This window comes from Neobacillus sp. DHD-1R (assembly GCF_057747995.1).
This window is the reverse complement of record NZ_CM173232.1, coordinates 3910882-4141567: the sequence shown is the minus strand read 5'-3', so window position 1 is coordinate 4141567 and position 230686 is coordinate 3910882. Positions and strand designations below refer to the sequence as shown.

Annotated in this window: 215 protein-coding genes, 21 tRNA genes, 3 rRNA genes, 1 other RNA gene, 3 riboswitches and 4 other annotated features (2 of these 247 running past the window's edge); of the genes, 180 read left to right on the top strand and 60 right to left on the bottom strand. The window is 39.2% G+C overall.

What is annotated here, in order from left to right:
- From argF to AC3ANL_RS20475, 6 genes are all read left to right on the top strand, one after another.
- Positions 1-312, top strand: the 3' end of a protein-coding gene (argF, locus tag AC3ANL_RS20500; RefSeq protein ID WP_488326208.1) for an ornithine carbamoyltransferase. Its footprint begins 666 nt before the window's first position; 312 of the gene's 978 nt are visible here — the last part of the coding sequence; the start codon falls outside the window, past its left edge; its stop codon occupies positions 310-312.
- A gap of 82 nt (positions 313-394) precedes the next feature.
- A complete protein-coding gene (locus AC3ANL_RS20495; RefSeq protein ID WP_488326207.1) occupies positions 395-1606 on the top strand; it encodes an argininosuccinate synthase in 1212 nt (403 codons plus the stop codon).
- A gap of 66 nt (positions 1607-1672) precedes the next feature.
- Positions 1673-3049 carry an argininosuccinate lyase gene (argH, locus tag AC3ANL_RS20490; RefSeq protein ID WP_488326206.1) on the top strand — a complete coding sequence of 459 codons (1377 nt, stop codon included), beginning with the start codon at positions 1673-1675 and terminating at the stop codon, positions 3047-3049.
- A gap of 86 nt (positions 3050-3135) precedes the next feature.
- A riboswitch (SAM riboswitch) is annotated at positions 3136-3247 on the top strand.
- Between the two features lie 80 nt (positions 3248-3327).
- The gene (locus tag AC3ANL_RS20485; RefSeq protein ID WP_488326205.1) at positions 3328-4335 is read left to right on the top strand and encodes a homoserine dehydrogenase; all 1008 of its coding nucleotides are present in this window, start codon (positions 3328-3330) and stop codon (positions 4333-4335) included.
- Between the two features lie 141 nt (positions 4336-4476).
- Positions 4477-5685: a glycosyltransferase family 2 protein gene (locus AC3ANL_RS20480; RefSeq protein WP_488326204.1), complete on the top strand. Its 1209-nt coding sequence runs from the start codon at positions 4477-4479 to the stop codon at positions 5683-5685.
- 19 nt (positions 5686-5704) lie between these two features.
- Complete coding sequence (locus AC3ANL_RS20475; protein WP_488326203.1) at positions 5705-6388, top strand: glycosyltransferase; 684 nt, start codon at positions 5705-5707, stop codon at positions 6386-6388.
- 315 nt (positions 6389-6703) lie between these two features.
- Here the strand turns inward: AC3ANL_RS20475 and AC3ANL_RS20470 are convergent, their stop codons facing one another.
- Together AC3ANL_RS20470 and AC3ANL_RS20465 are read right to left on the bottom strand one after the other, a co-directional pair.
- Positions 6704-6871, bottom strand: coding sequence for a YfhD family protein (locus AC3ANL_RS20470; protein WP_488326202.1), 168 nt, complete (start codon positions 6869-6871; stop codon positions 6704-6706).
- A gap of 103 nt (positions 6872-6974) precedes the next feature.
- Positions 6975-7112 (bottom strand): YfhE family protein, encoded by a 138-nt coding sequence (locus AC3ANL_RS20465; RefSeq protein WP_488326201.1) that lies wholly within the window; start codon positions 7110-7112, stop codon positions 6975-6977.
- Positions 7113-7290: 178 nt separating this feature from the next.
- Here AC3ANL_RS20465 and recX point away from each other — a divergent pair, with 178 nt between their 5' ends.
- A complete protein-coding gene (recX, locus tag AC3ANL_RS20460) occupies positions 7291-8100 on the top strand; it encodes a recombination regulator RecX (protein ID WP_488326200.1) in 810 nt (269 codons plus the stop codon).
- 583 nt (positions 8101-8683) lie between these two features.
- Here recX and AC3ANL_RS20455 read toward each other — a convergent pair.
- Entirely contained in the window at positions 8684-9361 is a 678-nt protein-coding gene (locus AC3ANL_RS20455; protein ID WP_488326199.1) for an SDR family NAD(P)-dependent oxidoreductase, read from the bottom strand.
- 86 nt (positions 9362-9447) lie between these two features.
- On the opposite strand from AC3ANL_RS20455, the gene AC3ANL_RS20450 reads away from it, so the two are divergent.
- A complete protein-coding gene (locus AC3ANL_RS20450) occupies positions 9448-9771 on the top strand; it encodes a YfhH family protein (protein WP_488326198.1) in 324 nt (107 codons plus the stop codon).
- Positions 9772-9825: 54 nt separating this feature from the next.
- Here the strand turns inward: AC3ANL_RS20450 and AC3ANL_RS20445 are convergent, their stop codons facing one another.
- A complete protein-coding gene (locus tag AC3ANL_RS20445; protein ID WP_488326197.1) occupies positions 9826-10002 on the bottom strand; it encodes a small, acid-soluble spore protein K in 177 nt (58 codons plus the stop codon).
- A 128-nt stretch (positions 10003-10130) separates the two neighbouring features.
- Between AC3ANL_RS20445 and AC3ANL_RS20440 the strand changes: the two genes are divergently transcribed.
- On the top strand, positions 10131-10400 hold the full coding sequence (locus tag AC3ANL_RS20440; protein ID WP_488326196.1) for a YfhJ family protein: 270 nt from the start codon (positions 10131-10133) through the stop codon (positions 10398-10400).
- A 31-nt stretch (positions 10401-10431) separates the two neighbouring features.
- Here the strand turns inward: AC3ANL_RS20440 and AC3ANL_RS20435 are convergent, their stop codons facing one another.
- Positions 10432-11412, bottom strand: a complete 981-nt coding sequence (locus AC3ANL_RS20435; protein ID WP_488326195.1) for a metal-dependent hydrolase — start codon at positions 11410-11412, stop codon at positions 10432-10434.
- 122 nt (positions 11413-11534) lie between these two features.
- Between AC3ANL_RS20435 and mutY the strand changes: the two genes are divergently transcribed.
- On the top strand, positions 11535-12635 hold the full coding sequence (gene mutY, locus AC3ANL_RS20430; RefSeq protein WP_488326194.1) for an A/G-specific adenine glycosylase: 1101 nt from the start codon (positions 11535-11537) through the stop codon (positions 12633-12635).
- Between the two features lie 172 nt (positions 12636-12807).
- Here the strand turns inward: mutY and AC3ANL_RS20425 are convergent, their stop codons facing one another.
- The gene (locus tag AC3ANL_RS20425) at positions 12808-13032 is read right to left on the bottom strand and encodes a hypothetical protein (RefSeq protein WP_488326193.1); all 225 of its coding nucleotides are present in this window, start codon (positions 13030-13032) and stop codon (positions 12808-12810) included.
- A gap of 199 nt (positions 13033-13231) precedes the next feature.
- Between AC3ANL_RS20425 and fabL the strand changes: the two genes are divergently transcribed.
- From fabL to ntdP, 4 genes are all read left to right on the top strand, one after another.
- Positions 13232-13981 carry an enoyl-[acyl-carrier-protein] reductase FabL gene (gene fabL, locus AC3ANL_RS20420; protein WP_488326192.1) on the top strand — a complete coding sequence of 250 codons (750 nt, stop codon included), beginning with the start codon at positions 13232-13234 and terminating at the stop codon, positions 13979-13981.
- Between the two features lie 71 nt (positions 13982-14052).
- Positions 14053-14358: a gamma-type small acid-soluble spore protein gene (locus tag AC3ANL_RS20415; protein ID WP_488326191.1), complete on the top strand. Its 306-nt coding sequence runs from the start codon at positions 14053-14055 to the stop codon at positions 14356-14358.
- Between the two features lie 249 nt (positions 14359-14607).
- On the top strand, positions 14608-14865 hold the full coding sequence (locus tag AC3ANL_RS20410) for a YgaB family protein (protein ID WP_488326190.1): 258 nt from the start codon (positions 14608-14610) through the stop codon (positions 14863-14865).
- A gap of 190 nt (positions 14866-15055) precedes the next feature.
- Positions 15056-15586 carry a nucleoside tri-diphosphate phosphatase gene (ntdP, locus tag AC3ANL_RS20405; protein WP_488326189.1) on the top strand — a complete coding sequence of 177 codons (531 nt, stop codon included), beginning with the start codon at positions 15056-15058 and terminating at the stop codon, positions 15584-15586.
- A gap of 215 nt (positions 15587-15801) precedes the next feature.
- On the opposite strand, the gene AC3ANL_RS20400 is transcribed toward ntdP, so the two are convergent.
- The 3 genes from AC3ANL_RS20400 to AC3ANL_RS20390 form a co-directional block, all read right to left on the bottom strand.
- On the bottom strand, positions 15802-16881 hold the full coding sequence (locus tag AC3ANL_RS20400) for an aromatic acid exporter family protein (protein WP_488326188.1): 1080 nt from the start codon (positions 16879-16881) through the stop codon (positions 15802-15804).
- Between the two features lie 177 nt (positions 16882-17058).
- Positions 17059-21528, bottom strand: coding sequence for a glutamate synthase-related protein (locus AC3ANL_RS20395; RefSeq protein WP_488329785.1), 4470 nt, complete (start codon positions 21526-21528; stop codon positions 17059-17061).
- Positions 21529-21844: 316 nt separating this feature from the next.
- Positions 21845-23140: a glutamate-1-semialdehyde 2,1-aminomutase gene (locus tag AC3ANL_RS20390; RefSeq protein WP_488326187.1), complete on the bottom strand. Its 1296-nt coding sequence runs from the start codon at positions 23138-23140 to the stop codon at positions 21845-21847.
- Positions 23141-23300: 160 nt separating this feature from the next.
- Between AC3ANL_RS20390 and AC3ANL_RS20385 the strand changes: the two genes are divergently transcribed.
- From AC3ANL_RS20385 to bcp, 5 genes are all read left to right on the top strand, one after another.
- Positions 23301-24317: an ABC transporter ATP-binding protein gene (locus AC3ANL_RS20385; protein WP_488326186.1), complete on the top strand. Its 1017-nt coding sequence runs from the start codon at positions 23301-23303 to the stop codon at positions 24315-24317.
- Positions 24310-25101 (top strand): ABC transporter permease, encoded by a 792-nt coding sequence (locus AC3ANL_RS20380; protein ID WP_488326185.1) that lies wholly within the window; start codon positions 24310-24312, stop codon positions 25099-25101. The genes AC3ANL_RS20385 and AC3ANL_RS20380 overlap by 8 nt, the downstream gene beginning before the upstream one ends.
- 3 nt (positions 25102-25104) lie before the next feature.
- Positions 25105-25890 carry an ABC transporter permease gene (locus tag AC3ANL_RS20375; protein WP_488326184.1) on the top strand — a complete coding sequence of 262 codons (786 nt, stop codon included), beginning with the start codon at positions 25105-25107 and terminating at the stop codon, positions 25888-25890.
- A gap of 85 nt (positions 25891-25975) precedes the next feature.
- Positions 25976-26368: an ion channel gene (locus AC3ANL_RS20370; RefSeq protein ID WP_488326183.1), complete on the top strand. Its 393-nt coding sequence runs from the start codon at positions 25976-25978 to the stop codon at positions 26366-26368.
- Between the two features lie 74 nt (positions 26369-26442).
- Complete coding sequence (gene bcp, locus AC3ANL_RS20365; protein ID WP_488326182.1) at positions 26443-26916, top strand: thioredoxin-dependent thiol peroxidase; 474 nt, start codon at positions 26443-26445, stop codon at positions 26914-26916.
- A gap of 149 nt (positions 26917-27065) precedes the next feature.
- On the opposite strand, the gene AC3ANL_RS20360 is transcribed toward bcp, so the two are convergent.
- Positions 27066-28739, bottom strand: a complete 1674-nt coding sequence (locus AC3ANL_RS20360) for a ribonuclease J (RefSeq protein WP_488326181.1) — start codon at positions 28737-28739, stop codon at positions 27066-27068.
- A gap of 333 nt (positions 28740-29072) precedes the next feature.
- On the opposite strand from AC3ANL_RS20360, the gene AC3ANL_RS20355 reads away from it, so the two are divergent.
- Together AC3ANL_RS20355 and perR are read left to right on the top strand one after the other, a co-directional pair.
- The gene (locus tag AC3ANL_RS20355; RefSeq protein WP_488326180.1) at positions 29073-29627 is read left to right on the top strand and encodes a cob(I)yrinic acid a,c-diamide adenosyltransferase; all 555 of its coding nucleotides are present in this window, start codon (positions 29073-29075) and stop codon (positions 29625-29627) included.
- Positions 29628-29733: 106 nt separating this feature from the next.
- Positions 29734-30171, top strand: a complete 438-nt coding sequence (gene perR, locus AC3ANL_RS20350) for a peroxide-responsive transcriptional repressor PerR (protein WP_488326179.1) — start codon at positions 29734-29736, stop codon at positions 30169-30171.
- A gap of 65 nt (positions 30172-30236) precedes the next feature.
- Here the strand turns inward: perR and AC3ANL_RS20345 are convergent, their stop codons facing one another.
- The gene (locus AC3ANL_RS20345) at positions 30237-30590 is read right to left on the bottom strand and encodes a YgzB family protein (RefSeq protein WP_488326178.1); all 354 of its coding nucleotides are present in this window, start codon (positions 30588-30590) and stop codon (positions 30237-30239) included.
- A 151-nt stretch (positions 30591-30741) separates the two neighbouring features.
- Here AC3ANL_RS20345 and AC3ANL_RS20340 point away from each other — a divergent pair, with 151 nt between their 5' ends.
- The 30 genes from AC3ANL_RS20340 to AC3ANL_RS20195 all read left to right on the top strand — a co-directional run bounded on the left by AC3ANL_RS20340 (position 30742) and on the right by AC3ANL_RS20195 (position 48352).
- Entirely contained in the window at positions 30742-31605 is an 864-nt protein-coding gene (locus tag AC3ANL_RS20340) for a nucleotidyltransferase-like protein (RefSeq protein WP_488326177.1), read from the top strand.
- Positions 31606-31890: 285 nt separating this feature from the next.
- Positions 31891-33440: ribosomal RNA gene (locus AC3ANL_RS20335) — 16S ribosomal RNA — on the top strand.
- Positions 33441-33629: 189 nt separating this feature from the next.
- Positions 33630-36565, top strand: a 23S ribosomal RNA gene (locus AC3ANL_RS20330).
- Between the two features lie 253 nt (positions 36566-36818).
- Positions 36819-36935: ribosomal RNA gene (gene rrf / locus AC3ANL_RS20325) — 5S ribosomal RNA — on the top strand.
- Together the 16S, 23S and 5S rRNA genes with 21 tRNA genes alongside form the textbook arrangement of a ribosomal RNA operon.
- An 8-nt stretch (positions 36936-36943) precedes the next feature.
- Positions 36944-37019, top strand: a tRNA-Val gene (locus AC3ANL_RS20320).
- Between the two features lie 174 nt (positions 37020-37193).
- A tRNA-Thr gene (locus AC3ANL_RS20315) sits at positions 37194-37266 on the top strand.
- Positions 37267-37418: 152 nt separating this feature from the next.
- Positions 37419-37494: transfer RNA gene (locus AC3ANL_RS20310), tRNA-Lys, on the top strand.
- 14 nt (positions 37495-37508) lie between these two features.
- Positions 37509-37590: transfer RNA gene (locus AC3ANL_RS20305), tRNA-Leu, on the top strand.
- A 31-nt stretch (positions 37591-37621) separates the two neighbouring features.
- A tRNA-Gly gene (locus AC3ANL_RS20300) sits at positions 37622-37696 on the top strand.
- A 4-nt stretch (positions 37697-37700) separates the two neighbouring features.
- Positions 37701-37789: transfer RNA gene (locus AC3ANL_RS20295), tRNA-Leu, on the top strand.
- 18 nt (positions 37790-37807) lie between these two features.
- Positions 37808-37881 (top strand) — tRNA-Arg (locus tag AC3ANL_RS20290).
- Positions 37882-37887: 6 nt separating this feature from the next.
- Positions 37888-37964, top strand: a tRNA-Pro gene (locus tag AC3ANL_RS20285).
- Positions 37965-37982: 18 nt separating this feature from the next.
- A tRNA-Ala gene (locus AC3ANL_RS20280) sits at positions 37983-38058 on the top strand.
- Between the two features lie 18 nt (positions 38059-38076).
- Positions 38077-38153: transfer RNA gene (locus AC3ANL_RS20275), tRNA-Met, on the top strand.
- 22 nt (positions 38154-38175) lie between these two features.
- Positions 38176-38252: transfer RNA gene (locus AC3ANL_RS20270), tRNA-Ile, on the top strand.
- Between the two features lie 19 nt (positions 38253-38271).
- Positions 38272-38364, top strand: a tRNA-Ser gene (locus AC3ANL_RS20265).
- 18 nt (positions 38365-38382) lie between these two features.
- A tRNA-Met gene (locus AC3ANL_RS20260) sits at positions 38383-38456 on the top strand.
- Positions 38457-38459: 3 nt separating this feature from the next.
- Positions 38460-38536: transfer RNA gene (locus tag AC3ANL_RS20255), tRNA-Asp, on the top strand.
- A gap of 109 nt (positions 38537-38645) precedes the next feature.
- A tRNA-Phe gene (locus tag AC3ANL_RS20250) sits at positions 38646-38721 on the top strand.
- Between the two features lie 28 nt (positions 38722-38749).
- Positions 38750-38825, top strand: a tRNA-His gene (locus tag AC3ANL_RS20245).
- 17 nt (positions 38826-38842) lie between these two features.
- Positions 38843-38916, top strand: a tRNA-Gly gene (locus tag AC3ANL_RS20240).
- A 7-nt stretch (positions 38917-38923) separates the two neighbouring features.
- Positions 38924-39000, top strand: a tRNA-Ile gene (locus AC3ANL_RS20235).
- Between the two features lie 13 nt (positions 39001-39013).
- Positions 39014-39088 (top strand) — tRNA-Asn (locus AC3ANL_RS20230).
- 6 nt (positions 39089-39094) lie between these two features.
- Positions 39095-39185, top strand: a tRNA-Ser gene (locus tag AC3ANL_RS20225).
- 10 nt (positions 39186-39195) lie between these two features.
- A tRNA-Glu gene (locus AC3ANL_RS20220) sits at positions 39196-39267 on the top strand.
- A 1120-nt stretch (positions 39268-40387) separates the two neighbouring features.
- Positions 40388-42331 carry a 1,4-alpha-glucan branching protein GlgB gene (glgB, locus tag AC3ANL_RS20215; protein ID WP_488326176.1) on the top strand — a complete coding sequence of 648 codons (1944 nt, stop codon included), beginning with the start codon at positions 40388-40390 and terminating at the stop codon, positions 42329-42331.
- Entirely contained in the window at positions 42279-43424 is a 1146-nt protein-coding gene (locus AC3ANL_RS20210) for a glucose-1-phosphate adenylyltransferase (protein WP_488326175.1), read from the top strand. Before glgB ends, AC3ANL_RS20210 begins: the two co-directional genes overlap by 53 nt.
- 59 nt (positions 43425-43483) lie before the next feature.
- Entirely contained in the window at positions 43484-44518 is a 1035-nt protein-coding gene (locus AC3ANL_RS20205; protein ID WP_488329784.1) for a GlgC family sugar phosphate nucleotidyltransferase, read from the top strand.
- Positions 44515-45966, top strand: coding sequence for a glycogen synthase GlgA (gene glgA / locus AC3ANL_RS20200; protein ID WP_488326174.1), 1452 nt, complete (start codon positions 44515-44517; stop codon positions 45964-45966). Before AC3ANL_RS20205 ends, glgA begins: the two co-directional genes overlap by 4 nt.
- Positions 45956-48352: a glycogen/starch/alpha-glucan phosphorylase gene (locus tag AC3ANL_RS20195; protein WP_488326173.1), complete on the top strand. Its 2397-nt coding sequence runs from the start codon at positions 45956-45958 to the stop codon at positions 48350-48352. Before glgA ends, AC3ANL_RS20195 begins: the two co-directional genes overlap by 11 nt.
- Positions 48353-48386: 34 nt before the next feature.
- Here AC3ANL_RS20195 and AC3ANL_RS20190 read toward each other — a convergent pair whose 3' ends face one another.
- A complete protein-coding gene (locus AC3ANL_RS20190; protein ID WP_488326172.1) occupies positions 48387-49325 on the bottom strand; it encodes a 1,4-dihydroxy-2-naphthoate polyprenyltransferase in 939 nt (312 codons plus the stop codon).
- Positions 49326-49675: 350 nt separating this feature from the next.
- Between AC3ANL_RS20190 and AC3ANL_RS20185 the strand changes: the two genes are divergently transcribed.
- From AC3ANL_RS20185 to menC, 6 genes are all read left to right on the top strand, one after another.
- Positions 49676-51082 (top strand): isochorismate synthase, encoded by a 1407-nt coding sequence (locus tag AC3ANL_RS20185; RefSeq protein ID WP_488326171.1) that lies wholly within the window; start codon positions 49676-49678, stop codon positions 51080-51082.
- Between the two features lies 1 nt (position 51083).
- Positions 51084-52835 (top strand): 2-succinyl-5-enolpyruvyl-6-hydroxy-3-cyclohexene-1-carboxylic-acid synthase, encoded by a 1752-nt coding sequence (gene menD / locus AC3ANL_RS20180; protein ID WP_488326170.1) that lies wholly within the window; start codon positions 51084-51086, stop codon positions 52833-52835.
- On the top strand, positions 52832-53638 hold the full coding sequence (menH, locus tag AC3ANL_RS20175; RefSeq protein WP_488326169.1) for a 2-succinyl-6-hydroxy-2,4-cyclohexadiene-1-carboxylate synthase: 807 nt from the start codon (positions 52832-52834) through the stop codon (positions 53636-53638). Before menD ends, menH begins: the two co-directional genes overlap by 4 nt.
- 18 nt (positions 53639-53656) lie before the next feature.
- Positions 53657-54475: a 1,4-dihydroxy-2-naphthoyl-CoA synthase gene (menB, locus tag AC3ANL_RS20170; protein WP_488326168.1), complete on the top strand. Its 819-nt coding sequence runs from the start codon at positions 53657-53659 to the stop codon at positions 54473-54475.
- Between the two features lie 66 nt (positions 54476-54541).
- Complete coding sequence (locus AC3ANL_RS20165) at positions 54542-56044, top strand: o-succinylbenzoate--CoA ligase (protein ID WP_488326167.1); 1503 nt, start codon at positions 54542-54544, stop codon at positions 56042-56044.
- On the top strand, positions 56025-57131 hold the full coding sequence (gene menC / locus AC3ANL_RS20160) for an o-succinylbenzoate synthase (RefSeq protein ID WP_488326166.1): 1107 nt from the start codon (positions 56025-56027) through the stop codon (positions 57129-57131). Before AC3ANL_RS20165 ends, menC begins: the two co-directional genes overlap by 20 nt.
- A 55-nt stretch (positions 57132-57186) precedes the next feature.
- Here the strand turns inward: menC and AC3ANL_RS20155 are convergent, their stop codons facing one another.
- The 3 genes from AC3ANL_RS20155 to AC3ANL_RS20145 form a co-directional block, all read right to left on the bottom strand.
- Positions 57187-57348, bottom strand: a complete 162-nt coding sequence (locus AC3ANL_RS20155) for a DUF1540 domain-containing protein (RefSeq protein ID WP_488326165.1) — start codon at positions 57346-57348, stop codon at positions 57187-57189.
- An 80-nt stretch (positions 57349-57428) separates the two neighbouring features.
- Complete coding sequence (locus AC3ANL_RS20150; RefSeq protein ID WP_488326164.1) at positions 57429-58478, bottom strand: cytochrome d ubiquinol oxidase subunit II; 1050 nt, start codon at positions 58476-58478, stop codon at positions 57429-57431.
- 15 nt (positions 58479-58493) lie between these two features.
- The gene (locus tag AC3ANL_RS20145) at positions 58494-59855 is read right to left on the bottom strand and encodes a cytochrome ubiquinol oxidase subunit I (protein ID WP_488326163.1); all 1362 of its coding nucleotides are present in this window, start codon (positions 59853-59855) and stop codon (positions 58494-58496) included.
- Between the two features lie 188 nt (positions 59856-60043).
- On the opposite strand from AC3ANL_RS20145, the gene AC3ANL_RS20140 reads away from it, so the two are divergent.
- Positions 60044-60616 (top strand): beta-class carbonic anhydrase, encoded by a 573-nt coding sequence (locus tag AC3ANL_RS20140; protein WP_488326162.1) that lies wholly within the window; start codon positions 60044-60046, stop codon positions 60614-60616.
- Here the strand turns inward: AC3ANL_RS20140 and yidD are convergent.
- Positions 60613-60840: a membrane protein insertion efficiency factor YidD gene (yidD, locus tag AC3ANL_RS20135; protein WP_488326161.1), complete on the bottom strand. Its 228-nt coding sequence runs from the start codon at positions 60838-60840 to the stop codon at positions 60613-60615. The genes AC3ANL_RS20140 and yidD overlap by 4 nt on opposite strands.
- Positions 60841-60981: 141 nt before the next feature.
- Between yidD and AC3ANL_RS20130 the strand changes: the two genes are divergently transcribed.
- A complete protein-coding gene (locus AC3ANL_RS20130) occupies positions 60982-61455 on the top strand; it encodes an S-ribosylhomocysteine lyase (RefSeq protein ID WP_488326160.1) in 474 nt (157 codons plus the stop codon).
- A gap of 60 nt (positions 61456-61515) precedes the next feature.
- On the opposite strand, the gene ytzI is transcribed toward AC3ANL_RS20130, so the two are convergent.
- Both ytzI and AC3ANL_RS20120 read right to left on the bottom strand, forming a co-directional pair.
- Positions 61516-61698, bottom strand: coding sequence for a YtzI protein (gene ytzI / locus AC3ANL_RS20125; RefSeq protein WP_488326159.1), 183 nt, complete (start codon positions 61696-61698; stop codon positions 61516-61518).
- A gap of 167 nt (positions 61699-61865) precedes the next feature.
- Positions 61866-62123, bottom strand: a complete 258-nt coding sequence (locus AC3ANL_RS20120; RefSeq protein WP_098531965.1) for a DUF6154 family protein — start codon at positions 62121-62123, stop codon at positions 61866-61868.
- Between the two features lie 262 nt (positions 62124-62385).
- Between AC3ANL_RS20120 and AC3ANL_RS20115 the strand changes: the two genes are divergently transcribed.
- Both AC3ANL_RS20115 and ytkD read left to right on the top strand, forming a co-directional pair.
- Positions 62386-62703 carry a hydrolase gene (locus AC3ANL_RS20115; protein WP_488326158.1) on the top strand — a complete coding sequence of 106 codons (318 nt, stop codon included), beginning with the start codon at positions 62386-62388 and terminating at the stop codon, positions 62701-62703.
- 126 nt (positions 62704-62829) lie between these two features.
- Positions 62830-63309, top strand: a complete 480-nt coding sequence (gene ytkD / locus AC3ANL_RS20110; protein ID WP_488326157.1) for an RNA deprotection pyrophosphohydrolase — start codon at positions 62830-62832, stop codon at positions 63307-63309.
- 6 nt (positions 63310-63315) lie between these two features.
- On the opposite strand, the gene AC3ANL_RS20105 is transcribed toward ytkD, so the two are convergent.
- From AC3ANL_RS20105 to AC3ANL_RS20095, 3 genes are read right to left on the bottom strand one after another with little or no spacing between them, the layout of a single operon-like run.
- Positions 63316-64122, bottom strand: a complete 807-nt coding sequence (locus AC3ANL_RS20105; RefSeq protein ID WP_488326156.1) for an ABC transporter permease — start codon at positions 64120-64122, stop codon at positions 63316-63318.
- Positions 64103-64879: an ABC transporter ATP-binding protein gene (locus AC3ANL_RS20100; protein ID WP_488326155.1), complete on the bottom strand. Its 777-nt coding sequence runs from the start codon at positions 64877-64879 to the stop codon at positions 64103-64105. The genes AC3ANL_RS20105 and AC3ANL_RS20100 overlap by 20 nt, the downstream gene beginning before the upstream one ends.
- 21 nt (positions 64880-64900) lie before the next feature.
- Positions 64901-65917 (bottom strand): ABC transporter substrate-binding protein, encoded by a 1017-nt coding sequence (locus AC3ANL_RS20095; protein ID WP_488326154.1) that lies wholly within the window; start codon positions 65915-65917, stop codon positions 64901-64903.
- A gap of 130 nt (positions 65918-66047) precedes the next feature.
- Between AC3ANL_RS20095 and AC3ANL_RS20090 the strand changes: the two genes are divergently transcribed.
- Both AC3ANL_RS20090 and AC3ANL_RS20085 read left to right on the top strand, forming a co-directional pair.
- Positions 66048-66842 (top strand): alpha/beta hydrolase family protein, encoded by a 795-nt coding sequence (locus AC3ANL_RS20090; protein WP_488326153.1) that lies wholly within the window; start codon positions 66048-66050, stop codon positions 66840-66842.
- Positions 66843-66877: 35 nt separating this feature from the next.
- Positions 66878-67120 carry a DUF2584 domain-containing protein gene (locus tag AC3ANL_RS20085; RefSeq protein ID WP_488326152.1) on the top strand — a complete coding sequence of 81 codons (243 nt, stop codon included), beginning with the start codon at positions 66878-66880 and terminating at the stop codon, positions 67118-67120.
- A gap of 165 nt (positions 67121-67285) precedes the next feature.
- Here AC3ANL_RS20085 and pckA read toward each other — a convergent pair whose 3' ends face one another.
- Entirely contained in the window at positions 67286-68869 is a 1584-nt protein-coding gene (gene pckA / locus AC3ANL_RS20080; protein WP_488326151.1) for a phosphoenolpyruvate carboxykinase (ATP), read from the bottom strand.
- Positions 68870-69142: 273 nt separating this feature from the next.
- A riboswitch (SAM riboswitch) is annotated at positions 69143-69296 on the top strand.
- Positions 69297-69580: 284 nt separating this feature from the next.
- Between pckA and metK the strand changes: the two genes are divergently transcribed.
- Both metK and asnB read left to right on the top strand, forming a co-directional pair.
- On the top strand, positions 69581-70780 hold the full coding sequence (metK, locus tag AC3ANL_RS20075) for a methionine adenosyltransferase (protein ID WP_488326150.1): 1200 nt from the start codon (positions 69581-69583) through the stop codon (positions 70778-70780).
- Positions 70781-71055: 275 nt separating this feature from the next.
- Positions 71056-72960, top strand: a complete 1905-nt coding sequence (asnB, locus tag AC3ANL_RS20070; RefSeq protein WP_488326149.1) for an asparagine synthase (glutamine-hydrolyzing) — start codon at positions 71056-71058, stop codon at positions 72958-72960.
- Between the two features lie 42 nt (positions 72961-73002).
- On the opposite strand, the gene AC3ANL_RS20065 is transcribed toward asnB, so the two are convergent.
- Positions 73003-73515, bottom strand: coding sequence for a gamma carbonic anhydrase (locus AC3ANL_RS20065; protein WP_488326148.1), 513 nt, complete (start codon positions 73513-73515; stop codon positions 73003-73005).
- Between the two features lie 146 nt (positions 73516-73661).
- Between AC3ANL_RS20065 and AC3ANL_RS20060 the strand changes: the two genes are divergently transcribed.
- Together AC3ANL_RS20060 and AC3ANL_RS20055 are read left to right on the top strand one after the other, a co-directional pair.
- Positions 73662-74465 (top strand): alpha/beta hydrolase, encoded by an 804-nt coding sequence (locus tag AC3ANL_RS20060; protein WP_488326147.1) that lies wholly within the window; start codon positions 73662-73664, stop codon positions 74463-74465.
- Between the two features lie 16 nt (positions 74466-74481).
- Entirely contained in the window at positions 74482-75564 is a 1083-nt protein-coding gene (locus AC3ANL_RS20055) for a tetraprenyl-beta-curcumene synthase family protein (protein ID WP_488326146.1), read from the top strand.
- Positions 75565-75594: 30 nt separating this feature from the next.
- Here AC3ANL_RS20055 and mnmM read toward each other — a convergent pair whose 3' ends face one another.
- On the bottom strand, positions 75595-76167 hold the full coding sequence (gene mnmM / locus AC3ANL_RS20050; protein WP_488326145.1) for a tRNA 5-(aminomethyl)-2-thiouridylate-methyltransferase MnmM: 573 nt from the start codon (positions 76165-76167) through the stop codon (positions 75595-75597).
- 4 nt (positions 76168-76171) lie between these two features.
- Positions 76172-77131 carry a tRNA modification radical SAM protein MnmL/YtqA gene (gene mnmL, locus AC3ANL_RS20045; protein ID WP_488326144.1) on the bottom strand — a complete coding sequence of 320 codons (960 nt, stop codon included), beginning with the start codon at positions 77129-77131 and terminating at the stop codon, positions 76172-76174.
- A gap of 391 nt (positions 77132-77522) precedes the next feature.
- On the opposite strand from mnmL, the gene AC3ANL_RS20040 reads away from it, so the two are divergent.
- The 5 genes from AC3ANL_RS20040 (at position 77523) to AC3ANL_RS20020 (ending at position 81804) form a co-directional block, all read left to right on the top strand.
- Positions 77523-77786 carry a YtzC family protein gene (locus AC3ANL_RS20040; protein WP_488326143.1) on the top strand — a complete coding sequence of 88 codons (264 nt, stop codon included), beginning with the start codon at positions 77523-77525 and terminating at the stop codon, positions 77784-77786.
- A gap of 16 nt (positions 77787-77802) precedes the next feature.
- Positions 77803-77982 carry a glycogen biosynthesis protein GlgD gene (locus AC3ANL_RS20035; protein ID WP_488326142.1) on the top strand — a complete coding sequence of 60 codons (180 nt, stop codon included), beginning with the start codon at positions 77803-77805 and terminating at the stop codon, positions 77980-77982.
- A 354-nt stretch (positions 77983-78336) separates the two neighbouring features.
- Positions 78337-78849 (top strand): NapC/NirT family cytochrome c, encoded by a 513-nt coding sequence (locus AC3ANL_RS20030; RefSeq protein ID WP_488326141.1) that lies wholly within the window; start codon positions 78337-78339, stop codon positions 78847-78849.
- A gap of 2 nt (positions 78850-78851) precedes the next feature.
- Positions 78852-80303: an ammonia-forming cytochrome c nitrite reductase subunit c552 gene (locus AC3ANL_RS20025; RefSeq protein ID WP_488326140.1), complete on the top strand. Its 1452-nt coding sequence runs from the start codon at positions 78852-78854 to the stop codon at positions 80301-80303.
- A 304-nt stretch (positions 80304-80607) separates the two neighbouring features.
- Positions 80608-81804 (top strand): MDR family MFS transporter, encoded by a 1197-nt coding sequence (locus tag AC3ANL_RS20020; RefSeq protein WP_488326139.1) that lies wholly within the window; start codon positions 80608-80610, stop codon positions 81802-81804.
- 46 nt (positions 81805-81850) lie between these two features.
- Here AC3ANL_RS20020 and AC3ANL_RS20015 read toward each other — a convergent pair whose 3' ends face one another.
- Together AC3ANL_RS20015 and AC3ANL_RS20010 are read right to left on the bottom strand one after the other, a co-directional pair.
- Positions 81851-82369 (bottom strand): hypothetical protein, encoded by a 519-nt coding sequence (locus tag AC3ANL_RS20015; RefSeq protein WP_488326138.1) that lies wholly within the window; start codon positions 82367-82369, stop codon positions 81851-81853.
- 95 nt (positions 82370-82464) lie between these two features.
- Positions 82465-86409 carry a fibronectin type III domain-containing protein gene (locus AC3ANL_RS20010; RefSeq protein WP_488326137.1) on the bottom strand — a complete coding sequence of 1315 codons (3945 nt, stop codon included), beginning with the start codon at positions 86407-86409 and terminating at the stop codon, positions 82465-82467.
- A gap of 365 nt (positions 86410-86774) precedes the next feature.
- Positions 86775-86998: a binding site (T-box leader), on the top strand.
- Positions 86999-87038: 40 nt separating this feature from the next.
- Between AC3ANL_RS20010 and leuS the strand changes: the two genes are divergently transcribed.
- Both leuS and AC3ANL_RS20000 read left to right on the top strand, forming a co-directional pair.
- Complete coding sequence (gene leuS / locus AC3ANL_RS20005) at positions 87039-89456, top strand: leucine--tRNA ligase (protein WP_488326136.1); 2418 nt, start codon at positions 87039-87041, stop codon at positions 89454-89456.
- A gap of 134 nt (positions 89457-89590) precedes the next feature.
- Entirely contained in the window at positions 89591-89905 is a 315-nt protein-coding gene (locus tag AC3ANL_RS20000; RefSeq protein WP_488326135.1) for a rhodanese-like domain-containing protein, read from the top strand.
- A 236-nt stretch (positions 89906-90141) separates the two neighbouring features.
- Here the strand turns inward: AC3ANL_RS20000 and AC3ANL_RS19995 are convergent, their stop codons facing one another.
- From AC3ANL_RS19995 to AC3ANL_RS19985, 3 genes are read right to left on the bottom strand one after another with little or no spacing between them, the layout of a single operon-like run.
- Entirely contained in the window at positions 90142-90702 is a 561-nt protein-coding gene (locus AC3ANL_RS19995) for a ferric reductase-like transmembrane domain-containing protein (protein ID WP_488326134.1), read from the bottom strand.
- Between the two features lies 1 nt (position 90703).
- Complete coding sequence (locus AC3ANL_RS19990) at positions 90704-91582, bottom strand: FAD:protein FMN transferase (RefSeq protein WP_488326133.1); 879 nt, start codon at positions 91580-91582, stop codon at positions 90704-90706.
- A complete protein-coding gene (locus AC3ANL_RS19985) occupies positions 91582-91977 on the bottom strand; it encodes a hypothetical protein (protein WP_488326132.1) in 396 nt (131 codons plus the stop codon). Before AC3ANL_RS19985 ends, AC3ANL_RS19990 begins: the two co-directional genes overlap by 1 nt.
- A 148-nt stretch (positions 91978-92125) precedes the next feature.
- On the opposite strand from AC3ANL_RS19985, the gene AC3ANL_RS19980 reads away from it, so the two are divergent.
- On the top strand, positions 92126-92311 hold the full coding sequence (locus AC3ANL_RS19980) for a sporulation protein Cse60 (RefSeq protein WP_488326131.1): 186 nt from the start codon (positions 92126-92128) through the stop codon (positions 92309-92311).
- A 6-nt stretch (positions 92312-92317) separates the two neighbouring features.
- Here AC3ANL_RS19980 and AC3ANL_RS19975 read toward each other — a convergent pair whose 3' ends face one another.
- Positions 92318-93589: a BaiN/RdsA family NAD(P)/FAD-dependent oxidoreductase gene (locus AC3ANL_RS19975; protein WP_488326130.1), complete on the bottom strand. Its 1272-nt coding sequence runs from the start codon at positions 93587-93589 to the stop codon at positions 92318-92320.
- A 203-nt stretch (positions 93590-93792) separates the two neighbouring features.
- Here AC3ANL_RS19975 and AC3ANL_RS19970 point away from each other — a divergent pair, with 203 nt between their 5' ends.
- Together AC3ANL_RS19970 and AC3ANL_RS19965 are read left to right on the top strand one after the other, a co-directional pair.
- Complete coding sequence (locus tag AC3ANL_RS19970) at positions 93793-95427, top strand: putative polysaccharide biosynthesis protein (RefSeq protein ID WP_488326129.1); 1635 nt, start codon at positions 93793-93795, stop codon at positions 95425-95427.
- The gene (locus AC3ANL_RS19965; protein WP_488326128.1) at positions 95414-96133 is read left to right on the top strand and encodes a pseudouridine synthase; all 720 of its coding nucleotides are present in this window, start codon (positions 95414-95416) and stop codon (positions 96131-96133) included. The genes AC3ANL_RS19970 and AC3ANL_RS19965 overlap by 14 nt, the downstream gene beginning before the upstream one ends.
- A gap of 47 nt (positions 96134-96180) precedes the next feature.
- Here the strand turns inward: AC3ANL_RS19965 and AC3ANL_RS19960 are convergent, their stop codons facing one another.
- The gene (locus tag AC3ANL_RS19960) at positions 96181-96615 is read right to left on the bottom strand and encodes a Dps family protein (protein ID WP_488326127.1); all 435 of its coding nucleotides are present in this window, start codon (positions 96613-96615) and stop codon (positions 96181-96183) included.
- A 142-nt stretch (positions 96616-96757) separates the two neighbouring features.
- Entirely contained in the window at positions 96758-97201 is a 444-nt protein-coding gene (locus AC3ANL_RS19955; RefSeq protein WP_488326126.1) for an SgcJ/EcaC family oxidoreductase, read from the bottom strand.
- Between the two features lie 177 nt (positions 97202-97378).
- On the opposite strand from AC3ANL_RS19955, the gene speD reads away from it, so the two are divergent.
- From speD to AC3ANL_RS19935, 4 genes are all read left to right on the top strand, one after another.
- The gene (gene speD / locus AC3ANL_RS19950) at positions 97379-98185 is read left to right on the top strand and encodes an adenosylmethionine decarboxylase (RefSeq protein WP_488326125.1); all 807 of its coding nucleotides are present in this window, start codon (positions 97379-97381) and stop codon (positions 98183-98185) included.
- 124 nt (positions 98186-98309) lie between these two features.
- Positions 98310-98750 carry a DUF2935 domain-containing protein gene (locus tag AC3ANL_RS19945; RefSeq protein WP_488326124.1) on the top strand — a complete coding sequence of 147 codons (441 nt, stop codon included), beginning with the start codon at positions 98310-98312 and terminating at the stop codon, positions 98748-98750.
- Positions 98751-98934: 184 nt separating this feature from the next.
- A complete protein-coding gene (locus AC3ANL_RS19940; protein WP_488326123.1) occupies positions 98935-99360 on the top strand; it encodes an SRPBCC family protein in 426 nt (141 codons plus the stop codon).
- A complete protein-coding gene (locus tag AC3ANL_RS19935) occupies positions 99361-99705 on the top strand; it encodes an ArsR/SmtB family transcription factor (protein ID WP_488326122.1) in 345 nt (114 codons plus the stop codon).
- 496 nt (positions 99706-100201) lie between these two features.
- Here AC3ANL_RS19935 and AC3ANL_RS19930 read toward each other — a convergent pair whose 3' ends face one another.
- The 3 genes from AC3ANL_RS19930 to AC3ANL_RS19920 all read right to left on the bottom strand — a co-directional run bounded on the left by AC3ANL_RS19930 (position 100202) and on the right by AC3ANL_RS19920 (position 102708).
- Positions 100202-100705, bottom strand: coding sequence for a hypothetical protein (locus AC3ANL_RS19930; RefSeq protein ID WP_488326121.1), 504 nt, complete (start codon positions 100703-100705; stop codon positions 100202-100204).
- A 493-nt stretch (positions 100706-101198) separates the two neighbouring features.
- Positions 101199-101366, bottom strand: coding sequence for a hypothetical protein (locus AC3ANL_RS19925; protein WP_488326120.1), 168 nt, complete (start codon positions 101364-101366; stop codon positions 101199-101201).
- Positions 101359-102708 carry an amino acid permease gene (locus AC3ANL_RS19920; RefSeq protein ID WP_488326119.1) on the bottom strand — a complete coding sequence of 450 codons (1350 nt, stop codon included), beginning with the start codon at positions 102706-102708 and terminating at the stop codon, positions 101359-101361. The genes AC3ANL_RS19925 and AC3ANL_RS19920 overlap by 8 nt, the downstream gene beginning before the upstream one ends.
- 193 nt (positions 102709-102901) lie before the next feature.
- On the opposite strand from AC3ANL_RS19920, the gene AC3ANL_RS19915 reads away from it, so the two are divergent.
- Entirely contained in the window at positions 102902-103030 is a 129-nt protein-coding gene (locus tag AC3ANL_RS19915; protein ID WP_488326118.1) for a hypothetical protein, read from the top strand.
- Between the two features lie 79 nt (positions 103031-103109).
- Here AC3ANL_RS19915 and AC3ANL_RS19910 read toward each other — a convergent pair whose 3' ends face one another.
- Positions 103110-103331, bottom strand: coding sequence for a DeoR family transcriptional regulator (locus tag AC3ANL_RS19910; RefSeq protein WP_400429973.1), 222 nt, complete (start codon positions 103329-103331; stop codon positions 103110-103112).
- A gap of 457 nt (positions 103332-103788) precedes the next feature.
- On the opposite strand from AC3ANL_RS19910, the gene pepV reads away from it, so the two are divergent.
- The 6 genes from pepV to AC3ANL_RS19880 all read left to right on the top strand — a co-directional run bounded on the left by pepV (position 103789) and on the right by AC3ANL_RS19880 (position 111020).
- Positions 103789-105210 carry a dipeptidase PepV gene (pepV, locus tag AC3ANL_RS19905; RefSeq protein ID WP_488326117.1) on the top strand — a complete coding sequence of 474 codons (1422 nt, stop codon included), beginning with the start codon at positions 103789-103791 and terminating at the stop codon, positions 105208-105210.
- Positions 105211-105242: 32 nt separating this feature from the next.
- Positions 105243-106106, top strand: a complete 864-nt coding sequence (gene dat, locus AC3ANL_RS19900) for a D-amino-acid transaminase (protein ID WP_488326116.1) — start codon at positions 105243-105245, stop codon at positions 106104-106106.
- 228 nt (positions 106107-106334) lie between these two features.
- Positions 106335-106904, top strand: a complete 570-nt coding sequence (thpR, locus tag AC3ANL_RS19895; protein ID WP_488326115.1) for an RNA 2',3'-cyclic phosphodiesterase — start codon at positions 106335-106337, stop codon at positions 106902-106904.
- Positions 106905-106928: 24 nt separating this feature from the next.
- Positions 106929-107912 (top strand): diacylglycerol/lipid kinase family protein, encoded by a 984-nt coding sequence (locus tag AC3ANL_RS19890; RefSeq protein WP_488326114.1) that lies wholly within the window; start codon positions 106929-106931, stop codon positions 107910-107912.
- Positions 107899-110034 carry a type I pullulanase gene (pulA, locus tag AC3ANL_RS19885; protein ID WP_488326113.1) on the top strand — a complete coding sequence of 712 codons (2136 nt, stop codon included), beginning with the start codon at positions 107899-107901 and terminating at the stop codon, positions 110032-110034. Before AC3ANL_RS19890 ends, pulA begins: the two co-directional genes overlap by 14 nt.
- A 209-nt stretch (positions 110035-110243) precedes the next feature.
- On the top strand, positions 110244-111020 hold the full coding sequence (locus AC3ANL_RS19880) for a phosphotransferase (RefSeq protein WP_488326112.1): 777 nt from the start codon (positions 110244-110246) through the stop codon (positions 111018-111020).
- On the opposite strand, the gene AC3ANL_RS19875 is transcribed toward AC3ANL_RS19880, so the two are convergent.
- The gene (locus AC3ANL_RS19875) at positions 111017-111295 is read right to left on the bottom strand and encodes a YtzH-like family protein (RefSeq protein ID WP_488326111.1); all 279 of its coding nucleotides are present in this window, start codon (positions 111293-111295) and stop codon (positions 111017-111019) included. The genes AC3ANL_RS19880 and AC3ANL_RS19875 overlap by 4 nt on opposite strands.
- 161 nt (positions 111296-111456) lie before the next feature.
- Here AC3ANL_RS19875 and trmB point away from each other — a divergent pair, with 161 nt between their 5' ends.
- A complete protein-coding gene (gene trmB / locus AC3ANL_RS19870; protein ID WP_488326110.1) occupies positions 111457-112098 on the top strand; it encodes a tRNA (guanosine(46)-N7)-methyltransferase TrmB in 642 nt (213 codons plus the stop codon).
- 80 nt (positions 112099-112178) lie between these two features.
- Positions 112179-113021, top strand: coding sequence for a YtnP family quorum-quenching lactonase (locus tag AC3ANL_RS19865; RefSeq protein WP_488326109.1), 843 nt, complete (start codon positions 112179-112181; stop codon positions 113019-113021).
- 63 nt (positions 113022-113084) lie between these two features.
- On the opposite strand, the gene AC3ANL_RS19860 is transcribed toward AC3ANL_RS19865, so the two are convergent.
- Complete coding sequence (locus AC3ANL_RS19860) at positions 113085-113414, bottom strand: PepSY domain-containing protein (RefSeq protein WP_488326108.1); 330 nt, start codon at positions 113412-113414, stop codon at positions 113085-113087.
- A gap of 207 nt (positions 113415-113621) precedes the next feature.
- Between AC3ANL_RS19860 and AC3ANL_RS19855 the strand changes: the two genes are divergently transcribed.
- The 11 genes from AC3ANL_RS19855 to ccpA all read left to right on the top strand — a co-directional run bounded on the left by AC3ANL_RS19855 (position 113622) and on the right by ccpA (position 124999).
- Positions 113622-114695, top strand: coding sequence for a M42 family metallopeptidase (locus AC3ANL_RS19855; protein ID WP_488326107.1), 1074 nt, complete (start codon positions 113622-113624; stop codon positions 114693-114695).
- Positions 114696-114728: 33 nt separating this feature from the next.
- Positions 114729-115250, top strand: a complete 522-nt coding sequence (locus AC3ANL_RS19850; protein ID WP_488326106.1) for a DUF84 family protein — start codon at positions 114729-114731, stop codon at positions 115248-115250.
- 107 nt (positions 115251-115357) lie between these two features.
- Entirely contained in the window at positions 115358-115672 is a 315-nt protein-coding gene (locus AC3ANL_RS19845) for a thioredoxin family protein (RefSeq protein ID WP_488326105.1), read from the top strand.
- Positions 115673-115839: 167 nt separating this feature from the next.
- Positions 115840-116634 carry a DUF1444 domain-containing protein gene (locus AC3ANL_RS19840; RefSeq protein ID WP_488326104.1) on the top strand — a complete coding sequence of 265 codons (795 nt, stop codon included), beginning with the start codon at positions 115840-115842 and terminating at the stop codon, positions 116632-116634.
- Between the two features lie 164 nt (positions 116635-116798).
- Positions 116799-119228, top strand: a complete 2430-nt coding sequence (locus AC3ANL_RS19835; protein ID WP_488326103.1) for a DNA translocase FtsK — start codon at positions 116799-116801, stop codon at positions 119226-119228.
- Positions 119229-119502: 274 nt separating this feature from the next.
- Positions 119503-120804, top strand: coding sequence for a UDP-N-acetylmuramate--L-alanine ligase (gene murC, locus AC3ANL_RS19830; protein ID WP_488326102.1), 1302 nt, complete (start codon positions 119503-119505; stop codon positions 120802-120804).
- A gap of 184 nt (positions 120805-120988) precedes the next feature.
- Complete coding sequence (locus AC3ANL_RS19825) at positions 120989-121450, top strand: DUF948 domain-containing protein (protein WP_488326101.1); 462 nt, start codon at positions 120989-120991, stop codon at positions 121448-121450.
- Positions 121451-121465: 15 nt separating this feature from the next.
- Positions 121466-121957 (top strand): YtxH domain-containing protein, encoded by a 492-nt coding sequence (locus tag AC3ANL_RS19820; protein ID WP_488326100.1) that lies wholly within the window; start codon positions 121466-121468, stop codon positions 121955-121957.
- A gap of 79 nt (positions 121958-122036) precedes the next feature.
- Positions 122037-122369 carry a bacillithiol system redox-active protein YtxJ gene (gene ytxJ / locus AC3ANL_RS19815; protein WP_488326099.1) on the top strand — a complete coding sequence of 111 codons (333 nt, stop codon included), beginning with the start codon at positions 122037-122039 and terminating at the stop codon, positions 122367-122369.
- A 300-nt stretch (positions 122370-122669) separates the two neighbouring features.
- Positions 122670-123746, top strand: coding sequence for a bifunctional 3-deoxy-7-phosphoheptulonate synthase/chorismate mutase (locus AC3ANL_RS19810; protein ID WP_488326098.1), 1077 nt, complete (start codon positions 122670-122672; stop codon positions 123744-123746).
- A gap of 254 nt (positions 123747-124000) precedes the next feature.
- A complete protein-coding gene (ccpA, locus tag AC3ANL_RS19805) occupies positions 124001-124999 on the top strand; it encodes a catabolite control protein A (protein WP_488326097.1) in 999 nt (332 codons plus the stop codon).
- A gap of 112 nt (positions 125000-125111) precedes the next feature.
- Here the strand turns inward: ccpA and AC3ANL_RS19800 are convergent, their stop codons facing one another.
- The 3 genes from AC3ANL_RS19800 to AC3ANL_RS19790 form a co-directional block, all read right to left on the bottom strand.
- Positions 125112-126284, bottom strand: a complete 1173-nt coding sequence (locus AC3ANL_RS19800; protein WP_488326096.1) for an acetoin utilization protein AcuC — start codon at positions 126282-126284, stop codon at positions 125112-125114.
- Positions 126281-126928: an acetoin utilization AcuB family protein gene (locus AC3ANL_RS19795; protein WP_488326095.1), complete on the bottom strand. Its 648-nt coding sequence runs from the start codon at positions 126926-126928 to the stop codon at positions 126281-126283. Before AC3ANL_RS19795 ends, AC3ANL_RS19800 begins: the two co-directional genes overlap by 4 nt.
- Before the next feature lie 306 nt (positions 126929-127234).
- On the bottom strand, positions 127235-127867 hold the full coding sequence (locus AC3ANL_RS19790; protein WP_488326094.1) for an N-acetyltransferase: 633 nt from the start codon (positions 127865-127867) through the stop codon (positions 127235-127237).
- Between the two features lie 206 nt (positions 127868-128073).
- Here AC3ANL_RS19790 and acsA point away from each other — a divergent pair, with 206 nt between their 5' ends.
- Positions 128074-129792: an acetate--CoA ligase gene (gene acsA, locus AC3ANL_RS19785; protein WP_488329783.1), complete on the top strand. Its 1719-nt coding sequence runs from the start codon at positions 128074-128076 to the stop codon at positions 129790-129792.
- A gap of 58 nt (positions 129793-129850) precedes the next feature.
- Here the strand turns inward: acsA and AC3ANL_RS19780 are convergent, their stop codons facing one another.
- Positions 129851-132631, bottom strand: coding sequence for a transglycosylase domain-containing protein (locus AC3ANL_RS19780; RefSeq protein WP_488326093.1), 2781 nt, complete (start codon positions 132629-132631; stop codon positions 129851-129853).
- Between the two features lie 147 nt (positions 132632-132778).
- Positions 132779-133000: a binding site (T-box leader), on the top strand.
- A 45-nt stretch (positions 133001-133045) separates the two neighbouring features.
- On the opposite strand from AC3ANL_RS19780, the gene tyrS reads away from it, so the two are divergent.
- Positions 133046-134305, top strand: a complete 1260-nt coding sequence (gene tyrS, locus AC3ANL_RS19775) for a tyrosine--tRNA ligase (protein WP_488326092.1) — start codon at positions 133046-133048, stop codon at positions 134303-134305.
- Positions 134306-134554: 249 nt separating this feature from the next.
- Positions 134555-135814 (top strand): hypothetical protein, encoded by a 1260-nt coding sequence (locus tag AC3ANL_RS19770; protein ID WP_488326091.1) that lies wholly within the window; start codon positions 134555-134557, stop codon positions 135812-135814.
- Between the two features lie 203 nt (positions 135815-136017).
- Here the strand turns inward: AC3ANL_RS19770 and rpsD are convergent, their stop codons facing one another.
- Positions 136018-136620, bottom strand: coding sequence for a 30S ribosomal protein S4 (gene rpsD, locus AC3ANL_RS19765; protein ID WP_488326090.1), 603 nt, complete (start codon positions 136618-136620; stop codon positions 136018-136020).
- Positions 136621-136999: 379 nt separating this feature from the next.
- Between rpsD and AC3ANL_RS19760 the strand changes: the two genes are divergently transcribed.
- Positions 137000-138427 carry a sensor domain-containing diguanylate cyclase gene (locus AC3ANL_RS19760; protein ID WP_488326089.1) on the top strand — a complete coding sequence of 476 codons (1428 nt, stop codon included), beginning with the start codon at positions 137000-137002 and terminating at the stop codon, positions 138425-138427.
- Positions 138428-138529: 102 nt separating this feature from the next.
- On the opposite strand, the gene AC3ANL_RS19755 is transcribed toward AC3ANL_RS19760, so the two are convergent.
- Positions 138530-139030: a GAF domain-containing protein gene (locus AC3ANL_RS19755; protein ID WP_488326088.1), complete on the bottom strand. Its 501-nt coding sequence runs from the start codon at positions 139028-139030 to the stop codon at positions 138530-138532.
- A gap of 148 nt (positions 139031-139178) precedes the next feature.
- Here AC3ANL_RS19755 and refZ point away from each other — a divergent pair, with 148 nt between their 5' ends.
- From refZ to rarD, 7 genes are all read left to right on the top strand, one after another.
- Positions 139179-139811 carry a forespore capture DNA-binding protein RefZ gene (gene refZ, locus AC3ANL_RS19750; protein ID WP_488326087.1) on the top strand — a complete coding sequence of 211 codons (633 nt, stop codon included), beginning with the start codon at positions 139179-139181 and terminating at the stop codon, positions 139809-139811.
- 179 nt (positions 139812-139990) lie between these two features.
- On the top strand, positions 139991-141679 hold the full coding sequence (gene ezrA, locus AC3ANL_RS19745; protein WP_488326086.1) for a septation ring formation regulator EzrA: 1689 nt from the start codon (positions 139991-139993) through the stop codon (positions 141677-141679).
- A 104-nt stretch (positions 141680-141783) separates the two neighbouring features.
- Positions 141784-142926, top strand: coding sequence for a cysteine desulfurase family protein (locus AC3ANL_RS19740; protein ID WP_488326085.1), 1143 nt, complete (start codon positions 141784-141786; stop codon positions 142924-142926).
- Complete coding sequence (gene thiI / locus AC3ANL_RS19735; protein ID WP_488326084.1) at positions 142927-144132, top strand: tRNA uracil 4-sulfurtransferase ThiI; 1206 nt, start codon at positions 142927-142929, stop codon at positions 144130-144132.
- Positions 144133-144230: 98 nt separating this feature from the next.
- The gene (locus AC3ANL_RS19730) at positions 144231-144434 is read left to right on the top strand and encodes an alpha/beta-type small acid-soluble spore protein (RefSeq protein ID WP_040207627.1); all 204 of its coding nucleotides are present in this window, start codon (positions 144231-144233) and stop codon (positions 144432-144434) included.
- Between the two features lie 174 nt (positions 144435-144608).
- Complete coding sequence (gene mbcS, locus AC3ANL_RS19725) at positions 144609-146195, top strand: acyl-CoA synthetase MbcS (RefSeq protein WP_488326083.1); 1587 nt, start codon at positions 144609-144611, stop codon at positions 146193-146195.
- 130 nt (positions 146196-146325) lie between these two features.
- Entirely contained in the window at positions 146326-147258 is a 933-nt protein-coding gene (rarD, locus tag AC3ANL_RS19720) for an EamA family transporter RarD (RefSeq protein ID WP_488326082.1), read from the top strand.
- Positions 147259-147299: 41 nt separating this feature from the next.
- Here the strand turns inward: rarD and AC3ANL_RS19715 are convergent, their stop codons facing one another.
- Positions 147300-148103, bottom strand: coding sequence for an NAD kinase (locus AC3ANL_RS19715; protein WP_488326081.1), 804 nt, complete (start codon positions 148101-148103; stop codon positions 147300-147302).
- Between the two features lie 164 nt (positions 148104-148267).
- Here AC3ANL_RS19715 and sppA point away from each other — a divergent pair, with 164 nt between their 5' ends.
- The 9 genes from sppA (at position 148268) to AC3ANL_RS19670 (ending at position 155785) form a co-directional block, all read left to right on the top strand.
- Positions 148268-149278: a signal peptide peptidase SppA gene (gene sppA, locus AC3ANL_RS19710; protein WP_488326080.1), complete on the top strand. Its 1011-nt coding sequence runs from the start codon at positions 148268-148270 to the stop codon at positions 149276-149278.
- Positions 149279-149460: 182 nt separating this feature from the next.
- Positions 149461-149853: an RDD family protein gene (locus AC3ANL_RS19705; protein WP_488329782.1), complete on the top strand. Its 393-nt coding sequence runs from the start codon at positions 149461-149463 to the stop codon at positions 149851-149853.
- Positions 149854-149933: 80 nt separating this feature from the next.
- On the top strand, positions 149934-150635 hold the full coding sequence (locus AC3ANL_RS19700; protein WP_488326079.1) for a DUF2953 domain-containing protein: 702 nt from the start codon (positions 149934-149936) through the stop codon (positions 150633-150635).
- A 17-nt stretch (positions 150636-150652) separates the two neighbouring features.
- Positions 150653-151141, top strand: a complete 489-nt coding sequence (ytfJ, locus tag AC3ANL_RS19695; protein ID WP_488326078.1) for a GerW family sporulation protein — start codon at positions 150653-150655, stop codon at positions 151139-151141.
- A 172-nt stretch (positions 151142-151313) separates the two neighbouring features.
- Positions 151314-151814, top strand: a complete 501-nt coding sequence (gene tpx, locus AC3ANL_RS19690) for a thiol peroxidase (protein WP_488326077.1) — start codon at positions 151314-151316, stop codon at positions 151812-151814.
- 103 nt (positions 151815-151917) lie between these two features.
- A complete protein-coding gene (locus tag AC3ANL_RS19685; protein WP_488326076.1) occupies positions 151918-152901 on the top strand; it encodes a class I SAM-dependent methyltransferase in 984 nt (327 codons plus the stop codon).
- A 238-nt stretch (positions 152902-153139) separates the two neighbouring features.
- Positions 153140-154333, top strand: a complete 1194-nt coding sequence (locus AC3ANL_RS19680; protein ID WP_488326075.1) for an acetate kinase — start codon at positions 153140-153142, stop codon at positions 154331-154333.
- A 101-nt stretch (positions 154334-154434) separates the two neighbouring features.
- Complete coding sequence (locus tag AC3ANL_RS19675) at positions 154435-155271, top strand: EcsC family protein (RefSeq protein ID WP_488326074.1); 837 nt, start codon at positions 154435-154437, stop codon at positions 155269-155271.
- A 1-nt stretch (position 155272) separates the two neighbouring features.
- Positions 155273-155785 (top strand): MogA/MoaB family molybdenum cofactor biosynthesis protein, encoded by a 513-nt coding sequence (locus AC3ANL_RS19670; RefSeq protein WP_488326073.1) that lies wholly within the window; start codon positions 155273-155275, stop codon positions 155783-155785.
- 111 nt (positions 155786-155896) lie between these two features.
- Here the strand turns inward: AC3ANL_RS19670 and AC3ANL_RS19665 are convergent, their stop codons facing one another.
- Positions 155897-156211, bottom strand: coding sequence for a hypothetical protein (locus tag AC3ANL_RS19665; protein ID WP_488326072.1), 315 nt, complete (start codon positions 156209-156211; stop codon positions 155897-155899).
- Positions 156212-156408: 197 nt separating this feature from the next.
- The gene (locus AC3ANL_RS19660; RefSeq protein WP_488326071.1) at positions 156409-156861 is read right to left on the bottom strand and encodes a universal stress protein; all 453 of its coding nucleotides are present in this window, start codon (positions 156859-156861) and stop codon (positions 156409-156411) included.
- Between the two features lie 103 nt (positions 156862-156964).
- On the opposite strand from AC3ANL_RS19660, the gene AC3ANL_RS19655 reads away from it, so the two are divergent.
- The 3 genes from AC3ANL_RS19655 (at position 156965) to ald (ending at position 159049) form a co-directional block, all read left to right on the top strand.
- The gene (locus AC3ANL_RS19655) at positions 156965-157126 is read left to right on the top strand and encodes a hypothetical protein (RefSeq protein ID WP_488329852.1); all 162 of its coding nucleotides are present in this window, start codon (positions 156965-156967) and stop codon (positions 157124-157126) included.
- 181 nt (positions 157127-157307) lie between these two features.
- Positions 157308-157736 (top strand): hypothetical protein, encoded by a 429-nt coding sequence (locus AC3ANL_RS19650; protein ID WP_488326070.1) that lies wholly within the window; start codon positions 157308-157310, stop codon positions 157734-157736.
- A gap of 200 nt (positions 157737-157936) precedes the next feature.
- Complete coding sequence (ald, locus tag AC3ANL_RS19645; RefSeq protein WP_488326069.1) at positions 157937-159049, top strand: alanine dehydrogenase; 1113 nt, start codon at positions 157937-157939, stop codon at positions 159047-159049.
- Between the two features lie 230 nt (positions 159050-159279).
- Here ald and ssrS read toward each other — a convergent pair.
- Together ssrS and AC3ANL_RS19635 are read right to left on the bottom strand one after the other, a co-directional pair.
- Positions 159280-159475, bottom strand: a non-coding RNA gene (gene ssrS / locus AC3ANL_RS19640) — 6S RNA.
- Between the two features lie 53 nt (positions 159476-159528).
- The gene (locus AC3ANL_RS19635; protein ID WP_488326068.1) at positions 159529-160626 is read right to left on the bottom strand and encodes a M24 family metallopeptidase; all 1098 of its coding nucleotides are present in this window, start codon (positions 160624-160626) and stop codon (positions 159529-159531) included.
- 182 nt (positions 160627-160808) lie between these two features.
- On the opposite strand from AC3ANL_RS19635, the gene AC3ANL_RS19630 reads away from it, so the two are divergent.
- The 3 genes from AC3ANL_RS19630 to AC3ANL_RS19620 all read left to right on the top strand — a co-directional run bounded on the left by AC3ANL_RS19630 (position 160809) and on the right by AC3ANL_RS19620 (position 163257).
- Positions 160809-161489, top strand: a complete 681-nt coding sequence (locus AC3ANL_RS19630; protein WP_488326067.1) for a metal-dependent hydrolase — start codon at positions 160809-160811, stop codon at positions 161487-161489.
- A gap of 79 nt (positions 161490-161568) precedes the next feature.
- Complete coding sequence (locus tag AC3ANL_RS19625) at positions 161569-161811, top strand: hypothetical protein (RefSeq protein ID WP_488326066.1); 243 nt, start codon at positions 161569-161571, stop codon at positions 161809-161811.
- A 126-nt stretch (positions 161812-161937) separates the two neighbouring features.
- Entirely contained in the window at positions 161938-163257 is a 1320-nt protein-coding gene (locus AC3ANL_RS19620; RefSeq protein WP_488326065.1) for a DRTGG domain-containing protein, read from the top strand.
- 45 nt (positions 163258-163302) lie between these two features.
- Here AC3ANL_RS19620 and AC3ANL_RS19615 read toward each other — a convergent pair whose 3' ends face one another.
- The gene (locus AC3ANL_RS19615) at positions 163303-163614 is read right to left on the bottom strand and encodes a YtpI family protein (protein WP_488326064.1); all 312 of its coding nucleotides are present in this window, start codon (positions 163612-163614) and stop codon (positions 163303-163305) included.
- Positions 163615-163704: 90 nt separating this feature from the next.
- Between AC3ANL_RS19615 and AC3ANL_RS19610 the strand changes: the two genes are divergently transcribed.
- Positions 163705-164649 (top strand): DHH family phosphoesterase, encoded by a 945-nt coding sequence (locus AC3ANL_RS19610; RefSeq protein ID WP_488326063.1) that lies wholly within the window; start codon positions 163705-163707, stop codon positions 164647-164649.
- Between the two features lie 109 nt (positions 164650-164758).
- Here the strand turns inward: AC3ANL_RS19610 and ytrI are convergent, their stop codons facing one another.
- Complete coding sequence (gene ytrI, locus AC3ANL_RS19605) at positions 164759-165259, bottom strand: sporulation membrane protein YtrI (RefSeq protein WP_488326062.1); 501 nt, start codon at positions 165257-165259, stop codon at positions 164759-164761.
- Complete coding sequence (gene ytrH / locus AC3ANL_RS19600; RefSeq protein ID WP_160723983.1) at positions 165256-165594, bottom strand: sporulation membrane protein YtrH; 339 nt, start codon at positions 165592-165594, stop codon at positions 165256-165258. The genes ytrI and ytrH overlap by 4 nt, the downstream gene beginning before the upstream one ends.
- Positions 165595-165766: 172 nt before the next feature.
- On the opposite strand from ytrH, the gene dnaE reads away from it, so the two are divergent.
- The 7 genes from dnaE (at position 165767) to pyk (ending at position 176251) form a co-directional block, all read left to right on the top strand.
- Entirely contained in the window at positions 165767-169132 is a 3366-nt protein-coding gene (gene dnaE / locus AC3ANL_RS19595; protein ID WP_488326061.1) for a DNA polymerase III subunit alpha, read from the top strand.
- A 124-nt stretch (positions 169133-169256) separates the two neighbouring features.
- Entirely contained in the window at positions 169257-170495 is a 1239-nt protein-coding gene (ystJ, locus tag AC3ANL_RS19590; protein ID WP_488326060.1) for an NADP-dependent malic enzyme, read from the top strand.
- Between the two features lie 65 nt (positions 170496-170560).
- Positions 170561-171130 carry a FadR/GntR family transcriptional regulator gene (locus AC3ANL_RS19585; RefSeq protein ID WP_488329781.1) on the top strand — a complete coding sequence of 190 codons (570 nt, stop codon included), beginning with the start codon at positions 170561-170563 and terminating at the stop codon, positions 171128-171130.
- 144 nt (positions 171131-171274) lie between these two features.
- Complete coding sequence (gene accD, locus AC3ANL_RS19580; protein ID WP_488326059.1) at positions 171275-172204, top strand: acetyl-CoA carboxylase, carboxyltransferase subunit beta; 930 nt, start codon at positions 171275-171277, stop codon at positions 172202-172204.
- The gene (gene accA / locus AC3ANL_RS19575) at positions 172198-173175 is read left to right on the top strand and encodes an acetyl-CoA carboxylase carboxyl transferase subunit alpha (protein WP_488326058.1); all 978 of its coding nucleotides are present in this window, start codon (positions 172198-172200) and stop codon (positions 173173-173175) included. Before accD ends, accA begins: the two co-directional genes overlap by 7 nt.
- Positions 173176-173483: 308 nt before the next feature.
- On the top strand, positions 173484-174443 hold the full coding sequence (pfkA, locus tag AC3ANL_RS19570) for a 6-phosphofructokinase (RefSeq protein ID WP_488326057.1): 960 nt from the start codon (positions 173484-173486) through the stop codon (positions 174441-174443).
- A gap of 44 nt (positions 174444-174487) precedes the next feature.
- Positions 174488-176251 (top strand): pyruvate kinase, encoded by a 1764-nt coding sequence (pyk, locus tag AC3ANL_RS19565; protein WP_488326056.1) that lies wholly within the window; start codon positions 174488-174490, stop codon positions 176249-176251.
- A 177-nt stretch (positions 176252-176428) separates the two neighbouring features.
- Here the strand turns inward: pyk and ytvI are convergent, their stop codons facing one another.
- Complete coding sequence (ytvI, locus tag AC3ANL_RS19560) at positions 176429-177544, bottom strand: sporulation integral membrane protein YtvI (RefSeq protein WP_488326055.1); 1116 nt, start codon at positions 177542-177544, stop codon at positions 176429-176431.
- Between the two features lie 213 nt (positions 177545-177757).
- Between ytvI and AC3ANL_RS19555 the strand changes: the two genes are divergently transcribed.
- The 5 genes from AC3ANL_RS19555 (at position 177758) to AC3ANL_RS19535 (ending at position 182811) form a co-directional block, all read left to right on the top strand.
- Positions 177758-178219, top strand: a complete 462-nt coding sequence (locus tag AC3ANL_RS19555) for a DUF441 domain-containing protein (protein ID WP_488326054.1) — start codon at positions 177758-177760, stop codon at positions 178217-178219.
- A 362-nt stretch (positions 178220-178581) separates the two neighbouring features.
- Positions 178582-179700, top strand: a complete 1119-nt coding sequence (gene citZ / locus AC3ANL_RS19550) for a citrate synthase (protein WP_488326053.1) — start codon at positions 178582-178584, stop codon at positions 179698-179700.
- 184 nt (positions 179701-179884) lie between these two features.
- The gene (icd, locus tag AC3ANL_RS19545; RefSeq protein WP_488326052.1) at positions 179885-181153 is read left to right on the top strand and encodes an NADP-dependent isocitrate dehydrogenase; all 1269 of its coding nucleotides are present in this window, start codon (positions 179885-179887) and stop codon (positions 181151-181153) included.
- A gap of 156 nt (positions 181154-181309) precedes the next feature.
- Positions 181310-182248 (top strand): malate dehydrogenase, encoded by a 939-nt coding sequence (mdh, locus tag AC3ANL_RS19540; protein WP_488326051.1) that lies wholly within the window; start codon positions 181310-181312, stop codon positions 182246-182248.
- 86 nt (positions 182249-182334) lie between these two features.
- Positions 182335-182811: a MaoC/PaaZ C-terminal domain-containing protein gene (locus tag AC3ANL_RS19535; RefSeq protein ID WP_488326050.1), complete on the top strand. Its 477-nt coding sequence runs from the start codon at positions 182335-182337 to the stop codon at positions 182809-182811.
- A 456-nt stretch (positions 182812-183267) separates the two neighbouring features.
- Here AC3ANL_RS19535 and AC3ANL_RS19530 read toward each other — a convergent pair whose 3' ends face one another.
- The gene (locus AC3ANL_RS19530; RefSeq protein ID WP_488326049.1) at positions 183268-184188 is read right to left on the bottom strand and encodes a nuclease-related domain-containing protein; all 921 of its coding nucleotides are present in this window, start codon (positions 184186-184188) and stop codon (positions 183268-183270) included.
- Positions 184189-184379: 191 nt separating this feature from the next.
- Here AC3ANL_RS19530 and AC3ANL_RS19525 point away from each other — a divergent pair, with 191 nt between their 5' ends.
- The 17 genes from AC3ANL_RS19525 to AC3ANL_RS19445 all read left to right on the top strand — a co-directional run bounded on the left by AC3ANL_RS19525 (position 184380) and on the right by AC3ANL_RS19445 (position 201566).
- Positions 184380-185096 (top strand): winged helix-turn-helix domain-containing protein, encoded by a 717-nt coding sequence (locus AC3ANL_RS19525; RefSeq protein WP_488326048.1) that lies wholly within the window; start codon positions 184380-184382, stop codon positions 185094-185096.
- A complete protein-coding gene (pnpS, locus tag AC3ANL_RS19520) occupies positions 185093-186505 on the top strand; it encodes a two-component system histidine kinase PnpS (protein WP_488326047.1) in 1413 nt (470 codons plus the stop codon). The genes AC3ANL_RS19525 and pnpS overlap by 4 nt, the downstream gene beginning before the upstream one ends.
- Before the next feature lie 19 nt (positions 186506-186524).
- On the top strand, positions 186525-189161 hold the full coding sequence (gene polA, locus AC3ANL_RS19515; RefSeq protein WP_488326046.1) for a DNA polymerase I: 2637 nt from the start codon (positions 186525-186527) through the stop codon (positions 189159-189161).
- A 15-nt stretch (positions 189162-189176) separates the two neighbouring features.
- Positions 189177-190001: a DNA-formamidopyrimidine glycosylase gene (mutM, locus tag AC3ANL_RS19510; RefSeq protein WP_488326045.1), complete on the top strand. Its 825-nt coding sequence runs from the start codon at positions 189177-189179 to the stop codon at positions 189999-190001.
- 181 nt (positions 190002-190182) lie between these two features.
- Positions 190183-190818: a sporulation membrane protein YtaF gene (gene ytaF, locus AC3ANL_RS19505; protein WP_488326044.1), complete on the top strand. Its 636-nt coding sequence runs from the start codon at positions 190183-190185 to the stop codon at positions 190816-190818.
- Between the two features lie 19 nt (positions 190819-190837).
- The gene (coaE, locus tag AC3ANL_RS19500; protein WP_488326043.1) at positions 190838-191449 is read left to right on the top strand and encodes a dephospho-CoA kinase; all 612 of its coding nucleotides are present in this window, start codon (positions 190838-190840) and stop codon (positions 191447-191449) included.
- Positions 191450-191653: 204 nt separating this feature from the next.
- The gene (locus AC3ANL_RS19495; protein ID WP_488326042.1) at positions 191654-192685 is read left to right on the top strand and encodes a glyceraldehyde-3-phosphate dehydrogenase; all 1032 of its coding nucleotides are present in this window, start codon (positions 191654-191656) and stop codon (positions 192683-192685) included.
- 155 nt (positions 192686-192840) lie between these two features.
- On the top strand, positions 192841-193239 hold the full coding sequence (locus tag AC3ANL_RS19490; RefSeq protein ID WP_488326041.1) for a hypothetical protein: 399 nt from the start codon (positions 192841-192843) through the stop codon (positions 193237-193239).
- A gap of 181 nt (positions 193240-193420) precedes the next feature.
- Positions 193421-193882 carry a transcriptional regulator NrdR gene (gene nrdR, locus AC3ANL_RS19485; RefSeq protein ID WP_144564449.1) on the top strand — a complete coding sequence of 154 codons (462 nt, stop codon included), beginning with the start codon at positions 193421-193423 and terminating at the stop codon, positions 193880-193882.
- A 57-nt stretch (positions 193883-193939) separates the two neighbouring features.
- Positions 193940-195331, top strand: coding sequence for a replication initiation and membrane attachment family protein (locus AC3ANL_RS19480; protein WP_488326040.1), 1392 nt, complete (start codon positions 193940-193942; stop codon positions 195329-195331).
- 12 nt (positions 195332-195343) lie between these two features.
- Entirely contained in the window at positions 195344-196270 is a 927-nt protein-coding gene (dnaI, locus tag AC3ANL_RS19475) for a primosomal protein DnaI (protein WP_488326039.1), read from the top strand.
- A 194-nt stretch (positions 196271-196464) separates the two neighbouring features.
- Positions 196465-197346 (top strand): putative sporulation protein YtxC, encoded by an 882-nt coding sequence (gene ytxC / locus AC3ANL_RS19470; RefSeq protein WP_488326038.1) that lies wholly within the window; start codon positions 196465-196467, stop codon positions 197344-197346.
- 416 nt (positions 197347-197762) lie between these two features.
- Positions 197763-199697 (top strand): threonine--tRNA ligase, encoded by a 1935-nt coding sequence (gene thrS, locus AC3ANL_RS19465; RefSeq protein ID WP_488326037.1) that lies wholly within the window; start codon positions 197763-197765, stop codon positions 199695-199697.
- 163 nt (positions 199698-199860) lie between these two features.
- Positions 199861-199992: a sequence feature (ribosomal protein L20 leader region), on the top strand.
- 134 nt (positions 199993-200126) lie between these two features.
- Entirely contained in the window at positions 200127-200630 is a 504-nt protein-coding gene (gene infC, locus AC3ANL_RS19460; protein WP_488329780.1) for a translation initiation factor IF-3, read from the top strand.
- Between the two features lie 17 nt (positions 200631-200647).
- Positions 200648-200848: a 50S ribosomal protein L35 gene (rpmI, locus tag AC3ANL_RS19455; RefSeq protein WP_215044037.1), complete on the top strand. Its 201-nt coding sequence runs from the start codon at positions 200648-200650 to the stop codon at positions 200846-200848.
- 37 nt (positions 200849-200885) lie between these two features.
- Complete coding sequence (gene rplT / locus AC3ANL_RS19450; protein ID WP_488326036.1) at positions 200886-201245, top strand: 50S ribosomal protein L20; 360 nt, start codon at positions 200886-200888, stop codon at positions 201243-201245.
- Positions 201246-201305: 60 nt separating this feature from the next.
- Positions 201306-201566: a DUF1294 domain-containing protein gene (locus AC3ANL_RS19445; protein WP_488326035.1), complete on the top strand. Its 261-nt coding sequence runs from the start codon at positions 201306-201308 to the stop codon at positions 201564-201566.
- 9 nt (positions 201567-201575) lie between these two features.
- On the opposite strand, the gene AC3ANL_RS19440 is transcribed toward AC3ANL_RS19445, so the two are convergent.
- Positions 201576-201962 (bottom strand): sigma-w pathway protein ysdB, encoded by a 387-nt coding sequence (locus AC3ANL_RS19440; RefSeq protein ID WP_488326034.1) that lies wholly within the window; start codon positions 201960-201962, stop codon positions 201576-201578.
- A 106-nt stretch (positions 201963-202068) separates the two neighbouring features.
- Between AC3ANL_RS19440 and AC3ANL_RS19435 the strand changes: the two genes are divergently transcribed.
- Both AC3ANL_RS19435 and AC3ANL_RS19430 read left to right on the top strand, forming a co-directional pair.
- Positions 202069-202560 (top strand): dUTP diphosphatase, encoded by a 492-nt coding sequence (locus tag AC3ANL_RS19435; protein ID WP_488329779.1) that lies wholly within the window; start codon positions 202069-202071, stop codon positions 202558-202560.
- A 71-nt stretch (positions 202561-202631) separates the two neighbouring features.
- Entirely contained in the window at positions 202632-203717 is a 1086-nt protein-coding gene (locus AC3ANL_RS19430; RefSeq protein WP_488326033.1) for a M42 family metallopeptidase, read from the top strand.
- Between the two features lie 155 nt (positions 203718-203872).
- Here AC3ANL_RS19430 and sspI read toward each other — a convergent pair whose 3' ends face one another.
- Positions 203873-204079: a small acid-soluble spore protein SspI gene (gene sspI / locus AC3ANL_RS19425; protein WP_488326032.1), complete on the bottom strand. Its 207-nt coding sequence runs from the start codon at positions 204077-204079 to the stop codon at positions 203873-203875.
- A 128-nt stretch (positions 204080-204207) separates the two neighbouring features.
- On the opposite strand from sspI, the gene AC3ANL_RS19420 reads away from it, so the two are divergent.
- The 5 genes from AC3ANL_RS19420 (at position 204208) to AC3ANL_RS19400 (ending at position 210175) form a co-directional block, all read left to right on the top strand.
- Complete coding sequence (locus tag AC3ANL_RS19420) at positions 204208-204957, top strand: TrmH family RNA methyltransferase (RefSeq protein WP_488326031.1); 750 nt, start codon at positions 204208-204210, stop codon at positions 204955-204957.
- 61 nt (positions 204958-205018) lie between these two features.
- Positions 205019-205264 (top strand) — a binding site (T-box leader).
- Between the two features lie 20 nt (positions 205265-205284).
- Entirely contained in the window at positions 205285-205437 is a 153-nt protein-coding gene (locus AC3ANL_RS19415; RefSeq protein WP_488326030.1) for a hypothetical protein, read from the top strand.
- A 36-nt stretch (positions 205438-205473) separates the two neighbouring features.
- On the top strand, positions 205474-206511 hold the full coding sequence (gene pheS / locus AC3ANL_RS19410; RefSeq protein WP_488326029.1) for a phenylalanine--tRNA ligase subunit alpha: 1038 nt from the start codon (positions 205474-205476) through the stop codon (positions 206509-206511).
- A 55-nt stretch (positions 206512-206566) separates the two neighbouring features.
- Positions 206567-208981, top strand: coding sequence for a phenylalanine--tRNA ligase subunit beta (gene pheT, locus AC3ANL_RS19405; protein ID WP_488326028.1), 2415 nt, complete (start codon positions 206567-206569; stop codon positions 208979-208981).
- A 213-nt stretch (positions 208982-209194) separates the two neighbouring features.
- Positions 209195-210175, top strand: coding sequence for a nuclease-related domain-containing protein (locus AC3ANL_RS19400; protein WP_488326027.1), 981 nt, complete (start codon positions 209195-209197; stop codon positions 210173-210175).
- 280 nt (positions 210176-210455) lie between these two features.
- Here the strand turns inward: AC3ANL_RS19400 and AC3ANL_RS19395 are convergent, their stop codons facing one another.
- Complete coding sequence (locus AC3ANL_RS19395; RefSeq protein ID WP_488326026.1) at positions 210456-210746, bottom strand: 4a-hydroxytetrahydrobiopterin dehydratase; 291 nt, start codon at positions 210744-210746, stop codon at positions 210456-210458.
- 61 nt (positions 210747-210807) lie between these two features.
- On the bottom strand, positions 210808-211764 hold the full coding sequence (gene rnhC, locus AC3ANL_RS19390) for a ribonuclease HIII (RefSeq protein ID WP_488326025.1): 957 nt from the start codon (positions 211762-211764) through the stop codon (positions 210808-210810).
- Between the two features lie 129 nt (positions 211765-211893).
- Here rnhC and zapA point away from each other — a divergent pair, with 129 nt between their 5' ends.
- The 13 genes from zapA (at position 211894) to AC3ANL_RS19325 (ending at position 226779) form a co-directional block, all read left to right on the top strand.
- Complete coding sequence (gene zapA / locus AC3ANL_RS19385; protein ID WP_488326024.1) at positions 211894-212169, top strand: cell division protein ZapA; 276 nt, start codon at positions 211894-211896, stop codon at positions 212167-212169.
- Between the two features lie 5 nt (positions 212170-212174).
- Positions 212175-212717 (top strand): CvpA family protein, encoded by a 543-nt coding sequence (locus AC3ANL_RS19380; RefSeq protein WP_488326023.1) that lies wholly within the window; start codon positions 212175-212177, stop codon positions 212715-212717.
- Between the two features lie 81 nt (positions 212718-212798).
- Positions 212799-214517: a DNA polymerase/3'-5' exonuclease PolX gene (polX, locus tag AC3ANL_RS19375; RefSeq protein ID WP_488326022.1), complete on the top strand. Its 1719-nt coding sequence runs from the start codon at positions 212799-212801 to the stop codon at positions 214515-214517.
- A gap of 14 nt (positions 214518-214531) precedes the next feature.
- A complete protein-coding gene (locus AC3ANL_RS19370) occupies positions 214532-216889 on the top strand; it encodes an endonuclease MutS2 (protein WP_488326021.1) in 2358 nt (785 codons plus the stop codon).
- A 19-nt stretch (positions 216890-216908) separates the two neighbouring features.
- Positions 216909-217316 (top strand): DUF350 domain-containing protein, encoded by a 408-nt coding sequence (locus AC3ANL_RS19365; protein WP_488326020.1) that lies wholly within the window; start codon positions 216909-216911, stop codon positions 217314-217316.
- Between the two features lie 251 nt (positions 217317-217567).
- Complete coding sequence (locus AC3ANL_RS19360; protein ID WP_488326019.1) at positions 217568-219274, top strand: AMP-binding protein; 1707 nt, start codon at positions 217568-217570, stop codon at positions 219272-219274.
- A 198-nt stretch (positions 219275-219472) separates the two neighbouring features.
- Complete coding sequence (gene fadR, locus AC3ANL_RS19355; RefSeq protein WP_488326018.1) at positions 219473-220057, top strand: fatty acid metabolism transcriptional regulator FadR; 585 nt, start codon at positions 219473-219475, stop codon at positions 220055-220057.
- A gap of 24 nt (positions 220058-220081) precedes the next feature.
- The gene (locus tag AC3ANL_RS19350; RefSeq protein ID WP_488326017.1) at positions 220082-220855 is read left to right on the top strand and encodes an enoyl-CoA hydratase; all 774 of its coding nucleotides are present in this window, start codon (positions 220082-220084) and stop codon (positions 220853-220855) included.
- Between the two features lie 111 nt (positions 220856-220966).
- Entirely contained in the window at positions 220967-221740 is a 774-nt protein-coding gene (locus AC3ANL_RS19345) for an electron transfer flavoprotein subunit beta/FixA family protein (RefSeq protein ID WP_488326016.1), read from the top strand.
- A gap of 38 nt (positions 221741-221778) precedes the next feature.
- On the top strand, positions 221779-222756 hold the full coding sequence (locus tag AC3ANL_RS19340; protein WP_488326015.1) for an electron transfer flavoprotein subunit alpha/FixB family protein: 978 nt from the start codon (positions 221779-221781) through the stop codon (positions 222754-222756).
- A gap of 220 nt (positions 222757-222976) precedes the next feature.
- Positions 222977-223291 (top strand): thioredoxin, encoded by a 315-nt coding sequence (gene trxA / locus AC3ANL_RS19335; RefSeq protein ID WP_488326014.1) that lies wholly within the window; start codon positions 222977-222979, stop codon positions 223289-223291.
- Between the two features lie 139 nt (positions 223292-223430).
- Positions 223431-225206 carry an excinuclease ABC subunit UvrC gene (gene uvrC / locus AC3ANL_RS19330; RefSeq protein WP_488326013.1) on the top strand — a complete coding sequence of 592 codons (1776 nt, stop codon included), beginning with the start codon at positions 223431-223433 and terminating at the stop codon, positions 225204-225206.
- Positions 225207-225273: 67 nt separating this feature from the next.
- A riboswitch (Lysine riboswitch) is annotated at positions 225274-225451 on the top strand.
- Between the two features lie 113 nt (positions 225452-225564).
- On the top strand, positions 225565-226779 hold the full coding sequence (locus AC3ANL_RS19325; RefSeq protein ID WP_488326012.1) for an aspartate kinase: 1215 nt from the start codon (positions 225565-225567) through the stop codon (positions 226777-226779).
- A gap of 63 nt (positions 226780-226842) precedes the next feature.
- Here AC3ANL_RS19325 and AC3ANL_RS19320 read toward each other — a convergent pair whose 3' ends face one another.
- The gene (locus AC3ANL_RS19320; protein ID WP_488326011.1) at positions 226843-227298 is read right to left on the bottom strand and encodes a YslB family protein; all 456 of its coding nucleotides are present in this window, start codon (positions 227296-227298) and stop codon (positions 226843-226845) included.
- 424 nt (positions 227299-227722) lie between these two features.
- Between AC3ANL_RS19320 and AC3ANL_RS19315 the strand changes: the two genes are divergently transcribed.
- The 3 genes in view from AC3ANL_RS19315 to sdhB are tightly spaced (at most 52 nt apart) and all read left to right on the top strand, a layout consistent with a single transcriptional unit that may run on beyond the window.
- Positions 227723-228334, top strand: a complete 612-nt coding sequence (locus AC3ANL_RS19315) for a succinate dehydrogenase cytochrome b558 subunit (RefSeq protein ID WP_488326010.1) — start codon at positions 227723-227725, stop codon at positions 228332-228334.
- A 52-nt stretch (positions 228335-228386) separates the two neighbouring features.
- The gene (gene sdhA, locus AC3ANL_RS19310; RefSeq protein WP_488326009.1) at positions 228387-230138 is read left to right on the top strand and encodes a succinate dehydrogenase flavoprotein subunit; all 1752 of its coding nucleotides are present in this window, start codon (positions 228387-228389) and stop codon (positions 230136-230138) included.
- Positions 230139-230159: 21 nt separating this feature from the next.
- Positions 230160-230686, top strand: partial view of a succinate dehydrogenase iron-sulfur subunit gene (sdhB, locus tag AC3ANL_RS19305; RefSeq protein WP_488326008.1) — the 5' portion only. 235 nt of this gene lie beyond the right edge of the window; the window shows 527 of its 762 coding nt (coding positions 1-527); it begins with the start codon at positions 230160-230162; its stop codon lies off the right edge, out of view.

The following is a 230686-nucleotide window of genomic DNA, read 5'->3' as shown; positions in this document are numbered from 1 at the left end:
AGTTCCGTTTTGATCACGAACAATCCGGTTGAAGCGATAAAAGATGCAGATGTTATCGTTACAGATGTCTGGACCAGCATGGGCCAGGAAGAAGAAACAGCTATTCGATTGAAGGCATTCCAAACCTTTCAAGTCAATGAGGAATTATGCAGCCATGCAAAAGAGGACTTTATCTTTTTGCATTGTTTGCCAGCACATCGTGGTGAAGAAGTAACCGCAGAGATTATCGATGGTTCACACTCGGTCGTTTTTGATGAAGCAGAGAATCGTCTGCATGCCCAAAAAGCAATTTTGAAACTTTTACTAAAGTAATAGTTTCATTTTTCATGAGATATGTTGTATAATAATTCTATTGATTGAATAAAAATTCATAAATAGTTTGAGGAGAATACAGATGACAAAGGAAAAAATTGTTTTAGCATACTCAGGTGGTTTAGATACTTCAGTATCTGTTAAATGGATTCAGGAAAAGTATGGTTATGATGTCATTGCATTAGGCTTAGATGTGGGCGAAGGAAAAGACTTAGAAGCAATTAAAAACAAAGCCTTAAATGTGGGTGCCATTAAAGCGTATATGATCGATGCAAAAGAATTACTAGCGAAAGAATATATATTACCAGCTTTAAAAGCAAATTGTTTATATGAAGGGAAATATCCATTATCCTCTGCACTTTCCAGACCACTCATTTCAAAATTATTAGTCGAGGTCGCGGAAAAGGAGGGTGCCACTGCTGTTGCTCACGGCTGCACAGGAAAAGGAAATGACCAAGTTCGTTTTGAAGTTTCCATTCAAGCGTTAAATCCAAGTTTAAAGGTGGTTGCTCCGGTTCGTGAATGGGGCATGACACGTGATGAAGAAATTAAGTATGCGGAGGAAAACGGAATTCCTGTTCCTGTAGATTTAGATAATCCCTTCTCGATTGATGCAAACATTTGGGGACGTGCCTGTGAGGCGGGAGTTCTTGAAGATCCGTGGGCTGAGGCACCAGAAGCAGCCTTCGATTGGACGAATCCTATTGAATTAACCCCAGATGCTGCTGAATATATTGAAATTGAATTCGAACAAGGTGTACCGGTTGCGCTAAATGGTGAAAAGCTTCCACTTGTTCAATTAATTGAAACACTTAATACGCTTGGTGGTAAACATGGGGTAGGGCGTATTGACCATATTGAAAATAGATTAGTAGGGATCAAATCAAGGGAAGTGTATGAAAATCCTGCCGCATTAATATTAATTAATGCCCATAGAGAATTAGAATTTTTAACCCTGACTCGTGAGGTTACACAATTTAAGACACAGGTTGAACAACAGATGGCAAAAATCATTTATGAAGGTCTATGGTATTCACCAATCAAACCAGCACTTGATGCCTTTATTAATGAAACACAAAAGGTAGTTTCAGGAACTATTCGCGTTAAGCTCCATAAAGGGAACCATACTGTTGTTGGTAGAAAATCTCCACATAGCCTTTACAACGAGGAACTTGCCACATATGCAAAAGGTGACGCTTTTGATCATAATGCGGCAGTCGGATTTATTAAACTTTGGGGGCTGCCAACAAAGGTATATTCTGAAGTGAATAATAAAGAAATCATATTAAAATAATCCGGATTGCCCTCGAATCCTATTTCGGGGGCTCTCTTCTTTACTTTTTAAGGAGGATCATACGATATGTCAAAGTTATGGGGCGGACGCTTTACAAAGGAAACAAACAAGCTGGTAGAGGAATTTACAGCTTCGATTTCTTTTGATCAAAAGCTAGCAAAGGAAGATATTTCCGGAAGTATGGCCCATGTACAAATGCTGGGAGAATGCGGCATTATTCCGATGGAAGATGCCATAAAAATTAAGGATGGCCTTCTATCTATAAAAAAAATGGTAGATGACAATCAAGTTGAGTTTTTAGTAGAAGATGAAGACATTCATATGAATATTGAAAAGCTTTTGATTGAAAAAATCGGACAGGTGGGAGGCAAGCTCCATACCGGTCGAAGCCGTAATGATCAGGTGGCAACTGATATGCATCTTTATTTAAGAACGAAAACGACAGAACTGATTAAATTAATTGAAGATGTACAACAGGCCTTTATTGCGCAGGCGAAAGAGAATGTTCAAACATTGATTCCAGGGTACACCCACCTGCAGCGTGCCCAGCCGGTTTCCTTTGCCCATCATTTAATGGCGTATTTTTGGATGTTTGAACGTGATAAAGAGAGATTGATTGACTCGCTGAAACGGGTAAACTGGCTTCCGCTTGGTTCTGGTGCCTTGGCAGGGACGACATTTCCTATCAACCGTGAACGTGTTGCGGAACTGTTAGGCTTCGAAACAATTTATCCAAATAGCATGGATGCTGTTAGTGATCGAGATTTCATCCTAGAATTCTTGTCAATCGGTTCAATTATTATGACGCATATTTCAAGATTATCTGAAGAGTTGGTACTTTGGTCAAGCCAAGAATTCCAGTTTATTGAGCTTGATGATAGCTTCTGTACAGGTTCAAGTATAATGCCGCAAAAGAAAAACCCAGATGTACCCGAGCTGCTGCGCGGAAAAACTGGTCGAACCTATGGAAATTTGATTGGTTTGTTGACTGTACTGAAAGGCTTACCACTCGCTTATAATAAGGATTTGCAAGAAGATAAAGAAGGCATGTTTGATACGGTGGAGACGCTTGAAGGATCCTTAAAGCTGTTAGCACCCATGATTGAGACCATGACTGTAAAAAAAGATGTGATGCGCAAGGCGATCAACAATGATTTTTCCAATGCCACCGATATTGCCGATTATTTGGTTACAAAGGGATTACCATTCCGTGAGGCCCATGAAGTAATCGGGAAAATTGTTTTGTATGCGATTCAGTCAAACAAATTTTTATTAGATTTAAGCTTTGATGAATATCAGGAATTCAGTCCATTGTTTGAAGAGGATATTTACAAGGTATTGGCTCCAGAGCACGTCGTAGCGGTAAGAAATAGCTTTGGCGGAACTGCTCCGGAACAAGTGGAGAAGCAAATTAATTTGGCCGAGGGAAAACTGAATCAATAAGATTTTTTTGAATATTATTGACAATAACAATTATTTAAACTAAAATACTTTCTATAACTTGGAAATTTACTGAAAAATTAATATAACTCTTATCCAGAGCGGCGGAGGGACTAGGCCCGATGAAGCCCGGCAACCATCAAGGTATTCCTTGAAAAGGTGCTAATTCCTGCAGGTTATTTATGACCTGATAGATAAGAGGAGGAATTCAGCCCTCTTCTTATGAAGAGGGCTTTTCCTATTTGAAGGCTCTGTTAATGTTATATGAAGGGTGGATCAACATGTCTGTAATTAAAGTGGCAATCCTAGGTTTTGGTACGGTGGGTGAAGGAGTTTATCGGACTATTCAAACACATGCAGAGGAGCTGACAGTGGCACTAGGGAAAAAAGTTGAGGTTGCAGCTGTTCTGATAAAAAACACACAGAAGGAAAGAAATATAAGTGAAGATGTCCTGATCACTTCAGATTTTACAGAAATCCTAAATCTGCCACAGCTTGATATTGTGGTTGAAGCGATTGTTGGCAAGGACCCTACCTTTTCATTTCTAACAAGAGCTATTCAACGAGGCTGTCACATTATTACAGCAAATAAAGAGATGTTTGCCCACTATGGAAAAGATCTGCTTGAACTTGCAGAGAATCATCATGTTTCAGTAGGGTTTGAGGCTACGGTTGCAGGTGGAATCCCAGTTATTCAAACACTGCGGCAATTATTAAATGTAAACCGTGTCCAAGAGGTTCAAGGAATCCTAAATGGGACATCGAATTTCATCTTGACAGAAATGCGCGAAAAGAAGCTGACCTTTGCCCAAGCACTAAGGCAAGCCCAGGAAAACGGTTATGCTGAAGCAGACCCAACCAATGATGTTGAGGGCTTTGATGCCTTTTATAAAACGATGATACTTAGTAGACTTGCCTTTGGGAAAAGTCCTAATTGGCAGGAGGTCGAACGAGTAGGAATTACGTCCATTACACCTGAGATGATTGAAGAAGCTGCGAAGCTAGAATTAAGATATAAGCATATTGCCAGCATTTATAAATCTGGTAATCAAATAAAAGCAACGGTTAAACCAGTTCTTGTAGGGAAAGAGCATCCCTTTTATCATGTAGAAGGGGTTCAGAATGCCGTAAATGTCTACTCTGATATTGTTGGACGAATAACGCTTCAAGGCCCCGGTGCAGGAATGTATCCAACTGCCAGCGCCGTGATTGAGGATTTGGTCTATGTATGCCAAAACCCTCCGGTTAAACGAAGTCTCAAATTTAAATCAAATCACTATGTTTTATAGATAGTGTAAAAAAGAGCTGATGGCTCTTTTTTTTATTTAGGATGGGTAGTAGTTTAGTCAATTCCAAACGGATTACATATTGTGTAAAAGATTAACAAATAGGACTAGCTATTTCATAAATGAAATAGAAGGGGTAACACCATGTCAGAAAGGAAATATAAAAAGGATGAAGAGATCGAGGTTAGCGTCATTATTCCATCTCTTAATAAATACCCACTAAATTTATTTACCCTCTATTCGCTTGAACACCAGACTTTTCAATCTGAAAAAATGGAGGTTATCTTTATTGACGATGCCTCTACAGATCAAACAGAGGAAAAACTTAAGGATTATTCACCCCCATACAAGTTTAAATATATTCGCAGCAATGAAAGACTTGGTAGAGCGAAAGGTAGAAATCTAGGCATACGTTCTGCAAGAGGGAAGGTTCTTATCTTTTTAGATGCAGAAATGATAACAGAACCAGATTTTGTTCAAAATCATTTTCAATATCACCAATCTAATCAAAAAGTAATAATCACAAGGGCCATGCACTCCAAATCCCTCTATTCATGTATTTTCCCCGACTTTTCTAAGCAAAAAATAACTACAATTTCAGATATAACCCAAAATAATCCTGACGTATATGCGAGATACAAGGAGTGTAACTTTCCTCTTGAACAGCCATATCTATTACTAACAAAAAACGATATAGCTCGAAAAACCTTTAAAGATTTAGCATTTAGTGCATATCCATGGTTCCGACAAATTATTAGAAAGTTTAATGCGGATTTGGAAGGGTTTGCATTTCCCTGGATGGCCTTTCTAACAGGAAACGTTTCCATTCGTAAAGATTTCATTGAACAGGCAGGGGGATTTGATGAAGAGTTTTTCCACTACGGTTATGAAGATTGGGAATTGGGATATCGGCTATTTAAAAAGGGAGCCCGCTATATTGTTAGCAACGAAGTAATTACCTATCATCAAGAGTTTCCTATCGTGGATAGAAAATGGAATGAGGCAATTGCAAACTTTGGTCTATTCACAATAAAACATCATGATGTTGATGTGCTAATTTTAGGATTAGAGCTTTCAGGTCATACAGATTTATTAACAATGAGTAAGATCCTTAGGGAATATAAAAAACTGGTAAACACATATGATTTAAAATATTTTCAAGAAACATTCATACACATCCTCAGAACCATTATTCTTTTGCTTCAAGTAGGTATTCGTCATCTTAATATTCTTGGAGCGGCAGGTTTAGGTACAGAGGATAGAAAAGAATTATTAAGTGATATAAATCTTATTAAGAGTTTGCATGACTATCCAAATTTAACCTATTTTTTAGAAAAGGTTATGAAATCATAACCATAAAGGAGTATAATCAGTGGTTTCTATTATTACTTGTACGATTAGAGATGAGAATATCGATAATGTTTTCAAAAATTATCAGCGGCAAACCTGGAAGGATAAAGAGCTCATTATCATTTTAAATAAAGATTCAATGAACATTGACCGATGGCTCAGCAGGGCAAGGAGCTATCCGAATGTTCAGGTTTATCAATTACATGAAAAAGCAGCTTTAGGAGACTGTTTAAATTTCGGTGTCATGAATGCAAATTATGATATTATCGCTAAATTTGACGATGATGATTATTATGGACCGGATTACATTAGGAATTCGATGGTGGCTTTTGAGAATAAAAATATTTTTATTGCTGGTAAAAGTTCATATTTTATTTATTTTAATAATAAAAAAGCATTGATCCATGTCCCAGGTACGGAAAATGCTATTACTGATACAGTAGCAGGTGCAACATTAATGTTTCGAAAAGAAGTATTTTTTTATGTTCGTTTTGAAAAGGTAAATCGTGCCGAGGATTACTTTTTTATTGACGAGTGTAAAAAAAAAGGCTTGAATATTTATTCAACCAATCACCATGACTTTGCCGTCATTCGCCAAGACGTGGACAAGCACACCTGGAAAATTAATGATGAGGATTTAATGGAATGGGGAGAACTAATTGCTTATACAAATCATTTTCAATCCTTAGTGTCGAAACGAGATTGAAATATGTATTAAATAATATATTAAGGTTTGAAAGTTGGAGAAGCAGAATATCCCTGCTTCTCTCTTTATAAGATAAGACAGCATAAAAATCTTCGAGAATTGTCCAGCTCCAGCGCCCTAGCGGCTAGTGCCCTTCGCTCTCCGCCCTACGATAAGTCAAGCACGAATGCGCCTCCGGCTCTTCGTGTTTCCTTTATCTCTGTTGGAGTGCTCCACAAGGAAGGCTTCGGCAGCATTGGCTTCGCACGAAGGAAAAGCGTTAGCTTTTCCGAGGAGGCCATACGCCGCTGACCAGGGCGCTTCCGCTTTTCGTGCCTATTTATTTCGATTTTTGACACGCTGGTTAGCTGCATTTGCCCGGGCCTGTGCTTCAAGATCTGCATGGTCAGCGAACTCTGCTGAATATTCTACATCTTGTCCATCTGATTTTAGGTTTTTAGGGACTTGTGGAAGTGACCCCTTATTATTTTTATGCCCAACCATGAAAAAAACCCCTTTCGACATGAACTAGTGGAAGCTTTTATGCTTCCTTACTAGCTTTTACAATTTGAAAGAGGTCCATTAATGGAAATATTTTTAAATCAATTTAAAGCCGCGTTTTTTTGTCGTGAAAACCCGCAGCGCGGTCGGCCATTTTAAAATCTCGCTGATATTTTACTTCCTGCATACTGGTTAAGGAATATTTTCCACCATTTCTGCTGTCTTTTTTCTTCTTTTCTCCCATTTTGCTCATTCCTTTCAACATTTTTTAATTGTCATCAGGCAGCTAAGTAAAAGTTAAAGCACTACATATGTACTTATTTCCATTTTTACCTATTGGGAAAAGAATGATACTGATTTTTGGAAAATAAATTTTTAAAAAATGAAACTGAATATGGTAAAGTAGGTTTGAGGTGAACGATATGGCCGTTATTACAAAAATCACCACACAACAGAAAAATCAAGATCGTTTTAATGTGTTTATCGATTATGGTAAAGGTGAAGAATTTGCTTTTAGTGTTGATAGTGATGTTTTAATTAAGTTTCAATTAAAAAAAGGAATGGAACTTGATGAATTTTCTTTCTTGGAAATTCAATACCAAGACGATATTCGAAAAGCATACAACCTAGCTGTTAATTATTTGGCAAGAAGAATGAGATCCGAAAAGGAAATAATGGATTATCTGATTAAAAAAGAAATAGATGAGCCTATCATTGAGGAAGTAATACATAAATTGTCTGCCCAAAAGTATATCAATGACCAAGAATTTGCTATTGCCTATGTGCGGACACAAGTAAATACAACGGATAAGGGCTCTACTGTCATTAAAAGGGAATTAAAGGAAAAGGGAATTGCCGAGGGCCTTCTCCTTCGGGCACTGGAGGAATTTTCTTTAGAGCAACAGATTGAGAAAGCGGTGAAAATCAGTGAAAAGTTTTTTCAAAAGAATGCTAAAGAATCACTTAAAACCCAAAAACAAAAGCTGGAAAATTTACTACTTAGAAAAGGATATTCTTTTGAAATCATTGAGATAGCTATTAATGAAACGGAAGTTCCTAAACAGGACGATGAGGAAATGGAAGCTATTAGATTTCAAGGTGAAAAGGCCCACAGGAAATATGCTCAATACTCCGGGTATGAGTATCAGCAAAAAATGAAACAGACTTTATTCCGTAAAGGTTTTTCAATGGATCTGATTGAACGTTATCTGACAGAAAAAGAAAACTCATGACCAAATGCGTCATGAGTTCACTTGTGAGGTGCAAAACATTCAAACACAAGTTAAATCACTATTTAATTCGCAAGTTTTTCACCACTAAATTCACTGGACATTTCAAATAAGTCTTTGTTCGCCAGAGCCCTGCATATTGAGGACATTTTTCTAGCTAACCATGTGAGGTTTGTCCTCAATAGCCCTTATTGAGGACAGTTTCCCCGCTAACCATGTGAGTTTTGTCCTCAATAGCCCTTATAGAGGACAGTTTCATCACTAACCATGAGAGGTTTGTCCTCAATAGCGCTTATAGAGGACATTTTCACCACTAACCATGTGAGGTTTGTCCTCAATAGCGCTTATAGAGGACAGTTTCCCCGCTAACCATGCAAGGTTTGTCCTCAATAGCCCTTATAGAGGACAGTTTCATCACTAACCATGAGAGGTTTGTCCTCAATAGCCTCTATTGAGGACATCTTTCCTCGTTTCATGGCAGTTTTTGTCCTCAATAGCTCTAATTGACGACTGAGATTGAATTAAAAAAATTCAAGTAGCCAACACGATAAACCTTGTAACCATTCACACTATAAAACCAAATCCGTCATGAGTTTTTATTATCAATGATAATCGAATCCTGATCGATTTGAGCCATTATTATTTCTGCGATTTCTTTGGCAGATCGTAATCGTGATTTGTCCTTAATGTGTGTACTTTCATCCCAAAATGGGGTATCCATGCCGCCCATATAAACGGCCTTAAACGCCATTCCACTGCCTGCGTATTCTTTTTGCAAGCTTTCCGTAAATCCCCTGACAGCAAACTTGCTTGCTGCATATACTGCTTCATTGATTTTACCACGCAGGCCTGCAGTGGAGATAATATTCATTACCAACCCATCGCCACTCTGCTTTAAGGCGGGGATGACGGCTTTTGTCATCAAAATAGTTCCTAATACATTGGTTTCTACCATCTCATTAACCTGCTGGATCTCTGCTTCTATAAATGGACCAAAATGTCCGACACCTGCGTTATTGACCAATCCGAAAACTTCGTATTTATGGAGGATTTCTTTCATTTTATTTTCAATGTCTTCATTGTTACGGATATCTAATGAAAGGATATCTGCTTTTCCGTCAACCGTTTCTATTTCCTGTTTTACATCCGTTAATTTTCCAACCGTTCTGCCTGCTAACAAAATATGAAAGCCCTTTTGTGAAAAAAGAAGAGCTAATTCTTTACCTAAACCAGACCCAGCTCCAGTGATAATGATTGATTTCATTATATTACTCCTTTAAATAAGTTTAACCTTTATTAATTGTTCAATTCTTACTATACTAAAATAAAGAACTTAAGGGGAGAGAAAACATGCAGCTGGAAAAACGGTACAGTGAAATGACCCACCATGAATTAAGACAAGAAATTGCTGAACTACAAGAAAAGGCTAGAAAGGCCGAGCAAATGGGAATGGTGAATGAGTTTGCTGTTCTTGAAAGAAAGGTACAAATGGCTCGAGCTTATTTAACAGATCCTGATTCGTTTACACCCGGGGAAATTTATGAAATCGAAGGTGATCCAGGCCAATATTTCAAAATTGATTATATGAATGGTGTTTTTGCGTGGGGATATCGATTAAATGGTGATGGCAAAGAAGAGGCCTTGCCCATCTCCTTATTAAAGTCATTAAAATAATCAATGTCTAATGGGGCAAACCAGAGATTTCTCTCTGGCTTGTTTGCTGCTGCTTTATTGCCATACCTGTGGTGATTCATCATCGCGTTCACCTGAGGCCCGCATCCGCTCTTGTGGATGTGTATTAATGGTACCATCTGCTCGTTTTGAAGCATATTCTGCCTTTGCTCTCGGTTCTCCCTCAAGTTTGTTATTATTTTGGTTAGGGAAATTCGTTTCTTTGTTTCTCATGCTGTACCTCCATTTAGGGAATGAGAAAAACGTGAAAAGCAAAGCATTCTCAATGCTTACCACGTACCGATAGTATTTGCGCTTTTCATGAGGGATATGTTATAAGAAAATGGTAATGAGGTGTGTTTATGAATGAGTATCACGAAAGACTAATAAAAATGTTAATGGATAAGAACAATAATCTTTCCTATGACCAGGCTCGAACATGGGTGGAGCTGTTATGGGAGGACTTCGAATCATCCTATGCGAAAGCTGGCTGGGAGTATAAGGGCAGTGAAATGGCAGAAAGAATTGTCACCCAATGGATTGAAAATTATGGTGATAAGCTGCATGAATTCGTTGCCACAAATCCTAAATATAAGAAATTTTTATCTGAGGAATCAAATAACCAACATTAACGAAAAAGGGCTCCTTGAGGGAGTCCTTTTCTTAATTCGAAATAATCCTTAATTTTTTCCTTAATTTCTTTTCACTAAATACCCAGCCTGTATAGGAACTAATGGGATGTAAGTCACGATCTAGTTGAACAACGGCAACAAACGGGTAGTGGCCATTACTTCGGTAGCGTAAATCAATAAACCGTACTTCATAATAATCGTTGTATTCATCCACTTCCCAGCGGTAAACAGGAGAGAAAGATAAAAACGCTGAAAGATTCTTATCCTTTTTAGCAGCTTCTATTACTGGTGTTTTAGGTACAGGAATACGAATAAACCGATCCAGTATTTCTACCTTGTTTTTAACAGACCTCCCAACGAAGAATTCTTTCTTATTCATGGCAGCAATTCTCCATTGATGAAATCGCATTGTCGGAGCAATAATGATTTCTGTAGCATCTGGGATTATAGTTCTAATCTCAACCAGAACCCTTTTCTTAGCAAGATATCTCCTGATGTAATAGGCGATAATGACCGCGTACATTATTAAAAATGTTGCACCGGGGTTTGCTCCTAAAACCCAGATAATAATACCGAAAACGTGAATGCCGAAGATGAACGGATCAAATGTATTGATCATCCCGAGAGCCACCCATTTAGCTGAAAAGGGTCTCAGTGCTTGAGTACCATAGGCATTAAAAATATCAACAAATACGTGAATAAACACCGCTGCAAACGTCCAAGCCCATAAATGCAATAGATTTGCATAAGGAAAAAAAGGATAGACAACTGCTATAATAAAGAGCGGCCATAATAATACAGCAGGTATGGAATGAGTAACCCCACGATGATTCCGAATGTATATCGCATTATTTCTCAATTTTAAAATCGTGTCAATATCTGGTATTTGTGAACCGACTATTGTGCCAATTAATACGCTTGTCATAGTAGCATGGCTGCCAGCTACTGCAGGATCCAGCGTTGCAAGACCACCAAGGGCAATTCCCATTACAATATGTGTTCCTGTATCCAAAAGGCAATTCCTCCTTTAATAGGTTCTTGTCAAAAAAGCCAATATAGATTATCGTAAACGAAAATGCTAATTATTATTTTCCCTTTTTTCGTATTGTTTAACAAGCTGGAGGAATAAAAGTTATGATAATTGAACATGAGTATGCTGAAAAAATCAATATATATGCTTTTCAAGCTGATTTAATTTCCTGGTTCAAACAGGAACAACGTGATTTGCCGTGGCGGAAAGATCAGGATCCCTACAAGGTTTGGGTTTCTGAAATCATGCTGCAGCAAACACGAGTTGATACAGTAATACCCTATTTTAATCGATTTATTGATTGGTTTCCGACGATCGATGCTTTGGCTGATGCCGAGGAAGATAAAGTACTGAAAGCTTGGGAAGGATTAGGCTATTATTCAAGGGTCCGAAATCTCCAAACTGCTGTGAAAGAGGTAAGGGAGAAATATAACGGAACCGTGCCAAATACACCAAAGGAAATTGCCGACCTTAAGGGAGTAGGGCCCTATACAGCAGGGGCTATATTAAGTATTGCCTATGGAAAACCAGAGCCAGCCGTTGACGGAAATGTGATGAGGGTGTTATCCCGAATCTTATTAATTTGGGATGACATCGCAAAACCTTCAACTCGAAAAATTTTTGAACAAGCCGTTCGTGAATTGATCTCGCATGAAGACCCATCTTCATTTAACCAAGCATTAATGGAATTAGGGGCATTAATTTGTACGCCTACCTCGCCTTCCTGCTTATTATGTCCAGTACGTGATTATTGCCAAGCTTTTCATGAAGGAGCGGAAAATGAACTGCCAATAAAAACGAAAAAGTCAAAAACCCGTGATGTTCAACTCGCAGCGGCAGTCCTAACAGATCCCTCTGGAAAATTTTTGATTCATAAACGCCCCGCAACTGGGTTGCTTGCGAATTTATGGGAATTTCCTAATGTCGAAATTCATCATGAAATACAAAGCAACCGCGAACATGTGGCTGCTCTTTTTAAACAGAATCTAAATTTAGAAAGTAAACTTGAAAAAATCATCGGCCAACTTGACCATGTTTTTTCACACTTGGTTTGGAATATTAATGTCTATTCAGGAACAATATCAGCTCCGTTAGGGAAAAGGGAAGACTGGAAGCTCGTGTCCTTAGAAGAAATGGAACAATATGCCTTCCCTGTCTCTTATCAAAAAATGATTAAACTCTATCAAGAGTATTTAAAGAAGTAAAAGAAAGACTCAAAAGGGTCTGGTCAGAATTTAACACTCGATATATAGTCGCATATTGGGAAAGGCTCAGCGACAAATTGAGGTTATGTGGGGAAGACCCTTTGATTTTTTATCACTTCTTTAAACTATTCTTGAAAAATTAGGTTGAAAGGTACAGATACCCAAGTCATAATCAATCATAGACCGTTTTTGTCCCGTGAGTATAGTCAGCTTCTTGGCGTTTTATGCCCCCGCGGTTTTCTATTTCTTCAATGATTTCTCGATGAATGGACTGCCCTTCGCTATTTAAATATGGAGCAATTTGCTGTAAAGAATGATGGAAAAAAGCAAGTTCGCTATCCTGCCAATCCGTTTTTGACATCATTGAAAGTTCAGTCATATCACGTCCAACATACATAATTTCTTTTCCTCCTCTTAATGAGTATTTGACATTAGTGTTTTATATTAATTGTCTTCTATTCACGGAAAAGCTAAAATGAAATGAAAAGCCAAAGCTTCCATTAACAGAAATCCACTTGTTTCTGGTGTTGAAGCTGGATATAATCAATTTTTATTATATTAAAATTAGATATTTAAAATAAGAAGGGAAAAGGAACATGACACAAAAAGTAGCACTAATTACAGGAAGCAGTAGAGGAATTGGCAGGGCCACAGCAATCCGTTTAGCAGAAGCAGGATATGACATAGTTATTAATTACGCGAGAAGTAAGAAATCAGCCCTTGAGGTTGCCGAACAAATCGAGGCTATTGGCAGAAAGGTTCTAGTGGTAAAAGCAAACGTTGGTGATGTGGCTAAAATAAGAGATATGTTTGTCCAAATTGACCAGGAATTTGGCCGTCTGGATGTATTTGTGAATAATGCTGCATCAGGCGTTCAACGGCCCATCATGGAACTAGAAGAGTCCCATTGGGATTGGACTTTAAATATCAATAGCAAAGCCCTGTTATTCTGTGCCCAAGAAGCGGCAAAATTGATGGAAAGAAACGATGGAGGTAAAATTGTCAGCATTAGTTCACTCGGGTCAATTCGTTATTTAGAAAATTATACAGTTGTTGGTGTCTCTAAAGCTGCACTAGAAGCGTTGACAAGATATTTGGCAGTAGAATTAGCACCTAAGAATATTATTGTCAATGCAGTTTCCGGTGGGGCCGTTGATACCGAAGCATTAAAGCATTTCCCTAATAGAGAAGAATTGCTTGAAGAAGCAAGGAAAAAAACGCCAGCTGGAAAAATGGTTGAGATTGAAGATATGGTTAATTGTGTTATGTTCCTTTTAGCTGAAGAGTCAAGTATGATCAGAGGGCAAACTATCATTGTTGATGGTGGAATTTCGTTACTCGTTTAATTATTTTTATATAATTTTTTTGGATAATCACCACGGATGAAGGATACATTAATCTCGTGGAGGTGATTACTATGGCAAACTTCAACCAACAGCCAAACAAGACTTCAGCTGGAACTAATATCCAGGAAGTTAGACAACAAAATGCTCAATCAACTGGTTCAGCAGGTTCAGCAGGTCAATTTGGAACTGAATTCGCTAGTGAAACAAATGCTGCAGAAGTAAGAAAGCAAAACGCTCAATCAGCAGGTTCTGCCGGTTCTGCAGGTCAATTTGGAACTGAATTCGCTAGCGAAACAAATGCTCAAGAAGTAAGACAGCAAAACCAACAATCCCAAGCTCGTAAAAACCAAGGCAGCGGCCAATTTGGTCAAAGCTAATAATACCTAAAAAAGAAGGTGCTCTTATTTAATAAGAGTGCCTTCTTTTTTTGAAGAAGCGTTCCAGTCCATACGCCGCTGACCGGGTGCTTCCGCTTTTCTTATTGTCCAGCTCCAGCACCCTAGCGGCTAGTGTCCTTCGCTTTTCTTATTCGACAAAACTTCTCTTTTGTCTACATAAGTAGTCAAAGGATAAAATCTATCGTTCAAGAATACATATAGTAGCTAAAAAATAAGGCGGTGAGGGAAATGAATCATTTTAACCGATTAGTTTCCGAACAAATGGTGACAATGGAAAAATTACTGTATCTTCAAGCAGAACTTGAGCGTTGTCAGCAAATAGAAGATGAGCTCCAAACTCTGCAAAAAGCTACAGACCTAGAAAGCATTCAAAACGATATTCAGCTAATGAAAAAAGAGCTAAAAGAAATTCAATTAATTTTTGAGCAGCAGACAGAAGAGGTAATTAATTCTTATCGCGAAATGAACTTGGCTCCTTCCAACTAGGTTCTGAAACAAAAAGGAGAAAAAAATACGCAAATTTTACAAAGAGCCATTGAAATATGGCTCTTTTGTTTTAAATTCTGTTGTTTACCGTTATAATAATAGAAAATAGGAATTTTACTTTGCTGCCTCTTCTTGTTAATTATAAGTTAGAAGAGGTGCAAAGCGTTCAGGAATGAAGGTAGGGGAGAACATGGTAGTACCCATAGAAGGTGAACCAATGCAAATACATAGCTATAAACACAATGGGCACATCCATCGCGTCTGGGAAGAAACAACCGTTTTAAAAGGGTCGCAGAATTTGGTGATTGGTGGAAATGATCGAACACTTGTTACAGAATCAGATGGCAGAACATGGATTACCAGGGAACCTGCCATCTGTTATTTCCACTCACAATACTGGTTTAATGTAATTGGGATGATCCGTGAAGACGGCATTTATTATTACTGTAATCTCAGTTCACCATTTATTTTTGATGGTGAAGCATTAAAGTATATTGATTATGACCTTGATATCAAGGTGTTTCCTGATATGACCTTTAATTTACTAGACGAAGATGAGTATGAACGCCATCGTCGTGAGATGAATTATCCGGATGTGATTGATCAAATTTTAAAAAGAAATGTGGACAAATTAATTCAGTGGATTCGCCAGCGTAACGGCCCATTTGCTCCCGATTTTATTGATATATGGTATGAACGGTATTTAACGTACAGACGTTAGACGTAATTTACTTATTTCGAGGATGTCTCAAAACAAAGGGTCAGACCCCACAACCTCAATATATCGCTGAACTTTCCTTATAGGCGACTATATATGAGTGTTAAACGTGAGGTCAGACCCTTTTGAGACATCCTTTTGTCTGTCTTTGTAAACGAATGGAACTTGAAAAAAAGCGGATGGCCATAATAAAGGGTCAGACCCCTTTGAGACATCGATTATTTATTCATTTCTTCTTCTCCAATAGAAACTTCATTGTGATGATAGGAATGAAAGCTAGTTATCAAGGTATCAAGATGTTCTACCTGTTCGCCATAATCAATAATAGATGCGACAATCTGCATGCTATGATAGATATGCGGATTCTGCTCGGTGGCTGCATTTTGATATTCTAGGAAAAAAAAGTTAACTAACTCTGCTTCATTTACGTAATCATTTTCTTCTGTGTTTGGAGGAGGTGTTGGGATTTTTCCGATGAATCTAAGCAATACTTGTTCATGATGGTAAATTAGACCGTCTAGCTGTTCTTGGATGGATTGCTTAAAATCTTCTGGCAGCTGCAACAATTCATTTTCAAATCGATGCAGTCTTTTTAACGTATCAAGTGCCTTTTTGGCGGTTAAATTTAGCTGTCTATAAATAACAAGTTTTCTCAATTTTTCGGGATTGTTTTTTGGAAAATAACTACGCTCTTCTTTATACATTTTATAAAACTGATCCATAATATTTATACTATTTTTGAATTTTTTAATATCTGTCTTAAGTAGTTGATGATCATAGTCATGGCGTGTACTTAAGCGAATCCACTTAATGATTTCCTCAGTTGTATTTACGATTTTAAAATAAAGCTTATTTTCATATTTTGGCGGCATAAAGGCAAGATTGACTAAAAACGCCGAAAATACCCCAATCATGATGGTCGAGAATCGAATTCCGGCAAACTGAATAAAACTTCCACTCTGTGTTTCCATAATTGAAATTAGTGTTACAAGCGAAAGACCAATCGTATTCTCAAGTTTAAGCTTAAGATTAATAATAATGACAATAATGGCTGCTAATCCAATCATGAGGATGTGATTTCCTAATAAAAGTACAAAAGCCACCGCCAGTAAGGCCCCAATAATGTTTCCTTGAATTTGTTCGATGATGGTCAAATAAGAGCGATAAATGGTTGGTTGAATCGCAAATATAGCAGCTATCGCTGCGAATACTGGGGAGGGTGAATGCAGCAGTTGACCTAAGTAAAGGGATAAGATAATGGCAATTCCCGTTTTTAAAATGCGGGCACCTAACTTCATTTCGAATAGTTTCCTTTCAAAAATTAGTAATTGAATTCAATGAATAACAAATATGTACTATACAGGGATTAAAGATTATAATCAAGAACATTTTTATTAATTTATATGCGATGGATACCCAATTAGTAGGAAGAAAAAACGTCCGCTCCAATTAGCGGACGTTTTTTCTTTTACATATCACTCAGTTGATACTGATGGATCAGCCTGTTCTTTAACAGGAAGGATTTGAATAAAGTGATTTTCTGGGTCAACTAATAGGTCACGAAGCTGATTGGCTTCATCAAATTGACCATTTTGCTCAAGTAAATCTGTATATTTGCCTAATAATTCATTTATATCTTGTTTGCCCTTTTCGTTAATATCCACAACAGATACTTTGGCACCCTTGGCTACCCGTCTTTGAATGGCTTCTTTCGTTAAGCCCATTTCAGGTTGATGGCGTACATAAATGACACCGCCGGTCATCCCTGCACAAATCCATGGACCTGGGTCACCTAACACTAATCCGCGTCCGTTTGTCATATATTCGAAGGCGAATCCTTTAATATTAGCATTGGCACCGATGTTACCAGCTTCTTTTTCCGGAAGTGGCTTTTTAACTCCGCCGCCAATAATTAAATCAGCTCCAGAGAGGCGGATTCCGGCCCGGGCATCAGCACTTCCTTGTGCGACAAGGAGACCTTTTTGCGCACCGTAACCAAAGCCTTTTCCAACAGAACCGTTCAAATAACGACCATTCTTACCTTTAGACTTAAGAACGTGGATGTTACCGCCAAAGGAGGTCTTTCCGACACCGTCCTGACCCCCGCCATTTACCGTAATCTCAATTCCTTCACTATTATAAGCACCTAAACCGTTACCTGGGATAGAGCCATTTTTATATTTAAGCTGTACAGGCGCTAACTGCTTATAAGAGCCATCGAGTCTTCCGCGGACACGGTGACAAGAAACGCGGCTTCCTAGAACACGCTGTTCAGATGTTACACTTTCAAATTCGCGAGAAGAGTGTAATTGATCCACACTTCCATCGAGATATTCTGCACCAACTGCCACTTGCATTTGGACTTCTTCGATAGACTTTGAAGCTTCCGTTTTTGCAAACTGGCTGATTTCAAGTGGTTTCAATAGATAGGAGAGGCTGAGCTGGTTCTCTCCATTTATTTGCTCTAATAATTCGGAATGTCCTACAGCATCTTGTAAATTCTTGATTCCCAATGAAGAAGCAAGCTCTTTTAATTCCGATCCAAATGCAGTAAAGAGATTCATAATTCCTTGAACGGCTAATTCTAATTGTCTTGGAACGAAGCGTCGCAGGCCGTGTTCTTTAGCTTGTGCTTCAGATTCTATTTGAGTGGCAATCCCCACATGGCATGTATCCAAATGGCAGCCGCGGCAAGTAGTACATCCAATTGCAAGCATTGATAATGTACCAAATCCAACTCGGTTTGCGCCCAGAAGCATAATTTTCATGACGTCCATTGCGCTCTTCATTCCACCATCAGCCCAGATTTCTACCTTGTGGCGAAGACCACTTTCTAATAGAGCATTATGGGCTGCCTTTACGCCAATTTCAACTGGTAAGCCAACATACTGAAGGGCATGGATTCTTGCTGCCCCCGTACCTCCATCAAAACCACTTAACGTGATTATGTCTGCACCTGCTTTGGCGATACCGACAGCGATTGTTCCGATATTTGGTACAACTGGAACTTTAACAGCAATTTTTGCCTGATCATTTGCCGTTTTCAATTCTAAAATCATTTGTGCTAAATCTTCGATTGAGTAGATATCATGGTTGTTTGATGGTGAAATCAAATCAGACCCGAGTGTGGCATTACGTGCTTCAGCAACCTTGGCCGTAACCTTTGAACCAGGTAAGTGACCGCCTTCGCCAGGCTTGGCACCTTGACCAATCTTAATTTCTAGTAAATTTGAAGAGTTTAACAGTTCTGCATTGACCCCGAAACGGCCTGAGGCAATTTGTTGTCCTCTTGTTTTCGGGTATTTACCGAGCATATCTTTGATTTCTCCACCCTCACCATTAAGGCTGACCATATTTAAACGATCTGCTCCCTCTGCGTAGGCTCTAAATGCTGTCTCATTTTGAGAACCGAAGGACATCGATGAAATAAGGAACGGTAAATCATGGTCACCTACGTGAATGTCCACTTCCGTTGGTGATATCTGTTTATTGCTCTTTTTAAGATTAACTAAATGGCGAATCGTTGTTGGATTCTCGGTTTCTTGTTCCGAGATTTTATCACGATAAACACTGTAATCCCCTGTTGCTGCTACTTCACCAATGGCCTTCCAAATACGAGGGAAGAGGTGAAAGGTTTTGCCGACTCTTTCTTTCTCATTTTGGTAATCTTCTGCTCTCTTAATGGCATCTTGCTTTAATGCTTCAAAATTAGTTTCAAGCTCTTTTGAACCAAAGAAGTTTACGATGTTTAGAACATTGGCAATATCTTCGTGTAAGCCAATACTTGAGAACAATCTGCCGTAACCGCGCAGCTCATGGATTCCAATAGTTGAGATTACTTTTTCTAATCCCTTTGTTAATGCACTATAAAGGTTCAATAATGGTTTTGTATTTTCGTCGAGAACGGTTAAGAACATATAATACGGACTAATTAAATCTGCTCCAAGGCCAAAGGCAGTAACAATGTCATGGAGCGAACGAATCGCAGCGGACCGTAATAATAATGAACATTCTCTTCTTAATTCAGCCTTCATTAACGCTTGGTCGATGGCAGAAGTGACAAGAAGCGGATCAATCCAATAGAAATCATCTTGATGAGCTTTTGCGTCATCAAGGATTAACAACGATTTACCAGCCTGGACTGCTTGAACGGCTTCATTTGCAAGTCTAGTTAACGCACTGTCGACATTTTCATCCTTATTAAAAGTAGTAGAAATATAGACAGCTAGTTTTTGCTCTTGAAAATGTTGTACCACTTGATCAAAACTTGGCTGACCAATTTCCTCTGAACAAGTGAAGCCAACTTTTCCTTCTAATAGTAGAGGAGTAGTGAGTTCAATGACCGCTCCTGTTTCTTCTTTTGAAAATAAAGCAGGTCGTTTCCCAATTATGACACGAGTCGAGAAATGTTCTGTTTCGCGATCACGGTCTATTGCTGGGTTGGTAACAACAGCGACACTTTCTTTAATATAGTCGGCAATATTAACACGTTCAGGATTAAGGGCTGCTAGTGGAGCGTCATGTCCAAGCGAGCGGATTGGTTCCACTCCTTTTTCAGCCATTTGTTCGATTAATTGAATATGATCTCGTTCCCAGCCAAATGCCTTATATTGACCGTTATGAATTTTATCAGGATAACTCATCGTAACGGTCTTAGCCAATGCTGGTGACTGCAAACGTAACCTTGATTCACTTATGTTTAAGCGATCCGTAAAACGGGTAAACACTTCACTTTGATATTGTTCTTGCTCATAAACATCCAATTTATCGCCATTCCATTTGAATCCAACTTTTTCACCTGGCGCTAATGGTTTTGGGTCGTTAACATATTCACTGGACGGAATGATCCCTGGTTCTGAAGAAAATAGGTAAGAACTTTCAGTTTCAAGCATCCAAAGCGGGCGAAGACCAAGTGCATCGACACTAAATACTGCTTCATCACCATAGCGAGAAATAATTCCCGCAGGTCCTTGAGCAAAGTGTCCCCATGCCTCGCGAAGATACGTATATAAATCTTGCTTGTGATCAGGATATGCCTTGATTTCATTTATAATTGGCGGGAATAGAAGATCCATAGCCTCAAATAAAGTATAGCCATCGCGGCAAATTAACGTTTCCATGGTACGGCTTAAGTCCTGTGAATCACTGCCGTCCTTTACTAATGGTACACTTATCATTCTTGCCTCATCGCGAAGTTTTGCAATTGTATTAATCTCTCCATTATGGCCAAGAACACTAAACGGCTGTACTCGGAAAAAGCTTGATAAGGTATTAGTAGAGTAACGATTATGACCTAATGTAATGGTTGATGCGACAAGTGGGTTTGCTAAGTCAAGATAATAGCGGGGCAAAATATCCCCTGCACCCATTACTTTGTAAACAACATGGTTTTGACTTAGTGATGCCACATGAACATGCTCATTTAGTTCAAAATCAATTAAGACATCGAAAAGAACTTTATTTAATTCTTGACCTTTTTTTGCTGAAAGACAGGCAAATTGCCAAAAAACAGGATTTTCCTGAATGGCAATAGGGCCAAGAGCAGATTGGTCTGTAACATTATTTGTCTCAAAAACTAGTTCTAAGTCATAGGCTTGAAGCTTTTTTAATAGTTCTTGTTTAGTAGTATTCCAGTTGACCTTTTGACTAATGAAAATATGGCCGACAGCAAATTCCTCTTTATCAGCAAGTTGCGGGTCAAGGCCTGCCTGGTTCAATTTTTGTTTCCAAAGTTCGGTTGGAATATCCATATGGATTCCGACACCATCACCTTCGCCGTTAATAAAACCAGCACGGTGATTCATTGTAACAAGAGCATCAATGCAGTCAAAAATATTTTTCCTTGTCGGAATTTTGCTTTTTTCAAGGCAAGCAACAATTCCACATGCATCATGTTCTTGTTTATAGAAATCTTTAAATAGGGAAGGGGTCCAGTTTTGTGACATATTGTTTGGCTTCATCGGTTTACCGCTAAAGCCGCTTCACCTCCTATGATACTATTAAATTAAAAAACTTTGTCTATAATGTGATAAAAAGGAAATTTTCGCCATGTGACATTATATCACATGGTTTTAAAGCTATAATAATATATAGTATCATAAGAATTTTCAGAAATCAAATAAATATACAAGGATTTGGATAAAAGAAAGGAGGGGAATTGTTGAAAAAATTACAGAAAGATGTTAATGGAAGCGTTTTCAATTGTAAATATTAAAAAAAGGGAGTATTTTCCTCTCCCCAGTGTGAATAAAAAATGCATAATTATTCGGTCAAAAGTGAAGAAAATGCATTTCTTACCGCATGTAATGTTGCTTCCACATCCTCTTTTGTATGGGCAATGGTTAAAAACCATGCTTCGTATTTAGATGGAGCTAGATTAATTCCTTGATGCAGCATTAATTTAAAAAACTTAGCAAACATCTCGCCATCCGTGTTTTCTGCCTGTTTATAGTTTTCAATTTTTTCATTCGTGAAAAAAACGGTAAGTGCACCTTTTAATCTGTTAATGGTAATTTGAATATTATACTCCTTAGCAGCCGCTAAGATTCCCTCTTCAAGCATTGCACCTAACTGATCTAAATAATCATAAATGCCTTCTTGTTTTAATACTTCGAGGCAGGCAATACCAGACAGCATGGAAGCCGGGTTTCCAGCCATCGTTCCAGCTTGATATGCTGGTCCAAGCGGTGCGACTTCATCCATGATTTCTTTACGCCCGCCATATGCGCCAATTGGGAGACCACCGCCAATGATTTTTCCAAGTGCAGTTAAATCGGGTTGAACCCCTAATAAGTCCTGGGCACCGCCATACATAAATCGAAATGCTGTGATAACTTCATCATAAATGACGAGGGCACCGGCAGCATGAGTAAGGTCGTTAACTTGCTGCAAAAAGCCGGGATTTGGTTCAACAATCCCAAAATTCCCCACAATAGGTTCAACTAAGACTGCAGCGATTTGGTCGCCCCATTTTTCCAATGCTTCCTTATATGGTTCGATATCATTGAAAGGGACGGTAATGACTTCTTGGGCGATGCTTTTAGGAACACCAGCTGAATCCGGTGTACCAAGAGTGGATGGACCAGAACCGGCAGCAACCAGGACGAGATCTGAGTGACCATGATAACAACCGGCAAATTTGATGATTTTATCGCGACCCGTATAGGCACGGGCAACACGGATTGTAGACATTACCGATTCTGTACCCGAGTTGGTAAAACGAACCTTATCTAATGAAGGAATGGCTTCCTTCAACATTTTGGCGAATTTGACCTCATGTGGTGTTGGGGTGCCATAAAGAACACCGCTTTCTGCAGCACGTTTAATTGCTTCAGTAATATGTGGGTGGGCATGGCCGGTAATAATCGGACCATAGGCAGCAAGGTAATCGATATATTGATTACCGTCGACATCCCAAAAATAAGCACCTTGTGCGCGTTCCATTGCGATTGGAGCTCCACCGCCGACGGCTTTATAGGATCTTGATGGGCTGTTTACTCCGCCGACAATATGTTGTAGTGCTTCATTATGTAACCGTTCCGAATTTGCAAATTGCATAAATTTTCCTCCTTAAATGCGTATCTACTTATTTTATCACTTTTTTAGTAGACTTCTACCTGATAGATATTTTAGAAAATTTGAAGAAATACTGGGTATTGTTTTATAAATCCGATTTGGCTAAACTAATTCTTTAGGGCTGTGCACAGGAGGAATCAAAATGGAAAATGTCATTCAAGTAAAAAATTTACGAAAAGAGTTTAAATCCTATTCGAGTCGTACTGGATTAAAAGGGGCGTTTAGGGATTTATTAACGCGAAATTATAAAATTGTTCCTGCCGTACATGATATTAATTTTACGGTAAAAAAAGGAGAAATGGTTGGTTATATCGGTGAGAATGGTGCTGGAAAATCAACCACTATAAAAATGTTGACGGGAATTTTAACGCCTACATCAGGAGAAATTATCGTAAATGGGATGAATCCACATAAAGAACGGGAAAGATTTGTACAAACGATTGGTGTCGTTTTCGGTCAGCGTTCGCAATTATGGTGGGATATTGCGGTTCAAGAGTCGTTCCGCCTGTTAAAAAAAGTGTATAAGGTATCTGATGAACAATACGATGACCACATGAACCATGTTATACGGACACTGGATATAGAGCCGCTTTTAGATAAGGCTGTCCGCAAACTTTCCCTTGGTCAAAGAATGCGCTGCGAGCTTGCAGCAGCGTTAATTCATAACCCGCCCTTACTGTTTTTAGATGAACCTACGATTGGTTTAGATGTATTGGTAAAATTAAAAATTCGTGAATTCTTAAAGGAAATCAACCAGAAATATAATACTACGATTCTACTGACAACCCATGATTTGTCAGATATTGAAGCATTATGTGAGCGGGTTGTTATGCTTGATGAAGGAAAAATTATTTATGATGGGGCACTGCAAGAATTGAAGGAAAAATGGGGCGATAAAAAACAGCTTCAATTTCAATTTCTTGAAAAAGTGGATATGGCTGCAGTTCAGAAAATTACGAGCGGGTTACCCGTTGCATGGGAGCTGGATGAAAAGGGACAAATTTTCACAGCGAGCATGGAAGACCGTGATGAACTTATTTCTCAGGTTATTGCTAAAATTGTTGCTGCCTTTAAAATTAAAGACGTAAAAATAAATGAAACTTCAACAGAAGAAATCATTCGAAATATTTATGAAAAGGGTGCTGTGGAAGTTGGATAAATATTTAGAAATGATAAGAATCCGCTTTTTAATGATGCTGGCATATCGAACAAATTATTATACAGGTATTCTCATTTATAGTATTAATATTGGTGCTTATTACTTTTTGTGGACTGCTATTTATGGTGGAAAGGAACAAATTGAGGGGCTTTCGGTCGTTCAAATGACTACCTATGTAGCGGTTTCCTGGATGGCGAGAGCATTCTATTTCAATAACCTTGACCGTGAAATGGCACAAGAAATTATGGAAGGAAAAGTAGCCATTGAATTAATCAGACCCTACAATTATCTAGGAATGAAGACGATGCAGGGTTTAGGGGAAGGGATATTTAGACTTTTCTTTTTCTCAGCACCGGGACTTATCATTGTTTATTTCGTTTTTCCTATCCAATTTACTTGGGAACCAGGTGTATGGGGGTTATTTACGATCTCGATCCTACTAAGTTTTTTTATTAATACCGAACTTAATTTATTAACGGGAATTACTACTTTCTTTCTATATAATAATGCAGGCTTGATTCGAGCGAAACGCGTTGTCATCGATTTGTTTTCGGGGCTTCTTTTGCCAATCAGTTTCTTTCCAGGATGGGCGCAGGGGGTCATGAAATATCTCCCTTTTCAAGGAATAAGCTATATTCCTAGTATGATTTTTACCAAGGGGTTTTCCCATCAGCAGGCAATTGAAGCGATTGGGCAGCAATTTATTTGGGTAATCATTTTAATCCTGCCGATTTATTTACTATGGCAATTGGCAAAAAAACAATTGATTATCCAAGGGGGGTAAGCAGTGTTTTATGTATCGATGTTAGTTCAATATATTGGTCAATATTTAAAAACAAGGTTTCAATACCGGGCCGATTTGTTTGTTGAATTTTTCTCGGATCTTCTTTCACAGGCCATTAACTTGGTGTTTATTTTAGTGGTCTTTGGACATACCAATTACCTGCACGGTTGGAACAGAGATGAAATTATTTTTATCTATGGCTTTTTTCTTGTCCCCTATGCGTTTTTTTCTGCCTTTTTTAATATTTGGGACTTTAATGAACGATATATTGTTAAGGGAGAATTGGATCGAATCTTAACGAGGCCGATTCACAGTCTTTTTCAAATCATTCTCGAACGGCTGGAACTTGAATCCTTATTTGGTGCCATTACAGGGCTGGCTGTCATGTTGTATGCAGGCAGCAGGCTAGGTCTAGATGTTGATTGGTATGATCCTTTCCTATTTATTTTGTTTGTAATTGGTGGGGCGCTTGTCTATGGCGGTGTATTCATTATGCTTGCGTGTATTAGTTTTTGGGCGGATGCACGTACGTCGCTTATGCCAATGATGTACAATATTAGTAATTATGGACGCTATCCTGTGAATATCTATAATAAATTAATTGCCTTCGTGTTAACGTGGATCCTGCCCTTTGCCTTTGTGGGTGTGTATCCTGCTGCTTTTTTTCTTGAAAAAAAAGAGTGGTTCTGGTATTCATTTTTAACACCAGTAATGGGTGTACTCTTTTTTGCTCTTTCGGTACTGATTTGGAATCAGGGAGTCAATAAATATCGAGGTGCCGGGAATTAGAGTATAGAAAACACACTGTTTGATATTTTATAGTCCAAGCCTGCATAGGAATAGAATAACGCGATTTAAATTAGGGGTGGTAGGCGTGTTCTATTTCTTGCTTCCAATTGTTATTTTTTGCATCTTCATGAGTTTGCGGACTCTCTTTATTCCAAACACTCTTCGCGGGAAAATTGTCTCGGTTGAAAATTTCCTATATTTAGGAACTGTTTACTTGACCATCATTCTAGGTTTTGGTCTCATTTATCTTCTATTTAACTTAATTGGCACACCGTTACTTAAAGAAGTAAATCATCATTCTCAAAGTAATATCTTTGAAACGAGTTTTTATTTTAGTGCCATGACCCTATTTTCAGTGGGAAATGGAGATGTACTGCCACAAGGAATAGGAAGAATTATAGCAGTTATTGAGGCATTAATTGGCTATACGCTGCCTGCTGCTTTTGTAGCTAGGGTCATGTTAAATCGGGAAAAATAAGCATTTGAATATTAAATCATGGTGGAATGGGTTAAACTTTACAATTATAAGAATGTAAAGGAGATTCAGTTGATATGACGATAGAAGTGGGACAACTCGCTCCGGAATTTGTATTAAAAGATAGCAATGGGGAAATTGTTAAATTATCAGATTTTAGAGGTAAAAACGTAGTGTTGTATTTTTATCCAAAGGATATGACCCCAGGCTGTACGACACAAGCATGTGATTTTCGAGACTTTCATAAAAGCTTTACGGATTTAGATTGCATTATTATTGGAATAAGTCCCGATCCTAAAGAAAAACACGAAAAATTTATTGAGAAGTATAATTTACCGTTTTTACTATTAGTGGATGAAGAACATCGTGTGGCTGAAATGTATGAGGTTTGGAAATTAAAGAAAAACTTTGGTAATGAGTATATGGGAATTGAAAGATCAACTTTTGTTATAGATAAAGAAGGTAAATTAGTAAAAGACTGGCGGAAGGTAAAAGTAAAAGGCCATGTCGAAGAGGCACTACAGTATGTTAAGGAATATTTATCTAAATAATTTATTTAGAGATCCTGCACTATAAAGAAATCTTCTTAAAGGATTTGAAAAAAAGGATGAGACATTGCTCATCCTTTTTTTGCTATCATAAGAATTTATGAGTATTGACTTTGAGAATTGTCTAGCAGCTTCACTTTTCTTAGCCGAGTTTATATTTCGATGATAATGGGGAGAATCATCGGTTTTCTTTTCGTTTGTGTAAATAAATATTGTCCTACTGATTTTTTTATATTTTGTTTGATAACATTCCATTGCCGAATATTATCAGCTTGTAAGTCATGTACCGTTTTTTTGGTAAGTCGGTTTACTTCTTTTAGAAGATCATCTGAATTTCTTGCGTACACGAACCCTCGTGTGATCGTATCGGGACCTGAGATAATTTTTCGATCCGTTTTATTAATCGTAATCACGATCACAAGCATGCCATCTTCTGAAAGCTGCTTTCTGTCCCGTAACACAATGTCACCAACGTCTCCAACACCCATTCCATCTACGTAAGTATCACCTGCGAGAATGGACCGAGTTTGTCGTGCAACTTGGTTGTTAATATCAACGACATCTCCATTTTTAATAATAAACGTATTTTCTTTCTCCACCCCAACCGATACACCTAACAACCGATGATGATGCAACATTCGATATTCACCATGAATGGGAATAAAGTATCTTGGTTTCATTAAGGTAAGCATGAGCTTTAAATCTTCTTGGTAGCCGTGTCCGGATACGTGCATACCCGTTGAACTTCCAGACCCATAAATAACTTTCGCACCAAGTTGAAAGAGGTTATCGATGATCCGAGAAACGTCCTTTTCATTGCCGGGGATTGGTGAGGCGGCTAAAATAACGGTGTCCCCAGGGTAAATAACCACATCCCGATAGTTTCCACTCGCCAGACGGGAAAGGGCAGCCATTGGCTCTCCTTGACTTCCAGTGCATAGAATAGTTATCTTGCCAGCGGGGTATTTATCTACTTCTTTTGGCTCGATCAGCATTCCATCAGGAATATATAAATAACCACGTTCAATTGCTACAGATACAACATTAACCATGCTCCGTCCCAGCAATGCCAGTTTCCGGTTGGTCTTAATGGATGCTTCAACCACTTGCTGAAGACGATTTACATTCGAAGCAAAGGTCGAGATGAAAATATTTCCTTGTGCTTTCAAAAAAGCCTCTTCCATATGAATACTAACCATTTGTTCAGATGGCGTTAGCCCCTTACGTTCTGCATTGGTACTTTCAGATATTAACACTAAGACACCTTGTTGACCGATACTTGCCATCTTATGTATATCTGAATACTGATGATTAGCAGGGGTTAAATCGAATTTAAAGTCCCCGGTATGGACGACGTTTCCTTCAGGTGTATGAAAGACAATGCCAAGGCAATCTGGAATGCTATGGCTTACTTTGAAAAAGGAAACTTGAACTTGTCCAAATTCTAATATTGACTCAGAATCAATCGGAATGAGGGTTGTATCTCGTTTAAGCCGGTGTTCATCTACTTTTAACTCGATTAAACCGAGTGTAAAGCGAGTACCATAAATAGGAACATTTAATTTTCTTAAAAAGTAAGGAATTCCGCCAATATGGTCTTCGTGTCCATGTGTCACAATTAATGCCCGTATTTTATCCTGATTTTCCTCGAGGTAGGTTATATCCGGTATAATTAAGTCAATACCTAAAAGGCTTTCATCGGGGAACTTACCTCCGCAGTCAATAATGAAGATATCATTTGCATATTGAACCACATACATATTTTTTCCGATTTCATTTATGCCACCTAAGGCAAAAATCGATAACGTTTGTTCTGATGAAGTCATCCTGATCCTCCGATTCTTAATAAATAATAAGAGTATCCCCACTTAGTATCACTTTGATGCCTTTTTAAAAGCCTATTTTTTATAGGAAAGGCATTTGTCCAATGCAATAACCAGTCATTTGAATATCATTTTATTAGGGCATACCTCCTCAGATAAATATTTGGGTCCTTAGTGGCCCTTTTTTTTGTATAAAAAAACATTTTAAATATCAATTTTTTTAAATATATATATATACTGTTGATATGATGAAGAAAATATTTATTTTTTTGGAAAAGTACATATACACTCAAACTTTGCATGCGTAATTTTATATAAATAAGGGGGGGATTATCTATGAAAATCTATACCAAAAAGGGAGATAAAGGAATAACCTCGCTAATATACGGACAAAGGGTTGCCAAGAATGATTTACGGGTTGAAGCTTATGGGACTTGCGATGAAACCAACTCTATGATCGGATTGGCATTGAGTTATTTAAATCCTGAAAATTTTCAAGGGAAAGAAATAATTGAAACTGTATATCATAAAATACAAACAAAACTTTTTCATGTGGGAGCAGAATTGGCAACCCCAAAGGGAAAAGAAGTTAAGTGGACGCTTTCGATGGTGGATATTGAAGAATTAGAAAAACAAATTGATGAATGGGACTTGTCCCTGCCTGCATTAACGAATTTTATCCTGCCGGGAGGTCATCCAGCAGGGGCTGCTTTTCATGTTGCGCGAACAATAGCAAGGAGAGCGGAAAGGTGTGTAGTTACAATGGGAGAAGATGTCAATCCTCTAGTTTTAGCCTATTTAAATCGATTATCTGACTTATTGTTTGTGACTGCCCGGTATGTGAACTATTTATTAGGAGCCAATGAGCAAACATTGCATGGAAATAGTTGAGGGTATTCAGTGTTAATTAGCTTATAATATTGACAAAAGTACAAAATACCTAGTAAAATTAATTATAACAATTATAATTTAATAATATATTTTAGAAAGAAGGTGCATGACGATGAATCAATTAAAAGAAGCGTTGGATACCCTGAAGGATACAGGTGTTAGAATTACTCCGCAACGTCATGCGATACTTGAATATTTAATAAACTCGATGTCACATCCTACAGCAGATGAAATTTACAAAGCCCTTGAAGGGAAATTTCCTAATATGAGTGTGGCAACAGTTTACAATAATTTACGAGTATTTCGTGAAGTTGGCTTAGTGAAAGAATTAACTTATGGAGATGCATCAGCTCGTTTTGATTTCGTTACATCGCATCATTATCATGTTATTTGTGATAAGTGCGGTAAAATTGTTGACTTCCATTATCCGGGCTTAGATGAGGTGGAACATCTTGCCTCCCATGTGACAGGCTTCAAAATTGATACCCACCGGATGGAGATTTACGGATCCTGTCCAGAATGTGCAAGCAAAGAGGTTCATTGATTAAATAAAAAAGAGGGTGACTTAAACCTTTTGGCTAAAAGCCTCAATGGTCTAAGTCATCCTCTTTATTTTTTTGCCTTGTTAGAATTATACGATTCGTCAAATTGTTTGCCTTCGAGTTGGGGATCTAGGGTTAATGGTTCACGACAATACATACACATGTCAACTCTGCCGAGGATCTTTGTGGTTTTTCCACAGTTTGGACATTTAACTTGGATAGTTTTGGTTGAAAGCATTCCAATCCAAAAATAGACCACAGTACTCGCAATAATAAACAGAAGACCCAAAAGCATAAAAATGGTCATGATAATAGGTGAAGTTCGAAAATAGATACCAATATACATAACAATGAAACCAATAAAAATTAAAGATAATGCAAAGGTACGGATTTTATTTATTTTACTTGATTGTTTTGCCATGTTACTCCCTCCTACATCAAACTATACCATATTTATTTTCATTGAAAAAATGCTACGATAGGAATGTCGAAAATTGTCTTAAACGAAAGAAGGAAATTAGGTCTCAATGTCGAACATATAATGCTACCTGAAAAAAATGGAGGAATGATGAATGGAAGACATCCTTCGGCCTATTTATCAAGAACGGGCGAGTCAATCTAATACTCTTGGGGTCTTGTTGGTTGAAAAAAAACAAATATCAAGTCATATAACCGATTCATTTGATGTCATATTATTAATTATTGTTAAAGAAGCCGATCAGCCGTTATTTATTAAGCATTATACGTATTACAACCAAAAGGCAGCCATGCATATTATTGCTGAACAATTGTTGCAGGATTGGCTCTTGCTAGGTACCAACCGAAAAATATTTGAATGGATTCATGAAGCTAAGATACTTTTTGATCGGAATGAATTCGTGGCCAATTTAAAAACTGAACTACGAGATTTTCCTTTTAACGGCCGAAAAATAAAAATGGGCATTGAATTTGCAAAGTTAATTCGTCGATATGTGGATGGGAAGGCACTATTTGAGAGTAAACAATTTTTAGATGCATATAACCATGTAGTTCATTCCTTACACCATCTTGCCAGATTAGCGGTAATAGAAAATGGTCTTCACCCTGAGCTTACAGTTTGGCATCAAGTAAAACAAATAGAACCAGAAATCTATAAATTATATGAAGAACTTGTTAATAGTGAAGAAACGCTAGAAAAGAGATTGGAACTTTTGTTCCTTGCGAGTGAGTTTATGATTCATTCTAGAACAAATATTGGTTCTGCACATTTATTGGAAGTACTTAGTGGTAAAGAATTTTGGATGTTTAATGAAATTATGAATGAAAAAGAATTAATTCCTTACTCTGTCGATCTGGCAGTGTTACTTGAGTATCTGATTGAAAAACATATTATTGAAGTAGTGAATGTTGAGACAAAAGGACATGGTTTATTTCATAGATGTTATCGAACAAATTAAATATTATTTTAATAAAGCAATAAAAGGTATTGACCTTTTGAAAAATACTTGGTATATTAATAACCGTCGCTGCGGAACATTTATTTAAAGCTTTCGTGAGTGACGGTTATTTTTAAAAAAGTATTGACACCACAAAGGCTTTTATGATAAATTAATAAAGTCGCTTGTGAGCGATTAAATGTTATTGTTCTTTGAAAACTAAACAAACAAAAACGTCAACAAACAATAAATTATTAGTTTCTTTTTGAAACTAAGCCAACGTAACATTTATGAGCTATATCAACTTTCTTGGAGAGTTTGATCCTGGCTCAGGACGAACGCTGGCGGCGTGCCTAATACATGCAAGTCGAGCGGATCAACAGAAGCTTGCTTCTGTTGATTAGCGGCGGACGGGTGAGTAACACGTGGGCAACCTGCCTGTAAGACTGGGATAACACCGGGAAACCGGTGCTAATACCGGATAATCTTTTTCCTCACATGAGGAAAAACTGAAAGTCGGTTTCGGCTGACACTTACAGATGGGCCCGCGGCGCATTAGCTAGTTGGTGAGGTAACGGCTCACCAAGGCGACGATGCGTAGCCGACCTGAGAGGGTGATCGGCCACACTGGGACTGAGACACGGCCCAGACTCCTACGGGAGGCAGCAGTAGGGAATCTTCCACAATGGACGAAAGTCTGATGGAGCAACGCCGCGTGAGCGATGAAGGCCTTCGGGTCGTAAAGCTCTGTTGTTAGGGAAGAACAAGTATCGGAGTAACTGCCGGTACCTTGACGGTACCTAACCAGAAAGCCACGGCTAACTACGTGCCAGCAGCCGCGGTAATACGTAGGTGGCAAGCGTTGTCCGGAATTATTGGGCGTAAAGCGCGCGCAGGCGGTCCTTTAAGTCTGATGTGAAAGCCCACGGCTCAACCGTGGAGGGTCATTGGAAACTGGGGGACTTGAGTGCAGAAGAGGAAAGCGGAATTCCACGTGTAGCGGTGAAATGCGTAGAGATGTGGAGGAACACCAGTGGCGAAGGCGGCTTTCTGGTCTGTAACTGACGCTGAGGCGCGAAAGCGTGGGGAGCAAACAGGATTAGATACCCTGGTAGTCCACGCCGTAAACGATGAGTGCTAAGTGTTAGGGGGTTTCCGCCCCTTAGTGCTGCAGCTAACGCATTAAGCACTCCGCCTGGGGAGTACGGCCGCAAGGCTGAAACTCAAAGGAATTGACGGGGGCCCGCACAAGCGGTGGAGCATGTGGTTTAATTCGAAGCAACGCGAAGAACCTTACCAGGTCTTGACATCCTCTGACACTCCTAGAGATAGGACGTTCCCCTTCGGGGGACAGAGTGACAGGTGGTGCATGGTTGTCGTCAGCTCGTGTCGTGAGATGTTGGGTTAAGTCCCGCAACGAGCGCAACCCTTGTTCTTAGTTGCCAGCATTCAGTTGGGCACTCTAAGGAGACTGCCGGTGACAAACCGGAGGAAGGTGGGGATGACGTCAAATCATCATGCCCCTTATGACCTGGGCTACACACGTGCTACAATGGATGGTACAAAGGGCAGCAAAGCCGCGAGGCCTAGCCAATCCCATAAAACCATTCTCAGTTCGGATTGTAGGCTGCAACTCGCCTACATGAAGCCGGAATCGCTAGTAATCGCGGATCAGCATGCCGCGGTGAATACGTTCCCGGGCCTTGTACACACCGCCCGTCACACCACGAGAGTTTGTAACACCCGAAGTCGGTGGGGTAACCGCAAGGAGCCAGCCGCCTAAGGTGGGACAGATGATTGGGGTGAAGTCGTAACAAGGTAGCCGTATCGGAAGGTGCGGCTGGATCACCTCCTTTCTAAGGATAATGCAGTCCTTTCGGACTGATAAGAAGTTGACCGCTTTTTGTTTGTTTAGTTTTGAGAGTACAATCTCTCGAAACATTCGTTCTTTGAAAACTAGATAATCGTAAGAAGAAGCAAGTAAAACATCGAGTAATCGCCATTTTAGTTTTCTCTCTTATTTATTAAGAGAAACAAACCTTTTAGGTTAAGTTAGAAAGGGCGCACGGTGAATGCCTTGGCACTAGGAGCCGATGAAGGACGGGACTAACACCGATATGCTTCGGGGAGCTGTAAGTAAGCTTTGATCCGGAGATTTCCGAATGGGGAAACCCACTGCTCGTAATGGAGTAGTATCTTTACCTGAATACATAGGGTATGGATGGCATACCCGGGGAACTGAAACATCTAAGTACCCGGAGGAAGAGAAAGCAAACGCGATTCCCTGAGTAGCGGCGAGCGAAACGGGACATAGCCCAAACCAAGAGGCTTGCCTCTTGGGGTTGTAGGACACTCAACATGGAGTTACAAAGGAACGGGGTAGATGAAGCGATCTGGAAAGGTCCGTCATAGAAGGTAAAAACCCTGTAGTTGAAACTTCGTTCCCTCCTGAGTGGATCCTGAGTACGGCCGGACACGAGAAATCCGGTCGGAAGCAGGGAGGACCATCTCCCAAGGCTAAATACTCCCTAGTGACCGATAGTGAACCAGTACCGTGAGGGAAAGGTGAAAAGCACCCCGGAAGGGGAGTGAAATAGTTCCTGAAACCGTGTGCCTACAAGTAGTCAGAGCCCGTTAATGGGTGATGGCGTGCCTTTTGTAGAATGAACCGGCGAGTTACGATCCCATGCAAGGTTAAGTTGAAGAGACGGAGCCGCAGCGAAAGCGAGTCTGAATAGGGCGAATGAGTATGTGGTCGTAGACCCGAAACCAGGTGATCTACCCATGTCCAGGGTGAAGTCCAGGTAACACTGGATGGAGGCCCGAACCCACGCACGTTGAAAAGTGCGGGGATGAGGTGTGGGTAGCGGAGAAATTCCAATCGAACTTGGAGATAGCTGGTTCTCTCCGAAATAGCTTTAGGGCTAGCCTCACGTAGTAAGAGTCTTGGAGGTAGAGCACTGTTTGGACTAGGGGCCCTCATCGGGTTACCGAATTCAGACAAACTCCGAATGCCAAAGACTTATCCGTGGGAGTCAGACTGCGAGTGATAAGATCCGTAGTCAAAAGGGAAACAGCCCAGACCACCAGCTAAGGTCCCAAAGTATACGTTAAGTGGAAAAGGATGTGGAGTTGCTTAGACAACCAGGATGTTGGCTTAGAAGCAGCCACCATTTAAAGAGTGCGTAATAGCTCACTGGTCGAGTGACTCTGCGCCGAAAATGTACCGGGGCTAAACGTATCACCGAAGCTGTGGATTGACATCAACGATGTCAGTGGTAGGAGAGCGTTCTAAGGGCGTTGAAGCTAGACCGTAAGGACTGGTGGAGCGCTTAGAAGTGAGAATGCCGGTATGAGTAGCGAAAGATGAGTGAGAATCTCATCCACCGAATGCCTAAGGTTTCCTGAGGAAGGCTCGTCCGCTCAGGGTTAGTCGGGACCTAAGCCGAGGCCGAAAGGCGTAGGCGATGGACAACAGGTTGATATTCCTGTACCACCTCTTTATCGTTTGAGTGATGGGGGGACGCAGGAGGATAGGGTAAGCGCGCTGTTGGATATGCGCGTCTAAGCAGTTAGGCTGGTAAGTAGGAAAATCCGCTTACCGTGAAGGCTGAGCTGTGACAGCGAGGGAAATTTAGTACCGAAGTTCCTGATTCCACACTGCCAAGAAAAGCCTCTAGCGAGATAAAAGGTGCCCGTACCGCAAACCGACACAGGTAGGCGAGGAGAGAATCCTAAGGTGAGCGAGAGAACTCTCGTTAAGGAACTCGGCAAAATGACCCCGTAACTTCGGGAGAAGGGGTGCTCTTTGGGGTGAATAGCCTCGAAGAGCCGCAGTGAATAGGCCCAGGCGACTGTTTAGCAAAAACACAGGTCTCTGCGAAGCCGCAAGGCGAAGTATAGGGGCTGACGCCTGCCCGGTGCTGGAAGGTTAAGAGGAGGGGTTAGCGCAAGCGAAGCTCTGAATCGAAGCCCCAGTAAACGGCGGCCGTAACTATAACGGTCCTAAGGTAGCGAAATTCCTTGTCGGGTAAGTTCCGACCCGCACGAAAGGCGTAACGATCTGGGCACTGTCTCAACGAGAGACTCGGTGAAATTATAGTACCTGTGAAGATGCAGGTTACCCGCGACAGGACGGAAAGACCCCGTGGAGCTTTACTGTAGCCTGATATTGAATTTTGGTACAGCTTGTACAGGATAGGTAGGAGCCTGAGAAGCCGGAGCGCTAGCTTCGGTGGAGGCGTCGGTGGGATACTACCCTGGCTGTATTGAAATTCTAACCCGCACCCCTGATCGGGGTGGGAGACAGTGTCAGGTGGGCAGTTTGACTGGGGCGGTCGCCTCCTAAAGAGTAACGGAGGCGCCCAAAGGTTCCCTCAGAATGGTTGGAAATCATTCGTAGAGTGTAAAGGCACAAGGGAGCTTGACTGCGAGACCTACAAGTCGAGCAGGGACGAAAGTCGGGCTTAGTGATCCGGTGGTTCCGCATGGAAGGGCCATCGCTCAACGGATAAAAGCTACCCCGGGGATAACAGGCTTATCTCCCCCAAGAGTCCACATCGACGGGGAGGTTTGGCACCTCGATGTCGGCTCATCGCATCCTGGGGCTGTAGTCGGTCCCAAGGGTTGGGCTGTTCGCCCATTAAAGCGGTACGCGAGCTGGGTTCAGAACGTCGTGAGACAGTTCGGTCCCTATCCGTCGTGGGCGCAGGAAATTTGAGAGGAGCTGTCCTTAGTACGAGAGGACCGGGATGGACGCACCGCTGGTGTACCAGTTGTCTTGCCAAAGGCATCGCTGGGTAGCTATGTGCGGACGGGATAAGTGCTGAAAGCATCTAAGCATGAAGCCCCCCTCAAGATGAGATTTCCCATAGCGTCAAGCTAGTAAGAACCCTGAAAGATGATCAGGTTGATAGGTCAGAGGTGGAAGCGTGGCGACATGTGGAGCTGACTGATACTAATCGTTCGAGGACTTAACCAAATAGAAAAGCGGAGGCGACTGGTCAACTTCGACAGACGTTGGAGAGCCGGCACTGCAAATCCTGGTTTTGGATTTGAAGGGACGGATCGAAACGGCCGAGAAGTTAGGAGCCGCAGCTGGACAATTTTTAAAGCGAACTTGAGTTTTACAACACTTCTTCTAGATTATTTAGTTTTGAGGGAATGAAAAAATTTAAATTTCCTCTTGAAAAATATAAAAAAGACATTATAATAAAATAGTGTCGAATAAATAGTCTGGTAATTAAGGCGAGAAGGTCACACCCGTTCCCATACCGAACACGGAAGTTAAGCTTCTCAGCGCCGATGGTAGTTGGGACACGCGTCCCTGTGAGAGTAGGACGTTGCCAGGCTGTTATATGGAGGATTAGCTCAGCTGGGAGAGCATCTGCCTTACAAGCAGAGGGTCGGCGGTTCGATCCCGTCATCCTCCACCATAATAAATTTTCAATCTGTTTGCCGGGGTAGCTCAATTTGTAGAGTACGACCGAATATGCTTCCTGAAAAAACTTCAGCATACTGACCGAGTAGCTGCTTGAATATTCATTCTGAGGTCAGGATGACGGCAACAAGAACAGCGTGTTCAAACTTAATAATTTTCCAAACTACATGCCGGGGTAGCTCAATTGGTAGAGCAACTGACTTGTAATCAGTAGGTTGGGGGTTCAAGTCCTCTCGCCGGCACCTTTAGTACGAGCCATTAGCTCAGTTGGTAGAGCACGTTCGAGTAAGCTTCTATGAAACAGCTTCAGGGCACACGCCGAGTTGCTGCTTGAATAAGCTTACTGAGGTGTGGGCATCCGGCGAAATAAGTGATTAGTGTATTATATTAGTACGAGCCATTAGCTCAGTTGGTAGAGCATCTGACTTTTAATCAGAGGGTCGAAGGTTCGAGTCCTTCATGGCTCACCATAATAAATTTATATGCGGGTGTGGCGGAATTGGCAGACGCACCAGACTTAGGATCTGGCGCCGCAAGGCGTGGGGGTTCGACTCCCTTCACCCGCATCAAGATTTTTGCAATAGCAAATAACATAATGCGGAAGTAGTTCAGTGGTAGAACATCACCTTGCCAAGGTGGGGGTCGCGGGTTCGAATCCCGTCTTCCGCTCCAAAATGCCGGGGTGGCGGAACTGGCAGACGCACAGGACTTAAAATCCTGCGGTAGGTGACTACCGTACCGGTTCGATTCCGGTCCTCGGCACCATTTACAATAAAGTTATATGCGCCCTTAGCTCAGCTGGATAGAGTGTTTGACTACGAATCAAAAGGTCGGGAGTTCGAATCTCTCAGGGCGCATTTTTACGGGAAGTAGCTCAGCTTGGTAGAGCACTTGGTTTGGGACCAAGGGGTCGCAGGTTCGAATCCTGTCTTCCCGACCATTCAATTCATTCCTTTATGGGGTCTTAGCTCAGCTGGGAGAGCGCCTGCTTTGCACGCAGGAGGTCAGGGGTTCGATCCCCCTAGACTCCACCATAAAATAATTTGATATTTGGCGGTGTAGCTCAGCTGGCTAGAGCGTACGGTTCATACCCGTAAGGTCGGGGGTTCGATCCCCTCCGCCGCTACCATTTTATAAATGAACTTCAACTTGGACCTTTAGCTCAGCTGGTTAGAGCAGACGGCTCATAACCGTCCGGTCGTAGGTTCGAGTCCTACAAGGTCCACCAGTAATTTTATATTTAACACGGAGGAATACCCAAGTCTGGCTGAAGGGATCGGTCTTGAAAACCGACAGGCGGGTCATACCGCGCGGGGGTTCGAATCCCTCTTCCTCCTCCATATATTTATTATTATTGTCGCGGGGTGGAGCAGTCTGGTAGCTCGTCGGGCTCATAACCCGAAGGTCACAGGTTCAAATCCTGTCCCCGCAATATGGTCTGGTAGTTCAGTTGGTTAGAATGCCTGCCTGTCACGCAGGAGGTCGCGGGTTCGAGTCCCGTCCAGACCGCCATTTTATTGCACAGTAGCTTAAGTTAGTAGAACAGATTGTTCACATCATTGAATTAGCTTCTGCAGCAAAGGTCCTACCTCAATTTTCTTGTAGGTAAGAGTAATATGTTGGCTCAGTAGCTCAGTCGGTAGAGCAAAGGACTGAAAATCCTTGTGTCGGCGGTTCGATTCCGTCCTGAGCCACCATTTTTCAATTAAATAGTTTTTTATTGTGGCGGCTGTGGCGAAGTGGTTAACGCACCTGATTGTGGTTCAGGCATTCGTGGGTTCGATTCCCATCAGCCGCCCCATTATAAAAAATTGTTTTGCGGGTGTAGTTTACTGGTAAAACCTCAGCCTTCCAAGCTGATGTAGTGGGTTCGATTCCCATCACCCGCTCCAAATTCTTGGGCCTATAGCTCAGCTGGTTAGAGCGCACGCCTGATAAGCGTGAGGTCGATGGTTCGAGTCCATTTAGGCCCACCATAAATATTATTTTTCCGCAGTAGCTCAGTGGTAGAGCTATCGGCTGTTAACCGATCGGTCGTAGGTTCGAGTCCTACCTGCGGAGCCAAATTATGGGGAAGTACTCAAGTGGCTGAAGAGGCGCCCCTGCTAAGGGTGTAGGTCGGGTGACCGGCGCGAGGGTTCAAATCCCTCCTTCTCCGCCATAAAATAAATGGCCCCTTGGTCAAGCGGTTAAGACACCTCCCTTTCACGGAGGTAACACGGGTTCGAGTCCCGTAGGGGTCATATAAAGAACTGATAACAATCTGTTATCAGTTTTTTTTTATACAAATTTATCTTATCGCTGTTTTTATTTTAATGATAAGAACTCATTAACGACTGGGTACATTAAAAAAGAGAAGCCAGGCGTTAATAGTCCTGGATAAACGACCATTGCAATAAAATAACGCCGCTGGGGGTCGTCAAAAGCCCTGATAAACGACCGTGGCTCCCAAAAATCACTGCCGCCGGTCGCCAATAGCCCTGATAAACGACCGTAGTCCCAAAAAATTGCCTCCGGGGGTCGTCAATAGACCTCATAAACGACCGTGGCTCCCAAAAATCACTACCGCCGGTCGCCAATAGCCCTGATAAACGACCGTAGTCCCCAAAAATCACTGCCGCCGGTCGCCAATAGCACATATAAACGACTGGAGCCCCTAAAAATTTCAGCCGCCGGTCGCTAATAGCCCTGATAAACGACCGTGGCTCCCAAAAATCACTGCCGTAGCCGCAGCTGCAATCAACAACTCAAGCACCAAATAGCCTGTTTAATGTCTCCTAGAACCCATATTATCCCTCAAAATCAATATTGCAAGCCCCGCTTCGAAATACCCAGGTCGCCACCTACTCCCATCTAAACTCACAACCAGAAACAGTAGCATCGACACACACAAGCGATGCTGCCCATCAATTATGAGGATCCAAAGACCCTGTCTCGTCCTTAAAGACAGCTTCAAATTAGTTCTATATGCACCCCTTGCCAAGCCTTTAAGAAAAGCGTTTACAACCGTTGGTTATTCATTATGTTAATATAATATTTTCAACGTTGTTTATTTTGAGTTTCTTGTTGGTACCGCTTACATTTCTGCTAATTCCCTTAACTTTATGACGTTCATTTTATTAATGTTTAAATAATTTTTTTGCTTGAAAATCACTTAAATTTTCAAAAAAACTTTATATCTTTCTGTCGATTGATGGTGAAAATTCGGTCGTATAGTGTCGGAAATTGTCAGAAAAAGTCCTTTGGTGACAACATACCTCATTTATTGTCAGAAAAGATAAAAAAGTTTTCTGAGGCATATGATTCAATACCATTTATAATTGGTCAAAGAAGTACATATTTTCATTGAGGATGAGGAGAGCCATGACAGTGAATACCTTATTTCCAACAGATTATCAGCTGCACTTATTTCATGAAGGTAGCTACTTCCACAGTCATCAGCTTTTTGGCGCTCATATCTTTAAGGATTCCAATCAAGTATATACACGATTTTGTGTATGGGCCCCAAATGCCGCACAGGTGAGGCTCGTAGGCAATTTTAATAATTGGAATGGTGAAGGATATGATCTACAAAAGGTTAATGAAGAGGGAGTCTGGATTATAGTAATAAATCAAGACTTAGAAGGAACCATTTACAAGTATGAAATAATGACTCATTTTGGTGAAAAGCTCCTTAAGGCAGATCCATTTGCTTTTTACTCGGAATTAAGACCCCATACGGCCTCAATTGTCTATTCCTTAAACAATTATGAGTGGCAAGACCTTCACTGGATAAACAGAAGAGAGAAAATGAATGTTTTATCAGATCCAGCGATTATATATGAGGTCCATCTTGGTTCTTGGAAAAAGAAGGCGGATGGCAGTTATTTAACCTATAAGGAATTGGCCTCCGAGCTTATACCATATGTATTGGAGCTTGGGTTTACTCATATCGAAATATTACCGATTGTCGAACACCCGCTAGATGCTTCATGGGGATATCAAGGAACTGGTTATTTTTCAGTGACGTCCAGATATGGTACACCCGATGACTTCAGATATTTTGTGGATCAGTGTCATCAGCAAGGAATCGGTGTCATTCTTGACTGGGTCCCGGGGCATTTTTGTAAAGATGCACACGGTCTCTATCGGTTTGATGGAACACATATATACTCCTATAGCTATGTTCATGATAGAGAAAATGTAATATGGGGAACCGCTAATTTTGATTTAGGCAAAGGTGAGGTACAAAGCTTCCTTATCTCTAATGCCCTCTATTGGATTGACTATTTCCATATTGATGGATTTCGGATGGATGCGGTTGCCAATATTATTTATTGGCCGAATGCCACGGACGGAAAGCGCGAAAACCCTTTTGGAATTCAGTTTTTGAAAAAATTAAATGAAGAAGTCCATGAATACGACCCCCACTTTTTAATGATTGGTGAAGATTCTACTGAATTCCCTCAAGTAACTACACCAGTTCGCTACGGCGGTCTTGGTTTTGATTACAAATGGAATATGGGGTGGATGAATGACATGCTTGAATACATGGAAACCCCGCCATATGGGAGAGCAAAGGTCCATTCAAAGGTTACTTTTTCACTTTTATATGCCTTTTTAGAAAACTTCATGCTGCCGTTTTCTCATGATGAAGTGGTCCATGGGAAAAAGTCGCTGTTAGATAAAATGCCAGGGGATTATTGGGAGAAGTTTGCCCAGCTTAGGTTGTTACTTGGTTATATGTTTGCACACCCTGGTAAGAAACTTTTATTTATGGGGTTTGAACTAGGACAGTTTTCAGAGTGGAAGGACAAAGAACAATTAGATTGGAATTTATTGGAATATGACATGCACCGCAATATTAACACATATGTAAAAGTATTAACGAAACTTTACAAACGGTCGAAGGCACTTTATGAATTAGACCATCTGCATGAGGGGTTTGAATGGATCGATGTAAACAACAGCAGTCAATCTATTTTCTCATTCATACGAAAAGGGAAAAAAGAAGAGGAGCATTTGGTCATGGTCTGCAATTTCACGGGTGTGACCTATCCAGTTTATAAAATCGGTGTTCCGAAAGCAGGGGAGTATCGGGAAATTTTTAATAGTGATCATGAGGATTTCGGCGGATCTGGAATGATAAATAAAAAAATCATTTTGGCGATAGAAGAACCTTTTCATAATCAACCTTCTTCAATAGAAATTGCGATTCCTCCGTTTGGATTTCAAATCATTCGACCAGTTAAAAAACGAAAGGAGCGAAAGGGAAATGGGAAAGAAAAAGTGCGTAGCCATGCTATTAGCAGGAGGGAAAGGAAGTAGGCTTAATTCGCTGACAAGGGATTTAGCGAAACCAGCAGTTCCTTTTGGAGGAAAGTACCGAATTATCGACTTTACATTGAGCAATTGTGCGAATTCAGGAATTGATACAGTAGGGGTGCTAACACAGTACCAGCCCCTCCTTTTGAATTCCTATATTGGAATTGGCAGTGCGTGGGATCTCGACCGTAAAGATGGTGGAGTAACCGTTCTCCCCCCGTACAGTGAGTCATCGGAAGTGAAATGGTACACTGGAACTGCTAGTGCCATCTATCAAAACTTAAATTATTTGAAGCAATATCAACCAGAATATGTATTGATTCTTTCAGGTGACCATATATACAAAATGAATTACGAGAGTATGCTGGAGTATCATATTGAAAAAAGAGCAGATGTTACGATTTCGTTAATAGAAGTACCATGGGTTGAAGCGAGTCGGTTTGGCATTATGAATACAAATGAGGATATGAGAATTACCGAATTTGATGAAAAACCGAGTAATCCAAAAAATAATCTTGCATCGATGGGCATTTATATTTTTAGTTGGAATATATTGAAAGAATATTTAGAAATGGATGAACGGAATCCTAGCTCTAGCCATGATTTCGGCAAAGATGTCATCCCATTGCTTTTGGAAGAAAAGAAGAAATTATTTGCTTATCCGTTTAAAGGATACTGGAAAGATGTTGGCACAGTTCAAAGTCTATGGGAAGCAAATATGGATTTATTAGATGAGAAATGTGAGCTAGATTTGTTTGAACATGACTGGAGAATTTATTCTGTTAATCCTAATCAGCCCCCGCAGTATCTATCTCCAGAGGCCATTGTAAAAGAGTCGCTGATTAATGAAGGTTGTACTATTGAAGGTAAGATCGATAAATCGGTTTTATTTCAGGGTGTATCTGTCGGAAAGAAAAGTATCGTCAAAGAATCGGTAATTATGCCGGATGCCACCATTGGCGAAAATTGTTTGATTGAAAAAGCAATTGTTCCACCTGATGTAACGATTCCAGATGGAACAGTGATTCGTTCTTTTGATGATGAAATTATTCTCGTAACGGAAGAAATGCTGGGCGGGCTATTTCCAGCATTTTAGAATAATAGCTGAAGAATTGTAGCAATGAATCAAGCTATTTTAATAGAATAACAGGGGGAATCGGATTGAAAAACCTACTAGGTGTCATAGATGCCACGACCTATCATGAAGACTTAGAAGATCTATTAATACATCGGTCATTGGCGGCACTGCCTTTTGGCGGGCGGTACAGAATTATCGATTTTGTTTTATCAAATATGGTGAATTCAGGAATTCGGAGTGTGGCTATTTTTCCAAAAATGCAGTATCGCTCCTTAATGGATCACCTGGGTTCAGGAAAAAACTGGGATCTAAATCGAAAGCGGGATGGACTTTTCTTTTTTCCATCACCAATTGTTGATAACGACGGCAATAAAATTGGTTCGTTTGAACATTTTGCTGCTAATATGGACTACTTTTATCGTAGTACCCAAGAGTATGCGATAATCGCTAATTGTTATACGATATTTAATATGAATTTTAGGCCAATCTTAAACTGGCATAGTCAGGAAGCCTGTGATATTACTGAAATCCATCACCAGGATGGACGCTCAATGGAAATGTATTTAATTAAAACTTCCTTGTTGATAAAGCTAATTGAAACAAGGCATGAAACAGGCTATACCTGTATGCAAGACGTTGTAACAGATATTCATAACCCATATTTAAAATGTCACTATGACTACAATGGCTATGCCATGATGATAGATTCGATTGAAAATTATTTTTCAACTAGTATGAAATTGCTCGATCCCGATATATGGAAACAATTATTTTTAAAAGATCAGCCAATCTTTACGAAGGTAAAGGATGAACCTCCAACCAAGTATCTAAAAGAATCCTTTGTACAAAATTCCATGATTGCTAATGGCTGCTTAATCAGTGGTAAGGTGGAAAATAGTATTGTCTCTCGGGGAGTGAAAATTGGTAAAGGGGCCGTCATTAAGAACTGTATTATTATGCAAAAGTGTCAAATAGAAGAGAATTGCTATTTAGATTCTGTTATTTTAGACAAAGATGTAAAGGTGGAAGCAGGAATTCGTCTGACGGGAACTGCTCGTGCTCCTTATGTCATTCGTAAAGGAACGAAACAAGGAGCGTTGATGAACTCGTGAAAATATTATTTGCTGTTTCAGAATGTGGACCATTTGCAAAATCTGGGGGACTTGCCGATGTGGCTGGTTCCCTTCCAAAAGAATTAACAAACCAGGGAACAGATGTAAGGGTCATTCTTCCTAAATATGGAACCATATCCGAAGAATTTAAACAAAAAATGAAAAAAATTAAAGAATTTACGGTATCGGTTGGTTGGCGAAATCAATATTGTGGGATTGAGGAACTTAGTCATCAGGGTGTGACCTATTATTTCGTTGATAATGAATACTATTTTAAACGGGATAATCTATACGGCTATTTCGATGATGGAGAAAGATTTGCCTATTTTAATCGGGCAATTCTTGAGACTTTAGCCCAACTGAACTTCTTCCCAGATGTACTGCATTGCCATGATTGGCATACAGCCATGATTCCCTTTTTATTAAGAACGGAATATTACAAGCGAAGAGGGTACGGGCTGATTCGTACCGTATTTACCATTCACAATTTGCAGTTTCAAGGGATTTTTCCGAAAGAGGTACTGAGTGATTTGTTGGGATTAGACTATCAATCTTTTCACGCGGGCCATTTAGAGTTTTTTGGGAATATTAATTTTATGAAAGGTGCTCTTGTAGCAGCTGATAAAATAACGACCGTGAGTCCAACTTACAAGGAAGAAATTCAAACGCCTGTTTACGGAGAAAAATTAGATGGTCTGTTGCGAAGTAGAAAAGAAGACATTAGTGGAATATTAAATGGCATTGATGAAGACTTTTATAATCCAGCCACCGACCCACTCATTTATCAAACCTATAAAGCAGAAACTTATTCAAAAAAAGGTATAAATAAACGAGAGATTCAAAAGCAGTTTGGTTTGCCGCAAACTGCTGCTACTCCTATGATTGTAATGATATCAAGACTCACTAGACAAAAGGGACTTGATCTTGTCAAATGTGTCCTTCGGGAAATACTGCAAGAAGACGTTCAGGTCATCATACTCGGTACAGGCGATTACGAGTACGAAGAACATTTTAGGCACGCTGCCCGTGTATATCCTGAAAAGCTTAAGGTTCATACTGGTTTTAATGAGGAACTAGCTCATAAGCTGTATGCTGCCGCTGATATGTTTTTGATGCCATCTCAATTTGAACCATGCGGTCTTGGACAGTTGATTGCAATGAAGTATGGTGCGATCCCGATTGTTCGTGAGACAGGGGGCTTAAACGATACAATACAGGCGTGGAATGAGTACACTGGGGAAGGAAATGGCTTCTCCTTCCGAAACTTTAATGCCCACGATATGCTCTTTACTATTCAAAGGGCGATCAGCTTTTATCATGACAATGAGGTGTGGGAGTCAATTGTGAAACAGGCAATGGGAATGGATTATAGCTGGGCTCAATCCGCATTTAGTTATAATCAGCTATATGCAGAACTCGTCTCAAGGAGTGAAACACATGTTTTCTAGTAAACTCGAGTTTAAGAAGACCTTTCTGAAAAGACTTGAGATGTTATGTGGGAAGAGTTTTTCGGAAAGTTCTCCACGGGACCAGTATCAAACACTTGGCAGCATGATTCGTGAATTTGTAAGTAATGATTGGATTAGCACAAATGAACGATATCTTGCCGCCGAAGGGAAACAGGTTTATTATCTTTCGATTGAGTATTTATTAGGGAAACTGCTCAGGCAAAATTTAATTAACTTAGGTGTTGAAGAAACCGTACAAGCTGGACTTCAGGAATTGGGAATAGACTTGGATGGATTGGAAGAATTAGAAGCGGATGCAGGTTTAGGAAATGGCGGGCTAGGGAGGCTAGCCGCCTGTTTTCTAGATTCACTAGCATCGCTGAATCTCCCTGGTCATGGCCATGGTATTCGTTATAAACATGGATTGTTTGAACAGAAAATTGTTGATGGCTATCAAGTGGAGCTGCCTGAACAGTGGCTCCGGAGCGGCAACGTTTGGGAAATTCGTAAACTCGATAGTGCCGTTAAAATTCCCTTTTGGGGGAAGGTAGAAGCAAGGGTGGAAAATGAGCGTCTTGTCTTTCATCATTTGAACGCTGAAACTGTTACGGCTGTTCCGCATGATATGCCTGTGATCGGATATAAATCCAAAACCGTTAACACGCTTAGGCTTTGGAATGCCGAGCCCTCACAATTTCCCTTTCATGCTGATATTTTAACCTATAAGCGCGAAACAGAATCCATTTCGGAGTTTTTATATCCTGATGATACCCATGATGAAGGGAAGATTTTGCGGCTAAAGCAACAGTACTTTTTGGTTTCAGCAAGTATTCAATCCATTTTAAGAACCTATCGGAAACAACATGCTAGTTTAAAACAACTCCATGAACATGTTTGCATTCATATAAATGATACCCACCCCGTACTGGCGATCCCAGAACTAATGAGAATCCTCATTGATGAGGAAGGGTACGAGTGGGAGCAGGCCTGGCACATCACGAAACATACCATTTCATATACCAATCACACGACGTTATCGGAAGCGTTAGAAAAATGGCCGATTCATATTTTTCGTCCGTTACTTCCAAGGATCTATATGATTGTGGAAGAAATTAATGAGCGCTTTTGTCAGGAACTATGGGACCAGACTCCAGGGGATTGGCAAAGAATTGCACAACTCGCAATCCTAGCCGATAATTTTGTAAAAATGGCCCACTTAGCAATCGTTGGCAGCTTTAGTGTGAATGGTGTAGCAAAGCTACATACGGAAATTTTAAAGAAACGAGAGATGAATCAATTTTATCAGTTGTTTCCAGAGAAATTTAACAATAAAACGAACGGAATCGCCTATCGGCGCTGGCTGTTAAAGGCAAATCCCAAATTGTCTTCACTTATTACAGACTCAATTGGACCTGGCTGGACCTATTCAGCTATGGAGCTTAGCCAGTTACTGAAATACCAAAATGATTCTGCCTTTTTAGAACAACTTTTATTGATAAAAAATGAAAATAAACAACGGCTTGCTGAGATTATTTTGGATAAGACGGGTGTGGCTGTTGATACTGGGGCAATATTTGATGTTCAGGTTAAACGACTCCATGCCTATAAACGGCAGCTGTTGAATGTTTTGCACATTATGCATTTGTATAACCGAATTAAAGAGGATTCCAGCTATGCCATGGTTCCCAGGGTGTTTATTTTTGGAGCAAAAGCTTCACCAGGTTATTATTATGCAAAAAAAATAATTAAATTGATTAACACCGTTGCGGAAAAGATTAACCATGATCCCCAAGTTGGGGATAAAATGAAGGTGATTTTCCTTGAAAATTATCGTGTTTCCTTAGCGGAAAAAATCTTTCCTGCCTCGGATGTGAGTGAACAAATTTCCACGGCAAGTAAAGAAGCATCGGGTACAGGAAACATGAAATTTATGATCAATGGGGCCTTAACGGTTGGTACCTTAGATGGAGCGAACATTGAAATTCAAGAATTAGTTGGATCTTCAAATATTTTTACATTTGGATTAACAGCAGAGGAAGTTCTTCATTATTATCAGCATGGCGGCTATCATTCGTTAGAGTACTATCATCATGACTATCGAATTAGACAGGCCGTCGACCAGCTGGTAAATGGATTTTTTCCAGGTGTTTATAATGAGTTTGAACCAATATTTGATTCTTTATTGGAAGAAAATGATCAATATTTTGTTTTAAAGGATTTTGCCTCCTATGCTGACACTCAACGGTCGATTGGTGAAATATTTACAGATAAACAAAAATGGCAAAAAATGAGTTTAGCCAATATTGCTCATGCCGGTTATTTTTCAAGTGACCGTACTATCCAAGAATATGCTGAAGGAATTTGGGGAATTAAATCATTTAACTAAAAAAGCTTCTGCCTAGTTGGCAGAAGCTTTTTTATTACGAAGCAAAATGTCCAATAAATATGCCGATCGCAAGTAAAAGTCCAAAAATCGTATTAGTCTGTGCTGTTGCAATCATGGCAGGCGCCATTTTAAGTGGTACATTATTTTCAATAAATCCTTTAATGGCTTTCATTGGTTTAGGGATACTTAAAATGACAAGAGCGGTCCAAATAGGGGCCACGTCACTGACAATAAGGCCTACTATCCAAAGATATGATATGGTAAACATCCCAGCCAGTAGATAAATGGCTTTTCGTTTTCCTAACAGGATTGCGACTGTCTTTCGACCATTTTCTTTATCGCCATCCAGATCACGGATGTTATTAGACATCATAATCATGCCGACTAAAATCATACTTGGGACGGAGACAAGTATGCTGGTACTATCAACGGTTCCAGTTTGAATAAAGAAGGAGATTAAAATAATGAGCATGCCCATAAAGAAACCGGATAAAATTTCACCAAAAGGTGTGTAGGCGATCGGAACGGGTCCGCCTGTATAAAAATAGCCAACAGCCATACAGACTAGTCCAACTAGGGCCAACCACCAGCTGCTATTCGCACAAATATATACTCCTAATAATAAAGCGACCAGGTAAAAAACAAAAGCAAGTGTGATGACGGTTTTAGGTTTGATGCCATCCCGGACTATTGTTCCACCTATCCCGACAGAATGTTCGGTGTCAAGCCCTCGTTTAAAATCAAAGTATTCATTAAACATATTCGTTGCCGCTTGTATTAACATACTGGCAACCAGCATCGCAATAAATAGTCCAATATGGACCTTTTCATATTTAAGAGCTAATGCTGTACCAAGTAAAACTGGTACAAATGAAGCCGTTAGTGTATGAGGTCGTGTCATTTTCCACCAAACTTGAAAGCCTTGATTGGATTCAACCGCAGGCTTAGAACTATGCTGTAAATTTGACTGCATACGATTCTCTCCCCTTTTCTCTATTTATTCTCTATAGTAAGCCAAATCTATTAACTTTTATGGTTTATTCCCAACCTTAAGTGTATGTAAATCAAGTTATAGTGTCAATTAATTTTTGTTTTCAAAATTAGAAGATAATACCTGCTCGATTATTTTTGTATCGTTTGTGGGAAAATGAAAGTAGTGAAGTCGTTCCAACCTTTAAAGTAGAGTTTTTTATATATAATAAGGAATAAAGCTGGATAAGTAGTGACAAGTATTATTGACTTATTTACAATAGGAGTAGTATCTTAAAATAAGCTTATAAATGAATGGACAACAGTCATTTCGGCTGTTTTGGAGGGATTTGTTTGATTACCATTCAAGAAAATGAAATAAAGGAAAGGGGTCTTTTAGCCCTTAATCGTGCAAAAGAACTTGGCCGGCCTATTTTAATAAGTGAAGTTCATAAATTAGACACGGCTAATCCATTATCTTTTTTTAACGTAGGAAAAGACCGCTATAGTGGAGAACGTTTTTTTTGGAAAGACCCAACAGATGAGATTATCCTAATTGGGCTTGGCATATCAAAGCAAATTCAGTCGGATCAGGCTACTGACCGCTTTTTTAATGTTGAAAGTGAGTGGAAGGCCTTTCTAAAGGACAGTTTAATCTTTGATCCATATAAAGTAACTGGTGTTGGCCCGTTGATGTTTGGTTGCTTTTCGTTTGATCCCTTTAAGGAAAAAACGGATCTTTGGTCTAAATATACCGATTCTTTATTCCATATACCAAAATATTTAATGAGTATTATTCATGGGGAGTTCTATTTAACAACGAATATGGTTTTAACGCCAAATGATGATATGACTTTATTTAGTAAGATTATGACAGAAAGAAATCAAATCTTACAGGCACAAAACGAAAACAAGATTAACCTTGTTCAAATACCTTCTTTATTAAAAACAATTGAAATTTCTTCTGAAAAATGGAAGCAAACTGTTGATGGAGTTGTGAAAGAATTAACAAATGGGCCATTAAAAAAAGTCGTCCTTGCCCGTGAACTTAGGTTGGTTTTTAACGATCAGGTAGAGGCAGAGGCTGTGTTGGAGAATTTGTATACTCAACAGCCAGCAAGCTTTATCTTTGCCTTTGAATCAAATGGAGACTGTTTTATTGGAGCTTCACCAGAAAGACTAGTGAAGAAGCTAGGGTCTGAAGTCTATTCTACTTGCCTAGCGGGCTCTATTTCACGAGGAAAAACGGAAGAGGAAGACCAAAAGCTTGGCCAAATGCTATTAAATGATCAGAAAAACCTTATTGAACATGGATTTGTGGTTGAAATGATTAAGGAAGCGTTAGAAGAAACATGTGAAGAAATTATCATTCCTGACAAACCCCAACTTATGAAAATAAGGGATATTCAACATCTTTATACACCTGTAATTGGAAAGTGCGACTCAAATGCTTCCTTACTATTACTGGTTGAAAAATTACATCCAACACCCGCATTGGGAGGACTTCCTAAACAAGCTGCCGTAGAAAAGATTCGGCAGGTAGAGGAGCTCGATCGCGGCTTTTATGCAGCTCCGCTTGGATGGATGGACTATAGACAAAACGGGGAATTTGCTGTTTCGATTCGTTCGGGACTTATACAAGGGGACGAGGCTTCCTTGTTTGCCGGCTGTGGAGTAGTAGCAGATTCTAATTCAGAAAGCGAATATTTGGAAACAAGCTTAAAGTTTAGACCAATGCTTCGAGCGCTTGGGGGAAATTAACATGAATCATCAGGAATCATTAACAGCTTATATTGCAGCCTTTGTTTCAGAATTAGTTTTAACAGGTGTAACGGATGTTGTCGTCAGTCCGGGTTCAAGATCCACTCCGATGGCAATGGTGATGGCTGAACATCCGGAATTGAATGTCCATATCCATGTGGACGAACGGTCTGCAGCCTTTTTTGGGTTGGGAATGGCCAAGGCTAAAAACAGTCCTGTAGCGATTCTTTGCACATCAGGAACAGCAGCAGCTAATTATTTTCCAGCTATTGTTGAGGCGCACTACGCGCGTGTACCATTAATCGTGCTGACCGCAGACAGGCCGCATGAGTTAAGAGAAGTGGGGGCACCACAGGCAATTGATCAGATTCACTTATATGGTCGTCATGTAAAATGGTTTGCTGATTTGGCTTTGCCAGAAAAAAGCGAAGAGATCATCCGCTATGCTCGGACAGTGTGTGCTCGTGCAGCAGCCCTTGCCATGCAAGCACCATCTGGCCCTGTCCATTTGAATTTTCCATTTCGGGAACCGCTTATCCCAAAAATGGATGATGCCCTTTTTCACCTAACGGAGCGACCAAAAGGGTATGTCAAGGTCCACAACGGGGATTTAGCAGTAAATACTGAACAGTTAACGGAAATCGCTGAGAAATTGGTTGGAAAGGAAAAAGGGATCATTGTTTGCGGAAACATCGCTGATAACCGGTTTGCAGAAGCAGTGACGCATCTTTCCAAGATATTAAATTACCCTATTTTAGCAGACCCGCTATCTCAGTTAAGAAGTGGCCAGCACGATAAGGCAAATATCATTGAAGCCTATGATTCGTTTTTAAGAAATGAAGATGCCAAAATTTTTCTTAAGCCAGATGTTGTCTTGCGATTTGGTTCAATGCCTGTTTCTAAAGCTCTTACGATATTCTTAAAAGAAAATTACAATGCCGATCAATTTGTTGTAGATGGCGGTGGGGGCTGGCGAGATCCGAATTCATTATCAACAAACATGATTTATTGTAATGAGACGATTTTTTGCGAAAAGCTACTAACATACGTCGATCATTCATCTTCATCACTCTATTTAGAGGATTGGAAAAAGATAAATGAGCTTACAAAAGAAAATATGGCTCCTATTCGCGATGTAACAGTATTAAGTGAAAGTAAATTGTTTTATCAATTAGCCGATATGCTGCCAGAGGGTGCTACCCTTTTTGTTGGAAATAGTATGCCAATTCGCGACTTAGATAGTTTTTTTCTCAAAAATAATAAAACCATTAGAATCATGGCTAACAGAGGAGCAAATGGGATTGATGGTACGGTTTCTACTGCATTAGGAGCAGCTGTTTATTCTAATTCAGTCTATCTGGTTCTAGGGGATTTAACCTTCTTCCATGACCTAAATGGTTTGATTGCGGCAAAGCTTTATAATATTAATATTCATATTATCCTTGTGAATAATAATGGAGGGGGAATTTTCTCTTTCCTTGCACAATCAGAACACCCTAAACATTTTGAACTGTTGTTTGGTACGCCCTTAAATTTAGAATTTGAGCATGCAGTAAGGATGTTTGGCGGTAACTTTATAAAAATAAAAAACTGGGATCATTTAGCCGTAGAAATGAAGGAAAGCAGTGCTCAACCAGGGATAAGTGTTTATGAAATTGAGACAAAACGTGACAAAAATCGTGATGAACATCGCGGAATTTGGCAGTCTGTTTCCCAGGAAATATCAAATTTTGTCAAGGGTGGACATGAATGAAGCTGGTCATTGAAGGGATTGGCTATCATGTAGAAGTATTGGGTGAAGGGGATCCATTTGTTTTGCTCCATGGGTTTACAGGGGATTCATCTACATGGTCTACTTTTTTAAGTAAATGGGGTAAAAATTCAACGTTAATTATCCCAGATATTATTGGACATGGTAGAACCGAGTCACCTGAAGGGCTAGAGAACTATTCAATCGAAACCGCAGCCAATCATTTAAACGAGATACTTGATAAACTAAGGGTTAATCAAGTAGATATACTTGGTTATTCAATGGGGGGAAGACTTGCACTTACCTTTTCTATTCTATTTCCAAAAAAGGTTCGAAAGTTAATCCTTGAGAGTGCATCTCCAGGATTAGAATCAGAGAAAGAAAGAGAACTTCGTCGTATCAAGGATGGAGAGCTTGCAAAATTCATTGTAAATCAAGGGTTGAAGTCGTTTGTTGATTATTGGGAAGACATACCCCTTTTTCAATCAATGAAGCGTCTTCCTTTAGAGGTGCAGCAAAAGGTAAGGGAGCAGCGGTTAAGAAATTCCCCTCAAGGTCTTGCTAACAGTTTGCTGGGAATGGGGACAGGCTCTCAGCCTTCGTGGTGGACCCAATTAGACCAAATCGATGGTGAAGTTTTGCTGCTTACGGGTGAAGAAGATACAAAGTTTTGTGGGATCGCTGAAGCAATGATGAAAAAAATGAAAAAAGCCACCTGGATACCAATAAAAAACAGCGGACATGCAATTCATGTGGAAGAACCTAAAAAATTTGGTACAATAGTAAGTGACTTTTTAAATAGCTAAATAAGGGAGGATTTCATTTTGACAGTAGAATGGGTTGCAGGCAGAAAATATGATGAAATTTTATATGAAACCTATAATGGAATTGCGAAGATTACAATTAATCGTCCACATGTACATAATGCCTTTACACCAAAAACCGTACACGAATTAATTGATGCCTTTGCTTTTGCACGTGATGATTCAAATGTAGGTGTTATTGTGTTAACTGGTGCGGGCGATAAAGCGTTTTGCTCTGGTGGAGACCAAAAAGTCAGAGGGCATGGCGGCTATGTTGGAGATGACCAAATTCCCCGCTTAAATGTTCTAGATTTGCAACGCTTAATCCGCGTCATTCCAAAACCGGTTGTTGCCATGGTAAAGGGATATGCAATTGGCGGCGGCCATGTTTTACATATTGTCTGTGACTTAACCATTGCGGCTGATAATGCAATTTTTGGACAAACAGGTCCTAAAGTAGGAAGCTTTGATGCTGGTTATGGCTCAGGCTATTTGGCAAGAATTGTGGGCCATAAAAAAGCTCGTGAAATTTGGTATTTATGCCGGCAATACAATGCCCAAGAAGCACTTGATATGGGCTTAGTTAATACAGTTGTTCCATTAGAGCAAGTTGAAGAGGAAACGATTAAGTGGTGTGAAGAAATGCTTGAGAAAAGCCCAATGGCGCTTCGTTTCTTGAAAGCCGCCTTTAATGCAGATACAGATGGCTTAGCAGGCATCCAACAATTTGCTGGTGATGCAACATTGCTTTACTATACAACAGATGAAGCAAAAGAAGGCCGCGATGCTTTTAAAGAAAAACGTAAGCCTGATTTTGGCCAATTCCCACGTTTTCCTTGATCCGAATGAACTAGCAGCTTGATGGTTTTCCATCAGGCTGTTTTTATATAGAAAGAAGGTTTAAAGATGGCAACTGAAATAATGCCAAATTTTTTAAAGAAGCGTGCTTTTCTAACTCCTGAGCGAATAGCTATTTATTTTCAGGAACAGGCCTTAACATTTAAAGACCTTTATAATAGTGCCATGAGGACTGTCGGACAACTTCAAACCCTTGGTGTTCAAAAGGATCAATTGGTAGGGGTTCTTTTGAAAAATCACCTTGATACAGTGATTATTTTATTTGCCCTCCAGTTATTAGGAGTTAAAGCGGTAATCTTAAATAATCGGTTAGCTCCAGCAGAACTTATCTGGCAATTGGATGATTCCAAAACAACATATCTCATTCTTGAGGACTCATTAATGGAGATCGGAGCGGAAATTCAACGCCAAATTTCTTCACTGAACACTATTACGAAAGAAACACTATTTCAACTTGAACCCGCAACCCCTGTTGTGGAGGAGGAAATCTGCCTTTCTGATATTTGTACCATAATGTATACTTCAGGTACAACAGGCAACCCAAAGGGTGTACTGCAAACCTTTGGAAACCATTGGTGGAGCTCTGTAGGCTCCGCACTAAATCTCGGAACAGTCGAAAGTGATCGCTGGCTTTGTGCCGTACCCCTTTTTCATATTAGTGGGTACTCCATCTTAATGCGCAGTGTTATATATGGCATGCCAATCGTGCTTCATGAAAAATTTGATGTAGAACAAACTTTACGGGATATCGTCGCGAAAGAGGTCACCGTTATGTCAGTAGTTGGTACGATGCTGACTCAAATAGTAGCTAAACTTGAAGACAGACGGCTCCCAAGCAATTTCCGTTGTATGCTGTTAGGGGGAGGGCCCGCACCGTTACCATTATTACAAGCTTGTGTAGCTAAAGAAATTCCTGTATTTCAGTCATATGGAATGACGGAAACATCCTCGCAAATTGCAACACTGTCGCCTGATGACAGCTTAACAAAACTGGGTTCTGCTGGTAAGCCACTGTTTCCTTCGCAACTTAAGATTGAACTTAAAGATGGAAGTACAGCGGCAGCAGAGGTGGCAGGAGAAATTGTTGTTAAAGGGCCCAATGTAACTCCAGGCTATTTATTTCGTCCTGATGTTACCGAAGAAAAGATTCGTGCTGGCTGGTTATATACAGGCGATATTGGTTATTTAGACAATGAAGGATTTTTATACGTTGTTGATCGGCGTTCCGACTTAATTATCTCCGGGGGAGAAAATATTTATCCCGCTGAAATAGAAGCAGTATTGTTGGCACATCCTGACGTTTTTGAAGCTGGTGTTACTGGAATTGAGGATGAAAAGTGGGGACAGGTCCCGATTGCCTTTATCGTAAAAAGGGAGGGAAGCCTTGTTTCTGGGGAAGAAATTCTTCAATTTTGCTTAAACCGATTAGCAAAGTACAAAGTCCCTAAAGCTTTTTATTTTACAGATAAACTGCCAAGAAATGCGGCCAAAAAATTACTGCGAAGAAAATTGCGAGAGTGGGTGTTGGGTGATGAAAATTGCAGCAATTGAGCTTTATGTGATTCAAATGCCTTTAAAGTCACCCTTTATAACCCATTTAGGTGCAGTGAAAGACAGAGAAGGAATTATTGTGAAGGTCACCAATTCAGAAGGACTTTCCGGATTGGGTGAAGGGGTGGCCTTTTCCACACCTTGGTATACAGAAGAAACAGTTACAACCAGTTTACATATGTTAACTGACTTTTTGATTCCCTTACTGAAAAAACATTCCATAAACCACCCGGCAGAGGCTTCCCAACTCTTTAAATCGATTAGAAGAAATAATATGGCTAAAGCTGCTTTAGAAACAGCTTTATGGGATTTGTATGCCAAGGAACAGTCCATGCCCCTATCTGAAATGCTTGGCGGGACACGATCTGTTATTACTTCAGGAGTTGTAGTGGCGACAGATTCTACAGAAAAAGCATTACAAGAAATTGAACAATATCTGAAGGACGGTTATCAACGGATCAAAGTGAAAATTAATCCAACTCAGGATTATTCTTTCCTTACAGATATTCGCAGGGCTTTTCCAGACCTGCCAATTATGGCTGATGCCAATTCCTCCTATTCCTTAGCAGATATAGAACGTTTAAAAGCATTAGATGACTTTAACTTAATGATGATCGAGCAGCCACTCGCTCATGATGATATTTTGGAACATGCTATTCTTCAAAAAGAACTTCTGACACCTATTTGTTTAGATGAGAGTATTGTTAGCTTTGATGACGCCCGAAAGGCAATCGAGTTCGGGAGCTGCCGGATTATCAATATTAAAGTGGGCAGAGTAGGGGGACTGTATGAAGCAAAGCGGATCCATGATTATTGCTATGAAAGGGGTATTCCAGTTTGGTGCGGAGGCATGATTGAATTTGGCATCTCACGGGCCCATAATATTGCTCTCGCCTCGCTTCCCGGATTCACGATACCGGGGGATATCTCAGCATCTAGTCGATTTTGGGAGGAAGATATCATCACACCGGCAGTAGAAGTAAAAAATGGAGTGATCCCTGTACCAACCACTCCTGGTATCGGATTTTGTTTAAATGAAAAAAGGATAGAGAAGACGTTACTGACTAAAAGCAAAATAATATTTTAGATTTGAAACAGAAAAGGTGACCCAGTTTGAAAACTGGCTCACCTTTTTACTTGTTTTATGACAATGTATTTGGTTCAAATGTTTTACAATCGGTTTCTTTACTTGTGTCTGCTGTTACACCAGTATGACTAACTACATAAATTTGATCGGCACTGCATTTATTTCCTTGTGCCCAAAATGAACAGTTATTTACCTCGCATAATACATCTTGTGCCATTTTTGTATCACTCCTTATTTTAAGATACAGGAATAGCATTTGATGATTTATCGGAAAACATGTCTGGCAGATAAGGGATATTACTTCCTTTCAGTGCTTGCTTTTCTTTGTCTTAAGTACCGTTTATCATTCATAAATAGACTCCAAAAATAAATAAAGCCAGGAAACAAAATGGCAAAGCCCACGATATAGGTGATAAAAACAGCCCGAAAGGAATTGGGGTCTGTGAAGGCTGAATGGATGGTAACCTCTGGATAGACAATATAAGGCAAATGTGCTTTTCCATAAACATAACTGGCGAGCAGGTATTGAACTGTAATAGAAATAACCGCTAAGCGAGGCATCCCTCGGGCTTTGGATTTTAACGAGGGCAGAAATAACCCAAGGCCTCCGATTAAAAAGCAAGCTAAGGATAAATATAAAAGTGGAAGATCTTCCATCATTTTTTTATAGATCCATGCGGCTTCTGTTTTTAACGTAAGCATAATAAGGAATGCCATTAATAAAGAAATGGGTCCTATAAAGATAGCATCTCTGCGGTATACGTGATAGGCTTCATAATCATCTGATGACTTAGAATAATCGGCTAATAGAAGGGATGAAAGAAATAGTGTACTCGAAATCGCAAATCCAAAAAAGGCATACTCATTAGGGCTGGTAAACAGTCCCACTAAATCTAATGTTTGTTTATATTCTGTAAAATCCACATAATTCCCATGTGTAATTGGGAGGACGCTAATCAGTAAACCAGGAATTAGAATCCCAGTTATTCCCGAGATGTATGTCAATGGTTTTTTATATTCCACTGCGATATTAGAAAAAACAAGGAAAGCACTTCGAATGGCAAGCAAGAGCAAAATGATGCTCCCGGGTATTAGTAAAATCGTGCCAAGGGTATAGGCGCCTCTTGGAAACATACTGTAGACAGCTATTACTAGCGCAACAATAAACGTATTTGTAACTTCCCATGTAGGGGAGAGGTAGCGATTAGCAATGTTCGTGGCATTTGCCTTGTTACGATTAATGTATAACATGGACCAAAATCCCGCCCCAAAATCCATGGTTGCCATAACAGCATAAATAAAAACAAATCCCCATAGTACTGTTACTGCAAGATAGGCATCTAACATTTTTGTCCCACCCTTTTATGAATTTGAACTAAACAGTGGTACTTCTTTTTGTTCCGCTCGGTTTAGGTCATCTTGAACGGTATTTTTTTTGAAATAATAACGTAATACGAAAAGAACTGAAAATGCTAGGACAGCATATACTGCTGCAAACAAAAGAAAAAGTACCCCTAGATTGGTGGCAGTGGTAACAGAATCCTTTGTGGTAAGGACATGATAAATAGTCCAAGGTTGTCGCCCTGTACATGCAAATATCCAGCCAAACTCAACTCCTAATACTGCTAAAGGTCCTGAAATCACGTATAACCACATTAACCACTTTGGGAAATAATCCTTTTTGAACATCTTTTTTAAAAGAAGACCAACAAAGGAAAAAAGTATAAGCAAAGAGCCAATCCCAACCATTCCATTAAACAGAGTGTGAATAAAGAGGGGAGGCCAGTCCTCTTCAGGGAAATCGTGTAAGCCTCTTACAACCGTATCAAACCTATTATCAGCTAAAAAGCTTAATGCCCAGGGTATTTCAATTCCCCATTTGACGGATTCCGTCGCTCTGTCAGTAAAACCTCCAATGGAGAGAGGGGCATAGGACTGTGTTTCAAATAAGCCCTCAGCAGCCGCAAGCTTTTCCGGTTGGTATTCATGAAGATACTGAGCAGATTCATGTCCGTTAAGTGCCGTTAATAAGGAAAAAATCCCGCCTACAATAAGACTTAACATTAACGCTTTTTGATGGAACCGATAAATTCTAGTAGAGCGATCCATTTTTAACATTTTATAAGCCGATACGGTGGCAACAATAAATGCTCCTGTGGTATAAGCAGAGAGTGCCACATGTCCGGCGGTGACAAAAAAGCTCGGATTAAAAAAAGCAGCCCAGGGATCGACATCTACGATCTTTCCATTTACAATATTAAAACCTGCTGGTGTCCCCTCGAACGCATGGACATTTGTAATTAACACTGCAGACCCCATTGCTCCAATCGCAACAAGAAGCAAACTGACAATCCTCATCCATGGCGCAATTCTTTCTGCTGCATAGACGTAAATAGACATAAATAGGGCTTCAATAAAGAATGCGTAAATTTCGATCTGAAAAGGGAGTGCCATTACTTTTCCAATAACCTCCATAAAACCTGGCCATAATAATGATAATTGCACACCAGCAATGGTTCCGGTAGGAATTCCCACCCCCAGCAGAACCGCAAAAGCCTTTGTCCATCGCTTTGCCATGACAACATATTCAATATCTTTTGTTTTTTGATAAAGGAGCTCTGCTGTCAATATCATTAATGGTAAGCCTACTCCAATGGTGGCGAAAATAATATGGAAGCCCATTGTCGTTCCAAATAAACTTCTTGCAATGACCAAATCATCCATGTGAATCTCCCTTTCTATATAGAAACATATGAAATTATTGTTTACAGTTTATAGTTTTATATGTAAGTTAGAATAATAAACGATTCTGATTTCCAGATGTATCTTTAAAAAAAGGCTAATTGCCAGAAAAAAATTGTATCCTAAGAGGCATATTATGTATTCTTATAAAGAAGGGTGGGATTTTGAGAATGAAGGATTCAACATTATTAAATGATATATTAGATTACAATCAGAATTTTGTGGAAAAACATGAATATGAAAAGTATGAAACAACGAAATTTCCTAATAAGAAAATGGTCATACTCACTTGCATGGATACCCGCTTACTGGAATTATTACCGAAAGCCTTAAATTTGGGAAATGGCGATGCTAAAATCATAAAAGATGCTGGCGCTCTTGTCTCTCATCCATTTGGAAGCGTAATGAGAAGCATCTTGATTGCGTTGTATCAATTAAAGGCACAGGAAGTTTTGGTAATCGCTCATTATGATTGTGGGATGAGTGGACTTCAAGCAGAACCAGTGATTGAGGGTATGAAGCAGCGTGGGATCTCAGAAGAAACGTTAAACACTCTTACATATTCTGGGATTGATATTAAACAGTGGCTTCAAGGGTTTGAGAATGTGACGGACAGCGTCAAGCATAGCGTAGAAATGATTAAAAATCATCCATTATTGCCAGCGGGTGTGCCTGTCCATGGTTTGGTCATTGACCCTAAGACAGGAAAACTAGACTTAGTTGTTGATGGGTATAAAAACTAACGCTCCTTTTTTTCTGGGACAGGATCCACCCCGCCCGGGTGAAAGGGATGACATTTTAAAATCCGCTTAATGGCCAGCCAGCCGCCTTTTAGTGCCCCAAAACGTTGAACTGCTTCTAGTCCATATTGTGAACAGGTAGGATAAAACCGGCATGTTGGTGGTTTTAAAGGTGAGATGGCAACTTGGTAAAAACGAATAATAGAAATAAAAATTTTTTTCAACATCCAGGTGATCTCCTTTTGCTTATTTCCTACACCATATCATAAAATAAAAGGTTCGTCTAAATTGTTAAATATAACTAAGTAGATGAAAAAGGTCGGGATTTATTGTATGATTATAGGAAGAAAAGAAAAGGAGTGATAATCATGCCTTCAGTTGAAAGCTTTGATTTAGACCATAATGCTGTTAAAGCTCCCTATGTAAGACATTGCGGTGTCCATAAGGTAGGTAGTGACGGTGTTGTCAATAAATATGATATTCGTTTTTGTCAGCCAAATAAACAAGCTATGAAGCCTGATGCTATTCATACATTAGAGCATTTATTAGCCTTCAATATCCGCAAGCATTCCGCTAAGTATGATCATTTTGATATTATTGATATTTCCCCAATGGGCTGCCAAACAGGCTATTATCTTGTTGTGAGCGGGGAACCTACGGTAGAGGAAATTATTGATCTTCTTGAAGATACAATGAAGGACGCTGTTGAGATTGTCGATATCCCTGCGGCAAATGAAAGACAATGTGGTCAAGCGAAACTACATGATTTAGAAGGTGCTAAACGATTAATGCGGTTTTGGCTTGAGCATAGCAAGGAAGATTTAAAACAAGTTTTTGCATAGAATTGCGGAAGCGTCCGTTTAGATAAAAAAATTCCTATTCCATTAAGAATAGGAATTTTTTTATGCCTTATTTTGATCCTGCCCTTGCTCCTGTTCTGTCTGTTTGCTCCCTTGATCAATGTAAGGATTGTCTTCTAATGAATCAACCGTATGTTTAAAGGTATAAGCCTTTGAAGTGGTAAGGACAGCTAAAAGTAAAATGACGATGACAATAATAATACCAACCACAATTACCGTATACATATCTTTTCCCCCTTTTTCTCACATTGTACCATGAAAAGGTCCGGATATATGAAAAATCTGCGCAAAATAAGGAAGCTTTTCAGCTTCCCACTTTCCAAATGATAGTCGTTTCAGGCCACTTGTATTTCACTAAGCGTTCGTATCGGCCTTTCCCGTAATATGTAAAATCAATGGATATTTCTAGGATAATAAGTATGTGTACGGTGCTGTCCGTACTCTTCTTGAGCAAATTTGCCTTTTAAGCTTTCAATTAAATAGAGACCCATTAAATCGTATAATTCTTGTTTATCCATCTCTTGGATTAAGGCAAGAAGATCTTCATGTGACATTTCTTCTAAAAAGGCAAAGGTGAGCATGTCAATATCCTCTTCATCCCCAGTTAACTTATTCCGATACATCGCATATAATTCATCCACTAATTTCATTCCAACACCCCCTGTTTAAATTTTTTATCGAGCCTCTGATCTAAGATAACACTCCTTGCTTCCAGTTACACTTTATACTTAGTGAATTCCCTAAATCGTGTAAAATCATCCCTTTATTTTGTTGTTTGAATTGACTGAAAAATCTGTTTTCTTGATTGTATGATTATTATACCTTATTCATTTCTAAAAAATGAGTCGAAATATGAAAAAGAATAAAATTTCTCTATTTGCACATTACTAAAAAGTAAAAGGGGATGAAACCATGAACGAACAGAAGAAAACGTACTATATAGATATTGGAACTGGTCATATTAGCAGAAGTGCAACCGATTCCACTTGGAGCTATAAAATTCAAGCAGATGATGAAGAAATCACTCAGTTCCGTGAGCTATTTGATCAAAACTATTCAACTGAATGGAAAAATTTCTTTAGAGCTCATGTACCATATGTACAATATCATCATGACCGGGAAAACGATAGCTACGATAGTACCATGCAACAAGTATATGGCATGCTGTATAAACTTGGTGATGAAGAAGCTAAAGCCCATATCGAAACCATGAATATATTGCCAAAATAATGTGAGCACATCCATACTTGTTAACATGGAACAAGAATAATGTTGGTCAGGAGAATCCTAAAGTTTAGGATTTTCCTTTTTTTTTATATAATTATATCATTAAAGAAAAATCGAGGCGGTTTTTTTATGAAACAGTTTTTAGATCGTAACGGGAACAGGGTTGAACTTGCATTTTCTCATTTTGCTTTTAAAGAAGAGGCCATTCATGTCCTGGTTATTTGCCAATATGAAAATGGTTGGTTTTTAACTAAGCATAAACTACGAGGACTTGAATTTCCAGGTGGAAAACTGGAAATAGGGGAAACACCTGAAGAAGCAGCAAGACGCGAAACCTATGAGGAGACAGGGGCTATTTTGGGTGACCTGCAGTTTATTGCTGAATATAAAGTTTTTGACAAGAAAAGTTCATTTGTAAAGGCTGTTTATTGGGGGAGTGTTGAAAGAATTGAAGAAACTCGTAACTATTTTGAAACCGATGGACCAGTTGCTGTCAAAGGGGATCTCTTGCAATTGCGGTGGGACGATGAATACAGTTTTATCATGAAAGACGAGGTAATCGCTGAATGTATAAGGTACATTCAACGATTACAAAATGAAAATCATTAACAGGTACTATTCCTTAATTAATTTTTTTTCTAAAAGTTCCACCAGCTGGTACATAATGGTGGCAATCACGGCGATGACTAACAGTGCTAAGAATACAAGGGTAAAATTGAATACTTGAAAACCATAAATAATCATGTAACCTAGGCCACGGGAGGATACAAGGAATTCGCCGACAATAACACCGACCCAAGATAGACCGACATTTACCTTCAACGTCGAAATAATTGTTGGAAAACTGGCAGGCAAGATGGCTTCTTTAAAACATTGGCTTCGGGTTGCTCCAAAGGTTTGAAGAACTTTCAAATAATTAGGATCAACTTCTTTAAATGAGGTATACACAACAATGGTAGTAATAATAATTGAGATGATCGCACCCATCGCAATGATGGATGGATATCCAGGGCTTAGCGCCACGATTAACACGGGTCCCAGTGCTACTTTCGGCATGGAGTTTAAGATAACTAGATAGGGGTCAAGAATTTTTGAAATCATCGGTGACCACCATAGAATGGCTGCTAAGATTGTACCTAGTAATGTACCAAGAATGAAGCCAATCACGGTTTCAGTTAACGTGACACCTAAATTGGCCAATAATGATCCATCTTGGATTTTATCTAAAAATAAATTCCATATTTTTGATGGTGAACTAAAAATTAATGGATCAATCCATTGCTTTTGACTGGATAGTTCCCAGCTTGAGAAAAAGACAATAAAAATAACTGCTTGATAAAACCGAACCCATCTCCGTTCAACGGTTAAGGAATGAAGATAATTTTTATGGAGGAGTTCTAGTTTATGCTTCTCTTTGCTCAAGAGACTCCATCTCCTTCCATATCGTTTGAAAGATGCTCGGATATAATTCATGATTTCTTGCCTGGAAGGGGGAGGATTTTCTTAATTCCTCTGGCATGGTAAAGGTTTTGAAAATCCTGCCAGGACTAGGTGACAGCAAAAAGATGCGATCACTCATAGCAATGGCTTCACCGATATCATGCGTAACCAGGATAGCGGTTTTCCCGAATTCATCTAATATTTGTGACACTAAATCCTCTAATTTCAGCTTTGTTTGATAGTCAAGGGCGGAAAACGGTTCATCTAACATCAAGAGTTTTGGTTCAGTGGCTAGTGTTCGTACGAGAGCTACGCGTTGCCGCATCCCGCCTGACAATTGACGTGGAAGTTGTTTTTCGACACCAACTAAACCAATTTGGTTTAACAGATCTAAAGCGGCAGATTTTGTTTTCTGATTTAGCTGTTTTGATAATTTTAGACCCATTAGGATATTCTCTTCAATCGTTTTCCATGGAAACAAATAATCTTGCTGCAGCATATAGCCAATTTGATTTTTGGCCGTTGTGACAGGTTTATTTTCTAACAAAACGGTTCCCTGAGTTGGTTTAAGCAAACTTGATATGATCGAAAGCAAGGTTGTTTTTCCACAGCCACTTGGGCCGAGAAGGGAGACAAACTCTCCCTCTTCAACCGCGAGTGTTATATCGGAGAGGGCCGTGGTGGCAGAGGCTTTAGTAAAATAGGTGTGATGAATATTGTGAACTTGTAAAAAGCTCATAAGGACGGCCTCCCTTTCCCATTATTTTTTAATAGCTTTTTCCGCAAACTCTGTGTTTACAAGTGTTTTGTGATCGACTTCTTTAGGTAGTTCTCCTGCTTCTTTCATGATATTCTGAAGATTGATCCATTCTTCTTCATCTAAAATAGGATCGGTTGCAAAGGAACCTTGACTCTTATAGCGGTCCACAACGGTGGTCATAATACCTAAGTCTGTATCTGGAAAATATGGTTCGACGGCCTTGGCGATTTCCTCGGCACTGTGTGTTTGAACCCATTGTTGTGCTTTGTAAATCGCTCTTGTAAATTTATCGATTGTCTCTTTGTTTTCTTTCATATAGCTTTCTTTGGCCATAAAAGTGGTATAGGGAACATGCCCGGATTCTTTTCCGAAGGAAGCGACAATATGACCTTTGCCTTCTTTTTCAAAAATACTTGCCGTTGGTTCAAACAATTGAACAAAGTCACCAGTACCAGAGGCAAACGCATTTGCAACATTAGCAAAGTCGATGTTTTGAATTAAATTCAGATCATTGTGAGGATCGATACCGTGCTTTTTCAATACAAATTCGCCTACCATTTGCGGCATGCCGCCTTTACGCTGACCTAAAAAAGTTTTTCCTTTTAATAAATCCCATGAGAAATTGTCAATTTTTTCTCTTGCAACCAAGAACGTACCGTCCGTTTGAGTTAATTGGGCAAAATTGATAACCGGATCAGATGCTCCTTGTGCATATACATAAATGGATGTTTCCGAACCAACCAGGGCAATGTCAGCTCCCCCTGATATAAGGGCAGTCATGGTCTTGTCACCGCCAGGAGTAGTCGCTAAGGTAACGTCTAAACCTTCGTCCTTAAAGAATCCCTTTGCTAAAGCCACATATTGGGGTGCGTAGAAAATAGACCGAGTAACTTCAGCAATTCTAACCTTTTCCAATTTCTTTGGTTCTGTTTTAGAATTACTATTACAAGCTGCTAATGAAAACATGAGAATACTAATAAGTAGAATGGAAAAACTGAATTTTAATGATTTTTTCATACATGAACCTCCCTTAATACCCATTAAGATTTCTGGGCTAAATGCCTAAGATATCGTATGTATGGGCGGGAAATGTGTGAATGCCTAGATCCAGATTTTTTAAAAAATATACATAAAGGAAGGATAGTAGATGAACATAACTAATGGCCAAATTCTTGAAACAAATCGCTTTCCCTCTCCTAATCCAAAGGTTGAATTAAGGATTGTTACCTACTTTTCTCAAGGGTTAAGAGTGAAAGGGATGTTAGCAGCTCCAATTGGTGATGAACCCATGGATGGATTCCTTTATTTACGTGGGGGTATCAAAAATGTCGGAAAGGTTCGGCCAGCTAGGATTGCCCAATTTGCGTCCGAGGGCTTTATCGTTTTTGCTCCTTTTTACCGCGGCAATCAAGGAGGCGAAGGGAATGAGGATTTCGCAGGTGAAGATCGTGAAGATGCTTTTGCTGCCTATTTATTATTAAAATCACTGCCGAAGGTTCGGGATATCCACATTTTTGGATTTTCACGAGGCGGGGTGATGGCATTATTGACAGGAATTCAATTTCCAGACGCAGCATCTGTTGTAACCTGGGGCGGTGTGAGTGACATGACCCTAACGTATAAGGAACGAACGGATCTACGAAGAATGATGAAAAGAGTGATTGGCGGGACTCCTGAGAAGTATCCGGAACGATATAAGGAAAGGACAGCCCTGTATGAATTAGACAAATTAACAGCTCCTGTTCTTATTATCCATGGTGTCAATGATCATAATGTATCAGTGGAGCACGCCTACCGTTTGGAAAAAAGACTTCGGTTATTAGATAAATCAGTAGCTTGTTGGTATTTTGAGGAGTTTACTCATTATTTTCCGCCAGCAGTGAACAGAAAAATTGTTCATGATTTATCAATCTGGATGAAAAACCAGAGCAAAAGATGGTAATATATAGTTAAAAGATGCAGAGGAGCGGATAGTTTATGGGTATGCCCCTTGAGTTGAATACAATGATTGTGACCAAAGGAAGAGAGAAAAGGGTCGAGGAAAATCTTTTTGTGCTTGAAAAGGAAGGTTACCGACTTTATCCCATTGAGATCCCCATTGATGTAAGAAAAACGATGGATGGTGATTCAAGTGGAACCGCTCTAATAAAAAAAGTAGAGTGGCAGCAAAACAAAACAACGCTAACTTATCAATTAGTTTCATTAAATTCGACGAACTGAGCAGCAGGGTAGACAAAAGAGCTTATGCACGGACCTAAATCAATTACACGAGCTAGTTACCCGACAGTCAACAAAAATCGTTATGCACCAATAAAAAAATGACTATCAAATTAGGTTACATTTTGATAGTCATTTTTAATGTTTACCATATTTTTTTAGCATTAATTAAGCTATTGGACCGCCTTTTTCTGCAATCTCAGCCGATACATCCGTGAATTTTTTGAAGTTTTCGCGGAACTTTGCTGCAAGTTCTTTTGCTTTCTTTTCATAGGCCTGTGGGTCTGCCCATGTTTTATTAGGCTGAAGAACCTCATCAGGTACACCTGCAATATGAAGCGGTATATTTAAGCCAAAGATATCGTCTTTAACTGTTTCCACATGGTTGAGTTCACCTTCGAGTGCTGCTTGAACCATTGCACGTGTATAGGATAGCTTCATTCTGCTGCCGACACCATATTCACCACCGGTCCAGCCAGTATTGACTAAAAAGACATTGGCATTGTGCTCCAATATTTTTTCACCTAGCATGTCTGCATAGCGGTTCGCAGGAAGTGGCAGGAATGGTGCACCAAAGCAGGTAGAAAAGGTTGCCTGTGGTGAAGTTATTCCACGCTCTGTCCCGGCAAGCTTGGAGGTATAGCCGCTTAAAAAGTGGTACATGGCCTGTTCCTTTGTTAATTTTGCAATAGGAGGTAAGACTCCAAAGGCATCCGCTGTTAAAAATACAATCGTATTTGGATGTCCGGCAATACTAGGCTGAATGATATTCTCTATGGCATCGATTGAGTAGGCAGCTCTAGTATTCTCTGTCAGGGTTCCATCATCATAATCAGGGATTCTTGATTCAAGATCGATTGTCACATTTTCAAGAACGGTACCGAACCGGATGGCATCAAAGATTTGTGGCTCTTTTTCACGTGAAAGATTAATACATTTAGCATAGCAGCCACCCTCAATATTGAAGACACCATTGGAAGACCAGCCATGCTCGTCATCACCAATAAGCCGTCGATTGGCATCAGCAGAAAGAGTCGTTTTTCCTGTTCCAGACAAACCAAAAAATAAGGCAACGTCGCCTTCTTGGCCGACATTTGCTGAACAATGCATAGAAAAAATATGATTCTCAGGTAATAAATAATTCATTACTGAAAAAATTGATTTTTTCATTTCCCCTGCATACTCAGTTCCACCAATTAAAATAATTCGGCGTTCAAAGGAAATAATAATGAAGGTTTCAGATTTTGTACCATCAACAGCTGGATCTGCCTTAAAGTTTGGGGCAGAAATAACAGTAAATCCGGCATCATGTGTGAGCAATTCTTCTTCTGTTGGACGAATGAATAACTGTTGCGCGAATAGATTATGCCATGCATATTCATTGACAACTTGGATTGGTAAACGAGATTTTTGATCCGCACCGGCGAAGCCTTTAAATACAAAAATTTCCTCTTGTTGTTTTAAATATTCAAGTACCTTTTGATACAGGTTAGTGAAAACTTCTTCAGAAATTGGTTGATTTGGACCCCATGCAATTTTATCCTTCGATGACTCTTCCATGACAATATATTTATCCTGTGGTGACCGGCCTGTGTATTTGCCAGTCGAGACACTGACTGCGCCTGATGAAGTTAGCGATCCTTCATTTCGGGCTAAGACTTTTTCGACCAGTTGAGGGACGGATAATTGTACCTGAACATGACCTTCTTGCAACAGTTGTGTTAATTCATTTGGAATATGAACAGAATTCATTGACTGAAACCTTCCTTTATCCATGTTTTTATGTTTATTATGATAAATAGTATAACACATTAATTCTAATAGTCTATACTATTCTGAAAAATTTGCTAATAATTCTTGCTTAGATAGAAGTTACACTAAACGGTATATCATCTTATATATAAATAGGAAAGAAAAAAGTTTTGTATAAGATGTTCACAAATGGTTATTTTAACTAAAAATTTATTATTAATTTATTGACATTGTTCGACAGTGTGGGTTATGATTTACCCTTGAACGGATACTCTCTTATCCCGAGCTGGTGGAGGGACAGGCCCTATGAAACCCAGCAACCTGCAAACGAAAAAGGAAATTTGATAAAAGTGTTTTTTTATTTATCATGATTTTTTCGGGCAAAGGTGCTAAACCTGAAGCAAGGCTAGTCCTTGAACGATAAGAGTGAAAGGCACGCAAAACTTTTGCTAACAACCTTTCCTCACACGATGGAAGGGTTTTTTTGTATTTTTAGCAAAATTTTACGTGCTACATAGGTGCTGCTTTTTATTCCATCGTAAGAATTTGCTAAAGGGTTAGGACAGTTGATAGTTTTGCTAATAATAATCCCATGTTTATTTCATACTATTAAGGGAATGAGTTCCGTATCAACTTGAGGTTTAACGGCAAGTTCACACCAGCCCTATACAGTTAACCTCACTTTATTTCAAAAATATAGGAGGAATTCAGATGTCAACAAAACGTCGTTTGTTCACTTCTGAATCAGTTACTGAAGGTCATCCGGACAAGATCTGTGACCAAATTTCTGATTCCATTTTAGATGCTATCTTAGCCAAAGATGCTAATGCCCGTGTTGCGGCTGAAACTTCAGTAACAACAGGATTAGTGCTTGTTACAGGCGAAATCACTACCTCTACTTACGTTGATATTCCAAAAATTGTTCGTGAAACCATTAAAGGCATCGGATACAATCGTGCTAAGTATGGCTTTGATTCCGAAACTTGTGCGGTTTTAACTTCTATTGATGAACAATCACCAGATATCGCCATGGGTGTTAACCATGCCCTTGAGGCACGTGAAGGTCAAATGTCTGATGAGGAAATTGAAGCGATTGGTGCGGGAGACCAAGGGTTAATGTTCGGTTTTGCATGTAATGAAACAAAAGAACTTATGCCTCTTCCCATCTCACTTGCACACAAGCTTGCTCGTCGTTTAACAGAAGTTCGTAAAGAAGAATTACTTCCTTACCTTCGTCCAGACGGAAAGACTCAAGTAACAGTAGAGTATGATGAGAATGACAAACCAGTTCGAATTGATACAATCGTTATTTCAACCCAACATCATCCAGAAATTACGTTAGAGCAAATCCAACGTAATGTAAAAGAATATGTCATCAATCCGGTTGTTCCACAAGAACTAATCGATGAAAATACAAAATATTTCATTAATCCTACTGGACGCTTTGTTATCGGTGGACCACAAGGAGATGCAGGTTTAACAGGCCGCAAAATCATCGTTGATACTTACGGAGGTTATGCTCGTCATGGCGGTGGTGCCTTTTCTGGAAAAGATCCTACCAAGGTTGACCGTTCTGCTGCATATGCTGCTCGTTATGTTGCAAAAAATATTGTTGCTGCAGGACTTGCAGAAAAAGTAGAAGTTCAGCTTGCCTATGCCATTGGTGTTGCTAGACCCGTTTCAATTGCTGTTGATACGTTTGGAACTGGTAAAGTTAACGAGGATATATTAGTGGATCTTGTCAGCGAAAACTTTGATCTTCGCCCAGCAGGAATCATCAAGATGCTTAACCTTCGCCGTCCAATCTACAAGCAGACAGCTGCATACGGACACTTTGGCCGTACAGATGTTGACCTGCCTTGGGAGCGCACAGATAAAGCAGAGGCATTACGCCAGCAAGCTAATCTATAATCTAAAAAGCTCTTGCGCCTTGATTAGATGCAGAAGCAAAACACATAAAGGGGAGTTGCATTTTGATGTAACTCCTTTTTCTATTTTTCGTCTGTTTTAATGTTATGGATGTTATAAAATTAAGTACAATGTTTAAGTAGGACTATAGAAGTGAAAAATGATTGTACAGTAAATTTTCTAATGTTACAGTGCCATTTTCGCCATAATAGTGGTAGTATAAGAGAGATGTTTTTTCAAAGAACATTTTAATTAAATTGAAGTAGGTGAGGTACATAATGTGTGGTTTTATCGGTTGTGTACACGACATAACACAAAACTATAGCGATGAACAAAAACAGCAGTTTAAACAAATGAACGATATAATTACCCATCGTGGACCGGATGATGATGGCTTTTATTATGATGACCATATTCAATTCGGCTTCCGCCGTTTGAGTATAATTGATATTGAAAGTGGTCATCAGCCATTAACGTATGAAAATGAGCGCTACTGGATTATCTTCAATGGGGAAATTTATAATTATGTGGAGCTTCGTGAAGAATTGCTCAAAGAAGGACTATCATTTGCGACTAGTTCTGATACCGAAGTAATTATTGCTCTATATAGCCATATGAAGGAAAAAGCAGTTGAAAAGCTTCGCGGCATGTTTGCTTTTGTGATTTGGGATAAACAAGAACAGACGCTATATGGCGCCCGTGATCCATTTGGAATTAAACCATTCTTTTATTTAGAAGATGGTGAGAGAACATTTTTTGGTTCAGAGAAAAAAAGCATTCTGCTTGCCTTAGAGAATGATGTTCTCAATTATGATTCCTTACAGCATTATTTAACCTATCAATTTGTTCCTGAACCATATACGTTATCAGATGGTATTAAAAAGCTCGAGCCAGGCCATTATTTTATAAAAAAGATTGGCTCTAAAATGGAAATGAAAAAATATTGGAAGGCACATTTTAAGCCAGTCCAAAAATCAGAAGCAGATTTTATTAAAGAAATTAAAGATGTTTTATATGATTCAGTTGAAAAACATATGCGCAGTGACGTTCCAGTTGGTTCCTTCCTTTCTGGAGGTATTGATTCTTCGATTATTGCATCAATTGCAAAGGAATTTCATCCGGCCATTAAAACATTCTCTGTCGGTTTTGAGCGCAATGGTTTTAGTGAAATAGATGTGGCCAAAGAAACAGCAGAAAAGCTGGGCGTTGAAAATATCAGCTATGTGATTACACCAGAAGAATATATGAATGAAGTGCCAAAAATCATGTGGCATATGGATGACCCGCTTGCCGATCCTGCTTGTGTTCCACTTTATTTTGTAGCACGTGAAGCCCGTAAACACGTAACAGTTGTTCTTTCCGGTGAAGGAGCTGATGAGTTATTCGGCGGCTACAATATTTACCGTGAACCACAATCATTAGAGATATTTAATAAAATTCCTAAAGTGGGAAAAGGGTTATTAAAAGGAATTGCCGGTATGATGCCGGAGGGTATGAAAGGGAAGAGTTTTATTGAACGCGGGATTACTCCAATGGAGGAACGCTATATTGGTAATGCCAAAATGTTTACTGAGGAAGAAAAGCGTGATCTATTAAATGTTTATCGTGAGGGCTTAGATTATACCGATATTACGAAGCCGCTTTATAATGAATCTCGTGGTTACGATCCGGTAGATCGGATGCAATATATTGATATTCATACATGGATGCGTGGCGATATTTTGCTTAAAGCAGATCGAGTAACAATGGCCCATTCATTAGAGTTGCGTGTCCCATTCCTAGATAAAGCCGTATTCGAGGTCGCTTCAAAAATTCCAACTAGCTTGAAAACAGCTAATGGTACCACCAAGTATATTTTACGAAAAGCCGCTGAGGGAATTGTGCCGGCACATGTACTTGATCGGAAAAAGCTCGGCTTCCCTGTCCCAATTCGCCATTGGTTAAAAAATGAAATGAATGATTGGGCGAAAAAAATAATCCGCGAAAGCAACACAGAGCACCTAATTAACAAAACATATGTATTGAGATTGCTTGAAGATCATTGTCAGGGGAAAGCAGATAACAGCAGAAAAATCTGGACGGTTCTCATGTTTATGGTTTGGCATCAAGTGTATGTTGAAGAGGTCTATTCCTTTCAACGTGACTATGCCATACAAAAGGAATTACAAACATTGAAACACTAATTTGAAAGAGGATGCCTTCTGAGACATCCTCTTTCCTCATTTTTAAGATTGAAGTGACTTATAATATTGCCCCTTCTCAGCATACTCTGTATAAATACGTGTCATATCTTTTTTGTCTTCTTCCGTTAATTCTCTAATAACTTTCGCTGGTCTGCCAAATGCTAATGTATTAGGTGGGATTTTTTTTCCTTGGGGAACGAGACTCCCCGCACCAATAAATGCACCTTCTCCTATTTCGGCCTGATCAAGGATAATGGAGCCCATGCCAATTAATGCTCTTTTTCTAACAATACAGCTATGTAAGATAACCTGATGTCCAATCGTAACTTCGTCTTCTAAAATTAGCGGGTTATTAGGACTTTGGTGTAAGATAGAATTATCTTGGATATTTACTCGATTGCCAATCTTGGTCGGTGCAACATCACCTCTAATAACGGAATTAAACCAGACACTAGAGTGTTCACCAATTTCAACATCGCCCGTAATCGTTACATAATCGGCAATAAATGCTGTTTCCGCTATTAATGGGGATTTATCTTTATAGGGGTATATCATACAGTTCGCTCCTTTTTTAACATGATACTTCTATTGTAGCGAATGCTTATAGCGATTTTCAAAAAATTCATCTTTTTCTTGGTAAAAAGGTTGAATGAGATTTTTATATAAATTGTTGCTAATAACTTTTTCTAGGGGGATAAAATATGTGGAAGTGGGAAGCTGAAGGGGATGCTAAGGCGGTTATCGTAATCGTTCATGGGGCAATGGAACATCATGGAAGATACGGATGGCTAATTGAAATGTGGCGTTTATCAGGCTTTCATGTCATTATGGCTGACCTTCCCGGACAAGGGATGACCACTAGGGCTCGTCGCGGCCATATTGATTCCTTCGATGAATATATAATAGAAGTAAAGGATTGGATTCAAGCTGCACATCGATATGAGTTACCTGTTTTTTTATTAGGACATAGTATGGGTGGACTTATTTCTATCCGCTTATTACAGGAAGAACAATTAAATATTGCCGGTGTGATTCTGTCCTCTCCATGTTTAGGTTTGGTTCAAAAACCGTCAAGATTTTTAGACACCTTATCACATCTCATAAATGTTATTTATCCTTCCTTGAGAATGAATTCGGGCTTAACCGTCCAAATGGCTACAAGAAATGAAGATGTTCGTGAAGCAGATTCGAACGATACCCTTTACGTGACGAAGATTTCTATTCGGTGGTATCGTGAACTTGTCGAGGCCATAAAACAAGCATTCTTAAATCTTGAACACACACAAGACATCCCCATGCTCGTTATGCAAGGCGGGGATGACAAGATTGTCAATAAAGGAACGGTGAAGGAATGGTTCAATCACGTGCCGTTATCAGAAAAGCGGTTTAAGGAATGGCCTAAATGTTATCATGAAATCTTTAATGAGCCGGAGCGTGAAGAAGTGTTCGAATACGCAAAGGATTTTGTTCATAGTCAGTTAAAAGCAATTGGATATATCATATAGAAAGGTGTTGTTTTCCATGATGCCAATCACCCTTATGTCGAGGGTCTACCGCAAGATTCTTCCCGCAGCCCATCGAGAATTGGCTTATTGGAGAAGCCGAGCTGAAAAAATTCCAAATCCTGAATTAAGAAACCAAGCTCTCGCCAGTATTGAACATAAAACGTTTCATTGTGAAGGAGGAGCTATTTTAGGGCTCGCTGCGAAAGAGGATTACAAAAAAGCGGTGAAGTTTATCGTCGCTTATCAAACGATTAGCGATTATTTAGATAACCTTTGTGATCGGAGTACATCTCTTGATCCTGCTGATTTTGCCGCCCTTCACGAATCAATGGCCGATGCGCTTGTAATAAATGCTGCCGAAAAAAATTATTACCGTCTCCGTGAGGATCAAGATGACGGTGGTTATTTATATGAATTATCGGAAACCTGTCGTTCTGTTTTAAGGGAGATAAACAACTATGATTTAATAAAAAATTATCTCCTTGAACTTTGCCAGTATTATTGTGATCTACAAATTAACAAACATGTGGTAAAGGAGGAACGGGTACCGCGTCTGAAACAATGGTTTAACCATTACCAAGACGAATTGCCAGATATGGAATGGTATGAATTCTCTGCCTGCTCCGGTTCCACGCTGGGGATTTTTTGTTTAATCTCCTATGCTATGCGTGAGGATTTTAAGGCAAGTGATGCAGAGAATATTCGCAAGGGCTATTTTCCTTATATACAGGGTCTACATATACTGTTAGATTATTTTATTGATCAAGAGGAAGATATAGCAGGCGGGGACTTGAATTTTTGCTTTTATTATAAAAGCGAAGAAACTCTGTTTAATCGTTTAAAGCATTTTGTGCTAGAAGCAGATCGACATACTAAATTCCTTCCTCACAAAGAATTTCATCAATTAATTAATCGTGGTTTATTGGGGATATACTTATCAGATGCAAAAGTCCGCAAACAGAAAAATGTCCGTAAACTGGCCAAAGGAATTATTAAAACGGGTGGATGGATCAGTTATTTCTTTTATTTTAATGGACTTGCTTATCGATCAATCCAAAAATCAGTTCCTGCATTTATAACCAGAATGATCACAAAATAAAGAAGGTTGTCCCAAAAGGGTCAACCTTCTTTACCTTTTCTCAATTGCTATGATAAACGGCGGGTTATTCTGTTGATTAATAAATTGATATTGCAGGACATGGGCCATCTTCTGATCCAAGTGTTTGCAAAATTGCAGCAGGGAATCCCGTTCTACTGCACCTTGTTCGTGCCCATGATAGATAACAAGGACGATGATTCCCTCGGGTGCCATCCACTCCATCAACTGCTCAATAGCGGCTATTGTCGTATCAGGGTGGGTTACAATCGTTTTATCACTGCCAGGCAGGTAACCAAGGTTAAAAATGGCCCCAGTAATTTTCCCTTGCTCTGTTGAAGGAATCTTTGCAGAAAGCTGTTCATGACCTTCGTGAAACAGGGTAACCCGCTCTAATAGATTTTGCTGGATTAAGCGGTCCGTGCTAGCCGCAATGGCTTCTCTTTGCACATCGAAGCCATAAACCCGCCCGCTTTCGCCCACAAGTTCCGCTAAAAATACGGTGTCATATCCGTTTCCTAGGGTTGCATCGACAACAACATCACCAGGTTTAACAGCCTGTTTAAGTAAATTTTTTGCAAATGGTAAGATACGATCCATTTTCATGGGATTACTCCCTCAATTCCACTTGAAAAAATTTGCCTTGCCAGCTGTCCCTGCGCTTCAATTCTGCATCAATAGCATTTAATACTTCCCACTTATTGACACTCCACATTGGACCAACCATCAAATCAATCGGACCATCGCCCGTAATACGATGAACAACCATTTCTGGTGGTAAAATTTCTAATTGGTCACATACTAAATTCACATAGTCTTCTTGAGTAAGGAATTCGAGCATGCCTTTTTCATATTGTTTCACCATTGGTGTGCCTTTTAGCAAATGAAGTAAATGGATTTTAATTCCCTGTACATCTAGTTTAGCCACTTCACGTGCTGTTTCCATCATCATGTCATAGGATTCAAGCGGAAGCCCATTAATAATATGAGAGCAAATGCGAATGCCATGTTTTCTTAATTTATTGACGCCTTCCATATAACACTGAAAATCATGGGCACGATTAATCAGTAGGGCAGTTCGTTCATGAACGGTCTGCAGTCCCAGCTCGACCCATAAATAAGTTCGTTCATTTAATTCAGCCAAATACTCAACGACATCATCAGGCAAACAATCAGGACGGGTGGCAATGGATAATCCTACAACACCATCTTGTTTAAGGGCAGTTTCATATTTTTCACGAAGAACGTCTACAGGTGCATGGGTATTCGTGAAAGCTTGAAAGTAGGCCATATATTTGCCATCTTTCCATTTAGTATGCATTTTTTCTTTTATTTCCTTGAATTGAGTTTCGAGGGTCTCAACCCGGTTTCCAGCAAAGTCACCAGAACCAGCAGCACTGCAGAAGGTGCAGCCGCCATGTGCGACGGTACCATCTCGATTCGGACAGTCAAAGCCGCCATCAAGGGCTACTTTAAAAACCTTATGACCAAAGTGCTGGCGCAAGTGGTAATTCCATGTATGGTAACGTTTATCATCTGAAGCATATAGAAAAGGTTTTGTCTGAAGCATTCAGAAAACCTCCTTTTAATATAAAGAATGCATAAATTCTATTTTAACATGAACTAATTAGCATTCCAATTGTAATTGTTTCATAATAAGAATTTATAAGTTGTAACTTCGAGAATTGTCCAGCTCCAGCGCCCTAGCGGCTAGTGTCCTTCGCTCTCCGCCCTACGATAAGTCAACATCGAATCGCCTCCGGCTCTTCGTGTTTCCTTTATCTCAGTTGGAGCGCTCCAGGCCATACGCCACTGACCAGGGCGCTTGCGCTTTTCTTATAAAGCTGGCAAAAATTATCCAACTGTTTATGTTATAGGAAAAAGAATGGAGAACACAATAAGAAATGAAGCAGTGTGTGCTTCACATAAGGGATGTGCAACATCATAAAGGGGGTTTTTAGATGGCCACTCGAGAGTCGATGGATAATTTAATGCAGCAGGTTGAGGACACTGTTCGCTATGCTGAGGAACAATACAAGCAAAGCAGTCTTCAAGAGCATTATAACGACGACGATTATACTAAGGCTTTGCAACAGCTAGAGGACACCTATCAAGAAATTGCCAAAATCGCCCATAGTGCCAATTCGCAGCAGCGTGAACAGCTCCATAGAATGCGACTACAGGTTCAACAGCTTCAGAATTCAATGATTATTGAAGCACATTAAGAGGAGGAGATCCTTTTTGAAAAAACGTTCTAAAATGAATAATCCTGAACAAAAAACACGTAATGGTGTTAACAATCAAGATCTTGAAGTTGGACAGGACTTTGATGTAGTAAAACAAGCGAAAAAGAAATATGAGAACTCTGGTGGACAGCCGGTTAAATCTAAAATGCATCAAGAAAATGGACAATCATCCTAAAATCAAAAAAGATCTCTCAACCAATTCGTTGAGGGATCTTTTTTTGATTTTTGTTCACAATTTATTAAAGTCAACACAAAATGGACTCTGGATAGCAAAAAAACAGATAGGAGTGGTCTATATGCCAATTTTATAATAAAAACAACATGAAAATAGAAGAAAAATCTCGTTCACACTTTGGAAACAACTCAAGTTTAGTTTGTGACGTAGCTCACAGAATGGGTCCAATTTACATGTTTTAAATAAGGTAATGAATTTGAAAATTCCATTCATAAGCGTGGTTCATTAGCGATTAAGGTATCCTAGGTACTTTAATAAATATATAGAGATTAAAGATAAATGGGAGGTGAAGGAATGTTTAAGAAGCTTCTAAAGACGAACAAAAAATTTCTAATTGTCTTAGCACTGTTAATTGGTGTATTTTTATCATTTTCAACCGTAAAAACAATGGCCTATCTGGATTCACCTGGTTTTTGTCAGAACTGCCATACGATGAAAAATGTGTATACGTCATTTATGGATTCGACACATGCAGAATTACAGTGTAATGACTGCCATTTACCACACAAGAGTGAGGTAGGTAAATTATTTTTTAAGGGACGCGCTGGGATGACTCACGTGTATTACAATTCAATGGGCACAAAGGATATTCCAAATGTAATTGAAGCGACAGACAGAACGATGAAAGTAATCAATGAAAACTGTATCTCCTGTCATAAGAGTACCATTACCAATGTCTCTCATGATGCAAAAGAGAACTGCGTCTCCTGTCACAAAACAGTACCACACGGGAAAGGCTTTAAAGATGATCACTATAATAAGCCACCTGTATCAGGAGAGTTATTAGAAAATAAGGGAGGATTTTAAGAATGGGAAGGTTCCATTATGGGGCATATCTTCTTTTGCTCGCTTTTGTGTTGATTGTTACTGGCTGCAGCAATGATTCCAGTGAGAAATCAGCTTCAGCAGCAGGTAAGAAGACGACTGGCCTATCGGCTGATGAGATCAGCAATGAAGCATTTAAAGATTTATTTCCACTTCAATATAATAGTTATAAAAAGAATGAAAAGATGGAAGATACTACTTACGGCGGTTCAGAAAAACGCAGTAAGTTTGACACAGATAAAGAACCATTGTTACCAATTCTTTTTAATGGTTACGGATTTGCGACAGAATACAATGAAGAGCGCGGTCATACTTACGCGTTAGAAGATATTCGTAACATTAAACGGATTACTGATAAATCCGTTGGCTCTTGTTACACGTGTAAATCAACAGCTGTACCAAAAATGATCGAAGAAATGGGAGACAGCTATTGGAGCGCTAATTTTAATAAAGATATTTGGCCAAAGGGTGAAGCAATGGGTCACTCACCAATCGGCTGCTCCGATTGTCATGATCCAAAAACCATGGACTTACGTGTGACTCGTCCAAGCTTTTATAAAGCTTTACAGGCTAAGGGGGTTGATACGTCAAACCCAACGAAGAATGATATGCGTAATTATGTTTGCGGCCAATGCCATGTTGAATATTATTTTGCAGCAGATAATAGTGAAGTCACATTCCCATGGACAAAAGGCTTTAAACCAGAAGAAATGTATGAATATTACAGCACGATTGCCAAAGAAAAAGGTTTTGAAAAAGACTGGATTAGTAATATTTCTGGAACACCAATATTAAAATCACAGCATCCAGAATTCGAAACACATATGTCGGGGACACATGGAAAGGCGAATGTATCTTGTGCAGATTGCCATATGCCATATGAACGAGTAGATGGAAAACGAAAAATCACCTCACACTGGTGGACTTCGCCACTTAAAACGATGCAAACATCTTGCGGACAGTGTCACGGTGATCGTGATTTAGATAAATTAAAAGATCGAGTTCTCGAAATTCAAGAAGCAAACGTAAATGCATTACACGAAGCACAAGACATTTCTACAACCTCACACTATTATGTAAACAAAATGATAACATCAGGCGTGAGTCAGGAGAAAATCAAGCAGGCCCAAGAATTTGTTCGTAAAGGTCAATGGTTCTGGGATATCATTGCTGCCGAAAACTCTGCAGGCTTCCATAATCCACAAGGATCCATGGATTCATTAAGAGAATCAGTTGTCCAATCAAATTATGCCATTCACTTGGCAACAGAAGAACTTGTGAAAAAAGGCGTCAATATGGAAGAGCTTGATCAGGAAATTGACAGGGTGAAAAAAGCTGTCTTGGATGAAAAAGTGAATGAGAAGAAAAAAGACAAGGCGGTAAATAGTTATTTCCCAGCACAAGCACCAGTGGTACCAGCAGTACCAAAAAAATAAACCCTTTCCATCTAAATTCTTATTCGTCCCGCCAAGAAGGAATAAGAGTGGAAAGAGCCTAAATAAAAATCATATGAAAAAACACTGTTTCTATCTAAGGAGCAGTGTTTTCTTTTGTTTATTCTCCCAAAATGGAGGAAATGTGTCAATTCACACTCTTCCATTGAAAAGCAGGCAGAATTTATAGAGTTGGTGGAATCTTTGTACATCTTTATGGATAACGAAAAACGATTGCACCTGAACCGATATTGGAATAGAATAAAGCTTTGGAAATCGAAACGTTAATGGTAAAGGAGCGTTTTTCATGCCTCGTGCCTTGTGGCTTTTAATTATCGGGATGGCAGTGAATGTAATAGGCTCTTCTTTTTTATGGCCTTTAAATACAATCTATATTCACGATTATTTAGGAAAGTCCTTATCTGTTGCTGGGATTGTTCTAATGCTTAATTCGGGCGCAAATGTAATCGGCAATCTCTATGGCGGTCATTTATTTGATAAAATTGGCGGCTATAAATCGATTATTTGGGGAATTAGTATTTCCCTTGCTGCACTCATCGGTTTATCTATCTGGCATAGCTGGCCGGAATATATTGTTTTTTTAACCATCGCTGGTTTTGGAACAGGAATCATTTTTCCAGCAATGTATGCGATGGCCGGTTCAGTTTGGAAAGAGGGCGGACGGAAATCTTTTAATGCCCTTTATGTGGCGCAAAACCTTGGTGTTGCGATCGGAGCGTCTCTTGGCGGTTTAGTAGCTGGTTATTCGTTTCAACTAATTTTCTTGGCGAATGCTATCATGTATGTGATTTTTTTATTTATTGCTGTTTTTGGATATAAAGGAATCTCTGTAGAGTCTAAAAAGGAAGAACTTAAGGAAAAGGAAGTAAAGGGTATAACTAGCAGAATGAATTTGCAGGCTTTGCTTATTGTTTGCTTGGGTTATTTACTTTGTTGGGTAGCCTATAGTCAATGGACTACAACGATTGCTTCTTATACACAGGAAATTAATATTTCATTGACACAATATAGTCTATTATGGACGCTTAACGGTGCAATCATCGTCCTTGGTCAGCCGCTTTTAAACGGTTTATTAAAGCATCTTACAGCATCGCTAAGACTGCAAATGTTGATTGGGATTGGTATTTTCATTATTTCATTTTTGATTGCCGGAAAAGCTAGTGCTTTTTCAGGCTTCGTAGTCGCAATGGTGATTTTAACCATTGGTGAGATGTTTATTTGGCCAGCAGTCCCAACTGTTGCATTTGATTTAGCACCAAAAGGACGCGAAGGCTTTTATCAAGGTATTGTTAACAGCACGGCAACAGGCGGAAGAATGATTGGTCCATTACTGGGTGGAGTGCTGGTGGATTTATACGGCATGTCCACATTATTCTTTGTCCTTGTTGGACTTTTCCTGGTTGCCATCGTGACGACTTTAACTTATGATCGAGTTCTTAAGAAGAAAATCCGGCCGGTCAGGAATCATCCCGTTAATCTATAAAGTAAGAAAAAAGTGCGAATAGACTCATTCGCACTTTTAGCATTTATTAGTTCCCCATATCCATTGCCATGTGGTCATTCACGTCTACAGCCTTTAAATCAAGGCTCTTTGTTAAACGATCCTTTTGTCCTTGTTTTAAGGCAGTGGCATGATCTTGAGTGATCGTTCCAGCTTTAGTGGCCGAATCCACAATCTGATTATCTACATCCGTTAATTTCTGTAAAAATTCTTCCTTCGTTAAACCTTTACTTTTGGCGATTTCAAATAAAGTTTTGCCATTTTTCATTTCTTCTATAATCTTTATAGGTAATACATTAAAAACTTTCGCTGCTTCACTTACCACATTCATTTCTTTTAATCGGCTCTTTCTAATAGTGGGATTATCAGAGTTCCCCTTGGATTGCACTGAGTATTTAGACATATTTGCTTTTGCATCAACAGCAGGTGCAGTGTCAGGCACTTTACTCTTGGCAAAAGCACTGCTGCTATACTGTATTGCAACGGTTGATCCCAGTATCAATAGCAAAGCTATAAATACAGATACATAGATACTTCGTTTTTTCATTCATGTACCTCCTTTTTTAAAACTAAACATTACATTGTTGTAGGAAAGTGGATATTCGAAAAAAAGCGAACTTTTGGAACATCCACATTACCTAGTTACCTAATTTCAACACCATTCGTACTTGCAGTCCAAGGGGAAGAACCAGACTGGTTCACTGCTTGAATTCGGAAATAATAAGTAGTACCCTTTCTTAAACTAGTTAATGTTGTCGTAGTTGTTGTATTTGGATACTTATAGGTCCCACTAATAGTAGTAAATCTTCTATCTGTTGAGATTTGCACTACATACCCTGTTACAGGACCAGGTGGCGCTTTCCAGGAAATCACTAAAGATCCGTTATTTGACCCCTTAGATGTTGGCGAAGATCCAATTAAATTAGCAGGCGCCGCAGGCGGATTAGGTACGGTTACTTGAGCTGTATTTGTAAATTCAGACGAAAAGCTTCCCTTCATTGCCTTTACACGGTAGGTGTAGGTTGTATTTAGAGCAACATTTGTGTCTGAATAACTCATGGATCCTGTTCCATTTAGTGCAGGTCTGGTTGTTATGGCTTTATAATTCTGACCCCCATCGGAGGATCGTTCAATTACAAATCCTGTCTCATCATTTGCGTTATCGGTCCAAGCTAAGTTAATACTTGGGCCATCTTGCAACGTGGCAGTTAAGGCCGTTGGTGCAATTGGCAATGGGTTTCCAAAAGTCACACTTACAGTATTGGAGTATGCTGATTCCAATGCACCATTAACCGCTTTAACACGATAACTGTAAACCGAATCAGAGGCAACTGTATCATCAGTAAAGGACACGGTTCCAGTATCAGCCAATGGTCCTGGCGTTGCAATAACCTCAAACTTGACCCCGTCTATAGACCGTTCCACAACAAATCCTTTTTCATCTGAGGCATTATCCGTCCATGATAAGTCTGCTTGCTGACCATTTGCAGCAACCTTTAAATCCGTAGGAGCAAATGGGAGGGCATCGACATCAGCTATATTAGAAGGCGTCCCGCCCTTGTACATCGAGTTAGGGTCTGTTGAATTCGGCGTATCTGTAGCGGGATTATATGCGTCAATACGATAGCTGTATTTTGTATATGGATCGGATGTAGTATCTGTGAAAGTTGTATTATTTGCTAAAACAGAGCTTATTTTTTCGAAAGTTCCTAATGTCCCGTTTGTAATCGCTGCGCGCATGACATTATAGCCAACTTCATTAGATTTATTTCCAAATGTTTCCAATTTTGTATAATCAATAGGTGTAGGATCGTTCCAACTTAAGTTCACGGCACCATCAACTGCCCTGGCTGCTTTTAATACAGATGCCGCTGGTGGGAGGGCATTGTAAGTAAAATGATACGAACGCATCATATCATTCTCTTCATGACCTAATAAATGACAGTGCCATATATATTCCCATCCAAAGTTTGTCATTTCATTGGTAACTGTCACTGGATTTCCTGTTAATGGATCCACGTTCATAAATTGCCCAGTTGAATGAATGGGCATTGCCGGGTCTAGCAGCCTTATGCTGTCAGGGATTCCAAATGGTATTTTTGGTGCCACTGGTCTTAGTGCTACGATACAATCCTCAAGAGGATTCATCCTTACCGTGTCCTTCCAGCCTCTTTCATTCTCGTCTGGCATTCGAATTGATCCATCCCAGCCAACTCGGTTGATTAACTGAACATCAAACAGGTGGAAATGAATCGCATGCGTATCAACCCCGTTGTGAGTAATCTTCCAAATCTGGGTTCCATCACCCATTTCACCGATTGGTGCCATAGAGTCAGTCATGTTTTCGGTTGTCGGGTCAACATATCCGAGCATAATGGTAGTTTGATTCTGGAAGTTCGTATTCGGCATTTCCGTCCCCAGTGTTGCATTCATTCTGCCATAATTTTGTTCGAATTCCTCAGCAATGGCCTTTGGAGTTAAATCCATCGTAACGGTTTTTGAAGTTCCTGGTACATTGAAGGTAGTTGAATTATCTTGAATATTGACCCATTTTCCTAATGGATCATTTTTAGGATCATTCTGACCGTAGATCTTATTATTGTAAATGAGCTGATTTTGACCTGTATTAAAGGCTTTAGGAAGTTCGGTGTTTAATTGGGTAATATTATATTCCGATGCGGGCGTTGTATTTGCAACTTTAATCTGCATGATGGTGCGTGTATTCGGACCATATCCAGGTTGAGTAGTTGGCGCACCACCTGTATTTTCACCAGTTACGGATTGGTCAGGATCTCCTGTGTAATAATCGTAACGCGGGTCAAAAGCCGGGACGGGAGCAGGAGCATCATTATAAAGAATAAGTGTTTGACCAGCATATTTACTAAAGTCAACGACCACATCGGCTCTTTCAGCAGGACCTAAAAGAAGCGTCTTGCTTGAAACGTTTAGAACGGTGATACTTCTTCGGCCATACTCGTAATCAATCGGCTGATTAGGTAATACAGCCGGTTTCGGTAAAAAACCGCTATCATTACCAATTTGAATCATATTAGGTCCAACAGTTGTTGGATCTGGAACTCCCCCGTCTCGTCCGTCTGTTGGCCAAGTTGTCGGGAAGCCAGGTGTCGTCACAGCAGTAACCATTTTTACTTCACCGGCATTTGCATTATTTAAGGTGCCGTTTGCTTTCCACATCTTAGTATTTGAAGCAGCCTTATAGAATTGTAAATTCCACATTCTATCATTAGCGGCATTCAAAATTTTGAAGCGATAGGCCTTTGGATCAACGGTTAAGGTAGGATAGGCTGTACCGTTAATGACAGGAGTATCCATAAATGCTTCAGGTGACGTTGAAACATCGGGTACACCTGGATTTTTTGGTGCCTGTCCAGGTTGACCTGCCAACGGGTTGTCTACTGGTCCATTTTTTAAACCTGTATTTGGCGGCCAGAACCATGGACCGTAATCCCAGCGGCCCATGGGGTTTGCACCCGACATATCATATGGGTTCTGGTTTGGCATATAAACGTGCGGGAACCATAATTGACCAAAACCGCCCCATTTGGTTTTATCCCAAGTTGGATCCGTAGCTGCTAACTGATTATCAGTTGGTACAAAGGTTTTATCCTGGATAATCAAAGGCATTGTTGAATTATCATCCGGAATAATTCCTCTTTTAATTAAGTCCTGTTCTACATCATCTGTGATCAGGTAACCGGCAGCTTCACCGCCATATACATTTAAACGGGTAATTCCATATGAGTGATCATGGTAAAACATTAATCGGGCACTTTGTTGGTTAGTGTAAAAAAACGTCATCGAGCCATCGCCCGGATCAGGCATGTCAGGAACATTCCTAACGCTGATTCCTTTTGGATACGGAGTATTTTCACCAGCAGGGGTGATCCATTGGTGTGGAGTGCCATCACTAATCCAGGGAGTAATCCCACCATGTAAGTGAAGGGTTGCCCGATTTTGTGTATACATATTTTGGCCATCGGGTCCCATTCCAGCACCCATCAATGAAGTATCTACTGGCAGGAACAGGTCACCCTTACTTCCAGTAGGAAGGGCGTTGGTAAATTTCACGCGAACTGGGCGGTCCTTATGAGCGATAATCGTCGGGCCGAAATAACTTGGATGGTTCTTGACCGTAGGATCGGTTGTATTTGTCTGCTCATATCCCCGAAGCTTGGTTTTCGGCAAATCACTGTGCAATTGTTCGCTATATTCAACTAGCGAAATTTCATAGTAATCTGATCCAGGATACGTAGTAGTATCTGGTATCGCAATGGGGATATACTGTCCTAGATTATTAGCATTTTTTGCACCTAATCCCGGTAAAGTATCAACAAATTTGCGCATACCCGTATTTGGAACAACCTTTCCATTAGTATCCAATTCCGGCAGTGGACTATTAGCATAGTTTGGTGTAGTCCAATAGTCAGGCGTCCCTCCAGGCGTCCCTGCTGCTAAAGCTTTGTTCATGTTGGAAAAGTTTCCTGCTATAGGAATTGTTGAAACTAGCAAAAGTCCTGCAATTAAACTCATTTGAATTTTTTGACTGATTTTTTTAACCTTAATCATAGCGCATCAGCATCTCTCCCTGTAAATTTATAAACAAAAATGAACCAAATCAGGGTAGTTTTTACTGGGTTTAAGTGGGGATGGCTCATCTCAACCACATTATAATACTTTCTTTATAAAGAACCAATATGTTCTTTAAAAGAATTAAATAAATATTTTTAGGACTTGACAATTCTATTTCTATGGTAATTTTTATTTTTTTAAAATAGTAAACAATATAAACCAAATGTTAATATTGTTTATTCAAGCGATTATCAAAAGCTTGTCAGGTTTAAGCGCTGGATATTTGGCTATCCTTAAAATAGGTGTTTGTTTGCTTGCATAGTCGCGGAAAATTTAATACAATAACCGTAATAGTTTATATCAAAAAAACAGTGATCTGGAGTAGTAGTGGTCCATACTCGAAACAATAGAGAGTTGACGGATGGTGGAAGTCAACCGAGTACATCATGAACTCGCCTTTGAGTTGCAGGCATGAACGAACAGTAATGTTTGCCGTTTTCCGCGTTAAGGATGAATGAAGCGAGTGTTAACAACACTAATGTGGGTGGTACCGCGGGAAGATACATACAATCCTCTCGTCCCTTTTAGGGATGAGGGGTTTTTATTTTTGTTTAGGAGGAAAAGTAATGAGCTTTAATCACCAACAAATCGAGCAGAAGTGGCAAAAGAAATGGGAAAAAGAAAAAACTTTTAAAACAAGCGAAGAATATGATAAACGTAAATTCTACGCTTTAGATATGTTTCCTTATCCATCTGGAGCGGGTCTTCATGTTGGACACCCTGAGGGATATACCGCAACCGATATTCTTTCTCGCTTAAAACGGATGCAAGGCTATAATGTCCTTCATCCAATGGGCTGGGATGCCTTTGGATTACCAGCGGAACAGTATGCGTTGGACACAGGCAACGATCCAGCCGAATTTACAGAGAAGAATATTAATACATTCCGAAGACAAATTAAATCGCTTGGCTTTTCCTATGATTGGGATCGGGAAGTGAATACCACAGATCCAGAGTATTACAAATGGACGCAGTGGATCTTTTTAAAGCTTTGGGAAAAAGGGCTTGCGTACATTGATGAGGTAGCAGTAAACTGGTGTCCTGCGCTTGGGACTGTATTAGCTAATGAAGAAGTTATTGATGGAAAAAGTGAACGCGGCGGCCATCCGGTCGAACGACGTCCAATGAAACAATGGATGTTAAAAATTACTGCTTATGGTGATCGTTTACTTGAAGACCTAGAGGAGTTAGATTGGCCTGAAAGTTTGAAAGAGATGCAGCGTAACTGGATTGGACGCTCTGAAGGTGCTGAAGTTACCTTCGCAATTGATGGACATGATGAAACTTTCACTGTTTTCACTACTCGTCCTGATACCTTATTCGGTGCGACCTATGCTGTTCTTGCTCCTGAACATTCATTCGTTACTAAAATCACAACATCTGAACAACGCGCTTCCGTGGATGCCTATTTAGATAAAGTAAAAACGAAGAGTGATCTTGAGCGGACTGACTTGGCGAAAGAGAAAACAGGTGTATTTACTGGTGCATATGCGATCAACCCAGCTAATGGCGAAAAAATGCCAATCTGGATTGCGGATTATGTATTAGTAAGTTACGGCACTGGTGCGATCATGGCTGTTCCAGCTCATGATGAACGTGACTATGAATTTGCGAAAGAGTTTAATTTACCAATCAAGCCAGTTGTTGCCGGTGGAGATGTCGAGACAGAAGCCTATACTGGCGATGGTGAACATATCAATTCCGAATTCTTAAATGGGTTAAATAAAGAAGAGGCCATTTCCAACATGATTTCCTGGTTGGAACAAAAAGGGATCGGTACAAAAAAGGTAACCTTCCGCTTACGGGATTGGTTATTCAGTCGTCAGCGTTATTGGGGTGAACCGATTCCAATTATTCATTGGGAAGACGGTACGATGACAGCTGTTCCTGAAGATCAACTGCCATTGACATTACCAAAAACGACAGATATTAAGCCATCTGGTACGGGTGAATCTCCACTGGCCAATATTGCCGACTGGGTAAATGTAGTCGATCCAGAAACTGGTAAGAAGGGTCGTCGCGAAACAAATACAATGCCGCAATGGGCTGGCAGCTGCTGGTACTATTTACGTTATATTGATCCGAAAAATGATCAAGCATTAGCCTCACAGGAAAAATTAAATCATTGGCTGCCTGTTGATATTTATATTGGCGGCGCAGAGCATGCCGTGCTGCACTTGTTATACGCACGTTTCTGGCATAAATTTTTATATGATATTGGTGTGGTTCCAACTAAAGAGCCATTCCAAAAGCTTTTCAATCAAGGAATGATTTTGGGTGAAGGCAATGAAAAAATGAGTAAGTCAAAAGGAAATGTAGTAAATCCTGATGATATCGTCGACAGTCATGGTGCCGATACTCTTCGTTTGTATGAAATGTTTATGGGACCACTTGATGCATCGATTGCTTGGTCTACAAATGGTTTAGACGGTTCTCGCCGCTTCTTGGATCGTATCTGGCGATTATTAGTGGAAGAGGATGGTTCAGTAAGTCCTAAGGTCCAGTCAACAGAGGATGGATCAAGTTTAGAGAAGGTATACCATCAAACCGTGAAAAAGGTAACAGAAGATTACGAAGGCTTAAGATTTAATACAGCGATATCACAAATGATGGTATTTATTAATGAGGCTTATAAAGCAACCGTTCTTCCAAAAGATTACATGGAAGGTTTCGTCAAGCTGCTTGCACCTGTTTGTCCACATATCGCAGAAGAGCTTTGGGAAATGCTTGGGCATTCCGGCACCATTTCCTATGAGGCATGGCCAGCATATGATGAAGCAAAATTAGTGGATGATGAGGTCGAAATTGTCATTCAAGTGAATGGAAAAGTAAAGACTAAGTTGATGGTACCAACAGGTGCTAGCAAGGAAGCACTAGAAGGAATCGCCATGGACGATGACCGCGTGAAAGAGCAGATTGAAGGAAAAACTATTCGCAAAGTCATAACTGTACCAGGTAAATTGGTCAACATTGTTGCTAACTAAAAAGAAAAGCGAAGGACACTAGCGGCTAGGGCGCTGGAGCAGGATAATTCTCGAGGCCAAAACTTATAATTCTTATATAATAAATAGAACATCCTCCTGGCAAACGGAGGATGTTTTCTGAAGGGATGATTGGGATGGAAGAAATTAAGACAATTACACCAGAAGATTTAGAAAAGAAGCTCGAGGAAGGGGAAAAACTTGAGCTTGTGGATGTTAGAGAAAATGAAGAAGTAGTATTTGGAATGATTCCAGGAGCTAAACATATCCGGATGGGAGATATTCCTGCAAACCTTGACTATTTTGATAAGGATAAAGAATATATTTTTATCTGCCGCTCCAGCGCTCGCAGCGGGAATGTATGTTACTACCTTCAAGAACAGGGATATAAAGTTCGCAATATGGTTGGCGGAATGATGTCTTGGACTGGTGAAACAGAATACGTAGAATAACCGATTCCAATTTGGAATCGGTTTTTTTTTTGCATGATCTTTGAGAATTGTCTAGCTCCAGCGCCCTAGCGGCTAGTGTCCTTCGCTCTCCGCCCTACGATAAGTCAACATCGAATCGCCTCCGGCTCTTCATGTTTCCTTTATCGCGTTTAACGGGCAGTAGATTCTTAACTGCCCGTAAGAACCCGATCGGCTCAACTAACAATCAGCGAAAAGAACGTTCGCTGATTGAAGTTTCACCTTATCTCAGTTGGAGCGCTCCAGGCCATACGCCGCTGACCAGGGCGCTTCCGCTTTTCTTTCATCAGCATAATTCCCATGATCATAAAGGGCACGATATTGATGATTGCAAGCACACCACCTTGAAAATCTGTACCAATAAATAGACCGTGGATGGTAACAAATATATATAAAATTGGATTTAAGGCATGTAATTTCCGCCATTTTTGATAGCCAATCCTTTTTCGTGCTTTTGAGGTAATGATCGTTATGATCAAAAAATACAAGGACAATCCACCAAGGGCCATTGGCAATGGTTTAAAGTCGGTTTGAAATGGAATCAGCACTTCAAACCATTGAAACGAGATATACGAATCAATTAATAAAAAGCATACATGTCCGAGAATAAGATAGAGAGCCCAATTAGAAAGAGCTTCATGTAAAAACAGTGTCGTTGTTACTTTCTGTTTCCGTTTTTTCTGAACTTGAGAATAAAGTCCAATAATAACAGACAAGTAAAGTAATAGATAGGCTGCCGTACCTGTCGCACGAATCATATACCATTCAAACATTTCCATTTTAAGCTCCTCCTTTCCAGATCTCTCCGTCTCGATTGATGAAAACAGCGTGAGATCCTTTCTTTGTAATCCAATCTCGACCCCGCTCTTTCCCAAGCAATAAAACGGTTTTTGCCCATACATCTGCTTCTAAGGCAGTGTGGGCCGTGATTGTTGCGGAAACAATTATGCTTTCCGAAGGCTTGCCAGTTCTTGTATCAATGAGGTGATGTTTCCATTTCCCATCCACTAGCCATTTTCTTTTCATAGTGGTAGATGTTGCTATTGCTCCTTTTTTCACCTGGATCGACGATATCATCTTCGCTGGTTCAAATGGATTTTCAATTCCGATGTTTAATGGTCGTGGCAATTCTCCAAAAATACGAATATCTCCACCAACATTGAGAAAACCATAGCCCATTTTTTTCAACAAAGTTGCAGCACAATCGATGACCCAGCCTTTTGCAATTCCACCAAGATCGATTCTAGAATGCAAGGTTACTGCCTGTTTCTCTTTGTTAAGCGTATATGGCTTTGACGGCATAGAATCAGTAGATGAATAAGCAACTGTATCTACACCCATGTCTTTAATAAATTCGATTGATTTTGAATAACCGCTGTTTTCAAGTGCTCTTAATACATTAGGATTAAAAATACCACTTGTTTCCTTATAAAATCGTTCTGCTTCTTCCAAAATCGCAAACATTTCACTAGAGACGTTTACTTCTTTCTCCACTTGTTGATTCAACCGTGATAGTTCACTATCTTCTCGGAATCGGCTGCACGTATGATCGATTAATTCAAATAGCTTATAAATTGGCATCATATCATTTGCAAACAGTTCATCATTAATAGAGATTTGTACTATTGTACTCATAGAATTGAACCGATAATTATGCATTAGGTACCACCTGTTGTTGTATCAAAGCCACGGTTATGGCCGGATGATCGACCACCGCCATTGAAAAATTGATCCTGCTGCTGATTACTATTGCCAAAGTCTTGCCCGCCATTGTCGAAATTATTATTCGGTACTTGTTCATTTTGATCAAATTGCGATGAACGATCTTCAGCCCAGGAATTATTAAAATCTTGTCCAGATTCCTGACCTGGTTGTAGGTTAAAACTATCTTGTGATTGCTGATTTGTATTATTGCTGGGTTGCTGCCCCTGATTAAGTACCATTTGATAAGTAGCTTTGTCACCATTTGTTAAGCCCAAATAGGATACCATTCCTGCTACGATAGCTAAACTGCCAAAGCTGACTCCCCAAGAAATATTTCGTTTTTTATCCATTCTTAATGCTCCTTTCATCCTTGCATTTGTCTTACTTCTTGCAGTTTACAAGTTAAACCTTAAAATAAACTTAATTTTTTTTTGGATTTAATTTTTAAAATTCAGAAAATAAGTGAATAATGATAGTAAAAAAGAAAGGGAGAGTCCAATGATACAAGTAAAGTTGTTTGATCGGGAGCATGAGAAGGATTTAGAAACGGAAATGAATCGCTTTTTGAGTCGAATAGAAGAAAAGAGTCTGCTAGATATTAAATATAATGTAGCAGCAATGCCAGAGGATGAAGAGGAAGAACAGATTTATTGTTTTTCAGCCATGATTATTTATCGGGCTTGACGTTTGTCAAACCCGATTTTTAGCAGAGAGTGCGGCATTTGTTCCAGCTAATCTGCCTGTCACTAGGGCGGAGGTAATGTTATATCCGCCTGTGTAACCGTGAATGTCCAAAATCTCACCGCTAAAATAAAGTCCATTCATTAATTTAGATGCCATCGTTTGTGGTTCTATTTCTTTCACCGTTACTCCGCCTCCTGTCACAAATGCTTTTTCAAGGGGGAGAGTGCCATTTACTTGAATTGGAAATTGCTTGCAGCTTTTTGTAAAACTACGGATTTTTTCATTAGAAATCGTGCCGCCCTGTTCAGCAGGATCAATGCCGCTATTTTCTAATAGAAAAAGAAGGTAACGCTCAGGAATGAGGCCTTTTAAGGTGTTTTTAATACTTTTCTTAGGTTCACTTTTGACGAGTTTCATAATTTCTTGAAAAATCTCTTCTTCTGTTTGATCTGGAAGGGCATCAAGGCACATCGTTACGTTTTTTAGATTCCACTTTTTTATAGCTTTCACTACAAACTGACTGCAGCGAAGAACGGCGGGACCGCTGATGCCAAAATGTGTAAACAGCATATCCATTCGATGCGTGATAATTGGTTTGCCCTTGGGATTCAATACACTTACATTAATATCCCTTAACGCTAAACCTTGGAGAGTTTTATTTTTTATAAAAGGTTCGCTAGACGTGACAGGAACTTCTGTAGGGAACAATTCGGTAATCGTGTGCCCAGCTTTTTTAGCCCAGGCATAGCCATCACCTGTCGATCCAGTGTGAGGGACGGATTTTCCACCAACAGCAATAACAATCGATTTCGCTGATAAATATTGGCCATCTTTTAAGACCACAGCTGAAACAGTTCCATTTTCATAGAGAACATCTGCAACGGGACTATTTTTAAAAACCTTTACACGAAGTTTCTCTAATTGTTCTAAAAGTGCATCGACAACCGACTGCGCTTTATTAGAAACAGGGAACATCCGCCCGTGGTCTTCTTCTTTTAAAGCAATCCCTAATTTTTCAAAAAATTTGATAATGTCTTCATTACTAAAGATCGAAAAAGCACTATATAAAAACTTCCCATTACCAGGAAGGTGCTTTATAATTTCTTCGACTGGCAGGCGGTTCGTCACATTGCAGCGTCCGCCACCGGATATAGCAAGCTTTCTGCCCAGCTTGTCCCCTTTATCAATTAACAGGACCTTTGCCCCTTTTTCCCCAGCGGCAATGGCGGCCATTAAACCGGATGGACCGCCGCCAATGACAATAACATCATAATCCACTTTTCCACCAACTTTAAATATATTCCCTTCATTATAAACATATCTTGTGAAAATAAAACGAAAACCACCCTATTTTTCAAAAAAATAACTCGATTGTTAGTGGCATCAGAGGAAAAGAAGTTGTAAACTACTAATAGTGTGCAAAAAAAGTCGAATTTGTTGGTAAAACCGCGAATGTATTTCTTCGGGTAGGAAGGGATTTTATGCAGTCAAAGCTTTTAAGAGGAACTTTTATATTAACGCTTGGAACATTACTTTCCAAGGTAATCGGGTTAATTTATGTTATTCCGTTTTATCAAATTGTCGGTAAAGAAGGGACACAACTTTATTCGTATTCATACGTCCCTTATACGATTTTTATTAGTATCGCGACAGCTGGTGTACCGCTAGCCGTTTCAAAATTTATTGCAAAGTATAACGCTTTAGAAGAGTATGCCGTTGGCAGAAAATTGTTTAAATCTGGCATAGTGGTTATGTTAAGTACTGGTATTGCAGCGTTCTTAGTGATGTATTTAGCTGCCCCTTTGCTAGCAGAAATGAGTCATTCAGATGAAAAACAGTTAGATGCCATCATAACTGTTATCCGGGCTGTTAGTTTTGCCTTAATTCTAGTTCCTTTTATGAGCTTAATAAGAGGTTACTTTCAGGGACATCAATCAATGGGGCCGTCTGCGGCATCTCAGGTAGTAGAACAAATTGTTAGAATTGCTTTTACCCTGGTGGGTGCTTATATTGTTCTAAAATTTTTAAATGGAAGCATTGTAACAGCAGTTAGTGTTGCCACATTTGCTGCCTTTATCGGTGCCATCGGCGGACTGTTCGTATTATTTTGGTATTGGTATAAAAGAAAACCATATTTAGACCAGCTATTAGAGCATGATAAAGGAACCATCCATGTCTCATTGAAGGAGATCTATAAAGAGATTTTTATTTATGCAGCGCCCTTCGTTTTTGTAGGAATTGCCAATCCTTTATTTCAATTCATTGATCAATTTACCCTTACACGGGCAATGACGGAAATGGGAGTAGCCAAAAAATTGGCGGATACTGCTTTTGGTATCTTGAATTTTGAGTCTCATAAAATTGTGATCATTCCAGTTTCGCTGGCAACTGCCTTTTCCTTGACACTTGTGCCCAGCATCACGAAGGCATTTGTTGAGAATGATCAGAAAAACTTAAACCGTCAATTAAATCAGACCTTTCAAGTTTTATTATTTTTAACATTGCCAGCAGCGATTGGACTTTCTTTATTAGCTGAGCCTGTTTATACAGCGTTTTATGAGCATGATCCACTTGGAACACAAGTATTAGCGGCTTATGCACCTGTAGCCATTTTGTTCTCTCTCTATTCTGTAACGGCTGCTATTCTTCAAGGGATTAATGAACAGCGCTTCACCATCTTAAGTTTACTTGTAGGATTGTTAGTAAAACTTTCTATCAATATCCCTTTAATCAAAATGTTTGAAACAAGGGGGGCTGTCTTAGCCACAGCACTTGGTTACACTGTAGCCATTGTTATTAATCTGATCGTTATTAAGACCTTTTCACGTTATCAATATCGGCTTGTCTGGCGCAGAAGCTTGTTAATTGTCATATTCGCTGGTTTTATGTGGGTTGGAACTGAGCTTATGTATAAGCTTTTACTATTATTCCTTTCTCCTGCATCCAAAATGGGGTCTGTGTTGATGATTCTTATAAGTGCTGTTGTCGGTGCTAGTATATATTTTTACCTTGCGTTAAAATCCGGGCTTGCTGTCCGTTTGTTCGGGGATAGAATTGAGCAATTAATGACAAAATTAAAGCTGCCAAGAAGGAGGAAAAGCGTTGAGAATAGATAAAATGCTAGCAAACCTTGGGTATGGCAGCCGTAAAGAAGTTAAGCAGCTCCTAAAAAGCGGTGCTGTTAAAGTGGATGATGTTACCGTCAAGGATGCAAAACAGCATGTGGATGAGAACACACAAACGGTTACTTTGAATGGTGAAGTGATTGAATATAAGGAATTTATTTATTTAATGATGAATAAGCCACAAGGGGTTTTGTCGGCAACTGAAGATAATAACAGTGAAACGGTTATCGATTTATTGGAGCTCGAAGATCAGGTCTATGAGCCGTTTCCAGTGGGGCGATTGGACAAGGATACTGAGGGGTTATTGCTAATTACTAATGATGGTCAGTTGGCCCATCGGTTGCTGTCACCAAAGAAACATGTACCTAAGACGTATTTTGCAGTGATTGAGGGAGAAGTGACGGAAGCGGATGTTGTGGCTTTTGCCAAGGGGGTAACCCTGGATGACGGTTATGAAACAAAACCTGGTGACTTGACCATCTTAAAATCTGGAATCCGCTCTGATATTGAGTTAACTATAACTGAAGGTAAGTTTCATCAAGTAAAGAGAATGTTTGAAGCCGTTGGGAAAAAGGTCGTTTATCTAAAACGGATCTCCATGGGACCTCTTCCCTTGGACGAAACTCTTGAACTGGGAGAGTACCGGGAATTGTCAGATGAAGAAGTCGAGTTACTGAGAGAGTATCAAGTGAAGTAATCAAAAAAGGACAAGGCACCAGCCTTGTCCTTTTTTGATTGTCCCAATTAAGCTTGTAAGAAGGATTTTAACATCCAGTTATGTTTGTTGAGTTTACCCATTAAGTCTAAGAACATATCGCTAGTCACTTCGTCATTATTTTGTTCCGCAACTTCCATTCCTGCTTTTAATTCATCAATGATTAATGAAAAGTCATGAAGAGTGACTTGAACCATTTCTTCTGCTGATAATTTTTCGGTTGTTTCTTCAATTGTTGCAAGTTGAAGATATTCTTTTAATGTCGAAACAGGCTTGCCGCCAATGCTTAATAATTGTTCAGCAAATTCATCAATAGTGGTTGCAGCTCCTTCATATAATTCCTCGAATTTTGCATGCAAGGTAAAGAAATGCGGTCCTTTTACATACCAGTGAAAACGATGTAATTTTGTATATAATACGTTCCAGTTTGCAATTTGTTGGTTAAGAATCTGTTCTAATGTCATTTAGCATTCCTCCTAATTTCTTATCTGAATTAATTATAACATATATTAAATAAAAGTAAATATTAAATTATAATTATTATAAATAATGAAGATCGGTAGCCAATGGAGTTCATTAATTGGAGCCCGCTCTCGTAAAAAAGTATTATACTAACTCCTGCAGTTCCTCAGTCATTTTCTGTACCAAATCAGGTCGGCCATGAAACTGTGCAGGTGTATTTTGAAAAAGGACGATTTGCCAAGTATCGTTCTTTTTACTCGCAACGAGTGAATGATGTGTATTTACGTTTGGATTAATGGTAGTTTGACCCGGGGGTAGCATACCTGCTATCGCCCGCAATATTGCAACATCAGCACTCATAAAACGCACATCTTTCACTTTTGCCACAAACGCTGCAGTTTGATGATTAGCAAAGATTTGTTGAAGATTTAATACAGCCTCTTCTCGTCCTATGTACTGGCTCCCATCATATCCAATCATTTCGCCATCCTCAGCAAATGGTTCCATCATGGCACCAGCATTGCCATTGTTCCAGCCTTCTAAAAACTGTTGATAAAGATTCTTCACTGATGCTGTATCATTATTCATGATTGTCCATCTCCTTGTTAGAAAACTATTCCTAATATGAGTATAAATTAGCCCTAAATCCCAGGCAACTTCCGTTTATCCAGCAGATGGTCAATAAACTTTTCCTAAAAATAAGTAACAAGCAAGAAATGTGGGTAAATTAATAATATTTACTTATGTTTGATAGGGGGAAATGCCATGAAACTGACTCATGAACAGGCAATTGAATTACACGGCTTTAATAACCTCACGAAGTCATTAAGCTTTAATATGTATGATATTTGCTATACAAGAACGAAGGAAGAGCGAGAAGCTTATCTGAAATATATTGATGAACAATACAGTGCCGACAGGCTGCAAAAAATATTAAAGCATGTATCAGACATCATTGGTGCACATGTGTTAAACGTGGCCAGCCAGGATTTTGAACCAGCAGGAGCGAGTGTGACACTATTAGTTTCAGAGGGACCAGTTGCCAATGCTCCTTCTGAATCATTTGAGGAATCACCAGGGCCGCTGCCAGAATCGGTGGTCATGCAGTTAGATAAAAGTCATATCACTGTTCATACATATCCGGAATTTCATCCTGATGAAGGAATTAGTACATTTAGAGCCGATATCGATGTTTCAACATGCGGAGAAATTTCACCGCTTAAGGCCCTTCATTATCTGATTCGGTCATTTGAAACAGATGTGATGACGATTGATTATCGGGTTCGTGGTTTTACAAGGGATAAAACAGGTCACAAGCTATTTATTGACCATGAAATAAACTCTATCCAGAATTACATCCCGGATGATGTGGGAGAATTATTTGATATGATTGATGTGAATGTCTATCAGGAGCATATTTTTCACACAAAATGCAAGCTGCGGGAATTTGATTTAAATAACTATTTGTTTGGTTACACAAAAGATAAATTAACTCCGGATGAACATATTGAGATTACAGAGAGACTTAAAATTGAAATGGATGAAATCTTTTATGGAAAAAATATTGTCTAATTTTAAAAAGGCTTATTCATTGTTAAGGACACAATAGAGCAGGTGGTAACACGAGCATCTCCACTGGTATATTTCACCAGCTTATCCCATACATTGAATTGAAATGATGATGGGGGGGATGTCTATGCAATTTTATTATGGGCCACAAATGCCATTACGGATTTTGGATGAGGCGGAATTCTGGAAACACCAAGAAGAAGAGCATACGGTCGTTATTAGAGAGCTTGTTTCTGACCTAGAAACAGAATTTGTTGATGCACTGAAAAAGTGGGAGCAAGCGCTTGGGGACACTCATAAACAGGTTGTCCGTTTCATTGAATCTGTAATTAGGTCAGGCGCGCAGGTATCCAATCAATTATACCAACAAGTATTACAGCTCGTTTCCTTCTCTCTCCAACAAAGTGAAGCATTTATTCAATTGTGCGAGCAAATTAAAACACAGAGTGCTGCTGTAAGTAGGAACCAAACAGCTAAAGTGGTATTAAATCATATTATCCGGGAGTCTGAATACTTTATTGGGATAGCTCAAGCACTCTTATCAAGTGATCAGGGGGCAGGACAGTAATTTTACTGATAGTATCCTGAATGGAATAAAACCATTACGGTGGCTTTACTAAATGAAAAGTCACCGTTTTTCTTTTAAATAGAATTGCTTGACGTGAAACCAAAAGGTGTTATATAGTCTAATTATGAAACCAAACGGTTTCGTAATTTAGAATTAAAGTAAGACTATTCGAGGAGGTTTTATTTTGGGAAATGAGTCACAAGCAACTTTAGATGATATTAAATATACGGTGGTATACAATGCACCGATTGCAAAAGTTTGGGATGCAGTAGCGACAGCAGAAGGTTTGAGTGGATGGTTCATGCCGAATGACCTAAAGCCAATTGAAGGTCATGAATTTCATATAAATGCAGGCCAATTTGGTATGTCTCCATGTAAGGTGACACATGTGGATCCACTTCACCGTCTATCATTTAATTGGGGAAAAGATTGGACACTTACCTTTGAATTAAAAGATCTAGAAGGGAAAACAGAGTTAACATTAATCCATGGCGGCTGGGATGTAAATAAAGTTACCGAATTTGGTGCTCCACATACACCAATTCGTGAAAACATGAATCAGGGCTGGGCAGGTCTTGTGAAAAAATTACAAGGGTATGTTGAGGCATAGATGGCTGCTTCCGCAGCAAAGCATGATGTCTTTCAAGCCATCGCTGACCCCACCCGTCGAAGTCTATTAAAACTACTGAGTAATCAGGAAATGCCTGTTACAGCCATCAGTGAACATTTTCCGATTAGCCGTACCGCTGTTTCCAAGCATCTAAAGGTTTTATCAGAAGCAGGTTTGGTTAAGGAACGGAGAGTCGGCCGGGAAACAAGGTACAAGCTTGAGCCAGAGCCCTTGTATGAGTTAAAAGACTGGCTTCAGTATTTTGAATTATTTTGGGAAAATAAATTGTCGGCCCTCAAGCTTTTCGTGGAGTCTGATGTGAAGGAAGAAAAAGATAAACCTTAAATAGCAAAATCTAAACGAGTTCCGTTTCCTATCGCAAACATTAAATATGTAAGTTAAAATGAGTGCCATTTTGCATATGAAATTGACGCTCATTTTTTATTGGTGTAAAGCCATTTGTGCTGAAATTACACAAAAATTTATATAGGGAAATGCACTCAGAATTGTAGGGGTACAATGGCTGTTGAACTCCTACAATTTTACCCTCAATTTCATATAAACAAATTGTCTTAAAAAAAATCCTTAGAATGGACGTTATAATTGGATATATATGTTACGGGAAATAAGGATTGTGAAAAAATGAACTTACGTTAACTGGCAGGATAGTTGAAGAATAAAATGGACATACGTTCCAAAAAGGATTCATTGATTTCGATACGTTTAATATTCAAGGCGATAAACTCCCATGATGGCTTTTTCATGGGAGCAGTATCGGTGCGTGTACATAGGTAAAACAGTAGAAAAAATTACAAAAAAATAAAGCAACCCGAAGGCTGCCTTAATAATAATAAATCATTAATATGTTCTCTGTATCAGTGACATTGTAACTCATTTCCTTAAATTTACTACCATAGAATTCCTGAGCCTTACTCCCAACCTTCTGATAATTAGTCCAGTCCGTGATATACTCTGGGTTATAGTCTTCAAAGTGGATAAGAATCATATCTCCTCCTGACCAGTAATCAGTAACATACTCTACCTTATCTACCTTTCTACCTAGAGTCTCCTCAGTAAACTTCTCAAGCTGAGTTTCTGCATCGACTGGAGCTTCATTTAGAGGTGGAACTGCTTGACCAGGTTCGATCTTCTTAACTTGTCCATAAGCAGTTTCTCTACCATGTCCATATTCTTTACCAATAGCTTTACCTTTTCCCTTGTTAGCGTTGTCTGATACGTTAGTTGTATTAATGTTGTTGTCCTTTAATTGATTCTTAGTTCCGTCAGTTTGATTACATGCAGTAAGTGCTAGTGCTAATACTAAACCAAGTCCAAGGAGCTTCATTATTAATTACCTCCATTAAAGATCGTACTCATTTAGTATTCTGAATCTCGTTTGTTTGTATTCAGTAAAGAAGGTATCTAAGCTACCTATGTAGAGTGGGCATTGAGAGAGTAGCTAAAAGGGATGCCCCTTTTTATGCTTTTTAAAGCATGTTGTTGATTTTGTTCTTCAACTATCTGGCTGGTTAGCGGAAGAAGGAAATAGAAAATAAAAGTAGAATTTATTTAAAGGATTGAAATTGTTATTCCGAGTCAGAATAGTTAAACAACGATTAATTAATTGGGAGCTAGAAGATGAAAAGTAAAAAAAGAAATAGAGACGGCTTTTTTAAAGATACCCTAATTGAGTTTATATTTGAAGTGGTTTGGAACATCTTAATGTTTATACCAAGAATGATAATTCGCTTAATAGGGAATATTTGGTGAAGTAGTTAGTCAAAATAGAGCTAACGAGGGCGATTGCAAATAAGAGCTGTCATTTTTTTTAAAAGATATCAAAAATGGCTCAGTATAGTTGAACTGAGCCATTTTATTTTTAAAATTGCAAAAACAGATACAAAAGGCTGTACAAATTTGGCTGCATTTCCGATTGCATTTTCGGTTTTTTGCGATAGGAAACGGAACCCGTTAGCAAAATCTGCTGGCTTTTTTATGTTAAACATTTTTAACCCCTTTTTTTCTATAAACAAAAGAGAGAATGATTAAAAAGGCAATGGCTGCAATTGAAACGGATGAACCAATTATATTATTACGATTTAACAAAAATCCAATAAAGATAATGCTTAATGCCACAATCGCGAAGACGGTCGTGAGTGGAAACCATTTTACTTTAAATGCAGGTTTATTTTTGTAGTGCGGTCTTAGTTTTAACTGAGCGGCACAAATGCTAATCCAAATGATCATCACTGTAAAACCAGGAATGGTCATTAGGTAGCCGATGACCTGGCTTGGCGTTAGATAAGCTAAGTAAACACCAGCAATGATACATACACTAGTAATCATAATTCCTATATAAGGGATACCTTTATTCGATATTTTCGCTAATCCCTTTGGGGCTACACCGCTTTGTGCCATTGAAAATAGCGTTCTAGATGTCGCATAAATACCTGAGTTTGCAGCAGAAAGAACGGCGGTTAAGAGAACAAAGTTCATGATATGTGCTGCTCCAGGTAACCCTGTTATGCTGAAAACCTGAACAAAAGGACTGTCTTGACCTGTCACTTTGTCCCATGGCATCATTCCACAAATAATAAGGATTGGTAAAATATAAAAAATAATGACCCGCCAAACAGCACCTTTGATAATTTTGGGTAATACTCGTCCGGCATCTTTTGTTTCCGTAACAGCTACGCCGATTAATTCGGCACCTCCATAAGAAAACATAACAACTAAAAAGGCACTAAATGTCCCACTTAGTCCGTGTGGAAAGAATCCGCCATGATCGGTATAGTTCGAAAGCGGATCTTGAATGTTGCTGGGAATAAGACCTAAAAGCAGTAAAAAGCCTAAAATGATGAAAGCAATTAGAGCAATAATTTTAATTCCGGCAAACCAAAATTCTAGCTCCCCATAATATTTTACTTGAAATAAATTGATCCCTACAATTATGACTGCGCAAAAAAAGCTTAAAAGCCATAATGGTATGGTAGGATACCAAAATTGCAAAAAGCTACCTGCTGCTAATAATTCAACAACAGTAACAATGACCCAATTGATCCAATAAAGCCATCCGACTAGAAATGAAACTTGGAATCCAAATGCTTTGTTAACTAGATGTTGTACATTTAAATTGGGAAAAGCAAGCGCCATTTCCCCTAAGGCTGCCATGATAATAAACAGCAAAATCCCACCAATTAAATAGGCAATAATAACACTTGGACCTGCAATACTTAACGTATCAGAGCTCCCTTTGAAAATCCCCGTACCAATCATTCCAGCCAGGGCAATGAACTGAACATGTCTCGGTAATAACCCCTTTTGTAAATCTTGTTGCTTTTTCTCCATAATTCCCCTACCTACTTTTCTCTTTTACTTAGACGCTTTTAAGCATTAAAGTATTTTACAATACTATATCATAATAATGATAACTGTCAATTAGAATAGTAAATTAACTAGATCAATTTAACAATATTTTTTTGCATAAAGGAAACTTTATTGGAGGGGGTGAATATTATATATTAAATAGGAGATGATAAATATGATTGTTACCCCACGATTACAGCGAAGAATTGTTATTTATTCATATGTATTTAAAAAGCTTGGAATCCTCTCAGAACAAGAGTATAAGATTATTACTAATTTTTCCACCATACCTGAAAATAAATAAAGGGAAATAGACAAGTAAAAAGCACGCGATTGTTCGCATGCTTTTTTAATGCATATAATTAGACGCTTAAATTTTGCTGTTAAGATGACAGCTTCACTTTTTTTTGTGTAGTTGTCCATTTTCCGCGGCTTGGGCTGATGACCAAGTCATTATAGGCTAAGACATTTAAATCTCGTTGTATGGTGCGAGGAGTGATACCAAATTCCTCTACAAGTTCTTGGGTCGTGACAGTGCCGTTGTTTCTGATAAACATGTAGATACATTTGATGCGGTTTAACATCCGGTTAGTTGAAGGTTTCAAAGAACCACTCCCTATCCTAATTTCAAACCTATGGCTTAATCCCTCTACCGACAGCCTGTTTGAAGATTACTCTTCAAGAATATGTAGTTTCTTTTCCGCGCAGACATCTCCTTTTTATGGAATGTTCCTGTGGATACATAGATGTCATACATCTAACCTTATTGTACCCATAATTTCAGAAAATTTCTACCAATATAGTAAAGTTTACAAAAAAAGCACAGGGAATTGATGGGAAATGTTCGTTTTTTGCCCTCCTACATTATTTTATACTTTAAGTTATGGGGGGAGGTGTATGAAATATGATAAATTGTTTGAATTTTTAGTAAAAATATTTTAGCCTGCTTTTGCATAAAGGTTCCTTATTACATAAACCATTGGGAAATTGCTAAGATATTTGCAGAAGTGATATTCTTAAAGATGAAATGAGAACATTCAAACATATTGGGGGTAAGCACGATTGACAGAGATTAATTGGATGAATGAAGTGGACAAACGAAAGGACGCTCTTATTCACGACGCCCAGGGATTATTACATATAAAAAGTCTTCTAGATGAAGAGCATGCATCTGATGAAGCGCCGCTTGGTGCTGGAGTAAAGGAAGCACTTGACTTTATGCTGAACCTTGGGGAAAAAGATGGGTTCACTGCTAAAAACGTAGGCAATCTGGCCGGACATCTTGAGTTTGGCGAAGGCGAAGAACTGCTCGGCATCCTTTGCCATGTGGATGTGGTTCCAGAAGGGGATGGATGGACTAGCAATCCGTATGGTGCAGAAATTCGTGATGGAAAAATATTTGCCCGCGGTGCATTGGATGACAAAGGGCCGACAATGGCTGCCTATTATGCAATGAAAATTGTTAAGGAACTTGGTCTGCCACTGAAAAAGCGCGTCCGGATGATTATTGGAACCGACGAAGAAAGTAATTGGCGCTGTGTCGATCACTATTTCGAGCATGAAGAAATGCCGACTTTAGGATTTGCACCTGATGCTGATTTTCCAATCATTAATGCGGAAAAAGGGATCGCTGATTTTGATATGGCCCAGCAGAAACCGATTCAAACCCAAGCAAAGACCAAAGTGGAGGTCAAAAGTTTTGTTTCAGGAAAAAGATATAATATGGTTCCGGACCACGCCAAAGCAGCCATTCTGGTGAACGAGAGTCAGGATGAACTGATTAAGCATTTTACAAAGTTTATGCAGCAATATGGATTGGAACATAGTTACTTTATTGAAAATGAAGCCTTAATTTTAGAGGTAAAAGGTGTATCTGCACATGGAATGGAGCCGAAGAATGGGAAAAATGCTGGCTTATTTTTAGCAGAGTTTCTATCTAAACAAGTGTTAGATGGACAGGCAGCTCATTATTTTCAATTTGTTTCGCGCTACTTCTTTGAGGATTCACGGGGGGGGAACCTTGGAGTGGCATATTCAGACGAAATCTCAGGAGAACTAACCATCAATCCGGGAAAACTTGTTTATTCAGCAGAGGCAGGCGGAAGAATTGGGATGACTTGCCGTTACCCTATTACTAATAAAATGGAAACGACAAAGGAAAAACTTGATTCGCTCTTAATGGAGGAAGGCTTTGTGATTGAGAATTTTTCAGACTCCAAGCCCCATCATGTCGATGAACAAGAATTCTTGATTCAAACCTTGAAAAAGGTTTACGAAGAACAAACAGGAGAAAAAGCAGAGTTGATTGCTATTGGAGGTGGTACATATGCACGCTCATTAAAAACGGGAGTGGCGTTTGGCCCATTATTCCCTGGAAGACCTGATATCGCCCATCAAAAAGATGAATATATGTATATTGAAGATTTATTAAAAGCAACGGCTATATACGCCCAGGCTATTTATGAATTAGCACAAGGCGAATAAGGAATCGAATCAAATCAAAGGGGGAGTTGACCATGAAATTTGCAATCTTAAATGGAAAGATGATAAACCGATCAGATGCCAAGGTAGATATTGAAGACCGCGGATACCAATTTGGTGATGGCGTGTATGAAGTAGTCCGTGTCTATAACAGTAAGCTGTTTACCTTATTTGAACATTTGGCTCGTTTTGCTAAAAGTTTGGAAAGTATCGGTATTTCACTTTCGTATTCAACGAAAGAATTAGCGGGGTTACTTGAAGAGCTTGTTGAAAAAAATAACCTTCAGATGGGTATTGTTTATATGCAAATGACAAGAGGAGTCGCTCCTCGCAATCATGCTTTCCCATCGTCTGAGGTAACTCCTACCTTTGTGGCCTATACAAAAGAAGTTACTCGTCCAATCGATAGTTTGCATAATGGGGTCAAAACCATTCTTACGGAAGATATACGCTGGTTAAGATGTGATATTAAAAGCTTAAATTTGCTAGGAAATTTATTGGCAAAGCAAAAAGCAACGGATAAGGGCTGCTTTGAAGCAATCCAATACCGCGGTAAACATATAACAGAAGGAAGTTCATCCAATGTCTTCATCGTAAAAAATGGTGTGGTCTGTACCCATCCCTCAGACGAATTAATTTTAAAGGGGATAACAAAAGACGTCATAATACAACTGTGCTTGAAAAATAAAATTCCACTCGAGGAAAAATCATTTACATTAGAAGAGCTGGCACAAGCTGACGAAGTCTTCATGGCTAGCACAACAGCTGAAGTTATGCCGATTGTTGAAGTAGATGGAAAAACAGTGAATAATGGTATACCTGGACCTGTTGCAAGGAAATTACAAGATTCATTTGTTAATGAAATTGAAAAACAGTGCGGTGCGCTTCAAGATAAATAATACTTTAACATAAAGAGGATGTCGCAAAAGGTTCCGACCTTTTGCTAAGGGCATCCTTTTTTCAATTGATGATGTCTATTCCTTAGAAGATGAATCTTGAAATAAAACGGCAGCTCCCCTGTATTGAAATTGAGACAGCATGTAAAAAATATCGTTTGATTTTTCGTTTGCTTTTACATACTTTTTGGAGAAAATAGACTAAAATTAAAAAAAGGAATGAACAAAACCATGGATCAACGACCCCATTTTTTCTTCGCCGTAAGAATCCCTGAAGAAACGAAATTAATTATGAAAGAACATATGGAAAAATTAAAAGAAATGATCCCATTCAGCCGCTGGGTAAACCACCATGACCTACATATTACCTTGGCTTTTTTAGGTTCAGCAGCACCTGAAAAACTAGCTGCAGCGGAGAAAAATGTTCGTGAGGCCTTAAGAAATTCAATGACAATAACATTAAAGATAAACGAACTGGGAATTTTCGGGAGGGAAGATTCCCCTCGCGTGTTTTGGGCTGATACTGAGGATAGTCAAGAACTGAAAACCTTAAGGCAAGAAGTGTTTTCAGCTTGTATTGAGGCTGGATTCCAATTAGAAACAAGGCCGTTTCGTCCCCACATTACCTTGGCGAGGAAGTGGAAAAGTCCAGACAATTTTCAAAGAGAACTGTTGAAGAAATGGAATGAACTGCAGCCAGAACCACTTATTTTTCAAGCAAGGGATGTAGTTGTCTATCAAACGCATCTTGATAAAATACCAAAATATGAAGCGGTAACCATATTTCCTTTACGAACATAGAAATTATAATCAAAGGTTGGTTTTATGAAACATATTTATTTTATTGTCAATCCAAAAGCAAAAAATGGCTTTTGTCTCAAAATATGGAATAAAATTGAGGCTAAATTAATTGAGCAGCACATAACTTATCTCGCCTTTTTTACTGAATATCCAGGACACGCTAAACATCTCGCGAGCCAAATTGCAACGAAGAACCATGAGGAAAAGCTCCTCATTGCTGTGGGTGGAGATGGAACGATGCATGAAGTGATGAACGGGATTGTTACTGCTTCTCAAATCACACTTGGATTTATTCCCGGCGGATCTGGAAACGATTTTTCAAGGGGGTTTCAGATTCCAACAGATCCAGAGGAAGCGCTAAACGTGATTCTTCGCTTAAGAAAACATAAAGGTATGCTGATTGATATTGGAAAAATTTCGCTGGATCAAGTAAATGAACACTATTTTATTAATAATATGGGTGCAGGATTTGATGCGATTATTTCTTATGAGGTCAACCACTCACGAATGAAGGGGTGGTTAAATAAGTTTTCACTTGGTCGGTTAGTTTATGTCTATTTTCTATTAAAAAATGTATTTACTTATAAAACCGCAACAATTGATTTATCAATTGACGGGAAAAAGCATATATTTGAACAAACATGGTTTGTTACCGTTTCCAACCAACCATTTTATGGCGGCGGGATGAAAATAGCCCCAACAGCCGAGCCTGATGACGGGCTTTTTGATATAACTGTGGTCCATCAACTATCACGGCTTAAGCTCCTACTCGTCTTTATCAGTGTTTTTTGGGGACAGCACGTCCATTTTAAAGAAGTGAAAACCTTTAAAGGGACAGTGGTATCTATCCACTCCCCGACATCACAATATGTTCATGCGGATGGAGAGCATGTCGGATATACGCCGTTCACCGTTCACTTACAAGCGAAAGCATTGGCCATTTTAACGAGAAAAAAAGGTAAGGAAGAAGTTGAAATAAAGGAGAGAGATTCGAATGATTTCTACTGACAGGAAATTCTTTGCCTACTTAGATGAAATGAATATCATTACGATTCTTCTTCCCCTATCCTATCATCACGGGTTGTCATCGGCTTTTTATATGACGACAGATGTCGTGATGACCCCGCTGCAAATCTTATCCAAGACAGAGATCGATCATAATAATAAATATGTTTGTCAGTTTGCTGGAGAGTTTTCTTTTGGAAAGCAGCATTGGATCCTTGATGAACATGGTGGAAAAACAGATGTGCAAATTGGTGCCGTTATTCGAACTGATTCCTTTGATGAAAAGTTCTATTATGATGGCCATGACCTAGGTGTGGCCATTCAAGCTAATCAAACTATTTTTAAGCTCTGGGCACCTTCTGCCACAGCGGTGAAAGTAAAATTACGACCTCCAGCTAACGAGTATTCTGAAATCATCAAGATGAGACGAGAAGACAACGGTATTTGGTTCGTTAGTCTTAATCGTGATCTGGAATTGTATCAATATAGTTTTCTCGTTCTCATTAATCAGGAATGGCGTGAAGCCATTGACCCTTATGTGAAGGCTGTGACAGTGAATGGGGAGCTGGGGGTTATTGTGAAGCTTGAAAAAACCTTTCGGCCTAGACAGGACTTACCGCCCTTAGATGGCCCTACAGACGCCGTTATTTACGAAACCCATATTAGAGATTTTACCATTCATAAAAATAGCGGGATCAAGAATAAGGGACTATATATAGGTGCTGGAGAGCTAAATACGAAAGGGAATGATGGCGAACTCACTGGATTATCATATGTAAAAGATTTGGGGATTACCCATATTGAATTGCTTCCTTTTCATGATTTTGCTGGTGTCGATGAATTAAATTCCCTTCAAGAGTATAACTGGGGGTATAATCCGCTTCATTTCAATACTCCAGAGGGAAGCTATGCCACAGACCCCGCCAATCCATATTCAAGAATCAGAGAGTTAAAGCAATTAATCGATCAAATACACAGCATTGGTCTTAGAGTCATTATGGATGTAGTTTATAATCATGTCTTCATTCGTGAAAATTCCTCTTTTGAAAAAATAGTTCCAGGTTATTATTTTCGGCATAATGAAATCGGTTTACCCTCAAACGGTACTGGTGTTGGCAATGATATTGCATCTGAACGAAGAATGGTTAGAAAATTTATTGTGGACTCGATCCGCTTTTGGATAGAAGAATATCATGTTGATGGATTTCGCTTTGATTTAATGGGGATTTTAGATGTAGACACCATGTTAGAGGTGAGAAAAACATGTGATAGTCTAGCAAAGGGTACGCTCATCATTGGTGAAGGTTGGAACCTTAACACCCCACTTCCTTTGGCGGAAAAAGCAACGATCACTAATCAAGCAAAAATACCGGATATCGCCCAGTTCAATGATAAATTTCGCGACATTATAAAAGGCAGTACGTTTAATTTGTTTGATAAAGGCTTCGCCTTAGGCAATGAGCATTATTTGGATGCGGCAATTGAGGTAATCACTGGAAGTATCGGCCGGACAAAGAAAAGTATTCGCCTCTTTAATCAGCCTTTTCAATCAGTGAATTATGTAGAATGTCATGACAATCACACACTCTGGGATAAACTTCAAGCGTGTTTCCCGGATGCCAATGATGTGCTGCGAATGAAATACCATCGCCTCGCTACGGGCATTGTTTTACTGTCTCAGGGTATTCCGTTTCTTCACAGCGGTCAGGAGTTCTTCCGCACGAAGCAAGGGGAAGGAAATAGCTATCGCTCCCCAGATGCCATTAACCAGCTTGATTGGGATCGGAAAATCCAACTTAAAGAAAATGTAGAGTATATAAAGGGACTGATTCAAATTCGTAAAGCATTTCCGTGTTTCCGAATGAAAAGTACGGAAGAGATTCGTTCTCATATCCACCCATTATCATTTGTTTCTCCGGTTTTAGGATGCCTGTTCCATAAGGAAGGGAATGAGGTGCTTTTAGTGATAAATCCAACTTCAAAAGAACAAAAGATTTCCCTTCCGAGTGGAGAATGGCTGGTTTTAGCCAATCATAAAGTTGCGGGAATTACTCCCAGTGGAGACGTGCAAGTGGCAGAAATCATGGTAGAACAAATTTCTCTAAATGTTTTGTTAAAAAAATAGTTTTCGAAGATTACTTGACTACAAAAGGCAATAGGAGATAAAATTTATTAAGATGGCTATTGTGTGCAATGGTTTCAATAGCTTTTTTTTTATTCTTAAAAAAAGCTATTGGTATAATTGTGGTTAAATTAAACCTTCCGGCAGCACAGGTTGTACCTCTAAATGGGGAATAAGCGCATTAGAACGGCATAAATTGAAGGTGAGCAATTTTGGAACATTTACTAGGACAAGAGTGGGAAATTATCCCTGCTGGAGGCAAAACAGGAGAAGCCTTTTATGCAAAATATAATGATCAAAGTCTTTTCTTAAAGCGGAATTCCTCTCCATTCCTTGCAGTATTATCAGCAGAAGGCATCGTCCCCAAGCTTGTTTGGACAAAACGATTGGAAAATGGAGATGTTATAACAGCGCAGCAATGGCTTCCTGGCAGAGAGTTAAAGCCCTCAGAAATGAACCAAGAGAATGTTGCAAGATTGCTAAGAAAGATTCACTGTTCAGAACCAATGCTTGGAATGTTGGGTCGGTTAGAAAATTCTCCATTAGATCCGGAGCCGATTTTACAATCAGTGGTGATTGAGCTGGATGAAGAAGTACTTTCTTTACCAGAATCGCAAAAAGCCATGACCTTTCTCAAGAAGGAAGCTCTAAATGTTTATTGCAATGAAAAAGTGGTGTGTCATGGTGATGTTAACCATAACAACTGGCTGCTTTCAGAAAACAACCAGTTGTATCTAATTGATTGGGATGGGGCGATGATTGCCGACCCAGCCATAGACCTTGGGTTGCTCCTTTATTGGTATATACCTGAAAAAAATTGGCAGGATTGGCTTCACATGTACGGTAAAGAGCTCACTGATCATTTAAAATTAAGAATGAAATGGTATGTGACAATTCAAACGCTATCTTCCATTCAATGGTATAAAAATAAAAACCGTTTGGAAGAAATGAATAGAATGGTTGAATTTTTAAAGGAAATCGGTAATTAAGAAAATTGACCAATATCGCTGACCCATTGGGACAAATTTTCTTGGTTGGATAAAATATGCTGATCCAAATCGGCCGTTTGAGCACCATTTTGACTGTAATGATAGACCTCTTGTAAGATGGTTTTAACATTTTGATCAACTTGGGTGTTTACCATTAGGGATTTTACCAATCGCTCCAACTGTTCACATTCTGCTACGGATCCACAGCAATCGGTCTGATGATTGTTTAAAATATCTTTTAGTAATGTCACTTGGTCACCATGACTTAATGGCATAAAAAGCACAACCTTTCAAATGGAAATAAAAAAGAATTCACCTTAGCTTGTGAATTCTTTTTCTGTTTATGCGTGATTGGTTTTTCCATTTAATTTTACTTGAAAGAAAAAAGATAACATGGTATGGTTTGAAACGAAAAATGTTTATTAGGAGTGTCACAATGAGACTTAGAAATAAGCCTTGGGCAAAGGATAAAATAGAAGATCACCCACAATATATTGTCGCTAATCCCGAATTGCATAAAGGAAAATGGCATGAGGTTTTTGGAAATGATCACCCCCTTCATATTGAAGTAGGAACTGGAAAAGGCCAATTTATTACTGAAATGGCGAAAGCCAATCCCACCATTAATTATATGGGGATTGAACTATACGATAGTGTCATCGTAGCTGCTTTAGATCGTTTAATTGAAGCGGATTTACCCAATCTTCGGCTTTTAAACGTGAATGCTGCCGATTTAGCTAAATATTTTATGAAAAATGACATTGATCGGGTTTATTTGAATTTCTCTGATCCATGGCCTAAAACCCGTCATGAAAAAAGACGATTAACATATAAAGATTTTCTAAAGTTGTATGAAGATAGTATGGTCGATGGTGGAGAAATACATTTTAAAACTGATAATCAAGGATTATTTGAGTACTCACTCATGAGCTTCTCAGCATACGGGTTATTGTTAAAATACCTCAGTCTTGACTTTCATAACAGTGGCTATGAAGGAAACATCATGACAGAATACGAGCAAAAATTTTCTGAAATGGGAAATCGAATCTATCGTTGTGAAGTTAAATATCAAAACTAAAATAAAGAGGATGTCTTGAGACATCCTCTTTATTCAATTTTCAGACAATGGTAAGATAGATAAAAAAGGAGGGGCTGCAAATGGAAACATTAAAGATTGGAAAGGTTTCATTAACCTGGTTATCAGGCGGGGTAACAAATTTAGATGGCGGCGCCATGTTTGGGGTTGTTCCTAAAGGATTATGGTCGAAAAAATATCCAGCTAATGAAAAAAATCAAATCGAATTACCGACAGATCCTATTTTAATCCAAATGGATGGGAAGAATTTTTTAGTTGAGTCTGGTTTAGGAAAAGGGAAATTAACGGAGAAACAATTAAGAAACTATGGTGTTTCCAGAGAATCTGAGCTGGAAGACTCTTTACATAAATTGGGGCTGCAGCCTGAAAATATTGACTATGTTTTAATGACCCATTTGCATTTTGACCATGCAGGCGGTTTGACAAAACTTGTTGATGGTAAATATGTTTCAGCCTTCCCAAATGCAAAAGTCATTACTTCTCAAGTAGAATGGGATGAAATGCGCCAGCCTAACATTCGTTCTAGAAATACATACTGGAAAGAAAATTGGGAAGCGATTGAAACGCAGGTGATGCCTTTTGCAGAAAAGTGGAACATGGGCCCAATCACGATGATTCATACCGGGGGCCATAGTGATGGTCATTCCATCCTTATTGTTGAAGATGGAGGCGAAATGTCCATTCACATGGCAGATCTAATGGCCACCCATGCCCATCAAAATGTATTGTGGGTGATGGCCTATGATGACTACCCAATGACCTCGATTGCCGCAAAGGAGAAATGGTTCCCATATGGTTTAGAAAAAAAGTCATGGTTTACCTTTTACCACGATGCCTTTTATCGTGCAGTAAAATGGGATGAAGATGGAAAACAAATAGTCGAGAGTATTAATAGGGAAAGATAAACTAAAAATGAGGTTGTCTCATAACAAAGGATCTATCCTTTTGAGACAACCTCATTTTATTAGTTATACACCAGATTCTGCTGTGATGGGAAAGACGTCCAATAATGTACCTGTATGGGCATCGGCAACGAATTCAAATTGTTCATTTGTCCCATTTCCATGTTTAGAAATGCCACCCTTATAAACACGATAGGTAATTTGTTGTTTTTCATACGGCTCTGCCTCCATATGTATCCAGGAACCGTTAATGGGCCCGTTTTGTTTAAATTGTTTTTTGACATTGTCCAAAACCTTCTCAGGTGAGACATTTGTGTTTTGACTGAGGATTTCTTTTGTAACATATCCGCCAATTAATCCAACCGCAGCACCTATGAAAAATGATTTCCAGTTCATCAGTACACCCCCAAAAATGGAAAAGATTACATTAAAGGAATCTCTTCTCAGTATATCGTATTTACCAGCAGGAAGATAATATAACAGTAAATGAATAGATTTCTTGATAACAAATACGTTGTAACTGTAAAATAAACTAGGAGAACGAGGTCACTAGCTGTTTGAACTGGTTAGTATTTAAAGTAATATACATAAAGGAGCCTTAAAATGAACGAGCAAACATTAAAACTTTTTCAAACCTTAACGGAACTGCCAGGAGCACCTGGAAATGAACATTTAGTTAGAAAGTTTATGAAGGAACAATTGTCCTTATATTCAGATGAAATCATTCAGGATAATTTAGGTAGTATTTTTGGCGTAAAAAAAGGTAGTGGAAGTGGCCCAATCATAATGGTGGCGGGGCATATGGATGAAGTAGGATTTATGGTAACAGGAATTACTGATAATGGAATGCTTCGTTTTCAGACCCTTGGCGGATGGTGGAGCCAAGTTCTCCTTGCACAGCGAGTCCAAATTATGACGAAGAATGGCCCCGTTATTGGGGTAATTGGGTCAATACCACCGCATCTTTTAGATGAGTCTAAGAAAAATAAACCAATGGATATTAAAAATATGCTGATTGATATTGGTGCAGATAATCGTGAGGATGCTGAACGGATCGGAATCAAACCAGGTCAGCCTATCCTGCCGATTTGCCCATTTACGCCAATGGCAAATGAAAAGAAGATATTAGCAAAGGCTTGGGATAACCGCTATGGCTGCGGACTAGCGATTGAACTGCTTCAAGAGCTAAAAGATGAAACATTGCCAAATATCCTTTACTCTGGGGCAACAGTTCAAGAGGAAGTTGGTTTACGCGGAGCCCAAACAGCGGCCAATATGATTAATCCTGATATCTTTTTTGCCCTTGATGCAAGTCCAGCGAATGATATGACGGGTGACAAAAATCAGTTTGGTCAATTAGGCAAAGGAACATTGCTTCGTATCCTTGATCGTACAATGGTAACACATCGTGGAATGCGGGAATTTGTGCTGGATACTGCAGAAACTCATCATATCCCTTATCAATATTTCGTTTCACCGGGTGGAACAGATGCCGGTAAAGTTCATCTATCAAACGAGGGCGTGCCAAGTGCTGTCATCGGTATTTGTTCACGTTATATTCATACCCATGCATCTATCATTCATATTGATGATTATGCAGCTGCAAAAGAATTATTGGTTAAACTTGTAAAATCTTGTGACCAAACAACGGTAGACACCATCAAATCAAACAGCTAGTCATTTAGAGGATGTCTCAAAAGGAGAGTCAACATGAGGGTTATCATTGGATCAAAGAATCAGGCAAAAATTTCTGCTGTAAAAAATAGTTTTATTCAAGAAGACATTGACTTTGTTTCTCTTGATATCCCATCTGGGGTCAACGATCAGCCCTTTTCTGATGAAGAAACCATCCAGGGGGCGATCAATCGGGCAATAGGTGCATTAAAGGAAGGGAACGGGGAGATTGGAATTGGTCTTGAGGGTGGTGTTCAAGAAACAAGCTACGGTTTGCTGCTTTGTAATTGGGGTGCGCTTGCTACAAGAGATGCAGAGCCGTTTATTGCTGGTGGAGCAAGATTACTCCTCCCGATAGAAGTAGCAGTAAGACTAAGAGCAGGAGAAGAGCTGGGACCTGTTATGGATGACTACGCTAAAATGAAAAATGTTAGGAAGCACGAAGGTGCCGTCGGGATTTTTACAAATGGTTTGATTAATCGAGTAGATATGTTTACCCATGTGACCAAACTGTTAGTCGGGCAATATACCTATTTTAAAAGTCAATTTAGAGAATAATCTAGGTTCCTCGACACAAATCTAAAAGCATATCATTGGACCAAAAAGTAATCGGACTGGTAGAATTTGAACAGAAATAGGAAGCATAATTCACGGAGGCGTTGAATGTGAAAAATTTGGAATCGATGGAGCAATTTGAACAATTGCGCGATCAAGGAAAAACGATTTTTATGTTTTCAGCAAATTGGTGCGGGGATTGTCGTTTTATTGAACCTGTACTTCCTGAAATAGAAGCTAAATTTAATGAATATACATTTATTCATGTTGACCGGGATCAATTTATTGATTTATGCCAGCAAGTCGACGTATATGGAATTCCAAGTTTTATCGCTTATGAAAACGGGAGAGAGCTTGGCCGATTTGTAAGTAAAGACCGCAAAACACAAGAAGAAATCGAAAGTTTTATTACCGGTTTAAAATAGAAAAGCGGAAGCGCCTGTTCAGCGGCGTATGGCTTGGAGCTGGACAATTCTTGAAGTCAAAACTTATAAATTCTGATTTTTAGAACTAAAAACCTTTCTCTCTGTTAGAGAGGGAGGTTTTTTAGTATAATTTGATTTACAGCTCCTGACTAAATGGAGGTTTTACAATGAAAATGGATAGCAAGATGATGCGTCGTGAATTAGAGACGCGATTGGCTGGCCGTGACAGAATATTTTCCTATGACCGTGAAAACGATCAGCTTCGCATTGAAAGCAAGTCGGCTGGGAAAGGTATTACGGTTTCGTTACCAGGGATTATCGCCAAATGGCAAGTAGAAAAGGAGAAGGCGATTGAGGAAATAGTATATTATGTTCAAGAAGGACTCCATGCCATGGAGGCTCCTATTCAGTTACAAGATCATGAAAAAAAAATCTTTCCGGTTATACGCTCGGCCTCCTTTCCAGCTGAAGCTGAAGAAGGTATTCCCTTCTTAATGGAGGACCATACCGCTGAAACCAAGGTTTATTATGCCTATGACATGGGGAAAACATATCGCCTGATTGACGCACGAATAATGGAAAAAGAGGGATGGGACGCTAACAGGATTAAAGAAATTGCGTTATTTAATGCAAGGTCCCTTTCCACTCCGTTAAAGGAAGATCAGGTTGCAGGGAATATTTTTTATTTTCTTAATACAAATGATGGTTACGATGCGAGCCGAGTTCTAAATAAGGGTTTTTTAAATGAGCTGGAAAGACGAATTACGGGAACCATGGTCATTGCAGTGCCCCATCAGGATGTGTTAATAATCGCAGATGTACGCAATGACAGAGGCTATGATGTCATCGCCCAAATGGCAATGAGTTTTTTTGCCAGTGGACGTGTACCGATAACGGCTTTGTCTTTTTTATATGAAGATGGGGAATTAGAACCGATTTTTATCTTAGGTAAAAATAAATGAACACATCGAGAAAAAGGATCACATAAATAAGTGGTCTTTTTTCATGGTATCTTTCCTTATGGTTCCAAATTGAACATATTTCGACTCATTCTTAAGAATTATGTCGAAAAAATAATAATTACTGATAAAATAGAATGATAGATGAAGAAGAAAGAGTGATAGTTTTGAGTTGGATCCAAAACTTTTTTCAAAAGTTAAAAAAAGAAGAGGAAGAGGAAAGGAACGATCACAATTTACATAAGCAGCCAGATTACCTCCTGCCTCCTAGTCAATTTGATAATGTAAAGGATATTGATACAAGAATTTCTTATCAATATCCAAAAGCGAGTAATCATACGCCGCGACCGCCAAAAGTTGTGGAAAAGGTAAAGCATGAAACCTTACGGCCAAATAAATCCGTAAAACTTCGTGAGAAGAGAAGAACTCTGGAAAAACAAGAAGTTCCACCAGTTAAAATAGAAGTGCCCAAGGTTAAAAAAGAATATGGATCACGACCTAGGGGACCATTTCATCCTACTGAAATTCCTTCACCTGTTTTCGGGTTTAATAGGCCTAAAAAGACGGATATCATTGTGGAACATGAATTAAGTGATTTTTTAAATGATAATGTTGAGAACCAGCTGGAACAATTAGTTGGTCTAGAAGTCAGCTTAACTGAAACAGCAGCTACCTTCGAAAAAGAAGCGGTAGAGGTTGTCTCTGCTTATCAAAGTGATATTGAACCGACCCTTGAGGTGGAACCAGCCGTGGAGATCGTACAACCGGTATTGATGATGGAACCGGTGTTAGAGAGTGAACCAGCCGTGGTGGTAGAACCGGCCGTGGTGGTAGAACCGGCTGTGGTAGTAGAACCGGCCGTGGTAGTAGAACCAGCTGTGGTAGTAGAACCAGCTGTGGATGTACAACCAGCCGTGGAGATAGTACCGGCTATGGAGATAGAATTAACTCAGGAATCTGAACCAGAACAGGAATCAGTGCCTGAACAAGATCCACCAGAACCCAAACGGGCAAAGCTGCCTTTCAATGTGATGATGTTAAAGCAAGACAAACAAAAATGGCAAGAAAGACATCAAAAAAGGCAGCTTGAACAGCAAATAGCTCCACCAGTTGAGGAAAAATCAGTAGAAAAAGTTAATCAGGTAATCGAACAAGCACCAATAATGGAGGAAATCCAAGCGGATGGTGTATATGATCTTCCTAAATCAGATTTATTAAGTCCACCTGTCACTGAAGTCCTTGATACTGCATGGATTGAAGGGCAAAAAGAGCTTTTAAATGTAACCTTACAAAACTTTAATGTTGGGGCAAGTGTGGTGAATGTGACACAAGGCCCAGCTGTTACTCGTTTTGAAGTACAGCCGGAGCCTGGTGTAAAGGTAAATAAAATCACTAATTTAAGTGACGATATTAAGTTAAGCCTTGCGGCACGAGATATTCGGATTGAAGCACCAATACCTGGAAAACATACGATTGGGATTGAAGTGCCGAATCAGAAATCAAGACCAGTGCCAATTAATGAAATTATTGGGAGTAGTGTTTTTAAAGAATCTTCTTCGCCGTTAACGGCCGTGCTGGGCCTTGATATTGCTGGCAAACCAATCGTGACGGATTTGAAAAAAATGCCACACGGCTTAATTGCTGGTGCGACCGGCTCAGGAAAGAGTGTATGTATTAACTCCATCTTGATTAGTCTGTTGTATAAGGCCCGTCCGGAGGATTTAAAGCTGCTGCTTATTGACCCTAAAATGGTGGAGCTCGCTCCATACAATCGAATTCCACATCTCGTCAGTCCTGTTATCACAGATGTGAAGGCAGCCACTGCCGCGTTAAAATGGGCTGTGGACGAAATGGAAAGACGCTACGAGCTTTTTGCACATACAGGTGTCCGTGATATTAACCGCTTTAATGAACTAGCGATGCAGCATAAGCGTTACTCAGATAAACTACCGTTTATAGTGATTGTCATTGATGAGTTGGCTGATTTAATGATGATGTCTCCTGCTGATGTAGAAGAAGCCATTTGCCGTATTGCCCAAAAAGCCAGGGCATGTGGTATTCATCTTATTGTTGCGACCCAAAGACCATCGGTTGATGTCATTACTGGATTAATAAAAGCCAATATTCCAACAAGGATTGCCTTTTCTGTTTCTTCACAAGTTGATTCGCGCACGATTATTGATATTAGTGGTGCAGAAAAATTGCTTGGCCGTGGAGATATGCTATTTTTAGAAAATGGCTCATCAAAACCTGTGCGCTTACAGGGAACTTATGTATCTGATGAAGAGATAGATTTGGTCGTTGCCCATGTAAGAGAGCAAAGAGAACCTGAATATTTATTTGAGCAAGAAGAACTGCTAAAAAAAGCACAGGTAATCGAAGAGGAGGATGAGCTCTTTTATGAGGCATGTGAATTTATCATTGACCATGGGGGCGCATCAACCTCAAGTCTGCAGCGTCGATTTAAAATAGGCTATAACCGAGCAGCTCGATTGATGGATATGTTGGAGCAAAACGGTTATATTACAAGTGCAAATGGAAGTAAACCTAGGGAAGTATTAATAACTGAAGCTGATTTACAATCTATCCAAGAGTAGTATGATTAATTTATGATTGTATTCTGTTTTGATGTGGTCAAAACTATATAGTGCAGACTAGGCGACATAATTGTATGGTTCACAAATAGTTTTTCTAAACAAACAGTGCTATAATAATGAAATGATTTCTTATAAATATATATAAAAACAACGTGTGCTATCATATTTGATTGTCTAGCTCGAGCCAAAAAAGGCTTCTGTTTTTCTCGTTAGCAATTACAAAAGAGATATCATATACTGGTTAAACAGTATTACGTTGGTTGGAGGTTCTTCTATGACTATTTACCATTTTGTAGGTATAAAGGGGTCTGGGATGAGTGCACTCGCACAAGTTCTTCATGATATGAAATTTCAAGTGCAGGGCTCCGATGTCGAAAAGCGCTTTTTTACTCAATTGGCCCTTGAACAATCAGGGATTAAGATCCTTCCCTTTCAAAAGGAAAATATCAAGCCAGGTATGACGATTATTGCAGGGAATGCATTTCCTGATACCCATGAGGAGATTCAAGAAGCAATGAAGCTTGGACTTCCGATTGTAAGGTACCATCGATTTTTAGGCGATTTTATGCAAAACTTTATAAGTGTCGCGATTACAGGTGCACACGGAAAAACGTCCACGACAGGACTGCTTGCACATACAATCGCAGGAGCAAAACCAACATCCTATTTAATTGGTGACGGAACTGGAAAAGGGGAACATGATGCTGAATACTTTGTATTTGAAGCATGTGAATACAGACGGCATTTCTTATCCTACTTTCCTGACTATGCTATCATGACAAATATTGACTTCGATCACCCGGACTATTTTGCAAATATTGATGATGTTTTTTCAGCCTTTCAAGAAATGGCGGTACAAGTGAAAAAGGCGATATTTGCCTACGGAGATGATGAACAGCTTCAAAAGATTCAGGCAAAGGTTCCTGTACTCTTTTACGGATTTGGCGAGGAAAACGACTATCAGGCTAAAAACCTCGTGAAAACCACAAGCGGAACAAGCTTTGATGTCTTTATTCGAAATACCTTCTATGATACTTTTTCTATCCCTACCTTTGGTGATCATAGTGTTTTAAATGCCCTGTCTGTCATTGGCTTATGTCATTATGAAGAAATTGATGTAAACAATGTCAAAGAGCATCTTCAAACATTCCAGGGGGTAAAAAGAAGATTCTCTGAAAAAAGATTCGGTTCACAAATCTTAATTGATGATTATGCCCATCATCCGACAGAAATTAAAGCAACCATTGAGGCAGCAAGGCAGAAATATCCTGACAAACAGATCATTGCTGTATTCCAGCCACATACTTTTTCACGGACGCAAGCATTTTTAGAAGATTTTGCGGCAAGCTTACGGCAAGCTGATCAAACCTATTTATGTGAGATTTTCGGCTCTGCCAGGGAAAACCATGGGAAGTTAAGCATCAAGGATTTACAGGACAAAATTGAGGGCTCGCAAATTCTTTCTGAAGAAAATACAACTGTTTTAAATCAGTACGACAACAGTGTGATTATTTTTATGGGTGCCGGAGATATTCAAAAATTCCAAGAATCATACGAAAAACAATTAATTCAATAAAAGAAAACTCAAAAGGGTCAAACCTCACGATTGTGGGGTCTGACCCTTTGTTTTTGTTTGGACTTTTTGAAACTAATAGCAGGAAAACAAGACAAAAATATTGAAGTAGTATAAGATATTAGCGAGGTTTATATCTATATTGGATGGGATATACATACTGATAGGAATAAGGCGGAGGTGCACAATGCAAATTATTTTATACTTAAGCGTAGCCTTGATAGCAATTGCATTTTTTGTGCTTGTTATCTATTTATCAAAAACGCTCAAATCACTTCAAGTTACACTTACAAGCGTTTCAGAAACATTGAAGGGATTAGAAAAACAATTGGATGGTGTGACAACGGAAACGACATTACTTTTGCAAAAGACAAACACTCTTGCTGAAGATATTCAGCAAAAATCTCAAAGTTTAAATAGTGTCGTTGAAGCTGTTAAGGATGTTGGGACAACGGTTTCCAAATTTAATAGTTCACTGCAAAATATCACCATTTCTGTTGATCAGCAAGTAGAAAATAATAAAGAGAAAATCTCGCAAATTGTCCAATGGGGTAATGCACTTCTTGAATTGAAAGATAAATGGACAGCTAGAAAGCAGACAAAAATGGAAGTCAGCTCAAGCGAAAGGCAGAGAGTTAGGTCACATTAGATAAGGGAGGAAAAAATGATGTCCAATAGAGAATATGAATCAAGAGAAACAAATCAAAATCTAAGGGAAGAATCTTCCAATACCTTTTTACTAGGTGCACTAATTGGAGGAGTTGTGGGGGCCGCAGCTGCACTGCTTTTGGCACCTAAAACGGGAAAAGAGCTTCGTGATTCATTAAGTAATCAAGCAGACACCCTCTTGGATAAAACAACTGATTTACGGGAAAATGTTATGACCAAAAGCAATGATTTCGTAACGAAGACATCCTCTCTTTCACAGGGGATTGTGCAGCAATCATCTGAGCTCTTGAATAAGGTTAAAGGAAAACTACCCCTTCAAGAAGAAGGAATGGATTCCGAAACATCCTATATCCCAATTCACACAAAAGAGACTCCATCGGCAAAAAAGTCAGATGAAGTTAAATTTATGGATGATCAAGAAATAAGGAAAAAATTAGAGGAAGCACAAAAGGCTTTCGAGGCTGAAGAAAGTAAGGTCAAACTTTAATTAACTAAAATTGTTTGTGATAAAAACGGTGAAGTGTTAAAATTACTTCACCGTTTATTTATTTTGGAGGAATGTTCAAATGCTGAAAAAAATCGAATCTATTGAGCAATTTGATGACCTATTCAAAAATGAAAGTAAATTTTATCTGCTAAAACACAGTTTAACCTGTCCAATTAGTCATGCTGCATATAAAGAATACGAAAAATTTTCAACTGAAAATCAACATATTCCAACCTATTATTTAGCTGTTCAGGATTCACGGCCATTATCCAACGAGATTGCGGAAAGATTTCAAATTAAACACGAATCACCACAAGCTTTTCTTTTTTCAGAGGGAGAAGTGGCATGGAATGCCTCTCATTGGAAAATAACCAATCGTTCACTCCTAAGTGCCAGCGGTGAAAATAAATAATACCTAAAGTGGAAGGAGACAAAGCTGTTCATCCCTTTCTTTAAATTAATTTTAAAAAATTAACAACATCGTGAAATCAACAACATATACTAATCAAATAACATATACTTTAGTGCTTAAAAGCGTTTAATCGATAAAGAAAAAGTTAGTGACAAAAAAATGCTTTTCAGCTATAATAGGTCTAATTATTAAAATATTATAAAAGATAATAACTTTAGGCTTGTAAATCAATGAATATCGCTAGAGATTACATGTAGCGCTTTTAAAAATGATTTACAAAAGGAAGGACGGGGTCGAAAAATGAGCAATAATAATTTAGATCAATTGAGGTCACGTGTAGACGAACTGAACTTAGAATTATTGAAGATCATTAACGAGAGAGCTCAGCTTGTTCAAGAGATTGGACAGGTTAAAGGAAATCAAGGGGTTTACCGTTACGATCCAGTCCGTGAAAGAAAAATGCTTGAAGTGATTAAAGAACATAACGATGGTCCATTTGAAAATTCCACTATCGATCATCTTTTCAAAGAAATTTTTAAAGCCGGCTTGGATTTACAGAAGGATGACCATGAAAAAGCATTACTTGTCTCAAGGAAGAAGAAGCCTGAAGATACAATTGTGTCATTAAAAGGTGAAAATATCGGAGATGGTAAGCAACATTTCGTTTTTGGCCCTTGTTCTGTCGAGTCGTATGAGCAAGTATCAGCGGTAGCAAAATCCATGAAGGAAAAAGGCTTAAAGCTTCTTCGTGGTGGTGCCTATAAACCAAGAACATCTCCATACGATTTCCAAGGTCTTGGAGTTGAAGGCTTAAAAATTCTAAAACGTGTTGCAGACGAATACGATATGGCGGTTATTAGTGAAATTGTTAACCCAGCTGATATTGAAATGGCTTGTGATTATATTGATGTCATTCAAATAGGTGCACGTAATATGCAAAATTTTGAATTATTAAAAGCTGCGGGTGCCGTCAAAAAGCCAGTGTTATTAAAAAGAGGAATTTCAGCAACCATTGAAGAATTTATCAATGCTGCCGAGTACATTATGGCACAAGGAAATGGCCAAATCATCCTTTGTGAGCGCGGTATCCGAACATATGAACGAGCTACAAGAAATACACTCGATATCTCAGCAGTTCCAATTCTTAAACAAGAAACCCACTTGCCAGTAATGGTCGATGTTACGCATTCAACAGGGAGAAGGGATTTATTACTTCCTTGTGCGAAGGCAGCTATTGCAATTGGTGCTGATGGCGTTATGGCTGAAGTGCATCCGGATCCTGCCGTAGCCCTTTCAGATGCTCAACAGCAAATGGATCTTAACCAGTTTGATACATTCTATAATCAATTGCTTGCATCAAACTTTGTACGTCTTTAAGTAAAAGCCTCGATTAAACGATATCAAAGAATGATTAGTCAGAAACCTTCTGAACCTTATCAGAAGGTTTTTTATTATTTACGTCTATTTTAGAAAAAATATTGACAAATGCAATTGCGGCTTTTAACTAGTTGTCGTATCATTAAGTACATATAAAGATTGTAAAATATCTCACAATCAAATATAGATGATTAGTTTTTCCAAAGAAGATGTAAAATAAAGAAAACATGTACGTTTTAGGAGAGTGTGTATAAGTGAATATCACAATTTATGATGTGGCAAGGGAAGCAAATGTTTCGATGGCAACGGTTTCTCGTGTTGTCAACGGGAATCCAAATGTTAAACCAGTAACAAGAAAAAAGGTATTAGAGGTCATTGAAAGATTAGGGTATCGTCCAAATGCAGTTGCAAGAGGGTTAGCAAGTAAAAAAACAACAACTGTAGGGGTTATCATTCCTGATATCTCTAATATCTTTTTTGCGGAATTAGCACGCGGGATTGAAGATATTGCAACCATGTATAAATACAATATTATTTTAAGTAACTCCGACCAAAACAAAGATAAGGAATTACATTTGCTTAATACCATGCTTGGTAAACAAGTAGATGGTCTTGTATTCATGGGCGGAAATATCACGGCAGATCATGTGGAGGAATTTGGAAAATCTCCAGTGCCAATCGTTCTTGCCGGATCTATTGAAGAAACAAATCAAATTCCTTCTGTGAACATAGATTATGAAGAAGCTGTTTATGATTCTGTGAAGGAATTCATTGAAAAAGGTCATAAAAACATTGCTTTTGTTGTTGGACCACTGCATGAGCCAAAAAATGCCCAGAAAAAATTAAAGGGCTATCAACGTGCCCTTCAAGATGCTGGCTTACCTTATAATGAGGAACTTATTGTTGAAGGAGATTATACTTACGACTCTGGTATAGAAGCCTTTGAAAAATTACTTGAAGCTAGTGAAAGACCTACAGCGATTCTAGTGGGTTCTGATGAAATGGCATTAGGAGTTGTTCATGGAGCAGAGGACAAAGGATTTACCATTCCTGAAGACTTTGAGGTCATTACATCGGATAATACCAGACTGTCCTTAATGGTGCGTCCGCAGCTTACAACCATTGTGCAGCCATTATATGATATGGGTGCTGTTGCAATGCGTTTGTTAACTAAATTGATGAATAAAGAAAAAACAAGTGAGCATACAGTTATTCTTCCACATAGAATTGAACACAGGCAATCGACTAAGTAATCAGGCGGAAGCGCCCTGGTCAGCGGCGTATGGCCTGGAGCTGGACAATTCTCGAAGTCAAACCTCATAAATTCATATATAAGTAAAAAGGGGCTGCATGTTTGCAGCCCTTTTACTTGGTTTCACTCTTCTTGGAATTTCTAATGGGGTACAATGCTTTTTCTAATGTAAGTAAATTTTTCTCCGTAATTTCCGCTTTTCTAGGGATTGGTGTATATAAGTATTCAGCGTCATCCCATTCATTAGGCAGAGAAACAGGTGATTCTTTTTGCCATTGATTTAACCATGCGTCAGGTAAGGACCCAAAACCATTTGAATTTTCTGTCATTTCGAGCCAAATAAGCGCCCATGCCCTTGGTACTACTCTCCAAATATCATATCCACCGCCTCCAACGGCAATCCACTTCCCATTACAATATTGGTGAGCAATTTCATGAGCAAGCTTAGGGATTTCTCGATAAATTTTCATGGTGGCCGATAAATGTGTTAATGGATCATAATAATGTGAGTCTGCACCATTTTGGGTTAAGATGACATCTGGTTTGAAAAATTCAGCTACTTCTTTTAGTGATTGAGTGTAAGCATGAAGCCACGATTCATCTTCAGTAAAGGCATCAACAGGGATATTAAAAGAATAGCCGTAACCACTTCCTTGCCCACGCTCGTTAATATTTCCTGTGCCAGGAAACAAATAACGTCCTGTCTCATGGATAGACAGGGTACAGACATTGGGGTCATCATAAAAAGACCATTGAACACCGTCACCATGATGTGCATCCGTATCTACATATAATACCCGTGCATTGTATTTTTTCTGAAGATATTTAATGGCTACCGAGCTATCATTATAAATACAAAATCCAGAGGCTTTACCACGGAAGCCATGGTGCAATCCTCCGCCAAGGTGGAGAGCATGTAGAGCTTTTCCTGTCATGACTTCATCTACGGCTGTTAAAGTCCCACCTACTAATAAAGCACTCGCTTCATGCATATGTGGAAATACGGGTGTGTCTTCTGTGCCTAAACCATAGTTTTCAGCTATTTCAACAGGAAGAGTTCCTTGGCCAGCTTGTTTGACAGCCTCTATGTAACTTCGGTCATGGATAAGAGACAGCTCTTCATCAGATGCCATTTTGGGCGGGATGATCTGTTCCGGATCTAGTGCATTCATTTTATTTAATAGGTCAACAGTTAATTTAAGACGAAATTGGTCAAATGGATGATGGTTGCCGAAGTTGTAACTCAACAGTTCTTCTGAAAAAACAAAGGAGCACTTATCACTCATAAAGAAATCCCCGGCAGATTTGGCCATAATACATCGTGTCCAGCTTGTTTAAGATCTTGAATGAGGGCAGTCGGGTTCATCGTCTGGACTCTGATAACAAGTATTTTAAAGTGCTTATCGGTTTTATCAGGATAAACAAGAACACTTAGAATATTGGCTTTTCTATTTTTTATAACGGCTGTAATATCACTAAGCATCCCTGTCAGATTTGGAACTCTAATTTCGATTTGGGAACCTGGTTGATGGGCTCCAGTCAGTTCAACCATTGTTCGCAGCAAATCAGTTTCAGTTACAATACCAACTAGTTTTCGGTCGTTGATGATTGGGATACAGCTGATCTTATGTTCATAAAAAAGACCTGCCGCCTCTTCAACAAAATCGAGCGGATGACCTGTAATGACGTTTTTCTCCATAATGGATTCAAGCGGTTTTTTTAAATCTTCAGGATGTTCATTGGCGTGAAAAATCGATGGAGTTACATCCCTTATCTTTGAAACCGTAACGAGGCCTACTAAATGCTTTTTAGAATCAATAACGGGAATATGACGAATTTTCCGAACTTCCATTAACCCTATGGCATCTTCAATTGTATCTGTCGGTAAAAGTGTTGCAACATCGGTTTTCATGATTTCTTCGACTATCATTAGAGACTCACCCTTACTCCTAAAAAGATTCAGTTGTTCAGCTCCAGCGACCATTGCTTTTCGAGCCAAAAAGTCAGCATCGAGTCGCTTCCATTTTTCTTTTTATAGGAAATTATAGATTGCATCACTGTGAATAACATTTAATGAGTTAAATTCGTCCAGCTCCAGCGCCCAGCGACTAGTGTACTTCGCCCATCTCCCTACGATAAGTCAACATCGAATCGCTAACGCTCTTCGTGTTTCCTTTATCTCAGTCGATGTGCTCCAGTCCATACGTCGCTAACCGGGCGCTTGCGCTTTTGTTCTTTAATACATAAACCGATTCATAAATCTTAAGCGGTCAAATTTTTGGATAGATTCCATATCCACTCTTTTCCCCATCCGTGCCATTAGACAATTAGCAGGGTGGGAGCATATTTCGGGGTCATCTGTTGCATACCACTCAAGACCACCGGCATTCATCATCTTTTCCATGATCTTTCGATAATCCCATACATTTAATTTGGTGCCTTTTAAATCCCAATGCCAATAATATTCAGTCGTAATGGTAATATAATCTTCCATTGCATCATCCATCATTGAGACAATCAGTAGGCTTTTACCGACTGAATATCCTCTAAATTGCGGGATCACTTCAATGGCACCTAATTCGATTAAATTATCCATTTTGCCTTCAGACCATCGTTCAAGTGGATCGGGATAAAGATAGGTTACATATCCAACGATCATGTTCCGATTCCGTGCAATAATAATTCTCCCTTCTGGCAGTTCAGCAATGCCAAGTAACGCCTTATGCTGCTGCTCAGGGGGACGAAACGCCACAAGATCTTCATGGAATTCATAACCTGCTAGTGTATCTGAAGGAATAGGGCCTTCAATAATTAAATTCCCATGGGGAGTTTTCAATTGTTTGGCATTGTATGTTTTTTTGTGTTCCATACGTTCACCTACCTAGGAGATGGTTGTGTAATAATTCTATTATACATAAAATCTATTAGGAAAAAGATATTTCACAAAATTTTCTATTTTTTATAAAAACTATTATGAAGGAATAGGATAAATGACACAAATAATATTTTTAAAATTGTGAATAGTCCTTATCTGTACTATAATAATCTCATATGAGTCAAGAGGGAGAGATGAAAATGAAAGTGGAAGCGTTGCCAGTTGTGCAAGGGGACTATAATTTAAGTAATTATGAAGAAACGTACAAACAATTTGACTGGAAGGAAACAGAAAAGGAATTCTCCTGGAATGACACAGGGCTTGTTAATTTGGCGTATGAGGCAATAGACCGCCACGTAAAAACTTTTCGAAAAAATAAGGTCGCCCTATATTATCGGGATGGTTCAAGAGATGAAAAATATACCTTTAAGGAAATGAAGGATTTATCAAATAAGGCAGGAAATGTGTTAAAAACCTATGGTGATGTAGAAAAAGGTGACCGCGTTTTTATCTTCATGCCTCGTTCACCTGAGCTTTATTTTACTGTTTTAGGGGCAATTAAGCTGGGGGCGATTGTTGGCCCGTTATTTGAGGCATTCATGGAAGGGGCAGTAAGAGACCGCCTTCAAGATAGTGAAGCGAAAGTTTTAGTTACTACACCAGAGTTGTTGGATCGTGTCCCTATTCAGGATTTACCGTCATTGAAGCATATCTTTCTAATCGGAAACAACGTTGAAGAGCAAGGGGGATGTATTGACTTTCTAGAAAAATTTGCATCCGCTAGTAAAGATCTCAATATTGAATGGGGCAAGCGGACAGACGGGCTTATTTTGCATTATACATCAGGCTCTACAGGAAAGCCAAAGGGAGTACTGCATGTACATAATGCGATGATTCAACACTACCAAACGGCAAAATGGGTTCTTGATTTAAAAGAGGATGATGTTTACTGGTGCACAGCAGACCCAGGCTGGGTTACTGGGACATCCTATGGTATCTTTGGGCCTTGGTTAACAGGAACATCAAATGTGATTGTGGGAGGGCGTTTCAGCCCTGACAGCTGGTATCAAATAATAGAGGATTATGGCGTTACGGTTTGGTATAGTGCGCCGACTGCATTCCGGATGTTAATGGGTGCAGGGGATGAGCTCGTTAAGAAATTTGATTTAAGCAGCCTGCGCCATATTCTAAGTGTAGGTGAGCCATTGAACCCAGAAGTAGTTAAGTGGGGTGCAAAGGTATTTAATAAGCGAATCCACGATAACTGGTGGATGACGGAAACAGGCGCCCAGCTTATTAGTAACTATCCATGTATGGAGATTAAACCAGGCTCGATGGGGAAACCAATTCCAGGTGTTCAAGCTGCAATCGTTGATAATCAAGGAGCAGAGCTGCCACCATATCGAATGGGGAACTTAGCGATTAAAAAAGGCTGGCCTTCCATGATGCATACCATTTGGAATAATCCAGAGAAATTTGAATCTTATTTTATGCCTGGTGATTGGTATGTATCTGGTGATTCAGCGTATATGGATGAAGATGGCTATTTCTGGTTCCAAGGCCGTGTAGATGATGTCATTATGACTTCGGGAGAGCGTGTCGGACCGTTTGAAGTAGAAAGCAAGCTTGTCGAGCATCCTGCAGTGGCTGAAGCGGGTGTCATTGGGAAGCCGGACCCAATTCGTGGTGAAATCATTAAGGCCTTCATTGCATTGCGTGATGGCTATGAAGCCTCTGATGATTTGAAGGAAGAAATAAGACTGTTTGTGAAAAAGGGTCTTGCAGCCCATGCTGCCCCAAGGGAAATTGACTTCCGTGACAAGTTGCCAAAAACAAGAAGTGGTAAAATTATGAGACGTGTCTTAAAGGCTTGGGAGTTAAATTTGCCGACAGGTGACCTTTCAACAATGGAAGACTAAAAACAAAAGTATTTCACAGTAAAAGCCGCACCGAATTTCGGTGCGGCTTTACTTATATTTATGGTTTTGGCGTCGGCGTTGATGGTGGTGCTGGAGCAGTTGGTGGTACGGCTCCAACCTCGATAAGATTGGATGGAGCAGATTCATTTCCAGCGATATCAACTGCGGTTACATAATAGCTGCCATTTCCAGCTGTAAAGGAATGTTTAGAGCCGCTAGAAATGCTTGCGACCTTTGTTGAGAGTAAGCCGCTTTGATAAACTCGGTAACCGACTACATCATTATCCGAAGAAGTTGACCAAGATAATTTGTTACCAGACGCGGATAAACTTACCCCGTTAGGTGTCTTTCCGTTATCGACCATTTTCGCAGTAGTAACGAGAATTTTTCCCCATCGATCTTTCTTGGGAATAAGCTGACTGTAATTTTTAAAATTCTTACCAACCAGCCGAGCGATAAAGTCAGGGTTTAAAATAAGACCGAACTGGGAAAACTCTTTTGGTGTTGAATCTAGAGCTAAATATTTTTTATCCCCCACGGTAACAAATTTCCCTTCAATCAAGCTATCATCTACTTTTGTTGGCACATTATTTATATTAAAGTAATCAGTTTCGATTAATCCAGCTCTAGAGCAGGCAGTAGATGGAAGCATTCCGGAAACAGCACAATAGGAGCGTTTCACGATTCCCTCAGGCATTTGAAAACTTTCTTTTGGATCAATTAAATCAGGCTTTATGCTATAGGCTGCATTTATTAATTCAGCCCAAAGGTTATTGGTCCGTTGACTATATGACATACCGGAAGTCTTTAGTGATTTAGGTGTATCATAGCCTGTCCAAATACCAAAGGTTACGTTAGGGTTTGTAGCAACGAACCAGGAATCAATATATTCATTCCCTGTTCCAGTTTTGCCCGCCCAGTCTGAATTAAATTTTAATTTGTTTTTTACGCCTGCAGCAGTACCCATTTTGTAAACGTCGCGCATCATATCAATTGTTAAGTACGCTGTTTGCGGTTTAAAAACGTCAACAGGTTTCCCTTCGTGCTGATAGATGACCTTGCCATCTTTATCAACAATTTTATCAATCAAATAAGCGTCAATAAATTTCCCGCCATTGGCAAAAGTGCTGAATGCATTGGTATTTTCTTCAATCGTAACACCCTTTTCCAATGATCCAATGGCTGTAGCCGGATTTTCAAAGTCCGGTTCCAAAAGTGATGTAAAACCCATCTTTTCGAGGTACTTAGCCGGACGTTGACCTAAAATATCCTTGTATAATTTAACAGCAGGGACATTATATGATTTTGCCAAAGCGTATCTAGCTGAAGTAATGCCGCTGTATCGTAAATCATAGTTTCGCGGCCAAGGCTTTGCTTTGCCTGCTAAGTATAATTCAACATCTGGTAAAGGTGTTCCCGGTGCGGCTTTGCCTAGCTCAATAGCTGGTCCGTAGACGAGAAGCGGCTTCATTGTGGAGCCGTTTTGTCTCACTGCACTTGTAGCATGATTTAGCTGTTGTTTGTCATAATTTCTACCAGCAACAAAGCTGATAATTTTTCCGGTTTTATTCTCAATCAACTCGGCGCCGACTTCAACGGGTTCCATCACCGTTATCTTTTCTCCAGTTTCCGGATCTGTTTTTTCCTGCGCCTTATCTGGTCCGTAATATTTATAATTATCTTTTACCTTTTGCATGGCATCATAGATATCTTTGTCAATCGTGGAATAAATTTTATAGCCATTTTGATGCAAATCATGGTTTGCTATTATTTTGTATTTGTAATAAAGATTATCGTCACTTTTCAAGTCTTTCTCAGTGTATCCATCTTTTTGTGCTAAGACAGTTGTAAGGACATCCTCGGAACGCTGCTGAATCTCAACTGTTAGCCATGGGTATTTTTCAACTGGGTTATCAACAGAATCGATAAAGTCTTTTGTAATGTCATAGGCTGAGGCTTCTGCATATTGCTGTTGGTTTATGTATCCACCGTCAAACATTCTTTTTAATACGGTTTTCATTCGTGTGAGGCCTGGTTCTAAGTTGTTCTTAATGGTAGCTTCTCTAGTAAAAGGAGTATAGCCAAACGGGCTTTGCGGTAATCCGGCAATGAATGCTGCTTGTGGAAGCGTTAAGTCACTAGCGTTTTTACCAAAAATTCCTTTTGCAGCTGCTTGTACGCCAGCAATGTTTTGTCCGGAAGAATTTCTGCCAAACGTGGAAACATTGAGATATGCTTCGAGAATTTCCTTTTTATCAAAAAATTTCTCTAAGCGCAGTGCCAGTAAAATTTCATTCGCTTTCCGTTGGAAAGAAACTTCATTTGTTAAAATCTGATTTTTTATTAATTGCTGTGTTAATGTACTGCCACCGGATTGAACGGAGGAGTTGGTAACCTCTTGAAAGAGGGCACGGAAAACGGCTTTTGGAACTACACCTTTGTGCTGATAGAAGTATTCATCTTCTGTAGCAACAACAGCATTGACCAAATAATCAGATACTTGATCCAGTTTGACTTCTTCCCGTACAAGGTCAGTCTTAAGCCTGCCAAGATAGACATCGTTAGCAAAATATAAATTTGATGTTTCAGTGTAATTATAAATATCCTTTTTCATACTGTCGTATGACCGGACCGGTTCATCCTTTACAAGCGAGGCAAAATAGCCGGCGCCAACCCCTGTTGCAAATGAACCTCCTAGAATGACAACTGTCAATACAAGAAGAATTAAGTTCCAAACGACTTGATAAGTAATTCGAGCACTTTTAACTGCCTTTTTATGGGTTATCAAGTTAAGTATGGATTTAATTTTTTCCATCCAAGCTTGTATTTTTTCATTCATGCAGGGCATCACCTCATTATAAAATCAAATCCATTATAGCATATAGAAGATATAAAAACTGACAGCCTTTTACATTTTCTGAAATTTCCAGTTGCCGTTTGACATCTTGAATGAAATATGGTAAAAAAAGCTATAGAAAATTTTATATTTAAGGCTATGAAAGGAATCAACTGTAGTTCTTCTATCCCTGTTTTGAAGAGAGTCAGCGGTGGTGAAAGCTGATACATATAGAAGAATGAATTACATCCTTGAGCTTTTTCTGTGAAAAGAATGAAGAGTAGCAGAGAACGGGCAAAACCGTTAATTTTTTGAGTTGGAGGAATTTTTCCTCAAGCTGGGTGGTACCGCGTAAAAATTTACGTCCCTGCATTTTGCAGGGGCGTTTTTGTTTTGAATCAGAAGGAGGAATGGGCAATGGATTTATTACAGGATTTAGCATGGAGAGGCATTATTTACCAACAAACAGATGAAGAAGGTTTAAAGGATCTTTTAAGCAAAGAAAGTATTTCTTTATATTGCGGAGCAGACCCAACCGCCGATAGCCTCCATATTGGGCACTTGGTTCCATTTTTAACGTTGAGGAGATTCCAACAGCATGGTCACCGTCCAATTGTTTTAGTGGGCGGGGCAACAGGATTGATTGGCGATCCAAGTGGCAAAAGTGAAGAGCGGAAACTATTAACCTTGGAAACCGTGCAGGAAAATGTAGCCGGCATCAAGCAGCAGCTAGCAGCCATTTTTGACTTTGACGGAGAAAATGGGGCCATCATGGTGAATAACTATGATTGGGCAGGTTCCATGGATATTGTGACGTTTTTGCGTGATATCGGAAAGCATATCGGCGTAAACTACATGCTGGCTAAAGATACGATTGCTACCCGCTTAGAATCAGGGATATCTTTCACGGAATTCACCTACACCATCTTGCAGGCAATGGATTTTAATCATTTGTATGACCATCATAATTGTAAATTACAAATTGGCGGGAGCGATCAGTGGGGAAACATTACCTCTGGCTTAGAATTAATAAGAAAAATGCATCCTGAAGAAGAATCCAAAGCCTACGGTCTTACTATTCCACTTGTAACTAAAGCAGATGGTACCAAGTTTGGAAAGTCAGAAGGTGGAGCTGTCTGGCTAGATCCGGAAAAAACGACACCATATGAATTTTACCAGTTCTGGATTAACTCTGCCGATGCAGATGTAGTTAAATACTTAAAGTACTTTACCTTCCTATCTCATGAAGAGATTGAACAATTAGAGCAAAGTGTTCAAGAAGAACCGCATTTTCGAAAAGCTCAAAAGGCATTAGCTGAAGAAATGACTCGACTTATTCACGGGGAAGAATCGCTTCAACAAGCCATTAAAATTTCGCTCGCTTTATTTAGTGGAGATGTAAAAAATCTTTCCGCTGCTGAGATCAAGCAAGGCTTTAAAGATGTGCCATCCTTTGATGCAGGTGAGGAAGATGAAAATCTAGTGGATTTACTTGTTGCCGCGAAGATTTCTCCTTCGAAGCGTCAGGCACGTGAGGATATTACCAATGGCGCCGTCACTGTAAACGGTGAGAAAATAACAGATACAGCTTATATCCTCCAAGACCATGATCGCATTGAAGGTCAGTTTACGATTATCAGAAGAGGTAAAAAGAAATACACATTAATAAAATACTAATTCATCTAAAGGGCTTTGGATTTTCCAAGGTCCGTAAGCCCTCAATCAAACAACGCATATAAACACATAGCGCCTCCTGGTACGATGATTGTATCAATTTAAGGAGGTGCTTTTCATATGCCGCAACAAAAACTTACAATTGTCCTCGTTACATTACATTCTTTACCTTAATGGAAAGTATACCAATCTAAAAAATTGGTCAACATAGCTTCATGATAAGTATAACGAACTTAAGGGTGAATGTTAAAAATGAAAAAAACAAGAGTAACTACACTATTAGAACTATTGAATGCTATTTATGAAAATGTGCCACAAGTTTTGGAAGTACAAGGATCCATTCTTTCCCCTCATTCGATTACTATACCTGAAGGCTATCAATTAACTGGAAAAAATATTGAATCATGTATAGTAAGCTTCAATAATAGTGATGGTTTTGGAGTGACTCGAAACAATACCATCTCAAACCTAACTGTTATAACAAAACAAACAAACAGAGCCATTTATACAGTGTGTGGCATTCCGGATATGGGGAAACATGTCCTTGAAAATTTGCATATTTCAGGTCAAGTTTCCATTATTTCTAGGCAAGGAACGGACAGGATTAATCTTTATGGAAACAACATCCATATTACCTCTTGCGATTCGAGGCATTATAGTGAGCAACCTCAGAAGTATGGCGTTAATGTGTATCAAGGAGCAATAACTGTATACAATTTTAATTCAGATCCTAAAAGTCAAATTGATTGCAAATTAACAAACATCTCCATAGGCATTAAAAATGCTCCTGTAATTGGCTCAGGCATTTTTGTTTGCGGATTTGGCGATGAAGGCGGCAAGGTTAATTTAGAAGCACTAACTACAGGTGCTGTCTATTCAAATGGAATGCTGCCGTATGGGACAGCTGATATTATTACTGCAGCAGTATTCATTGTGTATGGTGTGGAAGCAAAAATAGTTGAACATCATGACGAGATTGTGACTTACGGTGTAAATGACATGGTGCTGGATACATGGGGAAAAGTTGAAAAATGGATTAGCCATCGTCCGGTCATATCTTATGGACCGAGCGGCATTGGATTTGTGAATTTTGGAACAGTAAAAGATTTCTTGGCACAGGATATTATTACATATGGATTAGGAGCGAGAGGGTTTAACCAATATGACGGTACAGTAGAAAATATTAAATTTAAATCCATCACAACCTATGGGGATGGTTCCATTGGAATACAAGTCAGTAAGCCCATTGGAAATATGATTATTGAAGAAAATGTCGCAACCTATGGCTCTGTTGGCAATTCCCTAGTTAAAGGCGTAAACATGAGACTTGCGGCAAATGCCGTAAGTATTAAGTCAGGGGGCAAAATTGAAAGTTTGACCGTTAATGGAGACATTATTACACACGGTGATGGTGTTACAAGTTACGCATTGGAAGGCGGAGAAGTAAAGGAACTTAACATTGGGGGAAAAATCATTGCTAATGGTAAAAATTCGAAAGAAAATACAAAATAATTGCAATAAAGGGGACATTACCTTTATTGCAATAAATAAGTGTCTGTCCACAATTTTTTATTCCGATTAATTTAAAACCTCCCCCAAATTGTTGGGGGAGAATACATAATTCTACAAAGCTGAAAACAAACAAAAAAACCTAGAACCACTGATATATCAAGGATTCTAGGGCTTTTGTGATTGCTATTTAACAAGCAAATCAATTAACGTGAGTAGAACTCGACGATAAGTGTTTCGTTGATTTCAGCAGGTAATTCAGAACGCTCTGGTAAGCGAGTGAAAGTACCTTCTAATTTGTCAGCATCAAAAGTTAAATAATCAGGAACAAAGTTATTTACTTCGATTGCTTCTTTAACAACTTCAAGGTTACGTGATTTTTCACGAAGGCTGATTGTTTGACCAGCTGCTACGCGGTATGATGGGATATCAACGCGAGAACCGTTAACAAGGATATGTCCGTGGTTAACTAATTGACGAGCTGCACGACGAGTGCGAGCAAGACCTAAACGGTAAACAACGTTGTCAAGACGTGATTCAAGAAGAATCATGAAGTTTTCACCGTGTACGCCGCTTAATTTGCCAGCTTTATCAAATAGATTACGGAATTGACGCTCAGTTACGCCATACATATGACGAAGCTTTTGCTTCTCTTGTAATTGCAATCCGTATTCAGAAAGCTTTTTGCGTTGGTTTGGACCATGTTGTCCAGGAGCGTAAGGACGCTTTTCTAATTCTTTACCCGTGCCGCTTAGAGAGATTCCAAGACGACGGGAGATTTTCCAGCTTGAGCCAGTATAACGAGCCATGAATGACTCCTCCTTAGTGTTTTTATTTTGGTAAAATAAAAACCGTTATGAGACTCTTTAACAGCCATTTTGTTTTCATGCACCTTCGCCCTAGCAGCAGAGGGTTACAAGATACACCATCAAATAAAAGCTTAATGCTAATTTGAGGAACAAAATGAGACTATTAAAGTGAACATAATAGGCTGCAATATTTTACACAAAGAGTATTATATAATTTTTATTCAATAAAAGTCAAGTTTATTTATGAATCACTCTAAAACTACACTTGTATCCAAAAATAATTACAAGAAATTTCAAAAAAATATTCCAATTTTATCCTAAATATATCTATAATTAGGATACGATGTATTTATTTGGATAATTATAGGTGGAAATTTGAATGTATTCTCTTGAAGGAGATTTATTATTGGATGTCATACAATATAAAAAACTATATCAAATAGCTGATAAACTTTATTCAATCTTGGATATGGATAGGTTATTAGGGGAATTATCTATAACCCTAAAAGAAGTATACCCTGCCTTTTCTTATTTTTTACTATTTTCGATAGAAACTCACAGTCACAGTGATCTACCGATTATTGATCTGGATTACGATAGTGAAAATTTTGCGGCCGCAAAAGCATACGCTTCTGGTCAAGTCCAAATGGAGTGTTCTTATGAAAATAGACATGCCATCCTTTACGCGCCATTAAAAGGAAAGCAAGGGATACATGGGGTATTGCAGGTGATTGCCCCAGATAGTTTGGAATTTCCTGTAAGTGAAGTTGAGTTTATTAGATTATTGGCAGAATCTGCAGGAGGGGCATTGGAAAACGCAAAGCTTTTTCAGCAGTCAAAAAGAACGATTTCGGATCTGCAATTAATCAATGAAACTTCTCACCAACTAAATTCTAACCAACCGTTGGCTAAGACAATGACCTATTTGTCTGAAAAAATTAAGGCCTCTTTTGAGGCACAAGAGGTTGGTTTTTTCCTATTCTCCAAAGATTTATTGAAAGCGAAACCACTCCCGGGTTCTACTCCTTACTTTTTCACTGAGCAAGCTCGAATTTATATTAACTACATAAAGGAAAAAATACAGCAAGGGAACGAATCCCTCTTTATTGGTGATCTTAACCTGCCAATGAATCATGATCGAATCTTTCACTCGATTATGGCTGTTCCGGTGATTGAAAGTAAAAAAATAAAAGGGTTTTCTATCATTATGCATCAAAGTCCTTATTTCTTTTCTTTTGAGATATTTAAACTTCTCCAAACACTCGTCCATCAGTCATCATTAGCCCTTACCAACGCCATGTTGAGAGAGGAACTGAAAAAAATGGTGATTACGGACCATCTAACAAAGCTCCATTCTCGAAAATATATGGATGATAAAGTTAAGCAATCAATGGATAAAGATGAGGAAGGAACCTTTCTGTTATTTGATATCGATAATTTTAAAGAAATAAATGATACCTATGGGCATCAAATTGGTGATGTCATTCTTATACAGGTAGCCAATTTAATTAAAAGAAATATACGTGACAATGATATAGGCGCCCGTTGGGGTGGCGAAGAATTGGCTATTTATTTACCTAAAGTTCCATTACATATAGGAGTAACGATCGCTAAAAGAATTGTCAATAAGGTATCGGAATCCTCTAATCCACATATTACGGTATCTTGTGGTGTTTCTTATTGGAATAAAGATCGGCCAGATGCTTATCATTTTTTATTTAAAAGAGCGGACGAAGCGTTATACATAGCAAAAGAGACCGGTAAGAACAAGGTCATTATCCAAGAAGAAAATATTCAAATAAATTAACGAGGTGGTTAATGATAAGCAAAGCGGAAGCGCCCTGGAGCTGGACAATTCTTGAAGATTTTTATACTCCCTTATCTCAGAATTAAAAAGGGCACAGAAGGATTACTCCTTTGTGCCTTTTTCAATATACTCCATTAAAATTGCTGTAAATTCTTCAAGCTTTTGTTGATCAAGTTCGTCAAAGCGGTTTTTTTCTGGTGAATCAATATCTAAAACACCAAATAATTGATCCTTAATAAGGAGCGGAATGACAATTTCGGATTGGGATGCCGCATCACATGCAATATGGCCTGGAAATTGATGTACGTCTTCGACCCGAACGGTTTCCTTTTTAAAAGCAGCAGACCCGCAAACTCCCTTGCCAACTGGAATCCGTACACATGCCGGTAATCCTTGGAAAGGTCCGAGCACAAGTTCTCCGTTCGTATCCATTAAATAAAAACCAACCCAGTTAATGCGGTCGAGTGCTTGGTTCAACAAGGCGGAGGCATTACTTAGATTAGCGATTTGATTATTTTCATCATGAAGGAGCGCCTGTAATTGCTTTTTAACAAGCTCATAATTTTCTTCACGAGTACCGGTGTACATTTCGACGTTAAACAAGTTATTTCACCTTTTTCTCTGTAGATTTGTTGTTATTTTATCAAAATAAGCTGAAAAAGAGCATACTTTGTCGATATTTTCATAAAGGAATCGATGCTTACGCAAAGAATCATTATGTAAGAGGAGTATAACTGAAGGGGGAGAATAAATGAAGAAAAATGCTAAGGAAGCAATAGTTCATGCTGCTATATCGTTGTTTAATTCAAATGGATATTCAGGGACGTCAATTAGGGATATTGCCAATTTAGCAAAAGTGAATACCGCAACCATCGCCTACCATTTTACGAATAAACCTGGTCTGCTAGAATATTGCTTCATGTATTTTTTTGAACAATATATGAGCAAGATTGAGGAAGCCTATCTGTCCATTGATCGGGGAGCAAAGGATTGTTTAAAGCTGATAGTAGCTGATTTACTTCATTATCAATGTCAAAATAATCAACTGGCAAGTTTTGTGTATCGAGAAATGTCTATGGATTCACAAGTGGTCAGAGAAATTATGTCGACTTATTCACTTAAGGAAAAATATTATTTTCAAAAGATTTTTGAGAGAGGATTTGAATGGCATGAATTTCGTCCACATTCGATTCCCTATTTAATTATTCAATTGAAGAGCTTGCTAATGATGCCCTTTATGAATACACAATATATGAGAGAAGTCTTATATATTTTTCCGAATGAGCCATTTTTTGAGCAAAAGTATTTAAAAGATATTCATTCATGGATTGAGAAAACATTATGCTTAGAAGAGCAAATGAAAAAGGAGGCAGTCATAAAATAGCGGCGATCGCTATTTTTTTTTGGCAACCATCATTTATTTTACAAAAAAATTGAAAATTATAGTCAAAAATTGTCGGTTACATGGTATCATAAAAGCATTGAATAGACACGAAAATTTTTAATATAGATATTTTGTCGGAATGTATAGAATCAATGTTGTTTGAAATAGGGGGCTTACAAGTGAAATATTTCATTGGATTTTTCATCCTACTACTAGCCTTATTTGTATTGGGATATTTAATAAAGAAAAAGTACTTTAAGGAAATGGACCGATTGGAAGCATGGAAAATCGATTTATTGAATCGGCCAATACTAGAAGAGATGTCAAAGGTGAAACAGTTAAATATGACTGGCCAAACGGAAGAACTTTTTGAACGTTGGCGGAATCAATGGGATGATGTTGTAACTGTTAAGCTTCCCGATTTAGAAGAGATGCTTTTTGATGCGGAAGAGTATATCGATCGGTACCGATTCAAAAAAGCCAAAGTCGTCCAACAAGAAATTGACAAAAAGCTGCAGGAAATAGAAGCACAAATTAAAAAAATATTGGAAGAGCTGCATGAGCTTGTTGGCAGTGAAGAAAAAAACAGGGTAGAAATCGAAGAATTAAAAGATCAATATCGAGAAGCAAAAAAAATGCTGCTTGCCCACCGTCACAGCTTTGGAAAGGCTGAAAAACATCTAGAAATGCAATTGAATAATGTTGCGCAAAAGTTCCAAGAATTTGATGAAAAAACGGATCTCGGAAATTATCTTGAGGCCCGTGAAGTAGTCTTATTGATTCAAAGTCAGTTAGAGACCATTAAACGCCATATGAATTTAATTCCACAGCTTTTGATTGAATGTCAATCACTTCTTCCAAACCAGCTGTCTGATTGTTTAGAAGGACATCGGGAGATGACGGAGCAGGAATATTATTTAGAGCATATTAATGTGGAAGAAGAAATTAAACGACTTGAAGAAAAGTTGGTCGAAAACTTAGGATTAATTGAAGCAATTGAAATTGACAAAGCTGAAGAGGGAGTTAAAGAAGTGAAGGATCGAATCGACATTCTGTTCGATCTCTTGGAAAAAGAAGTTCATGCCAAGCATTCTGTCATTAAAAATGAAAAGACAGCCTATGAACTTTTATCCACGGCCCAAAGAGAAAACAAGAATCTGTCTAGTGAGTTCCTGCAGGTACAGCAAAGCTATCAGTTATCTGATAATGACTTTGAAACACAGCGGCACCTTGAAAAAGAACTGTCAACAGTATATAAACATTATGAAATATTGGTTGAGAAGTTAAAGCTGAATGAAACAGCACAAACGGCGCTCAGCGAAGAATTAAATACGATAAAGGATCAGTTGGATGTGATTCGTGAAGGGCAGCAGGCATTTGCACTAAAACTCCAAGCTCTTAGAAAAGATGAACTTGAAGCAAGAGAAAAAGTCCAGGAACTAACCAAAAAAGTCGGTGAGACGTTACGTCTTGTAGCGAAAAACAATGTGCCGGGTATGCCAACAGAATATCAATACTTGCTCGAGGATACAAACGAAAGTATTCAAAATGTCCGTTATCAACTTGAAGAAAAGCCGCTAAACATTTCTGCGCTTAATCAGTACTTAGAAGTGGCCGTATTAACAGTTGAAAAACTCGTTACCTCTACACATGAGTTAATTGAGAACGTTACACTTGCTGAACGGGCTATTCAATATGGAAATCGCTATCGGCGTCAAAATCCAACAGTTGCTAGAGGGTTAGCTGAGGCAGAAATGGCATTTAGACATTATGATTACCAAGAGGCCTTAGAACAGGTAGCAGCATCGCTTGAAGGAATTGACCCAGGGGCCTTGAAAAAAATAAAGGCAACCATTTTAACAGAATAAATTCTAAAAACCGATTCGGCATCTGGCTTGAATCGGTTTTTCTATTCTTTTTCAAATGAATGTATTTATGGTAAGATTTATTTTTGGTAGTGGAGGAGAAAATCATGATTTATTTTGATAATAGTGCAACAACTAAACCATATAAAGAAGTATTAGATTCCTTTGTAACCGTTTCAAGTGATTTCTTTGGAAATCCTTCCTCCTTGCATAGTATGGGAGGACAGGCTGAAAAGCTGTTAACCCAAGCAAGAGAACAGGTAGCCATGCTTATAAAGGTAAAACCAGCTGAAATTTATTTCACCTCTGGCGGTACTGAAAGTAATAATATCGCCATAAAAGGGGCAGCTGGAATAAACCGAAAAAAAGGGCAGCATATCATTACTACAAGTGTAGAGCATGCCTCTGTTCGCGCCGTTATGGAACAGCTTGAGGCAGAGGGCTTTGAAATTACTTATTTGCCTGTAGACAAAGATGGAAGAGTGAGCGTGGATGAAGTCGAAAAAAATATTCGGAAGGATACGACACTCATTTCCATCATGCAGGTGAATAATGAAGTTGGCACAATCCAGCCGATTAAAGAAATTGGTGAAATGTTAAAAAAATATCCAACGATTTTATTCCATGTTGATGCAGTCCAGGGAGTAGGAAAAGTTCCTTTGGCCTTATATGAGAACAGAGTCGATCTTTGTTCCATGTCTGCTCATAAATTTCATGGATTAAAAGGAACGGGTGCTCTGTTTATTCGAGAAGGGGTAAGACTGACTCCGTTATTTTCAGGGGGAGAACAAGAGCGAAAAATGCGCAGCGGAACAGAAAATGTCGCAGGAGCTGTTGCAATGGCAAAGGCGCTAAGAATAACCTTGAATAAAAGTAACACAGGCATAGAAAAAATGAAGAAAATCCAGGCTTTTCTACGAACAGGTTTAAACAACATACAAGGTGTTCAGGTTCATACACCGATTGAAGGCTCAGCCCCGCATATTTTAAACTTTTCCCTTCTCGGCATGAAATCGGAAGTGTTTATCCATGCATTGGAACAGGAGGGAGTCTTCGTTTCGACAACCAGTGCCTGTTCTTCCAAAAAGAAGTCACCAAGCAAGACACTGCTTGCCATGGGTGTTCCTGAAAGTACTGCCGAAAGTGCGATTAGAATCAGTCTGTCATTAGAAAATACGGAAGAAGAGGCAAGACTTGCAATCGACGCTATAAAAAAAGCTGTTAACCAGCTACGAAAGGTTATGAATTGAATGCAATATGATCGTATATTAATACGCTATGGTGAAATATCAACCAAAGGCCGGAATCGCCATAAATTTGTGGAAAAACTTAGAATGGGCGTTAAACATGCTCTTACTTCCTTTCCAAACATTAAAATAGACGCAAGTCGTGATCGTATGTATGTGTTACTTAATGGAGAAAATGGTCTGGAAATTATTGAAAAATTAAAGCATGTATTTGGGATTCAATCCTTTAGTCCAGCTATTAAGGTTGAAAGAGAAGCAGAGGTATTAAAAAAGGCATCCTTGAAATTAATTAGCTCTCTTTATAAGGAAGGTCAAACCTTTAAAATTACCCCAAAACGATCCGATAAAACATTTGAATTAAATACGGATGAAATTAATCAAATGCTTGGCGGCTATCTGCTAACAAATATTTCAGGACTTAAAGTGGATGTGAAGAACCCTGATATTAACTTACGGGTTGAAGTAAGAAAAGAAGCCATCTATCTTTCCTGTGAAATCATCCCGGGTGCCGGCGGTCTTCCGAGTGGCTCCGGAGGAAAAGCAATGCTCATGCTTTCTGGGGGAATTGACAGCCCTGTTGCCGGTTATATGGCTATGAAAAGGGGCTTACAAATTGAAGCAGTTCATTTTTTTAGTCCTCCTTTTACAAGTGAAAGATCAAAGGAAAAGGTGATCGATCTAACTAAAAGGTTATCCCAAATTTACGGTAGTTCTATTGCCCTTCATATTGTCCCATTTACAGATATACAGCAAGCGATTCGGTCCCAAATACCGGAAAATTATACCATGACCACAACACGAAGAATGATGCTTCGAATAACTGATGAGATTAGGAAAAGGCAGGAAGGACTTGCAATTGTTACGGGTGAAAGTATTGGCCAGGTAGCTAGTCAGACCCTGGAAAGTATGTATGCAATCAACGAGGTAACAAATACTCCTCTCTTACGTCCATTGATTACGATGGACAAAACGGATATAATCAAAATCGCTAGTGAAATTGATACGCTTGAAATTTCGAATCGGCCGTTTGAGGATTGCTGCACAATCTTTGTTCCAGCCTCTCCAAAAACAAAGCCGAAACGCGAAAAAGTAATGCGCTATGAAAGCTTTTTTGATTTCGAACCAATGATTCAAGAAGCGGTAGAAGGGATTGAAACCCTGGTCATTAACCCGCTTGAACAGCATTCTGAATTTCATTCATTATTTTAGAAACAAAATTTGAATTTTTTGTGAACAATTACCAATTGGATTATAGAATGAAGCTTATAGTTTCTACACATTCTATACTCACAAGGAGGTGATATCACATGGCAAGCAACAATTCAAATCAATTATTAGTTCCTGGTGTTGAACAAGCTCTTGATCAAATGAAATACGAAATTGCTCAAGAATTTGGTGTAAACCTTGGTGCAGACACTACTTCACGTGCTAACGGTTCTGTTGGTGGTGAAATCACTAAGCGCTTAGTATCAATGGCTGAACAGCAATTAGGCGGCGGATTCTCTCGTTAATCAAAAATAAATACGATGGCTACAGAGAGTGTGGAGGGTTTCCTCCCGCTCTCTTTTTATTTGTTTAAATAGGATCTGGTACTAGTAGTAATTAAAAATTTATTAATATTTTAAAATTTTTAATTAATTCTGTATAATTGTACTAAAGAAATCATTTTTTTGAGGGGGAGAACCATGAAACGTGAAGATCTAATTGCACCGGAAAGGTATAACCTTGTTTCGGAAATGGAACGTTTTGCACAAGAACCAACAAGGGTTGCATTAAAGTGGGAAAATGAATTAGGGGAAATCAACCAAGTTACGTATGAACACCTTATGAAGAAGGTGAACCAAGCCGGGAATATTTTAACCCAAAATGGATTAAAACAGGGGGATACCGTTCTTGTGATTGTTCCAAGGCTGATTGAAGCCTATGTTATTTATTTAGCTGCACTAAAGGCGGGTATGGTTGTTATTCCAAGCTCAGAAATGTTAAAGGAGAAGGATTTACAGTATCGTATTTCTCACGGTGACGTAAAGGCTATTGTTAGTTATTATCCTTATGTGGAACAATTCAACCAAATTACTGAAGGCCAAGCTTTGGTTAAATTCACAATCGGTGCAGAAGTAGCTGGCTGGGTTCATTTAGAAGCAGAAATGAAACACGCAAGTGATGAATTCGTTCTTGCTGATACACAAAGAGATGATATGGCCTTTTTATCCTATACTTCTGGAACAACAGGTAATCCAAAGGGGGTTGTCCATACACATGGCTGGGCTTATGCACATTTAAAAACAGCAGCAGCAAAATGGCTGTGTATTAAAGAAGGTGATACCGTTTGGGCGACCGCAGGACCTGGTTGGCAAAAGTGGATTTGGAGCCCGTTTTTATCTGTTCTCGGTTCTGGAGGAACAGGACTGGTGTACCATGGGAAATTCGAACCTAAACAATATTTGAATCTGCTGCAAAAATATGATGTGAATGTACTCTGCTGCACACCTACCGAGTATCGCTTAATGGCAAAGGTAGATAATTTAGCTGACTATCAATTACCAAATCTCCATAGTGCGGTTTCTGCCGGTGAACCGTTAAATCGTGAAGTGATTGATGTCTTTAGAAAACATTTTCAAATTGATGTCCGTGATGGCTATGGACAAACTGAAAATACCTTGCTGGTTGGAGTAACGAAAGAGATGGAACTAAAGCCTGGATCAATGGGCAAACCGACACCTGGAAATCGAGTAGAAATCATTAATGATGAGGGACAGATTTGTGCTGTAGGTGAAGTAGGCGATATTGCCGTTCATGTAGAGACACCGGCCTTATTTAAGAACTATTATAAAGATCCCGAAAGGACAGCCATGCAGTTCCGCGGTGATTATTATATAACTGGCGATAAAGCTAAAATGGATGAGGAAGGGTATTTTTGGTTTGAAGGCCGTGGGGATGATATTATAATCAGCTCAGGCTATACGATTGGACCTTTTGAGGTGGAGGATGCACTCGTTAAACATCCATTCGTAAAAGAATGTGCAGTCGTTGCAAGTCCTGATGAGATTCGAGGCTTTATTGTAAAGGCGTTTGTCGTGTTACAGGAGGACGTTGATCCAACAGACCCGAATTTAACGAAAAATTTGCAGGATCATGTAAAAATCCTTACGGCACCATATAAATATCCAAGAAAAATAGAATATGTAACAGAACTTCCAAAAACAACTTCAGGAAAAATTCGTCGGATTGAACTTCGTCAAAAAGAAATAGAATCACTCAAACAAGTCTAATTTTTATTATTCCATTTCTTTATTTAAGAAGAGAAATAATAAGGTATAAATAAATTCCCCTAAATAAGCAGTTTCGCGATATAATAGAAAATATTTCGAAACATGAAAGAATAGGGGCTCGATTAAACAGATGAAACAGACAGAGACAAAGATGGGAGCCATCCATGCTGGCTTTTCCTACTTTATTTGGGGACTTTTACCGATCTATTGGAAATTCTTAGATCAGGTAAATGCAGAGGAGATCCTTGCCAATCGCATTTTTTGGTCGTTTATTTTTATGATAGTTGTTCTTCTAATTTCGAAGAAGTGGGGATTATTTGTCCATACCTTGAAAGGATTCGCCCAAAATAAAAAGCAAATGTATGCCCTAGCGCTTGCGTCAGTCCTTATAAGCGGGAATTGGTTTATTTATATATGGGCTGTTAACAGCGGTCATATGATTGAAGCAAGCCTTGGTTATTATATTAATCCGCTTATTAGTATCTTGTTAGGTGTGTTCGTTTTGAAGGAAAAATTGACCATTTACCAATATATAGCCTTCTTCCTGGTATCGGTTGGAGTATTGATTATTACCATTTCCCATGGGACATTTCCATGGATTGCCGTTTCTTTAGCATTAACCTTTGGGTTATATGGGTTAACTAAGAAGCTGATTAATGTGGAGTCAGCAGTTGGGTTGACCTTAGAAACACTTGTAGTAGCGCCAATTGCTGTGATCTATATGATGTTTTTATTTCTTACTGGAGCCAATTCCTTTTTAACAGCAAGTGCAGGCACCGATTTGCTGTTAATGGGTGCAGGTGCGGCTACTGCTGTGCCACTATTGTATTTTGCAAAAGGTGTGCAAAAAATTACGCTCTCGTTACTAGGTATCCTGCAATATATTGCGCCAACCCTAACGCTAATTCTAGGTGTATTTGTTTATCATGAGCATTTTTCAATCATACAACTAATATCATTTTTGTTTATTTGGTCAGCGTTAATGATTTATTCTCTTTCTAGCACCAAACGATTCACTTCCCGAGAAGTAAAATTATCAAAAGAAAAAAGTGCAACCTTGTAATGAAAGAACCTTATCCCATGGCGGATAAGGTTCTTTTTATTTTATAAAAATGTTCGTTTTACTTTATCCCAGAAGGAGTTGTCTTTTAATTTTAATGTTTTAATTTTTTTATCCCGTATGTTGATTTGAATGGTTTCAACGTGACGAATGCTTAATGCTTCATTATCCATTCCCATTGTAGGATGGTCATTTCCTTCAGAGATAACCTTGAGTGTCAGTGTTCGTTCACTTCCGACAATGAAGGAAGCTCCAAGGGTGCGGTAACGATTCGTATTAACAGACGCCACTTCACTAACCTGCATGCAAGCGAGGAGTGGATCAACAATTGCTCCATTGACCGACTTGTTATAAGCGGTACTTCCAGTTGGTGTAGCAACAATTAGTCCATCACCACGAAAGGTTTCTAAGTGAAGTTGGTCAACAAACACATCAATAACAAGAGTTTTAATAATGGAAGAACGAATACTAAATTCATTTAGGCAGGGGAATGTGCTTTGGCCATCTACCGTCACTTCGATGGTAGGATAGCGTCGTACTTCAATATGTTCATTGTTCGCCATTGCCTCAATCACCTTGGACATATCACTAATTCGAAAGTCACAATACATACTTAAACTATCATTAACGGAAATACCCGTATAAAGGCAATCATCCCGAAAACCCGTTTTCCGTACGGCCTCTAAAAATGTCCCATCATCCCCCACACTAGCAATGATATTAGCTTTTTTATAATCTTCAACGAGGGTAAATCCATAGCGTTGCGCTACTTCAATAAGGGGTGCTGTTTTCGAAAGTATGTCGGCATCCCGTTTATAATATAAATAAAGATTACTTCTTTGTTCCATTTTTACCAGTCCCCTTTATTAATTGATGAAAGTTTACACCATTTTAACCATTTGCAAAATAATCTTTGTTAAAATAATGGTAGTCTTAAATTAGTTTAGCACTTTTTTGAAACAATATAAAAGCTGGGAAGTCAATCTAGATAAACAAAGAGGGGGAACTACATATGAATGGAAAAAGATGGGCTGCACTTGGTATTGCAGCGGTACTATTCTTTGTATCAATTGTTATTAATTTTTTATCAGCATTTGCGTTTAAAGGAATTGAAACCGATTTTACCAATATTATGGGGACGGCGGAACAGCCATTTACGGAGGAAGTAGTCCAAGCGGGCAGCGAATTAAAGAAAATTGTTATTCTCGATGTAGATGGAGTAATCCAAGATACAGGGGATTCGGGGTCATTGTTGCAAAGTTCAGGATACAACCATCAGGATTTTATGAAAAAGTTAAACTATGTGAAAGACGATGATTCCGTTAAAGGAGTAATAATAAGAGTTAATTCTCCAGGCGGCGGTGTAGTGGAGAGTGCTGAAATACATGACAAACTTGTTGACATTCAAAAAGAGAGTAAAAAGCCAGTCTATATTTCAATGGGCTCGATGGCTGCTTCGGGTGGATATTATATTTCAACTGCTGCGAAAAAAATCTATGCCAGCCCTGAAACCTTGACAGGATCGCTTGGTGTCATTATGGAAGGATATAATTACAAGGGATTGGCCGATAAATATGGCGTGGACTTTGTAACTATTAAAAGTGGCAAATATAAAGACATCATGAGCCCAACAAGAGAGATGACAGAGGAAGAGCGGCAAATTTTGCAAAAAATGATTAATAATTCGTATGAAGGGTTTGTCAAAGTGATTTCAGAAGGGCGCCGGATGAGCACTGATCAAGTTAAAAAAATTGCAGATGGTCGAATTTACGATGGGCGCCAGGCAAAAGAAATTAATCTTATTGATGATTTTGGTTACTTAGAGGAAGTTATAAGTCAAATGAAAAAGCAGGAAAAATTAAGTGGTGCGAAAGTAGTCCGTTATTCGGATGATCTTGGTTTTGGCTCATTATTTAAATTTCAAGCAACGAAATTAATGGGTGAAAATGTGGAAATGGCTGGACTTATGAAAATTCTTTCAAAGCCCAATTCGCCGCGACTCATGTATTTATATGCGGAATAGGGGGGCAAAGGCAAATGAATACAAATAATGTTCAAAATAGCTCGGCAGATGCGATAAACAGCAAGCAAACGGTAGGTTTTAATAATATTGAGCATGTTGAAAGTGGAGGTTCCTCTACTTATGAATCCGGTGTCCAAGAAGTGAACATTAAGACTTGGCCCGTTCGATATGCGGGGTTTTGGATGCGTTTTTGGGCCTATCTACTTGATTTAATTGTAATTGGCAGTATCGAGAGGTTGATCATTAAACCGTTATTCCGAGTGCTTGATCTTTCTTTAACCGAACCTAATATATTTTCGCCAATATCAATTGCATCAGCGCTCATTTTTTATGTTTATTTTGTGTTAATGACTAAATATTTCAATCAAACGCTTGGGAAAATGGTATTTGGTCTAAAAGTAGTTGATTTAAAAAATGATCAATTATCATGGGGAACGATTCTATTTCGGGAGTGGATTGGCCGGTTCATTTCGGCTACCATTTTTATCGGATATCTCCTTGTTGCCTTTTTACCAAAAAAGCAGGGTCTGCATGACATCTTTACTGATACGACGGTCATCCATGTAGAACGGTAAACAAAACAATCAAACCTATCAACATCTTGTTGGTAGGTTTATTTTTTTCAAAAAAGCGAATAATAATGGGCGGAAAGGTTGTGAACAAATTGTTTTGGCTGATCCTCTCCTTAGCGGTTCTGGTGTTCTTATTTATCTTAATTATTTTTACTAAACTAACGATTCTTGTAAATTACTATCATCATAACGATAACGATGATTTAAAGGTAGAGTTTAGGGTATGGTTTGGATTAATCAAATACAGAATAAATGTGCCCTTAATAAAAATTGATGATAACTCGCCCAGCGTTGTCATAAAAAGTGATTCTCATTTAGGAGATTCAGCTGCAGAAGACGCTCAGCAGAGTGTGACACAATTAACGAAAAATGATATTTTAACCAAGTTTGAAAAAGCAAAAGAAGCACTGGAGAAAGTGATCCATTTAAATGTGATTTTTCGAAAGTTTCTTCAAAGAATCTCAATAAAAAATTTTGAATGGCATACGTTAATGGGGGTTGGCGATGCAGCACATACTGGGATGCTGACGGGGGCATTATGGGCGATTAAAGGAGGAATTATTGGACTTCTTAGTCATTATGTGCAACTAAAAGAAATGCCCCATTTAACTGTTACACCACATTTTCAAGCAGCTGTCATACAAACTCGGCTAGCATGTATTTTTCAGTTTCGAATCGGGCATGCTATTCTCGCAGGATTAAAGCTAATTAAATTCTGGAAGGGCGGAAAAACGCGCCTAAAAAGCAAAAAAGATGTTCAAAGTGAAAAAACTAAATCCGTTTGAAAGAGGAGGAAATAACCATGTCAGACCACCCTATTCAAGGTTTGATGACGACCGCAATGGAAAGTTTGAAAGAAATGATTGATGTAAATACCATCATTGGTGACCCGGTCGAAACCCCTGACGGAAGTGTTATTTTAACCGTATCTAAAGTCGGCTTTGGATTTGCAGCAGGAGGCAGTGAATTTAAAGTTGATCGTTCACAGTCTCAAGGACAAAGTCAAAGTCAAAGTCAAGGTCAAGCAAGTCTTCCATTTGGCGGCGGAAGTGGCGGCGGTGTTTCCATTACCCCTATCGCTTTTTTAATAGTGAACTCTCAAGGTGTCAAAATGCTTCATTTAGATGAAAGTACTCATTTATATGAGAAGATCCTAGAGCTCGCGCCCCAAGCCGTTGATAAAATCCAACAAATGTTCTCGAAAAAAGACGATAATAAGCAACAACCATCTGGTCAGCAATCCCAGCAACAGCAATCCCAGCAACAGCCCAAAGTTGATCTTGAACTATAATAACGAGGGTTAATCTTCCCAATTGGAAGGTTAACTTTTTTGTTGGTCTATTTCAACCAGTTCAAATAATTGCAAAAACGGTTTTGAAAAGATATATTTACACTGTACATATTTAAAGTCAATCAGCTCAATTTAGGTGATTTGCTTTAAAACGACAAAGGAGGATGTTAAAATGGCAAATGTTACATTTAAAGGGAATGCAGTTACCTTATTAGGCAATGAAGTAAAGGTAGGAGATAAAGCTCCAAACTTCACTGTTTTGGCAAATGATTTATCAGAAGTCACTTTAAACGACACAAAAGGTCAGGTTCGTTTAATCACTTCTGTGCCATCTTTAGATACAGGTGTATGTGATGCAGAAACACGCCGCTTCAATGAAGAAGCCAACAGCTTAGGAAATGTGAAAATTTTAACTGTGAGCGTAGACTTGCCATTTGCACAAAAACGCTGGTGTGCAGCAGCTGGAATCGAAAATGTTCAGACATTATCCGATCACCGAGATCTTTCCTTTGGAGAAGCATATGGGGTTGCAATCCAAGAACTAAGACTTTTAACGCGTGCAGTGTTTGTGGTTGATTCAAGTGATACAGTTGTCTATGTAGAATATGTTAGCGAAGCAACGAACCACCCTAACTATGAAGCGGCTCTTGAAGCAGCTAAAGGTGCAAAGTAAATATATTTGAAAGGCCTCGGCAATCCTGCGAGGCCTTTATACTTGTTTAAAAAATACATAATGGTTTAAAATGAGTAAGGAAATTTAGTAATGGAGGGGAACAATGAAAATTTCTCCAGTGGAACAACTATTTACATTATTTAATGAAACCGCGCTTATTTTGCAAGAGGAACTATCTTGTAGTTACCTGGAAGCACTAGCTGAAACCGGCGAGAATCTGTTTCAGGGGGCAGTTTTACAGAGAGAGTTAAGTGAGATAACGGTAAAACGCCTTAAGAAACAATATGAAGATATTCATTTGGATAACTATTCGAATGAGGATATTCGTAAAGCCTATCAGCTTGTTATATTAAAAGGAATGAAGGAAAATGTGCAGCCTAATCATCAAATGACGCCTGACTCCGTGGGAATGTTGGTTGGCTACTTAGTGGAAAGGTTTATGAAGCAGCCTTCTTTCCGTTTATTGGATCTTGCCGTTGGAACCGGGAATTTACTCACGACGGTTATAAACCATGTTCATAAGGAAATCAACTCCATCGGAGTAGAGATTGACGATATCCTCATAAAACTTGCCTATGTTAATGCAAATTTACAGGGACATCCGATCCAGTTTTTCAATCAGGATAGCTTAGAGTCTTTATTTATTGATCCTGTTGATGCTGTAATTGCGGATTTACCAATTGGATATTATCCTAATGATGTTAGAGCCACAGACTATCAATTAAAGGCGAATGAAGGACATTCCTATTCCCATCATCTCTTTATCGAGCAAAGTGTCCGTCATACAGTCTCTGGTGGTTATTTATTTTTCCTTGTTCCCAATGGTCTTTTTGAAAGTGATCAAGCCCCACAGCTTCATGAGTTTATTAAGGAAAATCTGATCATTCAAGGCCTACTGCAATTACCAACCAGCATGTTTAAAACAAAAAGTTCGGCCAAGAGTATTTTAATTTTACAAAAAAAAGGAATAGGAGTTCAACCGCCAAAGCAGGCGTTACTCGTAAATTTACCAAGCTTATCAAATGCTGTTGAAATGGATAAAATATTAACAAAATTGGAAAAATGGTTCCAAGAAAACAAAGGATAAAACTGGTAGAAATTACTGGTTTTATCCTTTTTTTTACTAGAATAATTTTGGGAAATTTGTGAATATATGAACATTTTGATTGAAACCGTTACCAATAAAATTATCTCTTGTAATGAGCTGTTAACAATGATTAAAGTAAGATTGAGGGAAATAAACAGAGTCGGTTTGCACAAAATAAGGGTGTACTAAACAAACTTTTTAAAAATCGATGTTGTTATATAAAAGGAGCGTTAACGAAATGGCAAAAATTATTGCAATTAATGCAGGAAGTTCTTCCTTAAAGTTTCAATTATTTGAAATGCCAAGTGAAGATGTTATTACAAAAGGTCTAATTGAACGAATTGGTCTGAAAGACTCAGTATTTAATATTACTGTAAATGGTGAGAAAATCCAGGAAATCAGCGATATACCTGATCATGAAGTTGCTGTTAAAATGTTATTAGATAAGTTAACAACTTTAGGAATCATTAAGTCTCTAGATGAAATCGACGGTATTGGCCATCGTGTAGTACATGGGGGAGAAACTTTTAATGATTCAGTTTTAATTAATCAAAAGGTTTTAGATAAAATTGAAGAACTATCGGAATTAGCTCCATTACACAACCCAGCAAATCTTACAGGAATTAAAGCTTTCCAACGTGTGCTTCCTAATGTTCCAGCGATCGCTGTTTTCGATACAGCCTTCCACCAAACAATGCCGGAAAGTTCATTCCTTTATAGTCTTCCATATGAATACTACACAGAGTATGGTATTCGTAAATATGGCTTCCATGGAACAAGTCACAAATATGTTTCCCAACGTGCTGCTGAAATGTTAGGACGTCCGATTGAACAACTTCGTTTAATTTCTTGTCACTTAGGAAATGGTGCCAGTATCGCAGCTATTGAAGGCGGAAAATCCATTGATACCTCAATGGGCTTTACACCACTTGCTGGGGTAACCATGGGTACTCGTTCTGGAAATATTGACCCTGCCCTTATTCCATATATTATGGAAAAAACAGGTAAAAACGCTGACGAGGTTTTAGAAGTATTAAATAAAGAGAGTGGTATGTTAGCCGTTTCTGGATTTTCAAGTGATTTAAGGGATATTGAAATTGAAGCGAAAAAAGGCAATGAACGTGCAAAATTGGCATTAGATGTATTTGCAAATCGTATTCATAAATATATTGGATCTTATGCATCCCGTATGTATGGTGTAGATGCGATTATTTTCACTGCTGGTATTGGCGAAAATAGTGACACAATCCGCGAAAATGTATTAAAGGGTCTTGAATTTATGGGTGTTTACTGGGATCCAGCTCTTAATAAGGTTAGAGGTGAGGAAACATTTATCAACTATCCTCATTCCCCAGTTAAAGTGTTAATCATCCCGACCAATGAAGAAGTAATGATTGCTCGTGATGTTGTGAGATTGGCTAATTCAAATTAATCATTCAAAAAGCAAAAGCTGTGTGACTAGCTTTTGCTTTTTTTTATGATCTAGTTTTTGTGATATACTGAAAAAAAGTAACGTTTGCAGGAGGGATACAAATGCCTTTGACAGTTCGAGAAGAAAATGTCTTGAATGGTATACGGTTGTGGGAAACTAATTTGTTGAATTTTGAAGCAAATGACATCCAGCTAACATATGAAAAATATCTGGAACGTTCTTTTTCGTTGTTGCCTGAACAGGTTCAAACGCATTTTTTTTCGATAATTGACAGTTGGCTATTTCATTTACACAGTATTATCCAAGGCTCGCAGCTTCAAATGGATGCAAAGGAACGAATTCTGACCTCGGGAAGAATTTTTCGCAAAGATATAGAAATAATAGCAGACCTGAAACATTTGAACATCGACCAATTACAATACATAGCAGAGCAGCACATTGCCAGACATCGTCTTTATTCCTTTGCTCAAGGGAGCCTCGCAGGCACTGGGGGGACGCTTCTGTTGGGTACCGACATTCCGGCAATGGCGGTCATTAATCTACGAGTTGTCCAACTAATTGCCATGACTTACGGTTTTGAGGTTAATAACCCATTTGAAATGATGACGTCTTTAAAGGTGTTCCATACAGCGACATTGCCAATACGACTCCAAAAAGACGGCTGGACCTCGCTGATGGCAGATTTAGAAGGGAAAGATGAGTTTTATTTTTATGATGGCAAGGATGATATCACCGATATTACCTGGCTCGGGCAGCCCGTTCAGCAAATATTAAAAGCCATGATTATAGGACTGTTTCGAAAAAAGGTGATTCAGGGAATTCCGCTTGTCAGCATGGCCATCGGGGCCAGTGCTAATTACCAATTTACGCGAAAAGTAACAGATTTTGCTCATAAATATTATCAACTTCGCTATCTTAAAGAAAAAGAGGAGATTTAGGATGAGCACGTATGAACATAAGCAGGAAGCACCAAAAGCAGTTAAATGCAAAGTAATTACGGTTAGTGACACTAGAGATCAGGAATCAGATAAAAGTGGCAGGCTGATGATGGACCTGCTAGAAAAAGCCGGACATAGGATTGTGGATTATTGTATTGTAAAGGATGAATCTATTCCGATTGAAAATGAAATCGTAAAAGGGTGTGAACGGGAGGATATTAATGTCATTCTTACAAATGGCGGTACGGGGATTGCCAAGAGGGATGTAACCATTGAAACCGTACAGCGCCTCCTAGAAAAAGAAATTGTTGGTTTTGGTGAATTGTTTAGGATGCTAAGCTACCAAGAAGATATTGGATCTGCTGCGATCCTATCAAGGGCGATTGCCGGGGTTATTAAAGATACAGCGATCTTTTCTACACCAGGCTCCACGGGTGCTGTCAAACTGGCAATGAATAAATTAATCATGCCTGAGATTGGGCATGTTGTAAGAGAGATCAAAAAGGATCTTTAATAGGGGAATATCTCAACAGGGTCTGACCTCCCGTTTAACATTCAATATATCGTCGTTTAAAAAAATAAGTTAAGTGATAGATTGAAGTAGTGGGGTCAGACCTTTTGTTTTTTATTGATGTTGTTTGGTGGAAAGTGTCTGATTTGCACGGTACCAAAGCCATAAATCATTGATAATTGAGGCAAGATCCGCTATTTCTGAGTTCAATTGACATGAACGAGGGAAGTTACTTTCATCTGAAAGCTGAGCCTGTTTATGGTTAATCTCATGCTCGAGTTCAGCAATTCGGTCGGGAATGGAACCGCGAATTTGTTCCCAATGAAGCAAAATATACTGCTGTGTTTCTTTGTTATATTGATTCCATTCGACATTTAGATCAGGAATGGGAATACCAAGACGATCATCAAAAGAAAAATGGTCTAACATAAGCCACCTCCTAGCATTGTAATGGTTTATATTTCACTATAGTGTTTAAATGCAATTATGACAATATATTTTTAAATTGTTAAATAAAGAGGATGTCTATCCCCAGCAAAGGGTCAGACCCCACACTCTGCCTAATAGACGACTATTAATTGAGTGTTAAATGTGAGGTCTGACCCTTTTGCTCTCAGCCACTTATTTTATTCGGAATCTTTTTCAGTCCTAACAATTAGAACATCACATGGTGCATATCGAGTAATATGTTCAGAAACACTTCCAATAAAAAATCTTTCGACAACATTCATACCTGTTGCACCACAAAGAATTAAATCCACCTTGTGTTTTTTAGCAATATCTCTTGGAATACGAATTTTAGGAGAGCCAAATTCAATTTCATAATGAACATCTGTTAATCCTGCTGTTATAGCTTGCTGCTGATAATTTTCAAGCATATCTTTTGCTACCTTTTCCGCTCGATCACCGATAACCGTGTCGTAGGCTTCAATTAATGCAAATGATCGTGTGTCAATCACATGAACTAACAACAATGAGGCTTGATTTCGTTTTGCAATTTCAATACCTTTATGAAATGCCCAATCTGCTTCTTTTGATCCATCAATAGCGACTAAAATATTTTGATATTTGAGTCCCATGATTATCATCTCCTTACTTCAATTATACATTATTTAACAAAGTATAATTGTTGCAATTTTTCGAACAATAATGGAGTAACCTTATAATTGAAAGGGGATCTGTTTGATGATAACGGGGGATCCAAAGAAAAAATATTCTTTTGAATTTGATGAACAAGGTACAATCGAAGTAAGTCAACAAATTTTAAATTCTTACAATAGTGGTTTTATTGGAGAAGGAACGGCTCTTGCAAACAGCGATGATTTTGCTGTAGCTGAGGAATAGGTTTTACTTTTATTGGGGAAAGGCTGTCCGGCTTAGAGGACAGCCTTTTTCTATGATTGGAATGGAAGATTATAGACAACTATCTTGGGGAATTCAGTTATAAAGGGCATATACCCAAGAATTTCCTATCATTTTGGCATATTCTTTAGTGTGTCATTCATTAAAAATGAGGAGGAAAAAAATGAATACAGTTATGCCTACTAATATGGACGTACAGTATGGAATAAATCCGGCTGATGAAAGAATTCACGGAGGATTTGGTCACTTTGGAGGATTTGGCCATTTTGGAGGATTTGGTCGTCCGGGATTCGGTTTTGGAGGATTTGGCCGCCCGGGATTCGGTTTTGGAGGATTTGGCCGTCCGGGATTTGGATTCGGAGGATTTGGTCGTCCAGGATTTGGATTCGGAGGATTTGGCCGCCCATTTGGTTTCGGTTTTGGCAGACCGTTTGGCTTTGGCTTTGGTTTACCATTTTTGGGTGGATTAGCAGCAGGGGCATTATTATCAGCTCCTTATGGATACGGTTATGGCTATGGCTATCCTTATTATGGATATGATTATGGCTATCCTTATTATGGAGACCCATATTATTCGTATCCTTACTATTAATAAAGCTTTTTTAAGAGAGCTTTGCCCTTTGTGGGTAAGCTCTCAAATTTGTCATAAACAAAGTTTGGGTTCATGGTCGTGTTTTTGTAAAATGAAAGTGGTTTTATTAAGATGAATTGTGGTTACATTTTCCATGGGAAAAGGATATATTAGTATAAACTTGTTTTTTATTTAATAAAAATAAATTGGAGGTAATTAGATTGCGGATTGGGGTACCTAAAGAGATAAAAAATAATGAAAACCGTGTAGCAATGACACCGGCGGGAGTGGTTAATCTTGTGAAATATGGTCATGAAGTTTTTATTGAAAAGGGTGCTGGACAGGGCTCGGGATTTTTAGATGAAGATTATCGTTCTTCAGGTGCGAAACTAGTGGAAACCGCCAATGAAGCATGGTCTATGGATATGGTCATGAAAGTAAAAGAACCCCTTCCAAGTGAATATCAATACTTCCGTGAGGGTTTAATTTTATTTACATATTTACATCTAGCCCCTGAACCCGAGTTAACTAAGGCCTTAATGGATCAAAAAGTAGTCGGAATTGCTTATGAAACGGTCCAATTAGCGAACAAAAGTCTGCCTTTGTTAACGCCAATGAGTGAGGTCGCCGGCAGGATGGCTCCGCAAATTGGTGCGCAATTTTTAGAAAAAGTGTACGGTGGTATGGGGATTCTGCTTTCAGGTGTCCCAGGTGTTCAAAGAGGAAATGTTACGATTATTGGTGGCGGGGTAGCAGGAACAAATGCCGCCAAAATAGCGATCGGCCTAGGTGCGAGAGTAACCATCATTGATGTAAATCCGGACCGTCTTCGTCAGTTAGATGATATTTTCGGCTCAGATGTGACAACCCTGATGTCCAATCCGTATAATATTGCTGAAGCCGTGAGGGAGTCTGATTTAGTTATCGGTGCTGTGTTAATCCCTGGTGCAAAGGCACCAAAGCTAGTGACAAAAGAAATGATCCAGTCAATGAAGACAGGAAGTGTGGTAGTTGATATCGCAATAGATCAAGGTGGCATTTTTGAAACAACGGATCGGATTACCACACATGATCATCCCACATATGTAAAGCATGGTGTTGTCCACTATGCTGTTGCCAATATGCCTGGAGCAGTTCCAAGAACTTCCACCATTGCATTGACAAACGTAACAGTTCCATATGCTGTTCAAATTGCGAATAAAGGTTATCGCCAAGCATGTTTAGATAATGAAGCCTTGCTGAAAGGAATCAATACCCTAGGCGGCTATGTAACTTATCAAGCTGTCGCAGAAGCACAGGGTCTTGGATTTTCTAATCCGAAATTATTATTGTAAGAAAAGCGGAAGCGCCCTGGTCAGCGGCGTATGGCCTGGAGCGCTCCAACTGAGATAAAGGAAACACGAAGAGCCGAAGGCGATTCGATGTTGACTTATCGTAGGGCGGAGAGCGAAGGACACTAGCAGCTAGGGCGCTGGAGCTGGACAATTCTCGAAGACTTTTATACTTTCTCATCTTTTAAAAATGAAAAACCAGCTTCGCGAAGAAGCTGGTTTATAATACTTCATATGTAGCCGCATTTGCCGTAGCGAGATAAGAAAGTTTTTAACCACCACTCCTCAAAGTGGGTGTTCTCAGAAACTTTTCTGCGTGTCCTCCATGTCTTATAGACAGAGGCTTGTCATTCCAATTTCGATGGTTAAACTCCCTGTTACAGCTTAAAGGTTAAAACTTTATTATGATTACGTACAACGCAGCTTGTACTAGTATAATACATCAAAAAGGTGTAGAGTTCAATGTAAATAATTACAAAAAACTATTTTATAACTTGCAGTTCTTTTGGAAATTTAGTTAACACTTTTGCACCATCGGCAGTAATGAATATGTCATCCTCAATTCGGACACCAGCCACATCCGGTACATAGATTCCTGGTTCAATCGTGTAGACCATACCTTCTTCAATAATTAATTGATTTGTTTCAGTTAGTGATGGGTACTCATGGACGCCAATTCCAAGTCCATGGCCTAAGCGGTGTGGAAAATAGTCGCCATATCCCGCATCAGAAATGATTCGGCGGGCAGTTAGGTCAACTTCGGCAGCAGTAACCCCGGGCTTACTTGCCTCAATGGCAGCGAGTTGAGCTTTTAGAACAGTGTCGTATATTTCCTTTTGCTTGTCGTTAATATCCCCATAGGCAACCGTTCTTGTGATATCCGAGCAATATCGATTGACAACAACTCCAAGATCAAACAAGACGAGATCCCCTTTTTTGATTTTTGTTTCCCCTGGGTTGCCGTGAGGAGAAGCCGCATTTGCCCCGCTAAGAACCATAGTTGAAAACGACATTTCGGTAACACCCTTTTGCTTAAGGGCGTATTCCAAGGCATTAAGGACTTCTAGTTCTGTTTTGCCCTCCTTAATCTCATTTGCACCAAATTCAACTGCGTAATCCGCTAAAGCACAAGCATCTTCAATAGATTTTAATTCCTTAGCATCTTTTATCATTCGAAGCATTCGTAATTTTTCTTCTGCAGAAACAAAGGATGCCTTTGGAAATAGCTTTAAGAGCTGCTCGTATCGCTCGACGTTCATGTGCTCTTTTTCAATTGCTGCCTTTGAAATAGCATTAGTTCTTTTATTAATGGAATTAAGAACCAATGTCCATGGATTGTCAGTGTCACTAACGCCAACTATTTCGTGTTCCCAGCCTGAACGTTTTGCATCATGTACTTCCATTGCAGGGCAGACCAGAAATGGTTCGTTTTCTTGAAAAATAGCTAAGGCCAGCAATCTCTCATGTGGGTCGGTATAATAACCGCTTAAATAAAATACATTTTCGGTAGAGGTAAGAAAACTTACTTCGATATCATTTTCCTTCATCCATGTTTGCAACTTTTCTAATCGCTGATTCATGTTTAGGAAACCCCCTTCTAATTAATCAAATCCAATCTGAGAGTATCAACTTTAATTGTAAAAGTAAACTATCACCACTTATTCTGCGCTAAAGCATGGAATAAATGGGTATAAATGTAGAAGGATTTCCTAAATTTTTATGGAAATACATATTATTACTAATTGAGAGGAGTTTTTTTATAATGAAAGTTTCTTATCATGGACATTCAGTCGTTCAAATTAACACGCAAGGTAAAACAATTTTAATTGACCCTTTTATAACGGGGAATCAATTGACGGATCTTAAAGTAGAAGATGTAAAGCCGGATATAATTATTTTATCCCATGGCCATAACGATCATGTTGGTGATACCGTGGAGTTAGCTATAAAGAATAATTCCCTTGTGATAGGAAATGCAGACCTTACTTCCTTCCTAAGTTGGAAAGGAGTTAACACACATGGAATGAATATCGGCGGATCGTTTCAATTTGATTTTGGGACGGTTAAGCTGACACAAGCCTTTCATGGTTCAGGTTATGTCACAGATAAAAATGAAATTATTTATTGCGGTATGCCGACTGGTATTTTGTTCAGTAATGAAGGGAAAACGATTTATCATGCTGGCGATACAGGATTGTTTTCCGACATGAAATTGATTGGTGAGCGCCATCAGATTGATGTGGCTTTCTTACCAATTGGCGATAATTTTACAATGGGGCCAGAGGATGCTGCGTATGCCGCTAAATTGCTAAAGGCAAAGACCGTCGTCCCGATCCACTTCAATACCTTCCCACCCATTAAGCAAGATCCTTATCGATTTATTGAGATGCTGGAGGATAGAAATGGGAAAGTGATGACTCCAGGAGATACTATAGAATTTTAGCTGTAATTAGATATAAACATACTTTTTTTCCTTCTCAGCGCATAAAAATGAAACAAGCATATGTTTATAAAGGGAGGAAATGAATTTGAAAAAGAACAGATATTTACTTTGTTTGCTGCTCTGTGGCTTTATGCTTTATTTTGCTGTGCCGCGATTGTCGATCCATACTGAGGGTGCTCAAGCCATTTTTTCAATAGCATGGTTGGCATTTGCTTTGATGGTAATCGCAGGCAATTTGACAGGGCTGCTCTATAGTCCTAAAAAGCAGATCCAAAAACTTCAGGCCGAGCAATGGAAGAAAAAGTCACGGTCATTTCATTGATAATTCCACCACAATGTGAGAAACCGCATTGAATCAAGGCTTTGAACACTTTATAATGGAATTTAGATAGAATCTGGTTATAGTGTGACTGGATTATTTGGAATTCAAACATAAAGGGTGAAGGTCTTGGCTACTAAGCATGAACAAATTTTGCAATACATTGATGGACTTCCAATTGGGGAAAAAATATCAGTGCGGCAAATCGCCAAGGCGATGACTGTAAGTGAAGGTACAGCCTATCGGGCGATTAAAGAAGCTGAAAATAAAGGGTATGTCAGTACGATTGAAAGAGTAGGCACGATAAGAATTGAACGGAAGAAAAAAGAAAACATTGAAAAGCTTACTTTTGCCGAAATCGTAAATATTGTTGACGGTCAGGTGTTGGGTGGAAGAACAGGCTTGCATAAAACCCTCAATAAATTCGTGATTGGTGCGATGAAACTAGAGGCCATGATGCGCTACACAGAGGCAGGCAACCTATTAATTGTCGGTAACCGGACACAAGCGCACGAGCTCGCTTTAAAAGCAGGTGCTGCCGTGCTCATTACTGGCGGATTTGATGGTGAAGACCATGTGAAAAAACTGGCAGATCGATTAGAGCTACCTGTAATTTCGACAAGTTATGATACCTTTACGGTCGCGACCATGATTAACAGGGCCATTTATGACCAATTAATAAAAAAGGAAATTATTTTAGTGGAGGATATTTTAACTCCGCTTACAGATACCCATTATCTAAAAACCACAGATAAGGTGTCAAATTGGCATGAACTTAATCAAAAAACAACACACAGCCGATATCCTGTCGTCGACCAAAACATGAAGATACAAGGGATTGTTACAAGTAAAGATATCTTGGGACAAGATTTAGATGTTTCAATCGATAAGATCATGACCAAACAACCAATGACAGTTAACGGAAAGACGAGTGTCGCTTCGACTGCCCATACAATGGTTTGGGAAGGGATTGAAGTACTTCCTGTTTCCGATGATTCCAACCGTTTAGAAGGGATTATCAGCCGCCAGGATGTATTGAAGGCACTGCAAATGAATCAACGTCAGCCGCAGGTTGGAGAAACCATTGATGACATCATTACGAATCAAATGGTTTTAATGCCGGGGAAAGCCAAAGGCGAAGAGGTATACTCCTGTGATGTGACACCGCAAATGACTAATCATCTTGGAACCATATCCTATGGGGTTTTTACAACCATTGTCTCTGATGCCGCCAATCGGGTATTAAAAAGCTCTAAAAAAGGTGACTTGGTTGTAGAAAATATGACGATTTACTTTATAAAGCCAGTTCAAATGGAAAGTAAATTAGAAGTCTATCCGAAAATTTTAGAAGTTGGCCGAAAATTCGGGAAGGTCGATGTTGAAGTTTTCAACGAAGGAAGATTAGTGGGAAAAGCGATGATGATGTGTCAATTAATTGATAGAAATTAGATCGCGAGTAAAAGAGGATGTCTCAATAGGGACATCCTCTCAAATTTATTTTTGGGATTCTAACTGATTGGCTTCTTCGATGGCAAATGGAAGATAGTGCTTATATTTTTTCAAGCCAACCCAGCTGAATGCTGCACCATAGATGGTAAATATGGCAGCAACAATATAAGAAACAGTTGTTTCAGATATGAAAATAAGATGGTTAATGCCAAATAAGCAGACAAAGAGCCCAAGGGCGATATTTGATTTTGCTGAAATCCATTTCTTTTCTACTTGACGGTTGCTTCTGAAGTATTTTGTTTTATAAAATAAATAGAAGGCAAATAATACGACGATTAAAATAACTAGTACTGTCATGGTCTGTTTCCTCCAAGTTTCTACAATCATCTATTATTTTATCGTGTATTTAAAAAAAAAGCCATAATTGGTACATAAGGAGCAATGTCGATGATCGAGCAAATTTTATCAACGATTGAACAATATGACACTATTATTGTTCATCGTCACGTCCGTCCAGACCCAGATGCATATGGGTCACAAGGTGGGTTAGTGGCTATTTTACAAGAATCTTATCCGGAAAAAAAGATATATGCAGTTGGTAAAGAGGAGCCCACACTCAATTACTTGCGCAGGCTTGATGTGATAGAGGATGAAGTCTATAAAGGGGCATTGGTTATTGTTTGTGATACCGCGAATGCGGAAAGAATATGTGACGGCCGCTACGGACTAGGCGATAAATTAATAAAAATAGATCATCATCCAAATGAAGATCCATACGGTGATTTACTGTGGGTCGACACAACTGCGAGCTCATGCAGTGAAATGATTTATGAATTTTATTTAAACGGTAAAGATAAAGGTTTAAAAATGAACGATGAAGCAGCAAGACTTTTATTTGCCGGTATTGTAGGAGATACAGGAAGATTCATTTACCCAAGTTCAACAGAAAAAACCTTTGCATATGCAGGGGAGTTGATTCACTATAATTTTTCACGAACAGAACTGTTTGATCGAATGTATGAATTAGACCCTAAGATTATTAAGCTTCAAGGTTATATTCTGCAAAATTTTGAGTTTCAATCAAACGGTATCGCTTCCGTTAGACTTACAAAGGAATTATTAACAAAATTTGATGCAAGGCCTGCAGAGGCTTCCCTGCTGGTTAGTACCTTAGGAGACGTGAAGGGGATTGTTGCGTGGGTCTTTTTCATTGAGGAAGACAATCAAATCCGGGTACGGCTGCGTTCGAAGGGACCAGTCATCAACGGTGTCGCGAGGAAATTTAAAGGCGGCGGTCATCCGCTTGCCTCAGGTGCGTCCATCTATTCGTGGGACGAAGTGGATCATGTCTTAAAAGAGCTGGCAGAGGTTTGCGAAAACTACAGAAAATAGTTTTAGTAAAGGGAAACGGTCCGTAATAGGGCCGTTTCGTTAAAATCTCATTACAGGCGTTTGCACTTTTCTTATAATTACGTCGCTGACCAGGGCGCTTGCGCTTTTCTTATTCAAACGCTATTTCAAGTTGAATGATTAAATTTGTATAAATAACCATATCTTTTACCTTCAGTTTATATCTTTTTTCATTGATTCGGACTGGTTTATTTTCAATAATTTTTTTTAACAAATCTTTACTTTTATATACGGTCTCTAAATCCTTGGCCAGCATCATACTTATATCATCACGAACAGCGTTTTCCGTCTCCAGCACACTTAATGAGTCCAGTTTATATTTTTCAGCGTTTGTAATTTTGATAGTAATCTTCTGGACAGTTAACTGTTCAATATTCCGCTTATTCATCTCTTTATACTCTTCTTGCCATATTTTTTTCTCATTGTTTAAATCAACAATGTCTTCATGCTGCTTTCGGATTAATTCCGTATTTTTCTCTTGCCAGACACCGTATATATACAAAAAGATACACCAGCTTATGGCCCCGCCAACAGCCATGCCGGCAAAAAAACGCTGCCATGCAGGACGACGATATAAGGGTGGAATTCTCATGACGATATATGCTCCTGGGTTAACCAATTAATAATGAGAGCACCTGTCTGGGCACCGCCTAAGGCTGAAAGAATTAATAATAATTGTTTGAATAGATCCTTTGTATCTGCGTTGAATAAGCCTCTTTCAAACGTATAAACCGCATCAAAGGTCCCGCCAATTGCTGAAACAATCGCCCAAATTCGCAACGCAGAGGACAAGCGGTAGACGGTGGTAAGTGGTGGTTGACCCGTTAAAAAAGAAGCAATTCCGCCGATGAGGGAACCGCCAAGGACCACTCCTAAGGCAATAAAGTAGCTTTCAATAAAAGCAGGAAAAAAACCGATTTCTTTCATTCCTTCAACCGCCCTCACACATTTTCATAAACTCTCTACCTATTTATATGGACAAAGTGTAGGGATTATGATTTTGAAAACGAATAATTAAAAAAACAGAACATATTTTCTTTTTTTGCTATGAAGCTCTATAATAAATAATAGATATCAATTTTAAGGAACGGTGAGACATATGTCTTTTATTCACCTTCATGTATATAGTGCTTATAGTTTGCTGACAAGCACAGCATCAGTCCCGGATTTAATTGTAAATGCAAAAAGAAAGGGCTTTTCTGCCCTTGCTTTAACTGATCGAAATGTCATGTACGGAACCATTGAATTTTATAAGTTATGTAGAAAAAACAATCTGAAACCAATCATTGGATTGACGGTTGATGTAGAAAGCGAAATAACCTCAAAGCAAGCTTATCCGCTTGTGTTACTGGCGGAAAATGAGCAGGGATTTAGAAACCTATTAAAAATATCGAGTGCTGTTCAGACAAAGACTGATAGCGGCCTTCCCTTCAAATGGCTGAAGCATTATTCTGAAGGTCTTATCGCTATAACGCCTGGTCTGGAAGGAGAAATCGAACAGGCTCTTTTAAATGGAAAAGAGCAAGAAGCTGCGGCACTTATAGGTAAGCTGACCGTTGTCTTTGGGAACGGTAACTTTTTCCTTTCCCTTCAAAATCATCAGCTTGAAGAAGAGCTGAAACTTGGGAAACAGATCCTGGCAATCGCAAAAGAGTTTCACGTTCCGCTTGTTGCAACCAACCAGGTTCATTATTTAGAAAAAGAAGATACATTTGCACATGAATGTTTGTTGGCTATTAAGAATGGTGACAAATTGCAAGATGAACAAAGAGAAAAGCTAGGAAGTAATCAGTTTTATTTAAAAACGGCAGCCGAAATGATTGATTGCGTGGCAGAAGTTCCTGAAGCATTGGAAAATACGCTCAGAATAGCTGATAGATGTAACGTAAATATTGAGCTAAATAAAACGTACTTGCCCACATTCCCAACTGACAATGGAATGCAGGCAGTGGAATACCTTGAGATGTTGTGTCAGAAAGGGATGAGTGAAAGGTTCACAGCCCCTTCCCAGGAATATAGGGACCGATTATCCTATGAATTAGCTGTTATCAAACGCATGAATTTTAGTAATTACTTTTTAATTGTTTGGGATTTTATGAGATATGCACGTGAAAAGGGGATATTGACAGGGCCAGGTCGAGGCTCTGCCGCAGGATCTCTTGTTGCTTATGTTTTATATATTACCGATGTCGACCCTATTGCCCATAATCTATTATTTGAGCGTTTCTTAAATCCTGAACGGATTTCGATGCCCGATATTGATATTGATTTTCCAGACAACCGCAGGGATGAAGTAATTGAATATGTCGTACAGAAATACGGGGAACTGCATGTTGCGCAAATCGTTACCTTTGGAACACTGGCAGCTAAAGCAGCCCTAAGAGATGTGGGCAGAACTTTCGGGTTAAATTCAAAGGAACTAGAGCATTTGTCTAGATTAATTCCGCTGCGATTAGGCATTGACCTGCAAGCAGCCTTTAATGAATCTGAACCACTTCGGAAGTTTATCAATGAGACCCCGCTAAACCGCCGGCTTTTTGATACGGCATTAAAGCTTGAAGGTCTGCCGCGGCATACCTCTACCCATGCTGCAGGTGTCGTTTTAAGCGAAAAACAGCTGATTGAATTAATTCCTATTCAACGCGGTTCAAGCCATGTCTACTTAACGCAATACTCCATGGAATACCTCGAAGAGATTGGTTTACTGAAAATGGATTTTCTAGGTCTCAGAAACTTATCACTCATTGAAACCATTTTATCGTCTATTTCACGCCATACCGGTAGGAAAGTGGACATTAGGCAGGTTCCATTAGATGACCAAAATACCTTTGATTTATTAGCCAGGGGAGAAACAACCGGCATATTTCAGCTGGAATCTGAAGGGATGAGGAAGGTATTAACCCGGTTGAAGCCATCTCGTTTTGAGGATATTGTGGCCGTTAATGCTTTGTACCGCCCAGGTCCAATGGAAAACATTCCACTGTTTATTGATCGTAAACATGGGAGACAGCCAGTCCATTATCCACATCCGGATTTGGAGCCAATTCTTGCAAATACATATGGGGTTATTGTCTACCAAGAGCAGATCATGCAAATCGCTTCCAAAATGGCTGGTTTTTCCCTTGGGGAAGCTGACCTATTACGAAGAGCAGTTGGAAAAAAACAAAAAGAAGTAATGGATAAAGAGCGGACCCACTTCGTTCAAGGGGCATTGAAAAAAGGATATAAGCAAGAACTTGCTAATGAAATTTATGATTTGATTGTTCGATTTGCTAATTATGGATTTAACCGAAGTCATGCCGTAGCTTATAGTATGATTGCCTACCAGCTTGCCTTTTTAAAAGCGAATTTCCCTGAACATTTCATGGCTGGCCTGCTTACTTCAGCAATTGGCAATGATACGAAAATTGCCCAATACATTATGGAGACAAGGCAAAAGGAAATTGATGTCCTCCCGCCATCCATTAATCATAGTACCTACTCATTTCAAGTAGAAAAAACAGGCGCTATCCGCTATAGCCTTGCTGCGATTAAAAGTGTAGGCGGTGCTGTCTTAAAGGAGATTTTCCGAACAAGAAAACGTAAGAAATTCGACGATTTATTTGATTTTTGTATCAGGGTTTCATCGAAGGCGATTAATAGAAAAACGCTGGAATTTCTCGTTCAATCGGGCTCTTTCGATGAATTTGGTGAAGACCGTGCCGTCTTGTTAGCCAGCTTAGATGTGGCTATTGAACATGCACAAATTTTCAAGCCGGATGATGATGAACAATTTGCCTTGTTTGAGGATGATATGATCCCAAAACCAAAATATGTTCAAGTTGACCCGATAAGTTTAGAAATTAAGTTAGCCTTTGAGAAAGAGGCACTTGGCTTTTATCTTTCCGATCATCCCATTTCTATTTATGAAAAGAAGCTTAAACAGAGTGGGGCTATGTTGCTATATGAATTAAGGGGTAACATGAAAAGAGTCGTTTCAGGTGTTTATGTATCAGCACTGAAATCGATTCGAACAAAAAAGGGAGACTCAATGGCCTTTTTAACGGTAAGTGATTCAAGTGGTGAAATGGAGGCAGTTTTATTTCCTAACGTGTATAAAAGGTTTCAGCCAGTAGTAAGGGAAGGGAATTTTGTCTTGCTGGAAGGGAAAATGGAAGAACGTGATGGGAAGCTCCAATTTATTGTTCAAAAGGTCTCTGATCTAGAGCAATGGTTAAAAGAAAAGTCTGAACAGCAGCCAATATTATATTTGAAAATTACCAGTGAATTGCAGGATGAAAAATTATTGCTAAAAATAAATCAGTTATTAAAGGAAAATAAAGGGACAGCAGGGGTTATTTTGCATTATGAAGCAATCCATAAAACAATCAGGTTAAGCCCAGAGAACAATGTGCATCCAACTCCAAATTTACTGCAAGAATTAAGCAATTTACTAGGTTCAAAAAATGTTGTATTGAAAGATTAATTCTTTACAACTTTTAAAGATATGTTATAGTGGTAAAGAGACAAGTGTGGTCTGACCACTATGTGGTACTTTAATTATCTAAAATATTTATGTAGATTTGTATTATTTTAAGGGGTGACAGTTCTTGACGTTACGTGAAGAAGCATTGCATATGCATCGAATCCATAAAGGGAAATTAGAGTCGAAATCCAAGGTTCCAGTTCGAAATGCACATGACTTAAGTTTAGCCTATTCTCCGGGTGTGGCGGAGCCATGTAAAGATATTTATGAAAAGCCAGAAACGGTTTACGATTATACCATGAAAGGTAATATGGTTGCAGTTGTATCCGACGGTACGGCAGTCTTAGGACTTGGTAATATTGGACCTGAAGCAGCTCTGCCTGTTATGGAAGGAAAGGCTGTCCTTTTTAAAAGCTTTGCTGGTGTTGACGCCTTCCCAATTTGTTTAAACACAACTGATGTAGACAAAATTGTGGAGACCGTTAAATTACTTGAACCAACCTTTGGAGGCGTGAATCTTGAGGATATCGCCGCGCCAAATTGCTTTGTGATCGAGGAAAGATTGAAAAAGGAAGCTAATATCCCAGTTTTTCATGATGACCAGCATGGTACAGCTATTGTTACGGTGGCAGGACTTGTCAATGCCCTTAAACTTATTGGTAAAAAAATGACTGAAATAAAAGTAGTTGCCAGCGGCGCAGGTGCAGCGGGAATTGCGATTATCAAGTTGTTATATAGTTATGGTGTGAGAGACATTATCATGTGTGATACTAAAGGTGCCATTTACGAAGGACGTCCACAAGGCATGAATACGGTTAAAGCAGAAGTGGCAAAGTTCACTAATCGTGATAACCTATCAGGAAGCCTTGCTGATGTTATTAAAGGTGCCGATGTATTTATTGGAGTATCTGTTGCAGGTGCACTCACAAAAGAAATGGTTGCATCAATGAACCCAGATTCAATTATTTTTGCAATGGCCAATCCCGATCCAGAGATTATGCCGGAAGACGCAAAGGCTGCAGGAGCAAAGGTTGTGGGTACTGGTCGTTCTGATTTTCCAAACCAAGTAAATAATGTTCTTGCTTTTCCAGGAATTTTCCGCGGTGCACTTGATGTGCGCGCGACAAATATAAACGAAGAAATGAAGGTAGCTGCAGTCGAAGCTATTGCTAGTTTAATCAGTACCGATGAGCTTCATGCAGACTATGTTATTCCAGCACCATTTGACCCTAGAGTAGCTCCAAATGTAGCTGCTGCAGTGGCAAAAGCGGCAATGGAAACAGGGGTTGCCCGCATTAAGGTAGATCCAGAAGATGTAAAGAAAAAAACACAGAGGCTCGCGATTATTGGTAAAAGTGAGTGATTAAGTAAGTGTCGAATACTAAGGTTTATTTAGAGATTGTGAAGCAGTTAAGGGAAATTATCACCATGGATGGACTTAAAACTGGTGATAAGATACCTTCAGAACGAGAATTGTCGGAGCGCCTGAATTTCGGGCGCTCTTCCGTTCGCGAAGCACTTAGAGCCTTGGAATTACTGGGCTTAATCGAAACAAGAAGAGGCGAGGGTACCTTTATTCGCGACTTTCGCGGTCATCAGTTAGTCGAACTGCTGAGTACGTTTATTTTGCAGGATGAAAAAGCAAAACATGATGTTTTTGAGACAAAAAATTATATTGAGATGGATTGCCTTCGTTTAGCATTACAAAGAGAGAACAATCAGAAAATCGAAAACTTGAAAGAATGGGTAAAGGCAGCAGACATCTTTACGGATGATGAATTTTTTCATCGAATTATTGAGATTTCTGATAATCACCTTTTCTTAAGAATGTGGTTAATTTTAAAAGAATATTATTATTCACTGGTAGCAGCCCATGTCGTATCCGTGCGGGAAGACTATCTCGTTCTGTTAGAGGCTTTAGAGGATAAGGATCTTATCAAAACACTTACTGCTTATTGTAAACTTCGAAATTTGTCTTACTCTAACGACAAATACTAACAGATTTTGAATTTTTTTTATTTTATAGTGGAAGTTACAAGCCCTCATGATAAGGGTATTTTTTAACCTTTTAGTGGTCTGACCACTTTTAAGCGAACAGGTATGAAGTTCAGGCAGGATAGAAAGACTTCTGAATAGCATAAGATGGAGAATCTTGCCATTTGGCAGGTCGCGTATCACAAGGGAGGTTTTATTTTGGCGCTTAAAGATCTTTTTGTAAAAAATCAACCAAAAAAGAAAAAGTATGCAACAATTCCTACTGAAACAGCTAAAACTGACGTACCTGAAGGAATTATGTCTAAATGTCCTTCATGTAAGAAAATTATGTATACAAAAGAATTAGTGAAAAACGCTAAAGTTTGTTTACATTGTGGTTTTCATTTTCAAATGAATGCTAGTGAGAGAATTGATAGCTTTTTGGACGAAGGCAGCTTTGTTGAAATGAATGAGGACATGCTATCTAAAAATCCACTTGATTTTCCTGACTACCTTGAAAAAATTGAAAAAGACCGGCAAAAAACTAAATTAAACGAGGCTGTTGTAACAGGGATAGGAACCGTCAACGGTCATAAGATGGTCATAGCCATTATGGATGCTTCCTTCCGAATGGGAAGCATGGGGTCAGTTGTTGGCGAAAAAATAACGCTTGCGATTGAAAAAGCAGATGAACTTTCACTTCCATTCATCATCTTTACCGCTTCTGGCGGTGCGAGAATGCAGGAAGGTGCATTAAGCTTGATGCAAATGGCTAAGACTAGTGTGGCATTAAAGAGATTTAGTAATAATGGCGGTTTAATTATTTCGATGATGACTCACCCGACAACTGGTGGTGTCTCAGCAAGCTTCGCGTCATTGGGTGATTATAATTTTGCTGAACCAGGGGCATTAATTGCTTTTGCCGGCCGAAGAGTAATTGAACAATCCATTCGTGAAGAATTGCCGGAGGATTTTCAAACCGCTGAATTTCTTTTGAAGCATGGGCAGCTCGATGCTATTATTTCTCGCACTGATTTAGTTGAGAAAATCACAAACATTTTAGACATTCATCAACCTGGAGGTGAGCTCGAATGGTAGGGGAGTTAGCATTTGAACGCCCAATCGTGGAGTTAAGAAAGAAAATCACGGAATTAAAAGAGTTCACGAAAACGGCTGATGTAGATTTAAGCTCTGAAATAAAAAAATTAGAAGTTCGGCTCGTAAAGCTTGAGCAGGACATTTATGAAAATATTAGTCCTTGGGATCGGGTGCAAATAGCTCGTCTTCCGAATAGACCAACAACACTTGATTATATCTCGTTTCTTTTTGAAGGTTTTTTTGAATGTCATGGCGATCGAACCTTCGCTGATGATGAAGCCATCGTTGGAGGGGTAGCAAAATTTAATGGACTACCAGTTACGGTTATTGGTCACCAACGGGGAAAAGATACGAAAGAGAATATTCGTAGAAACTTCGGTATGCCGCATCCGGAAGGCTACCGAAAAGCACTTCGGCTTATGAAACAAGCTGATAAATTTAATCGCCCCATCATTTGTTTTATTGATACAAAGGGAGCATACCCTGGAAAAGCTGCTGAAGAACGCGGTCAAAGCGAGGCGATCGCTCGTAACCTGTTTGAAATGGCAGGTCTTCGGGTTCCTGTTATTTGTATCGTGATTGGTGAAGGCGGCAGTGGTGGTGCACTTGCCCTTGGAGTGGGCAATCGCATTTATATGCTTGAAAACTCGACATATTCCGTTATCTCTCCTGAAGGAGCTGCGGCGATTTTGTGGAAGGACGCATCGCTTGCCAAAAATGCAGCCGAAACAATGAAAATTACCGCCCCTGACTTAAAAGAACTTGGGATTATCGATGATATTATTCCAGAAATGAAGGGCGGAGCTCATAAGGATATCAAGAAGCAGGCAGAAGAAATCGAAAAAGTACTGAAAACCTCACTCCAAGAATTGCTTAAACTATCAGAGGATGAGTTAATTGCTGATCGTTATAATCGTTTCAGGACAATCGGTGAATATACGGTTACGAAGGATTTTATTGGGGTAAATTAAAAAAATTGTGCTCTTTTTGGGCACGATTTTTTTAATGGACGCGTTCACAAATATTTCACGTAAAATTCCTAAAATAGATGATGATAGCGATTACAAATGAAAATAAAACGGTTTCATTAAACTAATTATTCCGTCTATTGTAATTACTAATATGAATCGGTTGTTAAGCTGATTTCTACATGTTATTTTATAATTATTCGTAGGTTTTATGTTCATAATAAATGAAGTGACTTGAAAACGGGTATTATATTGAGATTGGCAATGAAAGTGTACATAAGTTTTCTTATTCCATGATCGAGGTGATAAACATGAATAAAATAGGGGTACTTACGAGCGGCGGCGACTCCCCAGGGATGAATCCGGCAATACGTGCGGTTGTCCGAAAAGCAATTTTTCATAATTTAGAGGTTTATGGTATATATGGTGGTTATGCTGGGTTAATATCCGGAAATATAAAAAAGCTTGAGCTTGGTTCTGTTGGTGATATCATTCACCGAGGCGGTACCATGCTTCAATCAGCTCGTCTTCCCGAATTTAAAAATAAAGAAGTCCAACAAAAAGGAATTGAACAGCTTAAAGCCCATGGCATTGAAGGGCTTGTTGTTATTGGCGGCGATGGCTCCTATCGCGGAGCAAAAGCTTTAACTGAGCAAGGCTTCCCATGTGTGGGTGTACCGGGAACCATTGATAATGACATTCCAGGAACCGAATTGACAATTGGATTCGATACGGCTTTAAATACAGTTATCGATGCCATTGATAAAATTCGTGATACAGCAACATCGCATGAAAGAACCTTTGTTATTGAAGTCATGGGACGTAATGCCGGTGACATTGCCTTGTGGTCAGGACTTGCAGGCGGGGCTGAGACGATTTTAATTCCGGAAGAGAATTATGATATGGAAGAAATAGCAGAAAGGCTTAAAAGTGGTACAGAACGCGGGAAAAAGCATAGTATCATTGTCGTTGCCGAAGGAGTGTGCAGTGGTTACGAATTTGCACGTGAGCTTCAAGAAAAAACAAATTGTGATACTAGAGTATCTGTATTGGGGCATATGCAACGCGGCGGTTCGCCAACTGCAGCAGACAGAGTACTTGCCAGCAGATTAGGGGCTAGAGCAGTTGAGCTTTTAATTGCAGGAAAGGGCGGACGTGCTGTCGGAATTGAAGGAAATCAGATAGTAGACTATGACATCATTGAAGCGCTGCAAAGAAAACATACCTTGGATCTTGATTTATTCAGACTGTCCAAAGAATTATCAATTTAAGAAAAAACATAAGTCTTTTCTAAAATATAGGAGGAAAAACTAGCATGCTACGAAAAACAAAAATTGTTTGTACGATTGGTCCTGCAAGTGAAAGTGTAGAGAAATTAACTCAATTAATTAATTCCGGAATGAACGTTGCCCGGTTAAATTTTTCCCATGGAGATTTCGAGGAACATGGCGCACGAATTAAAAATATCCGAGAAGCGGCAAAGCAAACTGGAAAAACAGTTGCGATTCTACTTGATACAAAAGGTCCGGAAATTCGTACAAATAATATGCAAAACGGTGCATTAGAACTAAAGTCAGGGGAAAATATCATTGTTTCCATGACTGAAGTGGAAGGAACGACAGAAAAATTTTCTGTTACATACCCTGGCTTGATTGAGGATGTACATGTCGGATCAAAAATTCTTTTAGATGATGGGTTAATTGGTCTCGAAGTTACAGAAATCGATCAAACAAATAAAGAAATTTATACCAAAATTCTTAACAGCGGAACCTTGAAAAATAAAAAAGGTGTTAACGTACCGGGCGTTTCAGTTAATTTACCGGGCATTACAGAAAAGGATACACAAGATATTCTTTTTGGAATCGGACAAGGGATTGATTTTATTGCTGCCTCCTTCGTTAGACGTGCAAAGGATGTTCTAGAAATCCGTCAACTGTTAGAAGATAACAACGCTACTCATATCCATATAATTCCAAAGATTGAAAACCAAGAGGGCGTAGATAACATTGATGAAATTCTTGAAGTCTCTGATGGATTAATGGTTGCTCGTGGAGACCTTGGCGTAGAAATCCCTGCGGAAGAGGTACCACTTGTTCAAAAGATGTTAATTAAAAAATGTAACTCGCTTGGAAAACCTGTTATTACAGCAACACAAATGCTTGATTCCATGCAACGTAATCCACGTCCGACTCGTGCTGAAGCAAGCGATGTAGCCAATGCCATTTTTGATGGTACGGATGCGATCATGCTTTCTGGTGAAACAGCAGCAGGCCTCTATCCAGTGGAAGCCGTTCAAACAATGCATAATATTGCATCTCGAGCCGAATCTGCTTTAGATCATAGAGAAATTTTATCCAGCCGCAGCAAAGATACAGAACACAATCTTACTGATGCGATTGGTCAATCAGTTGCACATACAGCCTTAAATCTTGAAGTGAAATCGATTATTACACCAACAGAAAGCGGTCATACAGCTAGAATGATTTCTAAATATCGTCCAAAAGCAGCTATTGTTGCTGTGACAGCTAATGAACATGTTTGCCGCCGGTTACAGCTTGTTTGGGGCGTTTATCCGCAGTTCGGAAGTATGTGTTCATCTACTGACGAAATGCTTGAAAATGCTGTCGAAGTCAGCTTAAACAGCGGTATCGTAAAACATGGTGATTTAGTTGTTATCACAGCTGGTGTTCCTGTAGGTGAAGCAGGTACAACGAATATGATGAAGATCCATGTAATTGGCGATATCATCACAAAAGCACAAGGGATTGGCCGCAGATCTGCTTTTGGTAAAGTCGTACTTGCCAATGATGCAAAGGAAGCTTTAGAAAAAGTAAAACCAGGTTCGATTCTTGTTACGCTCGGATCCGATCGTGATATGGTTCCGGCAATTGAAAAATGTGCTGCCCTTATTACTCAAGAGGGTGGTTTAACAAGCCATGCCGCGGTTGTTGGTTTAAACCTAAGCATTCCTGTCATCGTTGGCGTAGACCGTGCCCTAGAATTGTTTACGGATGGTCAAGAAATAACGGTTGATGCTGCTAGAGGAATTATTTATAACGGCCATGCGAGTGTTTTATAAAATTAGCAGAATAGATTAGGCCCTCAAGCTTAGTCTTTTAATTAAAAAAGAGGATGTCCCGGTACAAAGGGTCAGCCCCCGCAACCTCAACCTAGCGCTGAACTTTCCTGATAAGCGATTAGATATTGAGTGTTTAATGTGGGGTCAGACCCTTTCCCTTTGAGACATCCTCTTTTTTTAAACTTCTTTCCCTTTAATAAATGCCCATACATCATGGAACACATTTGCTCGATAGAGAGTGCTAATAATAACAAGAGTCACAGGACCGACTATTAATCCTAAAAATCCGATTAGTTTAAAGCCGACAAACAACGCGATGAGTGTTGCTAATGGATCAAGACCAATATTGGATGACAGGATTTTTGGTTCCATAATTTGCCGCTGAACAAGGACAATAATATAAAGAACACCTAAACCAAGGGCAAGCCCTGTATCACCACTTATGGCTGCATAAATAATCCACGGCACAAACACTGCACCTGTTCCTAGGTAGGGAATAATATCAACAATACCTGTTGCTAATGCAATGGTAATTGCATAGTCTACTCTAAGTATTAGCAGCCCAATTAAAATGATTACCGTCGTAATCGATATAAGTGTTAACTGTGCTTTAATAAAACCAAATAAAGCTTTTTTTAAGTCAACAAAAACAGTCTTACTACTTGTTTTTGCCTTTTCAGGTAAAAGCCGACCACCCAATGCTGATAAGCGATACCAATCTTTACTAATAAAAAAGGTTGCCAATAGTGAAAAAATAAGGACCGTTGCAGCATTCGGAAACCAAGATAAGATATTTGGGATATTACCAAACAAATTTTTAATAAATGTGCCGACTGTTGAACCGATTCTTGTCCCGACATTTTGGATATTTTCAATAATGGTATCTTTTTGACCTGCATCCAATTTATTAAAGACACTTGTTAATTGGTTGTATAGTGGAATGATTTGAGCAGTAAAATAATTCTCGATATAATCAATGAGCGTTACCAGGTGTTCAGGAACAACTGTTGCCAGATAGGCAGTCCCAGAGACAATTTCGGCTACTAAAAGAGTAATGAATCCCGCAAACAAAGCAAATACAATAATTAATGAGATTAACACAGCGAGGACGCGGGGCATCTTTGCCTTTTTTTCAAGAAGGTCCACAAGCGGATTAATCATAAAGGCAATAATGAGCCCAATTAAAAATGGGTACGTTACGGTAGACAAAAAATAAAAGGCATAAAGTGCCAAAAAAACCGCACCAACCACGAGAATAAATCGTATTGTCCGGTTTATGTATTTAGAACTCAAAATCAGGCCTCCTTTTTTTGAATATTATAATTTTAGTTTACCATCTTCCAATACATCTGCATAATTTTCCAAAGAATTTATTCTCTAAAAATTATTCCTCACACATTCTAGTAATGGAAGAGAATAAAATTGACTAGTAAAACTGAAAAACATTGTTCTCAATACTTTTATATATGTTATGGTACGATAATTTGAAATAGGATGGTGAAAAGTATGCTAAACGAACCATTTTTATTCCTCTTACTTATTCTTGTGATTGGCTTAATCGCTAAAAACAGTTCTTTAATGATTGCGATTATCGTTCTAATTTTATTAAAGGTAAGTGGATTGGAGACTAAGTCTTTTTCTTTTTTACAATCAAAAGGAATTAATTGGGGGGTCACGATCATCACCATTGCCGTATTAGCACCGATTGCAAGTGGAGAAATAGGATTTAAGGATTTAACGGGAGCATTTAAAACGCCATTAGCATGGATTGCTCTTATATCTGGCATTCTCGTCGCTTTACTGGCTAAAGGGGGAGTAAAGCTGTTAGCGGATGACCCTCAAGTTACAACAGCATTAGTTCTCGGGACCATTTTGTCTGTTTCTATTTTTAAAGGGGTTGCGGTTGGTCCGTTAATTGGTGCTGGAATTGCATATACAGCCATGAAAATTTTTGGTTTTTTTAGTTAGATTTTTTGTGAAATAATATTTTTTTTGCATTTTTCATCGTCTTTCCATTCACAAAAATCTGATAATTGTTTATAATAGGCTTGTAAGCGTATCCTTTTTTTACATAAACCTTATATAAATACTGAATTACTTGTAAAATAATGTTTTAATGTGAGTGAAAGGGCATACACTTTATTTGCGTATATACCGAGCAACCGCTCAGTTAATTTAAGGGGAAACGAATAGTAGAGTAGAGTTACTAACTATTAGAGAAAAAGAGTAATTTATGCCGCTGAAATGCCCATGGGTGGCTCGACAGTTGGCAAGTTTTATGCGAAGTTAAGGAGTAGTGGGGAAATCCAGAATGCAAAGGAGAGATTTTTATGACAGTAACACGCGGTCTTGAAGGGGTAGTGGCAACAACATCATCTATCAGCTCAATTATTGATGACACGTTAGCATATGTTGGCTATGACATTGATGATTTAGCAGTCAATGCCAGCTTTGAAGAGGTAATTTATTTATTATGGCACCGCCAATTGCCCAATGCTGAACAGTTAGCAGAATTAAAACAACAATTAGCTGAAAATTCAGCATTACCACCAGAGGTCATTGAACACTTTAAAATGTACCCGATTCAAAAGGTTCATCCAATGGCAGCACTTCGCTCAGCTGTTTCATTACTAGGACTTTATGATGATGAAGCTGATTTAATGGATGAGGAAGCAAACTATCGAAAAGCGGTACGACTTCAAGCGAAAATGCCAGCGATTGTGACAACTTTTGCTCGTGTAAGAAAAGGTCTTGACCCAATTGCTCCTAGACAAGATTTAAGCTTTGCAGCAAACTTCCTCTACATGTTAACAGGTAAAGAACCTGCTCCGATTGCTGTAGAAGCCATCAATAAGGCATTGGTCCTACATGCGGATCATGAATTAAATGCATCTACCTTTACTGCACGTGTATGTGTGGCTACATTATCGGATGTCTATTCTGGTGTCACATCTGCCATTGGTGCTTTAAAAGGACCACTACACGGCGGCGCAAATGAGGCTGTTATGAAAATGCTTACCGAAATTGGCACACTTGAAAATGTAGAGCCATATGTTCGTGGTAAGCTTGAAAATAAAGAAAAAATTATGGGCTTTGGCCACAGGGTTTATCGCAAAGGGGATCCTCGTGCAAAGCATTTAAAGGAAATGTCCAAAAAACTAACAGAGCTGACTGGTGAACCACATTGGTACGATATGTCAGTTAAGATTGAAAGCATCGTTACTGGCGAAAAGAATTTACCGCCAAACGTTGATTTTTATTCAGCATCTGTTTACCATAGCTTAGGAATTGACCACGATTTAATGACACCTATTTTTGCTGTAAGCCGTGTTTCTGGCTGGTTAGCACACATTTTGGAACAATACGATAACAATCGCCTAATCCGTCCTCGTGCAGAATATACAGGACCTGGTATGCAAAAATATATTCCGATTGAACAAAGAGATTAATATTTTACTTTTTTCAAAAAAATTGTTTCAATAGTATTGTATGAAAGGTTAGAGGTACAACTCTCTAACCTTTGATTCAGTCTTTGATATACCAACGAAAGCGGAAGTTCACTAGCCGCTGTGCGCTGGAGCTGAATACGAACAAAGGTTGAAAGTTATACATATCTGAAGGGGGAACTACACAATGCAAGGTGAAAAAATCACAGTTACTAATGGAGTATTAAATGTACCAAACAATCCAATTATCCCGTTTATTGAAGGAGACGGTATTGGACCTGATATTTGGGCTGCTTCCGAGAGAGTTTTAAATGCAGCAGTAGAAAAAGCCTATAAAGGTGAACGTCAATTAGTATGGAAAGAAGTTTTAGCTGGAGAAAAGGCGTTTAATCAAACTGGCGAATGGCTTCCAAAAGAAACACTCGATGTAATCAATGAATATTTGATTGCAATTAAAGGCCCGCTAACAACTCCTGTAGGCGGAGGCATTCGTTCATTGAACGTGGCTCTGCGTCAAGAGTTAGATCTATTTGTATGCTTACGTCCTGTAAGATGGTTTGAAGGTGTTCCTTCACCTGTTAAGCGTCCTCAAGATACTGATATGGTTATTTTCCGTGAAAACACTGAAGATATCTATGCTGGAATCGAATATGAAAAAGGAACAGAAGCTGTTAAAAAAGTAATCGACTTCCTTCAAAATGAAATGGGTGTTAATAAAATCAGATTCCCTGAAACTTCAGGTATTGGTATTAAGCCTGTGTCTGAACAAGGTACAACACGTCTTGTCCGTGCAGCGATTAATTATGCAATTAAAGAAGGCCGTAAATCCGTTACACTTGTGCATAAAGGAAATATTATGAAATTCACAGAAGGCGCATTTAAAAACTGGGGCTATGAGCTTGCAGAAAAAGAATTCAGCGACAAAGTGTTTACTTGGGCACAATATGACCGCATTAAAGCAGAACAAGGCACAGATGCTGCAAACAAAGCACAAGCTGATGCTGAAGCTGCTGGCAAAATCATCGTAAAGGATGCTATTGCGGATATCTTCTTACAACAAATCCTTACGCGTCCACGTGAGTTTGATGTTGTGGCTACAATGAACTTAAACGGTGACTTTATTTCAGATGCTCTTGCAGCACAGGTTGGCGGTATCGGTATTGCTCCAGGAGCAAACATCAACTATGAAACTGGACATGCTATTTTCGAAGCAACTCACGGAACTGCACCAAAATATGCTGGCCTAGATAAAGTTAACCCATCTTCAGTTATTTTATCAGGTGTGTTATTACTTGAGCACTTAGGCTGGAATGAAGCAGCCACTATGGTTATCAAATCAGTGGAAAAAACGATTGCTTCTAAAGTTGTAACCTATGATTTCGCTCGTTTAATGGATGGAGCAACAGAAGTAAAAACTTCAGAATTCGCTGATGAATTAATCAAAAACATGGAATAAGAACAAAAGTGCAAGAGACCGATTAGCTGCGATTGCATCTGATGAGTTTAGCGAGGAAGACTAGTGGCTGGGAGTAGGGTTGGATATTCTTAATGGGCCGTTTTTTATTCAGCCCATTACTAGAATTTTTTAATACGAAAAAAGGGGAGAGTCACAATGTCGTTAAAACGTAAAAAGGTTTCTGTAATCGGCGGCGGTTTTACTGGAGCAACAACTGCTTTTTTACTAGCTCAAAAAGAACTAGGTGATGTGGTTTTAGTTGATATCGCTCCAATGGAAAACCCTACAAAAGGTAAAGCATTAGATATGCTTGAAGCAAGTCCTGTTCAAGGGTTTGATGCTAATATTACTGGTACAGCTAACTATGAAGATACTCGCGATTCTGATATCGTTGTAATCACAGCAGGGGTTGCACGTAAACCAGGGATGAGCCGTGATGATTTAGTACAAATCAACCAAAAAGTAATGAAAAGTGTAACACAGGAAATTGTTAAATTTTCTCCAAACTGTACAATTGTTGTTTTAACAAACCCAGTTGATGCCATGACTTACACAGTATTCAAGGAATCAGGTTTCCCTAAGAATCGTGTAATCGGTCAATCGGGTGTTCTTGATTCAGCTCGTTTCCGTACATTTGTGGCCCAGGAATTAAACCTTTCTGTAAAAGATGTTACAGGCTTTGTTCTTGGCGGGCACGGTGACGATATGGTGCCACTTGTACGCTATTCTTACGCGGGCGGTATCCCCTTAGAAACGTTAATCTCTAAAGACCGCTTAGAAGCCATTGTTGAACGTACAAGAAAAGGCGGCGGTGAAATCGTTAACCTCCTTGGTAACGGCAGTGCATATTATGCACCGGCAGCTTCTCTTGTTGAAATGTGTGAAGCCATTTTAAAAGATCAACGTCGTATTTTACCGTCCATTGCTTATCTCGAAGGTGAGTTTGGTTATGAAGGTATTTACCTTGGTGTACCAACGATCCTTGGTGCTAATGGTATTGAAAAAGTAATCGAATTAGACCTTACTGCTGACGAAAAGGCTGCATTGGATAAATCGGTAGAATCCGTACGTAATGTTATGCAAGTGTTAGTATAAATCAGATATTAAGATTCGGGGTCACGAGCTGTCCCCGAATTTCTCTATCTATATAATTGAAATCGCTTACAGAAAGGTGTGATTGAATGCTTTTAGGGAAAAAGAGAAAGTTAGGGCGAAGAATTGAAGAAATAAATGTAGGTGAAAAATTAGTGTTAACGGAAAAAATTGAAGATAAGGATCTCCTCCTATACCTTGGATTAACCGATGATGCGAACCCTCTCTATATCCAACATGACTATGCGTCTCAAACTCCATTTGAAAAACCGATCGTGCCAAGCATCATGCTAACGGGCATCATTACCTCTGCCATCTCAAAATATTTACCTGGCCCAGGAAGCCACGTGATTAGTCAAAATATTACCTTTCTAAAGCCCGTCTATCATTATGCGACAATCGAGTTTCTTCTTGAAGTGATTGACGTCGATCTTCAAGAACATTATGTAATCGTTAATGTAGTGGGGACGAATGAAAAAAATGAGACTGTGATCACAGGAAAGCTCAAGGTTTGCCCGCCTTATCAGTTAGAGGATATACATGGGAAGGTATTGGATAATTTTTGATTACCATTTTTATGGTAATGAAAAGAACAAACGTTATAGGACAGCTTGATTTGTTCTCATGAGTTGCTCATGAGAACAAAAAAGCTAGATGAGAAGATAACTGTGTCCCCATAGAGCGATCATGAGGACAAGAAAGCTAACCGAGAGGATAACCATGTCCCCATAGAGCGTTCATGAGGACAAAAAGGCTAACCGAGAGGATAACCGTGTCCGCATAGAGCGTTCATGAGGACAAAAAAGCTAACCGAGAGGATAACCATGTCCCCATAGAGCGTTCATGAGGACAAAAAAGCTAACCGAGAGGATAACCATGTCCCCATAGAGCGTTCATGAGGACAAAAAAGCTAACCGAGAGGATAACCATGTCCGCATAGAGTGTTCATGAGGACATAGATTCAAAACGCAAAGCATACCGTGTCCGTATGTGTTGTTCATGAACAAAGAACACAATCTCAATCAATCGTTAACATAGTATGAATATTTCCCATGCCCAATCCGCTTAAACTTCTTTGTTAATATTCTATTAATCATCTTCTTCGACCCAACTCCCCCACACCATTCATAAACACCATTAGTAGTAATCCTTCTTTCCGGAAACAAAAGTTTAATTTCCTCCACACATCGTAAAACAGCAGATTCGATCGCTTCTCGATGCCCGCAATCCCCACACACTAATTTCTTCTCAGCAGAAATAAACATGGAAAATGATTTACAAGTTACACAAGTTACCCCTTTTCGAAGTTGTTGATAGTTATAGGCAGGGATTTTGGAATATGGAACGTCTATTTGATGTAATGAAACGAGTTTGTCAGCAAGTTTTTTATCACGATTGTTTAATTTTGAGGGTACCGTGTTTAATTTTTTCATTAATTGAGGTACCTGTGAAGGATAAATAATCGGCTCGTTTAGGGGAGCTTGATATAGGGTAAACTCGGGGTTAATAAAAACAACATAAGCTTCGATGGGAATGTTAAATCCTAGACTTTGAAGTAATTGGCGGAGCAGGGATTTGCTTCGATGTAACTGGTGTAGTGGATTTTTTATTTCCTTACCAAAGATCGTCTCTAATCTGTCTTTTTCAGCATTAAAACAAAAGTCTCCTTCATAATTTTTCACTTCGAAATAGTATAATGTTCCATGAAAGATAAGGGAAGAATCAAGTTGAAACTTAGTATTGTTAATCTCCAAGAGTAAATCATTTAAAATAAAGCAGTCACTTTGAAGATTTTCCGTTAATAAATCAAACTGGGCTTCTCCTTCAAAACCTTTTTCTTGATATAAATAATATTTTTTCTCCTCAATAGTTAATTCCATTCGAGTGTTTAAAATCTTGAGAATCTTTAGTAATATTGGTTCTGTGCGAGGTTTAAAAGCCATACTCCACTTCCTTTTTAATTGATAAATTCATTTTATAAAAAATAAAACAAAGCACGGAAGTAAAACATGACTATTTTGTTAATTTTTACAAAATGATGAAAGCATTTGCATTTTTAGGAATCAGTCTTAAAACTAGATAATCTACAATCCTTATATATATAATAAAGATATCTAGTAAAGTGGGGGTTATTATGAAAAATAAAGTACTAGTTGTCGATGATGAACAGTCTATTGTAACTTTGCTTCAGTACAATCTGGAACAGGCAGGCTTTGAGGTTATTACGGCTATGGATGGTGAAGAGGGAAAGCGGATAGCGGAAGCAGAGTCCGTGGATATGATTATTTTAGATCTTATGCTGCCAAAAATTGATGGGATGGATGTTTGCAAACAGCTTCGTCAAAAAAGTATTATGACACCAATTTTAATGTTAACAGCAAAAGACGATGAACTTGATAAAATAATCGGACTCGAGCTTGGAGCTGACGACTATATGGTCAAGCCCTTTAGTCCTCGAGAGGTCATAGCCCGTGTTAAAGCCATATTAAGAAGAACACAGGTTCAAGCTGATGCGGAAACTGTGAATGATCAGTTAGAGGGACAAATTAAAATCGGAAAGTTAACGGTTTATCCTGAAAAATATGAAGCTTATTTTGCGGAAAAATTGTTAGAACTAACCTTAAAGGAATTTGAGTTACTATTATATCTTGCCCAAAATAAAGGCCGAGTGTTAACAAGGGATCAATTGCTTAGCGCTGTTTGGAATTATGACTTTGCTGGCGATACTAGAATTGTCGATGTTCATATTTCACATCTCCGAGAAAAAATCGAAGAGGAAACGAAGAAACCTGCTTATATCAAAACTATTCGTGGCCTTGGCTACAAGCTGGAGGAGCCAAAAGGAGAATGACAAAGTTTCGAACTAGGATTTTCATACCACTAATATCTTTAATAAGTATCGTATTAGTTGGAATTGGAATACTGCTAGGTCAGTTATTTAAAAATGACTTCTTAGATTCATTGAGTGAACAAATAAAAGTGGAAATATGGTGGACTCTTGCAATCTTTATTGGGTTTGCTGTGATTGTCATTCTTATCCTGGGACTACGGATAAACTCAAGGTATACAAGACCGATTAAAGAGGCTACTGAAGTAGCAATAGAATTGGCAAATGGAAACTATCGTGCCAGAACAAAAGTTAACCGATTCAATGATACCGGGATGTTAGGGTCATCCATTAATATGCTGGCAGAAAATCTTCAAGAGCTCACTAAAACAAGAGAAATACAACAGGATCGTTTACAAGCATTGATTGAAAATATGGGTGCTGGTTTAATCCTCATTGACAGTCGCGGGTATATAAATCTTATTAATAAGGGCTTTGTTGATCTTCTTCATATAAATCCAAAAGAGTATCTTAATAAACTCTATTATGAAGTGATTGATTTTGATGAAATCTGCCAACTCACGGCAGAAGTATTTCGATCAGAACAAAAGGTAAACAAACAAATTCAAATTCCATTATTTATTGAACGTAAATATTTTGTGGTTTACGGTGTACCGATTATTGGGGCAAACAATGTGTGGAAAGGAGTATTACTTGTTTTTCACGATATTACTGAATTAAAAAAACTGGAGAATACGCGCAAGGATTTTGTTGCTAATGTTTCACATGAGTTAAAAACCCCTGTAACATCGATTAAAGGATTTACTGAGACCCTTTTGGATGGAGCAATGAATAATAAGGAAACCTTAGAGTCATTTCTCGGAATTATTTTAAAAGAGAGTGACCGGCTTCAAGCATTGATTCAAGAACTCCTGGAGCTTTCAAAAATAGAGCAGCATGGCTTCCAGTTGAATATACAGGAAGTGGATTTATACTTGCTTCTTGAAGACGTTATAAAACTGCTTGGCGGCAAAGCAGAGGAAAAAAATATTAGCATGGAATTTTATTGCAAACAATCATCCGTGAAAATAAAAGGTGACTTTGATCGTTTAAAACAAGTGTTTATTAATTTGATTGGCAATGCTATTACATATACACCAGTTGAAGGGGATGTGAAAATCATTCTTGTCGACTATGATGAAAATGTTCGGATTCATGTAAAAGATACTGGTGTAGGAATAAAAAAAGAAGAAATTCCGCGGATATTCGAACGGTTTTACCGAGTTGACCGCGCTAGAAGTCGTAACTCCGGCGGGACAGGTCTGGGATTAGCCATTGTGAAACATTTAGTTGAAGCCCATCATGGCCATATAAGTGTTCGGAGTAAAGTAGGCGAGGGCAGCGAATTTATCATTGAGCTGCAGAAGAATTGATTTTTGGATGGTGAAGTAAATGGAAAAGAAAAAGCTTGTGCTGATTGACGGGAACAGTATCGCCTATCGTGCTTTTTTTGCACTCCCACTCCTTAATAATGATAAAGGAATACATACAAACGCAGTTTATGGCTTTACAATGATGCTGATGAAGATTTTAGAGGATGAAAAACCAACCCACATCCTTGTTGCTTTTGATGCGGGGAAAACAACCTTTCGTCATAAAACCTTTGGAGAATACAAAGGCGGACGACAAAAAACGCCGCCGGAGCTGTCGGAGCAATTTCCGTTCATTCGTGAACTGCTCGATGCCTATGGAATTTCAAGATATGAACTTGAAAATTATGAAGCCGATGATATTATTGGCACCCTATCGCTGACAGCGGAACAGGATGGCTATGAAGTAAAAGTAATCTCAGGAGACAAGGATTTAACTCAGCTTTCTTCTCCAACTACAACAGTTGGGATTACGCGCAAAGGGATTACAGATATTGAAGAGTATACACCAGAACATGTGGCAGAGAAATATGGTCTTGCACCAGTCCAAATTATCGATATGAAGGGCTTAATGGGTGACCAATCCGATAATATTCCAGGGGTTCCAGGTGTAGGCGAAAAGACAGCCATAAAACTGCTAAAAGAGTTTTCAACATTAGAAAATCTGTTAAGTTCAATTGATCAAGTCAGTGGAAATAAATTAAAAGAAAAATTAGCAGAATTTAAAGATCAAGCACTCATGAGTAAAGAATTAGCGACAATTGAACGCCAGGCACCGGTGGAAGTTAATATAGATACGATTGCTTATGAAGGTTTTATACGAGAAAAATTAGTTTCTTTATTTAAAGAATTAGGCTTTCACTCATTATTGGACAGGCTTGGTGAAGATGATTCCGTAATCGAAGAGCAGGTGCTTGAAGATATTGAATATGTCATTCCCACAGAAATAACGGAAGAAATATTTGCGGATATCAATTATTTTTACGTAGAACTGCTCGATGATAATTATCATTATGCAAATATTATTGGTTTTTCACTTGTAAATGAGCAGGGACATTATTACTTGCCGACAGAGCAAGCCTTGCAATCTGAGGCTTTTAAAAAGTGGGCTGAGGATGAAAATAAGCAGAAAATCGTTTATGATGCCAAGCGTACTGAAGTTTCCTTACGAAGATATGATATCCATTTAAAAGGCGCCGATTTTGATATTCTCATGGCTTCATATCTCATCAATCCTTCGGAAAACATTGAAGATCTAGCAGCCATTGCAAAAAGGTATAACATCCATAATATTCAATCAGATGAGTCATTTTATGGAAAGGGCGCCAAACGCAGGGTTCCTGAGAATTCTATGCTTGCAGAACATCTTGTTCGTAAGAGTCTAACCATGTTTGATTTAAAAGAAAAGCTTGAGGATGAACTAAGAAGTAATGAACAATATGAATTATTTACGGAACTTGAAATGCCTCTATCTTTAATTTTAGCGGATATGGAATCGTGCGGCATTAAAGTGGAACGAGAACGACTTCAAACCATGGGAAAAGAATTGAATCAACGTCTCATTGAAATCGAAGAGAAAATTTGTGAATTAGCGGGTGAAAAATTTAATATTAATTCACCAAAGCAGCTGGGTATCATTTTATTTGAAAAATTGGGCTTGCACTCCTTTAAGAAAACAAAGACTGGTCATTCGACTTCGGCAGATGTTTTAGAAAAATTAGCGGAAGATCATGAAATCATAGAGTATATTCTTTTGTATCGTCAATTAGGAAAGCTTCAATCGACTTATATTGAAGGTCTGCTAAAAGTGATAAATCCGAAAACAGAAAAGGTTCATACCAGATACCAACAAACGTTAACAGCAACCGGCAGGTTAAGCTCGATTGATCCAAACCTGCAAAACATCCCGATCCGTTTGGAGGAAGGCCGCAAGATTCGGCAGGCATTTGTCCCGTCAGAAGAGGGTTGGGTTATTTTTGCTGCGGACTATTCACAGATTGAACTGCGTGTCCTTGCTGATATCGCTGGTGATGAAAAACTGATTCAGGCGTTTAAGGATGATATGGATATTCATACAAAAACCGCCATGGAGGTCTTTCACGTTGATAAAGATGAGGTCACCTCTAATATGCGACGTCAGGCCAAGGCCGTAAACTTTGGAATCGTCTATGGTATTAGTGACTATGGTCTTTCTCAATCATTGGGCATCACACGGAAAGAGGCTGGTCAATTTATTGATCGTTACCTGCATACCTATCCTGGAGTAAAGGAATATATGGATGACATTATTCACTCAGCCAGACAAAAAGGCTATGTGACCACATTAATGCAAAGAAGACGCTACCTGCCTGAAATCACGGCCCGTAATTTTAATATAAGAAGTTTTGCAGAACGAACTGCGATGAATACACCAATTCAGGGCAGTGCAGCTGATATTATTAAAAAAGCAATGATTGATATGGACGAAGCCTTAAAGGATAAAGGCTTGAAGACACGTCTTTTACTTCAGGTCCATGATGAATTGATTTTTGAGGCTCCTGAGGACGAAATTGAAATACTTAAGAAATTAGTCCCTTCCGTGATGGAAAATGCCCTTGAGTTAAAGGTGCCGTTAAAAGTGGACTATGCGTATGGACCAACATGGTTTGATGCTAAATAAAAAGGGGGATCTAGTTTGCCAGAGCTTCCTGAGGTAGAAACAGTTCGAAAAACATTAAAAAAACTAGTGCTTAATAAGGAAATCAAAAACATTACCGTTTATTGGCCAAAAATCATTAAGAATCCTGTTGAGGTGGAACAATTTATTGATGCCTTAAAAGGGGAGACCATTATCGATGTCGGCCGTAGAGGGAAATTTCTAATTATCTATACCCATCAGTTTGCATTGGTATCTCATTTACGTATGGAAGGCAGGTACGGATTATATCCAAAAGACGAGCCATTCGATAAGCATACCCATGTGATTTTTCATTTTACAGATGAGACTGAATTAAGGTATCGTGATGTCCGTAAATTTGGGACGATGCATCTTTATAAAAAAGGCGAAGAATTCTTGAAGCCTCCGTTGATTGAATTAGGTCCGGAACCATTTTCCGACGAGTTTACGAAAGAATACCTAGCCGAAAAATTAAAGAAAACGAATCGAAAAATTAAAACGGCATTACTGGATCAAAAGCTTTTTGTGGGGCTGGGAAATATCTATGTGGATGAAGCGCTTTTTCGCTCCGGCATTCATCCAGAGAGACTTGCCAGTACACTGAATGATGAGGAAATAACCATGCTTCATCGTGAAATTGTAGCAACCTTAAGCGAAGCTGTGAAAAAAGGGGGAAGCACCATTCGTTCCTATGTTAACTCACAAGGTGAAATCGGTATGTTTCAACTAGAGTTATACGCATATGGACGTAAAGGTGAGGCATGTAAAATTTGCGGAACCCCGCTTGAGAAATCGACGGTTGGGGGCAGAGGCACCCATTTTTGCCCCAACTGTCAAAAATGATAAAAAATTGGGTTAGCTTTTAGCGTATTCCCCTTGCTCAAAGGGTTTCTTTAATCTCAGTTGAGGCACGAGGCCATACGCCGCTAAACGGGCGCTTGCGCTTTCTTACAATTGAATAACATTGGATGGGCTCCTGCCATATACTATCGTAATGATTTTGGAGGAAGGAGCCCTAGACATCATGTTTCAATTGTTCTCACTGCTCATTTTAGCGTTTGCGCTCAGCCTTGATAGCTTTAGCGTTGGATTTACCTATGGGTTGAGGAAAATGGTTATGCCGATTAAGTCTGTCCTAATTATCGCAACATGCTCGGCTGTCTCATTAATGATTGCTGTGTCAATTGGACATGGCTTGGAAAAGATTTTAACACCTGGTATCACGGCAAGTTTAGGAGGAATCATTTTGATTGCTCTCGGGGCCTGGGTACTATACCAATTTTTTCGACCAGAAAAAGAAAAAGAAATGCTGAAACACGAAAAAACTATTGTGAATTTTGAAATCCAATCATTGGGATTAGCGATTAACATCTTAAAGAAACCGATGTCAGCTGACTTTGACCAATCTGGAACTATTACTGGTATTGAAGCTATGATGTTGGGTTTTGCCTTGTCATTAGATGCTTTTGGTGCGGGAATTGGGGCTGCCATGCTTGGGTACTCACCCTTTTATTTAGCCGTTACCGTCGCCATTATGAGCTCCTTATTTGTCCTTTTTGGGATAAAAAGCGGAATGTTTTTTCATAAATTCGAATGGATACAAAAGTTTACATTTCTACCGGGGATCTTGTTAATAATCATAGGGGTCTGGAAATTATGAGTGTAGAAAGGAAAAGAGTATGTCACTAGTTATCGGTTTAACAGGCGGAATTGCCAGTGGAAAAAGCACAGTTTCTAATATGTTTAAAGAAATGAAAATTACCGTGGTTGATGCAGATGTAGAAGCACGCCTGGCTGTTATGAAGGGTGAAGCGGCATACTTGCGGATTATTGCTGAATTTGGCAAGGAGATTTTATTAGAGAATGGGGAAATTGATCGTCAAAAACTTGGCTCCATTATCTTCCGCCAAGCAGATAAACGACAGCTCTTAAATGACATTACCCATCCTGAAGTTAGAAAAAGAATGATGGAACAGGTTGAAAAAGCTAAAGAGAACAGAGAAGAGGTTGTTGTGTTAGACATCCCCTTATTGTTTGAAAGTAAGCTAACCTATATGGTGGAAAAGACCCTGCTGGTGTATGTCGACAACGAAACACAGCTGCAAAGATTAATAGAAAGAAATAACTATTCAATTGATGATGCTAAAGCAAGAATTAGTTCCCAGATGCCTTTGGCAGAGAAAGTTGTGCTTGCAGATGCTGTGATTGATAATAATGGATCACTAGAGGAAACAAAACGACAGCTCCATATGGTGTTATCCGAATGGGGAATTAATAAAGAATATAAGTAAGCTGAGAAGGTGTCTCCACCTTCTTTTTTTTATGGAAAACATCATAAATCACATTAATAGCATGCAAATAACGAAATATGATTACATTAATGTAAAAATTTTAAAAAATCCGCCATTAATTCATCACATTTACACCTAAATATGTTATACTAATTACAACAATACAAGTTAAAAGTATAACATTAATGCGGAAGGGGACGTAAAATGAAGGCGAGAGTTGCAATTAATGGATTTGGGAGAATTGGAAGGATGGTTTTTAGAAAAGCGATCCTTGATAATAAGCTTAATATTATCGCACTAAATGCAAGTTATCCAGCTGAAACATTGGCTCATTTACTTAAATATGACACGAACCATGGACCATTTCAGGGAGAGATTATCCCTTTAGATAATGAGTTAATTGTTAATGGAAAAAGAATTAAGTTATTAAATAACAGAAATCCGGAAGAACTTCCGTGGCGGGAACTTGGAATTGATATTGTGATTGAAGCAACTGGAAAATTTAATGCCCGTGAAAAGGCTGCACTTCACCTAGAAGCAGGTGCCAAGAAAGTTATCTTAACTGCACCAGGTAAAAATGAAGATGTAACGATTGTGATGGGTGTTAATGAAGAGATGCTGGATGTTACGAAACATGATATTATATCAAATGCTTCCTGTACAACGAACTGCTTAGCGCCAGTGGCAAAGGTGTTAGACGAAAAATTTGGGATTGAAAGTGGTCTAATGACTACTATTCATGCCTACACAAACGATCAAAAGAATATTGATAATCCCCATAAAGATCTACGCAGAGCCCGTGCATGTGGACAATCTATCATTCCAACCACAACTGGTGCGGCCAAAGCATTATCCCTTGTTTTACCACAGTTAAAAGGGAAATTGCATGGTATGTCGTTGCGTGTGCCTACACCAAACGTTTCACTTGTAGATTTAGTTGTCGACCTTAACAAAGATGTGACCATGGATGATATTAATAATGCATTTAGGGAAGCATCTCATGGCGCACTAAATGGAATTTTGGATGTCACAATGGAACCATTAGTTTCTGTTGATTTCAATACAAATGAACATTCAGCAATTATTGATGGTCTTTCGACAATGGTAATGGGGACAAGAAAAGTGAAGGTTTTAGCATGGTATGACAATGAATGGGGCTATTCATCCCGAGTTGTTGACTTAGCGGAGTATGTAACCGAGGAGATCGCTAAACTGTCTCAAGTGAAGGTTGGTTAAAGAAAAGAATGTGTAGTTGACTTATGAAACAAGCAAAAGTTCTTTAATTTTTATAAAATAAATTACTCAAGAGGTGTACCAATTGTACACCTCTTTTTATATTTTTACTGGAATGTTGTAAACTAAGGATAGAGATGAATAGTTGGAGGGTTATTATGTCGATGTTAGGGAATCTTTTCACACGGTTTAGTAAGCAAATTGAAACTTCTGATCAAAACAAGGATGACTCCTTGAAAACCCATTATTATAAGGGTACGTTTAATCAATTATTTGGATCGGTTGAAAAGCTGTTTCATGATGATGCAGATTGCCGAGTGTCAACTATATCTAAGGAGCACGGAGAGATTGCAGTGGAGGTTAGTAAGCCCATTCCTTGTTTCTTGATTGTTACCATTGTTTCTGTAAAACCAATGGAAACGGCAATAGATTTTAATATCTCATCCGAGAAATTATCCTTTGTCGGAATTTATCCTCATTTAAAAAAGCTAATCCATTTCTATTATGGGAGAATCAATCAAATACATAACCTTGTCGGAATTAGAAAAAACTCGTAATACTTCTACTTGTATAAAGGCTTGCTTTTTTATAAGATAAAAGTAGGATATTGTTCGGGAGTTTTTGGCTTTACATTTATATTTTTGGGAGCATATATTCAACTACGCCCTGTCATCACCCCAAGAGGGTTTTCGCTAGTCGGCGAGTTTTCTTTAATCAGATTTGGAGTTGATTTAAACAATGAAGTGTCCCTCATGTCAAAATTATGGTACACGTGTGCTCGATTCCCGACCTGTTGATGAAGGACGTGCAACACGGAGAAGAAGAGAGTGCGAGGAATGCGGTTATCGATTTACAACGTTCGAGAAAATCGAGGAGATTCCGCTGATTGTGGTAAAAAAAGAAGGAACGCGAGAAGAATTCAGCCGGGATAAAATCCTTCGTGGGTTGATTAAGGCATGTGAGAAACGGCCTGTAGCATTAAAAGAATTAGAAGATATCACACATGGTGTCGAAAAGGATCTTCGAAGTCAGGGGATTTCTGAAATTAAAAGTGAAGCAGTTGGCGAAATGGTTATGGACAGGCTGGCCCATGTAGATGAAGTTGCCTATGTAAGATTCGCATCTGTTTACCGTCAATTTAAGGATATTAATGTTTTTATTGATGAATTAAAAGAATTGATTAAAAAAGAAAAATCTTGAGAAGGAGCTAAAAGTTTTGGCTCTTTTCTTAATTTATAGTGGAAGGGTTGGAATGAAATGACGCAGCATTGGCAGGAAATTCTTCCTATCGACCGTTATATTGTTGCCGCCAATGGGCTGTTACATGAATATGATCGTAAAGTGCTGACGTTTTTATATCAGCCATTGGTTGGATCAACTTGTTTTAGTTTGTATATGACACTTTGGGCAGAGCTTGAAGAAAATCGACTTTGGTCTGAATCATCATCTCATCACTTATTAATGAATCTCATGGGAATGAATCTAAAGGAAATTTACGATGCCCGTTTAAAACTAGAGGGGATTGGTTTAATCAAAACGTATGTTAAATCGGTTGACGGAGATCGTTCATTTATTTATGAACTGCATCCGCCTCTAAATCCTGAGCAATTCTTTTTAGATGGGATGTTAAATATCTATCTTTACCGTAAGATTGGAAAAACACATTTTGCTCGTCTTAAACGATTTTTTACTGACCAGGAAAAACCGAAAGGGAATGAATATCATGATGTGACCAGAGCCTTTCAGGATGTGTTTGAGTCGGCCACACCTAGTAGTCTGCAATATTTACAGGATATTTCTGGAGAGCTTGAAACAGGTGAAAACCAACAATTTATCGGTCGAAAGGAAACAAATCCGATTCAAGTGGATCAGCAGACCTTTGATTTTGATTTGTTAACGGCTGGTCTGAATGAGTCGCTTGTACCCCAAAAGGCGTTAACTCCAAAGGTGAAACAAGTGATTAGCAATCTTGCATTTTTGTATAATATTGATGCCATTGAAATGAAAAACTTTATTTTAGGTGCCATTAATGAACATGAAGAAATTGATATTGAGGAATTGAGAAAAGGGGCCCGAGATTGGTACCAATTTGTCAATTATGATCAACTTCCAAGTCTTATTAACCGAACCCAGCCAATCGTTCATCAAGTTCAGGTCACGGAGCCGAAAACACAGGAAGAAAAGTTAATTCGTTCCTATGAGACTACCGCGCCATTGATTGTTTTTAAACAAATTTCTGGCGGTGTCGAGCCCTCCAATGCTAATTTGAAAACGTTAGAAGAAGTGATGCTTAAATATCAGCTTCTTCCAGGTGTTGTCAATGTATTGATTGAGGTTGCGATGAAAAAAACAGACATGAAATTTTCTAAAGCATATGTTGAGACGCTGGCGAGCCATTGGGCACGAAAACAAGTCAAAACGGTGAAGGAAGCAATGGAACTCGCTAAGAATGAGTTTCGCGCGGCGAAAACTGATAACAAAAAGACTGGCAAAGGCGGCTATAAAAAGCCAATTCGGACTGAACTCATTCCTGACTGGTTTGATGAAAGCCCGACTGCAAATGCTAACGGCAGTTCACAAGAAAACCATCCAGAAGATGAAGAGAAAAAGCGAGCCATTAAAGAAAAATTAAAGGCTTTTAGGAAGTAGGATGTGATTAAGATGGAAAAAATAAACAGAACATTACAGCGCCTAAACTCGAATCCGAACTTTCAAAAACGCTACCAGGCGCAGCGCCAGGCAGTACTAAATAATGGGGAAATCAAGGCATTTTTAGCTGAGCATCAAGAAGAGATTACACAAGATATGATTGAGAAAAGCATGAGTAAGCTATTTGAATATACTAACCAAAGCAAGGAATGTGACCGCTGTGTGAGTCTTGAGGGCTGTATCAATTTTATGAAAGGGTATCACCCTGAATTGGTTCTAACGAGAAATTCGATTGATGTGGTCTATAAGCAGTGCCCAAGAAAAATTATGGCAGATGAAAAAAAGAAAAATGAAAAGCTAATTAAAAGTCTGTATGTACCTAGAGATATATTAGAGGCAACCTTTGAGGACTTTGATGGCGATTCTGGGAGACTGGACGCAGGCGATAAGGCTGCAACTTTTTTAATGAATTATGAAGCTGGTAAAAAAGCAAAAGGTCTATATTTATATGGAAAATTTGGTGTAGGTAAATCCTATATCTTAGGGGCGATTGCGAATGAACTGGCTAATAAGCAGATTTCATCCATGATTGTTTATGTACCAGAATTATTAAGGGAAATGAAAAGTTCAATTGCTGATTCGACCTTAAATGAAAAAATTGAAGCATTGAAAAAAGAACCAATCTTAATGCTTGATGATATTGGGGCTGAGGCTGTTTCTAGCTGGACAAGGGATGAGGTTCTAGGTCCAATCCTGCAATTCCGGATGCTGGAGAGCCTTCCTACCTTTTTTACCTCAAACTTTGATTTAAAAGGGCTCGAGCACCATTTAACCTATAGCCAGCGTGGAGAAGAAGAGAAAATGAAAGCTCGCCGAATCATGGAGAGGATCCGAACCTTAAGTGAGCCGGTGTTAGTAGATGGACCAAACCGAAGATAAGAACATGATTTAGGATTGCCGCAAACGCCGGCAGTCCTTTTTAGTTAAAAGGAAAGATGGATTCGCTCCGTTCCATTTCCAGCGTTAAAAATTTACAGAGGTAAAAAGCAAAAAGCGAGTGTCAGCATACTTCTATTTTGGCCAAGTCCCCCATATATATTTAAAACAGAGATTTGCTCAAAGGGGGGATTTGGTTGGCGGAAATCATCTTCCAAAGCAAGATGGATGCACAAAGATTTTATCACCACTTGCTGAAGTATATACAAAACATTCCTGATGAAGAAACTATTCTTCTTTTTGAAGATCGACATATAGTGAAGATTTGCGATAGCTGCTTTTCGGGTGATAGGGTTAATTTGGTTAAAGTCGCATTTTATGATTTTATCACAACGATCAAACGAGATGACTGGTTTAGAGATATACTAAAAAATCAATATTATTTTCAAGATCTAGAAGAGCAACAGCAAATAATGGAGATTATTTATTCTGTCCTTGAAGGTAAGAGGGGGGATCTTGCTGTCTTCTTAAAAGAAGACAATGACGAGACGGCAAGTATTAAAGCCGCAATTCAAAATATTATTCAAGAGCATGTTACTCTTTCATTTGATTCTTTCCTTAAATTTCGCTTGCGTCCATATCTTCAGGTGCTTGAAGGATTTGTTGAGATTGCGATTGATGAATATAAAATGGAGCAGGAATATCAAATGTTTGTTCAAATGCTCCGGGACTTTTTGTGGAACCGCGAACCTAAAATAAAAACGCTGCACCTTTTATTTGATGAGGAAATTACTTTTTATAATGAACAGTTTACTGAGATAAAAAGAGCTGAATTAATAAGAATGATTGACCGTAAGCTATTAGTGAATCATCCGGTTTATGTTGATTCAGCTTCCATTGCACCACTTTTATCGCTTGCCCCAACATCTATTTTTATTTATACCAAGGATCCGGATGAGCCGCTCGTACGAACAATAAAAAATATTTTTGAAGAACGAGTAAAAGTTAAAACCGTTGCTGCCCTTCTTGAAGTGAAAGCAGGGGTGTCGGCTGAAAATCCCTCGGAACATCATGCATAAAAAATAATGTCAATATTTAGTTTTATGTACCTTGCTTTTTTCATAGTAAATCATTATAATAACCTACATAGCAAATGTCATAGATAATTAAAAGTAATGATAAGGATAAAGGTATTTCTTTACGGTTCATAGAGAGGGAGGCCATTGGCTGAAAGTCTCCTAACACGGAATTAATACTTACCACCTTTAAACTTCAGCAGTGAACATTTCATATTTATGAAGTAAGTAATTGTTGACGGCGAACAGCCGTTACCTGACCAAAGTCAATTTCTTAATGTATTTTGAAATTGAAAAATTGGGTGGAACCACGTGTTAATCAAAACTCGTCCCTATTCCAGGGACGGGTTTTTTTATTTTTTTAAGCAGCTTTATGGATTAATAGTCCAAGGCGCTTACATTCAAAAGGAGGAGTTAGTATGTCAGACGTTGTTAAGATTTCGTTTCCTGATGGGGCAGTAAAGGAGTTTCCAAAAGGAACAACAACGGAAGATATTGCCGCTTCCATCAGCCCAGGCCTAAAGAAAAAGGCGATTGCCGGGAAATGGAACGGACAAATGTTTGATCTTCGCCGTCCAATCCTAGAAGACGGTTCCATAGAAATCGTTGTCCCTGATTCAAGTGATGCGTTAGAGGTGTTGCGTCACAGTACAGCCCATTTAATGGCTCAGGCCGTAAGAAGGCTTTATCCTGGAGTAAATCTTGGTGTTGGTCCTGTTATCGAAGGTGGATTTTATTACGATATGGACCTCGAGGAATCCTTAACACCAGAAGACCTGCCGAAAATTGAAAAAGAAATGGCAAAAATCGTGAATGAAAATCTCGAGATTGTCCGTAAAGAAGTAAGTCGTGCAGAGGCTGTACAGCTTTTTAAAGAAGCGGGTGACCCGTATAAGCTTGAATTAATTGAAGCCATCCCTGATGAAGAAACAGTAACAATCTATGAACAAGGGGAGTTTTTCGATCTTTGCCGTGGTGTTCATGTCCCATCAACAGGGAAAATTAAAGAATTTAAATTATTGAGTATTGCAGGTGCATACTGGAGAGGCAATAGCGACAATAAAATGCTTCAACGTGTTTATGGAACAGCTTTCTTTAAGAAGGAAGAATTGGCTGAGCACTTACGTTTGCTAGAAGAAGCAAAAGAACGCGATCACCGTAAAATTGGCAAGGAATTGAGCTTGTTTACTAGCTCACAATTGGTGGGCCAAGGATTACCATTATGGCTTCCAAAAGGGGCTGCTATCCGCCTTGTGATTGAACGGTACATCGTTGATAAAGAAATTCGTCTTGGCTATGATCATGTCTATACACCGATTATGGGCAGTGTTGATCTGTATAAAACTTCCGGACACTGGGAGCATTATCAAGAAGACATGTTCCCTGTAATGGATATGGACAATGAACAACTTGTACTTCGTCCAATGAACTGTCCGCATCATATGATGATTTATAAAAATAGCATTCATAGCTATCGGGAACTTCCAATTCGAATTGCTGAGCTTGGCTTAATGCATCGCTATGAAATGTCTGGGGCATTAGCAGGATTGCAGCGTGTTCGTGGAATGACTTTAAATGATGCCCATATTTTTGTTCGTCCTGATCAAATTAAAGATGAATTTAAACGTGTCGTGAACTTAATTCTTGATGTATACAAAGATTTTAATATTAACGATTATTCCTTCCGTCTATCTTATCGTGACCCACAAGATACAGAGAAATATTTTGATGATGATGCGATGTGGGAAAAGGCACAAGGTATGCTGAAGGAAGCAATGGATGATTTAGGTCTTGACTATTTTGAAGCAGAAGGCGAAGCAGCTTTCTACGGTCCTAAACTTGATGTCCAAGTTAGAACAGCTTTAGGTAAGGATGAAACGTTATCAACTGTTCAATTAGACTTCTTATTACCAGAACGTTTTGATTTAAATTATGTGGGTGAAGATGGCAAGCAGCACCGTCCAGTTGTCATCCACCGTGGTGTCGTGTCCACAATGGAACGCTTTGTAGCCTTCTTAATTGAAGAATACAAAGGAGCTTTTCCAACTTGGATCGCTCCCGTACAGGTTCAAGTGATTCCTGTTTCACCAGGTATTCATTATGATTATGCTAGAAAAGTTCAAGAACAGCTGCAAGCAGAAGGCTTCCGTGTAGAATTAGATGGCCGTGATGAAAAAATCGGCTATAAAATTCGTGAAGCCCAAATGCAAAAAATTCCATATATGCTCGTTGTCGGTGACAAAGAAGTGGAAGATCAAGCCGTAAACGTCCGCAAATATGGTGAACAAAACTCTGAAACAAAGCCATTTGTTGACTTCCTCGCTTCAATAAAAGCTGAAGTCCAAAGAGGTTAAGCTAATGAAAGAGAGGTTCGCCTCTCTTTTGTTTTGAAAAAAACTATTGAATAAATTTTAATTTCTTGCTACAATAAATTTCGTTGTCAAAGAAAATAGTTCGTTTGACAATACATCTTTGCTTATGATATAGTTACTAAGGTGAAAATTGAATACTTATTTTTGGGAAAAGAAGAAGCACCCGCTTCTCACCTGATTGACGCAACTTAGCAGTTGGCAGGTTTTACGTGAACTTTTTGTTTATTACTTTTGTTTCGTAAAGTGTGGGTGTATTCATCCGCACTTTTTTGTTTGCACTTAAGAAATAGCACTTATAAAAAGTCTTTTATACCTGTCAATTCTGGTGTCGTAAGTTATGGTGATCTATTCTCATACCCAGATGTTGTATTCGTGAAAATACCTTGGAGGTGGCTAATTATTAGCAAAGACATGTTGTTAAATGAGGGCATTCGCGCTCGCGAGGTTCGTCTAATTGACCAAAATGGCGAGCAGTTAGGAATTAAGTCTAAAATCGAAGCATTGGAGATTGCTGCAAGAGTAAATCTTGATTTGGTATTAGTTGCACCAAATGCAAAACCTCCAGTAGCCCGAATTATGGACTATGGCAAATTTAAATTCGAGAATCAAAAGAAAGAAAAAGAAGCTCGAAAGAACCAAAAAATCATTACTACTAAAGAAGTTCGTCTAAGCCCAACGATTGATGAGCACGACTTTAATACAAAGCTTCGTAATGCCATTAAGTTTTTGGAAAAAGGCGACAAGGTAAAAGCTTCAATCCGATTCAAGGGCCGGGCGATTACCCATAAAGAAATCGGTCAACGTGTGTTAGACCGTTTTTCCGAAGCGTGCAAGGAAGTTGCAACGATTGAATCACATCCTAAAATGGATGGACGCAGCATGTTCCTAGTTTTAGCACCTAAAATCGAAAAGTAATAAGGAGGACTATCACAATGCCAAAAATGAAAACTCACCGCGGCGCTGCAAAGCGTTTTAAGAAAACTGGTTCTGGTCAACTTAAACGTGACCATGCTTATACAAGCCACTTATTTGCAAACAAATCAACAAAAGCTAAACGTAAGCTTCGCAAATCAGGTCTTGTTTCAAAAGGCGATTTCAAACGCATTCGTCATCTATTAACTTACGTAAAATAATCCATAAGTGATTGATTTATCATAGGAGGGAAATTACATGCCACGTGTAAAAGGCGGTACTGTTACGCGCAAGCGTAGAAAAAGAGTTCTTAAATTAGCAAAAGGTTATTACGGTTCAAAACATACATTATATAAAGTTGCAAACCAACAGGTTATGAAATCATTACAATATGCTTTCCGTGATCGTCGTCAGGTTAAGCGTGATTTCCGTAAACTTTGGATTACTCGTATCAATGCAGCTGCTCGTATGAACGGTCTTTCTTACAGCCGTTTAATGCATGGCTTAAAGCTTGCTGGTATCGAAGTAAACCGCAAAATGCTTTCTGAACTAGCTATTTCTGATGCAAATGCATTTGCTGAATTAGCAAACGTTGCTAAGCAACAATATAACAAGTAATTTATTATAAAAGCCATTCTCTTAATGAGGATGGCTTTTTCTATAAAGGGGAAATAGTGAATGACAATATTATTGGCAGCTTTCTTAGTCATGAATGTGGTTGGCCTTGTGATTATGGGCGAGGATAAGAAAAGGGCCAAAAGGCATGAATACAGAATTCGCGAGCGGACACTCTGGCTAGTGGCCATCTTTGGCGGTGCGATTGGGACAACGGCCGGCATGCAGCTGTACCGTCATAAAACGAAGCATAATTCCTTTAAGATAGGCTTTCCTGTTTTGGCTATTTTAGAGATTATTTTATTTTTTAAAGTATTACTATAAAAAGCGGCATTATGGACGGCTGTTCCGTAAAAACTCCCTCACCGGGCTTTTCCAATTAATTTCAGCATTCGGATAGTGCTCAAGTATTTTTTTATTTATATAAATAAAATCATCTTTGACAAGTCCTTTAAGTGTGGAAGTATTTTCAGACCAAATGGAGATGGTGACAACATCAAAGGAATCAGCCTTGGCACCCATATATTTTTCGCCCGCAAACACTGCACCCTGATAGGTGACGATAAAGTTTTTTCTAACATCTTCATCATCAATCAGCAAGAATCGTTTATGTTTGCGCGCTGCTTCAAGTTTCCGGGATGGTGTGACTAGTAATCTTACTCCAAAGTAAAATAAGAAAATAATTAATAATAATAATATGAAGCGCAGCAACCAAATCATGGTTTAGCCCCCTACACCAATTTCTTACTAATACGTGCGAGCAAGACAAAAGGTTTCAACCATTTGTCATTTTGCTATAATTTTTCCATAAGGAGTGATGGTCATGATGCAATTAGAAAAACTGTTTGCCATGCAAAAAGGATTGGACAGCCATATTGAAGAAAAGCACGGGCTGCAGGATGAGGATTTATTTAATAGGAAGGTTTTGGCGCTGCTAGTGGAAATAGGCGAATTGGCGAACGAAACCCGCTGTTTTAAGTTTTGGAGTGTAAAACCATCTTCAGCAAAGGAAGTGGTGTTAGAAGAATTTGTAGATGGCATCCATTTTATTTTGTCACTTGGAATTGAATGCGGATTTGATCAGAAACCGATTGATTTAGCGATGTCTGAGTCTGGCGTCAATGTGACAGAGCAGTTTTTAAACGTATATGAATCGACTAATCATTTTAAAAAGAGCAAGAGTTTTCAGGATTTTAAACGATTATTGGAATCCTATTTGCAGCTTGCTTCTTTACTTGGATTTACATCCAACGAGATAGAAAAGGCATATTTTGAAAAAAACGAAGTAAATTATCAAAGACAACAAAATAACTATTAGCAGAAAATTTGTAACTGCATAAAATTTATTTGTATAATGAAGGTCGTACATACCAATTAGGGGGCGAAATAATGGCAAAACTTGATGAAACTTTGACGATGTTAAAAGCTTTAACAGATGCCAAAGGAATTCCCGGCAATGAGCGAGAAGTGCGCGAAGTAATGAAACAGTACATAGCACCATATGCTGACGAATTGACGACTGATGGACTTGGCAGTTTAATTGCTAAAAAAGTCGGCAAAGAAGGCGGCCCAAAGATTATGGTTGCCGGTCATTTAGATGAAGTCGGCTTCATGATTACACAAATCGATGACAAAGGATTCCTTCGTTTTCAAACAGTTGGCGGCTGGTGGGGACAAGTAATGCTCGCACAGCGTGTTACAATCGTTACACGAAAGGGTGAGGTAACAGGAATCATCGGTTCCAAGCCACCACATATTTTATCAGCAGAGGCCCGCAAGAAGCCTGTTGAAATCAAAGACATGTTTATTGATATTGGGGCATCCAGTCGTGAGGAAGCAACAGAGTGGGGTGTTCGGCCAGGAGATATGGTTGTGCCTTACTTCGAATTTACAGTAATGAACAATGAGAAAATGCTATTGGCTAAAGCATGGGATAACCGCATTGGCTGCGCGATTGCCATCGATGTTCTAAAGAAATTAAAGGATGTTGAACATCCGAATGTTGTTTATGGAGTAGGGAATGTTCAAGAAGAGGTTGGCTTACGGGGTGCAAAAACTTCTACTTCAAAGATTAATCCGGATATTGGCTTTGCAGTTGATGTAGGAATTGCCGGTGATACACCTGGAATTTCGGAAAAAGACGCCATGAGCAAAATGGGAAAAGGACCACAGGTAGTAATTTATGATGCTTCGCTTGTCGCCCATAAAGGGTTACGCGATTTAGTGACAGATACAGCGGATGAATTGAATATTCCATATCAATTCGATGCCATTCCAGGCGGCGGTACCGATGCAGGGTCCATTTCATTGACCCATAATGGAGTGCCGGCACTTGCCATTACAATTGCAACTCGTTATATTCATTCTCATGCGGCCATGCTCCATCGCGATGATTACGAAAATGCGGTGAAATTGATTGTCGAAGTAATTAAGCGTCTCGATCGTGAGACTGTTGATAAAATTACATTTGAATAAAAATTGAAAAAAGGGTCAGACCCCACAACCTCCTCATACCGCTAAACTGTTCCTAATTGGCGGGTATTTATTGAGTGAATAATCGTGAGGTTAGACCCTTTTAATTTTTTAAAAGAAAAAAGCTGCTGGTGGATGACCGGCAGCCTTACCTACTATTACTTTAATCCGTTTTCAAGAGTGGACAGCATTTCTTTCTTTTCTTCTTCGGATGAATTTTTCCAAATAACTTCAAATAAAACTCCAAGTCCAGGAAGCATTTTTTCTGCTCCATTTTGAATGGCATCAACAATCGTATCCTCTAATTGATCTTGCGTGTTCCCGGAAACATTGTGGATAATAGCATTTCGCAAATTTAAATTCATCGTTACACACTCCTTTTGGTAGCCTTCATACTTTATTATCATTTCTAGTTTTTGGTTTTATTATGTATTAAATTTAGGCTATAATGAAAAAATCATCATCATACGAGCAATTTAAAGGAGAACCAGTTTTGAAATATATAGAATCTGTCAATAATCCTAAAGTAAAACAATGGAAAAAACTTTTAACAAAAAAAGAACGTGATCGGACTGACTCGTTTTTAGTGGAAGGGTTTCATTTGGTGGAGGAAGCACTAAAACAAGGAGAGCAAATTTTAGAAATCATCGTTTCGGAAAGTGTAGGATTGCCGCCCCGTTGGGATGCCAGCTCTACACCAGTCACTACCGTAACAGAGGAGATTTCAAATTTGTTGTCGGATACAGAAGCACCACAGGGCATTTATGCTGTGTGTCGTCAACCAAACCCCAAATTTCAAGATGCTAAAACGTTTCTGTTAATTGATGCAGTACAGGATCCAGGTAATCTTGGAACGATGATCCGGACCGCTGATGCAGCTGGGATTGACGCCGTTGTGGTTGGACGTGGAAGTGTGGATATTTTTAATCCAAAGGTGCTTAGATCGGCTCAAGGCAGCCATTTTCACCTGCCAATCATCACTAGCGACCTGCATCAGTGGATTGACAAACTTCAGGAAGAAAATGTCCCTGTATACGGCACAGCATTAGAAGGTGCCTCGGCTTACACGGATATTTCTCCGGGAGATTCTTTTGCATTGATTGTGGGTAACGAGGGAAATGGAGTAGGGAAGGATATTCTCTCCAGTACAACGGCCAACCTGTATATTCCGATATATGGTAAGAGCGAATCATTAAATGTGGCCGTAGCAACCGGAATCCTGCTTTATTATTTGAAAAAATAGGCTAAAACAAGTTTGACCATATGCGGAAAATTATTATATAATAATGAACAATATTGATAATAAAAAAACGATGACGGAGAAAAGTATCTTGTCAACGACCATTAAGGGAGAAAGTGCCGTGACTGCAAGCACTTTTATGGTTCTGGACGAGTGAAGTTCACCTCCTGAGTTGGCATCGGGACCATTTCTTAACTGAAATGTAAAGATGCATCGGCATAAGCCGTTATCCGAATGAAGCGAACACAATATCTTTATAAATATCGTGTTTACAAGGGTGGTACCGCGAACTATAAACCTCGTCCCTTTCCAGGGATGGGGTTTTTTTGTTTGTTTTGGAGCTTGAAAACTTGGTTTGGCGGAATTAGTGCTAAGTTTGGCGGAAATAATGCTAAGTTTGGCGGAATTAGGTTGAAATTTGGCGGAATGAAGCTAATGTTTAGCGGAAATCCGCTTCAAATTGGCGGTATACTTGTCAGATGACGCGGGACTTACTAATTAATTTAAGGAGGAATAAACATGCAAGAACGGTTAAAGGAATTGCAAGAAGAGGCTCTTCAAAAAATTGAACAGTCAGCAAGTTTAAAAGAATTGAATGATATTCGTGTAGCTTATTTAGGCAAAAAAGGCCCGATTACAGAAGTACTGCGGGGGATGGGCAAACTGTCTGCTGAGGAACGCCCTGTGATGGGGGCACTTGCCAACGAAGTTCGTGAAGCCATCGCTGTAAAAATAGAAGCCAAGCAGAAAGGGTTAGAAGAAGCAGCAGTACTTGAAAAATTAGCATCTGAAAGTATTGATGTGACCCTGCCAGGCAGCCCAGTGAAGAGTGGAAATCACCATCCCCTCACAAGAATCATTGAAGAAATTGAAGATTTATTTATTGGCATGGGCTATCAGGTTGCGGAAGGCCCTGAAGTGGAACAAGATTATTATAATTTCGAAGCTCTAAATTTACCAAAAGGGCACCCTGCCCGTGATATGCAGGATTCTTTCTATATCACAGAAGACATCCTTCTTCGCACTCATACATCACCAGTTCAAGCAAGGACAATGGAAAAGCATGAAGGTAAGGGCCCTATTAAAATTATCTGCCCTGGTAAGGTGTACCGACGTGACAATGACGATGCCACACACTCACACCAGTTCATGCAGATTGAAGGTCTCGTTGTGGGCGAGAACATTCGCATGAGCGATCTTCATGGAACACTTGAAGTATTTGCGAAAAAAATGTTTGGTGAAGATCGTGAAATTCGCTTACGTCCAAGCTTTTTCCCTTTCACAGAACCATCGGTTGAAATGGATATCTCATGTAAAATTTGTGGTGGTCATGGCTGTAATGTTTGTAAGCAAACAGGCTGGATTGAAATTCTTGGTGCCGGTATGGTACATCCTAATGTTCTTGAGATGGCTGGATACGATTCGAAGAAATATACTGGTTTCGCCTTTGGGATGGGACCAGAGCGGATTGCTATGTTGAAATACGGTGTGGATGATATCAGACACTTCTATACAAATGACGTTCGTTTCTTAAAACAATTTTCAAAACACGAGTAAAACTACATGCCGAAGCCCTCGGTGCTAAAGCAAGATAAATAAAGGAGGATGCTATATGTTCGTTTCATATAAATGGCTTCAGGATTATATTGACTTAACTGGAGTATCGGCAACGGAATTAGCTGAAAAAATTACAAAAAGCGGGATCGAAGTTGAAGGAGTAGAAATTCTTAACGACGGAATTAAAGGTGTTGTAGTTGGTCATGTCCTAGAGCGTGTACAGCACCCAAATGCTGATAAATTAAGTAAATGTCTGGTTGACGTTGGCGAGGATCAACCAATTCAAATTATTTGCGGTGCACCCAATGTAGCCCAAGGACAAAAGGTTGCCGTCGCAAAAGTTGGTGCAGTATTACCCGGCAATTTTAAAATTAAACGTGCGAAGCTTCGCGGTGAAGAGTCAAACGGAATGATTTGTTCTTTGACTGAACTTGGCATGGAAGGAAAAGTGGTTCCAAAAGAATACTCCGAGGGGATCTTTGTGTTTCCTGCAGATGCAGAGGTAGGGACTGACGCGCTTGAACTATTAAATCGTGACGACGAAGTGCTTGAGCTTAGTTTAACACCTAATCGCTCTGATTGCTTAAGCATGCTTGGTGTAGCATATGAAGTTGCCGCCATTTTAGGAAGAGATGTTAAACTTCCAGAGACTGACCTTCAAGCTGTTTCTGAAAAAGCATCGGACTACGTTAACATTGTTGTAGATGCACCAGAAGATAGTCCATTATATGCAGCTAAAATCATTAAAAATGTGAAAATTGGTCCTTCACCATTATGGATGCAGACACGCTTAATGTCAGCAGGCATACGTCCACATAATAATGTCGTTGATATTACGAACTACATTTTATTAGAATACGGCCAGCCGCTCCATGCGTTTGATTATGACCGTCTTGGTTCAAAAGAAATTCTTGTTCGCCGTGCGAATGATGGAGAAAAATTCGTAACTCTTGATGATGTGGAACGGACCTTAACCTCCGAACATCTTGTCATAACCAATGGCACAGTGCCAGTTGCCTTGGCAGGTGTTATGGGTGGAGAAAATTCTGAAGTTACTTCTGATACTACTACCGTTTTATTGGAAGCCGCTTATTTTAATGGTGGAACTGTTAGAAAAGCATCTAAAGACCACGGTTTAAGAAGCGAAGCAAGTGCCCGATTTGAAAAAGGCGTGGATCCAAACCGCGTACGCGCTGCTGGAGAACGTGCCGCCTACTTAATGGCGAAGTACGCTGGCGGTGAAGTTTTAGAAGGAGCTGCTGAGGTAGATACTCTAACGATTGAACCAGCTGTTGTTTCGATCACGCTCGAAAAAATCAATCATGTTCTTGGCACGGAGCTGCCGATGAAGGATGTAAAAGAAATCTTTGATCGGTTGCAATTTGTTGCAACGATTGAGGGAGATTCAATTACTGTAACAGCCCCTACACGCCGTGGAGATATTCGTATTGAAGAAGATTTAATTGAAGAAGTGGCACGACTTTACGGCTATGACAACATTCCGAAAACATTGCCAATTGGTTCAACCACTCCTGGTAAATTGTCTGACTACCAAAAGAAACGCCGCGTTGTGCGTCAATATCTTGAAGGAACGGGCTTGTATCAGGCTGTGACTTATTCATTAACAAGTGAAGATAAAGCGGCACAATTTGCTCTAGAAAAACGAGATACGATCCGCTTAGCAATGCCAATGAGTGAAGAGCGCAGTATCCTTCGGTTAAGTATTATGCCGCAGCTGTTAGAGGTATTAAAATATAACACGGCCCGCCAGCATGATAGCTTAGGTGTGTATGAAACTGGTGCTGTATTCTTATCCAATGGTGAAGAAACTCTTCCAGTTGAAAAAGAGCATTTAGCAGGGGCAATTACAGGTCTTTGGCACAGCCATTCCTGGCAGGGTGAGAAGAAAGCCGTTGATTTCTTTGTTTTGAAAGGGATTTTAGAAGGGATGTTTGCAAAGCTTGGGCTCTTGGAACAAGTACAATTTGTTCAAGCGCAGCTAGAAGGCATGCACCCTGGCCGTACTGCTGAAATTCGTTTAAATGGAGAAAAAATCGGCTTTATCGGTCAAGTACACCCAACTGTACAAAAAGAACTAGACTTAAAAGATACCTATGTATTTGAACTATCCTTACAAGCAGTATTAGAAGCAGACAGCCCAGTATTACAATATCAATCAATCCCGCGTTTCCCATCCATCACAAGAGACATTGCCCTTGTGGTAAACAGAGAAACGGTGTCAGGCACCTTACAGGAAATTATTTTAACTGCAGGTGCGCCACTTCTGAAGGAAGCGGATGTGTTTGATTTGTATGAAGGGGACAAAATGGAGGCAGGTAAGAAATCACTTGCATTCTCATTAAAATACCTTGATCCTGAGCGTACTCTGACGGATGAAGAGGTAACAAAGGTACATGAGCGCGTACTTGAAGCCTTAAAAGAAAAGGCTGGAGCAGTGCTAAGAGGTTAATTCATAAAAGTCAGCTCGAAAAAGTAATTTCGAGCTGGCTTTTTTTGATATGCTTTGGGAATTTGGGGACGATTTTGAAATTCGCGGATAAACATCCAAGATTCGCGGATAAAAATGAACCGACAAACAAATGTAACAATTTTCGCTAAAATTCGGCAGGAACATTACCCGATCTATTCGAAATTTACCAGTAAAATGAAAGGAGTGATACATTTGATCATAAAAGAAAGGACAATTCCATTAGTCATTCTTATTTTAGAGGCTTTATGCCGGCGTCTCCCCCTAAGTCACGCTAAATATCAGCAAATTTTAGAGGAACTTAGGAGAAGACATGCTGGTTACCAAGGTGAAGTGGCACTTGATTATTATTTACGTCTTCTGCCAAAAGAAAAATACATGATTCTCCACGATTTAAATCTTCCAGATGGTGATTACAACTGCCAAATCGACACTCTCCTCTTGACACCAGAATTCGCCCTAATTATTGAAGTGAAGAATATGGCTGGAAAATTAATATTTGATACAGAAAATGAACAATTTATTCAAATAAACAATGAAAAGGAAAAAGGCTACCAATATCCCATTGCTCAGGCTGAAAGGCATCAAGAGTATTTAAAGAAACTGATGGCTGATCATAAATTTCCCTCTGTTCCAGTTGATTATTTAGTGGTAATCAGTAATAGTTATTCTTCTTATGTTATTGATGGGAAAAATGCTCTTAAAGTAAAGCAGCGAGTATGTAAGGCAGACGTTTTCAAAAATAAAATTCAGTTTTTTGAAGAACGATATTCTGATCCAGTCCTCAATTCGAAAGATCTCCGAAAACTGAGCCGCCTACTAGTGAAAATGAATACGATCCCGACTAATTATATTTTAAAAAGATATGGAATAAATAGTTCCGATTTAGTTACAGGTGTATATTGCCCCAATTGCAATCATCTTCCCGTTATTCGTAAAAACCAGAAATGGTACTGCCCCTCATGTGGAAAATCTTCAAAAGATGCTCATATAAATGCCCTTAGAGATTACTTTTTACTGATTGATACGAAAATAACAAATCAACAGTTTCGAGAGTTTTGTCATGTAAGTTCGATCGATACTGCGGGGAGATTACTGCGTTCTGAATATCTAATTAGTTCTGGTTCTAAAAAAATGCGTACTTACTCTCCAGTTAGATTCCCTTTCACAGGATGATACAGGCATAAAAATTAAATTCGCAAATAAACCAATACAATTCGCAAATAAAATATAAAATTCGCAAATAAAAGGCCTTGATTCGCAAATAAAACGTACATTATCGCAAATAAAAACCTTTTTACTTATTAGAGATAGGTGCTTTTACGAAAATTTTGTAGTAGTAGCCAATAAAAATTTAAGATTTGACTCAATTTCGGCTGAAATTAGAAAAATTTTTAATAAAAAAACCAACAAAGGTTGCCCCGGCCAACAAAATCAAAGGGGCAACCTCTTTCCACTAGATTTTTTCAAAGATTTCATCATAGTTTTTTGCCAATGCCACATCCAAATCCGTTAAACCGCCCGCATTCCACGAGGTAAGCCTTAACGTGACTAATTTATAGTCAATGGAGATAAATGGATGATGATTTTTCTCTTCGGAAAGCTGGGCAATGGCGTTTACAAATGCCACTCCTGTTAAAAACTCGCGAAAGCGATATTTTTTCACAATAAATTTACCGTCTAGTTTCCACCCGGGTAATTCCGCAAGTGATTGATCAATCTCTGTTAAACTAAGTCGGACTGCCATCCAAAACCCCTCCCATCCACGTATACTCTAAATATATTCGCAAGCTCCCACAAAAAACGCCTCAGTTTCGTTTTTTATTCACAATCGCCCATGCTTTGTCCGTGTTGGCAAAATGAAGCTTTACAAAAGCAGGTAGGCTGTCGCGCCCTTTACTCAATATCAGCTTGGCTGCCGCCACATCCACCTGAGCCCCTGCTCCCTTTGGAATTTTAAAGCCTGCCGCTTCACTCAACTTGTCAATATATTGGATAAAAGCATACCGTGCGAGGATGCTGGCAGCAGCTACCGCAAGATGAATGCCTTCGGCTTTTGTACTAAAATAAACATCTTTATTAACGATGACCTTTTGTCCTTTTAAATGCTGAAAATATGTACTCGGCTGAACAAATTGATCGATAAGAATCGCTTCCGGTTTCTCCGGAGCAATTTTTTCTAACACCTTTAAAATCGCTTGATTATGGAGGAGGGCCTTCATTTTTCCTTGGGACATTCCCACTTTTTGAACAGAGTTGTATTTTTCATTTTTCAGCGTCATCAGACTGAAGGGGATGACATCTTTGATGACCTTGGCAATCGCAATAATTTTATCATCTGTTAAATCCTTCGAATCCCGGACGCCTAATTCCTTTAAAAGCGGAATATTTTCTTTTTTTACATAGGCCGCCACAACGGTAATCGGACCAAAAAAGTCACCCGTCCCAACCTCATCTGAGCCAATAGCAGACATGCCGCCAATACCCGGTGGCAGATCGCCTTTCGCAGCTGAAGATTTCACCTTGGCCGCCCCCGGCTTTTTACTAGATGCACTAACCGTACTGCTGCTCCATTTTCCTGCCTCTTTTTCACAATCATTCCCCTGAAATAATACTTTTCCAGACTTATATGCTGTAATCATACAAGCTGATGTTTTCGCAGCAAACACACTTCCAGGGATGTTTTTTTCTAAAAGCTGCTTGCTGTAGTAGTTTTTCATTTCGATAATTTTTGACATTTCCAAATTAAGAACAACATTTCCCACTAAAAAGACACCACATTTCATTAATTATTGATTGCTGTAAGCCCTAACGCTAGGTGTCGGGGCTTTTTTAATTGGTTTGACTTTTCGACTTATGTACGTTCGTGTTATGATAGAGAGTAGGATTCTGAAATGGAGGCATTTACGTTGTCAAATTCACAAAAACACCGAACAACCGTTGATATATATGGGCAGCAATACGTCATTATGGGAACGGAAAGTCCAAGTCATATTCGACTTGTGGCATCGTTAGTTGATGACAAAATGCGCGAAATTAGTTCAAAGAATCCGACACTAGATGTCAATAAGCTTGCAGTTTTAACAGCGGTCAATGCAGTGAATGATTATATCAAAATAAAAGACCAATTAGAACGGCTGCAAATTGAACTACAAAAAGAAAAGGACTAAATATTATGTTGGATTTAGCAATTATTATTATTTTAATTATTGGATTCTTTGTAGGCCTAAAACGAGGCTTTATCCTCCAGCTCGTTCATTTACTAGGTTTTATTATTGCATACATAGCAGCCTATTCCTATTATGATGAGTTGGCCCCCAAATTAACTCTTTGGATCCCCTATCCAAACTTTGGGGAAAATACGACCTTAACGATTTTAACAGGTTCAAGTAATATGGAAACAGCATTCTACCGTGCAATTGCCTTTGTGATTATCTTTTTTGCGGTAAAAGTGCTATTTCAAATCATTGGGTCTATGCTCGACTTTATCGCCCATTTGCCGGTTTTAAAGCAGCTAAATGTCATGGCAGGCGGCATTTTAGGTTTTTGTGAAGTCTATTTAATTATATTTATTTTATTATACATTGCTGCCTTAATACCAATAGAAGTTGTGCAAAATGCAATGGATCACTCTATCTTGGCAAATGCAATCGTAAATCACACGCCTGTCCTTTCACAGCAAATCAAAGATTTGTGGATTGAATATACAGCTGCTTGAACTTCTCTTTAGCAGAGAAGTTTTTCTTTTCTTTCTATAATACGATAAAATTAATGAAAACTTGGGTGGCAGGTGAATGAGATGGAAGTAAATAAAAAAGAGTTAATTCGTTTATTAGAGACGATTGCCATATACATGGAATTAAAAGGGGAAAACCCATTTAAAACTTCGGCTTTTCGTAAAGCGGCCAATGCATTAGAAGCAGATGAGCGTACCTTATCAGAGATTGAAGACTTTACTGCGATTTCCGGAATTGGAAAAGGGACGGCAGCTGTTATGGAAGAGTACATAAAAGAAGGGTCATCTACCGTATTAAAAGAGCTCAAACAAGAAGTTCCCGCCGGTTTAATTCCTTTACTGCAGCTCCCAGGCCTTGGTGGAAAAAAGATTGCTAAGTTATACAAGGAGTTAGGAATTGTGGATGTTTCCAGCTTAAAAGCAGCTTGTCAAGCAGGTCAGGTTCAAGCACTTGCCGGATTTGGCAAGAAAACCGAAGAGAAGATTTTGAGTGCGATCGCGAATGTAGGCACAAGGCCTGAACGGCTGCCGCTAGCCTATATGCTTCCTATTGCGGAAGAGATTGAGGCAAGACTGGCTGAATTTCCAAATATTGATCGCTATTCAAGAGCTGGAAGCCTGAGAAGAATGAGAGAGACCATTAAAGACCTTGATTTTATCATAGCGACAACGGAGCCGGAAATCGTTCGCGAGCAGCTTTTAAATCTGCCAAATATTAAGGAAGTCATTGGTGCGGGAGATACAAAGGTTTCGGTAGTATTCGGGTTTGATTATGATATATCGGTTGATTTTCGACTCGTGAAGCCAGTGGAGTTTATCACCACACTTCATCATTTCACCGGTTCAAAAGACCATAATGTCCGGATGCGGCAGCTAGCGAAAGAACGCGGTGAAAAAATCAGTGAATACGGTGTAGAAAACGTTGAAACAGGAGAGATGCTTACTTTTTCATCTGAAGAGGAATTTTTCAAGCATTTTGATCTTCCGTTTATTCCGCCGGAAATTAGAGAAGATGGCAAGGAAGTGGAGACCTTTACTGCCAATGAGGAGTTAATCGAGCTTGCTGATATTAAAGGTGATTTGCATATGCACACCACCTGGAGCGACGGCGCCCATTCGATTGAGGAAATGGTGGAAGCCTGCCGTGCGAGAGGCTATCAATACATGGCGATTACGGATCACTCACAGTATTTAAAGGTGGCAAACGGATTAACCCGTGAAAGATTGTTGAAACAAAAAGAGGAAATCAAAAAACTAAATCAAAAATATGACGATTTTCTGATCCTGTCAGGGGTGGAAATGGATATTCTACCGGATGGGACCTTAGATTATGATGATGAACTGCTAGCTGAAATGGATTTCGTCATCGCATCAATCCATTCCGCGTTTTCCCAGCCAAGAGAAAAGATAATGGAGCGGTTGAAGACTGCCCTCGAAAATGCCCATGTGGATTTAATTGCCCATCCAACGGGTAGAAAAATTGGCCGTCGCGAAGGATACGATGTTGACATAGATTTACTGATACAATTGGCTAAGGAAACGAATACGGCCCTGGAATTAAATGCAAATCCCAACCGGTTAGACTTAGCAGCAGAATATTTACGAAAAGCCCAGGATGCCGGCGTGAAAATCCTTATTAATACAGATGCCCATAAAATGGATACATTAAAGCATATGGAAATTGGTGTTTCTGCCGCCAAAAAAGGCTGGATCAAAAAATCATCCGTGCTGAATGCGCTGAACAAATATGACTTGCTAGAATTTTTGCATAATCGAAACTAAGGGAGGGTAACTCCATGCAAGCAAGAGCGTTAAAGGTATTAGAATTTACAAAAGTGAAAGAGCAGCTGTTCGAGCATGCAGCTTCTTCACTGGGGAGAGATAAAATAAAGAGTTTGGTGCCATCGACTGATTTTGATGAGGTAGTCAGGCTTCAGGCTGAAACAGACGAAGCGGCAACGGTTTTTCGAATAAAAGGAAGTGTCCCATTATCAGGGATTCATGATATACGTGCCCATATTAAACGGTCCGTCATTGGGGGTGTTCTTAGCCCGCATGAACTGGTTCAAATTGCCAGCACCATCCATGCAAGCCGGCAAATGAAGCGATTTATTGAGGATCTTGCGGCAGAAAGAACGGAATTACCGATTTTAATGGATCAAGTAGCCCTCATTGTTCCGCTTACAAACCTCGAACAAGATATCAAACATGCTATCGACGAAAGTGGCGAGGTGCTTGATAGTGCTAGTGATTTATTGCGCTCCTTAAGGAATCAGCTTAGATCAAATGAGTCGCGCATTCGTGAAAAATTAGAAAGCATGATTCGTTCATCGAATGCAGCAAAAATGCTGTCGGATGCGATTGTAACGATTCGAAATGACCGCTTTGTTATTCCTGTTAAACAAGAATATCGCGGTCACTATGGCGGAATTATCCATGACCAAAGTTCTTCGGGACAAACCTTATTTATTGAGCCTCAGGTCATTGTTCAATTAAACAATCAGCTGCAGGATATCCGGGTCAAAGAGCAGCAAGAAATCGAGAGAATCTTGGCAGAGCTCTCTGCAAAAGTTGCGGAGCATGAGAGTGAGCTTCAGGTAATCGTTGAGGTTGTAGCAAATTTAGATTTTATTTTTGCAAAAGCAAGATATGGGAAAAAAATAAAAGCGTCAATGCCCATCATGAATCATGAGGGAAGAATTGCGTTATACAAAGCACGGCATCCGTTAATTCCGCTTGATGAAGTGGTGGCGAACGATATCATGCTGGGCGGAGAGTTTACAACCATAGTTATTACGGGGCCAAATACTGGCGGTAAAACGGTCACATTAAAAACGCTTGGCCTTTGTTCATTAATGGCGCAGGCTGGGTTGCAGGTTCCTGCGCATGACGGCTCCGAACTGGCTGTCTTTGATGCAGTCTATGCAGATATTGGTGATGAACAATCGATTGAGCAAAGCTTAAGTACCTTCTCTTCCCATATGGTGAATATTGTTGAAATCTTAAATAGTGTTGATTTCAATAGCCTTGTTTTATTTGATGAACTGGGAGCGGGAACGGATCCCCAGGAAGGTGCTGCCTTGGCTATATCAATCCTTGATGAGGTACACAAACGAGGCGCACGGGTCATTGCTACCACACATTATCCTGAGCTAAAGGCATATGGCTATAACCGAGAAGGTGTGTTGAATGCAAGTGTTGAGTTTGATGTAGAGTCATTAAGTCCAACCTATAAGCTGCTGCTTGGAGTGCCTGGCCGTAGTAATGCCTTTGAAATCTCGAAACGATTAGGGTTAAATGAACGGGTCATTCAAGCTGCCCGTTCACATGTAAGTGAAGATTCTAACCAAATTGATAAAATGATTGCTTCCTTGGAAGAAAGTAAGCGGCAGGCCGAAAGGGAAGAGCAAGAGGCCAGAGATTTTTTAAAGCAGGCTGAAAAGCTTCATCAAGATCTGCAAAATCAAATGATCGAGTTTTATGAGAAGAAAGACTCAATGCTTGAAAAAGCGGCAGAAAAGGCGGGCGACATTGTCGATGAAGCCAAGCATGAAGCCGATAAAGTGATTCGCGAGCTTCGGAAAATGCGGACGGAAAAACATGCGGAAATTAAGGAACATGAATTAATTGATGCTAAGACACGACTAGAAAAAGCTGCACCAGAGATTAAGAAATCAACGAAATTAGCCAATAAGAAAACAAAAACACACACATATATGCCTGGGGATGAGGTTAAGGTTCTTACCTTTGGTCAAAAGGGAACGCTTGTCGATCGGGTCTCAGATCATGAGTGGCAGGTTCAAATTGGCATTTTGAAAATGAAGGTAAAAGAGAAAGACATGGAATATATGAGTACACCGAAACAAGTTGAAACAAAGCCAATGGCTATTGTCAAAGGCAGGGACTCGTATGTTAAACTGGAATTAGATCTTCGCGGGGAAAGGTATGAAGATGCCCTTCTAAAAGTGGAAAAATATATTGATGATGCTCTGCTATCCAGTTATCCCCGTGTATCGATTATCCACGGGAAAGGGACGGGTGCTTTAAGGCAAGGTGTTCAAGAATATTTAAAAAACCATCGGTCCGTCAAGAAAATTCGTTTTGGTGAAGCTGGAGAAGGTGGTTCAGGGGTAACCATAGTCGAATTTAAATAATGTCCGGGGAGAAAACGCAATGAATCAGTTTTGGGAGAATGAATTTATTCAAACTGCAGCCTATTATAGTGTTGTTATCTTATTTATAGTCGTCTTTTTAGCCGTTTTTGAAGTGGTAACCAAATATAGAAATTGGGAAGAAATCAAAAAAGGAAATCTAGCCGTCGCGATGGCTACAGGTGGGAAAATATTTGGTGTGGCCAATATTTTCCGCTCATCCATCGAAGTGCATAATTCTGTATTGGAAATGGTTGGATGGGGAATCTATGGTTTTGTCCTGTTGCTAATCGGCTATTTTATCTTTGAATTTTTAACCCCCAAGTTTAAGATTGATGAGGAAATTCAAAATGATAACCGAGCTGTTGGATTAATTTCACTGATTATTACGATCGGTTTATCCTATGTGATTGGGGCAGGAATAAAGTAAGGGGAGAAATAAACAGTGGAAACATTAGCTAAAGTACTTCTCGGATTATGCGGCTTATTTTTGCTAATCGGCATTATTTATATGGTGTTCTTTGTATGAGATGAAATCATCGCTGAATCAATTCAGCGGTGATTTTTTTGCAATGGCCGGCACCAAGCGGCCCAATTCTCATTGTCTATTGTGATACACTGTACTATAATAAAAGAGTGTTTACAATTTTTTCAATTATATAGACAAAAGGGAGGTTATGTATGTTGGAGTCAAAACCTTGGTTGGAACTTTATCCAAAAGAAATTCCTGCCACACTTGAATACTCCTCAGAGCCAGTACAACAATACTTAGTCGACGCTGCAAGGAATTTCCCAGAAAAAATAGCCATTCACTTTATGGGCAAAGAAATGACTTACAAGCAGCTTTATGAAGAAGCAGTAAGTTTTGCGAGTTATCTCCAAAACACCTTAAGCATTGAAAAAGACGACCGAATCGCCATCATGCTTCCAAACACACCGCAAGCAGTTATTAGCTATTTTGGTATATTAATGGCCGGTGGAATTGTTGTCCAAACCAATCCATTATACACCGAACGTGAACTTGAGTACCAAATGAAGGACTCAGGAGCAAAAGCCATTATCACCCTAGACATCCTCTACCCAAGAGTCTCGAAAGTTATGCCGCAGACTAATTTACACCACATAATTGTAACCGCTATCAAAGATTACTTACCATTTCCTAAAAATCTCATTTATCCTTTCATCCAGAAAAAACAATATGGAATCGTTGTAAAAGTTAAGCATGAAGGCAGCACCCACCTGCTTACAGAAATAGTAAAGGAAGGTTCGAAAGAATTAACCAAGTTCGTCTTCAACCCTGATGAAGATATTGCCCTTCTACAATATACAGGTGGTACGACAGGCTCTCCGAAGGGCGTCATGTTAACTCATAAAAATTTAATTGCAAACACAACAATGAGTGAAGCATGGATTTATAAAGCTAAAACAGGTGAGGAATCAATTCTTGGACTCGTGCCTTTTTTCCATGTGTATGGCATGACTGTGGGAATGATTTTATCAGTTAAGATGGCTTGTAAAATGATTATTCTTCCAAAATTTGATGCTTTGACAACATTGAAAACGATTCAAAAACAGCGTCCAACCCTTTTTCCTGGTGCTCCGACCATTTATATCGGTCTATTAAACCATCCTGATTTAAAAAAATACGATCTCTCTTCCATAGATACTTGTATTAGCGGTTCTGCCCCGCTTCCAGTAGAAGTTCAGCAGAAGTTTGAAGAAGTTACTGGAGGCAAGCTTGTCGAAGGCTATGGTTTATCAGAAGCATCACCTGTAACACATGCGAATTTCTTATGGGATGCCGAAAGAATAAAGGGGAGTATCGGTGTTCCATATCCTGATACAGATGCCTCTATTCTTTCTATTGAAACAGGTGAACCGATGCCTATTGGAGAAATTGGTGAAATTGTGATTAAAGGTCCCCAAATTATGAAAGGCTATTGGAATCGTCCAGAGGAAACCAAGGAAGTTTTAAAAGATGGCTGGTTGTATACTGGTGACCTTGGTTATATGGATGAGAAGGGATATTTTTATGTTGTCGATCGCAAGAAGGATATGATTATTGCAGGGGGATACAATATTTATCCAAGAGAAATAGAAGAAGTCTTGTATGAACATCCCGATGTAATCGAAGCTGTTGCAGCAGGAATTCCTGATCCCTATCGCGGCGAAACGGTAAAGGCGTACATTGTTTTGAAAGAAGGATCATCTGTAACAGAAGATGAAATGAATCATTTTGCGAGGAAATATTTAGCGGCCTATAAGGTTCCAAGGCAATATGAATTTAAAACGGATTTGCCAAAAACCGCCGTGGGGAAAATTTTAAGAAGAATGCTGGTAGAAGAGGAAATTCAAAAAATAGAAGAAGAGAGCAAAAAACACGCCTAACAATAATCTGATTTTTTTTTGAGCAAGAAAGCTTGTCTTCTAACTCATTTCATAATAGGATAAGAAAGTTGCCTTATATTTTCTTGACAGAAATAAAGATAATAATTATTATTAAAATATGAATGATGATTCATTCATATTTTTCTTTTTGAATTTATAAGAAATTAGAATGAACTTTCTTCAAAAGGGGGGATTGACATGAAAAAAACGAAGCCAAAATACATGCAAATAATAGATGCAGCGGTGATAGCGATCGCTGAAAATGGGTATCACCAAGCCCAAGTTTCGAAAATTGCAAAACAGGCAGGCGTTGCAGATGGAACCATTTATCTTTATTTTAAAAACAAAGAAGACATCCTAATCTCTCTCTTTGAAGAAAAGATGGGCGAATTCGTTGAAAAAATAGAAGAAAAAATAGCAGGAAAAAAGACGGCTGAAGAGAAGTTATTAATGATGATCGAAACTCATTTCCAACTCCTTTCAGATGACCATCATATGGCAATTGTTACACAGCTAGAATTACGTCAATCAAATAAAGAACTTCGCTTAAGAATTAATGATGTTCTTAGGGGTTATTTACAGGTGATAGACAAGATCATTTTGGAAGGAAAAGATTCGGGTGAGTTTTCAAGCGATCTCGATGTTCGTCTTGCCCGGCAAATGATTTTCGGTACGATTGATGAAACCGTCACATCATGGGTGATGAACGAAGAAAAATATGATCTGCTTGCACTGGCAACCCCAGTCCATCGCCTCTTGATCAATGGTTGTGGAACCCGGTAGATTATCAGATAAGGAGGAGTTAGATTGGAATTTTTAAAATGGTCGTATCAAGACAATATTGCCACCATCACGATCGGGCGTCCTCCGGCAAATGCCCTTTCATCAGGCCTTATAAGGGAGCTGTCGGCTATACTGGATGAAATTGAGCCAAACGATGAAATTAGAGTTATTGTCATTCATGGTGAAGGCCGCTTTTTTTCAGCGGGCGCAGATATTAAGGAATTTACGACAATAACATCGTCGGAGGATTTTTCTAACCTTGGAAAATTCGGACAAGATTTGTTTGATCGTATGGAAAAGTTTGCAAAACCGATTATTGCGGCGATTCATGGTGCAGCACTAGGCGGAGGGCTCGAACTGGCAATGGCGTGTCACATTCGCTATGTCAGTGAAACTGCCAAACTGGGTCTTCCAGAATTACAGCTTGGGTTAATTCCGGGATTTGCCGGTACCCAACGGCTGCCCAAATATGTAGGGACCGCTCGGGCAGCTGAAATGCTGTTCACCGCAGAGCCTATTACTGGCGTAGAAGCGGTTCAAATCGGTTTAGCCAATCATGCCTATCCGGAAAATGAATTATTAGATCAGGCCTATAAATTAGCTGGAAAAATTGCTAAGAAAAGCCCTGGCTCGATTCGTGCAGCAATTGAATTATTAAATTATGCGAAAACAAACGAGTTTTATCAGGGTAGTAAAAGGGAATCTGAATTATTTGGTCAAGTCTTTGTTTCAAATGATGGCAAAGAAGGCATTCAAGCCTTTCTTGAAAAAAGGGAGCCGAACTTTAAGGGTGTGTGACTTCTAAAGCAATATTCCTGCTAAGGAAGTTTTCATAGTAAATTTTTTTCTAAAAAATTTTCTTAATCTTTTGAACTGAATTAATGTTTGAAATTTACTAGGAGGGAAATCATGAACATTTATGTATTAATGAAAAGAACCTTTGATACGGAAGAAAAAATTTCAATTTCTGGCGGAAAAATCAATGAGGATGGAGCCGAATTTATCATTAATCCTTATGATGAATATGCGATTGAAGAAGCGATCCAAGTCCGCGATGCCAATGGCGGAGAGGTAACCGTTATTTCTGTCGGCAATGAAGAAACAGAAAAACAATTGCGTACAGCACTTGCAATGGGAGCTGACAAAGCCGTACTAATCAATATTGAAGATGATATTGAACATGGGGATCAATTTACAACAGCAAAAATTCTTGCTGAATACTTAAAAGACAAAGACGCTGATTTAATTATCGGCGGAAATGTTGCCATTGACAACGCGTCTGGCCAAGTAGGTCCACGTGTTGCTGAAATACTTAACATCCCTTATGTAACAACGATTACAAAATTAGAAATTGATGGAACAAATGTAACCGTTACCCGTGACGTTGAAGGAGATTCAGAAGTAATCGAAACGAGCCTTCCGCTATTAGTCACTGCACAACAGGGTCTTAACGAGCCGCGGTACCCGTCATTACCGGGAATCATGAAAGCGAAGAAAAAACCGCTTGAAGAATTAGAATTAGACGATCTCGAACTTGAAGAAGACGATGTGGAAGCAAAAACAAAGACGATTGAAATATACTTACCGCCAAAGAAAGAGGCTGGGAAGGTTCTATCTGGTGAATTAAATGATCAAGTAAAAGAACTTGTTCAACTTCTTCATACTGAAGCAAAAGTAATTTAATTTCATTCACATAAAAATTGTTTTCAGGAGGTAATAGAATGTCAAGAAAAGTATTGGTACTAGGAGAGGCTAGGGACGGGTCATTACGTAACGTTTCTTTCGAAGCAATTGCTGCAGCACAGACTGTGGCAGAGGGCGGAGAAGTGGTTGGAGTTTTAGTTGGCGATGCTGTAAGCGCTTTAGGCGCTGAGCTTATCCAATATGGAGCAGACCGCGTAGTCACAGTTGAAAATGAAAAATTAAAACAATATACGTCTGACGGCTTTGCCCAAGCATTATTAGCGGTAATCGAGCAAGAAAACCCGGAAGGACTTGTACTAGGCCATACAGCACTGGGAAAAGACCTGGCCCCTCGCATTGCAGGAAAGCTTTCTTCGGGCCTTATTTCTGACGCGACTGCAGTTGAAGTAGCTGGCGGGAATATTGTATTTACAAGACCGATTTACTCAGGTAAAGCATTTGAAAAGAAAATTGTTACCGATGGATTAATTTTTGCCACTGTTCGTCCAAATAATATTGCACCATTAGCAAAAGATGAAAGCAGAACTGGTGGTGTTTCCAGCTTATCGGTAGACATTAAAGACCTTCGTGCCATTATTAAAGAAGTAGTAAGAAAGGCCAGTGAAGGGGTAGATTTAAGTGAAGCAAAAATCGTCATTTCAGGCGGCCGCGGCGTCAAGAGTGCGGAAGGGTTTGCTCCGTTGAAAGAATTAGCTCAAGTTTTAGGCGGTGCAGTTGGCGCTTCTCGTGGTGCGTGTGATGCTGATTATTGTGATTACTCTTTACAAATCGGTCAAACTGGAAAGGTGGTAACACCAGACCTGTATATTGCCTGCGGTATTTCTGGAGCCATTCAGCACTTAGCTGGGATGTCCAACTCTAAAGTTATCGTAGCGATCAACAAAGATCCTGAAGCGAATATTTTTAAAGTAGCCGATTATGGCATTGTCGGTGACTTGTTCGAGGTCGTACCAATATTAACAGAAGAGTTTAAAAAACTTAAGGTCCATTCGTAATAAGCAAAGCGGAATCGCTGGAGCTAGACATAAGAATGGCTAAGAAAGATAATAATAAAGCGGGCGGGACAACAAGTAACGCTCGCTTTTTTTATATTCGCATAGAATACTTATAACCAGGATGGGTATATTACATGCTGAAACATATTATTAGCATGATATGGCAATCGATGGTATACTTTCCGTAGTATTTCAGTTATTTAATAGGAGGTCAATAAAGATGGCTATTTCACACGTAACAGATCAAACCTTTGCTACTGAAACAGGTTCAGGCCTTGTGCTTGTAGATTTTTGGGCACCATGGTGCGGACCTTGTAAAATGATAGCTCCAGTTCTAGAAGAACTTGACGCAGAAATGGGCGAAAAAGTAAAAATTACTAAGCTTGATGTGGATGATAACCCACAAACAGCTGCTAACTTCGGCGTTATGAGCATCCCAACATTGTTGGTACTGAAAGATGGCGAAGTTGTCGATAAAGTCGTTGGCTTCCAGCCAAAAGACGCGCTAGCAAGTGTTTTAGAAAAACACGTATAAGATAAATAACAAAAAACCTTAGTTAGAGTTCCATCTAGCTAAGGTTTTTTGCTTTTTACAAGAGTCTCCTACTTCCCTTTATGAGTCATTTGCATTAGAATTTTAAATACATTAAAAAAAGACGGAGGGAGTGGCCGGAATGAATGAAAATATAAAGCAAAAATTGACCCTGCTGCCTGATCTGCCTGGCTGCTACTTAATGAAGGACCGTCAGGGAACAATTATTTATGTGGGAAAAGCAAAGGTTTTAAAGAATCGTGTCCGTTCCTATTTCACTGGATCCCACGATGGAAAAACGTTAAGACTTGTTAATGAAATTGAGGACTTTGAATACATTGTTACCTCTTCGAATATAGAAGCCCTATTACTTGAATTGAACCTGATTAAGAAATACGATCCAAAATACAATATCATGCTGAAGGATGATAAAAGCTATCCGTTTATTAAACTAACTGCAGAAAGACATCCAAAGCTTATCATAACGAGAAAAGTGAAAAAGGATAAAGGGAAATACTTTGGTCCTTATCCCAATGTAGGAGCAGCTAATGAGACGAAAAAGCTGTTAGATCGGATTTACCCATTACGAAAATGCTCCACCCTGCCTGATCGTGTTTGCTTGTACTATCATTTAGGGCAATGCCTTGCACCTTGTGTGAATGAAGTGAGTGAAGAGCAGTATAAGCAAATGACGGATGAAATTTCCCGCTTTCTAAATGGCGGCTATAAGGAAATAAAAAAAGAGCTCACAGAAAAAATGACAGCTGCCTCAGAAGAACTTGATTTTGAGCGGGCAATGGAGTTCCGCGATAAAATTGTTCATATTGAGGCGATTATGGAAAAGCAAAAAATTACGATGACTGATTTTACCGACCGTGACGTATTTGGCTATGCAGTCGATAAAGGCTGGATGTGCGTTCAGGTCTTTTTTGTCCGGCAAGGAAAGCTGATTGAGCGGGACGTATCGATGTTTCCCATCTACAATGAGCCGGAGGAAGAAATTTTAACGTTCCTCGGCCAATTTTATACAAAAGCCAATCATTTTAAACCAAAAGAAATTTTAATTCAAGACGACGTGGATCTTCATATCGCTGAACAGCTTTTGGAAGTAAGAGTCCTGCAGCCACAGCGCGGTCAAAAAAAGGACCTCGTTAAAATGGCCATAAAAAATGCGAAGATTGCTTTAAATGAAAAGTTCTCCCTGATTGAAAAAGATGAGGAAAGAACGATTAAGGCTGTTGAAAACCTTGGGGAGCTACTGGGGATATATACACCGCACAGGATTGAATCATTCGATAACTCTAACATTCAAGGGACAGATCCAGTATCCGCCATGGTTGTTTTTATTGATGGGAAAGCAAATAAACGAGAGTATCGCAAATATAAAATCAAATCGGTTAAGGGTCCCGATGATTATGAATCCATGCGAGAAGTAACGAGAAGAAGATACTCGAGAGCCCTAAAAGATGATTTACCGCTTCCTGATTTGATTATCATTGATGGTGGAAAAGGGCATGTCGAGGCTGTAAGAGATGTTTTGGAAAATGAGCTGGGCTTAGATATCCCGCTTTCAGGATTGGTAAAGGATGAGAAACACCGAACATCCCAGCTTCTATACGGCAATCCATTGCAAATCGTCCCCTTAGCTCGAAACAGCCAAGAGTTTTATTTACTGCAACGCATTCAAGATGAAGTTCACCGCTTTGCGATTACTTTCCACCGTCAACTCCGTGGGAAAAGTGCGTTCCAATCGTTGCTCGATGATATTCAGGGTATCGGAGAAAAACGAAAAAAATTACTATTAAAACAGTTCGGTTCTGTCAAAAAAATGAAGGAAGCCAACATAGAGGAATTTACTGCACTTGGAATTCCAATAAATGTAGCAGAAGAATTATTCAATAAACTTCACACAATATGATTGTCAGAAAAAAAAGAACATGCTATAATAAGTGAAAATTTAATTTACTATCACTTTGTCGTACTAAAGTGAAGGTAGAGGTGCGAGCTTCAAGAGTAATGGTTCTGAGAAGGATGAGCTTCGAAGAGGGATCATGAAAGGGAATGTTCGCCGAAGTAAAGAAGGTCTCATTCCTTCCTTTGCTGGTTCTGTATTGAATAAATCCAGAATTGTCAAGACGTATGTCTTGGAGAGCTATCTTACGTTATTTGTACAGGAATTTATTTTTTCGTGTTCAAAAAGCAATGAGATGCCCTCATTGCTTTTTTTTCATTTATGGGGAAATCTAATGTAATCATTTGAAAGAAGGGAATCAACTATGGGGCTTATCGTACAAAAATTTGGGGGAACCTCCGTTGGCAGTGTAGAAAGAATATTAAATGTAGCATCACGTATAAAAGAGGAGACCGTGCTAGGTAATAACGTTGTTGTCGTTGTGTCGGCTATGGGGAAATCTACCGATCAGCTAGTAAGTTTAGCAAAGGAAATATCTGATCAGCCAAACAAGCGGGAAATGGATATGCTGCTTTCAACAGGGGAGCAGGTTACGATTGCATTATTGTCGATGGCTTTAAATCAACAGGGGCTTAATGCAGTTTCGTATACAGGCTGGCAGGCGGGGATCGTTACAGAACCAGTTCATGGAAATGCCCGGATTGCCAAAATCAACACGGAGGCGATTCAAGCTCAGCTGTCTGAAGGAAAAGTTGTGATTGTGGCAGGATTCCAAGGGATAACAGAAGATGGCGAGATTACAACACTTGGCCGCGGTGGCTCAGATACAACCGCTGTTGCTCTAGCTGCATCATTAAAAGCTGATCGATGCGATATTTATACGGATGTAACCGGTGTTTTTACAACGGATCCACGATATGTTAAAGAGGCACGTAAATTATTATCCGTTTCATATGATGAAATGCTTGAACTTGCTAATCTAGGTGCAGGTGTGCTGCACCCAAGAGCAGTCGAGTTTGCAAAAAATTACAAAGTTCAGCTTGAGGTTCGTTCAAGTATGGAGAGAGTAGAAGGAACAGTCATAGAGGAGGAAGCAACAATGGAACAAAATTTAGTAGTGCGCGGAGTAGCGTTTGACGATGAAATTACAAGGGTTACTGTACTAGGACTCACTAACTCATTAACAAGTTTATCAACTATTTTTACCACCTTAGCACAAAATCATCTTAACGTGGACATTATTATTCAAAGTACAACTGAGGGAGGGACTGCCAATCTGTCATTCTCGATCCATACGAATGATTTGCTCGAAACATTAAAGGTCCTGGAAGATAATAAAACAGTCCTGGGATATGAGCAACTTGATGCTGAAAATAAGTTAGCCAAGGTATCGATTGTTGGTTCAGGAATGATTTCTAATCCAGGCGTTGCCGCTAAAATGTTTGAAGTACTAGCTGAAAATAACATTCAAATCAAAATGGTCAGCACCTCCGAAATTAAAGTATCCGTCGTTGTCGAAGAAAAAAACATGCTTCAAGCTGTACAAGCCCTTCACACAGCATTTGAATTAGGGGAATAGTGAAAAGGGTGTCAGGCACCTTTGGTGCCTGACACCCTTATTAACAAAATGATCGTTGAGAAGTTACTTTATGGGGTCTTTTGTATCCCATTTGACGGTGAATTGAACTTTGTTTGATTTTTTAACAGGGTGCTCAAAGGCTTCCGTATATACTTTTTTTTGGAGTTCGATTTGCTGAGCAAGGAAACCGGCTTCGAGCTGAAAAAAGTGCTCGGCCTTTGATTTTACACGAGGCACAATCAATGGACTAGATAGTTCCATTTCGATTTCATTTTTTGTTTCTTTAATTATTTCCAGCTGACCCCATGAAGCTTTGGTAAAAAACTCAATGACTTGATCATGATCAGCTAAAGGGAATTTTCGCGCTAGACGCTTACCGGCCCAATATAATATTTCAGGCGTATCTTTTCCGAGAATTTCTGGCAGAAGTATTTCCCTAATTAACTCATATCCGAAGATCGAGATGGTTCGTGGTTCTGCTGCATTTGTATCCAAATTAACGACTGTACTTTCTTCCACAAGCTTCCCCTCTTTCTATTATTCTATTATATACAATTTTGGCTAAGTTTCAGTACAGTTTTCAATAAGAAAATATTGTTATTTTGCAATATCTAATCCTATTTATTATCATAATTATCTTTACCTTTAAAGTAAAAACTCTAACAGTTAGATATTGGAAATATCATTGGGGAAATTGGGCAACCATAAATAACTATCAATCTTTATAAGTTTGTACACATACACTATTATAATTTCAATATATTTAAAAAATTTTTATTTTTTACTTAAAATACTGTATCCGTTTTCTTGACGCTCTATCAGGTTGGGAGTAAAATGGACATGTCACATAATTGTCACAGTAGTGAAAATTAAAAATTACATGAGGAATAACAAGGGAAAAAGGCTTAACATCATTTTTTAAAACTTAAAGGGGGGTAAAATAATGGCGGGAAATCGAGAGTTTGTTAATCGCAGATTGCATTCATTGCTGGGAGTTATTCCGATTGGGGTATTCCTGATCCAGCATCTTGTTGTCAACCATTTTGTTACAGGGGGACCAGAATCTTTTAATAAGGCTTCAAACTTTATGGGAAGTCTTCCATTCAAGATTGTCCTTGAAACAGTAATTATCTATTTACCATTGTTATATCATGCAATCTATGGAATTTATATTGCTTTTACTGCAAATAGCAATGTTAATAGGTTTAGTACATACAGGAACTGGATGTACTTACTACAGCGTATTACAGGCGTTATTACATTAATTTTTATTGCATGGCATGTATGGCAAACACGGGTCGCTGCAGCATTTGGCGCTGAGGTCTCCTTTGATATGATGCATGATATTCTTTCATCGCCTGGTATGTTTGTTTTCTATCTAGTTGGTATTCTTTCGGCTATTTTTCATTTTGCCAATGGTTTGTGGTCATTCCTAGTTAGCTGGGGGATTACAGTATCACCACGTTCACAAGTTATATCTACATACGTGACAATTGGTGTGTTTGTTGTATTGGCATTTATTAGCATTCAAACACTGATTGCATTTGTTTCATAATAGAGGAAGTTCGGAAAAATATTGTATTTTGGATTGAGGGAGTGAGTCACGAATGGGTAAAGGTAAAGTGATCGTAGTCGGCGGCGGCTTGGCCGGTTTAATGGCTACCATCAAGGTTGCAGAATCAGGAACTCCGGTAGAGCTATTTTCTCTTGTTCCGGTTAAACGTTCTCACTCTGTTTGTGCCCAAGGCGGTATTAATGGAGCGGTAAATACAAAGGGTGAAGGAGATTCCACGTGGATCCACTTTGACGATACCATTTATGGCGGAGACTTTTTGGCCAATCAACCGCCGGTAAAAGCAATGTGTGATGCAGCACCTGGCATTATTAATCTATTTGACCGGATGGGAGTAATGTTTAACCGTACTCCAGAAGGTTTACTAGATTTCCGTCGTTTCGGAGGTACACAGTATCACCGTACAGCCTTTGCTGGGGCAACAACAGGGCAGCAGTTGCTTTATGCTTTAGACGAACAAGTTCGCCGTCATGAAGTAGACGGGTTAGTTACGAAATATGAAGGCTGGGAATTCCTAGGAACTGTTATTGATGATGATGGCGTATGCCGCGGAGTGGTCGTTCAAAACTTAAAAACGATGGAAATTAAATCGTTCTCTGCAGATGCTGTTATCATGGCTACAGGGGGCCCTGGAATTATCTTTGGAAAGTCAACGAACTCCGTTATCAATACGGGCTCTGCTGCATCGATCGTGTACCAGCAAGGTGCCTATTATGCAAATGGTGAAATGATTCAAATCCATCCAACTGCTATCCCTGGCGATGATAAGCTTCGGTTAATGAGTGAATCAGCGCGTGGTGAAGGCGGTCGTATTTGGACCTATAAAGACGGAAAGCCATGGTATTTCTTAGAGGAAAAATATCCTGCTTATGGAAACCTGGTACCGCGTGATATAGCAACGCGTGAAATTTTTGACGTTTGTGTAAATCAAAAACTAGGAATTAATGGCGAAAACATGGTTTTCCTTGATTTATCACATAAGGATCCGCATGAATTAGATGTAAAACTTGGCGGTATTATCGAGATTTATGAAAAATTCATGGGTGATAACCCAAGAAAAGTACCAATGAAAATATTCCCAGCTGTTCACTATTCAATGGGTGGACTATGGGTAGATTTTGACCAAATGACAAACATCCCAGGTCTATTTGCTGCTGGTGAGTGTGATTATTCCCAGCATGGTGCAAATCGTCTAGGTGCAAACTCCTTACTTTCTGCGGTTTATGGCGGAATGGTTGCAGGGCCAAATGCTGTTAAATATATTGATGGTCTTGAAAAGAGTTCTGAAGCCGTTTCTTCAATTGTTTTTGATCGTCATGTTAAGGAACAGGAAGAAAAATGGAATTCGATTATGTCTTTAAATGGCACAGAAAATGCCTATGTCCTTCATAAAGAACTAGGGGAATGGATGACAGACAACGTAACAGTTGTTCGTTACAATGACAGGTTGTTAAAAACAGATGAAAAGATTCAGGAACTATTAGAACGTTACAAAAAAATCAACATCAATGATACATCAAAATGGAGCAACCAAGGAGCAACCTTCACTAGACAACTTCAGAATATGCTTCAATTAGCACGTGTTATTACGATTGGTGCTTATAATCGTAATGAGAGCCGTGGTGCTCATTATAAACCAGACTTCCCTGAGCGGAATGATGAAGAATTCTTAAAAACAACAATGGCTAAATTTGTTGATTCTACATCTGCTCCAGCTTTCCATTATGACGAAGTCGATATCTCGTTGCTCAAGCCTCGTAAACGCGATTACACTACAAAGCACTAATAGAAAGGGGAGTAGGCAAGAATGTCTGAAAATAAAACAGTAAAATTTAAAATAATGCGTCAGGATTACCCGGATTCTGCTACTTATGAAGAGGACTTTGAAATTCCCTATCGTCCGAATATGAACGTTATTTCGGCTTTAATGGAAATTCGTAAAAACCCTGTCAATGCCAAAGGACAAGCCACTACCCCAATTACTTGGGAAATGAACTGTCTTGAAGAGGTTTGTGGTGCTTGTTCCATGGTCATCAATGGCAAGCCGCGTCAGTCTTGCTCAGCCCTAGTTGATCAATTAGAGCAGCCAATTCGCTTAGAGCCCATGCGGACATTTCCTGTTGTCCGCGACCTTCAAGTCGACCGCAGCAGAATGTTTGATTCCTTGAAAAAAGTTAAAGCTTGGATTCCAATTGATGGAACCTATGATTTAGGGCCTGGACCACGGATGCCCGAGAAGAAACGTCAATGGGCATATGAACTTTCAAAGTGTATGACCTGCGGTGTTTGTTTAGAAGCCTGCCCAAATGTGAACAGCAAAACCAACTTCATGGG

Excerpts from the sequence above, each read along its gene's own strand:
- AC3ANL_RS20495 (WP_488326207.1), top strand. The coding sequence starts at position 395 with ATGACAAAGGAAAAAATTGTTTTAGCATACTCAGGTGGTTTAGATACT.
- argH (WP_488326206.1), top strand. The coding sequence starts at position 1,673 with ATGTCAAAGTTATGGGGCGGACGCTTTACAAAGGAAACAAACAAGCTG.
- AC3ANL_RS20485 (WP_488326205.1), top strand. The coding sequence starts at position 3,328 with ATGTCTGTAATTAAAGTGGCAATCCTAGGTTTTGGTACGGTGGGTGAA.
- AC3ANL_RS20480 (WP_488326204.1), top strand. The coding sequence starts at position 4,477 with ATGTCAGAAAGGAAATATAAAAAGGATGAAGAGATCGAGGTTAGCGTC.
- AC3ANL_RS20470 (WP_488326202.1), bottom strand. The coding sequence starts at position 6,871 with ATGGTTGGGCATAAAAATAATAAGGGGTCACTTCCACAAGTCCCTAAA.
- AC3ANL_RS20465 (WP_488326201.1), bottom strand. The coding sequence starts at position 7,112 with ATGGGAGAAAAGAAGAAAAAAGACAGCAGAAATGGTGGAAAATATTCC.
- recX (WP_488326200.1), top strand. The coding sequence starts at position 7,291 with ATGGCCGTTATTACAAAAATCACCACACAACAGAAAAATCAAGATCGT.
- AC3ANL_RS20455 (WP_488326199.1), bottom strand. The coding sequence starts at position 9,361 with ATGAAATCAATCATTATCACTGGAGCTGGGTCTGGTTTAGGTAAAGAA.
- AC3ANL_RS20450 (WP_488326198.1), top strand. The coding sequence starts at position 9,448 with ATGCAGCTGGAAAAACGGTACAGTGAAATGACCCACCATGAATTAAGA.
- AC3ANL_RS20445 (WP_488326197.1), bottom strand. The coding sequence starts at position 10,002 with ATGAGAAACAAAGAAACGAATTTCCCTAACCAAAATAATAACAAACTT.
- AC3ANL_RS20440 (WP_488326196.1), top strand. The coding sequence starts at position 10,131 with ATGAATGAGTATCACGAAAGACTAATAAAAATGTTAATGGATAAGAAC.
- mutY (WP_488326194.1), top strand. The coding sequence starts at position 11,535 with ATGATAATTGAACATGAGTATGCTGAAAAAATCAATATATATGCTTTT.
- AC3ANL_RS20425 (WP_488326193.1), bottom strand. The coding sequence starts at position 13,032 with ATGTATGTTGGACGTGATATGACTGAACTTTCAATGATGTCAAAAACG.
- fabL (WP_488326192.1), top strand. The coding sequence starts at position 13,232 with ATGACACAAAAAGTAGCACTAATTACAGGAAGCAGTAGAGGAATTGGC.
- AC3ANL_RS20415 (WP_488326191.1), top strand. The coding sequence starts at position 14,053 with ATGGCAAACTTCAACCAACAGCCAAACAAGACTTCAGCTGGAACTAAT.
- AC3ANL_RS20410 (WP_488326190.1), top strand. The coding sequence starts at position 14,608 with ATGAATCATTTTAACCGATTAGTTTCCGAACAAATGGTGACAATGGAA.
- ntdP (WP_488326189.1), top strand. The coding sequence starts at position 15,056 with ATGGTAGTACCCATAGAAGGTGAACCAATGCAAATACATAGCTATAAA.
- AC3ANL_RS20400 (WP_488326188.1), bottom strand. The coding sequence starts at position 16,881 with ATGAAGTTAGGTGCCCGCATTTTAAAAACGGGAATTGCCATTATCTTA.
- AC3ANL_RS20395 (WP_488329785.1), bottom strand. The coding sequence starts at position 21,528 with ATGTCACAAAACTGGACCCCTTCCCTATTTAAAGATTTCTATAAACAA.
- AC3ANL_RS20390 (WP_488326187.1), bottom strand. The coding sequence starts at position 23,140 with ATGCAATTTGCAAATTCGGAACGGTTACATAATGAAGCACTACAACAT.
- AC3ANL_RS20385 (WP_488326186.1), top strand. The coding sequence starts at position 23,301 with ATGGAAAATGTCATTCAAGTAAAAAATTTACGAAAAGAGTTTAAATCC.
- bcp (WP_488326182.1), top strand. The coding sequence starts at position 26,443 with ATGACGATAGAAGTGGGACAACTCGCTCCGGAATTTGTATTAAAAGAT.
- AC3ANL_RS20360 (WP_488326181.1), bottom strand. The coding sequence starts at position 28,739 with ATGACTTCATCAGAACAAACGTTATCGATTTTTGCCTTAGGTGGCATA.
- AC3ANL_RS20355 (WP_488326180.1), top strand. The coding sequence starts at position 29,073 with ATGAAAATCTATACCAAAAAGGGAGATAAAGGAATAACCTCGCTAATA.
- perR (WP_488326179.1), top strand. The coding sequence starts at position 29,734 with ATGACGATGAATCAATTAAAAGAAGCGTTGGATACCCTGAAGGATACA.
- AC3ANL_RS20345 (WP_488326178.1), bottom strand. The coding sequence starts at position 30,590 with ATGGCAAAACAATCAAGTAAAATAAATAAAATCCGTACCTTTGCATTA.
- AC3ANL_RS20340 (WP_488326177.1), top strand. The coding sequence starts at position 30,742 with ATGGAAGACATCCTTCGGCCTATTTATCAAGAACGGGCGAGTCAATCT.
- glgB (WP_488326176.1), top strand. The coding sequence starts at position 40,388 with ATGACAGTGAATACCTTATTTCCAACAGATTATCAGCTGCACTTATTT.
- AC3ANL_RS20210 (WP_488326175.1), top strand. The coding sequence starts at position 42,279 with ATGGGAAAGAAAAAGTGCGTAGCCATGCTATTAGCAGGAGGGAAAGGA.
- AC3ANL_RS20195 (WP_488326173.1), top strand. The coding sequence starts at position 45,956 with ATGTTTTCTAGTAAACTCGAGTTTAAGAAGACCTTTCTGAAAAGACTT.
- AC3ANL_RS20190 (WP_488326172.1), bottom strand. The coding sequence starts at position 49,325 with ATGCAGTCAAATTTACAGCATAGTTCTAAGCCTGCGGTTGAATCCAAT.
- menD (WP_488326170.1), top strand. The coding sequence starts at position 51,084 with ATGAATCATCAGGAATCATTAACAGCTTATATTGCAGCCTTTGTTTCA.
- menH (WP_488326169.1), top strand. The coding sequence starts at position 52,832 with ATGAAGCTGGTCATTGAAGGGATTGGCTATCATGTAGAAGTATTGGGT.
- AC3ANL_RS20165 (WP_488326167.1), top strand. The coding sequence starts at position 54,542 with ATGGCAACTGAAATAATGCCAAATTTTTTAAAGAAGCGTGCTTTTCTA.
- menC (WP_488326166.1), top strand. The coding sequence starts at position 56,025 with ATGAAAATTGCAGCAATTGAGCTTTATGTGATTCAAATGCCTTTAAAG.
- AC3ANL_RS20155 (WP_488326165.1), bottom strand. The coding sequence starts at position 57,348 with ATGGCACAAGATGTATTATGCGAGGTAAATAACTGTTCATTTTGGGCA.
- AC3ANL_RS20150 (WP_488326164.1), bottom strand. The coding sequence starts at position 58,478 with ATGTTAGATGCCTATCTTGCAGTAACAGTACTATGGGGATTTGTTTTT.
- AC3ANL_RS20145 (WP_488326163.1), bottom strand. The coding sequence starts at position 59,855 with ATGGATGATTTGGTCATTGCAAGAAGTTTATTTGGAACGACAATGGGC.
- AC3ANL_RS20140 (WP_488326162.1), top strand. The coding sequence starts at position 60,044 with ATGAAGGATTCAACATTATTAAATGATATATTAGATTACAATCAGAAT.
- yidD (WP_488326161.1), bottom strand. The coding sequence starts at position 60,840 with ATGTTGAAAAAAATTTTTATTTCTATTATTCGTTTTTACCAAGTTGCC.
- AC3ANL_RS20130 (WP_488326160.1), top strand. The coding sequence starts at position 60,982 with ATGCCTTCAGTTGAAAGCTTTGATTTAGACCATAATGCTGTTAAAGCT.
- ytzI (WP_488326159.1), bottom strand. The coding sequence starts at position 61,698 with ATGTATACGGTAATTGTGGTTGGTATTATTATTGTCATCGTCATTTTA.
- AC3ANL_RS20120 (WP_098531965.1), bottom strand. The coding sequence starts at position 62,123 with ATGAAATTAGTGGATGAATTATATGCGATGTATCGGAATAAGTTAACT.
- AC3ANL_RS20115 (WP_488326158.1), top strand. The coding sequence starts at position 62,386 with ATGAACGAACAGAAGAAAACGTACTATATAGATATTGGAACTGGTCAT.
- ytkD (WP_488326157.1), top strand. The coding sequence starts at position 62,830 with ATGAAACAGTTTTTAGATCGTAACGGGAACAGGGTTGAACTTGCATTT.
- AC3ANL_RS20100 (WP_488326155.1), bottom strand. The coding sequence starts at position 64,879 with ATGAGCTTTTTACAAGTTCACAATATTCATCACACCTATTTTACTAAA.
- AC3ANL_RS20095 (WP_488326154.1), bottom strand. The coding sequence starts at position 65,917 with ATGAAAAAATCATTAAAATTCAGTTTTTCCATTCTACTTATTAGTATT.
- AC3ANL_RS20090 (WP_488326153.1), top strand. The coding sequence starts at position 66,048 with ATGAACATAACTAATGGCCAAATTCTTGAAACAAATCGCTTTCCCTCT.
- AC3ANL_RS20085 (WP_488326152.1), top strand. The coding sequence starts at position 66,878 with ATGGGTATGCCCCTTGAGTTGAATACAATGATTGTGACCAAAGGAAGA.
- pckA (WP_488326151.1), bottom strand. The coding sequence starts at position 68,869 with ATGAATTCTGTTCATATTCCAAATGAATTAACACAACTGTTGCAAGAA.
- metK (WP_488326150.1), top strand. The coding sequence starts at position 69,581 with ATGTCAACAAAACGTCGTTTGTTCACTTCTGAATCAGTTACTGAAGGT.
- asnB (WP_488326149.1), top strand. The coding sequence starts at position 71,056 with ATGTGTGGTTTTATCGGTTGTGTACACGACATAACACAAAACTATAGC.
- AC3ANL_RS20065 (WP_488326148.1), bottom strand. The coding sequence starts at position 73,515 with ATGATATACCCCTATAAAGATAAATCCCCATTAATAGCGGAAACAGCA.
- AC3ANL_RS20060 (WP_488326147.1), top strand. The coding sequence starts at position 73,662 with ATGTGGAAGTGGGAAGCTGAAGGGGATGCTAAGGCGGTTATCGTAATC.
- AC3ANL_RS20055 (WP_488326146.1), top strand. The coding sequence starts at position 74,482 with ATGATGCCAATCACCCTTATGTCGAGGGTCTACCGCAAGATTCTTCCC.
- mnmM (WP_488326145.1), bottom strand. The coding sequence starts at position 76,167 with ATGAAAATGGATCGTATCTTACCATTTGCAAAAAATTTACTTAAACAG.
- mnmL (WP_488326144.1), bottom strand. The coding sequence starts at position 77,131 with ATGCTTCAGACAAAACCTTTTCTATATGCTTCAGATGATAAACGTTAC.
- AC3ANL_RS20040 (WP_488326143.1), top strand. The coding sequence starts at position 77,523 with ATGGCCACTCGAGAGTCGATGGATAATTTAATGCAGCAGGTTGAGGAC.
- AC3ANL_RS20030 (WP_488326141.1), top strand. The coding sequence starts at position 78,337 with ATGTTTAAGAAGCTTCTAAAGACGAACAAAAAATTTCTAATTGTCTTA.
- AC3ANL_RS20025 (WP_488326140.1), top strand. The coding sequence starts at position 78,852 with ATGGGAAGGTTCCATTATGGGGCATATCTTCTTTTGCTCGCTTTTGTG.
- AC3ANL_RS20020 (WP_488326139.1), top strand. The coding sequence starts at position 80,608 with ATGCCTCGTGCCTTGTGGCTTTTAATTATCGGGATGGCAGTGAATGTA.
- AC3ANL_RS20015 (WP_488326138.1), bottom strand. The coding sequence starts at position 82,369 with ATGAAAAAACGAAGTATCTATGTATCTGTATTTATAGCTTTGCTATTG.
- AC3ANL_RS20010 (WP_488326137.1), bottom strand. The coding sequence starts at position 86,409 with ATGATTAAGGTTAAAAAAATCAGTCAAAAAATTCAAATGAGTTTAATT.
- leuS (WP_488326136.1), top strand. The coding sequence starts at position 87,039 with ATGAGCTTTAATCACCAACAAATCGAGCAGAAGTGGCAAAAGAAATGG.
- AC3ANL_RS20000 (WP_488326135.1), top strand. The coding sequence starts at position 89,591 with ATGGAAGAAATTAAGACAATTACACCAGAAGATTTAGAAAAGAAGCTC.
- AC3ANL_RS19995 (WP_488326134.1), bottom strand. The coding sequence starts at position 90,702 with ATGGAAATGTTTGAATGGTATATGATTCGTGCGACAGGTACGGCAGCC.
- AC3ANL_RS19990 (WP_488326133.1), bottom strand. The coding sequence starts at position 91,582 with ATGCATAATTATCGGTTCAATTCTATGAGTACAATAGTACAAATCTCT.
- AC3ANL_RS19985 (WP_488326132.1), bottom strand. The coding sequence starts at position 91,977 with ATGGATAAAAAACGAAATATTTCTTGGGGAGTCAGCTTTGGCAGTTTA.
- AC3ANL_RS19980 (WP_488326131.1), top strand. The coding sequence starts at position 92,126 with ATGATACAAGTAAAGTTGTTTGATCGGGAGCATGAGAAGGATTTAGAA.
- AC3ANL_RS19970 (WP_488326129.1), top strand. The coding sequence starts at position 93,793 with ATGCAGTCAAAGCTTTTAAGAGGAACTTTTATATTAACGCTTGGAACA.
- AC3ANL_RS19960 (WP_488326127.1), bottom strand. The coding sequence starts at position 96,615 with ATGACATTAGAACAGATTCTTAACCAACAAATTGCAAACTGGAACGTA.
- AC3ANL_RS19955 (WP_488326126.1), bottom strand. The coding sequence starts at position 97,201 with ATGAATAATGATACAGCATCAGTGAAGAATCTTTATCAACAGTTTTTA.
- speD (WP_488326125.1), top strand. The coding sequence starts at position 97,379 with ATGAAACTGACTCATGAACAGGCAATTGAATTACACGGCTTTAATAAC.
- AC3ANL_RS19945 (WP_488326124.1), top strand. The coding sequence starts at position 98,310 with ATGCAATTTTATTATGGGCCACAAATGCCATTACGGATTTTGGATGAG.
- AC3ANL_RS19935 (WP_488326122.1), top strand. The coding sequence starts at position 99,361 with ATGGCTGCTTCCGCAGCAAAGCATGATGTCTTTCAAGCCATCGCTGAC.
- AC3ANL_RS19930 (WP_488326121.1), bottom strand. The coding sequence starts at position 100,705 with ATGAAGCTCCTTGGACTTGGTTTAGTATTAGCACTAGCACTTACTGCA.
- AC3ANL_RS19925 (WP_488326120.1), bottom strand. The coding sequence starts at position 101,366 with ATGTTTAACATAAAAAAGCCAGCAGATTTTGCTAACGGGTTCCGTTTC.
- AC3ANL_RS19920 (WP_488326119.1), bottom strand. The coding sequence starts at position 102,708 with ATGGAGAAAAAGCAACAAGATTTACAAAAGGGGTTATTACCGAGACAT.
- AC3ANL_RS19915 (WP_488326118.1), top strand. The coding sequence starts at position 102,902 with ATGATTGTTACCCCACGATTACAGCGAAGAATTGTTATTTATTCATAT.
- dat (WP_488326116.1), top strand. The coding sequence starts at position 105,243 with ATGAAATTTGCAATCTTAAATGGAAAGATGATAAACCGATCAGATGCC.
- thpR (WP_488326115.1), top strand. The coding sequence starts at position 106,335 with ATGGATCAACGACCCCATTTTTTCTTCGCCGTAAGAATCCCTGAAGAA.
- AC3ANL_RS19890 (WP_488326114.1), top strand. The coding sequence starts at position 106,929 with ATGAAACATATTTATTTTATTGTCAATCCAAAAGCAAAAAATGGCTTT.
- pulA (WP_488326113.1), top strand. The coding sequence starts at position 107,899 with ATGATTTCTACTGACAGGAAATTCTTTGCCTACTTAGATGAAATGAAT.
- AC3ANL_RS19875 (WP_488326111.1), bottom strand. The coding sequence starts at position 111,295 with ATGCCATTAAGTCATGGTGACCAAGTGACATTACTAAAAGATATTTTA.
- trmB (WP_488326110.1), top strand. The coding sequence starts at position 111,457 with ATGAGACTTAGAAATAAGCCTTGGGCAAAGGATAAAATAGAAGATCAC.
- AC3ANL_RS19865 (WP_488326109.1), top strand. The coding sequence starts at position 112,179 with ATGGAAACATTAAAGATTGGAAAGGTTTCATTAACCTGGTTATCAGGC.
- AC3ANL_RS19860 (WP_488326108.1), bottom strand. The coding sequence starts at position 113,414 with ATGAACTGGAAATCATTTTTCATAGGTGCTGCGGTTGGATTAATTGGC.
- AC3ANL_RS19855 (WP_488326107.1), top strand. The coding sequence starts at position 113,622 with ATGAACGAGCAAACATTAAAACTTTTTCAAACCTTAACGGAACTGCCA.
- AC3ANL_RS19850 (WP_488326106.1), top strand. The coding sequence starts at position 114,729 with ATGAGGGTTATCATTGGATCAAAGAATCAGGCAAAAATTTCTGCTGTA.
- AC3ANL_RS19840 (WP_488326104.1), top strand. The coding sequence starts at position 115,840 with ATGAAAATGGATAGCAAGATGATGCGTCGTGAATTAGAGACGCGATTG.
- murC (WP_488326102.1), top strand. The coding sequence starts at position 119,503 with ATGACTATTTACCATTTTGTAGGTATAAAGGGGTCTGGGATGAGTGCA.
- AC3ANL_RS19825 (WP_488326101.1), top strand. The coding sequence starts at position 120,989 with ATGCAAATTATTTTATACTTAAGCGTAGCCTTGATAGCAATTGCATTT.
- AC3ANL_RS19820 (WP_488326100.1), top strand. The coding sequence starts at position 121,466 with ATGATGTCCAATAGAGAATATGAATCAAGAGAAACAAATCAAAATCTA.
- ytxJ (WP_488326099.1), top strand. The coding sequence starts at position 122,037 with ATGCTGAAAAAAATCGAATCTATTGAGCAATTTGATGACCTATTCAAA.
- AC3ANL_RS19810 (WP_488326098.1), top strand. The coding sequence starts at position 122,670 with ATGAGCAATAATAATTTAGATCAATTGAGGTCACGTGTAGACGAACTG.
- AC3ANL_RS19800 (WP_488326096.1), bottom strand. The coding sequence starts at position 126,284 with ATGAGTGATAAGTGCTCCTTTGTTTTTTCAGAAGAACTGTTGAGTTAC.
- AC3ANL_RS19795 (WP_488326095.1), bottom strand. The coding sequence starts at position 126,928 with ATGATAGTCGAAGAAATCATGAAAACCGATGTTGCAACACTTTTACCG.
- AC3ANL_RS19790 (WP_488326094.1), bottom strand. The coding sequence starts at position 127,867 with ATGGAACACAAAAAAACATACAATGCCAAACAATTGAAAACTCCCCAT.
- acsA (WP_488329783.1), top strand. The coding sequence starts at position 128,074 with ATGAAAGTGGAAGCGTTGCCAGTTGTGCAAGGGGACTATAATTTAAGT.
- AC3ANL_RS19780 (WP_488326093.1), bottom strand. The coding sequence starts at position 132,631 with ATGAATGAAAAAATACAAGCTTGGATGGAAAAAATTAAATCCATACTT.
- tyrS (WP_488326092.1), top strand. The coding sequence starts at position 133,046 with ATGGATTTATTACAGGATTTAGCATGGAGAGGCATTATTTACCAACAA.
- AC3ANL_RS19770 (WP_488326091.1), top strand. The coding sequence starts at position 134,555 with ATGAAAAAAACAAGAGTAACTACACTATTAGAACTATTGAATGCTATT.
- rpsD (WP_488326090.1), bottom strand. The coding sequence starts at position 136,620 with ATGGCTCGTTATACTGGCTCAAGCTGGAAAATCTCCCGTCGTCTTGGA.
- AC3ANL_RS19760 (WP_488326089.1), top strand. The coding sequence starts at position 137,000 with ATGTATTCTCTTGAAGGAGATTTATTATTGGATGTCATACAATATAAA.
- refZ (WP_488326087.1), top strand. The coding sequence starts at position 139,179 with ATGAAGAAAAATGCTAAGGAAGCAATAGTTCATGCTGCTATATCGTTG.
- AC3ANL_RS19740 (WP_488326085.1), top strand. The coding sequence starts at position 141,784 with ATGATTTATTTTGATAATAGTGCAACAACTAAACCATATAAAGAAGTA.
- thiI (WP_488326084.1), top strand. The coding sequence starts at position 142,927 with ATGCAATATGATCGTATATTAATACGCTATGGTGAAATATCAACCAAA.
- AC3ANL_RS19730 (WP_040207627.1), top strand. The coding sequence starts at position 144,231 with ATGGCAAGCAACAATTCAAATCAATTATTAGTTCCTGGTGTTGAACAA.
- mbcS (WP_488326083.1), top strand. The coding sequence starts at position 144,609 with ATGAAACGTGAAGATCTAATTGCACCGGAAAGGTATAACCTTGTTTCG.
- rarD (WP_488326082.1), top strand. The coding sequence starts at position 146,326 with ATGAAACAGACAGAGACAAAGATGGGAGCCATCCATGCTGGCTTTTCC.
- AC3ANL_RS19715 (WP_488326081.1), bottom strand. The coding sequence starts at position 148,103 with ATGGAACAAAGAAGTAATCTTTATTTATATTATAAACGGGATGCCGAC.
- sppA (WP_488326080.1), top strand. The coding sequence starts at position 148,268 with ATGAATGGAAAAAGATGGGCTGCACTTGGTATTGCAGCGGTACTATTC.
- AC3ANL_RS19705 (WP_488329782.1), top strand. The coding sequence starts at position 149,461 with ATGCGTTTTTGGGCCTATCTACTTGATTTAATTGTAATTGGCAGTATC.
- ytfJ (WP_488326078.1), top strand. The coding sequence starts at position 150,653 with ATGTCAGACCACCCTATTCAAGGTTTGATGACGACCGCAATGGAAAGT.
- tpx (WP_488326077.1), top strand. The coding sequence starts at position 151,314 with ATGGCAAATGTTACATTTAAAGGGAATGCAGTTACCTTATTAGGCAAT.
- AC3ANL_RS19685 (WP_488326076.1), top strand. The coding sequence starts at position 151,918 with ATGAAAATTTCTCCAGTGGAACAACTATTTACATTATTTAATGAAACC.
- AC3ANL_RS19680 (WP_488326075.1), top strand. The coding sequence starts at position 153,140 with ATGGCAAAAATTATTGCAATTAATGCAGGAAGTTCTTCCTTAAAGTTT.
- AC3ANL_RS19675 (WP_488326074.1), top strand. The coding sequence starts at position 154,435 with ATGCCTTTGACAGTTCGAGAAGAAAATGTCTTGAATGGTATACGGTTG.
- AC3ANL_RS19670 (WP_488326073.1), top strand. The coding sequence starts at position 155,273 with ATGAGCACGTATGAACATAAGCAGGAAGCACCAAAAGCAGTTAAATGC.
- AC3ANL_RS19665 (WP_488326072.1), bottom strand. The coding sequence starts at position 156,211 with ATGTTAGACCATTTTTCTTTTGATGATCGTCTTGGTATTCCCATTCCT.
- AC3ANL_RS19660 (WP_488326071.1), bottom strand. The coding sequence starts at position 156,861 with ATGGGACTCAAATATCAAAATATTTTAGTCGCTATTGATGGATCAAAA.
- AC3ANL_RS19650 (WP_488326070.1), top strand. The coding sequence starts at position 157,308 with ATGAATACAGTTATGCCTACTAATATGGACGTACAGTATGGAATAAAT.
- AC3ANL_RS19635 (WP_488326068.1), bottom strand. The coding sequence starts at position 160,626 with ATGAATCAGCGATTAGAAAAGTTGCAAACATGGATGAAGGAAAATGAT.
- AC3ANL_RS19630 (WP_488326067.1), top strand. The coding sequence starts at position 160,809 with ATGAAAGTTTCTTATCATGGACATTCAGTCGTTCAAATTAACACGCAA.
- AC3ANL_RS19625 (WP_488326066.1), top strand. The coding sequence starts at position 161,569 with ATGAATTTGAAAAAGAACAGATATTTACTTTGTTTGCTGCTCTGTGGC.
- AC3ANL_RS19615 (WP_488326064.1), bottom strand. The coding sequence starts at position 163,614 with ATGACAGTACTAGTTATTTTAATCGTCGTATTATTTGCCTTCTATTTA.
- AC3ANL_RS19610 (WP_488326063.1), top strand. The coding sequence starts at position 163,705 with ATGATCGAGCAAATTTTATCAACGATTGAACAATATGACACTATTATT.
- ytrI (WP_488326062.1), bottom strand. The coding sequence starts at position 165,259 with ATGAGAATTCCACCCTTATATCGTCGTCCTGCATGGCAGCGTTTTTTT.
- ytrH (WP_160723983.1), bottom strand. The coding sequence starts at position 165,594 with ATGAAAGAAATCGGTTTTTTTCCTGCTTTTATTGAAAGCTACTTTATT.
- dnaE (WP_488326061.1), top strand. The coding sequence starts at position 165,767 with ATGTCTTTTATTCACCTTCATGTATATAGTGCTTATAGTTTGCTGACA.
- AC3ANL_RS19585 (WP_488329781.1), top strand. The coding sequence starts at position 170,561 with ATGGATGGACTTAAAACTGGTGATAAGATACCTTCAGAACGAGAATTG.
- accD (WP_488326059.1), top strand. The coding sequence starts at position 171,275 with ATGGAGAATCTTGCCATTTGGCAGGTCGCGTATCACAAGGGAGGTTTT.
- accA (WP_488326058.1), top strand. The coding sequence starts at position 172,198 with ATGGTAGGGGAGTTAGCATTTGAACGCCCAATCGTGGAGTTAAGAAAG.
- pfkA (WP_488326057.1), top strand. The coding sequence starts at position 173,484 with ATGAATAAAATAGGGGTACTTACGAGCGGCGGCGACTCCCCAGGGATG.
- pyk (WP_488326056.1), top strand. The coding sequence starts at position 174,488 with ATGCTACGAAAAACAAAAATTGTTTGTACGATTGGTCCTGCAAGTGAA.
- AC3ANL_RS19555 (WP_488326054.1), top strand. The coding sequence starts at position 177,758 with ATGCTAAACGAACCATTTTTATTCCTCTTACTTATTCTTGTGATTGGC.
- citZ (WP_488326053.1), top strand. The coding sequence starts at position 178,582 with ATGACAGTAACACGCGGTCTTGAAGGGGTAGTGGCAACAACATCATCT.
- icd (WP_488326052.1), top strand. The coding sequence starts at position 179,885 with ATGCAAGGTGAAAAAATCACAGTTACTAATGGAGTATTAAATGTACCA.
- mdh (WP_488326051.1), top strand. The coding sequence starts at position 181,310 with ATGTCGTTAAAACGTAAAAAGGTTTCTGTAATCGGCGGCGGTTTTACT.
- AC3ANL_RS19535 (WP_488326050.1), top strand. The coding sequence starts at position 182,335 with ATGCTTTTAGGGAAAAAGAGAAAGTTAGGGCGAAGAATTGAAGAAATA.
- AC3ANL_RS19530 (WP_488326049.1), bottom strand. The coding sequence starts at position 184,188 with ATGGCTTTTAAACCTCGCACAGAACCAATATTACTAAAGATTCTCAAG.
- AC3ANL_RS19525 (WP_488326048.1), top strand. The coding sequence starts at position 184,380 with ATGAAAAATAAAGTACTAGTTGTCGATGATGAACAGTCTATTGTAACT.
- pnpS (WP_488326047.1), top strand. The coding sequence starts at position 185,093 with ATGACAAAGTTTCGAACTAGGATTTTCATACCACTAATATCTTTAATA.
- polA (WP_488326046.1), top strand. The coding sequence starts at position 186,525 with ATGGAAAAGAAAAAGCTTGTGCTGATTGACGGGAACAGTATCGCCTAT.
- ytaF (WP_488326044.1), top strand. The coding sequence starts at position 190,183 with ATGTTTCAATTGTTCTCACTGCTCATTTTAGCGTTTGCGCTCAGCCTT.
- coaE (WP_488326043.1), top strand. The coding sequence starts at position 190,838 with ATGTCACTAGTTATCGGTTTAACAGGCGGAATTGCCAGTGGAAAAAGC.
- AC3ANL_RS19495 (WP_488326042.1), top strand. The coding sequence starts at position 191,654 with ATGAAGGCGAGAGTTGCAATTAATGGATTTGGGAGAATTGGAAGGATG.
- AC3ANL_RS19490 (WP_488326041.1), top strand. The coding sequence starts at position 192,841 with ATGTCGATGTTAGGGAATCTTTTCACACGGTTTAGTAAGCAAATTGAA.
- nrdR (WP_144564449.1), top strand. The coding sequence starts at position 193,421 with ATGAAGTGTCCCTCATGTCAAAATTATGGTACACGTGTGCTCGATTCC.
- AC3ANL_RS19480 (WP_488326040.1), top strand. The coding sequence starts at position 193,940 with ATGACGCAGCATTGGCAGGAAATTCTTCCTATCGACCGTTATATTGTT.
- dnaI (WP_488326039.1), top strand. The coding sequence starts at position 195,344 with ATGGAAAAAATAAACAGAACATTACAGCGCCTAAACTCGAATCCGAAC.
- thrS (WP_488326037.1), top strand. The coding sequence starts at position 197,763 with ATGTCAGACGTTGTTAAGATTTCGTTTCCTGATGGGGCAGTAAAGGAG.
- infC (WP_488329780.1), top strand. The coding sequence starts at position 200,127 with ATGTTGTTAAATGAGGGCATTCGCGCTCGCGAGGTTCGTCTAATTGAC.
- rpmI (WP_215044037.1), top strand. The coding sequence starts at position 200,648 with ATGCCAAAAATGAAAACTCACCGCGGCGCTGCAAAGCGTTTTAAGAAA.
- rplT (WP_488326036.1), top strand. The coding sequence starts at position 200,886 with ATGCCACGTGTAAAAGGCGGTACTGTTACGCGCAAGCGTAGAAAAAGA.
- AC3ANL_RS19445 (WP_488326035.1), top strand. The coding sequence starts at position 201,306 with ATGACAATATTATTGGCAGCTTTCTTAGTCATGAATGTGGTTGGCCTT.
- AC3ANL_RS19440 (WP_488326034.1), bottom strand. The coding sequence starts at position 201,962 with ATGATTTGGTTGCTGCGCTTCATATTATTATTATTAATTATTTTCTTA.
- AC3ANL_RS19435 (WP_488329779.1), top strand. The coding sequence starts at position 202,069 with ATGCAATTAGAAAAACTGTTTGCCATGCAAAAAGGATTGGACAGCCAT.
- AC3ANL_RS19430 (WP_488326033.1), top strand. The coding sequence starts at position 202,632 with ATGGCAAAACTTGATGAAACTTTGACGATGTTAAAAGCTTTAACAGAT.
- sspI (WP_488326032.1), bottom strand. The coding sequence starts at position 204,079 with ATGAATTTAAATTTGCGAAATGCTATTATCCACAATGTTTCCGGGAAC.
- pheS (WP_488326029.1), top strand. The coding sequence starts at position 205,474 with ATGCAAGAACGGTTAAAGGAATTGCAAGAAGAGGCTCTTCAAAAAATT.
- pheT (WP_488326028.1), top strand. The coding sequence starts at position 206,567 with ATGTTCGTTTCATATAAATGGCTTCAGGATTATATTGACTTAACTGGA.
- AC3ANL_RS19395 (WP_488326026.1), bottom strand. The coding sequence starts at position 210,746 with ATGGCAGTCCGACTTAGTTTAACAGAGATTGATCAATCACTTGCGGAA.
- zapA (WP_488326024.1), top strand. The coding sequence starts at position 211,894 with ATGGAGGCATTTACGTTGTCAAATTCACAAAAACACCGAACAACCGTT.
- AC3ANL_RS19380 (WP_488326023.1), top strand. The coding sequence starts at position 212,175 with ATGTTGGATTTAGCAATTATTATTATTTTAATTATTGGATTCTTTGTA.
- polX (WP_488326022.1), top strand. The coding sequence starts at position 212,799 with ATGGAAGTAAATAAAAAAGAGTTAATTCGTTTATTAGAGACGATTGCC.
- AC3ANL_RS19370 (WP_488326021.1), top strand. The coding sequence starts at position 214,532 with ATGCAAGCAAGAGCGTTAAAGGTATTAGAATTTACAAAAGTGAAAGAG.
- AC3ANL_RS19365 (WP_488326020.1), top strand. The coding sequence starts at position 216,909 with ATGAATCAGTTTTGGGAGAATGAATTTATTCAAACTGCAGCCTATTAT.
- AC3ANL_RS19360 (WP_488326019.1), top strand. The coding sequence starts at position 217,568 with ATGTTGGAGTCAAAACCTTGGTTGGAACTTTATCCAAAAGAAATTCCT.
- fadR (WP_488326018.1), top strand. The coding sequence starts at position 219,473 with ATGAAAAAAACGAAGCCAAAATACATGCAAATAATAGATGCAGCGGTG.
- AC3ANL_RS19345 (WP_488326016.1), top strand. The coding sequence starts at position 220,967 with ATGAACATTTATGTATTAATGAAAAGAACCTTTGATACGGAAGAAAAA.
- AC3ANL_RS19340 (WP_488326015.1), top strand. The coding sequence starts at position 221,779 with ATGTCAAGAAAAGTATTGGTACTAGGAGAGGCTAGGGACGGGTCATTA.
- trxA (WP_488326014.1), top strand. The coding sequence starts at position 222,977 with ATGGCTATTTCACACGTAACAGATCAAACCTTTGCTACTGAAACAGGT.
- uvrC (WP_488326013.1), top strand. The coding sequence starts at position 223,431 with ATGAATGAAAATATAAAGCAAAAATTGACCCTGCTGCCTGATCTGCCT.
- AC3ANL_RS19325 (WP_488326012.1), top strand. The coding sequence starts at position 225,565 with ATGGGGCTTATCGTACAAAAATTTGGGGGAACCTCCGTTGGCAGTGTA.
- AC3ANL_RS19315 (WP_488326010.1), top strand. The coding sequence starts at position 227,723 with ATGGCGGGAAATCGAGAGTTTGTTAATCGCAGATTGCATTCATTGCTG.
- sdhA (WP_488326009.1), top strand. The coding sequence starts at position 228,387 with ATGGGTAAAGGTAAAGTGATCGTAGTCGGCGGCGGCTTGGCCGGTTTA.